This is a genomic window from Roseivirga sp. AWQ4_251 (genome assembly GCF_056158225.1).
Genome location: NZ_JBSWSW010000001.1, coordinates 516,270 through 746,955, shown reverse-complemented (window position 1 = coordinate 746,955; position 230,686 = coordinate 516,270). Strand labels below are relative to the sequence as shown.

The 230,686-nt window shown below is 39.3% G+C and carries 196 protein-coding genes, 1 tRNA gene and 1 pseudogene (1 of these 198 running past the window's edge); 98 read left to right on the top strand and 100 right to left on the bottom strand.

Annotated features, from left to right (window positions below; translation table 11 throughout):
- Positions 1 to 99 precede the first annotated feature (99 nt).
- From ACXACJ_RS03360 to ACXACJ_RS03330, 7 genes are all read left to right on the top strand, one after another.
- Positions 100 to 471, top strand: a complete 372-nt coding sequence (locus ACXACJ_RS03360) for a hypothetical protein (protein ID WP_475132856.1) — start codon at positions 100 to 102, stop codon at positions 469 to 471.
- A 163-nt stretch (positions 472 to 634) separates the two neighbouring features.
- Entirely contained in the window at positions 635 to 2,923 is a 2,289-nt protein-coding gene (locus tag ACXACJ_RS03355; protein WP_475132855.1) for a S9 family peptidase, read from the top strand.
- A gap of 1,067 nt (positions 2,924 to 3,990) precedes the next feature.
- A complete protein-coding gene (locus ACXACJ_RS03350; protein WP_475132854.1) occupies positions 3,991 to 4,845 on the top strand; it encodes an NHL repeat-containing protein in 855 nt (284 codons plus the stop codon).
- Between the two features lie 37 nt (positions 4,846 to 4,882).
- Entirely contained in the window at positions 4,883 to 5,425 is a 543-nt protein-coding gene (locus tag ACXACJ_RS03345; protein ID WP_475132853.1) for a hypothetical protein, read from the top strand.
- Complete coding sequence (locus ACXACJ_RS03340) at positions 5,412 to 6,317, top strand: carboxypeptidase-like regulatory domain-containing protein (RefSeq protein WP_475132852.1); 906 nt, start codon at positions 5,412 to 5,414, stop codon at positions 6,315 to 6,317. Before ACXACJ_RS03345 ends, ACXACJ_RS03340 begins: the two co-directional genes overlap by 14 nt.
- Positions 6,318 to 6,649: 332 nt before the next feature.
- A complete protein-coding gene (locus ACXACJ_RS03335) occupies positions 6,650 to 7,453 on the top strand; it encodes a sulfotransferase family protein (protein WP_475132851.1) in 804 nt (267 codons plus the stop codon).
- A gap of 241 nt (positions 7,454 to 7,694) precedes the next feature.
- The gene (locus tag ACXACJ_RS03330) at positions 7,695 to 10,907 is read left to right on the top strand and encodes a PAS domain S-box protein (protein WP_475132850.1); all 3,213 of its coding nucleotides are present in this window, start codon (positions 7,695 to 7,697) and stop codon (positions 10,905 to 10,907) included.
- Between the two features lie 89 nt (positions 10,908 to 10,996).
- Here the strand turns inward: ACXACJ_RS03330 and ACXACJ_RS03325 are convergent, their stop codons facing one another.
- The 3 genes from ACXACJ_RS03325 to ACXACJ_RS03315 form a co-directional block, all read right to left on the bottom strand.
- The gene (locus ACXACJ_RS03325) at positions 10,997 to 13,228 is read right to left on the bottom strand and encodes a Tex family protein (RefSeq protein WP_475132849.1); all 2,232 of its coding nucleotides are present in this window, start codon (positions 13,226 to 13,228) and stop codon (positions 10,997 to 10,999) included.
- Between the two features lie 101 nt (positions 13,229 to 13,329).
- Complete coding sequence (locus tag ACXACJ_RS03320; protein ID WP_475132848.1) at positions 13,330 to 14,049, bottom strand: hypothetical protein; 720 nt, start codon at positions 14,047 to 14,049, stop codon at positions 13,330 to 13,332.
- Position 14,050: 1 nt separating this feature from the next.
- Entirely contained in the window at positions 14,051 to 15,961 is a 1,911-nt protein-coding gene (locus ACXACJ_RS03315) for a YncE family protein (RefSeq protein ID WP_475132847.1), read from the bottom strand.
- 374 nt (positions 15,962 to 16,335) lie between these two features.
- Here ACXACJ_RS03315 and ACXACJ_RS03310 point away from each other — a divergent pair, with 374 nt between their 5' ends.
- The 15 genes from ACXACJ_RS03310 to ACXACJ_RS03240 all read left to right on the top strand — a co-directional run bounded on the left by ACXACJ_RS03310 (position 16,336) and on the right by ACXACJ_RS03240 (position 40,034).
- Complete coding sequence (locus tag ACXACJ_RS03310) at positions 16,336 to 18,285, top strand: sensor histidine kinase (protein WP_475132846.1); 1,950 nt, start codon at positions 16,336 to 16,338, stop codon at positions 18,283 to 18,285.
- Complete coding sequence (locus ACXACJ_RS03305) at positions 18,282 to 18,698, top strand: response regulator (protein ID WP_475132845.1); 417 nt, start codon at positions 18,282 to 18,284, stop codon at positions 18,696 to 18,698. Before ACXACJ_RS03310 ends, ACXACJ_RS03305 begins: the two co-directional genes overlap by 4 nt.
- Before the next feature lie 104 nt (positions 18,699 to 18,802).
- Positions 18,803 to 20,656 (top strand): 7TM diverse intracellular signaling domain-containing protein, encoded by a 1,854-nt coding sequence (locus ACXACJ_RS03300; RefSeq protein ID WP_475132844.1) that lies wholly within the window; start codon positions 18,803 to 18,805, stop codon positions 20,654 to 20,656.
- Positions 20,657 to 20,929: 273 nt separating this feature from the next.
- Positions 20,930 to 23,983: a SusC/RagA family TonB-linked outer membrane protein gene (locus tag ACXACJ_RS03295; protein WP_475132843.1), complete on the top strand. Its 3,054-nt coding sequence runs from the start codon at positions 20,930 to 20,932 to the stop codon at positions 23,981 to 23,983.
- 15 nt (positions 23,984 to 23,998) lie between these two features.
- On the top strand, positions 23,999 to 25,540 hold the full coding sequence (locus tag ACXACJ_RS03290) for a RagB/SusD family nutrient uptake outer membrane protein (protein WP_475132842.1): 1,542 nt from the start codon (positions 23,999 to 24,001) through the stop codon (positions 25,538 to 25,540).
- Positions 25,541 to 25,554: 14 nt separating this feature from the next.
- The gene (locus ACXACJ_RS03285; protein ID WP_475132841.1) at positions 25,555 to 27,321 is read left to right on the top strand and encodes a LamG-like jellyroll fold domain-containing protein; all 1,767 of its coding nucleotides are present in this window, start codon (positions 25,555 to 25,557) and stop codon (positions 27,319 to 27,321) included.
- 74 nt (positions 27,322 to 27,395) lie between these two features.
- Positions 27,396 to 29,354, top strand: a complete 1,959-nt coding sequence (locus ACXACJ_RS03280) for a glucoamylase family protein (RefSeq protein WP_475132840.1) — start codon at positions 27,396 to 27,398, stop codon at positions 29,352 to 29,354.
- Between the two features lie 39 nt (positions 29,355 to 29,393).
- On the top strand, positions 29,394 to 30,740 hold the full coding sequence (locus ACXACJ_RS03275) for a glucoamylase family protein (RefSeq protein ID WP_475132839.1): 1,347 nt from the start codon (positions 29,394 to 29,396) through the stop codon (positions 30,738 to 30,740).
- Positions 30,733 to 31,518 carry a carboxylesterase family protein gene (locus ACXACJ_RS03270; RefSeq protein ID WP_475132838.1) on the top strand — a complete coding sequence of 262 codons (786 nt, stop codon included), beginning with the start codon at positions 30,733 to 30,735 and terminating at the stop codon, positions 31,516 to 31,518. The genes ACXACJ_RS03275 and ACXACJ_RS03270 overlap by 8 nt, the downstream gene beginning before the upstream one ends.
- An 11-nt stretch (positions 31,519 to 31,529) precedes the next feature.
- Positions 31,530 to 33,791 (top strand): glycoside hydrolase family 3 N-terminal domain-containing protein, encoded by a 2,262-nt coding sequence (locus tag ACXACJ_RS03265; protein ID WP_475132837.1) that lies wholly within the window; start codon positions 31,530 to 31,532, stop codon positions 33,789 to 33,791.
- Positions 33,792 to 34,028: 237 nt separating this feature from the next.
- On the top strand, positions 34,029 to 35,549 hold the full coding sequence (locus ACXACJ_RS03260) for a sulfatase family protein (RefSeq protein WP_475132836.1): 1,521 nt from the start codon (positions 34,029 to 34,031) through the stop codon (positions 35,547 to 35,549).
- Positions 35,550 to 35,657: 108 nt separating this feature from the next.
- A complete protein-coding gene (locus ACXACJ_RS03255; protein ID WP_475132835.1) occupies positions 35,658 to 36,497 on the top strand; it encodes an endonuclease/exonuclease/phosphatase family protein in 840 nt (279 codons plus the stop codon).
- Positions 36,484 to 37,239 carry a sulfite exporter TauE/SafE family protein gene (locus ACXACJ_RS03250; RefSeq protein WP_475132834.1) on the top strand — a complete coding sequence of 252 codons (756 nt, stop codon included), beginning with the start codon at positions 36,484 to 36,486 and terminating at the stop codon, positions 37,237 to 37,239. The genes ACXACJ_RS03255 and ACXACJ_RS03250 overlap by 14 nt, the downstream gene beginning before the upstream one ends.
- Before the next feature lie 91 nt (positions 37,240 to 37,330).
- Positions 37,331 to 39,724, top strand: coding sequence for an alpha-L-rhamnosidase-related protein (locus ACXACJ_RS03245; protein ID WP_475132833.1), 2,394 nt, complete (start codon positions 37,331 to 37,333; stop codon positions 39,722 to 39,724).
- A 91-nt stretch (positions 39,725 to 39,815) separates the two neighbouring features.
- On the top strand, positions 39,816 to 40,034 hold the full coding sequence (locus ACXACJ_RS03240) for a PLD nuclease N-terminal domain-containing protein (protein WP_475132832.1): 219 nt from the start codon (positions 39,816 to 39,818) through the stop codon (positions 40,032 to 40,034).
- A 1-nt stretch (position 40,035) separates the two neighbouring features.
- On the opposite strand, the gene ACXACJ_RS03235 is transcribed toward ACXACJ_RS03240, so the two are convergent.
- The 9 genes and pseudogenes from ACXACJ_RS03235 to ccoN form a co-directional block, all read right to left on the bottom strand.
- A complete protein-coding gene (locus ACXACJ_RS03235; protein ID WP_475132831.1) occupies positions 40,036 to 40,275 on the bottom strand; it encodes a hypothetical protein in 240 nt (79 codons plus the stop codon).
- 12 nt (positions 40,276 to 40,287) lie between these two features.
- A complete protein-coding gene (locus ACXACJ_RS03230; protein WP_475132830.1) occupies positions 40,288 to 40,641 on the bottom strand; it encodes a translation initiation factor in 354 nt (117 codons plus the stop codon).
- A gap of 77 nt (positions 40,642 to 40,718) precedes the next feature.
- On the bottom strand, positions 40,719 to 41,573 hold the full coding sequence (locus ACXACJ_RS03225; protein WP_475132829.1) for a universal stress protein: 855 nt from the start codon (positions 41,571 to 41,573) through the stop codon (positions 40,719 to 40,721).
- A 126-nt stretch (positions 41,574 to 41,699) separates the two neighbouring features.
- A complete protein-coding gene (locus ACXACJ_RS03220) occupies positions 41,700 to 42,404 on the bottom strand; it encodes a sulfite exporter TauE/SafE family protein (protein WP_475132828.1) in 705 nt (234 codons plus the stop codon).
- Positions 42,404 to 42,844: a FixH family protein gene (locus ACXACJ_RS03215; RefSeq protein ID WP_475132827.1), complete on the bottom strand. Its 441-nt coding sequence runs from the start codon at positions 42,842 to 42,844 to the stop codon at positions 42,404 to 42,406. The genes ACXACJ_RS03220 and ACXACJ_RS03215 overlap by 1 nt, the downstream gene beginning before the upstream one ends.
- On the bottom strand, positions 42,841 to 44,256 hold the full coding sequence (gene ccoG / locus ACXACJ_RS03210; protein ID WP_475132826.1) for a cytochrome c oxidase accessory protein CcoG: 1,416 nt from the start codon (positions 44,254 to 44,256) through the stop codon (positions 42,841 to 42,843). The genes ACXACJ_RS03215 and ccoG overlap by 4 nt, the downstream gene beginning before the upstream one ends.
- A 44-nt stretch (positions 44,257 to 44,300) precedes the next feature.
- On the bottom strand, positions 44,301 to 45,401 hold the full coding sequence (locus ACXACJ_RS03205; protein ID WP_475132825.1) for a cbb3-type cytochrome c oxidase N-terminal domain-containing protein: 1,101 nt from the start codon (positions 45,399 to 45,401) through the stop codon (positions 44,301 to 44,303).
- A 4-nt stretch (positions 45,402 to 45,405) separates the two neighbouring features.
- Positions 45,406 to 45,603 (bottom strand): cytochrome C oxidase Cbb3, encoded by a 198-nt coding sequence (locus ACXACJ_RS03200; protein ID WP_475132824.1) that lies wholly within the window; start codon positions 45,601 to 45,603, stop codon positions 45,406 to 45,408.
- Positions 45,604 to 45,605: 2 nt separating this feature from the next.
- Positions 45,606 to 47,763 (bottom strand): annotated as a pseudogene (ccoN, locus tag ACXACJ_RS03195) (cytochrome-c oxidase, cbb3-type subunit I).
- A gap of 254 nt (positions 47,764 to 48,017) precedes the next feature.
- Here ccoN and ACXACJ_RS03190 point away from each other — a divergent pair.
- Positions 48,018 to 48,560: a ferritin gene (locus ACXACJ_RS03190; RefSeq protein WP_475132823.1), complete on the top strand. Its 543-nt coding sequence runs from the start codon at positions 48,018 to 48,020 to the stop codon at positions 48,558 to 48,560.
- A 24-nt stretch (positions 48,561 to 48,584) separates the two neighbouring features.
- Positions 48,585 to 49,415 (top strand): SDR family NAD(P)-dependent oxidoreductase, encoded by an 831-nt coding sequence (locus ACXACJ_RS03185; protein ID WP_475132822.1) that lies wholly within the window; start codon positions 48,585 to 48,587, stop codon positions 49,413 to 49,415.
- A 72-nt stretch (positions 49,416 to 49,487) separates the two neighbouring features.
- Here ACXACJ_RS03185 and ACXACJ_RS03180 read toward each other — a convergent pair whose 3' ends face one another.
- The 3 genes from ACXACJ_RS03180 to ACXACJ_RS03170 all read right to left on the bottom strand — a co-directional run bounded on the left by ACXACJ_RS03180 (position 49,488) and on the right by ACXACJ_RS03170 (position 52,294).
- Positions 49,488 to 50,390 (bottom strand): endonuclease/exonuclease/phosphatase family protein, encoded by a 903-nt coding sequence (locus ACXACJ_RS03180; RefSeq protein WP_475132821.1) that lies wholly within the window; start codon positions 50,388 to 50,390, stop codon positions 49,488 to 49,490.
- Between the two features lie 141 nt (positions 50,391 to 50,531).
- The gene (locus ACXACJ_RS03175; protein ID WP_475132820.1) at positions 50,532 to 51,026 is read right to left on the bottom strand and encodes a hypothetical protein; all 495 of its coding nucleotides are present in this window, start codon (positions 51,024 to 51,026) and stop codon (positions 50,532 to 50,534) included.
- A gap of 2 nt (positions 51,027 to 51,028) precedes the next feature.
- On the bottom strand, positions 51,029 to 52,294 hold the full coding sequence (locus ACXACJ_RS03170) for an Nramp family divalent metal transporter (protein ID WP_475132819.1): 1,266 nt from the start codon (positions 52,292 to 52,294) through the stop codon (positions 51,029 to 51,031).
- 173 nt (positions 52,295 to 52,467) lie between these two features.
- Here ACXACJ_RS03170 and ACXACJ_RS03165 point away from each other — a divergent pair, with 173 nt between their 5' ends.
- The 10 genes from ACXACJ_RS03165 (at position 52,468) to ACXACJ_RS03120 (ending at position 59,983) form a co-directional block, all read left to right on the top strand.
- Complete coding sequence (locus ACXACJ_RS03165) at positions 52,468 to 53,112, top strand: hypothetical protein (RefSeq protein ID WP_475132818.1); 645 nt, start codon at positions 52,468 to 52,470, stop codon at positions 53,110 to 53,112.
- Positions 53,113 to 53,201: 89 nt separating this feature from the next.
- The gene (locus ACXACJ_RS03160; protein ID WP_475132817.1) at positions 53,202 to 54,269 is read left to right on the top strand and encodes a D-alanine--D-alanine ligase family protein; all 1,068 of its coding nucleotides are present in this window, start codon (positions 53,202 to 53,204) and stop codon (positions 54,267 to 54,269) included.
- A gap of 244 nt (positions 54,270 to 54,513) precedes the next feature.
- Positions 54,514 to 54,888, top strand: a complete 375-nt coding sequence (locus tag ACXACJ_RS03155; protein WP_475132816.1) for a hypothetical protein — start codon at positions 54,514 to 54,516, stop codon at positions 54,886 to 54,888.
- Between the two features lie 54 nt (positions 54,889 to 54,942).
- Positions 54,943 to 55,932, top strand: coding sequence for an NAD-dependent epimerase/dehydratase family protein (locus ACXACJ_RS03150; protein ID WP_475132815.1), 990 nt, complete (start codon positions 54,943 to 54,945; stop codon positions 55,930 to 55,932).
- A 14-nt stretch (positions 55,933 to 55,946) separates the two neighbouring features.
- Positions 55,947 to 56,423, top strand: a complete 477-nt coding sequence (locus tag ACXACJ_RS03145; protein ID WP_475132814.1) for a nuclear transport factor 2 family protein — start codon at positions 55,947 to 55,949, stop codon at positions 56,421 to 56,423.
- Positions 56,424 to 56,569: 146 nt separating this feature from the next.
- Entirely contained in the window at positions 56,570 to 57,196 is a 627-nt protein-coding gene (locus ACXACJ_RS03140) for a Crp/Fnr family transcriptional regulator (RefSeq protein ID WP_475132813.1), read from the top strand.
- Positions 57,197 to 57,271: 75 nt separating this feature from the next.
- On the top strand, positions 57,272 to 57,481 hold the full coding sequence (locus ACXACJ_RS03135) for a YgaP family membrane protein (RefSeq protein WP_475132812.1): 210 nt from the start codon (positions 57,272 to 57,274) through the stop codon (positions 57,479 to 57,481).
- A 168-nt stretch (positions 57,482 to 57,649) separates the two neighbouring features.
- Positions 57,650 to 58,408, top strand: coding sequence for a 5-oxoprolinase subunit PxpA (locus tag ACXACJ_RS03130; protein ID WP_475132811.1), 759 nt, complete (start codon positions 57,650 to 57,652; stop codon positions 58,406 to 58,408).
- Positions 58,405 to 59,115 carry a 5-oxoprolinase subunit PxpB gene (gene pxpB / locus ACXACJ_RS03125; RefSeq protein WP_475132810.1) on the top strand — a complete coding sequence of 237 codons (711 nt, stop codon included), beginning with the start codon at positions 58,405 to 58,407 and terminating at the stop codon, positions 59,113 to 59,115. The genes ACXACJ_RS03130 and pxpB overlap by 4 nt, the downstream gene beginning before the upstream one ends.
- Entirely contained in the window at positions 59,108 to 59,983 is an 876-nt protein-coding gene (locus ACXACJ_RS03120; RefSeq protein ID WP_475132809.1) for a 5-oxoprolinase subunit C family protein, read from the top strand. Before pxpB ends, ACXACJ_RS03120 begins: the two co-directional genes overlap by 8 nt.
- An 83-nt stretch (positions 59,984 to 60,066) precedes the next feature.
- Here the strand turns inward: ACXACJ_RS03120 and ACXACJ_RS03115 are convergent, their stop codons facing one another.
- On the bottom strand, positions 60,067 to 60,414 hold the full coding sequence (locus tag ACXACJ_RS03115; RefSeq protein WP_475132808.1) for a hypothetical protein: 348 nt from the start codon (positions 60,412 to 60,414) through the stop codon (positions 60,067 to 60,069).
- 369 nt (positions 60,415 to 60,783) lie between these two features.
- On the opposite strand from ACXACJ_RS03115, the gene ACXACJ_RS03110 reads away from it, so the two are divergent.
- The 5 genes from ACXACJ_RS03110 (at position 60,784) to ACXACJ_RS03090 (ending at position 68,101) form a co-directional block, all read left to right on the top strand.
- On the top strand, positions 60,784 to 62,382 hold the full coding sequence (locus tag ACXACJ_RS03110; protein ID WP_475132807.1) for a PQQ-dependent sugar dehydrogenase: 1,599 nt from the start codon (positions 60,784 to 60,786) through the stop codon (positions 62,380 to 62,382).
- Between the two features lie 241 nt (positions 62,383 to 62,623).
- Positions 62,624 to 63,880 carry an APC family permease gene (locus ACXACJ_RS03105; protein ID WP_475132806.1) on the top strand — a complete coding sequence of 419 codons (1,257 nt, stop codon included), beginning with the start codon at positions 62,624 to 62,626 and terminating at the stop codon, positions 63,878 to 63,880.
- Positions 63,881 to 63,998: 118 nt separating this feature from the next.
- Positions 63,999 to 65,396, top strand: coding sequence for a tetratricopeptide repeat protein (locus tag ACXACJ_RS03100; protein WP_475132805.1), 1,398 nt, complete (start codon positions 63,999 to 64,001; stop codon positions 65,394 to 65,396).
- A gap of 126 nt (positions 65,397 to 65,522) precedes the next feature.
- A complete protein-coding gene (locus ACXACJ_RS03095; protein WP_475132804.1) occupies positions 65,523 to 66,665 on the top strand; it encodes a prolipoprotein diacylglyceryl transferase in 1,143 nt (380 codons plus the stop codon).
- A 17-nt stretch (positions 66,666 to 66,682) separates the two neighbouring features.
- Entirely contained in the window at positions 66,683 to 68,101 is a 1,419-nt protein-coding gene (locus tag ACXACJ_RS03090; protein ID WP_475132803.1) for a BamA/TamA family outer membrane protein, read from the top strand.
- Here ACXACJ_RS03090 and ACXACJ_RS03085 read toward each other — a convergent pair whose 3' ends face one another.
- Entirely contained in the window at positions 68,102 to 69,664 is a 1,563-nt protein-coding gene (locus ACXACJ_RS03085; protein ID WP_475132802.1) for a hypothetical protein, read from the bottom strand. It lies immediately after the preceding gene.
- Between the two features lie 124 nt (positions 69,665 to 69,788).
- Between ACXACJ_RS03085 and ACXACJ_RS03080 the strand changes: the two genes are divergently transcribed.
- The 3 genes from ACXACJ_RS03080 (at position 69,789) to ACXACJ_RS03070 (ending at position 74,669) form a co-directional block, all read left to right on the top strand.
- Positions 69,789 to 70,607 (top strand): PorV/PorQ family protein, encoded by an 819-nt coding sequence (locus tag ACXACJ_RS03080; RefSeq protein ID WP_475132801.1) that lies wholly within the window; start codon positions 69,789 to 69,791, stop codon positions 70,605 to 70,607.
- Positions 70,604 to 72,688, top strand: coding sequence for a helix-hairpin-helix domain-containing protein (locus ACXACJ_RS03075; RefSeq protein WP_475132800.1), 2,085 nt, complete (start codon positions 70,604 to 70,606; stop codon positions 72,686 to 72,688). Before ACXACJ_RS03080 ends, ACXACJ_RS03075 begins: the two co-directional genes overlap by 4 nt.
- Positions 72,689 to 72,764: 76 nt before the next feature.
- Positions 72,765 to 74,669 carry a M1 family metallopeptidase gene (locus ACXACJ_RS03070; protein WP_475132799.1) on the top strand — a complete coding sequence of 635 codons (1,905 nt, stop codon included), beginning with the start codon at positions 72,765 to 72,767 and terminating at the stop codon, positions 74,667 to 74,669.
- A gap of 178 nt (positions 74,670 to 74,847) precedes the next feature.
- Here ACXACJ_RS03070 and ACXACJ_RS03065 read toward each other — a convergent pair whose 3' ends face one another.
- The 7 genes from ACXACJ_RS03065 to ACXACJ_RS03035 form a co-directional block, all read right to left on the bottom strand.
- Positions 74,848 to 75,660: an ABC transporter permease gene (locus ACXACJ_RS03065; RefSeq protein WP_475132798.1), complete on the bottom strand. Its 813-nt coding sequence runs from the start codon at positions 75,658 to 75,660 to the stop codon at positions 74,848 to 74,850.
- Positions 75,657 to 76,565: an ABC transporter ATP-binding protein gene (locus ACXACJ_RS03060; RefSeq protein ID WP_475132797.1), complete on the bottom strand. Its 909-nt coding sequence runs from the start codon at positions 76,563 to 76,565 to the stop codon at positions 75,657 to 75,659. Before ACXACJ_RS03060 ends, ACXACJ_RS03065 begins: the two co-directional genes overlap by 4 nt.
- 62 nt (positions 76,566 to 76,627) lie before the next feature.
- The gene (locus tag ACXACJ_RS03055; RefSeq protein WP_475132796.1) at positions 76,628 to 77,170 is read right to left on the bottom strand and encodes a DUF4252 domain-containing protein; all 543 of its coding nucleotides are present in this window, start codon (positions 77,168 to 77,170) and stop codon (positions 76,628 to 76,630) included.
- Positions 77,171 to 77,223: 53 nt separating this feature from the next.
- On the bottom strand, positions 77,224 to 77,739 hold the full coding sequence (locus ACXACJ_RS03050; RefSeq protein ID WP_475132795.1) for a DUF4252 domain-containing protein: 516 nt from the start codon (positions 77,737 to 77,739) through the stop codon (positions 77,224 to 77,226).
- A 22-nt stretch (positions 77,740 to 77,761) separates the two neighbouring features.
- Positions 77,762 to 78,319 (bottom strand): hypothetical protein, encoded by a 558-nt coding sequence (locus tag ACXACJ_RS03045; RefSeq protein ID WP_475132794.1) that lies wholly within the window; start codon positions 78,317 to 78,319, stop codon positions 77,762 to 77,764.
- Positions 78,309 to 78,821 (bottom strand): RNA polymerase sigma factor, encoded by a 513-nt coding sequence (locus ACXACJ_RS03040; protein ID WP_475132793.1) that lies wholly within the window; start codon positions 78,819 to 78,821, stop codon positions 78,309 to 78,311. Before ACXACJ_RS03040 ends, ACXACJ_RS03045 begins: the two co-directional genes overlap by 11 nt.
- Positions 78,822 to 78,965: 144 nt before the next feature.
- On the bottom strand, positions 78,966 to 80,000 hold the full coding sequence (locus tag ACXACJ_RS03035) for a tetratricopeptide repeat protein (protein WP_475132792.1): 1,035 nt from the start codon (positions 79,998 to 80,000) through the stop codon (positions 78,966 to 78,968).
- A gap of 72 nt (positions 80,001 to 80,072) precedes the next feature.
- Here ACXACJ_RS03035 and ACXACJ_RS03030 point away from each other — a divergent pair, with 72 nt between their 5' ends.
- The 3 genes from ACXACJ_RS03030 to ACXACJ_RS03020 all read left to right on the top strand — a co-directional run bounded on the left by ACXACJ_RS03030 (position 80,073) and on the right by ACXACJ_RS03020 (position 81,337).
- Positions 80,073 to 80,438, top strand: a complete 366-nt coding sequence (locus ACXACJ_RS03030; protein ID WP_475132791.1) for a diacylglycerol kinase family protein — start codon at positions 80,073 to 80,075, stop codon at positions 80,436 to 80,438.
- Positions 80,439 to 80,447: 9 nt separating this feature from the next.
- Complete coding sequence (locus tag ACXACJ_RS03025; protein ID WP_475132790.1) at positions 80,448 to 80,870, top strand: DUF1801 domain-containing protein; 423 nt, start codon at positions 80,448 to 80,450, stop codon at positions 80,868 to 80,870.
- Between the two features lie 119 nt (positions 80,871 to 80,989).
- Positions 80,990 to 81,337, top strand: a complete 348-nt coding sequence (locus tag ACXACJ_RS03020) for a hypothetical protein (RefSeq protein WP_475132789.1) — start codon at positions 80,990 to 80,992, stop codon at positions 81,335 to 81,337.
- Here ACXACJ_RS03020 and ACXACJ_RS03015 read toward each other — a convergent pair.
- Positions 81,321 to 82,640, bottom strand: coding sequence for an ABC1 kinase family protein (locus ACXACJ_RS03015; RefSeq protein ID WP_475132788.1), 1,320 nt, complete (start codon positions 82,638 to 82,640; stop codon positions 81,321 to 81,323). The genes ACXACJ_RS03020 and ACXACJ_RS03015 overlap by 17 nt on opposite strands.
- Positions 82,641 to 82,679: 39 nt before the next feature.
- Positions 82,680 to 83,348 carry a TetR family transcriptional regulator C-terminal domain-containing protein gene (locus ACXACJ_RS03010; RefSeq protein ID WP_475132787.1) on the bottom strand — a complete coding sequence of 223 codons (669 nt, stop codon included), beginning with the start codon at positions 83,346 to 83,348 and terminating at the stop codon, positions 82,680 to 82,682.
- 118 nt (positions 83,349 to 83,466) lie between these two features.
- Here ACXACJ_RS03010 and ACXACJ_RS03005 point away from each other — a divergent pair, with 118 nt between their 5' ends.
- The 9 genes from ACXACJ_RS03005 (at position 83,467) to ACXACJ_RS02965 (ending at position 92,870) form a co-directional block, all read left to right on the top strand.
- The gene (locus ACXACJ_RS03005; RefSeq protein ID WP_475132786.1) at positions 83,467 to 84,384 is read left to right on the top strand and encodes an ABC transporter ATP-binding protein; all 918 of its coding nucleotides are present in this window, start codon (positions 83,467 to 83,469) and stop codon (positions 84,382 to 84,384) included.
- Complete coding sequence (locus ACXACJ_RS03000; RefSeq protein ID WP_475132785.1) at positions 84,381 to 85,160, top strand: ABC transporter permease; 780 nt, start codon at positions 84,381 to 84,383, stop codon at positions 85,158 to 85,160. The genes ACXACJ_RS03005 and ACXACJ_RS03000 overlap by 4 nt, the downstream gene beginning before the upstream one ends.
- Positions 85,160 to 85,768: a DoxX family protein gene (locus ACXACJ_RS02995; RefSeq protein ID WP_475132784.1), complete on the top strand. Its 609-nt coding sequence runs from the start codon at positions 85,160 to 85,162 to the stop codon at positions 85,766 to 85,768. Before ACXACJ_RS03000 ends, ACXACJ_RS02995 begins: the two co-directional genes overlap by 1 nt.
- Positions 85,769 to 85,961: 193 nt before the next feature.
- Entirely contained in the window at positions 85,962 to 86,996 is a 1,035-nt protein-coding gene (gene rlmF, locus ACXACJ_RS02990; RefSeq protein ID WP_475132783.1) for a 23S rRNA (adenine(1618)-N(6))-methyltransferase RlmF, read from the top strand.
- 112 nt (positions 86,997 to 87,108) lie between these two features.
- Positions 87,109 to 87,795 carry a nitroreductase family protein gene (locus ACXACJ_RS02985; RefSeq protein ID WP_475132782.1) on the top strand — a complete coding sequence of 229 codons (687 nt, stop codon included), beginning with the start codon at positions 87,109 to 87,111 and terminating at the stop codon, positions 87,793 to 87,795.
- Positions 87,788 to 89,131: a D-alanyl-D-alanine carboxypeptidase/D-alanyl-D-alanine-endopeptidase gene (locus tag ACXACJ_RS02980; protein ID WP_475132781.1), complete on the top strand. Its 1,344-nt coding sequence runs from the start codon at positions 87,788 to 87,790 to the stop codon at positions 89,129 to 89,131. Before ACXACJ_RS02985 ends, ACXACJ_RS02980 begins: the two co-directional genes overlap by 8 nt.
- Before the next feature lie 476 nt (positions 89,132 to 89,607).
- Positions 89,608 to 90,762 carry an MFS transporter gene (locus ACXACJ_RS02975; RefSeq protein WP_475135068.1) on the top strand — a complete coding sequence of 385 codons (1,155 nt, stop codon included), beginning with the start codon at positions 89,608 to 89,610 and terminating at the stop codon, positions 90,760 to 90,762.
- On the top strand, positions 90,755 to 91,840 hold the full coding sequence (locus ACXACJ_RS02970; RefSeq protein WP_475132780.1) for an aminotransferase class V-fold PLP-dependent enzyme: 1,086 nt from the start codon (positions 90,755 to 90,757) through the stop codon (positions 91,838 to 91,840). The genes ACXACJ_RS02975 and ACXACJ_RS02970 overlap by 8 nt, the downstream gene beginning before the upstream one ends.
- A 106-nt stretch (positions 91,841 to 91,946) precedes the next feature.
- Entirely contained in the window at positions 91,947 to 92,870 is a 924-nt protein-coding gene (locus ACXACJ_RS02965; RefSeq protein WP_475132779.1) for a universal stress protein, read from the top strand.
- Between the two features lie 42 nt (positions 92,871 to 92,912).
- Here ACXACJ_RS02965 and ACXACJ_RS02960 read toward each other — a convergent pair whose 3' ends face one another.
- From ACXACJ_RS02960 to ACXACJ_RS02945, 4 genes are all read right to left on the bottom strand, one after another.
- Complete coding sequence (locus tag ACXACJ_RS02960; protein WP_475132778.1) at positions 92,913 to 93,320, bottom strand: heme-binding domain-containing protein; 408 nt, start codon at positions 93,318 to 93,320, stop codon at positions 92,913 to 92,915.
- 105 nt (positions 93,321 to 93,425) lie between these two features.
- Positions 93,426 to 94,121, bottom strand: coding sequence for a LolA family protein (locus tag ACXACJ_RS02955; protein WP_475132777.1), 696 nt, complete (start codon positions 94,119 to 94,121; stop codon positions 93,426 to 93,428).
- Between the two features lie 85 nt (positions 94,122 to 94,206).
- The gene (locus ACXACJ_RS02950; RefSeq protein WP_475132776.1) at positions 94,207 to 94,374 is read right to left on the bottom strand and encodes a hypothetical protein; all 168 of its coding nucleotides are present in this window, start codon (positions 94,372 to 94,374) and stop codon (positions 94,207 to 94,209) included.
- Positions 94,364 to 94,663 (bottom strand): MarR family winged helix-turn-helix transcriptional regulator, encoded by a 300-nt coding sequence (locus ACXACJ_RS02945; RefSeq protein WP_475132775.1) that lies wholly within the window; start codon positions 94,661 to 94,663, stop codon positions 94,364 to 94,366. The genes ACXACJ_RS02950 and ACXACJ_RS02945 overlap by 11 nt, the downstream gene beginning before the upstream one ends.
- 160 nt (positions 94,664 to 94,823) lie before the next feature.
- On the opposite strand from ACXACJ_RS02945, the gene ACXACJ_RS02940 reads away from it, so the two are divergent.
- From ACXACJ_RS02940 to dapA, 8 genes are all read left to right on the top strand, one after another.
- Entirely contained in the window at positions 94,824 to 95,363 is a 540-nt protein-coding gene (locus tag ACXACJ_RS02940) for an RNA polymerase sigma factor (protein WP_475132774.1), read from the top strand.
- A gap of 31 nt (positions 95,364 to 95,394) precedes the next feature.
- Positions 95,395 to 95,934: a hypothetical protein gene (locus ACXACJ_RS02935; RefSeq protein ID WP_475132773.1), complete on the top strand. Its 540-nt coding sequence runs from the start codon at positions 95,395 to 95,397 to the stop codon at positions 95,932 to 95,934.
- 4 nt (positions 95,935 to 95,938) lie between these two features.
- Positions 95,939 to 96,418 (top strand): hypothetical protein, encoded by a 480-nt coding sequence (locus tag ACXACJ_RS02930; RefSeq protein WP_475132772.1) that lies wholly within the window; start codon positions 95,939 to 95,941, stop codon positions 96,416 to 96,418.
- 92 nt (positions 96,419 to 96,510) lie between these two features.
- On the top strand, positions 96,511 to 97,833 hold the full coding sequence (gene xseA / locus ACXACJ_RS02925) for an exodeoxyribonuclease VII large subunit (RefSeq protein ID WP_475132771.1): 1,323 nt from the start codon (positions 96,511 to 96,513) through the stop codon (positions 97,831 to 97,833).
- Positions 97,808 to 98,005 carry an exodeoxyribonuclease VII small subunit gene (xseB, locus tag ACXACJ_RS02920; protein WP_475132770.1) on the top strand — a complete coding sequence of 66 codons (198 nt, stop codon included), beginning with the start codon at positions 97,808 to 97,810 and terminating at the stop codon, positions 98,003 to 98,005. The genes xseA and xseB overlap by 26 nt, the downstream gene beginning before the upstream one ends.
- Before the next feature lie 17 nt (positions 98,006 to 98,022).
- Complete coding sequence (gene ligA, locus ACXACJ_RS02915; RefSeq protein WP_475132769.1) at positions 98,023 to 100,074, top strand: NAD-dependent DNA ligase LigA; 2,052 nt, start codon at positions 98,023 to 98,025, stop codon at positions 100,072 to 100,074.
- On the top strand, positions 100,074 to 100,586 hold the full coding sequence (locus ACXACJ_RS02910) for a DUF6913 domain-containing protein (protein ID WP_475132768.1): 513 nt from the start codon (positions 100,074 to 100,076) through the stop codon (positions 100,584 to 100,586). Before ligA ends, ACXACJ_RS02910 begins: the two co-directional genes overlap by 1 nt.
- Before the next feature lie 6 nt (positions 100,587 to 100,592).
- Entirely contained in the window at positions 100,593 to 101,453 is an 861-nt protein-coding gene (dapA, locus tag ACXACJ_RS02905; protein ID WP_475132767.1) for a 4-hydroxy-tetrahydrodipicolinate synthase, read from the top strand.
- Between the two features lie 70 nt (positions 101,454 to 101,523).
- Here dapA and ACXACJ_RS02900 read toward each other — a convergent pair whose 3' ends face one another.
- Together ACXACJ_RS02900 and ACXACJ_RS02895 are read right to left on the bottom strand one after the other, a co-directional pair.
- On the bottom strand, positions 101,524 to 101,700 hold the full coding sequence (locus tag ACXACJ_RS02900) for a histone H1 (RefSeq protein WP_475132766.1): 177 nt from the start codon (positions 101,698 to 101,700) through the stop codon (positions 101,524 to 101,526).
- Positions 101,701 to 101,797: 97 nt separating this feature from the next.
- A complete protein-coding gene (locus ACXACJ_RS02895) occupies positions 101,798 to 103,048 on the bottom strand; it encodes an aminotransferase class I/II-fold pyridoxal phosphate-dependent enzyme (RefSeq protein WP_475132765.1) in 1,251 nt (416 codons plus the stop codon).
- 165 nt (positions 103,049 to 103,213) lie between these two features.
- Here ACXACJ_RS02895 and accC point away from each other — a divergent pair, with 165 nt between their 5' ends.
- Genes accC through ACXACJ_RS02880 form a run of 3 tightly spaced genes read left to right on the top strand, consistent with a single transcriptional unit; the run spans position 103,214 to position 106,542 of the window.
- Positions 103,214 to 104,704, top strand: coding sequence for an acetyl-CoA carboxylase biotin carboxylase subunit (accC, locus tag ACXACJ_RS02890; RefSeq protein WP_475135067.1), 1,491 nt, complete (start codon positions 103,214 to 103,216; stop codon positions 104,702 to 104,704).
- A 1-nt stretch (position 104,705) separates the two neighbouring features.
- Positions 104,706 to 106,004 carry a DUF1015 domain-containing protein gene (locus ACXACJ_RS02885; RefSeq protein ID WP_475132764.1) on the top strand — a complete coding sequence of 433 codons (1,299 nt, stop codon included), beginning with the start codon at positions 104,706 to 104,708 and terminating at the stop codon, positions 106,002 to 106,004.
- Complete coding sequence (locus tag ACXACJ_RS02880; RefSeq protein WP_475132763.1) at positions 105,970 to 106,542, top strand: Maf family nucleotide pyrophosphatase; 573 nt, start codon at positions 105,970 to 105,972, stop codon at positions 106,540 to 106,542. The genes ACXACJ_RS02885 and ACXACJ_RS02880 overlap by 35 nt, the downstream gene beginning before the upstream one ends.
- A gap of 92 nt (positions 106,543 to 106,634) precedes the next feature.
- Here the strand turns inward: ACXACJ_RS02880 and ACXACJ_RS02875 are convergent, their stop codons facing one another.
- Entirely contained in the window at positions 106,635 to 109,040 is a 2,406-nt protein-coding gene (locus tag ACXACJ_RS02875) for a thiamine pyrophosphate-dependent enzyme (RefSeq protein ID WP_475132762.1), read from the bottom strand.
- Positions 109,041 to 109,386: 346 nt separating this feature from the next.
- On the opposite strand from ACXACJ_RS02875, the gene ald reads away from it, so the two are divergent.
- Entirely contained in the window at positions 109,387 to 110,502 is a 1,116-nt protein-coding gene (ald, locus tag ACXACJ_RS02870) for an alanine dehydrogenase (protein ID WP_475132761.1), read from the top strand.
- A gap of 145 nt (positions 110,503 to 110,647) precedes the next feature.
- On the opposite strand, the gene ACXACJ_RS02865 is transcribed toward ald, so the two are convergent.
- Positions 110,648 to 112,927, bottom strand: coding sequence for a TonB-dependent receptor (locus ACXACJ_RS02865; RefSeq protein ID WP_475132760.1), 2,280 nt, complete (start codon positions 112,925 to 112,927; stop codon positions 110,648 to 110,650).
- Between the two features lie 253 nt (positions 112,928 to 113,180).
- On the opposite strand from ACXACJ_RS02865, the gene ACXACJ_RS02860 reads away from it, so the two are divergent.
- Positions 113,181 to 113,756, top strand: a complete 576-nt coding sequence (locus ACXACJ_RS02860; RefSeq protein ID WP_475132759.1) for a hypothetical protein — start codon at positions 113,181 to 113,183, stop codon at positions 113,754 to 113,756.
- 245 nt (positions 113,757 to 114,001) lie between these two features.
- On the opposite strand, the gene ACXACJ_RS02855 is transcribed toward ACXACJ_RS02860, so the two are convergent.
- The 5 genes from ACXACJ_RS02855 to ACXACJ_RS02835 form a co-directional block, all read right to left on the bottom strand.
- Positions 114,002 to 114,916 (bottom strand): DUF6607 family protein, encoded by a 915-nt coding sequence (locus tag ACXACJ_RS02855; RefSeq protein ID WP_475132758.1) that lies wholly within the window; start codon positions 114,914 to 114,916, stop codon positions 114,002 to 114,004.
- A 100-nt stretch (positions 114,917 to 115,016) separates the two neighbouring features.
- Positions 115,017 to 116,102 (bottom strand): HmuY family protein, encoded by a 1,086-nt coding sequence (locus ACXACJ_RS02850; RefSeq protein ID WP_475132757.1) that lies wholly within the window; start codon positions 116,100 to 116,102, stop codon positions 115,017 to 115,019.
- An 8-nt stretch (positions 116,103 to 116,110) separates the two neighbouring features.
- A complete protein-coding gene (locus tag ACXACJ_RS02845; RefSeq protein ID WP_475132756.1) occupies positions 116,111 to 118,384 on the bottom strand; it encodes a TonB-dependent receptor plug domain-containing protein in 2,274 nt (757 codons plus the stop codon).
- Positions 118,385 to 118,494: 110 nt separating this feature from the next.
- On the bottom strand, positions 118,495 to 119,115 hold the full coding sequence (locus ACXACJ_RS02840) for a response regulator transcription factor (RefSeq protein ID WP_475132755.1): 621 nt from the start codon (positions 119,113 to 119,115) through the stop codon (positions 118,495 to 118,497).
- A gap of 195 nt (positions 119,116 to 119,310) precedes the next feature.
- Positions 119,311 to 120,447, bottom strand: coding sequence for a DUF4221 family protein (locus tag ACXACJ_RS02835; protein ID WP_475132754.1), 1,137 nt, complete (start codon positions 120,445 to 120,447; stop codon positions 119,311 to 119,313).
- A gap of 210 nt (positions 120,448 to 120,657) precedes the next feature.
- On the opposite strand from ACXACJ_RS02835, the gene ACXACJ_RS02830 reads away from it, so the two are divergent.
- The 3 genes from ACXACJ_RS02830 (at position 120,658) to ACXACJ_RS02820 (ending at position 123,069) form a co-directional block, all read left to right on the top strand.
- Positions 120,658 to 121,377 carry a ceramidase domain-containing protein gene (locus ACXACJ_RS02830; protein WP_475132753.1) on the top strand — a complete coding sequence of 240 codons (720 nt, stop codon included), beginning with the start codon at positions 120,658 to 120,660 and terminating at the stop codon, positions 121,375 to 121,377.
- Positions 121,378 to 121,481: 104 nt separating this feature from the next.
- Complete coding sequence (locus ACXACJ_RS02825; protein WP_475132752.1) at positions 121,482 to 122,705, top strand: NAD(P)-dependent malic enzyme; 1,224 nt, start codon at positions 121,482 to 121,484, stop codon at positions 122,703 to 122,705.
- Positions 122,706 to 122,787: 82 nt separating this feature from the next.
- Positions 122,788 to 123,069, top strand: coding sequence for a DUF427 domain-containing protein (locus tag ACXACJ_RS02820; protein ID WP_475132751.1), 282 nt, complete (start codon positions 122,788 to 122,790; stop codon positions 123,067 to 123,069).
- Positions 123,070 to 123,793: 724 nt separating this feature from the next.
- Here ACXACJ_RS02820 and pbpC read toward each other — a convergent pair.
- Together pbpC and ACXACJ_RS02810 are read right to left on the bottom strand one after the other, a co-directional pair.
- Positions 123,794 to 126,250: a penicillin-binding protein 1C gene (gene pbpC / locus ACXACJ_RS02815; protein ID WP_475132750.1), complete on the bottom strand. Its 2,457-nt coding sequence runs from the start codon at positions 126,248 to 126,250 to the stop codon at positions 123,794 to 123,796.
- A gap of 69 nt (positions 126,251 to 126,319) precedes the next feature.
- On the bottom strand, positions 126,320 to 131,869 hold the full coding sequence (locus ACXACJ_RS02810; RefSeq protein WP_475132749.1) for an alpha-2-macroglobulin family protein: 5,550 nt from the start codon (positions 131,867 to 131,869) through the stop codon (positions 126,320 to 126,322).
- A gap of 318 nt (positions 131,870 to 132,187) precedes the next feature.
- On the opposite strand from ACXACJ_RS02810, the gene ACXACJ_RS02805 reads away from it, so the two are divergent.
- From ACXACJ_RS02805 to ACXACJ_RS02785, 5 genes are all read left to right on the top strand, one after another.
- Positions 132,188 to 132,970: an HNH endonuclease gene (locus tag ACXACJ_RS02805; RefSeq protein ID WP_475132748.1), complete on the top strand. Its 783-nt coding sequence runs from the start codon at positions 132,188 to 132,190 to the stop codon at positions 132,968 to 132,970.
- A gap of 3 nt (positions 132,971 to 132,973) precedes the next feature.
- A complete protein-coding gene (locus ACXACJ_RS02800) occupies positions 132,974 to 133,378 on the top strand; it encodes a GNAT family N-acetyltransferase (protein ID WP_475132747.1) in 405 nt (134 codons plus the stop codon).
- A 43-nt stretch (positions 133,379 to 133,421) separates the two neighbouring features.
- Positions 133,422 to 133,967, top strand: coding sequence for a hypothetical protein (locus ACXACJ_RS02795; RefSeq protein WP_475132746.1), 546 nt, complete (start codon positions 133,422 to 133,424; stop codon positions 133,965 to 133,967).
- 22 nt (positions 133,968 to 133,989) lie between these two features.
- Positions 133,990 to 134,460, top strand: coding sequence for a DinB family protein (locus ACXACJ_RS02790; RefSeq protein WP_475132745.1), 471 nt, complete (start codon positions 133,990 to 133,992; stop codon positions 134,458 to 134,460).
- A 147-nt stretch (positions 134,461 to 134,607) separates the two neighbouring features.
- On the top strand, positions 134,608 to 136,056 hold the full coding sequence (locus ACXACJ_RS02785) for a glycosyl hydrolase 53 family protein (protein ID WP_475132744.1): 1,449 nt from the start codon (positions 134,608 to 134,610) through the stop codon (positions 136,054 to 136,056).
- A gap of 53 nt (positions 136,057 to 136,109) precedes the next feature.
- Here the strand turns inward: ACXACJ_RS02785 and ACXACJ_RS02780 are convergent, their stop codons facing one another.
- The gene (locus tag ACXACJ_RS02780; protein WP_475132743.1) at positions 136,110 to 138,686 is read right to left on the bottom strand and encodes an ABC transporter permease; all 2,577 of its coding nucleotides are present in this window, start codon (positions 138,684 to 138,686) and stop codon (positions 136,110 to 136,112) included.
- The gene (locus ACXACJ_RS02775; protein ID WP_475132742.1) at positions 138,683 to 139,012 is read right to left on the bottom strand and encodes a PadR family transcriptional regulator; all 330 of its coding nucleotides are present in this window, start codon (positions 139,010 to 139,012) and stop codon (positions 138,683 to 138,685) included. Before ACXACJ_RS02775 ends, ACXACJ_RS02780 begins: the two co-directional genes overlap by 4 nt.
- A 141-nt stretch (positions 139,013 to 139,153) precedes the next feature.
- Here ACXACJ_RS02775 and ACXACJ_RS02770 point away from each other — a divergent pair, with 141 nt between their 5' ends.
- Together ACXACJ_RS02770 and ACXACJ_RS02765 are read left to right on the top strand one after the other, a co-directional pair.
- Positions 139,154 to 140,065, top strand: a complete 912-nt coding sequence (locus ACXACJ_RS02770) for a DNA-3-methyladenine glycosylase family protein (RefSeq protein ID WP_475132741.1) — start codon at positions 139,154 to 139,156, stop codon at positions 140,063 to 140,065.
- Complete coding sequence (locus ACXACJ_RS02765) at positions 140,062 to 140,475, top strand: hypothetical protein (RefSeq protein WP_475132740.1); 414 nt, start codon at positions 140,062 to 140,064, stop codon at positions 140,473 to 140,475. The genes ACXACJ_RS02770 and ACXACJ_RS02765 overlap by 4 nt, the downstream gene beginning before the upstream one ends.
- Here ACXACJ_RS02765 and ACXACJ_RS02760 read toward each other — a convergent pair.
- The 10 genes from ACXACJ_RS02760 to ACXACJ_RS02715 form a co-directional block, all read right to left on the bottom strand.
- Positions 140,472 to 144,326, bottom strand: coding sequence for a DUF2194 domain-containing protein (locus tag ACXACJ_RS02760; protein ID WP_475132739.1), 3,855 nt, complete (start codon positions 144,324 to 144,326; stop codon positions 140,472 to 140,474). The genes ACXACJ_RS02765 and ACXACJ_RS02760 overlap by 4 nt on opposite strands.
- Positions 144,327 to 144,328: 2 nt before the next feature.
- On the bottom strand, positions 144,329 to 146,302 hold the full coding sequence (locus ACXACJ_RS02755; RefSeq protein ID WP_475132738.1) for a hypothetical protein: 1,974 nt from the start codon (positions 146,300 to 146,302) through the stop codon (positions 144,329 to 144,331).
- A gap of 9 nt (positions 146,303 to 146,311) precedes the next feature.
- Positions 146,312 to 147,094: a glycoside hydrolase family 191 protein gene (locus ACXACJ_RS02750; protein ID WP_475132737.1), complete on the bottom strand. Its 783-nt coding sequence runs from the start codon at positions 147,092 to 147,094 to the stop codon at positions 146,312 to 146,314.
- Between the two features lie 16 nt (positions 147,095 to 147,110).
- Entirely contained in the window at positions 147,111 to 148,712 is a 1,602-nt protein-coding gene (gene pelG / locus ACXACJ_RS02745) for an exopolysaccharide Pel transporter PelG (RefSeq protein WP_475132736.1), read from the bottom strand.
- 5 nt (positions 148,713 to 148,717) lie between these two features.
- Complete coding sequence (gene pelF, locus ACXACJ_RS02740) at positions 148,718 to 150,247, bottom strand: GT4 family glycosyltransferase PelF (protein WP_475132735.1); 1,530 nt, start codon at positions 150,245 to 150,247, stop codon at positions 148,718 to 148,720.
- 288 nt (positions 150,248 to 150,535) lie between these two features.
- Complete coding sequence (locus tag ACXACJ_RS02735; RefSeq protein ID WP_475132734.1) at positions 150,536 to 153,982, bottom strand: pyruvate carboxylase; 3,447 nt, start codon at positions 153,980 to 153,982, stop codon at positions 150,536 to 150,538.
- Between the two features lie 228 nt (positions 153,983 to 154,210).
- The gene (locus ACXACJ_RS02730) at positions 154,211 to 155,152 is read right to left on the bottom strand and encodes a glycosyltransferase family 2 protein (protein WP_475132733.1); all 942 of its coding nucleotides are present in this window, start codon (positions 155,150 to 155,152) and stop codon (positions 154,211 to 154,213) included.
- Positions 155,149 to 156,405, bottom strand: a complete 1,257-nt coding sequence (locus tag ACXACJ_RS02725) for an MATE family efflux transporter (RefSeq protein ID WP_475132732.1) — start codon at positions 156,403 to 156,405, stop codon at positions 155,149 to 155,151. Before ACXACJ_RS02725 ends, ACXACJ_RS02730 begins: the two co-directional genes overlap by 4 nt.
- A gap of 11 nt (positions 156,406 to 156,416) precedes the next feature.
- On the bottom strand, positions 156,417 to 157,352 hold the full coding sequence (locus ACXACJ_RS02720; protein ID WP_475132731.1) for a GNAT family N-acetyltransferase: 936 nt from the start codon (positions 157,350 to 157,352) through the stop codon (positions 156,417 to 156,419).
- Entirely contained in the window at positions 157,349 to 157,741 is a 393-nt protein-coding gene (locus ACXACJ_RS02715; protein ID WP_475132730.1) for a sugar 3,4-ketoisomerase, read from the bottom strand. The genes ACXACJ_RS02720 and ACXACJ_RS02715 overlap by 4 nt, the downstream gene beginning before the upstream one ends.
- A gap of 48 nt (positions 157,742 to 157,789) precedes the next feature.
- On the opposite strand from ACXACJ_RS02715, the gene ACXACJ_RS02710 reads away from it, so the two are divergent.
- From ACXACJ_RS02710 to ACXACJ_RS02685, 6 genes are all read left to right on the top strand, one after another.
- On the top strand, positions 157,790 to 158,683 hold the full coding sequence (locus ACXACJ_RS02710; protein WP_475132729.1) for a hypothetical protein: 894 nt from the start codon (positions 157,790 to 157,792) through the stop codon (positions 158,681 to 158,683).
- Between the two features lie 349 nt (positions 158,684 to 159,032).
- Positions 159,033 to 160,118 carry a DUF748 domain-containing protein gene (locus tag ACXACJ_RS02705; protein WP_475132728.1) on the top strand — a complete coding sequence of 362 codons (1,086 nt, stop codon included), beginning with the start codon at positions 159,033 to 159,035 and terminating at the stop codon, positions 160,116 to 160,118.
- Positions 160,115 to 160,363, top strand: coding sequence for a DUF7218 family protein (locus ACXACJ_RS02700; protein WP_475132727.1), 249 nt, complete (start codon positions 160,115 to 160,117; stop codon positions 160,361 to 160,363). Before ACXACJ_RS02705 ends, ACXACJ_RS02700 begins: the two co-directional genes overlap by 4 nt.
- Before the next feature lie 316 nt (positions 160,364 to 160,679).
- Entirely contained in the window at positions 160,680 to 161,969 is a 1,290-nt protein-coding gene (locus ACXACJ_RS02695) for an OmpA family protein (RefSeq protein ID WP_475132726.1), read from the top strand.
- A 108-nt stretch (positions 161,970 to 162,077) separates the two neighbouring features.
- Positions 162,078 to 162,701, top strand: a complete 624-nt coding sequence (locus ACXACJ_RS02690) for an IMPACT family protein (RefSeq protein WP_475135066.1) — start codon at positions 162,078 to 162,080, stop codon at positions 162,699 to 162,701.
- Between the two features lie 3 nt (positions 162,702 to 162,704).
- Positions 162,705 to 163,232: a GNAT family N-acetyltransferase gene (locus ACXACJ_RS02685; RefSeq protein WP_475132725.1), complete on the top strand. Its 528-nt coding sequence runs from the start codon at positions 162,705 to 162,707 to the stop codon at positions 163,230 to 163,232.
- Between the two features lie 67 nt (positions 163,233 to 163,299).
- On the opposite strand, the gene ACXACJ_RS02680 is transcribed toward ACXACJ_RS02685, so the two are convergent.
- From ACXACJ_RS02680 to ACXACJ_RS02650, 7 genes are all read right to left on the bottom strand, one after another.
- Positions 163,300 to 165,666 (bottom strand): ABC transporter permease, encoded by a 2,367-nt coding sequence (locus ACXACJ_RS02680; RefSeq protein WP_475132724.1) that lies wholly within the window; start codon positions 165,664 to 165,666, stop codon positions 163,300 to 163,302.
- Between the two features lie 103 nt (positions 165,667 to 165,769).
- Positions 165,770 to 166,711, bottom strand: coding sequence for a DUF4097 family beta strand repeat-containing protein (locus tag ACXACJ_RS02675; protein WP_475132723.1), 942 nt, complete (start codon positions 166,709 to 166,711; stop codon positions 165,770 to 165,772).
- A 212-nt stretch (positions 166,712 to 166,923) separates the two neighbouring features.
- Positions 166,924 to 167,931 carry a hypothetical protein gene (locus tag ACXACJ_RS02670; protein WP_475132722.1) on the bottom strand — a complete coding sequence of 336 codons (1,008 nt, stop codon included), beginning with the start codon at positions 167,929 to 167,931 and terminating at the stop codon, positions 166,924 to 166,926.
- 109 nt (positions 167,932 to 168,040) lie between these two features.
- The gene (locus tag ACXACJ_RS02665; RefSeq protein WP_475132721.1) at positions 168,041 to 169,927 is read right to left on the bottom strand and encodes an IGHMBP2 family helicase; all 1,887 of its coding nucleotides are present in this window, start codon (positions 169,925 to 169,927) and stop codon (positions 168,041 to 168,043) included.
- Positions 169,928 to 170,023: 96 nt separating this feature from the next.
- Positions 170,024 to 170,398, bottom strand: a complete 375-nt coding sequence (folB, locus tag ACXACJ_RS02660; protein ID WP_475132720.1) for a dihydroneopterin aldolase — start codon at positions 170,396 to 170,398, stop codon at positions 170,024 to 170,026.
- 54 nt (positions 170,399 to 170,452) lie between these two features.
- On the bottom strand, positions 170,453 to 171,328 hold the full coding sequence (locus ACXACJ_RS02655; RefSeq protein WP_475132719.1) for a DivIVA domain-containing protein: 876 nt from the start codon (positions 171,326 to 171,328) through the stop codon (positions 170,453 to 170,455).
- An 11-nt stretch (positions 171,329 to 171,339) separates the two neighbouring features.
- Positions 171,340 to 172,251, bottom strand: a complete 912-nt coding sequence (locus ACXACJ_RS02650) for a WD40 repeat domain-containing protein (RefSeq protein ID WP_475132718.1) — start codon at positions 172,249 to 172,251, stop codon at positions 171,340 to 171,342.
- A gap of 72 nt (positions 172,252 to 172,323) precedes the next feature.
- Here ACXACJ_RS02650 and ACXACJ_RS02645 point away from each other — a divergent pair, with 72 nt between their 5' ends.
- Positions 172,324 to 172,944, top strand: a complete 621-nt coding sequence (locus ACXACJ_RS02645; protein WP_475132717.1) for a 4'-phosphopantetheinyl transferase family protein — start codon at positions 172,324 to 172,326, stop codon at positions 172,942 to 172,944.
- Positions 172,945 to 173,158: 214 nt separating this feature from the next.
- Positions 173,159 to 173,443, top strand: coding sequence for a hypothetical protein (locus ACXACJ_RS02640; RefSeq protein ID WP_475132716.1), 285 nt, complete (start codon positions 173,159 to 173,161; stop codon positions 173,441 to 173,443).
- A 73-nt stretch (positions 173,444 to 173,516) separates the two neighbouring features.
- Here the strand turns inward: ACXACJ_RS02640 and ACXACJ_RS02635 are convergent, their stop codons facing one another.
- From ACXACJ_RS02635 to ACXACJ_RS02620, 4 genes are all read right to left on the bottom strand, one after another.
- Positions 173,517 to 174,380, bottom strand: a complete 864-nt coding sequence (locus ACXACJ_RS02635) for a transglutaminase-like domain-containing protein (protein ID WP_475132715.1) — start codon at positions 174,378 to 174,380, stop codon at positions 173,517 to 173,519.
- Between the two features lie 2 nt (positions 174,381 to 174,382).
- Positions 174,383 to 176,011 (bottom strand): acyl-CoA carboxylase subunit beta, encoded by a 1,629-nt coding sequence (locus ACXACJ_RS02630; protein WP_475132714.1) that lies wholly within the window; start codon positions 176,009 to 176,011, stop codon positions 174,383 to 174,385.
- Between the two features lie 109 nt (positions 176,012 to 176,120).
- Complete coding sequence (locus tag ACXACJ_RS02625; RefSeq protein ID WP_475132713.1) at positions 176,121 to 177,080, bottom strand: MlaD family protein; 960 nt, start codon at positions 177,078 to 177,080, stop codon at positions 176,121 to 176,123.
- A 3-nt stretch (positions 177,081 to 177,083) separates the two neighbouring features.
- The gene (locus tag ACXACJ_RS02620) at positions 177,084 to 177,983 is read right to left on the bottom strand and encodes an N-acetylmuramoyl-L-alanine amidase family protein (RefSeq protein ID WP_475132712.1); all 900 of its coding nucleotides are present in this window, start codon (positions 177,981 to 177,983) and stop codon (positions 177,084 to 177,086) included.
- On the opposite strand from ACXACJ_RS02620, the gene ACXACJ_RS02615 reads away from it, so the two are divergent.
- Positions 177,961 to 180,723, top strand: coding sequence for a putative LPS assembly protein LptD (locus tag ACXACJ_RS02615; RefSeq protein WP_475132711.1), 2,763 nt, complete (start codon positions 177,961 to 177,963; stop codon positions 180,721 to 180,723). The two genes, ACXACJ_RS02620 and ACXACJ_RS02615, sit on opposite strands and share 23 nt — an antisense overlap.
- A 50-nt stretch (positions 180,724 to 180,773) precedes the next feature.
- On the opposite strand, the gene ACXACJ_RS02610 is transcribed toward ACXACJ_RS02615, so the two are convergent.
- Both ACXACJ_RS02610 and ACXACJ_RS02605 read right to left on the bottom strand, forming a co-directional pair.
- Positions 180,774 to 181,199 carry a hypothetical protein gene (locus ACXACJ_RS02610; protein WP_475132710.1) on the bottom strand — a complete coding sequence of 142 codons (426 nt, stop codon included), beginning with the start codon at positions 181,197 to 181,199 and terminating at the stop codon, positions 180,774 to 180,776.
- Positions 181,200 to 181,347: 148 nt separating this feature from the next.
- Positions 181,348 to 181,421, bottom strand: a tRNA-Arg gene (locus ACXACJ_RS02605).
- Positions 181,422 to 181,550: 129 nt separating this feature from the next.
- Between ACXACJ_RS02605 and ACXACJ_RS02600 the strand changes: the two genes are divergently transcribed.
- Positions 181,551 to 182,258 (top strand): outer membrane beta-barrel protein, encoded by a 708-nt coding sequence (locus ACXACJ_RS02600; RefSeq protein ID WP_475132709.1) that lies wholly within the window; start codon positions 181,551 to 181,553, stop codon positions 182,256 to 182,258.
- A gap of 76 nt (positions 182,259 to 182,334) precedes the next feature.
- On the opposite strand, the gene ACXACJ_RS02595 is transcribed toward ACXACJ_RS02600, so the two are convergent.
- Positions 182,335 to 183,684, bottom strand: coding sequence for an enoyl-CoA hydratase-related protein (locus ACXACJ_RS02595; protein WP_475132708.1), 1,350 nt, complete (start codon positions 183,682 to 183,684; stop codon positions 182,335 to 182,337).
- Between the two features lie 51 nt (positions 183,685 to 183,735).
- Positions 183,736 to 185,196, bottom strand: a complete 1,461-nt coding sequence (gene rpoN / locus ACXACJ_RS02590; protein WP_475132707.1) for an RNA polymerase factor sigma-54 — start codon at positions 185,194 to 185,196, stop codon at positions 183,736 to 183,738.
- A gap of 263 nt (positions 185,197 to 185,459) precedes the next feature.
- Here rpoN and asnS point away from each other — a divergent pair, with 263 nt between their 5' ends.
- Positions 185,460 to 186,905, top strand: coding sequence for an asparagine--tRNA ligase (gene asnS / locus ACXACJ_RS02585; RefSeq protein WP_475132706.1), 1,446 nt, complete (start codon positions 185,460 to 185,462; stop codon positions 186,903 to 186,905).
- A gap of 66 nt (positions 186,906 to 186,971) precedes the next feature.
- Here asnS and ACXACJ_RS02580 read toward each other — a convergent pair whose 3' ends face one another.
- The 3 genes from ACXACJ_RS02580 to ACXACJ_RS02570 form a co-directional block, all read right to left on the bottom strand.
- Positions 186,972 to 187,310 carry a T9SS type A sorting domain-containing protein gene (locus ACXACJ_RS02580; RefSeq protein ID WP_475132705.1) on the bottom strand — a complete coding sequence of 113 codons (339 nt, stop codon included), beginning with the start codon at positions 187,308 to 187,310 and terminating at the stop codon, positions 186,972 to 186,974.
- A 93-nt stretch (positions 187,311 to 187,403) separates the two neighbouring features.
- Positions 187,404 to 188,912 (bottom strand): NAD(P)H-hydrate dehydratase, encoded by a 1,509-nt coding sequence (locus ACXACJ_RS02575; protein ID WP_475132704.1) that lies wholly within the window; start codon positions 188,910 to 188,912, stop codon positions 187,404 to 187,406.
- Complete coding sequence (locus ACXACJ_RS02570; protein WP_475132703.1) at positions 188,909 to 189,853, bottom strand: helix-hairpin-helix domain-containing protein; 945 nt, start codon at positions 189,851 to 189,853, stop codon at positions 188,909 to 188,911. The genes ACXACJ_RS02575 and ACXACJ_RS02570 overlap by 4 nt, the downstream gene beginning before the upstream one ends.
- A gap of 220 nt (positions 189,854 to 190,073) precedes the next feature.
- Between ACXACJ_RS02570 and hemA the strand changes: the two genes are divergently transcribed.
- Both hemA and ACXACJ_RS02560 read left to right on the top strand, forming a co-directional pair.
- Positions 190,074 to 191,336, top strand: a complete 1,263-nt coding sequence (gene hemA, locus ACXACJ_RS02565; RefSeq protein WP_475132702.1) for a glutamyl-tRNA reductase — start codon at positions 190,074 to 190,076, stop codon at positions 191,334 to 191,336.
- An 82-nt stretch (positions 191,337 to 191,418) separates the two neighbouring features.
- The gene (locus ACXACJ_RS02560) at positions 191,419 to 193,608 is read left to right on the top strand and encodes a WG repeat-containing protein (protein ID WP_475132701.1); all 2,190 of its coding nucleotides are present in this window, start codon (positions 191,419 to 191,421) and stop codon (positions 193,606 to 193,608) included.
- Positions 193,609 to 193,659: 51 nt separating this feature from the next.
- On the opposite strand, the gene floA is transcribed toward ACXACJ_RS02560, so the two are convergent.
- From floA to proS, 3 genes are all read right to left on the bottom strand, one after another.
- Positions 193,660 to 194,667, bottom strand: a complete 1,008-nt coding sequence (gene floA, locus ACXACJ_RS02555; RefSeq protein ID WP_475132700.1) for a flotillin-like protein FloA — start codon at positions 194,665 to 194,667, stop codon at positions 193,660 to 193,662.
- A 2-nt stretch (positions 194,668 to 194,669) separates the two neighbouring features.
- Complete coding sequence (locus ACXACJ_RS02550) at positions 194,670 to 195,143, bottom strand: NfeD family protein (protein ID WP_475132699.1); 474 nt, start codon at positions 195,141 to 195,143, stop codon at positions 194,670 to 194,672.
- A 121-nt stretch (positions 195,144 to 195,264) separates the two neighbouring features.
- A complete protein-coding gene (gene proS / locus ACXACJ_RS02545; RefSeq protein WP_475132698.1) occupies positions 195,265 to 196,743 on the bottom strand; it encodes a proline--tRNA ligase in 1,479 nt (492 codons plus the stop codon).
- Between the two features lie 133 nt (positions 196,744 to 196,876).
- On the opposite strand from proS, the gene ACXACJ_RS02540 reads away from it, so the two are divergent.
- The gene (locus tag ACXACJ_RS02540; protein ID WP_475132697.1) at positions 196,877 to 198,409 is read left to right on the top strand and encodes a hypothetical protein; all 1,533 of its coding nucleotides are present in this window, start codon (positions 196,877 to 196,879) and stop codon (positions 198,407 to 198,409) included.
- A 31-nt stretch (positions 198,410 to 198,440) separates the two neighbouring features.
- Positions 198,441 to 199,979, top strand: coding sequence for an OmpP1/FadL family transporter (locus ACXACJ_RS02535; RefSeq protein ID WP_475132696.1), 1,539 nt, complete (start codon positions 198,441 to 198,443; stop codon positions 199,977 to 199,979).
- Positions 199,980 to 199,988: 9 nt separating this feature from the next.
- Here the strand turns inward: ACXACJ_RS02535 and ACXACJ_RS02530 are convergent, their stop codons facing one another.
- From ACXACJ_RS02530 to ACXACJ_RS02520, 3 genes are read right to left on the bottom strand one after another with little or no spacing between them, the layout of a single operon-like run.
- A complete protein-coding gene (locus ACXACJ_RS02530; RefSeq protein WP_475132695.1) occupies positions 199,989 to 200,501 on the bottom strand; it encodes a shikimate kinase in 513 nt (170 codons plus the stop codon).
- 5 nt (positions 200,502 to 200,506) lie between these two features.
- The gene (locus ACXACJ_RS02525; RefSeq protein ID WP_475132694.1) at positions 200,507 to 201,499 is read right to left on the bottom strand and encodes a MauE/DoxX family redox-associated membrane protein; all 993 of its coding nucleotides are present in this window, start codon (positions 201,497 to 201,499) and stop codon (positions 200,507 to 200,509) included.
- Position 201,500: 1 nt separating this feature from the next.
- Positions 201,501 to 202,052 (bottom strand): DUF1599 domain-containing protein, encoded by a 552-nt coding sequence (locus ACXACJ_RS02520; protein ID WP_475132692.1) that lies wholly within the window; start codon positions 202,050 to 202,052, stop codon positions 201,501 to 201,503.
- Between the two features lie 116 nt (positions 202,053 to 202,168).
- On the opposite strand from ACXACJ_RS02520, the gene folP reads away from it, so the two are divergent.
- Together folP and cdaA are read left to right on the top strand one after the other, a co-directional pair.
- Positions 202,169 to 202,942 (top strand): dihydropteroate synthase, encoded by a 774-nt coding sequence (gene folP, locus ACXACJ_RS02515; protein ID WP_475132691.1) that lies wholly within the window; start codon positions 202,169 to 202,171, stop codon positions 202,940 to 202,942.
- On the top strand, positions 202,939 to 203,787 hold the full coding sequence (gene cdaA, locus ACXACJ_RS02510; RefSeq protein WP_475132690.1) for a diadenylate cyclase CdaA: 849 nt from the start codon (positions 202,939 to 202,941) through the stop codon (positions 203,785 to 203,787). Before folP ends, cdaA begins: the two co-directional genes overlap by 4 nt.
- 196 nt (positions 203,788 to 203,983) lie before the next feature.
- On the opposite strand, the gene ACXACJ_RS02505 is transcribed toward cdaA, so the two are convergent.
- From ACXACJ_RS02505 to ACXACJ_RS02485, 5 genes are all read right to left on the bottom strand, one after another.
- A complete protein-coding gene (locus ACXACJ_RS02505; protein ID WP_475132689.1) occupies positions 203,984 to 204,478 on the bottom strand; it encodes a hypothetical protein in 495 nt (164 codons plus the stop codon).
- Between the two features lie 299 nt (positions 204,479 to 204,777).
- Positions 204,778 to 205,233 carry a hypothetical protein gene (locus ACXACJ_RS02500; RefSeq protein WP_475132688.1) on the bottom strand — a complete coding sequence of 152 codons (456 nt, stop codon included), beginning with the start codon at positions 205,231 to 205,233 and terminating at the stop codon, positions 204,778 to 204,780.
- 403 nt (positions 205,234 to 205,636) lie between these two features.
- On the bottom strand, positions 205,637 to 206,338 hold the full coding sequence (locus tag ACXACJ_RS02495) for a hypothetical protein (RefSeq protein ID WP_475132687.1): 702 nt from the start codon (positions 206,336 to 206,338) through the stop codon (positions 205,637 to 205,639).
- A gap of 498 nt (positions 206,339 to 206,836) precedes the next feature.
- Positions 206,837 to 207,094, bottom strand: a complete 258-nt coding sequence (locus ACXACJ_RS02490; protein ID WP_475132686.1) for a hypothetical protein — start codon at positions 207,092 to 207,094, stop codon at positions 206,837 to 206,839.
- A 245-nt stretch (positions 207,095 to 207,339) separates the two neighbouring features.
- Positions 207,340 to 208,098, bottom strand: a complete 759-nt coding sequence (locus tag ACXACJ_RS02485) for a toxin-antitoxin system YwqK family antitoxin (RefSeq protein ID WP_475132685.1) — start codon at positions 208,096 to 208,098, stop codon at positions 207,340 to 207,342.
- A gap of 94 nt (positions 208,099 to 208,192) precedes the next feature.
- Here ACXACJ_RS02485 and ACXACJ_RS02480 point away from each other — a divergent pair, with 94 nt between their 5' ends.
- The gene (locus ACXACJ_RS02480) at positions 208,193 to 209,371 is read left to right on the top strand and encodes a Gfo/Idh/MocA family protein (protein WP_475132684.1); all 1,179 of its coding nucleotides are present in this window, start codon (positions 208,193 to 208,195) and stop codon (positions 209,369 to 209,371) included.
- 101 nt (positions 209,372 to 209,472) lie between these two features.
- On the opposite strand, the gene ACXACJ_RS02475 is transcribed toward ACXACJ_RS02480, so the two are convergent.
- The 6 genes from ACXACJ_RS02475 to ACXACJ_RS02450 form a co-directional block, all read right to left on the bottom strand.
- Positions 209,473 to 210,813 carry a Gfo/Idh/MocA family protein gene (locus ACXACJ_RS02475; RefSeq protein ID WP_475132683.1) on the bottom strand — a complete coding sequence of 447 codons (1,341 nt, stop codon included), beginning with the start codon at positions 210,811 to 210,813 and terminating at the stop codon, positions 209,473 to 209,475.
- Positions 210,814 to 210,816: 3 nt separating this feature from the next.
- On the bottom strand, positions 210,817 to 212,187 hold the full coding sequence (locus ACXACJ_RS02470; RefSeq protein ID WP_475132682.1) for a 3-keto-disaccharide hydrolase: 1,371 nt from the start codon (positions 212,185 to 212,187) through the stop codon (positions 210,817 to 210,819).
- A gap of 204 nt (positions 212,188 to 212,391) precedes the next feature.
- Entirely contained in the window at positions 212,392 to 213,537 is a 1,146-nt protein-coding gene (locus ACXACJ_RS02465) for a 6-bladed beta-propeller (RefSeq protein ID WP_475132681.1), read from the bottom strand.
- A gap of 176 nt (positions 213,538 to 213,713) precedes the next feature.
- Complete coding sequence (locus tag ACXACJ_RS02460) at positions 213,714 to 214,853, bottom strand: 6-bladed beta-propeller (RefSeq protein WP_475132680.1); 1,140 nt, start codon at positions 214,851 to 214,853, stop codon at positions 213,714 to 213,716.
- A gap of 50 nt (positions 214,854 to 214,903) precedes the next feature.
- Positions 214,904 to 216,061, bottom strand: coding sequence for a 6-bladed beta-propeller (locus tag ACXACJ_RS02455; RefSeq protein WP_475132679.1), 1,158 nt, complete (start codon positions 216,059 to 216,061; stop codon positions 214,904 to 214,906).
- Between the two features lie 79 nt (positions 216,062 to 216,140).
- Positions 216,141 to 217,268 (bottom strand): 6-bladed beta-propeller, encoded by a 1,128-nt coding sequence (locus ACXACJ_RS02450; RefSeq protein ID WP_475132678.1) that lies wholly within the window; start codon positions 217,266 to 217,268, stop codon positions 216,141 to 216,143.
- A gap of 196 nt (positions 217,269 to 217,464) precedes the next feature.
- Between ACXACJ_RS02450 and ACXACJ_RS02445 the strand changes: the two genes are divergently transcribed.
- Together ACXACJ_RS02445 and ACXACJ_RS02440 are read left to right on the top strand one after the other, a co-directional pair.
- Positions 217,465 to 218,196, top strand: coding sequence for a hypothetical protein (locus ACXACJ_RS02445; RefSeq protein ID WP_475132677.1), 732 nt, complete (start codon positions 217,465 to 217,467; stop codon positions 218,194 to 218,196).
- Between the two features lie 318 nt (positions 218,197 to 218,514).
- Entirely contained in the window at positions 218,515 to 219,177 is a 663-nt protein-coding gene (locus ACXACJ_RS02440; protein WP_475132676.1) for a metallophosphoesterase family protein, read from the top strand.
- A gap of 23 nt (positions 219,178 to 219,200) precedes the next feature.
- Here ACXACJ_RS02440 and ACXACJ_RS02435 read toward each other — a convergent pair whose 3' ends face one another.
- The 11 genes from ACXACJ_RS02435 to ACXACJ_RS02385 all read right to left on the bottom strand — a co-directional run bounded on the left by ACXACJ_RS02435 (position 219,201) and on the right by ACXACJ_RS02385 (position 229,282).
- Positions 219,201 to 220,337 carry a 6-bladed beta-propeller gene (locus tag ACXACJ_RS02435; protein WP_475132675.1) on the bottom strand — a complete coding sequence of 379 codons (1,137 nt, stop codon included), beginning with the start codon at positions 220,335 to 220,337 and terminating at the stop codon, positions 219,201 to 219,203.
- An 88-nt stretch (positions 220,338 to 220,425) separates the two neighbouring features.
- Entirely contained in the window at positions 220,426 to 221,562 is a 1,137-nt protein-coding gene (locus ACXACJ_RS02430; RefSeq protein ID WP_475132674.1) for a 6-bladed beta-propeller, read from the bottom strand.
- A gap of 25 nt (positions 221,563 to 221,587) precedes the next feature.
- Positions 221,588 to 222,718: a 6-bladed beta-propeller gene (locus ACXACJ_RS02425; RefSeq protein ID WP_475132673.1), complete on the bottom strand. Its 1,131-nt coding sequence runs from the start codon at positions 222,716 to 222,718 to the stop codon at positions 221,588 to 221,590.
- A gap of 76 nt (positions 222,719 to 222,794) precedes the next feature.
- Complete coding sequence (locus ACXACJ_RS02420) at positions 222,795 to 223,928, bottom strand: 6-bladed beta-propeller (protein WP_475132672.1); 1,134 nt, start codon at positions 223,926 to 223,928, stop codon at positions 222,795 to 222,797.
- Between the two features lie 24 nt (positions 223,929 to 223,952).
- Entirely contained in the window at positions 223,953 to 225,086 is a 1,134-nt protein-coding gene (locus tag ACXACJ_RS02415; RefSeq protein WP_475132671.1) for a 6-bladed beta-propeller, read from the bottom strand.
- Positions 225,087 to 225,152: 66 nt separating this feature from the next.
- A complete protein-coding gene (locus tag ACXACJ_RS02410) occupies positions 225,153 to 226,283 on the bottom strand; it encodes a 6-bladed beta-propeller (protein WP_475132670.1) in 1,131 nt (376 codons plus the stop codon).
- 127 nt (positions 226,284 to 226,410) lie between these two features.
- Positions 226,411 to 227,094: a DUF2071 domain-containing protein gene (locus ACXACJ_RS02405; protein ID WP_475132669.1), complete on the bottom strand. Its 684-nt coding sequence runs from the start codon at positions 227,092 to 227,094 to the stop codon at positions 226,411 to 226,413.
- Positions 227,091 to 227,933: a DCC1-like thiol-disulfide oxidoreductase family protein gene (locus ACXACJ_RS02400; protein ID WP_475132668.1), complete on the bottom strand. Its 843-nt coding sequence runs from the start codon at positions 227,931 to 227,933 to the stop codon at positions 227,091 to 227,093. Before ACXACJ_RS02400 ends, ACXACJ_RS02405 begins: the two co-directional genes overlap by 4 nt.
- A 9-nt stretch (positions 227,934 to 227,942) precedes the next feature.
- Entirely contained in the window at positions 227,943 to 228,317 is a 375-nt protein-coding gene (locus ACXACJ_RS02395; protein ID WP_475132667.1) for a hypothetical protein, read from the bottom strand.
- Positions 228,318 to 228,395: 78 nt separating this feature from the next.
- On the bottom strand, positions 228,396 to 228,755 hold the full coding sequence (locus tag ACXACJ_RS02390) for a hypothetical protein (protein WP_475132666.1): 360 nt from the start codon (positions 228,753 to 228,755) through the stop codon (positions 228,396 to 228,398).
- Between the two features lie 26 nt (positions 228,756 to 228,781).
- Positions 228,782 to 229,282, bottom strand: coding sequence for a GbsR/MarR family transcriptional regulator (locus tag ACXACJ_RS02385; protein WP_475132665.1), 501 nt, complete (start codon positions 229,280 to 229,282; stop codon positions 228,782 to 228,784).
- Between the two features lie 86 nt (positions 229,283 to 229,368).
- On the opposite strand from ACXACJ_RS02385, the gene ACXACJ_RS02380 reads away from it, so the two are divergent.
- Positions 229,369 to 230,121 (top strand): DUF5995 family protein, encoded by a 753-nt coding sequence (locus tag ACXACJ_RS02380; protein WP_475132664.1) that lies wholly within the window; start codon positions 229,369 to 229,371, stop codon positions 230,119 to 230,121.
- A 2-nt stretch (positions 230,122 to 230,123) separates the two neighbouring features.
- Here ACXACJ_RS02380 and ACXACJ_RS02375 read toward each other — a convergent pair whose 3' ends face one another.
- Positions 230,124 to 230,686 carry the 3' portion of a DUF1684 domain-containing protein gene (locus ACXACJ_RS02375; protein ID WP_475132663.1) on the bottom strand. It continues 40 nt past the right edge of the window, so 563 of the gene's 603 nt are visible here — the last part of the coding sequence; the start codon falls outside the window, past its right edge; the stop codon is at positions 230,124 to 230,126.

The following is a 230,686-nucleotide window of genomic DNA, read 5'->3' as shown; positions in this document are numbered from 1 at the left end:
TCAACAAATCAATCTCTATTTTGAATAAAATATTGTATTTTGATAACTCATTTCAAAAACATTATAATTTTCTTGAAATTAACTCTAACAAAAATTCACATGAGATCGATATTAGTTTCTCTTTGTTTTTTCACCTTTGGTCTATCTGATGCATTTTCCCAAACAGTAAACGACATCCCTATAAAAGAAATAAATGTGGATTACATGCAAATTGTAGGAACATCAAAATTTTTATCCAAAAAGGTAATTATAGAAATAGACTTCGGACAAGAAAATAAATTTTGGAAGACAAAAGATACAGTGGTTAAAGATGAAAACGGCAAATTGTTGACTTTTAACTCAATGATTGATGCTCTAAATTTCATGAGTAAAAATGGCTACGAATTTGTCAACGCCTATGCAATTACTGTTGGAAATCAAAATGTCTACCACTACCTACTTAAGAATAAAAATATGAACAACAAAAAATAGATAAAGTAGAAAGGAGTAAGCAAGAATCACTTCCAAGAATTAAGGAAGAAGAAAAAGAGACTTTTACCACTCACAAAACCACCTGACTTTCAGTCATTTTTCGGAGTGCCTTTTTGAGAATTTGGCAATACATTGATTTTGTTAGTGCCAAAATCAACCTAGCATGCAAAAACCACTGAACCTCTCCTACATCACTTCTCTCCTGCTTTTCAGCCTTACGCTTTTACTAAGCAGTTCAAATATTCAAGCCCAAATTACTGAAGACACTTACCACCGAGCAGAGTATTTTCTGAGCAACAATATTCAGAGGGAAGTCTATCATTTGGATGTGAACCCGAACTGGATTGGCAATACTAATACATTTTGGCACCAAACCTACACCAAAGATGGCAAGCTCTTTTTCATTACGGACATCGATAAGAAAACAACCGAAGTACTTTTCGACCATGCTGATTTAGCGAAACAACTGGCTGAGAAAACCGGAACAGAAGTAGATCAGAAGGAGCTTCCCATCAACAGAATTCAGGTTAACAAAGAAGGAAAAATCAGTTTCCAATGGAGAAACCAAAACTGGACTTATTCTCCTGAAGACAAATCACTTACTTCAGAAAAACAAAGAGAAAACGGAAGCCGAGAATTTGCCATTTCTCCTGATGGTAAATGGAAAGTTTATACTAGAAACTTCAACCTTTATGTTGAAAACCTTGAAACAGGCGAAGAAACTCAATTGAGTTTCGATGGAAAAAAGGGTTATGAGTATGCTTCTTTTTGGGGCTGGTCGGATATGATCTATGGAGAAAACGGTGAAAGGCCGTATCACTTCACAGCACAATGGTCACCAGATTCTAAGTTTGTCTCAACCCAAATTGTAGATCTTCGCTTAGCCGATAAAATGTACCTGCTGGATTGGAGTCAGGATGATAAATTCCGCCCCCAGCTTATGTCGTATTATCGCGGATCACCCGGTGATACAACAGTAGTTCAATACGTGCCGGTAATCTTCGATGTAGAAAATGCTAAGGAAAGGAAATTCGCTCAACTCACGGGCACTCACTTCAACAGCACCAACCTTCGTTGGAGCCCTGATAGCAAAAGGCTAAATGCGATTCACACTAAAAGAGGTTACAAAGGCTTAAGCCTTATTGAGGTAAATCGCGACAACGGAGACATCAGGACTATCTACTCTGAAGATTCCAAAACCAATATCAACAGTCCAACTTTGCGAAGACTTGAGAATGGCAATTTCATTATCAGCTCTGAGAAATCTGGCTGGAACCACCTTTACCTATACGATTGGGACAATGGTAAACTGATCAACCCTATTACATCTGGTGATTATGTGGTAACGGGCATCACTTATATTGATGAAGAAAATGAGACCATCTATTTTCAAGCTACGGGAAAAGCAAGCGGTGTAAACCCCTACTACCCGATGCTTTATAAAGTAAATCTTGACGGTTCTGGCCTACAATTGCTTACTGCCGAAAATGCTTTCCACGAAATATCCTTCAGAGGTGGAAAGGACTATTTTATCGACAATTACTCACGAGTAGATATGCCAACCGTTTCTGTGGTGAGAGAATTGAAAACAGGCAAAATCGTTTACGAAATCTCAAAAGCCGACATTTCCAATCTTACCAAACGCGGTTACCAAAGCCCACAACCTTTTACTGCCATTGGAAAGGACGGAAAGACCCCGATTTATGGCATTTACTATGTACCGACCACCTTCAACAAGAAGAAGAAGTACCCAATTATCGATTATACTTACACTGGTCCGCATACTGCCAGCACTCCCAAAACCTTTAGAGCAGGGTTGATCGGCTTACAACAGCCCATGGCCGAACTGGGTTTTGTGGTAGTTACAGTAGATGGCTTGGGAACAGCGAGAAGAGGAAAGGCCATTAGCGACATTTCCTACAATAACCTTGGCGATGGCACTACAGACCATGTTTTGGCTATAAAATCGCTCGCTTCAGAGAACAAGTTTATTGACATCAATAAAGTAGGGATTTTTGGTCATTCTGCTGGAGGTTATGATGCGGCCAGAGCCATGTTGCTTCACCCTGATTTTTATAAAGTAGGCGTTGCCTCTTCGGGGGATCACGACCACAGAATGGAAAAAGCATGGTGGCCAGAAATGTATATGGGCTACCCAGCGGGCGATTTCTATCATGAACAAAGCAACATAACCAATGCCGCCAACCTGAAAGGCTACCTCCTTCTGGCTCATGGCGGTATCGATGAAAATGTGAATCCTTCCGCCACCTTCAAATTAGCCGAAGCTTTGATCAACGCTGGCAAAGATTTCGACCTGTTTATCTGGCCAAGCCGAAACCACAGTTATGGCAGAACCAATGGCGATTACTTTACTAAAAAACGCTGGGATTACTTCATTGAGCACCTTTTAGGCGAAAAACCAATTAGGCATTATCAGATTAAGGTGGACTGAGATAGTTGTTTGAAAAATTGGTTAGAGGAAATCAAAAATCCGAGCAGTACTGGTCTACTCTATTTTGGTCAATAATCGTTTTCTACAAATTGGTAAAGTTCACTCCCATTATATAAGCTTTTCAACACATTCTTAATCACACAACAGAGTAAAAACTTGTGATTTTTAATGAACACATTAAATCTAAACATGAAGAAAGACTAAAAAATCATCTCCGAAAACAATGCATTCGAACCTGAATAAGGCAATTAAAATCTTGCAGTTAAGAATTAAATATGCTGTAGAAATATTCACAAAGTTGATAATCTAATTTATGAACCTGAGATGAATATTCAATATGAATAACGAAACACTCACAATTCGTTAGCTGCATTACTTCAACGATCCTGATCTTGAATTAGAAGAGTATTTAGCTGATAAACAGGAAGATATTTTTAATTATATCTATTTACAGTGTAGCATTCCCCGAAAATAGGGCAGTTAAAAAAATCATCAATCAACCACACTAACATCAAATTAAAAAATAACTACATTCATAAAATACATTTTTTTATTAAATTTATAACAAATAATAATCAAGTTTAACTTTTTTAAAAAAATGTCATGAAAAATAAAATAATGATTATTGTACTATTTGCATCGCTTGGAATATTTTCTTCGTTTGCTTCTGAAACAGTCGGCTGTACAGCGGAATGTGGAGAATGGTCCTTAACCTGTGAGAGTGGTAACTGCAAACTAGTAACGAGATCTAACGGCAGAATTAAACTTAAGTGTGACGGAGAAGTAATAGCCGATTTTTTCTGTGAGGAGATACCTTTATAATTAACCTCATCCACAACTTACTACGTTTGTGCTATTTCAAAACACATTGGAATAGCATTTTTTTTAAAGAAAATCAATAACATATAATGTTTAGCACATTTCGAGGCAATAAATTTCTATTATCAGTTTTAGTCATAACTTTTTTTTCATCATGTAATAGCAATAAAAATTCAATCTATAAACTGGATAATTTAGAGACTATAGACTCATTTGGAGATAGCATTTTTTTCTCTGATATAACAGGAATGCTATATGATAATAATGGCTTTTACTATTTTGTGGATAGTGAGTCTTCATTGATTTTAAAAACAGACACTCTCCTAAGACTAGTTGATACTTTTGGAGAAAAAGGCCTCGGACCGTTAGAACTTGAAACTCCTTTACAAATAGAATTGTACAAAGAACACCTATACATTTGCGATGACTACTCTGGGAAATTGGTGAAATTCACTAAAAACGGAGAAGAACAAAGCAATATTGATTTTAATTTTTTGGTAGATGCACAATTTTCCATTCATGATGAGAAAATTTATGCATTTAATAGAGGTACAGATGGGGATAACAACCACCCAATTGCCATTTATGATTTAGAAAATGGAAAGTTCATCACTTCCTTTGGAGAAAAAGTGGAAAGTTCTGGTGAATTATTTTTCAATAGACACAACTTTGTTGTTGACAACTACCTTATAAGCGCATTAGCTCACAACATACCTATAGTAGAGACATATAATTTGAAAGGTGAATTATTACAAAGAGCTGATTATTCAAAACACCCAATTATAGAGCATAGGGTAAGAGACCTACCTCGTTATATTAAGCGAGAAACTTCAGGAGCAGTAAGAACATCCGAAGTGTTTGTTGGTGCTGATTACTCAAACGGTTACTTGTATTTACTTTTCACAGATTGGAGCAATACCGAAAACAATCTTAAACCAAATTATATCTTTAAGGTTTTGGCTAACACAGATACGATCAAAATAGAGAAAATCTTCAAACTCAATAACGGCTGGTATAAGTCATTCATTATTGGAGCAAACAATACCTTAATAACCTATGAAAGACAAAATGGCCTAATAGAATCTTATCGTCTACCCAATTAAATCTTTCGACATCCCCTTTACATTAAATTGTATTTAAATGAAGTCTTATCGGTTAGTAATTTACAGTTCCTTAGCTTTAGCCTTATTCACAACTCAAAGCTGCAAAAACAATGGGCATGAAAAATTCCAAGATGACGAAGTAAATCATGCGGCATATTTTCAAAAGGTATCTAAGATTAACACCTCAATAAATGGAAAAAACATTGACTTCCTCAACTCTTTGATAAATACAAAGCCTTTTACGGAAGAGGTCCTACTATTAATTAGTACAAAAAACGATTGTATCTCTTGCGTTGAAAAGGGATCCAAAAGTCTCCAAGACTATAAGATTAAACCCAACAGCCCTCCTACTTTAGAAATACATTTCAAACCCGATAAAGTTAAAATTAAATTCGAATTAGAAGATTTCTTATTAGACAACAAGAATGGATTTGCTCACGACTTTGAGGTATTTATCTCTAAATATCCAACTCCAATATTAATGCTATACCAAGAAAGTAAGGGTATTAAAAAAATATATTGTATACCTACTTTTGATGATGAAGAAAGAAGAAACGATTTTTTAAATGGGAAAAACTAAACTTTCGCTTTTGTTTTTTATATGCTGCCTGATTGGAAACTTTAATGCCATTGGGCAAGAATATTATTATGGCCATATATTGGGTGAAAACAATGCTCCAGTTCCATATTGCTCCATTGGAATATTTGGCTCTAATAGAGGGGTGATAAGCGATGAGAATGGAAAGTTCAAAATTGCCACTAACCAACTATCAAATACCAACTCAATAAGAATTTCTCATGTTTCTTATGTCCCTAAATCTATATTGGTATCCAACTTAAGTCGGTCTGAAAATAACAGAAGTAATATCCATTTAACAATAAAGAGTATTGAACTTACTGATATTCAGGTATTCGATTACACTCAATTTCAGAAGAAAATTCAGATTTCGCCTAAAAAAATTTTTGAATCAGTTAAGCTTTCTCTACAAGGAGATTACCTTACAAATGAATTTGGTGAAGTCTTTGGTAATTTAATTAACCTGAAAAAAAAGACTTTATTGAACACTGTGAGTTTTGGCATTAACATAGATGGCTCTTGCGACAATCTATTGTTTAGATTAGTTCTTAAGAACATTGAAAACGCTCGTCCTTCATCAGACATACTTCAACAAGAAGTATTTTTAAAAGTATCAAAAAGTGGTTGGCAAGTAATAGACCTTTCAGAACATTATATAGTAGTTGAAAGTGATTTTTTTATTGGTTTAGAATATCTAAAATCTAAAGGATGCAGCTTAACTATTTATACTAAAAATGGGAAAACAACTAGGCCATACAACTTAATACCCAGTTCTTTTGAAGAATCCATATACCGCCTTTCCAATACATCCGAATGGAAAAACAGCAATTTTGCTAAATACTCCATTAAAATATCAGCTCTACAAAGTAGACATAAGACAAAAAAGAGTAAATAATTATTAAGAATAAACACCGTAAGGCTCAAACATGATTAATTAGGACATCTTCAATGGCATTACATTATCAATGTGGTATATTCTATTATATCGATCTCAAAGTTGGATACTTCTCCTTTCCTTACTTCACTACAATACTCCCAAGATTTTCACTTTAAGTATTTGAATTCAAGCCACATATCAAAAAGCATTAATAAACCAGGCTCATCCTCACCGTAATTTTAAACAAGATCATGCAAGATTATTTTAAAGCTCGAGTTATTTTTGAGCTTTCTCTGGAATACGATTGGGTGAACTAAGTTGGCCTACGGTAAAGATTCTAGCTTTTATCTATGAAACGAAAAATCCTATTTTTTATATCAAGGTTTGGGCTCAATGCTAAACCAAAATTTTTAATTATTGGAGCTCAAAAGGCGGGAACGACTGCCTTGTTTTCGATATTAAATCAGCATAGTCTAACAAAACGACCAACAAGAAAAGAGATTGGATATTTCAGTTCGGATGCATGGTATAAAAGAGGCCGACTAAACCAGTATCATGCTTTTTTCCCATTGACACTCTCGTTTCTCGAAAAAAAACAGGCTTTTGAAGCAACTCCAGAATATCTATATCATCAAGAGGTTCCTAAAAGGCTACATGCTTACAACCCCAACTTGAAACTCATTATTGTTTTAAGAAACCCCGTGGAGCGTGCATTTTCCGCTTGGACAATGTACCACCACCATTTCAAAACGGGTAGTTTCAGGCATCTCCATGATCCTCGCTCATTTTCAGAAGCGGTATCTGATGAGATTAAGCCCGAAAAGTCAAAAACCTCCTATCCTGAAGATCGAATTGCTTACGTAAAAAGAGGCTTATATCAGATTCAAATTGAGAATTATTTAAAATTCTTCCCTGCGAGTCAAATTTTGATTCTGGAATCCAAAGAATTAAAAAACGACTTCGATGCCATTTCTCATAAAATTCAAGACTTTCTGGCCTTGCCCTATGAAGAGCTAAAACCACAAGAATCGAATAAGAGTAAAAAAAATGACTCGGAGATTTACGGTTCGGAAATTGAACTTCTAAAAGATTTCTACAAGCCATATAATGAAAAGCTTTTTCAGTTTTTAGGCAGGCGATTTGACTGGGAATAGGTGAAAATAAGCCAGAATAGCTTTCAGAAACACATTTCCCTAAACCTTCATTATCTTAATATCAATTCATTCGTATATGCTTACTAAGGCTACAGAAGTCTTAAACATTTCCGTTTTTTAGAAGGGGAAATTTCTCTTTTTAAACTTTTCAGTATTATCTTTCAAACCATTACGCAACTATTCTATATACCTCGAACGGTTTTTACCATCTTTCCCTTTTCACTAAAATCTACAATGGTCTATGCATAAACCACAGAAGCCACATAATGAAAAAGAGCGACTTCAAGCGCTGCATGCCTATGAAATTCTCGATACGTTGCCTGAAAAAGAGTTTGACGATATCGTAGAAATTGCTTCTGAAATTTGCGACTCCCCTATTGCCCTGATCAGTTTAGTAGACGAAGACCGACAATGGTTCAAATCCAAAATCGGGTTAGAAGTAGATGAAACCGCCAGAGATTTCTCCTTTTGCGCCCATGCTTTAAATGGTCCTAAAGAAGTTTTCGAAATTGAAGACACTCATAAAGATGTGCGTTTTGCGGATAATCCTTTGGTTACTGACGATCCTCACATCAATTACTATGCAGGAGCTCCTTTGGTTACGCCCAACGGGCTAATTCTAGGAACACTCTGCGTAATCGATCGAACTTCTCGATCATTAGACGATAATCAGAAAAAGGCGCTTATGGCTCTTTCACGTCAAGTGATGAGCCAATTAGAGCTTAGAAAGAAGAACAAGGATTTAAAACAATCCAGAGCGCTTTTTCAAAAACTGATAGAAAGCGTTGGTGATTATGTTTTCGAAACCGATGGTTTTGGCCAGTTCACTTATTGCAATCCACTTATCCCTCAAGATACAGGCTATTCAAAGGAAGAATTACTACGCCTCAATTACCTTGATATTGTTCATGAAGATGACAAACAAAGGGTTCAAGAATTCTTTGAATCAGCCGCCATGCAAGGCAAGTCTGATTTATATATTCAATTTAAAGTTCAGACCAAAAAGAACCCAGAAAAGCCAATTATTGTAGGTCAAAAAACTCACTTGGTATACGATAAAGGGCTTTTGAAAGAAGTTAGAGCGATTGCCCGTAACATTACGCACGAAGTAGAATTACAAGAAGAGCTCGATGAAAAAGCTGAACTCTATCAATTGATTTCGGAAAGTGCTCAAGACATTGTTTGTCTCCACGACATTGATGGCTCCTACACTTATGTTTCTCCTTCTATCAAAGAGAACTTAGGATATACTCCCGAAGAAATTTTGGGCAAAACGCCTTACGATTTCATGCACCCTGACGATTTTGATCGTGTTCGCAGCAATGCACATGAAAAACTAATCCGAGGTGATAAGCAGAACTTTGTAGAATATAGAATGAAAAATAGCGAGGGCGAATATATTTGGTTCGAATCGGCCTCCACATCTATTTTAGACGAACAAGGAGAAGTAACTTCCATTCGCTCTTCTACCCGAAACATCAAAATCCGAAAGGCGCAGGAATCCATCATTAACGATCAAAACTTCAAGCTTGAATCATTCGTTCTTGCCACGCCTGTTCCTGTGGCCATGTTCGATCGTAATATCAATTACATAGCCCACAGTAACCAGTGGCTAAAATCCTATGGCCTAGAAGGCAAAGAAATCATTGGAAAGAATCACTATGATATTTTCCCTGAAATTGGCGATGAATGGAAGAAAATCCATCAAAATTGCCTGAACGGAGCAACTCACAAAAAAGATGAAGACCCATTCGAAAGAGCAGATGGTTCAACTCAATGGCTGAAATGGGAAGTAAGACCTTGGTATAACCGAGGTGGGGAAATAGCTGGCATTATTATGCTCACTGAGGATATCAGTAGATTTAAGCAGCAAGAAAACGAGCTGATTGAAGCTAAAGAAAAAGCGGAAATGGCTTCCGAAGCGAAAGCTAACTTCCTTTCTGTGATGTCTCACGAAATCCGAACACCGCTAAATGCAGTGATTGGATTGTCGCATTTACTGCTTCAAGAAGGTCCAAGAGCCGACCAAATGCAAAGCCTTAACATCATTCGTTTCTCAAGTGAAAATTTATTGAGCTTGGTTAACGATATATTAGATTACAATAAAATCGAGGCTGGAAAGGTTGAAATTGAAAATACCACTTTCAGCCTAGAGGATTTGATTAGCAACATTAAGCAAGCACAATCCTTTAAGGCCGATGAAAAATCGGTGAGCTTAAAACTGCTTTACGATAAAGACTTACCTCATTTTATTGTGGGCGATTCTTCACGTCTCGCTCAAATCTTCAACAACCTTTTAAGCAATGCCATTAAATTCACCAAAGAAGGTTCGGTAAGAATTACCATTGAAGAGGTTCAGAAAACAGAAGATACTGTTAAAATATACTTTGAGTTTAAGGATAGTGGCATTGGAATATCTGAGGAGAATCTCGAAAAGATATTCGATCGATTTGTTCAAGCAGAATCTAATATTACCAGAAATTTTGGAGGCACCGGACTTGGCCTTTCTATTACCAAATCGCTCCTCAGCATTATGGGAGGCGAAATTCAGGTAGAAAGTAAGATTGGAAAAGGTTCAACCTTTAGCTTCGAACTAGAATTTCCTTTTGTTGAAGATGCAGCAGGCAAAGTCTCTTATTCTCACGAGTACACGAGTGATATCCGCGACCTTTCAGAGTATAATCTTTGGATTCTTTTGGTTGAAGATAATCATGCTAATCAGGTTGTTGCTACCAAATTTCTGAATAACTGGGGCATTCAAGTTGACATTGCGGTAGACGGCTTTGAAGCCATCGAAAAAATTCAAGAGAAAGCATACAATCTTGTTTTCATGGATTTACAAATGCCGAGAAAAGATGGTCTTTCTGCCACTCAAGAAATCCGAGAACTGGAAGGAGAATTCTACCAAAATGTACCTATTCTGGCACTTACAGCTTCTTCTGACAGCAGCACGCTTGCCCGAACCAAAGACTACGGCATGGATGACGTGGTAACAAAACCTTTCATTCCTTCTGAGCTATACAAAAAAGTAGTTCGCTATACACTTCAGGATTTAGACAAGGCCAAAGAAATACCGGCTGCCCCAGAACCAGAGGTAATTCCTACTTCGGAAATCAACATTAGCGACATTAAGGAAAACCTATTTTCCTTTGCTGGAGCCAACGAAGAATTCGTAGTTAAAATGTTTCAGGCCTTTATTGAAAATCTAGAGGAGTTCTCCGCAAACTACCCTATTTATATTGATGAAAGGAATATTGAGGACAGCCGCTTTATTATGCATAAAGTAAAAAGCACTTTCTTAATGCTTGGCCAACAAGATATTTACAATGATTTGGAATTGAGCATGAAGGCAATGGAAGAAGGAAGGGTTCACCCTGAATTTGCCAAAGCCATGATTCTATGCAATGAACTTCTAGCTCAACTAAAGGGCTATGTAGCTACAGAATCAGTCTGATTTATCAAAAAATTAAAAGTTGCCTCGAAATTCATTGCACTGAGTTCTTCAGAACAAAACATGAATTTTGAGGCAACTTCTTTATTTATCTATCTTCCAAATTTGCCTTTTAAAGCGGCAAGTTTAGAAGCCATGTCACCTTCTGGCTCTTTTTCTCTCTTGTTTTTCTGCGACTTTTTAGGCTGAGGTTTTGCATCTCCTTTCATGCTCAAGCTGATACGCTTTCTGGCAATATCCACCTCAAGCACAGTAACTTCTACCCTTTGCTGAACACTTACCACCTCGGCCGGATTGCTTACAAACTGATCTGAAAGGTGGCTCACATGAACCAAACCATCTTGGTGAACTCCGATATCTACAAAAGCCCCAAAATTGGTTACATTGGTTACGATACCGGGAAGTTTCATTCCTGTACGCAAATCTTCCATATGGTTGACTCCCTCTGCAAAGCTGAAAGCTTCGAACTGCTCTCTAGGATCTCGACCAGGTTTCGCAAGTTCATCCACAATGTCTTTCAATGTTGGAAGTCCCGTTTGCTCCGAAATGTATTTCTTTAAGTCAATCTGCTTTCTTAAGCTTTCGTTTTTGATTAAATCGGCAACTGAGCAGCCAAGGTCCGCGGCCATTTGATTTACAATGGTATATGATTCAGGGTGAACAGCACTTTCGTCTAATGGATTTTCTGCGCCTCTGATTCTCAAAAAGCCAGCCGCTTGTTCAAATGCCTTTTCTCCCAAACGGGTCACATTTTTTATGGCAGCTCTATTCTTGAATGGGCCATTTTGATTTCTATACTCCACAATATTTTTGGCCAATTGTGGCCCCAAACCAGCCACATAGGTTAGCAGTTGTTCCGAAGCGGTGTTTACTTCAACACCAACCGCGTTTACACAACTCATTACCACATCATCCAAAGAATGCTTTAAAGCACCTTGATCCACATCGTGCTGATACTGCCCCACTCCGATCGATTTTGGATCGATTTTAACCAATTCCGCCAAAGGATCCATCAATCTTCTTCCAATAGAAACCGCTCCTCTCACGGTTACATCTTGATCTGGAAATTCATTTCTGGCAATTTCCGAAGCTGAATAAATGGACGCGCCACTTTCGTTTACCATAACTATAGAAACGGATTTTGGCAAACCTAAACCTCGCACAAAACTCTCCGTTTCACGACTTGCAGTACCATTTCCAATGGCGATGGCTTCCACATCAAATTTCTCAACCATGTGTTTTACTGCGGCACCAGACTGAGTGATTTTCCTTTGTGGTTCATTCGGGAAAATAGCTTCGAAATGAAGAAGTTTTCCCTGTCTATCGAGGCAAACTACTTTACAACCTGTTCTGAAACCCGGGTCAATTGCGAGCACATTTTTACTACCCAAAGGAGCGGCCATCAGCAATTCTTTCAAATTTTTGGCAAACACATCGATAGCTTCTTCATCTGCCTTTTTCTTGGAAATCATTCTCAATTCAGTTTCCATAGAAGGTTGCAATAAGCGTTTATAACCATCACGAACGGCCATTTTCACTTGTTCGGCTACCGAGCCCGAACCTTTTACAACAGCCCTGTCCAGTAAATCTATTGCATCTTCTTCCGGAGGAAGTGTATCCAACATTAGGAACATCTCGCTCTCACCTCTTCTCATGGCCAAAACCCTATGCGAAGGAGCATTCGAAACAGATTCTTCCCATTCAAAATAGTCTCGGTATTTTTGCGCTTCTTCTTCTTTTCCTGGATATACTCGGGCTTTGAAAACTGCTTTTTGCTGGAAGAACCTTCGCATTCTCGCCCTAACTTCTTGATCTTCGTTGATCCATTCGGCCATAATATCTCTAGCTCCCTGAAGAGCCTGATCTACATCTTCAACCTGCTTTTCAGCATCAATAAACTGGGTTGCTTCTGCTTCTACATCCAGCTGATTTTGCTCAAAAATGATTTTAGCCAAAGGCTCCAATCCTTTTTCCCTGGCAATGGTTGCTTTGGTTCTTCTTTTTGGCTTGTATGGCAAGTAAATATCTTCAAGTCGGGACATGGTTTCAGCTTCCATGACCTGCTTTTCGAGCTCGTCTGTAAGTTTCTCCTGATCCTTCAGTGACTTAATAATCGCTTCTTTTCGCTTATCCAGCTCACGTAGCTGCACAATGCGATCTCGAATAGCCGCAATGGCTACTTCATCGAGCGAACCTGTAAGTTCTTTTCGGTATCGGGAAATAAAGGGTACGGTTCCGCCTTCATCTAGCAAATTCACCGTGGATTTTACTTGATTTGGGCTTATAGAAAGTTCTGTAGCTATTCTCTGAAAGTGTTGCTCCATATTTGAAATTTAAAGGGCAACAAAACTAAAAAAAGATGTTAGGCGAGGAAGACAAAAGAGATGATAAATACTGAAAAAATATACGGCAGCTCAACTTATACCTACTCTTCTCTTCTAACCCAACCTAGTAAAGTCTGCAACTTTACACCTACCTTTAGCTGAGCTCTTAAACCACTCCAATTGGACTGTACAGCAGTTCCATCTTCCAATAACAAGTCTTCAGTATACCATTTCAAGTTGGTTCTACCATCAATGAAATAGCCTGCATCTAAGCCTAGATAAAAAAGTTCAAATTCTTTATTTACCACAAACCCTAATTGGGAGGAACCACTAAAGCCATCATATTTATAAGTCCGGGTTCTAGAACCTAAAGAAGTCTCAATTTTTGTTGCTTCGATCAGTTTGGTATATATCCCTCCAAATTCAGTATTAAAGTAAAAGTTCCATGTCCCCATTTCATAAAGCAGGTACTGAAAAGAAAAAGACAAACCATGCCCCTTAATTACATTGTCTGCTTTGTAAGTGCCAGAGTAGTCTCTGTATGCAATTCTACCTCCTGTGCTCTGATAGCTCAATTTTGAACTAAAAACCCACCTATCAGACATCTTTCTACTGTAAGCCAAGTTATAATTGACAAAAGCAGGAAAATCATCTGTTACCTTACCTTCAACAATAGATTGTTCCAAAAACTCATGCTGGTATGCCTTAACATCTTCCATGTTATACTGGCCATAGCCTACGGAGAAATATATCGAAGCCTTTTGACTCAAAGCAGGAAGAGAAAAACCAACAAAAGCAATCAGTGTAAATAACCTCTTCATACTATTTAAATTTGAGATAAAGGCCCGAACGTGAAAAGATATAGTCACCAGCCGAGAAATAACCCTCACTGACAAATTTAATTGGAGAATCTACATATCGATTCAACTCTTCTTTCTCCAGAGAAAAATATACGATGTATTCATTTCGTCTACCAATGTAGGTATAGTAGGCATTAGAAATTCCATCGAAACGAACACCATCTCTCAAAGCAAAAGTCAACTCATTGGCATCAAAAGACGACTGCCTCAATGTCTCACCTGTATTTATGTCTACTATGGAAAAAATCTCATTTCCCCCGTTGCTTGTATTGATAAAATACTCACTACCACCAAGCAAAAAACCTACTGACCTTGGTCTAGGGCCAGCCTTTTGAAATTGATGCAAGAAAGAATTCCCCGACCTCTTGTATACATTAAAATCTGTCACCAAAAAATCTCCATTTGGGCTCAGCTCATGAACTCTTTCATCAGACTCCAATTGAAACAATACGTTCCCATTTGAAAGGTCAACCAAGTAAATGGTACCATTTCTATAGGTATTCATTACCCCATTATTCGAGACACTTACTAAGGAAATCACATTATCGGTTGGAGGCAACCACTCACCAACTTCATGAGTTTTTACAAGATTTAAGGTAGCTGGATCGAATTCATAAAGTTTGGCTGAGTTTGCTACAAATAATCTATTGCCATCTGGTGTAATAATAAGGTCTGAAAGAACACTAAAATCGAGAATATCACTTAACTGAAGACTGTCTTCCCGAATGTTATTTAGTAAATCCAGCTTAACCAATCTCCCATTTTGCTCATCCTCTTTAATAAGGAAAAAACCTGCATTTAATGCTGCACTGGATTCAAAATCAACGAATTCAGGAATTGGAGCACCTACCCTACTGTCGCCCAAATTCACATAAGATGCGGGATTTTCAGAACTTCCAACAGTCTCTACTCCTAGTCTAGCCTGATCTCCAAATCCCAAATTAGAATCGTATTCAAATGAAGTTTCATTAATATCTGAAATTTCACGAATGACTTCCCATTGGTTTCCAGTGTTTCTGTTCCTTTCTAAAATTCTATACTTAGTAAAAGCCTTTTCAAGAAGAGGCTTATTCCATTCAACTCTATGCTTACCATTTTCAAGTGCTTCAATCTTGAATTCACCATTAGGCACACTCTCAAACACCTCAGTTTTTGGTCCCACTCTTTCTTGGTTAGCAGCAGTAATATTCACTCGATATTGAACTCTTCCTGCCACAAAACCTGAATCTATAAAGCTAATTTCATCGGCATTATCAAATTCCCAACGGGCCGATTCATTCAGTCCATTCAAAATCGAATTTCCCTGATAAAATCTTATAAGGGTATACTTTTGAAAATTAGTACGCTCATATTTGGGCCAACGAACCGTTACAAAACCATTCTCATTTTTAACACTTGAAATATGGATTTGCTGGGGCTGATCAATATCAATTTCCAAAATCCATTTTCTTTCAATATCGATAAATTCTCCTTCCTCTTTCTCTGCTAAACTCCCAGAATTGGTTTTAATCCTAAAATTGAGAATCATCGAAAAATAACCTGTACCATAAGTTTTTGGGTTAATATCCAAATCAAAGCCTTGTTCTGGAAAGGGGGCAGACTTTACCAATCTATTGGCAATTCTAAGGCTCCCGCTTACTACTTCCCTCCCTTGCAATAGCGTACCAAAACGTAATTTAATGGGCTCAAAAAAAGTAAGGGTGTCACCTACGTCTACCAAATTGACGGTAGTTAAATTTTCAAGAGAAACATCAATATCACTAGCAATGGGTTCTTCTAACTCATTAAAAAAATCTCCATCGGGAGAAAACGTACAAGCTGAAACCAATACTAGAATAACACAAAAAAAGCCCCATTTTTTCTTAAAAATCATCTATTTAGTATACCCGAAAGGTTTTTAAACATCGTTCAACGAAAGTATGAATTTAAAAAGAGTATAAATCTAAAACATAAGGAAATTCTCTTCTTAAAAAGCCATTCTCAGGTCACAAGAAAAACTCGCTAAAACTTTCAAAAATCCACTTATAATCAATCCAAAATAAGACCATAGATAACTTCTCTTATTTTAAACTGAAAGCAAATCCCATAAATTATTACCATTAAAAACAGAAAATTTCATTTTGAAATTCTTTATATTGGAACAATCAGCCAAGCAAGAAGATTTACAAAACCATCAAAGTCTATCTTCATTAAATCTATAGTTAAACTTGAGGTTTGTTCTGCTAGCTTTTTCACATAAGCAGAAATATGAACTGGACGTTAAAAAAAGTCGAGCCTAGTATCATTGGTATTGTCATCCTAGTCAGTGTAGTGGTAATGCTCGGATGGGCTTTTGAAATTGAAGTCATCCTGAGTTTAATTCCGGGAAGCTCCACAATGAAATTCAACACAGCGCTGTTGTTTTTATTAGGAGCGATTGAATTAGCTCTAATCAAACAAAAGTCACGGTTCACTTCCATTATCTTCTTCAGCCTTACTTGCTTTTCCTTTGTGCTTGCCAGCCTTACCTTAGTTGAAGATCTATTTAAGATATCCTTGGAAATAGATAATCTATTCATTGATGATCCATTTTCAGCAGAATTGCCAGGACGAATGTCTCCCGGAACATCTGTTTCGTTTATGCTTTTGTCGATTTCTCTTTTTGCCGGAAAGTTCGAGAATAAGGCAGCCAAAATCATTAATAGAATTCTGGCAAAAGCCATCATTCTTGTATCATTCACCTCCGTTGTTTCCTTTTTGCTAATTATCCCTATGGATGCCAAAAGTTTCTTTCTTCAAACTATGGCCATTCATACTTCATTTTTATTCTTAAGCATTTCCTCATTAGTGCTGATTAAAAATCCCGATTCCTTTCTCGTAAGAATGGTAAATCAAAGTTTAATGGGGAGTATTCTCTTTAAAAACCTACTACCTGTTATTCTGGGGCTCCCTATTATTTTAGGCCTTGTTTTGTCCATCGTATTATCAAGAGACAGAATAGAACCACCCTTTGCCATAGCCATTTATGCAACTGCTACGGTCGTTCTTAGCATAATTTACGTGCTTTACATCGCCAGCCGCCTAAATGCAACAGACATTGTAAAGCGTGAGTTGGATAAGGATTTAAAAGCCAGAAATAACCATTTATTTCAGTTTAAAAAGGCTTTGGAAAAAACAGCCATGATTGCCATTACCGATACTGAAGGAATTGTTACCTACGTAAATGCCAAACTGTGTCGAGTTTCCAAATACAGAAGAAGGGAATGGATTGGAAATTCATTTAAAATGGTGTATTCTGGCCATCACGGCAATCACTTTTTTAAAAACATGTGGAGCACTATTTCTAGTGGTCAAATATGGTCTGGGGAAATCAAAAATTTAGCGAAAGACAATTCTGAATACTGGGTAAACGCTGCCATAATTCCCTTAATCGATAAAGAAGGACAGGTAGACCAATACATTGCCATAATGGAAGATATTACAGAACGAAAGAATTCTGAGCGCATAATGGAAAGAAAATACCTTAGAGAGCAACAACGAAATTTAGAACTAGAACAGTTCGCATACATTGCATCCCACGATTTACAAGAACCTTTAAAAACCATCAGTAGTTTTTCTGAATACATTAAAGAAGAGTACAAAGAAAAGCTAGACGACAAAGCAAAGAAAAGCTTCGACTTTATAAACGATGCCACCGGCAGAATGAGTGAGCTAATTAAAGGGCTTTTAGATTACTCCAGAATCGGAAAAGAAAGAGAGCTCACCTTAGTAGACTGTAATGAATTGGTAGAAGAAGTTATAAAAGATGTCAATAAGTTTTTAAAAAATTCATCAGCAATTATAGACATTCACAACTTACCTACACTTTCCGCGTACAAACTCGAACTGAGACTCCTTTTTCAAAACCTACTAATTAATGCTGCCAAGTTTTCTAGGGAAGGTATAAATCCCGAGATCACGATTTTTTCAAAAGAAACTAGAAAATATTGGCGTTTCTCTGTTCAGGATAATGGCATTGGTATAGCCAAAGAACATTTATCAAAAATATTTGTGATTTTCCAACGTCTGCATGCCAGATCAAACTATGAAGGCACTGGTATTGGATTAGCACATTGTCAGAAAATTGTTGAAATGCATGGTGGGGAAATATGGGTAGAGTCTGTGTTGAACGAGGGTAGCACCTTTCACTTTACCATCCCAAAAAAGATTGAGATATGAAAGAGAAGTTGAATTGCGTAATGCTGATTGATGATGACAGAGCGACAAACTTTTTGCACGAAATCGTACTTGAAAAAGCAGATTGTGCAAAAACCATCAAAAGCTTACAAAGTGCCGAAGAGGCCTTAGTCTATTTAAAAACCAAGGTTAATGGAAAAAACCCGCAACCCGAGCTCATTTTCTTGGATATTAACATGCCAAGGATGAATGGCTGGGAGTTTCTGGATGAATACCACAAACTTGAAGATTACGAAAAAGGAGGCATTGTCGTAGTCATGCTAACTACCAGTCTAAATCCTTCAGATTCTGAAAAAGCCAAAGAGGTTGTAGATGTTAAAGAGTTCTTAAACAAGCCTTTGACTGTTGAATCTGTGAACCATATTTTGCAAACCTTTTTTCCTAACCATCTTTAAAAAACTAAGGTTGAACAGCAAAATGGGTCAGTGAAACTATTGAATTCACTGGTTTAAATGGTATTTACTAATTTTACCTACTTATTCAATTAATAATCGGTAAAATGGTGCTAACCAAAACCTCGTTGATCTTTACATTTCTGCTATTCTTCTTACCACAGAATGATAGAGAAAGGGTCTTTATAGACAACTACAACGAGGAGTTTCTTTTGGCTTTTAACGACCTTCCCATTTTGGTCGATAGCACGGGGACACTTAGTCTCAATGATGTTATCCATTCTCAAAAGCAGTTCACCATTACCCCAGGCTACAAACCTAAAGATTACTGTATATCATGTACCTATTGGATTAAAGTACCTTTATTAATCGCGAACGACCTCGATAAGCAATGGATTCTTGAATTCTACGACCAAACGATAGACCACATAACGGGTTATTTCCCTAATGAAGATGGCGGCTATTATACTTCAGAAGTTGGTGACTTTCTTCCTTTCGATCAGAAACCCTTTCTACATAAAAACTTTGAATGGATTATTGATACGAGCATTAAAGGGCAACAGAATCTCTATTTCAAAATCAAATCGCATTCCTATGCCGATGTACATATTTCCATCCGAACGGTCAACAAATTCATTGGCTATTCCATCAATGAGTATTTTTTGTATGGGATTTTCTACGGCACCATTTTTATCATTGCCATTTATAATATCCTGATTTTCTCGGCCATACGAGAGCAGAAATACCTTTTCTATACTTTTTACATAATTAGTGTTGGCGTTTACGCCATGTGTGTAGATGGTGTCGCGTTTCAGTATTTATGGCCACAATGGCCACAATGGAACCAAATTGCCTACGGAGCAGCCTTGTTTTCACTCATTTTCTGGTCACTGCTTTTCTCTAAGAAATTCCTCAATACCAATATCAATGCGCCAAAACTCCATAAAGCATTGAACTGGACAATCATCTTGAGGTCTTCCATTTTTGTTTACGCATTGGTCTTTGACCCCACCCTTTTCCAATATCGTAATATCGAAATCCTTCCCCTTTCATTGATATTTTACGCCAGTATAAGGGTCTGGCTAAAAGGCTATAAACCAGCACGTTTCTTCGTTTTGGCGTACGGAATTCTATTTATAGGCTTTTTAGCCAAAGCGCTTCTATACCTTTCTGTTCTTCCATTTATGCCAATGTCGTATTATAGTTTGCATATCAGTTTTCTGCTAGAAATGCTGTTTTTGACTTTTGCATTGAGTGATAGGGTTAGAATTTTAAAATCGAACAGAGATAGAGCCTTTAAGCGAATAATCAATCAGCAGAAAGAAAATGCGGAACTGAAGGATAAAGTAAACAAGGAGCTTGAACATAAAATTAAGGAACGCACTAGGCAGCTTGAAGAAAAGAACCTGCTCTTGGCCAACACTAATCAAAAATTGATTGAGCAAACCAAGGAAATCAATGCTATTAATTCTAAGCTGGATTTAGACAATTGGAAGCTCAAGAACAACATCAAAGAGATTCTGCAAGATAGGCTCATCAATAAAAACCTGAACCTAGAACAGTTCCAACGGATCTTTCCAGATCAGCTCACCTGCTACCGCTTTTTAGAAAAGGTTAAATGGGGAAATGGATACCATTGCACCAAATGCGGTAACGGAAAATACCTAGAAGGAAAAACCAAATTCATCAGACGCTGCTCTAAATGCGGTTACAGCGAATCGGTAACCAGCAACACTATTTTTCATCATATAAAATTCCCAATCGAAAAGGCTTTCTTCATTTTGTACATCACAAACAATCGACAGAAAGAGTACACGCTCGACCAACTTTCTGAAATGTTGGAGATGCGAAGAAACACAATTTGGAACTTCAAAAAGAAGATAGAAAAGGTATATAATAGCGAAGATAAGACCTCGTCAACAGTACTTATCCACAACCTTTTTAGCAGCCATTTAAATTAACAATTTCGCTCTTTTTCCGAAGCGATATTTTTCATTGACATTAAAGCGCAATATGCAAACGTTTTCAGCCTTAAATAGCTTTTTAAGGCTATTTTCCGTTGATACTAATCCGCAATAAATAGAGCAATTTCAATCGTTTTTCTGAGGGTATTTTTAGCAAAATTGTTTCAAAAATTTGCTTCGCGCGTGTCACATTAATTACAATTACTACATGTTATGCAAACGTTTTAACAAAACGTTGCTTTCACTATTAAAACCAAACATGAATTAGGTATGAAAAAAATTCTACGAGCGTACTTTTTAGTACTCCCTGTCATGCTGATGAGTATGTTTGCTTTAGAAGCAAATGCACAAACAGTAATTACAGGAACCGTCCTTTCCGGGGACGATGGATTGCCCTTACCCAGTGTAAGTATTTTAGAAAAAGGAACTGACAACGGAACAACCACAGACCCTGATGGGAAATTCCGAATTCAAGTTGCTGACAGAAACGCAGTGTTAGTTTTTTCTTTCGTTGGCTATACGAGCCAAGAGGTAATGGTGGGTAATCAAAGTTCGGTTAATGTAACCATGCGCCCAGATGTGAGTGAGCTAGACGAAGTAGTTGTTATCGGTTACGGAACCCAAAGCTCAAGAGAACTTACTTCTTCAATTTCTACGGTTAAAACCGAAGAGTTAACTAAAGTTCCTACAGCCCAAGCTATGCAAGCGCTTCAAGGTAAAGTTCCTGGTGTGCAAATTGTGAGTAGTGGTGCTCCTGGTGCTGGACCAACCGTTCGAATCAGAGGTGTTGGTACATTACAAGGCAGCAGTGCCCCTCTTTATGTGGTTGACGGAATGTTTGTGGACAACATCAACTTCTTAAACCCTTCTGACATCGCTAGCATGTCTATTCTTAAAGATGCTTCTGCGGCTGCTATTTATGGAGCTGCTGCTGCTAATGGTGTTGTTTTGATTGAAACAAAAACCGGTGGTTACGAGCAAAAAGCTGAAGTTGTTTACGATGGATACTACGGAGTTCAAGTAGCTCAAAACGTATTGCAGCTTGCCAATTCGCAGCAATTCACCAATTATGCTTTGGCAACAGGTTCTTCTGCTGATGCTTCTTTCATTAATAATGCTTTGCAAAGATTTGGCAGAAGCCGTGTAGACCCTAACATTCCAAATGTTAATACCGACTGGTATAAAGAAGTAATGGATCAAGCAGCGGCTATCCAAAACCATACAATATCAATTAACGGAGGAAGTAAAGGTGCTAGATATTCTATTGGTGCTGGTTACTTTAAGCAAGACGGTTTACTAAAAGAAACTCGAAACAACTACGAAAGAGTAACGCTTCGTGCGAAACTCGATTTCGATGTTTCTGAAAGAATGAGAGCTGGTGGTAACATCAATGTAAGTAATGGAAAACAGTATGTGGCCGAGAACTCCGTATGGTTCAAAACCTATTTTGCTGTACCTATTTTACCTGTTTACGATGCCTTGAACACTGCTGCATCTCCTATCGGATATTCAAATGCTCAGGTTCTTGGTTATAGAGGTTCTCAAAACCCATTCTACGACTTGTCTTTCAACGATAACTACAATCAGTCGGCAAACATTCTTGCTAACTTCTACTTAGAGTATGACTTGATTCCAGAAATGTTGTCTTTGAAAACTTCTTACAACCTTAACTATGGAAACAATGTAGGAAGAAGCGTTGATTTCGCATTTAACGATGGTGTTACAGACAAAACTGCTTCAAGAATTTCTAAGAACACTTCGAAAAAATACAATCAGATTTCTGACACTTACTTGACTTTCAACAAAAGCTTTGGTCTTCACAATGTGACTGCTGTAGGTGGATATTCTTTCAGAAATATCACTTCAGAATACCTTAACGCAAGTGCTACCGCTATCGATCCTTCTCCAAGCAGATCATTCGAAGAACTGTGGTATTTATCTCAAGGAACTATCGACCCAGCTGGAGTTTCTGATGGTGGTTTGAAAAACTATGTAGCATCTTACTTCGGAAGAATAGCCTACAACTATGATGGCCGCTATTTACTTTACAGCACCTATAGAATGGATGGAAGTAACAAGTTCCAAAAGAAATGGGGTCGTTTCTTCACCATTGGTGGTGGTTGGGTAATTTCTGAAGAAGATTTCTTCGATATTTCAGCCATTAACTTCTTGAAATTCCGTGGTGGCTGGGGTCAGCTAGGTAACTCAGAAATTGCTCAATCTGTAGGTTCAGCAACTGTTACTCAAGGTTTTGTAGCTATTGACGATCAAAGAGTTTCTGGAAACACAGTAAACAGCATCTACGACATTGTAGATCAGTGGGAAGTAAGTGAGCAAGCTAACGTTGGTATTACTGCTAAACTTTTCAACGAAAGACTTTCTGTTGAAGCAGATTATTACAGCAAAATCACTCCTAATGCCGCTATCACTCAGCTTTTCCCATTGGTAAGACAATCCGCAAGAAGAAGTGTAGGACGTATTCAGAATAAAGGTATTGAAATGGCCTTGAACTGGAGCGACAACTTAGCCAACGGCATTCAATACACTATTGGCGGTAACTTCTCAACACTTCACAACGAAGTTTTAGGACTAGGTGGTCTTCAATATCTTAACGCAGGAAGTGCTGAATTCCGTCAGAGATCAATCGTAGGAGAGTCAATTTATGCTTTCTATGGTTATGAAACTGAAGGTGTTTTCCAAAACCAAGCAGACATCAACAACAGTGGTTATTCTCCAGAATTCATCACTAGCTCAGGCATTGTTCCTGGTGACTTCAAATACAAAGATCAAAATGGAGATGGCCAAATCAACGACCAAGACAGAGTAGTTCTAGGTTCTTACCTTCCAAAATTGACTTATGGTTTCAACTTTGGCGTTAGCTACAAAAACTTCGATTTGACAGCTAATTTCCAAGGTCAGTCTGGCCACAAAATCTTGAACAGAAAACGTGGTGAAATCATCTTCACTACTGACACCAACATTGATGCTGACCTAGCTTCTAACCTATGGACTGGCGAAGGAACTTCAAACAAATATCCTTCAGCAGCAGGTTTAAGAAAAGGCTGGAACCAGTACATGAGCGACTACTTTGTTGAAGACGGTTCTTATTTCAGAATTCAGAACGTAAGACTTTCATACAACCTTACAGGCAAAACAGTTTTGGGCAACAAAATGCCTGATACTCGCATTTCTTTCACTGCGGAAAAACCTGTTACCCTTTTCAATTACAATGGATTCACTCCTGAGGTTTCTGACGGTATCGATAGACAAACCTATCCTATACCTGCGATCTACACAGTAGGATTGAATATCAAGTTTAATTAAGCCAAAGATTTAATCATGAAATCAAATAAATTATTTATCGGAGGTTTCTTCATTCTACTATCGCTAGGAACAGTCACTTCGTGTTTGGATAAACTAGACGATCCTCTTGAAAACCAAGAAAAAGTAGAAAATACAGACTACAAAAAGTCTGAGAACATGCTCCCTCTTTTAACTGGAGCTTACGACATTCTCTATGGACTACAGTGGGAAACCTTCCCTCTTGTATCGGTTCGTGGCGATGATGTTAATTCAGCAGGTGATCAGTTTCCTTTGATCGAAACTGACCAATACCGTTACGATCGCGTATTCTGGATGTACGAGTTTGTTTGGTTAAACTACTACTCAGATATTATCCAATTCCACTCTGCTATGGAAGAATTGGCTAAGTATAAAGAGTTTGCTCCTAACCCAAGCGTTGCCGATCAGTACATTGCTGAAATCAAAGTAATGAGAGCTTATGAGCTTTTCCAATTGACAAGATTGTGGGGAGACATCTTCATCACTAACAGTTCTCAAACTACTGAGCTTTACACTGCTGAAGTTTCTTCTAGAGAAGAAGTTCTAGCACACATTTCTGCTCAAATGGACGAAGCTATTCCTTATTTGGCTAGCGTTCGCCCAAATCAGAGAACAGACATTAAAGGTGGAGTGACTAAATACACTGCTTTAGCGGTTAAAGCAATGGCAAACCTAGAGTTGAAAAACTGGCAAGCTGTGGCCGATGCTACTGGAGCCATCATTGCCGACAATGCTTTTGCTTTAGAGTTTGACTATTACGAATTGTTCAAAATACCAGGCAAACTAAGCGATGAAAACCTTTTGGAACTTCAGTATTCTGACTTTGGCCAAGGTTCTGGTGTAGAAGAATCTTACCTATATGCATTCTTTGGCCCTAACAACTGGACTCCAGCTGTAGCTGGTGCGAGCCCAGGCTGGGGATTCTGGGAACCAAGTATGAAGTACATCAAATTCATGCTTGACAGAAACGAGACCGTTCGTTTAGAAACTAGTGTACTGTTTACCAAAGAAGGTATCGAAATGATCAAAGAAGATCCTGCTTATGCTACTCTTCCTGATTTTGTTTCGAACACCACTAGAGATGGTGATATTATTGGTAGAACGGATGATGAAGAAAACCCAAGAGCTAAGTTCTCAAGCGGTAAACATTACTTGCCTTCCAACCAATTAACTCCTGGCCGAACAGCTTACGGCACCAACAAAAACTTCATTTGTATTCGTTACTCAGAAGTTCTTTTGATGCATGCTGAGGCGCTTGTAAACGGAGCTAATAGCTCTGCCATGTCAGCAGATGACGCAGTGAACGAAGTAAGAGAGCGCGCTGGTTTGGGCGACCTTAACAACGTAACGCTTGACGATGTTTTGAACGAAAAATTTGCTGAGTTTGGAATGGAATGGGGTATCAGGTTCTACGACCTTGTACGCTACGACCGTACTTCAGAGCTTAACTACGATGGCAGAACCTACCCTTCTGACGGTAGATTCCTTCCTTACCCATTAAGCCAAATTGATATTCTTCCACAATTAGGTGATCAATAAGAAAGAAAAACGCTATGAAAGCATTAAAACTAATATTAGCATGTTCAATCCTTTTCGCTTTTGGCTGTAAGGATGGCTATTTAGAAGAAATCAAAGCTGTTGATCCAGGTGCCGATGAGTTTGCGCCTGGCATCACCATCAGCTACCCTGTTGAGGGTACAGAAATCAAGGTTTATGATGAAATCACTTCGATTAACATCAAATTTGAAGTTACTGATGACATTGAAGTTCAGTCTATTTCATTAAATCTTGACGGTGCAGAAATCGCAAGCTACAGCGAATTCAAGGATTACAGAAGATATGTAGGTAGCTACACATACGAATCCCTTGCTGATGGCGATCACACACTTAAAGTTTCGGCTGTAGATTCAGAAGGAAAAACTACTTCCAAAAGTGTCAACTTTGCTAAAGTTCCTCCTTACATTAAAAAGTACGATGGCGAGATTTTCTACATGCCGTTTGATGGTGACAACATTGAGTTGATAAGCGTTACTTATCCTAGCGTAGTTGGAAACCCAAGTTTTGCAGGAGAAGGAAAAGTTGGAGGCAACGCTTATGCTGGTGCTGAAAATTCTTACTTGACTTTCCCTACTGCTGATTTGATCAGCGATGAGTTCAGTGCAGTATTCTGGATGAAAGTTGATGCGGTTCCAAACCGTGCAGGTATTTTGGTTGCTGGCCCAGTTGATGAGGCTAACCCTACTGCCATGAACAACAGAACAAGTGGTTTCAGATTCTTCAGAGAAGGTTCTGCTACTGCTCAGAGATTCAAATTGAACGTTGGAAATGGTACGGCTGACACTTGGGTTGATGGCGGAACTAACGCTGATGTAATTCCAAATACAGGTGAGTGGACACACTTCGCTTTCACTATTTCGAACAACGAAGCGATTGTATACATCAATGGTAACCCGGTAAAAACAAGCACTATTTCAGGCATCGACTGGACAAGCTGTGATGTACTTTCTATTATGTCTGGTGCGCCAAGATTCACAGGATGGAGCCACCTTTCTGACTTGAGCTTTATGGATGAGCTTCGCTTGTTCAACAAAGCCCTTTCTGCTGAAGATATTCAGTCTATCATCGTTGATGAAGGCGGAAGCTTCGGTTACCAAGGCGAATTCGGTGAGAAATTCTACATGCCTTTTGAAGGCGATTATATCGAAGAAGCTTCTGGAGCAAGCGCAACTGTAGTGGGTACACCAACTTTTGCTGGAGCTGGTTTAAGAGGAAACAATGCCTACTTAGGTGTTGCTGATTCTTACTTGACCTTCCCTTCTGAAAGCATCGAAACTGACGAAATCAGTGTTTCTATGTGGTATAAAATGACTACTACCCCAGATAGAGCTGGTATTCTTGTAGTTGGTCCTCCAGACCCAGATAAACCTGACACTCCAAACAACAGAAAAACTGGCTTCAGATTCTTCAGAGAAGGTTCTGCTACAACGCAAAGGTTCAAATTGAACGTTGGAATGGGCGATGCAGACAAATGGTTTGACGGTGGCACAGCTGCAGATGTAGATGCTACAGATGAGTGGATTCACCTTGCGTTCACTATTTCACAAACCGAAGGAAAAGTGTACATCAACGGAAACTTGGTTTCATCAGATACTTTTGATGGCATCGACTGGACCAACTGCGACATCATGTCAATTGGTTCAGGAGCACCAAGGTTCACCGAATGGGGACACTTATCAGATTTGAGCAACATTGATGAGTTGAGAATTTTCGACAGAGTAATCTCTGAAGCGGAAATTCAGGCCATTGTAAACGCTAAATAAGAGTATTCATACAATTTCAATTGAGGGTTTCGGGGTTTCCTGAAATCCTCAATTACTACCCTTCTCCTTAAACTATGCTTAGAAATTTCTCAATGATCGCCTTGCTTTGCCTATTCTTTATGAGCTGCAAAAGCGATGATCCCGGTGTTGGTTCTTTCGATTTGAATAGTGCCTTTGCGGGAACATTGGCCATCGACCTTGTTGGAACAACTACTGAGAATGTCCCTATTGATAGAAGCATAACCCTTATTTTTTCAAGCCCAATAGATGCCAGCACCACTTCTTCAGGCATCACCATATCTGCCAACGGGCAAGCGATTACTAAAAATGTCACTTTATCGAATCAAGATAAATCAGCCAGCATTTCAACCAATGGCACATGGGTAGAAAGCACAACCTACACCATAAGCCTAAACCAAGAGCTTAAAAGCACCACTGGTGCTTCTATTACCCCAACTTCGTTCAGCTTTAAAACTCAGGCCGGAGAACTCGATCTCGCTTCTGTAAAAATCAACGGAGAAACTCTGGACAACAATCCAAGGCCACAAAATATCCCTACTGATTTATCTCTAACATTCGAGTTCACAACACCTATAGATGTCGCTTCTTTCAAATCGGCCTTCAAGCTTCCTGGCGCATCTTTCAACGTTACATCTTCTAACAATGACCAAACGGTTACGGTAAAAACCACATCAAACCTTCAGTTCATAAAGAAATATAAGGCCACTATCGCCAACACCTTAGTAAGTAGCGAAGGCCGATCATTTGAGGGTTATTCTCTGGAGTTTTATACTCAGCTAGACCCTACTTATAAATTCGCTGAAATATCAGATGAAGATTTGCTCACCAAAGTTCAAGAGCAAACTTTTAAATACTTCTGGGATTTTGCCCATCCTACCAGTGGTCTTGCTCGCGAACGAAACACTTCGGGCAATACAGTAACCATTGGCGGTTCTGGCTTTGGCGTAATGGCCATTTTGGTAGGTATAGAAAGAGGATTCATTACAAGACAACAAGGAATTGACAGGTTAGAAACCATTGTGAACTTCCTGAAAAATGCCGATCGTTTTCATGGCGTTTGGCCCCATTGGATGAACGGCAATACCGGAGCCGTTATTCCTTTTAGCTCTGATGATGATGGTGGAGATTTGGTGGAAACAGCCTTTATGATTGAAGGACTTCTCACCGTAAGAGCTTATTTGAATAGTTCTGTTACACAAGAAATGAACATCAAAAATACAATCACTCAGCTTTGGGAAGAAGTTGAATGGGATTGGTATACACAGGGTGGTCAGGATGTTTTATACTGGCATTGGTCGCCCAACTTCGGATGGCAAAAGAACCATAAAATACAAGGTTGGAACGAAGCCTTGATCGTTTACACCTTAGCGGCAGCTTCACCTACACACTCTATTGATGCCGATGTTTATCACAAAGGTTGGGCTCGAAATGGCGACATGAAAAATGGCCAAGAATACTATAACATAAAACTTCCGTTAGGCTCTAGCTATGGTGGTCCATTGTTCTTCAGTCACTATTCTTTCTTAGGCTTAGATCCTCGAAATCTAGAAGACCAATACACCAACTATTGGACACAGAATAAAAATCACTCGTTAATCAATCAAGCATACTGCGCTACAAATCCAAAGAATTATGTGGGCTATAGTGAAGATTCTTGGGGATTAACAGCAAGCGACAATGACAATGGTTATTCGGCTCAGTCTCCAACCAACGACCTGGGCGTAATAACCCCAACGGCTGCTCTTTCTGCCATGCCATATACCCCTGAAGAATCGATGAAAGCCATTAAGCACTTCTATTATATTTTAGGGGATAAGCTTTGGGGCGATTACGGATTTTACGATGCCTTTAACCTTACCGAAGGTTGGTTTGCCAGTTCATATCTAGCCATCGATCAAGGTCCAATCATAATCATGATTGAAAATCATCGCACAGGTCTTTTGTGGGATTTGTTAATGACGGATAGCGAAGTAAAAGCTGGCTTAGATAAGCTTGGCTTCACTTCATACTAAAAAAAGAACCAGAAATATTATAAACTTCAAATACAGAAAATGAAAACAACTTTACGCTGCTTAAGCCTTCTGGCGGCCATTTTGTTGATAAATGCTTGTAGTAAATCTCACAGCACTACCAGCGACAATATAAAAGATCCAACCCGCTCTGAAGATTCTCTACTGAACCTAGTTCAGTACCAAACCTTCCAGTATTTCTGGGATGGTGCCGAACCTACTAGTGGTTTGGCCCGAGAAAGATTTCACACTGACAATATCTACCCTGCCCACGATAAAGACATTATCACTTCTGGTGGTTCTGGATTTGGCTTAATGGCTTTGGTTGTGGGTATCGATAGAGGTTTTATTACCAGAGAACAAGGGATTGAACGCTTCGAGAAAATCGTGAGCTTTTTAGAAAGAGCCGATAAATTCCATGGAGTTTTCCCTCACTGGTGGAACGGAAAAACTGGGAAAGTTTCTCCTTTTGGCCAAAAAGATGATGGTGGAGACCTTGTTGAAAGCTCGTTTATGGCAGCTGGTTTACTAACAGTTCGTCAATATTTAGACAAAGGCAATGATAGAGAAGCAGCTTTGATCGGCAGAATCAACAAGCTTTGGGAAGATATCGACTTCAACTGGCACACCAAAGGTGAAAACGTGTTGTATTGGCACTGGTCGCCAAACTATGCTTGGGAAATGAACTTCGATGTAAGAGGTTACAACGAGTGCTTGATCATGTACGTTCTGGCAGCAGCCTCTCCTACTCACTCTATTAAGCCTGAAGTTTACGATGAAGGTTGGGCTCGCGGTGGCGACATTACCAACGACACAACCTACTATGGCCTAGAAACGGTACTCGACCATTACGAAACTAATGATTCACCAGTTGGACCACTTTTCTGGGCTCATTATTCATACTTAGGGCTGAACCCAAATGGCTTAAAAGATAAGTATGCTGATTACTGGAAACTGAACAGAAACCATGCGTTGATCCACTATCGCCATGCCGTTGAAAACCCAAACAACTTTGAAAGATACGGAGAAAACGTTTGGGGAATGACTTCGAGCTACTCAATGCGCGGTTATGCTGGCCATAGACCCGATAGAGATTTAGGTGTTATTTCTCCTACCGCAGCGCTTTCTTCTTTCCCATATACACCTAAGGAAAGTATGGCTTTTCTAAAATATTTATACAACGATGCCGACAGCCTAGTAGGCGTTTACGGCCCATACGATGCATTTAGCGATCAGGAAAATTGGTACTTGCCAAGATACTTGGCCATCGACCAAGGCCCTATTCCTGTAATGATAGAAAACTACCGTTCTGGCTTGATTTGGAAACTCTTCATGTCAGCCCCTGAAGTTCAAAAAGGATTGGAAAAATTAGGTTTTAGCTATGAGTAAGTTCTTCTCGTTCTTTCTGCTTTGTGTTCTTTGTTCAACCGGACTTAGAGCACAAAGCGCTTCAGAATTTCAGGAAAAATCACACAAGTATGGCAGTCATGAACTCCAATACAGAGTGCTTTATCCTGAAAACTATGATGAAAATCAAAAATACCCGCTCGTTCTGTTCCTCCACGGAGCAGGCGAAAGAGGTGAGGACAATAAAAAGCAGTTGGTGCATGGTAGCAAGCTTTTTTTAAATGCTGAAAACAGGCAAAAATTCCCTGCGATCGTAATCTTCCCACAATGCCCAACTGAAGATTATTGGGCAAATGTGAACATTGTTCGCGATGAAACGGGCCATAGAGAGTTCAATTTCATTAAAGGAGGAAAACCAACTGTAGCCATGCAAGGCGTACTTTCTATGGTAGATTCTCTTTCAAAAGTTTCTACAATCGATCAGGATAGAATGTACGTAATGGGTCTTTCAATGGGTGGCATGGGCACTTTCGAGCTCGTAAGCAGAAGACCTAAAACCTTTGCAGCAGCAGCACCAATTTGCGGAGGAGACAATCCAAAAGCAGCGAAAAAATATGCAAAGCGTCTTCCATTCTGGGTTTTTCATGGCCAGAAAGATGACGTTGTAGATCCTTCACATTCTAAAGCTATGGTAGAAGCCATAAAAAAGAATGGCGGTGATGTAAAATTCACTTTGTACCCGAATGCCAACCACAACAGCTGGGACAGCGCTTTTGCCGAACCAGACCTTTTACCGTGGCTATTCTCAAAAACTAAATGATCATTTTAATAATGAACACTAAATTATTTCACTCAAAACATGTGGCTTCACTCCTTGTGATGCTCGGCTTAAGTGGACTTCTTTTAAGCTGTGGCAACTCACATTCAAATGGTGGAGATGACAAAATGGAGTTGTTCGTAGATTCTTTAATCAGCGAAATGACTATTGAAGAAAAAGCAGGTCAGCTTACACTTTATACCAGTGGCTGGGATGTTACTGGCCCTGTGCTTCGCGATGATTATGTTGAAGAATTAAAAGCTGGAAGAGCTGGAAATTTATTCAATGCCCATACGGTAGACTATGCCATTAAACTTCAAAAAACGGCTGTGGAAGAAACACGCTTAGGCATTCCATTGCTTTTCGGTTTAGATGTAATCCACGGTTATAAAACCACCTTCCCAATTCCATTGGCAGAAGCTGCCAGCTGGGATTTAGAGGTGATAGAAAAATCGGCTCATTTAGCAGCTAAAGAAGCAGCTTCAGCAGGAATCAACTGGACCTATAACCCCATGGTAGACATTGCTCGTGACCCAAGATGGGGAAGAATCGCTGAAGGTTCTGGTGAAGATGTTTATTTAGGAAGCTTAATTGGCGCAGCCAAAGTAAGAGGTTACCAAGGCGCAGACTTAAGCGACCCAACTACAGTTTTAGCCTGTGTAAAACACTTTGCGGCCTATGGCGCTTCTCAAGCGGGAAGAGATTATCACACTGTAGATTTATCAGAACGTGCTCTGCGCGAAACCTATCTTCCTCCTTACAAAGCGGCCATCGATGCTGGTGCCGCAACGGTAATGACTTCTTTCAACGAATTGGACGGAGTTCCTGCTTCGGGCAATAAATATCTATTAACCGACATTCTTCGAAATGAATGGGGATTTGACGGTTTTGTGGTAACTGACTATACCTCAATCAATGAAATGGTGCCTCATGGCATTGTAGCCAACAACAAAGAAGCTGCTGAATTGGCTTTTAATGCTGGCGTGCAAATGGATATGCAAGGCGGAGTTTACAGCCAGTATATTCCTGAATTAATCGAAGAAGGTAAAATCAAAGAATCAACACTTAATGAATACGTTCGTGAGGTTTTGATCATGAAGTACAAACTTGGCCTGTTTGAAGATCCTTATCGTTATTTAAACAAGCAGAGAGAGCAAGAAACGCTCTATTCGAAAGAAATGATGGATCATGCCTTGCTGGCTGCTAATAAGTCTATCGTACTTTTAAAGAATGAGGAAGTAAAAGGAAAAAACCTGCTTCCACTTTCTAAAGAAACTAAATCAGTAGCCTTAATTGGCCCATTAGCTGACAACCAAAAGGATTTACTAGGCACTTGGCACGTAGCAGGAGATGCGGCTAAAGTAGTGACGCTTTTAGAAGGTATTAAGCAAACCGCTCCGAATGTAAAAATCAACTATGCCAGAGGTGCTGATTTCAATGGAAACGATGAATCTGGTTTTGCCGAAGCTATTGCAGCCGCAAGAAAGTCGGACATCGTGATCATGGCTATTGGTGAAGATTATACCCAAAGTGGTGAAGCGGCCAGCCGATCAGAAATCGGACTTCCTGGCCCTCAACAAGCTTTATTGGAGAAAATCAATGCGCTTGGCAAGCCAGTAGTCGCAGTGGTTATGGCTGGCCGTCCTTTAACGATCGACTGGATGGACGAAAACGTTCCTGCTATTTTGAACACTTGGCATTTAGGGACCATGGCTGGCAAAGCAATTGCCGAAACCCTTTTCGGAGATAATATTCCTTCAGGAAAACTGACCATTACTTTTCCAAAAAGTGTTGGCCAAATCCCTGTGTATTATAACATGAAGAATACGGGTAGACCATTCGATGCAAACAACAAATACACAAGTAAGTATTTGGACATCAGCAATGAACCTTTATATCCATTCGGCTACGGATTGAGCTACACTACCTTTGCATATTCTGAACTAAAATTAAGTCAAACTGAATTGACAAACGAAGGTTCTATAACCGTTAATGCTACCATTTCAAACACTGGAGATTTCGATGGTGAAGAAGTAGTTCAACTTTATGTTCGCGATTTAGTAGGCAGCGTAACCCGCCCAGTGAAAGAATTAAAAGGCTTTGAAAAAATATTTTTGAAGGCAGGTGAATCGAAACAGGTCAGCTTTACAATAACTACTAAAGACTTAGCTTTCTACACCAGAGATATGTCATTTAAAGCCGAACCAGGAGCTTTTAAAGTTTTTGTTGGGCCAAATTCTGCGGAAGGATTAGAAGCAGATTTCCAGCTAAAATAAACCATAGATGATGCGGATAAGCCTTGTTAATACAAATCGTTTTGTTGCCATGAATGTGTGTATGTGTGTGCAAAACAAAACGCAAGGCCTAAGCATCTCTTCCCTTAATGTTGACTGAAATTCTTCATTAAGGACATTTTTTGGGCGAAGTCAATGGATTTTCCAACGCGCTGGGAGTCCATTGACGAACCCCATATTCAAACGTTCAAAGTCAGTTTTGACCAAAAACCAAAACCAATGAAACACCCTAACCTCAAACCTATAGTTCTTGTGCTTTTAATGAGCATAATAGCTTCTTGTTCTCCCAAAAAAGAAACAAAACAAGAAAGCTCGAACGATGTTGAAATCACCAAAATACCGGGTAAAAAACCCATGAACGTGGTATTTATTTTGAGTGACGACCACAGGTATGATTTTATGGGTTTCACTGGAAAAGTGCCATTTCTTAAAACGCCCAATATGGACAAAATGGCGATGGAAGGCACCCATATCGAAAACGCTTTTGTTACTACTTCCCTTTGTTCACCAAGCCGTGCTTCCATTCTTACAGGCCAACTCTCGCACCATCACCGTGTAATTGACAATCAATCTCTGGTTCCTGATTCAGTCACTTTTTTCCCTCAGTACTTACAAAAAGCTGGCTACGAAACGGCCTTTATGGGCAAGTGGCATATGGGAGAATCTAACGCGAACCCAAGAAAGGGATTTGATCATTGGTTTAGCTTGAAAGGTCAGGGGCAGTATTACAACCCTTTAATCAATATCAATGGTGAAGAAAAAGTATTTGGAGACAGTACTTACATTACTGATTTGCTCACTGAAGAGGCCGTTGATTGGTTGAAAAAACGTGATGGAGAAAAGCCCTTCTTCTTATACCTTTCTCATAAAGGAGTTCATGCAGATTTTCAGCCAGCGAAAAGGCATGAAGACGTTTATGCCGATGAAGCACCGAGTTACCCTCCTACCATGTATCCTGAAAAGAACAAGGATTACAATTATGAAGATGTACCTGATTGGGTGAAAAAACAACGTTACAGCTGGCACGGAGTGGATTACATGTACCATGGCCAAATCAAGTTCGATGACTTTTATAGGCTCTACAATGAAACTTTACTTTCTGTTGATGAAAGCATAGGAAAAGTGATTGCTCAGTTGGAAGAAAGCGGCCAATTAGATAATACTGTGATTTTCTACATGGGTGACAACGGTTTTTCATTCGGAGAACACGGCCTAATTGACAAACGACAAGCTTACGAGGAGTCTATCAGAGTTCCGCTTTTGGTTTATGGAGGAAAAGACGTAATCAAGAACCACAAAATCTCGGAATTGATTCAGAACATCGACATTGCTCCAACCATTCTTGAAATGGCTGGTGTTGAAAAACCAAAAAATATGGATGGCGAAAGCTTCTTACCTATTTTAAAAGGAAATGCACCAGAAAAATGGAGAGACAGGCTCTATTACGAGTACTTCTGGGAAAGACCTTTCCCTCAAACCCCAACAGTTCACGCAGTTCGTACGGACAAGTATAAGTACATTCGTTACTATGGAATTTGGGATATCAACGAGCTTTACGATTTAGAAAATGACCCTCTGGAAATGAATAATTTGATCAGAGATGAAAAATATGCTCAAGTAGCAAAAGACCTTCGCCAAGACCTTTTCAACTGGTTGGAAAGAACGCGAGGAATGGAAATACCCCTTAGAGATGACGGCCCTGGTGCCCGCTTCGATTATAAATATCGAGGCACATACTAACTCAACATTGCAGTTACCCAAAGCTTGTTATGGCACTGAAATGCCTAACAAGCTAGGGTTGTTGCAGCTCATCAACGCTTAATTATTGCAAACCACAACTCATTATTCATGAAGCGTATTTTTCTCCTTCTCGCTCTTACTTTTTCAATTACTGCCATTCAAGCTCAAACTTTTAGGGCAGGCAGCTATAACCTTAAGTTTGACGACAAAAACGATCCTGTTAATAATTGGACAAACAGAAAAGATAAGGTGATCGGTTTATTGAAATATCATCACGTTGACCTTTTCGGAACCCAAGAGGGTTTGTACCATCAACTTGAAGACATTAAAAACGGATTAGGAAATTTTGAATATGTAGGAGTAGCCCGCGATGATGGAAAACAAAAAGGCGAATACAGTGCCTTCTTCTACAATAAAGAAAAGTTTGAAGTAGGAAAATCGGGGACATTCTGGCTTTCGGAAACGCCAGAAAAGCCTTCAATGGGCTGGGATGCCGATTATCCTAGGGTTTGTTCTTGGGCAGAAATGACAGAGAAAAGCACTGGAAACAAATTCTATATGTTCAACACCCATTTCGACCATGTTGGTGTAGCAGCACGGGCCAATAGTGCCAAACTTATTTTAAAACGCATTGAAGAAATTGCAGGCAAGCATACAGTAATCCTCACTGGCGACTTCAATGTAGAGCCAGACAAACAACCTTACAAGGTGATTACAAATCAAATGAAAGACGCTAAATTGATTTCAGTAACGACTCCTTACGGCCCCGAAGCAACTTTCAATGGTTTTCATTTTGAAGAAATGCCTACTAGAAGAATTGATTACATTTTTTTAAAGGGCAAAGCCAAAGTGTTGAACTTCGCTACCCTTTCTGATTCGCAGAATATGCTCTACCCTTCTGATCATTTTCCTGTGGTAGCCGATATAAAACTGAATGGAATGGACTGAAGATATATTGCTAATTATTGGGGGTGTCCTGGCCGGAATTGTGAATACGATTTCGGGTAGCGGCACCCTTTTTAGTTTAGGCGTAATGACTTTCACAGGGATTCCACTGGTAATAGCCAATACCACAACTCGCCCAAGCGTTTTTTTCCAAAACCTCACCGCAATTCTAGTTTTAAGAAAACACAACACCTTCGACTTTAAACAACTTCGGTTTTTGCCCATTTGCACCACTTGCGTGGGCGCTCTTTTAGGAGCATGGTGCGCTACATTAATTTCAAGCCAGTCATTCAATTTTATGGCTTCGATTGTGATGGTTCTTCTGCTATTCATTAACCTTTTTCCAAAAGGTAGATTCAAAAAATTGACTCCCGAAGTGCCTTATAACTCAACTATAATTGTCTCTGCTCTTTTATTCTTAGGAGGCTTTTACGGTGGCTTCATTCAAATTGGCGTGGGAATTTTAATTCTGAGTATCCTTGCCAATGGTTTAAAAATGCCCTACACGCAGGCCAACACATACAAGTTGATCATCATTTTAATTTACACCATTCCCACTGCGCTTTTCTTTTCTTTCACTGGGCACATTTTATGGAAACCTGCCATTTTATTAGCCATAGGTCAGGTTTTAGGGGCTTTCGCTGCTACCAAGTTCATCAGTGCAAACCATAAAGCAGAAGCATGGGCTAAGGGAATCACCATTGTCATGATCCTGGCAACACTGATCAAAATCTGGAGTGAATAAGCCACCTCTCACAGGATGCATTAAATCAAGAGCAATCGATATTGAAAACTATAAGGAAAAACCTTAGTTTAGATTCGCTCAAATTTTAATCATGAAACGCACTCTCCTTTTTTTAAGTCTCTCTTTTATCTTTTTTCAATGTTCTTCTCCTCAGCAAACAAGCTCCATTTTCACTTCCTTTTTGAATTTGGAACACATCAATGGCAAAGAAGAATACAAAGCTTCGCCTTACGTAACGGCTGGTGACAGACTTTACATGGTGGGGCATCAAGATGGCAGTTTTCCTGATTTGGGTTGGCACGTAACTGGTGAAATGGGCGGAATCTGGGATCATCCCATTAAGCTTATGGATGGTTTTACAGCAGCTGTTCATACCGAAAGTAATAGCTATTGCCTAAAAGAGTCATCTTTTGTGAACTATCCCTTCTTCAATCAAAACGATTTTAAAATAGAGGAGCTGAATCTAGAAATCGTTAGAAGACAGTTTGTGCCCGATATGCAAGAAGGTATTTATGTTGAATTTGAAATCGTGAACAACTCCGACAAAGAGCAAAGTTTTGATTTTGAGTTTAACGGCATGACAGATTTGAGACCCGTTTGGCTCGGTGAGCGCACAAACATGAATGATGGTGGAGATTTTGCTAGTTACAATAAAGATTTAAAAGGCATAGTAGCCAAAGATAGCCTCAACGACTGGTTTGTTATTTATGCATCCTCCACAGATCCAAAATCGCATGAGATCGGTAGTTCTTCATGCAATTTTGAGCGTTTGGGCAAAGGTGTTAATGCTTCGCTCTCCTATAAAATCACCCTTCCGAAAGGGCAAAAAACAACCATTCCATTTGCTATTGCAGGTTCCTACAAGTCGCAGAAACACGCTGAAGCTACCTTAACAAAGATATTAAATCAAGCTCCTGAATTGCTTCAAACAAAAGCAGAGCGATACGCTGAAATTGAAGAACGAAGCAAACTCACTATTCCGGATAAGAAAATGGAACAGGCTTTCCGTTGGGTGAAATACAACACGGATTGGCTTATCAGAGATGTAGAAGGTTTAGGCAGAGGCATAACCGCTGGAATCCCAGATTATCCGTGGTTTTTCGGTGCAGATAGCGAATATGCCTTGCAAGGCGTAACCATGATTGGAATGACTGATTTGGTTGAATCTACCATTGAATTACTTGACGAGCAATCGAAAAAGATCAACGGCAATACTGGAAAGATTATCCATGAAATGTCTACGAACGGAGCTGTTTTCAACCCAGGAAACCTTAATGAAACACCTCAATTCGCGATAATGGTTTGGAACATTTTCCGTTGGACGGGAGATATGGACTTTCTGAAAAAGTACTACCCAACAGTAAAAGCGGGGCTGAATTGGCTTTTGGAAGAAAATGACAAAGACGGAAACTTACTTGCCGATGGTTACGGCATGATGGAAATTCATGGCCTGGCTTCGGAAATGATCGATGTAGCAGCATATACACAAATGGCTTTTTCCAATGCTGCTCAAATGGCTGAAATACTTGATGAACACGAAGTTTCACAAGATTACAAAAAGAAAGCTGAGCGTTTGAAAAACATGATCAACTCTGATTTTTGGGTTGAAGAATTCAACTCATATGCTGACTTTATTGGAACCGCAAATGATGCCATTCACCTCATTGACGGTGCAATTGTAAGAGCCGATACGTTGGACAAACCTTGGGCAGTTGACGAACTAAAAAACACTCAAAAGAAGATCGGTAGCTATCCCAAAAACCAAAAGCAGGGTTTTGTTCTTTACCATAATTGGGTGGTAAATACGCCCATGGAAATGGGAATCGCGGATTCTGCGAAGGCTATTAAAGCTCTAGAAACCGGCCATAAATATGTGAATCCATTCGGAGTATTTGTAACAGGCATTGATCGGGATGAATCAGCGGGGACTGACGATAGTGGATTTGCCAAAAAGATGAAAATATTCTCCTATACTGGCGCAGTTATGACTTTGCCCACAGGCGTTCAAGCCATTTCGGAAAATAACTACGGCCGACCCGATCAAGCATTGGAGTATTTGGAACGTATGACCAACTCTTTCAGCTATGCATTTCCGGGTTCCATTTATGAGGTATCCCCGGATTTCGGAATGATCAGCCAAGCATGGAATGTTTATTCCTATGCCGTACCCATTGTAAGCCAATTCTTTGGCATAAAGCCTTTGGCCCACGAAAAAACGATTTTCCTACATCCACAAATGCCTTCTGATTGGAATAAAGCGAGCATTGAAAATGTAAAAATTGGACAAAACGAGATCAGCGTTTTCTACCAAAGAGAAAATGGCATTGAGAACCTAAAAATCCATCAAAAAGATGGAGGTTATAAATTTCTAGTCACCCAAAACGCCAAGCAAATTGAAGTGTTAAAAGGAGAAACACTAACTATAAACGGGGAAGTATTTATAACAGGAGCAGAAATTGAGATAGCGATTAAACCGCTTAATTAGCAATGGAACCAACCAATAAGACATCGCGTTTTGTGTTCATCTTAGTATTAAATTGATACTTGTAATTCATTGAACATCAAAACAAACTAGAATGGAATTCGCAGTAATCTTTGTACTTCTTACGCTCGTACTTTGGTTTTGGGCCTTAATCGATATTGCTAAAACCAGAAGTGAAAATCCATCTCAAAAGTCATTTTGGTTTCTGCTCGTAGCCCTTGTCCCATCGCTGGGTTCAATCCTATATTTTCAAATGAAGGAAAGAAGAAAATTTAGAAAAGGCGGAAGAAAATTTCAACCACAGTTTCACTAAATCACTGCTGATCAGTGAGGTGAAGCTTCAACCTTTTTCTTTCTAAAAATACTGGAATAGCGGCAAAAAAGGCAAATACAACTCCGGAAAGCGTTTGCCATGGCCATGATTCGGTTTTCAGAAAAACATAAACGGAAGCCAAAAGCGCTATAACAATACCCAAAGCAACAATGATTAATGCTGCGGTATGTTGCTTCAGCTTCTTTTCTTTTAAAAGAGATTCCTCATAGTTCATATCCATTGTGTTTTTTGTTTAACCCCCTACTTTTTTAGCTCTGTATCCTTCATTCTGAAGCACTTGCAAAACTTTATCACGGAAGTCTCCTTGGATTAAAATTTCACCATCTTTAGCACTTCCTCCTACTCCACATTTCTGCTTTAGAGTTTTGCCCAAATCCTTTAAATCATCTTCTGAACCCACAAAACCTTCTACTAAAGTCACTTGTTTTCCTCCCCGGCTCTTCTTGTCCAGCATCACTTTCAAGTTCTGTTCAGAAGGTGGCAAAGTTTCCTGCTCAAAATCGTCTTCATACTGATATTCAAAATCATTGCTTGTGGAATATACCACACCCGATCTTCCTTTATCTCTTTTGTTTTTCTTTGCCATATTCCAAAAATAACAAAGCCCAACCAAAAGGTCAGGCTCTGCATGCTTTTTATCAAATTAACTCTACTTCTTTGTTCTTATTTTTTCTTCTTCATGGAATAAGTCCATACAGGAATTTGTGAGTGGTTTACCAAATCTTCAGCAATACTTCCGCTGAGTAAATGAAGTAAACCTGTTCTTCCGTGAGTAGCCAAGGCAATTAAATCAGCCTCTATATCTTCTGCGTAAGATAGAATTCCATCTTCCTCCGTATTGTCGCTATAAATAGCCTTATCTACATTGGTGAGGCCATGTTTAGCAATATATTCAGCAAAGTCAGACTCAATTTTTCGTTGTGTTATGAAGTTATTTGGAGTATTCACTTTTACCAAGTGAAGCTGAGCCCCCGTTAAAAGTTGAAGCTTTTTCAGTTCATTAATCACATCGGTTTGATCTTCTTGAAGATTAGTAGCAAACACAATGTTCTTAAATTCATTAAGGTTTACAGGGCTCTTTACCGTAATTACCGGGCAGTGTGAATAGCGCACGACCTTTTCTGTATTCGAACCGATCAGAACCTCGTCCAAACCACTGATTCCCTTAGTTCCCATAACCACCAAATCAGCAGATTGATCGGCTATTGCATGCGAAATACTTTTATATGGATTGCCAATCTCAACCTTCTTCGAAATCACAACCCCACTATATTTTTCCTGAGCAACCAGTTCGGCTAAATTCTCTTCGGTTTTATCGTAAAGCTGCTTTAGAAAAAATTCATCTTCAGTAACATTCGCCATTCCATCGGCCATTGTATTGAAAGTGTGGGCATGCGGTCCTTCAATGATGTTAATCGCAAGAATTTCCATTCCACCCTTTTTAGCCACCTCAACAGCAAAATCCAAAGCATATTTAGACTGGTCGGAGAAATCTATAGGTACGATTATCTTTTTCATGGTATTTAATGTTTAAAGGTTTCTGATTTTATAACACCTAAACTCGATAATTGATTACAACAATTACATGATACTTGTCATGTTCTGAAAAAGATGTGGAAAAAAATCACAGTTGAACTGAAAGCACTAAGGAACAACACATTCCACAATTGAGGTGTTGTGGTTCAGTTTTGGGCTTAAATAAGGAATTCCGAGGTTCATTCCTCTTAAAATTAAAACCAGCCCGACCAAAACTAGCAATTTGGGCATCAAACGAAGCCAGCTTTGAGCAAAGTTCTTTTTGAAAGAAATGCCAAGAAAAGCAGCTCCGAGCATCATGGGGAAAGTTCCCAAACCAAACAAAGCCATATAGGCCGCACCTCCCCACCAGCTCCCCATTGACATTGCTGCCACAAGCGCCATATATACCAAACCGCATGGCAAAAGCCCGTTCAATAATCCCAAGCTCATGTTAGATTGAACATTATTCTTCCCCAGAAGCCCTCCCATTTTGGACTTCAAGCCTATAAAAAGCTTTTGCAAGGGTTTAAATGGAATGCTATTCGAAAGCGTTCCTTTTAGGAGAAAAGCACCTAAAATAACAGAAGTACCGGCTAAAATTGAAAGCCATTGCTGAATACCAGCTAAAGAAAGAAACTCTCCGAAAAGGCCAGCCAAAACTCCTAATATCGAGTAAGTGAAGGTTCGCCCTGTATTATAAGCCAAGCGATTGAACAGCCATTGTGAACGCTTCTTTTCGTTTTGGGGCAAAGCCCAAACCAAAGGTGCGCACATGCCCAAACAGTGCAAACTGCCCAGAAAACCAAACACTATGGCTGTTCCTAATAACATCAGATAACGATGGCTACTTCTTTATAAAATTGTTTGCCTTTGGAGGTCCATTCGATTTTGATTTTCCAGGCTCCGGGAATCATTTTATCGGTTTTAATTACCTGAAGCCCCTCTTCGTTGAATTTCAAATCGAACTCCTTATCGAAGTTTGCATTGGAGGCGCGGAAGAATGAAAGCTTTCCGTTTTCCATTTCGCCCAAAATAGACTGAGGAAAAGTAAGCTCTACTTGTCGCTCCTTTCTATTCAACTTGAGCTCGGGTTTTTCATCCAATTCGTTCACATTTTTTATGCGCTGAATCTGATCTTCATAAGCCAATTCTTGTTCATAATAATTATCGGCCACCAGATAAAAATCCGTTTTCACACTTACATATACCAGCGTAAAAATAAGCCCGATAAAACACACAAAAGCGATAATGATTTTTACTCCCCAGTTCATGGCTTAAATTTTATAGGTCCAAGGAAATTAGTTTTTACTTCGTCAATCAGGATTTCTCCATTGTAGATTCCCAATTTAATTTGATTTTTGCTGCCTTCTAATTGATTTTCAGGCAGTCTTATATAGAACACGGCATCAGCCTTTCCTGAGGCTGCAATCGAAATTTCACTTCCACCCACAACTTCCAGCGTTCCATTTGGCTGATCGATCAATTTGATATTGATATCGATCTTTTCATTCAATTTATTGATAAGTTGAATGTTATAGAGGTTTTGAATCTGATCGTTTTCAACCTCTTGAAACAAAAGCCCTGGTACTCGAAGCACTGTGGCCTGCACATCGGTTCTACCCGAAACAAAAACGGTAAGCAAAGTAATAAGTAGAGCCAAAACCGCAGTATAGCCAATTACGCGTGTTGTGAAGATTTTCTTGGCTCCATCTGCAATGGCGCTGTACGAAGTAACCCGAATCAAACCTGTAGGCTTATTGATTTTGGTCATTACATCGTCACAAGCATCGATACAAGCTGTGCAGTTAATACACTCTAATTGTGTACCGTTACGAATATCGATTCCTGTTGGGCAAACGTGCACACAAAGCTTACAATCTATGCAGTCGCCCTTATCGGCTTGTACGGCATTTTTCTTCATTTTACCGCGGGGCTCGCCACGAAGCCAATCATACATCACGGCCATGGAATCGCGCACCAAAAGCACACCCTGTAATCTTCCGTAAGGGCAAACCGCAACACAAGCCTGTTCGCGGAAATAAGCAAAAACCGAATAGAAAACACCTGTAAAAGCCACCAAGCCAAGGAAACCTGCCATATTTTCGGCTGGTGACTGCGTTACAATTTCCTGAACCTTTTCAATACCTATGAGATAAGCCATTGCTGTATGGCCAATCAGTATGGCAATGATCAAGAAGATGAAATGCTTAAGCCCTTTTTTGCGGATTTTCTCTGCATTCCAAGGCATTTTATCAAGCTTTCGTTGTTGATTGGCATCACCTTCAATCCAATACTCTATTCTACGAAAAACCATTTCCATGAATAGCGTTTGTGGACAAGCCCAACCACACCAAACACGGCCAAACACCACCGTAAAAAGAATGATAAAAACGAAGAAAGTGATGAGGCCTAAAGCGAAAATGAAGAAATCTTGAGGCCAGAAAACGGCCCCAAGAATTACAAATTTACGCTCGAAAATATTGAGTAATAGAAAAGGTTGTCCATTGATTTTGAGAAAAGGACCTGCAAAGAGAATGGTTAATAGAATGACAGAAACGATAGTTCGTGCATTGTAATTTTTCCCTTTCGGTTTTTTAGGATAAACCCAAACCCTCTTTCCTTGAGCATCTACCGTGGCAATACTGTCGCGGTATTCCTCATCATATTCATACAACTCTTTCATCCTTCTCTACTCTTTTGAATCAACCTAACCTCTTATTCAGATGCTTACTGTTCGCCTTCGGCAGGCACATAGAGTTCGCCATCGGGTGGTAAACCGCCTGCAGGGTTTGTGCCGTGTAAGCTCTTTACATATGAAGCTACACTTCGCATTTTTTCTGGATTCAGCTTATCGCTCCAAGAAATCATTGCGGTGTTTGGCACTCCATTTTTGATAGTGTTATACACGTTGGTCATAGAACCTCCATGTTTCCAATAGTCATCGGTAAGGTTAGGACCAGCCAAACCTCCACCATCAGCTCGGTGGCATAAAGCACATTGCTTTTCGAAGAATTCCTTTCCTTCTGCCAGAGCAGTTGCATCATCGTTGAACGGTACGTTATTTTCATCGAAGCTGATTTCAGCCACTTGGGTTTGATTGCTTCTGGCCTCCATGGCCTTTGCCATTTCAATTTCATACTGTTCTTCTTGCAAAGGTGCAGTTTTGAACACATGGAAGATCAAAAGGTAAACCACAGCATAAACGATGGTGATATAGAACAATGCCTTCCACCATGGTGGCAAGTGATTGTCTAATTCTTGAATGCCATCATAATCATGGTCGAGCAAGATTTCCTCTTCTTCTTCAATAGGTTTGAAGTCGTTCCATTTGGCCCAAGTTTTTTGCCACCAGCTTGGTTCTGCTTCCCATTTTGCCAATTGCTCTGCGGTTAAATCCTTCTTCACTACAGCTTTTAAAATTTGAAGCAGATAAATCGCCAAAATCAACACTAAAAAGGCAACCACCAACACTAAACCTACCACAGAATAGAACATCAGTTCTTGGGTAGATCCAACTTCAGTTTGCGCTGAAAGAGGAGTAGCAGAAAGCAAAAACAGCAACATCATTGGCTTTAAACCTGAATGTTTGAACACGGCTTTGATTCTATCCCAAGGTTTAAAATGCCTTACTTTAAACATGTATAAGAACAGAACGGTCAACAAAATGAGGGTTACCAACACCAATCCGATAATTGAATAGGTTTCTACCTTTTGAGAAAAGGTTTCTACTTTTTCGGTTTGAGCCCAAACTGGACTAGCAGTAAATAAAAGGAACATCAGAAGGGGCTTAAGTCCCATTTTTGAAAATATTGATTTAATCCTTTCCATGGTATTAGTATTTATCGGTTGAATGATTGGAATTAGAAGGCGTTTCGTCTGACAATGGCAGTTCTTCCATTTCGTGGATATAATCTCGGTTCATTTTCCAAACGTAGACCAGTAGCCCCACAAAGAAGACGAAGAAGATGGAGAGCGAAATAATCGGCCAAACCTCCACATTATGTACTCTTTCGAAATAGTATTTAAACATGGCTATTGATTTTGAGCTACTTTAATATCGGTTCCAAGTCTTTGTAGGTAAGAAATCAATGCTACGATTTCCGCAGTTTCAGTGACTTTAGTTTCCATTTCATATTCGATACGTTCCAGCATCTGTTTAGAACTAGCATCCGTTTGTAAGTCATTCAAAATGTCTTGTGCCTGTCCTTTTAATTCTATGTTAGCTGAATCCTCATAGCCTTCTTCATAAGGCACTCCTACCGTCCTCAGGGCATTTATTTTTCCGGCTGTTTTGGTCGGATCTATATGCTGACTGAAAAGCCAAGTGTAACGAGGCATAATTGAGCCTGGAGAAGTAGCTTGTGGATCATACATATAACTCAAGTGCCAACCATTGTTGAATTTCCCACCTACCCTGTGCAAATCCGGGCCAGTTCTTTTTGAGCCCCAAAGGAATGGATGGTCATAGACAAATTCACCGGCTTTTGAGTAATCTCCATAACGCTCAGTTTCGGAACGGAAAGGACGAACCATTTGCGAGTGACAGTTATTACAGCCTTCTCTGATGTAAATATCCCTACCGTGCAACTCCAAAGGAGTGTATGGTTTCACACTAGCGATTGTTGGAATGTTAGATTTGATCAAGAAGGTTGGCACCATTTCGATTGCCCCCCCAATAAGGATGGCTACAAGAGTTAAACCAGTGAACAATACAGGTTTTCTTTCCAAAACATTGTGCCAGTAGCCACCCACAATTTTCTTTTTCTCCAAAGCAGGCGCTTCAGCAGCTTCTTCAGCCATAAACTTACCTTGGGCTGCAGTTTTTACTAAGTTGTAACTCATCATTACTGCACCAGTAAAGTATAGCAAACCGCCAATGGCTCTCATCATGTACATAGGTACAATCTGAGTTACTGTTTCCAAGAAATTAGGGTATTCAAGGAAGCCTTCAGCACTGAAGTTCTTCCACATTAAGCTTTGAACAACACCAGCGAAGTACATTGGCAAGGCATACACGATGATTCCCAATGTGCCAATCCAGAAGTGAACATTAGCAAGTTTGGTAGAGTAAAGTTTAGTGCCCCACATTCTTGGGATTAACCAGTACAACATACCGAAGATCATAAAGCCGTTCCAGCCCAAACCTCCAACGTGTACGTGAGCAATAATCCAATCCGTAAAGTGAGCAATTGCATTTACATTCTTGATTGAAAGAAGTGGCCCCTCTAATGTTGCCATACCGTAAGCGGTAACAGCCACAACCATGAATTTCAAAACTGGATCTTCACGAACACGATCCCAAGCACCACGCAAAGTCAACAAACCATTGAGCATACCACCCCACGATGGAGCGATCAGCATAATTGAGAACACTGTACCCAACGATTGCGCCCAGTTAGGAAGCGAAGTATAAAGCAAGTGGTGAGGACCAGCCCAGATGTATATAAAAATCAAAGACCAGAAGTGAATGATAGAAAGCTTATAAGAATAAACAGGTCTGTTAGCAGCTTTAGGCAAATAGTAATACATAATACCCAAGAATGGCGTGGTTAGGAAGAATGCCACCGCATTGTGGCCATACCACCACTGCACAAGCGCATTCTTGCACACCAGCATACCAAGAATAACTTTTAAAGAAGGTAACTGGAATTTCGAACGAGTTTACCACGTGCAAAACCGCAACGGTTACGAACGTAGCAATGTAGAACCAGATGGCCACATACATGTGCCTTTCTCTTCTTTTCAGAATAGTTCCAATCATGTTGATACCGAAAACCACCCAAATCACGGTGATGGCGATATCGATTGGCCATTCTAATTCCGCATATTCTTTTGAGGTGGTAAGCCCCAAAGGAAGCGTAACGGCCGCAGCAACAATAATTAATTGCCAACCCCAGAAATGTAGCCAGCTCAAAAAGTCACTGAACATTCTGGTTTTCAGCAATCGCTGCATTGAATAATATACCCCCGCAAACATAGCGTTACCCACAAAGGCAAAAATCACTGCGTTCGTATGTAGAGGTCGAATTCTACCGAAAGTAGTGAACTGAAGTCCAAAGTTGGCCTGAGGTAAAAATAACTGGGTAGCGATGAGCAACCCTACGAGCATCCCCACCAGTCCAAAAATCACTGTGGCGATGATAAAGTATTTGACAATCTTGTTGTCGTACTTGAATTGCTGTATTTCCATAGTCACAAGGCGTATTGATTCCAAAAACAGTTGCAAGGTAGCCTTGGGGGTAAGCAATCGACCTGACACGAGTTATGTAAAAAGATGATATAAATCAGGTTTTTATCTGACCCATTTTTAGGACGGTTCCGTTCAGTAAATAGCGTAAAAAAATAAGCCAAAAGCGCTTTGAAAGAAACCAGATAAGGCATCTGGATTTTAACAATCGCCTAAGCTTATGTATCTTCACAACATTAAAATAAATTCAATAGGGCATGAACAAGCAACAAATAACCGCTAAGCGCTCGCTAACCGAGGAAACCGAGCAGCTTCTCAATCAGCAAATTGTAATGGAAGGCAAAAGCTCGGCAGCTTACCTTTCTATGGCATCGTGGTGCGAAATGACGGGATACGAGAACTCGGCTAAATTTCTTTATGCCCATTCCGAAGAAGAAAGAATGCACATGATCAAGCTTTTTCACTACATCAACGAAGCGGGCGGGCATGCACTTCAACCTTCAATCACTGATATTCAGCATCATCACAACTCTTTGCGCGAGGTTTTTGAGTTTATTTTAGAACACGAAATAGCCGTTACCAACTCTATTAATAGAATTGTAGACCACTGCTACAAAATTCAGGATTACACCACCATGAACTTTCTTCAATGGTATGTAACCGAACAAAGAGAAGAAGAAATTTTAGCAAGAAGAGCTGTTGAATTGTTCGATCTTATTGGTGAAGATGGTGTAGGACTTTGGACCATTGATAAAGAAATTGGAAATCTTGGAGCAATCCACAATACTATGGGAGAATAATCTTTCTCCCTTTTACACGATTTTATGAATACAACTGCTTTAATAACCGGGGCTGCTGGAGGCATAGGTTTTGAATTTGCCAAAATAGCCGCTAAACACAACTATCAGCTTTTGCTCATCGATATTAACGGTGAAGCCCTAATGCTTAAGAAAGAAGAACTTCTGGCTGAAATTCCCGATGCTCAAGTTCATCTTTTAGAATGTAATTTGGCCGAAAAAGAAGCAGCTCAAAAAATCTACGATCACACCTTAGAACTTCAACTTACTGTCGAAATTCTATTCAACAATGCCGGTTTTGGTAATTTTGGCCACTTTGTAGAAACAGACTGGCTAAAAGATGAGGCCATGCTGCATGTTCATATGGTTACCACAACTCATCTTACCAAGCTTCTTTTGCCCGGTATGATTTTCAGAAAGAAGGGCTACATATTGAACAATGCTTCGGTAGCCGCATTTGTGCCTGGCCCATTAATGTCTACTTACCATGCCTCAAAATCGTACCTTCTCTCATTCACTCAAGCCCTTGCCAACGAATTGAAAGATACTGGCGTGTTGGCTACGGTACTTTGCCCAGGCATGACGAGAACTGGTTTTGCCAAAGCGAATGGTAATGACGACCCCAACATCAAATTCAATATTTCCAGCGCGGAAGATGTTGCTCTTTACGGATTTGAATGCCTGATGAAAGGAAGAGTAGTAGCCGTTCCAGGCATATGGAATAAACTGAGTGCTTTTCTCCCTAGGTTTCTTTCCAGAAACAAGGTGACCAATATGGTAGGCAACATCCAGCGAAAAAACCATGCAAAGCGGAAAGACCAAAAGCAGGTGGCTTCCACTATGCAAAAATCAGCTTAAATAGATGGAACAGAAACTAAAAAAGCCTCTTCAAAATGATTTTGAAGAGGCTTTTTTATGAAGCGTAATTTCTTAATTATTAGACAATCGAATCATTACAGGTCGGTGGTCAGAAACCACATCGCCATAAGTGCCTTGACAATTGTCGAACTTCAATACTTTAGTTTCCACAGCATTATCGAAAAGCTCATTGGTAATCAAAATCTGATCGATTTGGCTTGGCCAAGAAGGGTAAGACCAATCGCTAGAAGATCCTTGTGCTATGGACATAGTAGCGAATAAATAATTGTTCGCATCATCGATAAAGTTTTGGTAAACATTATCAACTTGATCTACGATTTCATCATTGAAGTCGCCAAGAAGGATTACTTCCTCACTTGCTAAATTTGTATCGATGTAGTCTTTCAACAAAACAGCCGCTTTTCTTCTTCTGTCTTCCGAACCACTACAGCATTTCATATGCACATTGATGATGTTCACTGTTAATCCGTTTGTATGCTGAAACTTCATGTAAAGAGGCCTTCTGGCAGAAGTAAAAGCATCGTTATAATCAGAATTTCCGCTGTCGTTAAATAGATTTTCAGGTTGCGTAACCACAGTGATTTCAGCATCCTTATATAAATATCCTACCCATTGAGAACCAGCATAATCTTCCACGTGGCCAGACCATCCTTCTAAACCTTCTACCAAGTCGTTAAATTCAGCTTTTGAAGTAATTTCCTGAACAGCAATCACATCTGCATCGGTTTCTTCAATTATTTCTAAAACCGCATCGGAAGTACTTCCAGTCATAGGGAAGTTTTCAATATTCCATGTCACTACATCAAGCGTACTTTCACTTACTTCAGGCAGGCAGTTTTCATATACTGAAGGCTCTTCAACTGGTGGTTCTGGTGTAGGTGTTGGAGTATCTCCCCCTCCGCCACATGCCGATGCAAAAAGAAGCATGACAATTACAGCTTTCAACAATTTCATATCTCGCGTATTTTTTTGACAAAATTAAGGGATAGAAAAGGGAAGTGAAGGTTAATTCGATACAAAATCTCTTAACATTAACTTAACAAAGGCAAAAACATGCTTTAAATAACAGGAAAGCAGACTTTACAAGATTTCAGTCTATTCGCAAGCTCTTGAATAAAACTTTTCCGAAGGAATAACTAAGGTATAACCGCCCTCCTTCTTCATGATTTCATTAATAGGTTGCCATTCCGTTGCCTTTAAGTTGAAAGTTTTATCTGCAGAAATCGGTGCTAACTTAGTACCCTGCACTGGAACAAAAACATTATTCAACAATTCGGATTTTACCCAAACCTCGAGTTCAAACTCTTCCGATTTAGGGTTAAAAAGGAACATATGGTTTTCTCTATTCCATAAGTCTATATCCACATTTCCAGAGGCTCTTTTCACCAAAATATCGTGAGTAGAAAAACCTCCAAAATCTATATCGAAAATCAACTTAGTACCTTCATGACGACAAAGCGTCAATACTTTTTCATGGAAATCCTGTTCTACCGCTTCTACAGTAGGCAATTTCTCTAATCTAATTTCTTGAAGAAGTCTTGGTGATGGCAAAAACACCAAACCGATGAGCATTAACCTTATCAAATTCATTCCTAAACACGTTCCTTTTTAATGCGCCACAAGGTGTACAAAGTGACTAGTATTGACAATGAAAAAATGATGATTTGGTTAATCCCTACAAACTGAAACGAACTTCCCAAGGCAGAATTACCAGCTTTGAACACATTGATAAAACCCAAACATGAAGCTACAAAAACAGTCAATAGCATGGCAAAATCCATGAAAACTCCATTTTTATGGATTTTCATGTAAACAGAGTTATTGCAAATAAGCCAAAGAAAAATTGCGATTACAGGCAATATCAACCCGTTGGCTGCTTGAGCCAAAATTATTACAGGAATGGGCTTTATGCCTGTGACTCCAAAAATCAAACCTGTCAGCAAAACCAATCCCCACACCAAGCGGTAGTTTATGCCACTTTCGCTCCATTTTGAGTTTTGACCCGAAACGCTTTTCAAAGTAATGGCAGCAGCTAATGGCGCTGTGATGCTAGACGTAAAACCGGCAGCAAATAAACCAATAGCGAAAACATAAGCCATCCATTCGCCATGGGTTACAGTTAAAGAAGAAGCTAAATTTTCGAAGCTAAATACACCTGAAACGCTGGTTCCCGCTAAAAGGATTGCCGTGGAAATAAGGCCTCCGATAAGAATAGCCACAATAAGTCCAAACCGCATAAAACCTAAAGTTTGCCCCTTTGCTAAACCTGAACCCATGAAAATATTATAAGGTACAATGGTTGTGCCCACTAACCCCAAAGCTATCAATGTACTTTCTTGAGGAAAAGAGGGAATCAGCGCTCCTTTCAAAAAGGAAGACCAATCAATAGGCAAACTCAAGCCAGCTACAAGAAATGCCAGCCCCATAATGGCAACTACTAGCCCCATGATATTGGCTACGGTAGAAGTTTTACCCAACCAAAGCACCAAAGCACTCACCGCCACAATCGCAATGGTAAATACAGAAGGATTTACTCCAGTAAAAATCAAAGCCACACCGGAAATAGCTCCCAGAATATTACCTGCTTCATACGCTGCGCAGCCCAAAACGATGGTCACAGCAACCATCAAGGCCACTTTTCCCGATTTGAATCGATCTTTTATGGCTTCTCCTAAAGTTAAACCACTTGCAATGGTGATTCGTGCTGCAGATTCTTGCAAAACCATACATGCCAAAATGGAAAAAAGAAGCGCCCAAAGTAGGCTATAACCAAAACCTGCACCAGCAGCTGCCGCAGTAGTTACCGTTCCCGGACCAATAAATGCCGCAGCAATTACCATCCAAAAAAGGAGACTCAAAAAACGTGACTTCATCTGGGAAGATAGAAAAGTTTAGCAATCAAAAGAAGATGAATTAGGTTGAAGCCAAATGTTAAAAAAGCCTAAGATTACCTCCACTTCCTCTTTCTTAATATGTTTTCTCGCTGAATATTAACTTCTTTGAAGCTTAGTTAAGTAAGATTTCTGAAGTTATGAATCGAATACTTTTAGCCGTATTTCTGCTATCGACTTGTAAACTGTGCTTTTCACAAAAGTCGTGGGAAAGTGACGGCATTCATATGATTCAAATGGACACGATTAGCAATGGATATGAGTGTTTGAAAGGTTCATTCATTGTTAAAAACTCCACCCCTTTTGACGTAATGAACATGATTGTAGATGTGGACAATTATGATTGGGTGGTTGGAGAAAGTGTTTCGAAAATGTACAAGGTGTCTCCTGCCGATTCGTCTTTTACTTTCGACTTCTTTGTGAACATACCGCTGCTTTTCGTGAAGAAAACGGGTCGAGTTCAAGTCGCTATCAAAGAAATCGAAAATGGTTTTCACACACTCTCTCAACAGTTGCGCGATTACACTCCAAAGGATGGCTACGATTTGGTAGAGTATTATTCTGCAAGCTGGAAAGTTCAGCGACACAATTATAACGATGTAAAAGTCACTTACACGGGCGTATATAAAGATCAAAACCTGATGATAAACATCAATAGTATTATCATCAGTAGAATCAGAAAAAGGTTGATGGCCACTTTATCCAACCTAAAAGAAAGGCTTTCAGAACAACAGCAATTAGCTTATAGTATTGAATGGCCTTCCACACCACAACCTGATCGATAAGCTTTCCTCAATTTTCAATTTATTCCTCATTCTGATATGAAATAAACCATGGCTTAGCGTTATTCACAGCAGTAATCGTAATCAAGTCCATGTCTAAAATTAAAGTCGCTGTTGTTTTCGGAGGAAGGTCTACCGAACATGAAATTTCACTGATTTCCACCAAAGGAATTTTGGCCAATATCAATCGGTCGCTTTACGAAGTTGTTCCTTTAAAAATCGATATTGAAGGCCGATGGTTTCTTCAATCTTCTGAAGATGTAAATACTTCTGATGGTACAGCGATCACTTTAGTTCAGGGAAAAAATGGAGCAGCCATTTTGGAAAACAACTCAGGCCAAATTCTAGACGAAGTTCAGGTCATTTTCCCAGTTCTTCATGGCGTTTTTGGAGAAGACGGCACCATTCAAGGCATGCTAAAAATGTTGAATGTAGCTTTTGTTGGCTGTGGCGTTTTGGCGTCTGCGGCTTGCATGGATAAGGATGTCACCAAGCGCTTACTTCGTGATGCCAATATTGCGATTGCACCCTATGTGTGTGCTACTTGGAGTCACCAACCAGCATTCGAAACGGTGGAAAAAGAACTTGGCGTGCCTCTTTTTATAAAGCCAGCCAATTTAGGTTCGTCCGTTGGGGTACATAAGGTGAATAATAAAGAAGAATATGAAGCAGCTCTTACCGATGCCCTCGCTTATGACACCAAAGTTTTAATAGAACAAAATATAAATGGCAGAGAAATAGAAGTAGCCGTAATGGGCAACGAAAAGCCTCAAGCTTCTCTTCCTGGTGAAATTGTTACGAATACTGCCTTTTATGATTTTGAGTCGAAATATGTAAGCAAAGATGCTTCTTCGATACATATTCCTGCACAACTCACTGACGATCAAATCGATGAAATTAGAAACACAGCTAAAAAAGCGTATTCTAGCTTAGGCTGTGAGGGCCTTGCCAGAGTCGATTTCTTCCTTAGTCAAGAAGGTCAAATCATGATCAATGAAATCAATACATTGCCTGGCTTTACGCCAATTAGCATGTATCCTAAAATGTGGGAAGCTACTGGAGTTTCTTATTCAGAATTGATTGATTTACTGATACAATTCGGTTTGGAGAGATTTGAAAGGGAGCAAAAACTGAAAATTGTTGCCCGAGAAGTGAAATAAACCCTACTTTTCGATAACTACTTAAAGCGTAAGCAGTTAACAAAGAACAAGACTAAGAAAGGGAATTAGAAATGGCTTTCTTCCAAAAATGCGAATAAGTTAAATTCTATTTCTCCTAAAAGTTGACGTCAACCAGTACTGAAAGCCTCAAGAAGCTGCTTTTTCTTGATATTTTCTTTTTCAATGCTATTGACTTTTTAACTTTTAAATTGAAATTGCCTTAAAATTCAATCGATAAAAAATTATGAGTTCACCAAGTTCGAAACCGAGAGTAATCAAGGATTTTGATAAACTGGATGTTTCTATCCAAGAGCAAATCAAGCTTGAATACCCTGAAGGCTTTGAAGACAATCTAATTTATTTTACCAACAAAGAAGGTAAACGAGTTTCTGCCCTTCCATTCGAAACCGAAGAAAAATACTATCTGGTTAGAATGACCATTGAAGAAGCACAGCAGATCATCGAAGACGATGATGATTATGATGATGATGGTAACCTTCGTGAAGAAATCAAAGAAGAGTATTCTGAAAAGCACTCTGATGACGATGATGATGACGAAGAAGATTCAAGTTACGATGATCAAGAGCAGGAAGAAGACGATGATGACGACAATTATTAAGTCTCCTTTCTTATTCAAAAAGCATTCATCCCTTTTTAGGGCAAAAAATATTTTATGAAAATCGGCATAATTGGTGGCACAGGCATGTTGGGCCACCACTTGGCCGTTGCTGCTCATTTGAGGCAATACGAAGTGGTGATCATCCACCGGCAATCGTCTGACCTTTCTAAACTTTCCGATCTTACTTTTGAAAGCCGAATTGCTGATTTAAGCGACCGTGGCAGCATGATCAGAGCAATGAAAGGTTTAGATTACGTAGCGCTTTGCGGAGCCTACTACCCTACCGCTCCAAAACCATTGACTCAAGAACTGAAAACGGCTAGGCTCCAAATGCAGTTTTTCATCGATGCCGTAGAACATTCCACAGTTCAAAAAGCCATGTATGTTGGCAGCTCCATCACTATTCCTAAATCGAGTGCAGGAATAAGCAACGAGGAAGGAACGTACGCCAAGGAGCCTGACACCACCAATCCCTACATAAGAACCAAATGGCTTATGGAAGAAATGGCGAAAATGGGTGCAGAAAAAGGCTTACCTATTACCATTGGTATTCCAACCATGACTTTTGGCGAATATGATTACGCCCCTTCCACAGGAAAACTCATTACTCAAATTGCCAATCAAGAAATGTCGGCCTATATAGAAGGCCAAAGAAATGTGGTTTATGCAGGCGATGCGGCCAGAGGCCTTTTGCTTACTTTAGAAAAAGGCAACCCCGGAGAAAGGTATTTAATTACTGGAGAAAACACCTCTATTAAAGAAATTGCTGATTTGGTATGTCAGAAGGCCAATATCCCACTTCTGAAAAAAGTGATACCACAAAAAGCTGCTCAATTGATCTCCAAATTAGGAGAAATTAGATACACTCTTTTCAGAGGCGAGTTACCGAAAATTTCCAGCACGGCTATAGCGGTACTGACACAAGGCCAACATTTAGAAGGTTCAAAAGCAAGAGAAGAACTGGGCTACAAACCTGAATTGACATTGAAAGATACTTTAGACAGAACCTATGATTGGTTCAAAAAAGAAGGGTATATTCGTTAAAAGTCAATACTCATATGTCTGCCGAACAAAACCGTGAATTAATCAATCGCTTCTACACAGCGTTTGAACAAAAAGATGCCGAAACCATGGCCAATTGCTATGCCAGCCATGCCGTTTTTGAAGACCCTGCCTTTGGACGCCTCAACGGAAAAGAAATTTCAGCCATGTGGAAAATGCTTCTGGAAAGAGGAGATAAAGACCTATTGGTGAAGCACAAGGTGACAGAAGCCACAAACGGAAAGGCTAAAGCCGAATGGCAAGCTACCTATATTTTCAGCACAACCTTAAGAACGGTTCACAACAAAATATCAGCTGAATTCATTATTGAAGAAGGAAAAATCGTGTACCATAAAGATCATTTCAATATGTGGAAATGGTCTTCAATGGCTTTGGGAATGCCCGGAATGCTATTAGGTTGGAGCAATTTCATGAAGAACAAAATTCAGAAGCAGGCCAAAGGTTCGTTGAAAAAATACATGCAGGCTAACTGATTAAAGCTTTTTCGCATTTTTTGTGCCCAACGAAGCTGAGCAAGCTCATCAACTCGATTCAACCAAAGAATAATTTTTTCATGGAATAATTCAGAACTTTTATACATCTTCCCTCCAGAAATATTTTTTCATCAACCTAAGTCAACATGGAGTTCGATAGAAGTCTATTATCTTTTTTGAGGCCTGAATTGGTGAGCAAAATCGCCACAGAAGCTCTAGTTCAAGAGTTCCCAAAAGGAACGGAAATTTTAAGAGAAGAACAGTACATTAAAGTTCTTCCGATCGTATTGAATGGGCTCGTAAAAGTCTATTCTCGGTTTGAAGACAAAGAATTACTTCTTTACTACATTGAACCCACCCAAAGCTGCGTAATGACATTTTATGCCGCTTTAAAAAACACCCCAAGCAAGGTTTTCGCAACTACCGAGGAAGACTCCAAGCTTCTGCTCATACCTGTTCACCACTTAAATGCTTGGCTAAAGGAATATCCGGATTTCAATGAGCTTTTCTACAATCAATTCAATCTTCGCTATTCCGAGTTGCTCGATACAATTGGCCATTTATTGCTAGACAAAATGGACAAGCGTATTTATGAGCACCTGAAAAAGAAAATGGAGCTGTTCAACAACAGCGCCATTAAAATGAGCCACAGCCAAATTGCCAACGAATTAGGCACTGCCAGAGAAGTGGTTACCCGTGTTTTAAAGAAGCTCGAAGTTGAAGGTAAAGTGGAGCAAAATACAGAAGGCATCAAAATAATTTCTGATTGGTGACCGTAGTCACTGACTAGCCGTTCATTCATTTTCATTTTTGAATCACGTTAGAGTTCAACCTGAAAAAAGAAGAAAATGAAAAGGAATATGGGGTCGGCTGATAAACTCATTCGCATCATAATCGCAGCCATTATTGGCGTTTTATATTTTATGGGAATCGTTTCTGGTGTTCTTGGCATCGTGCTTTTAGCCTTTGCCGTCATCTTTCTACTCACCAGTTTTATCAGTTTCTGTCCTCTTTACCTACCTTTTGGCATCAATACATGCAAAAAATCTAAAGGCTAAAAGATTAAAAGTAGAGTTCACAAATCGAACCTCTATGTTTAGATTAGTTCGAAATATTTATTGAAGTTGCTCATCTCTGGTGAGCAACTTCTGTTTTTATGGCCATTTGCCCTAGCCAAACTCTGCCTTCAATTTCTTACTCCCAAGTCTGCGTTGTAAATTCAAGGCATGAACTCAGTGGATATTAACTGCAATATGGGTGAAAGTTTTGGCAACTTTTCCATCGGAAACGATCTTGCCATTTTTCCGCATATTACTTCTTCCAACGTAGCTTGTGGGCTTCACGCAGGCGATCCTTACCATATTCAAAAAACCATTGAAAGAGCAATTGAACATGGCGTTCAAATCGGTGCTCATCCTGGCTATCCTGATTTGCAAGGCTTTGGCCGAAGGGTCTTACCTATGAGTTCAGAAGAGCTCAACGCTTCCATCAAATACCAAGTATCGGCATTAAAAGGTATGGTTGAAAGTATGGGAAGTAAACTGAAATATGTGAAGCCTCATGGCGCATTATATAACCACATGGCTCAAAACAATAATGAAGCTCAAACGGTGGTAAAAGCCATAAAGTCCATTGATAGTTCACTGAAAATTATGGGGCTAGCTGGCAGTTTGGTAAAAGAAGTTTGCGAGCTAGAAAATATGGCTTTTGTGGCCGAAGCTTTTGCCGACAGAAGATATCAAGCCAATGGAGCACTTCTGAATAGGCAACATGAAAAAGCTGTTTTCAGTGAACCATTGGAAGCTGCCAATCAAGTGATTTCTATAGCGAAAAATGGATTTACGAATTCCTTATCGAGAGAGAAAGTCGAGATTTATGCGCAATCTTTCTGCATTCACGGAGACAACCCAAACGCAGTGGAGATTTTGAAAGCGATTACTCAAAGACTTTCTGAAGAAGGTATTTCTAAAAAGGCATTTTCATGATAGAGATACTTCCATTTGGCGACAGTGCTTTACTTGTCAATTTTGAGCAGGAAATATCAGAGACTACAAACCACAAGGTAATCGCCTTATTTTCTGCTTTGGAAAATCACCCAGCAGTAAAATATCTCATCCCTGCGTATTGTTCGCTCACGGTTGGTTTCGATTCTTCATCAATCAGCTTTCAGAAACTCAGCGAGCAAATCACTGCATTGAACAGTGAAAATCAGCCCAGAGAGAATACCAATAGCAAGCTGATTACAATTCCAGTATGTTATGATATTTCACTAGCGCCAGATTTAGAAGAAGTTAGCACGCAAACAGGTTTGACCCCAGAAGGAATCATCAACAAACATACAGAATCAACTTTTCAGGTTTACATGTTGGGTTTTGTAGCAGGCTTCGCCTATTTGGGTAGATTGCCCAATGAATTGTTCTGCCAAAGAAGAAAAGAACCTAGAAAACAAGTTGAAGCAGGATCGGTCGGTTTAGCTGGATTACAAACAGGTATTTACCCTACAGAAGCACCCGGAGGATGGCAAATCATTGGCAGAACCCCCATTTTAACTTTCAACCCGAAAAACGAGAACCCCAGCCTATTTCAACCTGGAGACACCGTAAAATTTAAAGCTATTTCTTTAGAAGAATTCAATGAAATTAAAGCTGCTGATGAAGCAGAAACTTTCAACCACTCAACGCTCTATGGCTAAGTTACACTTCCTAAAATCGGGTCTTCAAACCACCATTCAAGACTTAGGCCGATTTGGTTTTCAGCATTTGGGCATTCCAATCAACGGAGTTATGGACAAGAAATCCGCCACGATAGCCAACGATCTGGTGGGCAATCCAACACATTATCCTGTTTTCGAAATCACACTACTGGGGCCACAAATTCAATTTGAAGGAGATTGCATTATCGCCATAACCGGAGCTAACCTCTCGCCTTCCATTTCGGGCAAAGCAGTTCCGCTTTATGAAACCTTCAAAATTGAAGATGGTGATATTTTAAACTTTGGAAGACCGATTGAAGGTTGCAGGGCATATTTGGCTATTGCTGGAAATTGGAATGTTCCTCAATGGCTCAACAGCTTCAGTGCTTCTGCGATTCCAAGCTTCACTCCTTCAAGCCACATCAAAAAAGGCTGCATAATTGAGATTGATCCCTCCAAGGTTACAGAATTCAAAAAAATTGAAGAGAGTCAAAAACCAAATTTCAATCTTTCTAGCATTAGAGTTTTGCCTGGCCCAGAATTCGACTCCTTCTCGCGGATTTTAATAGGCCAATTCTTCGGAAAAGAATATACAATAACTCCAGATTCTAACCGAATGGGGTATCGATTAAACAACAGCTTAGAAGCTTATCAACCTGAAAAAGAGGTTATTTCATCTGGCATAATCCCCGGAACCATTCAAATCACCAACGAAGGCCAACCGATTATTTTAATGGCCGATGCACAAACTACAGGCGGTTATCCTAGAATTGCTAATATAGTTTCAGAAGATTTAGATTTACTGGCTCAGAAAAAACCTGGGGATAAAATTCGTTTTGAACTAACTGACTTTAAACAGCTTCAATAGTTAAAATGGCTAAAAATAGATAAGGCGACTTCCGTCTGAAATCGCCTTAATCAACCTTAAACTAAACTAAAACTACTGAGTAACTAGTAATTTATATCGTAATAATCTGTGCCGTTATAAGTGGCCAGATAATTGGCTTGTCTAAACATTTTTTGCCCTTCTTGACTCAACTGATTTTCCACACCTTGTAGAACAAGATTTCCTTGCTTATCAAAAACCTTAACGGTTTTAGGAGCTTCTTCAACTTCTTTTAATGAAGCCATATAAGCGTCTACGTAAGCTTGAACATCTTCCATATATGAAAGATCTTCTTCTAATACGGGAACTTCAGATGGATTGTTGGCCGGAGTGGCACTTGCTGAGGTAAGTACGGTCCCCGCTAATACTAAAGCGAGGAACGCACAGATGTTTCTTTGACCTAAGATTTTCATGTTGTTCTGATATTTTGAGTTCCGCCCGTTAAGCGGAAGTTTGACCTTGTTTTATTTTGACCTTGACCTTGATGCCTGTTTTCCAATTCGTGTGCCATTTTATTAACTCACTAAAAAACAACACCTTAACTTTTCACCATATATCAAACCTGTTCGAAAACGTTCATTCAAGCGTACATTTTCGAATATTCATTTCCAGAAGTTGTTCTGTAAAAACCACTTTCCAGTTTAGTGCAAAAGAAAATTGGGTATGCTTGGCTCGATTTGCCTTTCCTTGAAACAATAAGGCAACTACTAACAAACACCTTTGCAAAGCCGCCTTTCTTTAGCATATTTTGACCTCAAATATTTATAGAAGACACACAAGCTTTGAAAAAATTCTCTCCAATTCTCCTTTTGCTTGTCTTCCTTTTCTCTTGTGAAAGTAAAAAAGAAGACTTTACTCAACCCCGAGCCTATGTTCAATTGGCTTCAACTACTTTAGAAATTTCCGATGTGGTTACGGGGTTAGACATTCCTTGGGATATAGACGCGTCAATCCCTGACCAACTTTGGTTTACCGAACAAAAAGGTCTGGTTCACAGGCTTGACCTCAGCACTGGCAAGCAGAAAACCATGCTTCAAGTAGATGATGTGTTATTTAGAAAATCATATGGTTTGCTAGGCATGGCTATTCACCCTGAAAAGAAATTCATTTTTCTGCATTACACCTTTCAATCTAATGACAACAATCTTCAGCAGGTAGTTAAAAGCCGCCTAATTCGGTATAACATTGAAGGCGACACCTTAACAAATAGAAAGGTTTTGCTTGACGATATTCCCGGCAACACTTACCACAATGGCTCTAGAATCATTATTTCTCCCGATGATAAAATCATATTCTCAATGGGCGATGCTGGCCGTACTGATCGCACGCAAGACGATAGCATTTTAACGGGAAAAATCATGCGATTGAATTTAGATGGAAGCATTCCGGAAGACAATCCCGTTCCGAATAGCCCTATTTGGTCGCGTGGGCATAGAAATCCACAAGGTTTAACTTTTGGAGAAAATGGCATTCTCTATAGCACCGAACACGGCCCGAATAATGATGATGAGGTAAACCTGATTAAGAAAAATGGAAATTATGGTTGGCCCGATGTTCAAGGGTTTTGCGATCAAGAAGCCGAAAAAGCTTATTGTGACGAACATAATATCACCGAGCCATTGATGGCTTGGACGCCAACTATTGCGGTAGCCGGAATGGGCTTTTATAACAATCCGAAAATCCCCGAATGGCAAAACAGTTTGATCATTGCCAATATGAAAGGACGTGCTTTGCGTGTGCTAAATTTGAACAAAGAAGATACTGAAATTTCAAAAGAGCATATCTTTTTTCAAAAGTACTTTGGCCGTTTAAGAGAAGTTTCCATTGCAGCCAATGGCGATATTTATGTAAGCACAACCAATACGGATTGGCATCCTCGTTTTCAACCTTGGATGTACGACAGCCTTCCTGGTGGCCCAGATAGAATACTTCGTTTCAGAGCAATAAAAACTAGCGATAAAGTTGAAGGTCTGCCTGTTTTGAAGGAAGATGATGGGCCAATGGATTTGATGAGCGAAAATTGGACTAACCCTGTGGGCGAAGAAGAATTTGCCGGTGGGCAAAAACTTTATGCTCAAAACTGCTTGGCATGCCACAATCCTCAAGGCACTGGCTCAGAAGGACTTTATCCTCCATTAGCCAATTCCAACTGGGTTACAGGCGACAAATCCAGGTTGATCCGTACACTTTTACTGGGTTTAAAAGAACCCATTGAAGTCAACGGAGAAACCTACAATCAGGAAATGCCAGCATATGGCCATTTAAGTGATCAACAGGTTGCTGAAGTACTCACCTATATAAGAAATAGCTTTGGCAACCAAGCTGATGCTGTAATTGAAGGCGAAGTTTTCATTGAAAGGCAAAGCTTGAAAAACAAATAAGTTTTTGATTCAAGAAAAATTAAGGCTCAGTAAGAAAACCCTAAACTTACTGAGCCTTTTTCTTTGCCCTTCACATAAAGATCAAAAGAAAACCCAAAGCAAATCACGCTGATAATCAACCTATTGAATATCTAATAAATTGTAATACTTTATTTAACATATCTCTTCCCTATAAATCTGGATTTCGAAGGAACAATAGCCCACAGCTTATGTTATTCTAAAGTCTGCAACAACCAAAACAATGAGCGAGCAAAAGAAATTTAGCTTCAATGCCACATGGTCCATGGCGGTAGGCGGCATGGTAGGTGGCGGAATTTTTTCAGTACTTGGGGTCATCATTAGCACGGCAGGTCAATGGGCTTGGCTAAGCTTTATAATCGCAGGTCTAATTGCTCTGATTTCCGCTCACAGCTATAATCAGTTGTCATTAAAACATGAAGAGAGTGGCGGTGCATTCACTTTTTTAAGAGAAATGAAAAAAGATGGCATTGCCGCCAGCCTATCTTGGGTTCTCATTTTAGGATATATCCTTACGCTCTCTGTTTATGCATTTACTTTCGGTAGTTATGTGGCGCATGTTTTAAATTTAGGAAGCTGGTTGCCACGAGTGTTGGCCTTTTCCATCATTGCTGCATTGGCTTTGGTAAACCTCAGAGGAGTTGGTGATTCGTCTAAGTTAGAAATCATTACGGTATGGGGTAAGCTGTTCGTTCTGGTAGGGCTAGCTCTTTTTGGCTTAGTGGAATGGAGTCCTGAAAAACTCACTCAAGGTATTGAATCGAAACCTTGGCATGCTGCCATAATTGGTGCTGCTACCATTTTTATGGCTTATGAAGGTTTTCAACTTCTTTCATACGATTACGATGACATTGACCAACCGAAAAAGAATCTCCCCAAAGCCACCATTTCAGCAGTATTAGCCGTAATCCTTATTTATGTAATGGTGGCCTTAGGTGCAACTATGATCGTTGGAGCTAAAACCTTGGTAGAACAAAAAGAAGTAGCACTTTCAATTGCAGGAAAACAAGCCATGGGCATGGCAGGGCTCATAATCGTGACCATTGCCGCAGCCTTCTCAACCGGATCGGCCATAAATGCAACACTCTTTTCTACAGCGCGATTAATCGAGTCAGTAGCTCATTATAAAGATTTACCCAAGAAGCTTTCCCAAGAAAATAAATCGAATGTTCCTTATATCGCCATATTGATTATTGCTGCCTTAGCTGCTGCTCTGGCAGTTATTGGCTCGTTGAGTATGTTGGTTGATGCCGCTAGCCTCATCTTCCTTATCACTTTTGGTACCGTCAACTTTTTGGCATTTTATAAAAAAGTGAAGTACAGATTCATTTCCCTTATTGGAATGCTTGGCTGCGCTGCGGCCATTGTACTTTCTTCCATAGAACAAATTGAAAAAAGACCAATTCCTCTCATTGTCATCGTCAGTCTAATTCTCACTGCATTTATAATTAGGCCTTATGTGCTGAAAAAGATCAAATGAGATTTACATCATAATTTCTGGATCAATTTATTTCTATCTATTTGATAATTAGGCGAGTAATTTCAATAATTATTATTGAAATTGACGTTCAGTAACATCAACACCAACTCGCTTTTTCATGAAAACATTAACGAGCCTTGTGCTCCTCGCTTTGACCATATTTGTGGTTCAAGCCCAATCGTCAATTGCTACAGGTAACTTATACTTGAACTACAATTATGTAGACATGGAAGTGGTTCAAATGATCCAAATGAAGGATGAAGAAGGCTGGAATGCGCTAGAACAAAAGCGAAAAAATGGAGATCCAGAAGCACTTTACAAAGTTGGTATCACACAAATCTATAGCGAGCTGGCTAAAGAATCGGGCAATGCTAATTTCACATCCGGTATTCAGAATATTAATTCGGCAGCCGAAAGGGGGCACGATCAAAGCATGTATTTAATCTCGCTTTTTTACCCTCTTTACAACCAACCTGACGACAAACAAAAGGTACTGAACTACTTAGTGAGTGCTGCTGAAAAGGGAAATTATGCCGCTACCTATCAATTGGGTGTGGAATATATGTTGGGAGAAACTTTTGAAAAAAATGAAGCAGAAGCTACCAAATGGCTTCAAAAATCGGCAGACCTAGGAAACATGTACGCTATGGTTTATTTGGGTAAAATAATAGAACCCAAAGATTTCGCAAAAGCCATAAACCTTTATCAAAAAGCGGCTGAATCCCAGAACAATCAAGCCATGTACCGTTTAGCACAGCTTTCGCTTGAAGGAAAAATGGGGGAACCGGCATACAAAAAGGGAAAAGAATGGATGAACAAGGCCGTTAACGCTGGAAATCAAGAAGCTTTAATCTGGTTTGAAAACGAAGCTGCTGGCCCCAATGGAGATGCTGAAATCAACCATTTTCTGATTACCACCAAGTGGTTCAAAAATTTCAGGATAAGGGATGAATCCAAAAAAATGAGTTTTCAAACTGAATTCTCACGACTTCAAAAGATGGCCGAAAACGGAAACTTAGAGGCTATGTACTATATGGCGCAGCTTTATAAAGAAGGCCGAGCGATTAAAGAAGATAGAAATGTAGCCCTGAACTGGTACACGAAAGCAGCCGATAGAGGCCATGCTTCTTCAATATACCAGATCGGAAGCATGTATGAATACGGCTCCACTCCAGACTTGAACACTGCCATTACATACTACAAAAAAGCCCATGACGCAGGCAACTCCGTTGGCACTTATAAAGTGGGCGAATTCTATAAATACGGCAAAGGCGGTTATTCTATCAACGATAAGGAAGCATTGAAATGGTATACCATTTCTGCTGAAAGAGGTTACTCAGATGCTATGCTAGAAGTTGGAGTAATCTACTTATGTGGTCGCGGAGTCACTAAGAATCAAAGCATTTCCAATTCTTGGCTCACAAAGGCTTCAGAAGCGGGTTCGCAACAGGCCAAAAAGATTCTTTCCGGAGAAGAAACCAATCCATGCTTCGACATTAGAAACGTTATCAGATAAGCCCAAGACCAAAAACTTGAGGCGTTCAGTCTTCTTAACAATTTCTTGATAGCATTTACGCTTCTTTTTCGAGCTTTTCGGCTTTTTAAAGCCTGCTCCTTTTCCTAATTCCTATATATTTGCTCCATGCACAGTTACTCAATACTCTCCTACATTGTTTGGGACCCAATGAAAGAAATCATCAGGGGCATTCAGCCTCCTGTTTGGTATAGCGTACTTTTTGCCATGGGTTTTATTATTGGCTATCAAATCATGGTCAATATCTTCAAAAAAGAAGGAAAAGACCCTTTAAACGTAGATACGCTAACCGTGCATATGGTGCTTGCCACCATCATTGGAGCAAGATTAGGCCACTTGGTTTTTTATGAACCAAAGCGCTTTTTAGCCGATCCGCTGATGTTTTTCCGTACTTGGGAAGGCGGTTTAGCAAGCCATGGTGCGGCTTTCGGTATTCTTATCGCTCTTTTTCTTTATCGCAACTATGTAGTGTCTTCACGACTTTTTCCGCCTAAACTGAAGTTCACCAAACATAAGAGAGAAGGCCAAAGCTACCTTTGGATTGTAGATAGAATTGTAATTACCGTAGCTCTTGCGGGGGCTTTCATTCGAATGGGAAACTTCGTGAATTCAGAAATTGTCGGTAAACCGACTGAAACGGATTACGGTGTGGTTTTTGGCCGCGTTGCGGAAGTTTATATTGAAGAAGGAATTCCTGGTATAGAAAGAGCAGAAGCTTCAAAGCGAGACAGCCCTGAAAGACCGGCTTCTGGCATTGTACCCGTAGATATTACAGTGACTTTTGAAGGAACTACTACCCCAGAACAAGAAGTTAGGAGAAAAATTGAGAGTGAAATCAAATCTCAGCTCACGCGCTACCCTGTTAATGAGCACTATCAGCAGCCTTTAACCGGCCCAATCAGCTACGATTTAACTACTGAGAAAAGACAATGGGTAGCTACCATCCATACATTTGGAATTGCCCGACACCCTACACAAATCTATGAAGCAGCTACTTGCGTGATTCTTTTCATTATTCTTTTAGCCATTTGGAGCAAGTATAAAGAAAAAACACCCGAAGGGCTTCTGCTTGGAATTTTCCTGATCTGGATTTTTGGTTTCCGCTTCTTCCACGAAATGTTCAAAGAAAACCAAGTGGATTTTGAAGATGGAATGGCTCTAAACATGGGTCAAATCTTGAGTATTCCGTTAGTTGCCATCGGTATATTTGTATTGGTTCGATTGGCCGTTATCAATAAGAAAAAGCACTAAAGGCCCGTTGGTCAAATATGATTGTAAGGCTCTCCGTTCTTTGCTGTTTTCTATTTTGCTGTGGATTAAATCTTCGGGCTCAACAAACTGTACCCGATAGTTTAGCCGATAGAAAAGTGACCATTGGCAAAATCTATTTGGTAGGGAACAACAAAACCAAGCCCAGCATTATTTTGCGGGAATTGGATTTTGAAGAAGGTGATACTTTAACCTTAGGAGATTTCACCCAGTCAATCATTTTAGACCAGCAAAAACTGATTAACACCAGACTGTTCATTACTGCGGAAATCGTTCCGCTTTTTCTTACGGACAACAATGCCGACATTCTTATTCGACTTCAAGAAAGGTGGTATATTTTCCCCCTACCTATTTTCAAACTGGCCGACAGGAATTTCACCGAATGGTGGGTAAATCAAAAGAGAGATTTTTCGAGGGTGAATTACGGGGTTCAGTTATATCATTTCAACTTAACAGGACGAAATGACAAACTGATTTTAAGAACTCAATTTGGTTTTACAAAGCAATACGAACTTCAGTACCAAAGGCCTTATATCAACAAGAGCCAAACGCTTGGCCTAACCTTAAGAACCAGCTTTGCCAACAATAAAACCATTGCCATAAACACCGATGGGCACAGACTTCAATTCATAAAGTCAGACGGGGTGCTTAGAAGGTTCTTCAGCAGTTCGGCATCACTTACTTATCGGCCATCATTCTACAGCCGCCATTCTATCGATGCTGGTTTTAGTAGAGCAAGCGTTGATGAAAGTGTTTTGGATCATAACCCAAACTACTTTCAGGCTGGCGAAAACCTACAACGCTATTTTAGAATCAGTTATGTGTACAGCTGGGATAATCGCGACTACTTCGCTTATCCACTCTCTGGCAATCTTTATAGAGCAGAAATTAGTAAATACGGACTTGGAATCTTTGATGATTTGAACATGACCACCGTGCGTGGTAGCTACAGCAAATTCTTTGATCTGGGAAAGAATTTCTATTTGGCCAACAGCTTAGAAGCTTCATATAATTTCAGCGATGATATTCCTTATATTTTAAGATCAGGATTTGGCTATCGCCCTGATTTTATCAGAGGTTATGAACGATATGTGGTTGAGAGTCATGGTTTGGTTTCGAACCGAAGTGAATTCAAGTACAAATTCCTTTCGGGCATTCAGCAGCTCAGCAGAAGAAGTATGGTGGAACAATTTCAGACTATGCCTTATGCTTTTTACCTCAAAGCCTTTCTTGATTTGGGTTATGCCTCTGCACCGCTGCCATACACCACCAATAATTTCTATAATGAAGAACTTTTGCTAGGCGCTGGTTTGGGTTTAGACATTGTAACCTACTACGACTTTGTGGTTCGATTTGAGTTTACAGTAAACAGACAAGGCAATACCGGCTTTTTCGTGAACTTCCGCTCGGCACTTTAACTATTTAAACTTGACGATTACAAATCGTTGGTTTCTCAAACTTTTGTGGCCAAACAGCAAAAGCTCATTTTCATTTAGCCTTTGGCTCAAAGCAGGTCTAATTGTAATTTCAGCTTCCCCACTTCTAAAAAGTCCTGAACGACTTACACTACCGTCAGCGCCAACTCGAGCAGTCATCACAACGGTTTTAGCATTCTTCGACATGCTTTTTATCTTTCCCTCGCCTTTATATTCAAGGTTCTGAAAATGATCATTAAAAAGTAAAACCAGCTCATCTTCCCTTTTCAGCCAAGTGTAAGACGAATAAACAGCATCATCATTTGATGTTCCTTGGAGTTTACCAATACGTTCTGCGGTAATAATTTGCCCTTGTGGATCGATATCAACTACCACAATATCGTCATAGAAATAATCGGTGGTAGGCGAAGCCACAATACCTCCATTTACATAACTGGTAATGGCCATTCGCTTTTCGCCAATCATATAAACTCCGCCATCAGATTTAGGAACGAGATGATCGATGTAGTAGTTGGCTAAGTCTATATCCTTGCCTTTTTCTCTGCGCTTGAGAACCCTTTTTGCATTCTTTTTTGACATATTTTGGGTAAAGAAATCCATATCAAATTCTTTGAATGAAGAAGTGATTTCTTTGCCAGTTTTTCCGTCCATTTTCAAAAAGAAAGCACCTCCCATGGCTGTCTCGTTATGATCTGAATAAATCCCAGCACTTACCACATTGCCATCGGCCGTGACTTCAATACGCATATCTTTCAAGAACTTGTCGTTCGCGTGAATCCGTAGTGAATCAACATTCCCACTTTCTTGTAACGAGTACAACAAATACTCGTAATTCGCTTTGCCATCAACACTTTCTCTTCTGTTATTAAAATATCGCTTTGCCGTCACAAACAACTTCCCGTCATTGTTGATGGCATAATCCTGAACATCTAACAGCCGATTTTCATAAGGCAATTCGAAAGTCTGGCTCCATAATTCATCAAACTCATCGGAAAAAACATGGGCTCTAAAGCTTTCAGAATTATTTCCCTTTGAAGGAATACTGTAAATCACGATCACTTTTGAAGAATCATTGGAAAAGCTTACCGATAGTGAAGATTGCTTTGCGCTTTTCTCTGTACCTATCAAACAGCTGAGTTTCGTCACAGATTCTAGCTCAAGCGTATTCCGATTTATTTCATGAAGAAAGACTTTCATATCGGATTTGCTTCTGGTTCGTGTAACCTGATAAAGCCTATTTTTCAACATGAAAACTCTTTCGGTATAGGCTTTCTCTCCTTCAACTTCCACGTTTAGCGGTTTGGAAATTATAGGGTTTAAATCGAAGCCAAATTTGTGAAGATAGCTATCCCCGTCTCCTTCCAAGCCCAATGCATACTGTAGATAAAATCCGCTCTGATCTGATCCCACAAAATGCTTGGGAACGGCTCTTTCTTCAACAGAAAACAATGGGCCAAAAACGATATCTGCATTTTCAAGTTGGCCTTGGGCATTCAAAGCAACCGAAAAACATAAAAACAGAATTGACAACCAAAAAAATCGCATTGACAAGAGGTATCTTTCAAAAAGTAACGCAAATAACAGCTCTTAATCTTTCGATTCCTAATATCTAATATTCATTTTCAATTTAAATTTTATACTATTTAATGATTTTCACTATATTGATTTAATGAGATTTTTTATACCTCTCTTTATTCTTATTGTCTTGCTTCCTTTTTGCTCTTTTGGGCAATTGCCTAGCACATCTCCTGCTGGGCCTCGGGCTTTGGGACTAGGCGGTACTTCTGTAATGCTCACCGATTCTTGGGCTGTATTCAATAATGCTGCGGGAATAACTGATGTAGAAAAAGTATCGGGTATGGTGGCGTATCAAACCATATTCAATTTCTCAAATTTCAATACGGTTTCTGCTGGATTTGTCATCCCTTCAAAGGCCTTGAACGCTGGTTTTAGCGTCTATCGCTTTGGAGACGATATTTTCAATAGCCAAATGGCAAGCCTAACTTTGGCTAAAAAAACTGGAATTGTTCGATTGGGCGTCAAAGCGAATTACCTCCAGTACAATATTGAAGGCTTTGGGAGAAAAGGAACGTTTATGGCCGATATGGGAGCCATTGCTGACCTTACTCCGCAGCTCACATTTGGCGCTTTTATAAGAAATTTCACTCAGTCTACAATTTCTCAAGACACCCATGAGAAACTCCCAACCTTTATCAATTTAGGCTTAGCATACCATCCAACGGAAGATTTAAACTTGCTAATTGAGGGAGAAAAAGAAGTTGAAAGCGAGCCCGACTTGAAGTTCGGAATTGAATATGAAGTGGTTGAAAAACTAGTGGCTCGAACTGGCTTCTCCACGCTCACAAATACCCATTCCTTTGGCGCAGGCATTCACCTCAATCGTTTTCTGTTTGACTATGCAATTAGGATAAACCCCAAACTTGGCAATACTCACAATTTTGGCATTACGTTTCAGCTGAAGAAATGATGAGAAGGCTATGGCGAACCATATTCCTAGCGATACTCATTTTCTGCTTTAAAACCGAAGTCAAAGCTCAAGAAACCGAGTTCGACTTAGAGCTGTTTATTGAAGAACTATTCAACCTCCAAGATGAAGACATAAACTATGAAGACCTGTACGAATCTCTTTTATTGCTTTATCAGAATCCCATTAACCTAAATTTTGCTTCTACCAACCAACTAAAAAGCCTGTATGCACTTTCGAATCAACAAATCGAAAACTTACAGCAGTATATCCAAGAGAAAGGAAAACTACTGACTCTTTTTGAGCTGCAATTAATTGAAGGTTTTGATTATGCCACTATTGAAAGGATTAAGCCTTTTGTTACCGTAAACCCAGAAGATGCCAAAGCGGACGAGAGACCTTTTCTTCAAAGAGTTCTTGAAGAGAGAAACAATTATTTCATCAGCCGATACGAAAGAGTTCTTGAACAAAAGAAAGGTTATTCAACTCCCGAAAACCCGGATGACAGCCGCTATGCAGGCAGTGCCGATAAATTGTATTTTCGGTATAGAGTGTCGAAATCTGGAGATTTCAGCATTGGTTTTACTACAGAAAAAGATCCCGGTGAAACATTAGAATGGAATAAAGACAGCAAAACTTATTTCATGGATTTTTGGTCGGCACATTTCATGATTGAAAACCAAGGGAAAATCAAGAAGGCAATTCTTGGCGATTACCAACTTCAGTTTGGCCAAGGTTTATTATTCGGAGCCGGGTTCAGTGTTGGAAAAGGATCGGAAACAGTCAACACAGCCAGTAGAGTAACTTTGGGCATTCGACCTTACACTTCTGTTTTAGAAGGCGGCTTTCTACGCGGAGCCGCGGCTACATATAGTTTAAATAATGGCTTTTCCTTCACTCCATTTATTTCACGTTTAAACCAAGACGCCAACATCAAAATTGGTAATGAATCAGATGAATTTGAAGAATACTTTTCCTCCTTACAGCTTACAGGCCTTCATCGAACACCATCCGAACTGGCCAACAAAAGACAAGTAACCGAGACTGTTTTTGGTGGAAATTTAAACTACCATCCTAACGATCAGTCTGAAGTTGGGATTACAGTTACTTCTAACCACTTTTCAACAGCCATACAAAGAAGTAATCAGCCTTATAATCTCTTTGAATTCTCAGGCACAAACAACTACAACCTTGGCGTTTACGGTAATCACAATTGGCGGCAATTCTCTCTATTTGCTGAAACCGCAATTTCTAAAAGTGGCGGTTTAGGGGCGGTTGGAGGTTTTAGCACAAGCCTATCTCCTCGGGTTGAGTTCGCTATGGTTTTTAGAAATTATGCCAAAGATTTCCATTCATTCCGAGGCACCTCCTTTTCCGAAGGTAGCCGAAACATCAATGAAAGCGGTGTTTACTGGGGGCTGAAATACACCTTGAATCGTCAGTTTTACCTTACGGCTTATTACGACACCTATCGTTTTCCATGGTTGAGATTTAGGGTAGACACCCCTTCTGAAGGCCGAGATTACTTGATAAAATTGAATTACAACCCAGGAAGAAATGCCAGAATGTACTTTCAATACCGAAGTGAAACCAAAGAAATAAATACTCAAGTAGAAGGAAATGACCAGAACCAAGTGCTTCCCGGAACCAAAAACCTATATATCACCAACTTAGAATTTTCAGCAACCGACCATCTATCTTTTAAATCACGTGTTCAGTTTAGCAATTACACATTGAATGATGAAAAGACAAAAGGATATGCCTTCATCCAAGATGCGGTTTACAACACTAAAAAATGGACATTCAGTGGCCGAATGGCACTATTTGATACCGATGGAAATCAAAATCGACAATACGCTTACGAAAGAGATGTGCTATATGCGTTTTCAATTCCCGCTTATAGCGGAAAAGGCATCCGGAACTACTTTTTAATTCAGTATAAAGCAGCAAGAAAGCTCGATTTATGGGCAAGAATAGCCCGAACGACCTATTACGATAGAAACGACATTGGCACGGGGCTTGAAACCATAGAAGGAAACCAAAGAACCGAAATCAAATTTCAAGTGCGCTACAAACTCAAATAATTTACCACTTGAGAATAATGAGTTGCAGCCGTGCTCACTCTTTAATATTTTACCATTCTTTAAAATTAAACATACAATGATCAAAAGACTTGGAGGACTCTTCTTTTCAATGGCACTGATCGCCATGGGTTTTCATGCGAAAGCCCAAGGTAAAGCCACGCGAAAGGATAATGAAAGATGGCAGCAGGCCATTGAGTATAAAATGGAAATAGACATGGACGTGAAAACCAACCGTTTTCAAGGCGTTCAACATGTAGAATACACCAACAATTCGCCAGATGAACTTAATCAGGTATTCTACCATCTTTATTTTAACGCGTTTCAGCCTGGTAGTATGATGGACGTTCGCTCAAGAACAATCAAAGATCCAGATAGACGCGTTCAGGATAGAATTTTCAAATTGAAAGAAGATGAAATCGGATATCAAAAAATCAAATCTCTAAAGCAAAATGGAAAACCAGTTCAGTTTGAAGTGGTAGGAACTGTTTTAGAAGTGAAATTGAACGAGCCGATTGCTTCAGGCAAAACTGTGAAATTCGATATGGAATTTGAAGCTCAGGTTCCTGTTCAAATTAGAAGAACTGGACGCGACAATGCTGAAGGTGTTAGATATTCAATGTCGCAATGGTATCCTAAAATGGCTGAATATGACTACCAAGGATGGCACGCTGACGAATATATCGGCCGTGAATTTTATGGTGTATGGGGAAATTACGATATCAAAATTTCTATCGACAAAGATTACCTTTTAGGAGGAACTGGATACCTTCAAAACCCTCTAGAAATTGGTTTTGGTTACGAAGACGAAGGTCAGACTGTGAAGCAAAAAGTGAAAGATGGCAAATTGACTTGGCACTTTTATGCACCAAACGTTCACGACTTTATGTGGGCTGCTGACCCTGATTACATGCACGAAAAACTCACCATGAAAAATGGCATGGTGTTGCATTTCATTCACCAAAAAGGCCAAAACGATAAAAACTGGTCTGACTTAATGCCTTTAACCGAAATGTCATTTGAATATGCAAGTGAGCACTTTGGTCAATATCCTTATAAGCAATTCTCAGTGATTCAAGGTGGTGATGGCGGAATGGAATATCCAATGTCTACTTTAATCACAGGTTCAAGAGGTAGCCTTTTGGGCGTAACCATTCACGAATCTATGCACGATTGGTACCATGGAATTTTAGGCAGCAACGAAGCGCTTCACCCTTGGATGGACGAAGGTTTTGCTTCTTATGCCAGTACTTGCATCAGCAATTACATTCGTCAACAAACCAGAGGCGAAGCTGCTCCTGAGGTTACTTTGGATAATCTTGGTAACAATTCTGGCCAAGGAAGTTATGTGCGTTTAGCAAAAAGCGGAATTGAAGAGCCTTTGAGTACACATTCTGATCATTACAATTTGAATGGTGCTTACAGTTCTTCTGCTTATGGTAAAGGTGCCGTTTGGATGAGCCAAATGGGATATGTAATTGGTGAAGAAGCTCGCGACAAAGCACTTTTAGCATACTTTGATGACTGGAAATTCAAGCATCCAAATCCAAATGACTTAATCAGATCTTTCGAGAAAGTTTCGGGTCTTGAATTGGATTGGTACAATGAATACTTTGTTTACACCACTAAGAAAATTGATTACGCGGTTAAAAGTGTAACAGCAGAAGGCAACAAAACTAATGTTACTTTGGAAAGAGTGGATTTAATGCCAATGCCAATGGACGTAGTGGTGACCTACAAAGATGGCACAAAGGAAGTTCATTATATGGCGCTTCGCATGATGCGCGGTGAAAAACCAGCCGAGACCAAAGACAAAAGAGTTGTACACCCTGACTGGGCGTGGGTAAACCCAACGTATGATTTCAGTATTGACAGACCAATTTCTGATATTGTTTCAATTGAAATTGATCCATCAGGAAGAATGGCTGATGTAGATAGAGAAAATAACAAATGGCAGGCTGAGTTGGTAAAAACCAACAAATAAGCTGAATCAGAAATAAAAAGAGGTTATTTCAAAAGTTAATATTAGCGTCACCCTGAACTTGTTTCAGGGTCTCTATACAACTGAAAATCAGTTGAAGGATTCTGAAATAAATTCAGAATGACTTGCTTTAACTTTTGAAATAACCTCTTTTCAATTTTGTTCTTACAATCAAGGACTCCTACAAATCCCTTTTAACTACCAACTGTACGGTAGCCCAATAGAACAATCCTCCCCAGAATAAAACCAAGGCAAGTTCAGGAAAAGTGATAAAATCCTGAATTTCTTGAAAAGCATACTTCGGAAAAGGAGAGTGAATCAAAGCGTTAATCGATTTAATTGGAAGTAAGTATTCGATCCACTCATGGTGTTTGGCTCGACTGTAAATCCAAAAACCATTCTCGACAGCCATAACCCAGAACACCAATACTCCCATCGCAATAATCGACTTTCTGATAAGCGTGCCCACAAACAGGGTGAACAATAGAAAAGCAAAAAGCTGAAGAAAGAACGCTAGTAAGAAATAGATGTCTTCAAAAATCAGCACGAAGGACAATTCCGAAGAATAAATAAAGCCAGTAATTAAGCCAAGAACGAAAAGTGCTACGGTAGAAACCGCACTTAAAAAGCCTGCCATAATAATCTTCGAAAGAATGAACTCATGCTTTGTAAGTCCATCAATTACATTTTGGCGTATGGTTCGGTATGAATATTCATTCGTAATGGAAAATACCAAACTGAAACCGAGCAACAACTTGAAGTAAATCATTACGCTCGTAAGGTTTTGCCAAATATCAGGAAATTCGTAGAACGGAATGATTGTAGGATCCACTCCATCCATGTCAAAATCTTCAAACCTGGACTTTAAGTATTGAAAGAAAGGCATAACCCCCATGCTGATGATTACCATGGCCACAATGTACATGATAGCCAACACCTTGAATGCCCTGCTCGGCATTACCTTTTTCAGTTCTATTTTGAGTAATCTAATCATTGGGCACCTCCTTCTTTTTGACCAGCTAAAATTTCGAGGAATTGCTTTTCTAAGCTCTTGCTTTGAACCAAAAGATGGCGTGCAGTAATTCCTTTGTTGAATAAGTAAGCGTTTACATCTGCAGCAGAATAACCATTTTCCATAGTCATTATGTATTTATCAAGTTCGCGCTTAACCTTGGTGCTCATTCCTGATTCTTCCAAAACTTTCTGTAAATCAGGATAATCGGCTTTTACTTCCACCGAAATAGAACCTTTCCCAACATCTTCTACCAAACCATTATATATGAGCTTTCCTCGTTGAAGCACACAGAAATGAGTACAAACCTTTTGTACTTCATCAAGCAAATGGCTGGCAATGATAATCGTTTTACCGCTGTTGGCAATTTGAATAATCAATTCACGAATTTCCGCAATCCCTTGAGGATCAAGACCATTTGTAGGTTCATCGAGAATCATTACAGTAGGATCGCACAGAAGAGCAGAAGCGATAGACAATCGCTGTTTCATACCCAAAGAATAGGTTTTGAACTTAGAATCCTTTCGTTCTTCCAAACCAACAACCTTGATTACTTCATCTACCCTGCTGTAAGGCACTTCTTTGATATCGCAAACAATGCGTAAGTTTTGGGCTCCCGTGAGGTAAGGATAAAAAATGGGGTGCTCTAGAATGGCACCAATCTGCTTACGGGTGTTTCTGTCAGGTGCTTTGCCAAACCATGTAAAATCTCCACTGGTTTGATTGATTACACTGAGAATAATGCCGAGCGTGGTAGTTTTACCACTCCCGTTCGGCCCTAGAATACCGAATACGTTGCCTCTTTTAACCTCCAAATGAAGATTATCAAGTGCTTTAACCTTTCCATATTGCTTGGAGAGGCCATTAATTGACAATACAGTTTCCAAATCGTTTTTGAGTTTTGATGAAAATAAGCAGCACCGATCCATCCAAAATCGGCAAAAGCCACTTACCTAAATGCGTCCGCTAATGACTTAAGGCCGCTTGTGTTTTTATTCATAAATTCAGAGAATTTCATAACCTGAGTCAAGTCGGGGTAACCTTCTACATCCACAATATTTACCCCTTCTTCTGACCGCATGATTACCACAAATCCATCAGGCTTATCGGCTTCTCCCTTCATTAAAAAGTTCATATCTGCGCCTTGCATTCGAGCCGACATCATGGATTCGTAACCTTCTCCCAAAACATCCTTTTCCAATTGTTTGAACAAAGGATTGCTCGCATCATAATCTTCTGCATTGTATGCGAAGAATTTCACCTTTTCGATATGCTTAATAAGTGAAGAAAGTTCAGGCATGCCTTCAACATCTTCGAGTTCATCGCTAAAATTCATTTGTAAGTTAGCGAACATCTTAAGTGTGCTTTTGTAAAAGAAAAGGGTGAGGCTTGGGCGGTGTTCATCTCTAAAGTCTTCCACACTACGGCTCTGACCAAAAACCGTAGCCGAAAAACCGGCTAAGAACACAATTAGAAGTATACTTTTTTTCATTCCTTCAAATTATAAAATTGATGAGTTTAAAGACCAAAAAGAGGATAAGGGGCTTAATTGCCCCCTAAGTGTTTAAATTCATCCATACCAATGTTTTTAGAAAGCTTATAAAGCTGATTAATGTCAATGCCGTCTCCAACTACACTCACCATGGCAAATTCATTATTACCGCCCATTACCATAAAAAGCTCGTCTATCTTGTTTCCTTTTTCTTTGATATAAAACTTAATATTCTTGTCGTCATCTCTTACAGACATCAACTCTTCAAAGTCTTTACCTTTTATAGCTCCAAGCGCCTCATCATACATCTTCTTGCCATCTACACCTTTTTCAGCGAAAAGAGCCTTAACCCCTCTAATTTTCCCCAATGATTCCACCAAAGCTTTATCTTCCTCATCTTCTACTTCAATAGAGTTAATCATTGCAAACATTTTTCCGCTCACAGATACTGCATTGAATCTTTCCTTATCCTGCTCATACTTTGCAAAGTATTTTGAGATTGCATCATTCTGTGCCTTCGCTCCGAAAGCCATGATACCCATTACTAAAATTAATGCTAACCTTTTCATATGTTTCCTTGTGTTTTTCTTCTTAAAATTCCTTTTCTAAAATGCTCATCTCTCCGATAGGCTGAATACCCTTTGCCGCTTCATTCATTTTCATGATTCCTTCTATTTCTTCGGCTTTGCGCATATTCCCCAACTCATCGATTCCCTTGTTTCCCATATTCATATAGTTGGAAACCATTAGCATCTGCTTTTTTAATTCTTTAAGTGCTGCTTCAGGCGAATCGAAAGTATCTTCTTGCTGATAAGATTTCTGCTGCTGAACGAACAAATAAGAACTCACCATTAGCACTAACATGGCCGCTGCGATACTTGCATATTTTCTGAAATAATCAGAAAAGCTAACCACTTTGGTTTCTTTGGCTGTAGATGTTTGCGTTTCAATTTTCGCCAAAATCTCTTGATCGAAGCTATCGTCCAATTCGAACTCCAATTCCGAATCAAAGTGGGAGAACATTCCTTTCAGTTCTTCCAAGTTTTCATCAGTACTGCTGAGCACTAATTCTTTGAGCTCCAACTCCTCTTCCCTACTCAACTCTGCAGCCCAGTATTTCTCCAACAATTGATCTATTCTAGAGTCCATAAGCATTTTCTTTAATCAGGCTTTCTTTAAGCTTTCTTCTTGCCCTAAACAAATTGGTTTTAACCAGGTTGATGTCAATTTCGAGCATATCGGCTATTTCTTTATAGCTATAACCTTCAATATCTCTAAGCTGCATCACTTCCCTCTGTCGGTTAGGCAGTTGATCGATGAGGTGTTGTATCCGGACCATCACTTCATTTCTTTCTGTAACCACAGAAGGCGTATCCCTTTCTTTTCTGGTGTCAAGTTCAACTTCAAACAAATCGGTTCTGCTAACGTGTTTAGACCTCAGCTTATCTAGCGCTTTATTTCTGGTTACCTGCATACACCAGGCTTCCATATTATGGATCAGATAAACTTCATCCCTTTTTTCCCACACTTTAATCATACACTCTTGCACCACATCCTTTGCTAAATCTTCATCTCTTACAATGTTGAGCGCAAAGCGGTAGAGTTTATTCTTTAAAGGCAGAACCTCAGTTTTGAACTGTACTACATCCATAATCATTGGGTAGACGGGGGTAATTTCCAACTTGTTAACAGAAGGAGTAAAAAAATTAAGTGGTTACACATTCCCTTCATGCGCAACCACATTCAAATTAAAGATTTTCAACCAGTTACGGAGATAAAATTTTTCGTTGAAGTTTTAACTTTTACAGTTTTCTGCAAAAAGTTCTTTACCTAGCTCTTCTCCGCTATTTAATGAAACCTTCAATTTAGAGCAGCCTTCTTCGTTTCTATTCAGTTTGAATAAAATGGTGCCCCAGTAGTAATTAAGCAACGGGATTTCATCATCGTAAATAGCGGCCTGCTCAACATTTCGCAAAGCAGCTTCATAGCTTTCCGTTTTGAAGTAAAAAATAGCCTTGTTTCTATATGCCCAAGGGTTTCGCGGGTCAGATTTTATTCCAAGGTTAATATCTTCTTCGGCCTTTTCATAATCGCCCATATTCAAATAGATAAAGCCTCTATTGTTATTGAAATAAGGATTAAGCCTGTCCTTTTCAATGGCTTGATTCACGTAAGCTAAAGCTTTTTCAAAATCACCTTTTTGAGTATAGATGAGCGAATATGTATTATAAATGCGCGGTTCAGAAGCATCCAACTCTACGGCTTTACCTAAGAGCTGCTCAGCTTGATCGAGCTTTCCTGCCATATAGTAAGCATTCGCCTGATTTACCAAGGCCTCCACATCAGATGGATTCATTTCAAAAGCGGTTTGGAATGCATTAACCGCCTTTTCGTACTGTTTCAGTTCTGTAAAGGCAAGCCCTTTGTAAAAGAAAGTGTAAGCTGAATCAGGAAAAGTCTTGTTCAAATATTCAGCATCTTCAAGCGCTCTTTCTGGGTTTCCTGAAGCCAAAGTAGCATCAAATCTATTTTGATAAGCATCGGTATACTCAGGATCTAACTGAACAATGGCGTAGGTGAAATCATTTATGGCTTCGGCATAATGCTGGGTTTTCGACAAAGCAACTCCACGATTGTTATAAGCTTCTTTTAGCTCAGGATTTTTTGTGATCGCTTCCGTATAAAGTCTTATGGCCTCTTTATAATTCTGCGTTTTCATGGATTCGTTGGCCATAAGAAAAAAACGACCCGCTCTATCCTTATCACTGTCGCAAGACATGAGCAATGCAAAAACCAAAACCGCAGAAGAAATAAGAAGTGACTTTTTCATGATGCTCAAAATTAGGGTTCAGCATTTTACCAACCTATATTTAAGCTCAGTATATGAGTTTTACCCAAGAAAATGGCCGCTAAATTTTCCATCGGAGCGAGGATTAAAAGCTTCAGTTATGCTTTCAAAGGTTTATGGTTTGTATTCAGAAATGAGCACAACTTTTGGATTCATGTTGTTGCTGCGATTTCAGTAACCATAGCGGGATTCTACCTTCAAGTTTCAACCCAAGAATGGCTTTGGTTGGTTTTGGCAATGGGCTTTGTTCTTTCTGCTGAAATATTTAATTCGGCTATAGAAAAGTTTGTGGACTTGGAAAGGCCAGACCACGATCCTCGGGCGGGATTAATTAAAGACATGGGAGCCGCAGGCGTTTTGGTAGCAGCCATTACCGCAGCAATAATTGGCATTATCATTTTCTATCCTAAGATTTTCTAAATTGAAATCATGGCAAAAGCACAAAATAAAACCACGGAAAACGAAACTAGTGTTGATGACTTTTTAAATGCGGTTTCAGATGAAAAGAAAAAGGCCGATGCTTTTCTCATAAAATCTATGATGGAAGAAATAACCAAGTCTCCCGCGAAAATGTGGGGCACTTCCATTGTTGGTTTTGGTGTTTACCACTACAAATATGATAGTGGTCGTGAAGGTGATTTTCTAAAAGTTGGTTTTTCTCCACGCGCACAAAACCTTACGCTTTACATTATGCCAGGCTTTTCTCGATATGAAGAACTAATGGCGCAACTAGGGAAGTACAAAACGGGAAAATCATGCCTTTACATCAAAAAATTAGAGGATGTAAATGAAGAAATTCTACGATCGCTTATTTCAGAATCGTATAAGTATATGACCCAAAAATATGGATAACTGCCTTTTGGGTTCATCTCCGAACTTCCCTTATAGCGCCTTAAGGGTTTTGCCTATTTTGAGTTAAAGTTGGGTTTTACGGTGGGGTTTTTAGATTCATGGCGGTATCAAACCAAGCCATGAGACATTCATTCAAACTTATTTCACTTGCCCTAATTCTGTTGAGCTGTAGCAAACTGGATAAGGCAGATGCCATACCGATGTATGAAGAAACCAGCCAAAGAATAGACAGAAACTTGCAGAAAGATTCCCAAGAGCTTCTGGAAGATATTCAAACAATTTTAGCCAGCGGAACAGTGAAGTTCGAAGTTTATAATACCTCTGGAGATTTACTTACCGTGCTTTCGCAAACCGCAGACATTACTCCTTCTTTTCAAGAATGCTTTAATGCCTGCACTATGGAAATTAAATCTGTAGCCCAATTAGGCACACTTACTCAAAAGCCCTTTGCTAAACCGCAATTTTAGAAACCCATTCTGGTTTTGTGGTTCGCACTTTAGCTCTCAATTCATTCAAAATACTATAGAGGCCAAAATAGGTTCTGTTAATATATAAGCCATCTCTGGCTCCACGCGCCCTTTCGCTTTCCCTAAACTTCTTCGATTCTGAAATAACTTCACCCATTTCAAAAATCTGTTTGAAATAAGTGTCATCGGCAAAATCAAATTCATCGGCATGAAAAGGTTTGCCCAGTAAAGCCATTGTATCTTTTAGCACTGAAGTAAAATAAACCTTATCCTCTTCCGTGTCATCGGCATATATAAATTGAAGTTGCATAAACAGCTGCTCCAACTCATTTCCTTTTTGGATAATGTCCTTCCGGATTAAACTGAAATAAGGATCATAAAACTGATCAGGGATTACTTTAACACACCCAAAATCGATCACGCCCAACTCTGCATTTTCATTGATAATAAAATTGCCCGGATGCGGATCGGCATGTACTTGCCTCAAAGTGTGAATTTGAAAATCGTAAAAGTCCCAAAGCGCTTGCCCTACTTTATTTCTTTCTTCTTGAGAAGGATTGGATTTGATAAACTCTTTCAAAACCTTTCCTTCCAGCCAGTCCATGGTGATTATTCTTTCCGCAGAAAGTGATGGATAATATTTTGGAAAATGGAGATTAGGAATGTGAGAACAAGCTTCTGAAATTTCAACCGAGCGTTGAACTTCCAACAAATAATCCGTTTCCTCCAAAAGCTTAGATTCCACTTCTTCCATGTAATGATCTAAATCCTTTTCGTTCAAATTCATCATCCTTACCGCAAAAGGCCTCACCAATTTCAAATCAGATTTTACACTTGATGCCACTCCCGGATACTGAATTTTCACTGCCAACTTTTTATCTCCTAAAGTAGCTTGATGCACCTGTCCAATTGAAGCCGCGTTGACAGCATTTTTTGTAAATGAATCATAAATTTCTGAAGGAGATTTTTTGAAATATTGCTGAAAGGTTTTCACCACCAAAGGGTACGACAACGGAGGCGCGCTGTACTGCGCCATGGCAAATTTATCTTGATAAGCCGTTGGAAGCAGGTTTTTATCCATGCTCATCATTTGAGCAACCTTCAATGCACTTCCCTTTAACTCGCTCAGCGAATTATAAATATCCCTTGCATTTTCGGCATGAAGTTCATCTTTAGAACGTGAAGGATTCACTACTTTTTTCGCATAATGCTTCACGTAATTCCCTCCTACCTTAGCTCCTGTCGACACAAACTTTGCCGCTCGCTGCACTTTCCCCGTAGGAATCTTCGATTGTTCTTTCATATGCTGATTTCAAAAGAGCAAAAGCTCAATTTTGGATGATTACTTATTCTGAAAAAGAAACTTGGCAAAATCGACCATGGCATCTAACGGGCCACGCCCCATTAAATCGAAAGAAAGATTGACTGCCTTTTCTATGGCTGCATCTGTTTTTTCAAAAGCTTTGGATTCATCTTTTATCCAGAAGTTGAGCACAAACAGAAATTGCAACCAAATACCTTCGTCATACTTATCGCTGATGTAAGGCCGATTCATAATTTCTTCGGTTTCCTTCGCTTCAAGCAAAATTTCATTCACAAATCCCTTGAAAGCCCTTCTTAATTCTTTCAAATAACCCGGTGTAAATTCTGGCCTTATGGGTTTACCGGAAGCCTGTAAAATATAGCTACGGTGTGTTTTCAGATTTTCAATGAAGGTAAAATAGAATGCAAGTAGCTTTTCGCGGGCCGAATATTCATCGTAAACCGCCTCGCTTTGAACCGCCTCAACAGTTTGATTAAACCAATCGAGCCACAACTCCTTTTCTAGGGTTTCGAAAGAATTGAATTGCTCATAAAAAGCCTCTTCTTTCAATTTATTTTCCTTCACAAATTTAAAGATGGAAGCTGGTCGCGAACCATGCTCAAGCACATGTTGCACATATGCTTTCTTCAGTTTTCCTGAGTCAGAAACCTTGTTTTTAGCTGATTTAGTAGACGTATTCTTTTCCATGCCCGCATAACATTTGTTCTACAAAAAAGGTTGGAGCCCAACCGCATTTTATTATTTCTTCTATTGGCTACGATTACAAAACTCAACTTGTTGTCGTCATGTGAGCAAATCTTGCAACATGGCAAACTCAATAATCACAACTCAAAATCTCAATTTTTACTTTAAAGAATTCAAAGCGCTGGACAACGTAAACCTGAATGTTCCACAAGGCAGTATTTATGGTTTTCTTGGCCCGAATGGAGCAGGAAAAACCACCACGATTAGAATTCTGCTTAATCTTTTTCACCCTAAACCAAACCAGGTTCAACTTTTCGGAAAAGATCTTTTTTCCAATAGCACCGAAGTTTTAGGCAAAACGGGAGCACTCATTGAAAATCCTTCGATCTATAAACACCTTTCTGGCCGCCAGAATCTGGAATTGGTTCGCAAAATGGTTGGCGCACCCAAAAGCAGAATTGATGAAGTTTTAGGCATAGTGCGTTTAAAAGACAATGCCGATAAAAAAGCTAAAAACTATTCTTTAGGAATGTGCCAAAGGCTTGGTTTGGCCTCTGCCCTACTTAACGACCCCGAATTGCTCATTCTGGATGAACCGACCAACGGTCTCGATCCAAGCGGTATTATTGAAATGCGAGAACTGATTATTCGACTTAATAAAGAGTACGGAAAAACCATTTTTCTTTCGAGCCACATTCTTTCTGAAATCGAAAAATTGGCAACTGATGTAGCGATTATAAACAGAGGCAAAATTCTTTTCGAGGGCAAGTTGGAAGATCTTCAACTTGGGAGCACTGGGCTTCAGATTTATATCGAAACCAACAACATACCTGAAACGGCTCAAGCCATCAGAAGCCTCAATTTTACGCTTTCCGAACAGACGGATAAATCGCTTACCATTCCGGTTGAAAGCAAATCTGACATTGCCAAAATCAACAAGCATTTGGTCGATCAACAAATTGAAGTTTACCAGATCAAACCAATTGGCGAAAACCTAGAATCCATCTTTTTAAACCTCACCAAAAAATTAGACCAATGAATTTAGCCATTCAATTTAAAAGAGGCTTTACTGCCGAACTCTACAAGTTCAAAAGAACTTTTTTGATGTGGATGATTTTTCTGGCGCCAGCTTTCGTTCCAGCCATAATGTTCTTTGTGTTTTTTTCAAAAGGGACACGATTGGTGCCCGAGGGGCAAAATGCATGGCTATTTTTAATGCAATTCAGCACTTCATCGCTAAACCTGCTTTTCCCCATGTTTGTGATTATGGTGGCTTTGTTCGTCAACAATATTGAGCATCAGTCGAACACATGGAAACTGATTTATGCTCAACCTTTGAATAGAGCTGTCATTTTTTTGGCGAAAGCCAAGGTGTTTGCCATTCTTTTATTTGTTAGCCTCATGATTTACGCCACTCTGCTAATAATTGTCGGTGAATCGCTAAACATTCTAAAACCAGAAATTGGATTTGGTCAACCCTTTTCAGCAGGCATTATTTATGGAATTGCGTTCAAAATATATTTGTCCTCTCTGGCCATGGCTGCCATTCAATTTTGGCTTAGTCAGCGGTTCAAAAACCTTCTTGTTCCCCTTGGAATTGGCATTGCTGGCCTTATTTCTTTTATGATTCTTGTTCAAGGCTGGGAGTATGTCATTTATCACCCCTATGGATTTCATATAATGGGCATTGGTGATTACAAACAGGCAAATTATAGTGTTTGGGCAGATTTAAGTTCGGTTTACAAAAGCCTAATCATAGCGGTTGCAGTATTTGGCCTAGCTGCCATTGACAACTACAAGAAAAGGATATACTGATGAAAAAGATTTTTTGGATACCCACGCCCACCGTAATTCTATTGATAAGGGTTTTTCTAGGACTCATCTTCTTCACGGCAGGCATGTCTAAACTTTATGCTGAAAATGCCTTCCCTGGAATTATCGGGCCTGTTTGGCTTGAAAAAGAATTAACGCAATATGGCCTTGACTTGTATGCTCGCTTTATTGGTTGGTCACAAATTGTTGCTGGCCTATTGTTATTAAGCCAACGATTTGCCACACTAGGAGCCATACTCACCTTCCCTATTATTCTGAACATATTCATGGTCACGGTTTCGCTGCAGTGGCAAGGAACACCTTACGTGAATCTGTTCTTTATCGTTTTAAATATTGTACTGCTAATTTATGACTACCCAAAGCTCAAACATATTCTTTCCGATCAGTCAGAATCATTAAAAGTTATTCCCATTAGGAGAAAAGACAAAAAGGCCGACATAATTTGGGCATTATGTCTTCTCTCCATTTTGTCAACAGTTCCACTTTCCTACGTAAACGTGAATCTCGCTTGGGGAATTTGCGGACTTTCAGTGATTGCCGTTGCTGTTAACCAAATTTTAAGCAGAAAAAGAAAAAATATTACAGCATGAACGGAAACATTCCAAAAACGGAATCGTCTTACTCATAACCCTCGGGAAGGGTTATTTATACATCCAAATCGTGCCCTGGCTGAATTTCAGCTGGGGTTTTTTTGTGCTGTTCACAATCATATTTTGGAACAGGAATACCACTCCATGGAAAGGAAATTAGATATACGATTCATCCATCGTATCTTTGTTGGGTATGGAAAATCCTTCGCACAAAAAAAGAAGTTCAAAAACCTTTTCAAAACCTTCTATAAACAAGGCCAGCACAGAGAAAAGTAAAAAGAACACGCCAAAAACTGGCGCTAAACTTCACCCAAGAAATAAGCATACGGGAAGATACAATTTACCTCAGTTGGCAGAAACTTGCCCTGAGCTAAAGCCATACATCACTCAAAACGTTCGGGGTGAAGACACTATAGATTTTGCTTCGGCTGAAGCAGTTAAAATGCTCAATTCAGCACTTTTAAAACAGCACTACAATATCGATTATTGGGATATTCCTGAAGGTTATTTATGCCCGCCAATCCCAGGAAGGGCAGATTACATTCATTACATGGCCGACATTCTTGCTGGCAGTTACTTTGGGAAACAGCCTAAAGGAGAAAAAATCACATGTTTAGACATAGGCGTAGGCGCAAATTGCATCTACCCAATTTTAGGAGTTTCTGAATATGGTTGGAATTTCATCGGTTCTGAAATTGATCCAAAGGCTGTAGAATCAGCAAAAGTGATTGTTGACAAAAACAAAGGACTAAAAAACAAGGTAACCCTTAAACTTCAGCCCGACACCAAAGACATTTTTTATGGCGTCTTAACTCACGATCAGAAAATAGATCTGACATTCTGTAATCCACCATTTCATGCTTCTCAACAAGCTGCCGAAGAAGGAACGTTGAGAAAATTGAGCAACCTGAAGAAGCAAAAGATTACCGAAGCAAAATTGAACTTTGGCGGCAAAGGTGGTGAATTATGGTGCGAAGGAGGAGAAAGAAGATTCATCAGCAACATGATTCGCGAAAGCAAAAAGTTTGGCAAATCTGTTTTTTGGTTTTCAACCTTAGTTTCAAAAGCCTCGAATCTAAAAGCCCTTCAAGATTCATTGGATTACAATAAAGCCACTGAAATAAAAACAGTCGCTATGAGCCAAGGCAATAAATCTAGCCGCCTACTGGTATGGACTTTCCTGACTTCGGAAGAACAAAAGGAATGGAGAAAAAACTGGGATGCTTAGATTGCCGAAAATCAAGAAGGCGAGCATAATTTTTGAGTTATGCGGGCTATCGTTTGGCCGCTAATGTTTTTTAATGGATTTGCCTAAATTCGTAAAATCAAGAAACAGCACTATGGAAGAAGTAAAAGTCATCAACGGCTTCGAGCATATTAAATACAGTCATGTCCACTATGAATCGGACGAAATGATTGAACGAAGCAAGAACTTCTATGAATGGATGGACACACGTAGATCCGTTCGTGACTTTTCCGACAAACCTGTTCCGAAAGAAGTAATTGAGAACATCATACTTTCTGCATCAACAGCGCCATCTGGTGCTCATAAACAGCCATGGACTTTCTGTATTGTGAGCAATGCTGAAATCAAAAAACAAATTCGCGAAGCTGCAGAAAAGGAAGAGTACGAAAGCTACCACAAGCGCATGAGCGATGAATGGCTTGATGATTTAAAGCCTTTCGCTACGGATTGGCACAAACCTTTTTTGGAAACTGCCCCTTACTTAATTATCGTTTTCAAACGACCTTTTGAATATGATGAAGAGGGCAAAAAACGACAAAACTACTATGTAGCCGAATCAGTAGGTTTAGCGGCCGGCATGTTGCTTACTGCAATTCACGATGCTGGTTTAGTCACCTTAACGCATACGCCAAGTCCAATGAATTTTCTCGCCAAAATTTTGAATAGGCCAGATAATGAAAGGGCGTTTCTTTTGCTTCCTGTTGGCTATGAAGCTGAAGAAGTTTACGTACCTAACAATAGAAGAAAAGCTTTGAATGAGGTGTCAGTATTTTATGAATAGAGTTTTCAATCTAAGCCTCTTCTGCTTATTTCTTATTGCCCCTAGCCTACAGGCACAACGTTACTCTAAAAGGCAAATACTGAAAGACCTAAAAGAACTTCCTGGCTTCAATCAAGCTTTTGTGGGTTTCGTTTTGGTGGATCCAGAGAGCGGAAAAACCATTGCTTGTCAATACGACAATAAGTATATGACGCCAGCCTCAAACACCAAACTTTTTACTTTTCACACAGGGCTTCATTATTTAGGAGAAAATGTACCTGCCTTGGAATACACAATCAAAGGCGATTCTTTGATTTTTTGGGGCACGGGCAATCCGCTATTTCTGCATACCGAACATCAAGATTCAGTAGCGTTGAATTTCCTCAGAAATAGAACAGAAAGGCTTTTCTATTGGCCTCGGCCAATAGCAGACGAACGTTTTGGCCCAGGTTGGGGCTGGGACGATTATAATGGATATTATTCAGCAGAAAAGTCGGTTTTTCCCATCTACGGAAATAGTGTTACAGCATACCTGGATAAAGAAAACCGCAAACTAAACGTGATTCCCAAAAGGCTTGAGAGTTCTTTTATTTCTAAAATTGACACGATAAAAAGGCTAAGCAGTTATGTTCAACGAGATAAGTCGGGGACAAAATACGAATATGCTTTCCCAGATAGTCTTGATTTCGAAATTCAAGGATATAGTTCAGTTGACACCCTAATGAGACCTTTCAGATATTCTGATGAACTTTTTGTTCAACTGCTCTCCGATACGCTTCACAGGGAAATTCAAATTATACACACTCCCCAGAACCGAACTTTATCCCAAAGACTTTATTCTGTACCTACAGATTCTTTATACAAAAAAATGCTTCAGCCAAGTGACAATCTGTTTGCAGAACAAATTCTCCTTATGGCCAGCGGTTTGCAAAGCGATACCTTAAGAACGAAAGCCATGATAAAGGCATCTGAAAAAAGAATTTTCGCAGAAGCCCCTGATGAGTTGGTATGGGTTGATGGATCGGGACTATCGAGATACAACATGTTTACCCCTAGAACCATAGCGTGGCTGCTAAATAAACTCAGAAATGAAGTAAGTGAAGAAAGATTATTCGAGCTGCTACCAGCAGGAGGCAAGTCAGGCACTATCGAAAAATGGTATGCAGGAATCAACGCTCCTTATATTTACGCTAAAACAGGGACTTTAAGCAACAACCACAGTTTAAGCGGTTACTTAAAAACTAATAAAGGCAAAACACTCATTTTTTCATTTATCGTTAATCATTACTCCCACTCAACCGACAAGGTGAAAGAAAGTATGGGTGTAGTTTTGGAGAAGATTAGAAATGGGTTTTAAAAAAAGTAGCCTCTGAAACAGAAGCTACTTTATAAATCCCATTGAACCCGGAGGCTTTTTGAACCTCCTTTATAGACAGGATTTGGGCTGTCCTTATGCTCGCAACAGTCCACTGTTATCCTTTTCTTGCGAACGAGGCTCCAGTAATGGAGTGAGGCCTTGTTTTGAGCCAAACTCACCCAGCATATTAGTTTAACTTGTAAAGTTCAAAAATATGTCCAGGCCCAAATGGGAATGTCTTTAAGACAATACAAAACTAAGAAGCCAATTGTTTCTTAAAAACTAAATACATTTCTTTTTATGCAAAGGGTTACCATAATTCCTTTGCGGACGTCTTACTTGTAAGAATTTCAACAGGATTTATTCTTATATAATTTCCTTTCATGGAAGATTATTTCTTGCTTTGTTAGTTCACCCAATTGATAAAAACCAAAGACTTGACTTTTCAACCTGACAAAATATTATCACGAGATTTTGTGCTGCATTTCATTTCTTATTTTTTAATGTCAGCGGCCTTCTATTTCCTTCTTCCTACCCTACCCGTTTATGCCGTAGATGTTCTTGGAGTAAATAACAATCAAGTCGGATATATCATTGGCGTTTATGCTTTTTCAGCATTGCTAATTCGCCCTTTTTGTGGGTATGTACTCGATGCCTACGGAAGAAAATCAGTTTACCTTTGGGCTCTTTGCTTATTTACCATTCTCTTTGGGCTTTATCACTTTGCCACCACTTTTTTGATTCTTCTTGTATTGAGGGTATTTCATGGAATCACTTGGGGTACCATCACCACCGGAGGCAGTACAATTGCAGCGGACCTTATTCCAGAAAGCAAACGTGGCGAAGGCATAGGCTACTTCGGTTTGGCGATGACCTTTTCTATTGCTTTTGCACCCTATGCTGGCGACCAAATTATGGGAGATGGGAATTTCTTTAACCTCTTTACCGTATCATTTATCGTTTGCTTAGCTTCCTTCATTCTTGCATTGTTGATCAAAGTACCGAACATTAAAACTGGTGAAACTAAACTCAGTTTGAAGAAAATGTTTGATAAACGAGTGAATCGAATTGGAATTGTAATGTTCACAGGTGCATTTCCTTTTGCTGCAATTCTATCATTTATTCGAATTTATAGCGACCAACAAAACATTGAACAAGGAGCTTTATTCTTCATATTTATGGCTTTGGGCGTAGCCGTTGTAAGAATTATTGTAGGCAAAATCATGGATAAAAAAGGGCCAACAGGCATTGTGGTTGTTGGTTTAGGGGTTACCATTATTGCCTTACTCTGGCTGAAATATGTAGATAGCTTTTGGCCATTTATGATCTGCGGAGTGCTTGTAGGCATGGGCAATGGACTTATCATGCCAACCGTACAAACTATGGCTATTAATATGGTTCCTGTAGAAAGCAGAGGAGCTGCCAATGCGACCTTTTTTTCGGCAGTGGATTTAGGCATTGGAGCTGGGTCTATTGCCTTAGGATACGTTGCAGAATATTATGGCATAGATACAATGTTTTTCATTTGCGGCTTAATACTTTTGTTCCCGCTAGCATTCTATTTTCTATTTGTGAAAAATCACTACTATAGACATGTAGAATTGCTAAAACAGGAACAAAATCATGGCTAAAAAAATCTTCTTTACACCAGGCCCTTCTGCTTTGTATTTCACTGTAGAAGAACACCTAAAGCAAGCGCTTCGAGATCAGGTTATGGAAATTAACCACAGAAGCAAACAGGCAGCTAACTACTACCAAAGTACAGTTGAAAGCCTAAAGGCTTTGATGAACATTCCAGAAGAATACCACATCTTCTTTTTGAGTTCTGCAACAGAAATTTGGGAACGTCAGATTCAAAACTTGGTAACAGAAAAATCGTTTCACTATTGCTTCGGAGCTTTTTCAAATCGCTTCTACGATTTTGCCAAAGATTGGGAGAAAGATGCTCACAAAGCACAATCTGAGTTTGGTTCTATTCCCAATGTTGATTTAAACGAAATACCTAGGGACACGGAACTGATCACATTTGCACTGAATGAAACAAGCACTGGGGTCACCTTTCCTGTGGACGAAATTTATAAGGTGAGAAAGGCGTTTCCTGAAGCTCTTATTGCCGTAGATGGCGTTTCCGCATTCCCAGCTATTGATATTGATTTTTCCCAGATTGATAGTGCTTACTTTTCCGTACAGAAATGTTTTGGACTACCTGCCGGTTTGGGCGTTTGGATTGTAAACAACCGCTGCATTGAAAAAGCCAAACAAAAACTTGCATCAGGCCATTCTATCGGTGCCTATCAATCGCTCCCGAATCTGCTAAAAAACGGAGTAAAGTACCAAACTACCTATACGGTAAATGTGCTTGACATTTTTCTACTTATGAAAGTAAGTGCCGATATGCTTGAAAAAGGTATTGATGTAATCCGAAGAGAAACCAACTATAAAGGCTTATTACTTCAAAAACTGGTTACTGATCATCCTTCCTTATCTCATTTTGTGACGGATGAAAACATAAGATCGAAAACCGTTATTGTCGCAAATACGGCCTCACCTTCTGGCGAATGGATTGAAGCTCTTTCGGCCAAAGGCCTAGTGGTTGGCAATGGATATGGAGATTATAAAGGCAAACAAATTAGAATTGCATCGTTTCCTACTCATTCCAAAGAAGTTATAGAACTTTTGTTCGATACGGTCATGAGTTTGAATATTTGATGGATATTATCCTAACGGTTAGAAATCGTTAGCAAAACTTTGAAGACATTACTAGTTCTTCTGTTTATTTAATCTTTAATTTTGCAGCAACTTTTTAAACAAAGCTATGCCTAGTAGAGAACGAATTCTGGTGTTGATGGACACCACCGATGCCGACAAAACCCTTCTTAAATTCCTTGATATCATTGCTACAACCAATGACACCAAGGAAATTTTCTTTTTCAACAGTATCAGTGAAATGAAAATACCTGAGGAGGTTCTCAAAGATTTCCCTGAAATTAAGGAGAAAGCGATTGAAGACAGGCGTACGCAAATCGACAGTGTTGTAAAAAACACCTTGTCGCCTAAAGTTTACGAAATAAGCCAGGTTTATATCAAAGAAGGAGCGCCATCAAAAGCGATCTTAAAATTTGTAGACAAGCACAAAATCGATATGATTATGATGGGCCGCCATAAGAACTTTGTTGGTGGTGGAATTCTTTCTAATCGATTGGCAAGAAGAGCGGATTGCTCTCTTTTCATTATTCCTGAGAACTCAGAGCCTCATTCTGGTCTGCTACATGTTCCTTGTGATTTTTCACCTCATTCGAAAATCGCTATGGAAGAAGCCATCGCAATTTCCAGAAAGTACGACAGTAAAATGAAAATCATTTGCCAAAACGTTTATACCGTGCCTGGAGGTTATCATTATTCTGGAAAAACGTACGATGAATTTGCTGAGGTGATGAGGGCTAACGCTGAAAAAGATTACAAAAAGTTTATGTCTGAAATAGACCATGAAGGTTGTGATATTGAAGTGGTTTATTCACTCGACACAAACGACAACCCTGTAACAGATATAATTGATTTTGCTCACGAGCATAAACCAAATACTATAATTATTGGCGTAAAAGGCCGAACCGCTACTACGGCTCTATTTATAGGCAGCCGCGCGGAACAATTAATTCAGTATAATAGCGATATTCCGATGATGGTAGTTCGCCCGAAAGGCGGTAACTCTGGAATACTGGATTTAATAAGAGAAATATAAAATTAAAAATCCCCGTTTTAAAGCTAAAACGGGGATTTTTAATTAACCCTTGATTCTTTTTTCTTCTTTTTCCATCCAGGCCAATAAAGCTTTAGTTTCTTCATCGGTAAGTTTCATATCTGGATTTCTTTCTACCATTCGGCTTGGGGGCATTTTACCTTCTTCCAAAACCTCAAACATTTCTGCAACAAAGTCAGCTTGCTCTTCTTTGTTCATTTTTGGCACTTTTACCCATTGAAGTTTTTCTCTCGCCTTTTCATTTCTAGCATCAGGCTTATGGCAGTTCATACATTTTTTCTCGATAACGACCTGAACACCTTCAGGAATCACAATGCCATCTTGAGAAACCTTTAATTCTTCCAGAGAAGACGAAGGCGTTTTAAGAGTAAAGGCGGTTCCAACCAAAGCTACAGTACCCAGAACCATGGCCGATTTGATAAAATTCTTCATTCAACAAAAAGTTTATTGAAGTAAGATGCAAAAATTCAAGCAAGGTTTAAATGGAAAGTATTCTTCTGGAGAAGTAATTTTTGGAAATTCAGCTTTGAATAAAATCTAGTTTTCCGGAAAGGTAAAGAAGTCTTCAGGTAAATCTAGGTTTACTTTCACATCAGAAATTGTCATCGACTGAAACACCTGCCCTTCCAATTTTATCACCAACTTCATGGCTACTAAGATTTCCCCCTGTTTTTGATAATCAGAAAAATGAGTTTCTGCTTCTCTCCCATCTGTAGATGCCTTTTGAATAATCAATAAACCAGAGTCTTGATCAAAGAAATTGAGAGATACAATCCCCAATTTATCCTTTCTTTTAATTACCCAATAAGATTTCCCCTCATACTCCTTCTCTCCTTCAAAACTCACTTGAGAGCCTCTGTTTTTATAATCAATGAAAGGATCCAAGAAATCCTTCTTCATGGCTTCTTTCTGAGGACCATTTAATTTTTGAGGACTGAAAAAACCGATGGCTGGATTAAATACCCACGCAGTTTCTCCATCATAAGCTTGAACCACTTCATTTCCATTCAGGGAAAGCTCAACTTTAACTTTATTCGGACTACTTTGGGTTGTTGTACCTGTAATGCTCATGCCATTCATATCTACTGACATTTGCATTTGCATGTTTTTGAGCTGCTGATAGTTTTCAGCACCTATTGCCTCTAAGTATTTATCAATAATACCATCAGCCGTTTGGGTTTTAGCCGCAAAACCCCATACCATAAACAGGGCAAGTGCCCATGCTTTTCTCATTTCTTACACACTTACAAACTGAGACAAAGGTAGATAAAGAAATAAGAATAAGCTTATTTTTTAGATCAACGGCAGTTTTTAGAAGTTAGGCTGAGCGCAGGTCGTCCAGCAATAGATTCGCTTGTTTAACGCGATCTTCGGCAATAGATTTAAATTTAGATGTCCAAGCCCGGCTTCTTTCATCCACTTCTTCGAGCAAATCAAGTCCTTTTTGAGTAATCAAAACGTCTTTTGCTCTTCTATCAGAACTCACTCACTTTTCTGATGACCAAATCCTTAGCCTCCAGCCTATCAACAATCCTAGATGCATTCGACATTCTGTCGAGCATTCTATCTATAATCGTGTTTATTGTACACGGTTCAGGAAAATGGCCCCTCAAAATCCGCATTACATTGTATTGTGCCGAAGTAATACCAAATGGCTTAAAAATATTGAGCTGCTGCTCCGACAACCAACTGTTGGTGTAAATAAGGTTCACCACAAGCTTTTCATACTCGTTGGTAAATTCTCTGCCTTGTTTAATATCTTCTTCTAACCCCACCTTATTAAGTTTTGTGATCCTTTAAATATAAAAAACAGTTTTCAAAACAGTATTATCCACTTGTAGGTTCAAAGCTTTTGAATAATAGATAAACAAACTATATTTCCATTAAACCCTTCACCATGGGTAAAATCTAATAAGACCGAAAAGAAATCAGTTTTTGGAAGATCATCAGATAATAGAAGGCTTTAAAAATTCCGCCACCAAGAGCAAAGCATTCAATGAATTGCTTCAGAAGTACCAACAGCGGATTTATTGGCATATTCGAAAAATCGTGATCGATCATGACGATACTGATGATGTAATTCAAGAGGTATTTATTAAGATTTACAAGAATCTGGATGGTTTTAGAGAAGCCTCTCAGCTATATACCTGGATTTATCGCATCGCCACGAACGAAGCCCTCACCTTCCTAAAAAGAAAGCAAAGAAAACAAGCTTGGTCTATTGACGAGGTTAACAACGACCTTGAAAATAAACTGACTAGCGCTTCGTACATCGATGGTGATGAAATTCAATTAAAGCTGCAGAAAGCCCTTTTAACCCTTCCAGAAAAACAAAGAATGGTTTTCAACATGAAATACTTTGACGATTTGAAATATGAAGAGATTTCAGAAATCACAGGCACGAGTGTAGGCGGATTAAAAGCTAACTACCACTTAGCCGTAAAAAAAATTGAAGAGTATTTATCAGAAGACTAAACCTTACAACCCTTTGATAATCAAATGATCAATGTCCGATAAAGCATTACATAATAAACTCAATGACGAAAACCTTAAAAAGTCGATTTTTAAGGCTCCAGAAGGCTATTTTGAAAGTTTTGAAGAGAAAATTAAAGCTCGAATCGAAACTGAAAACAGCCCATTATTGAGCGACCCTCATTTAAAACAGAACGTTTTCACCACACCCGAGGGATATTTTAACCAGCTTCAATCGAAGATTAATGAGCAGGTTAAAGAAGAAACCAAAGTCATTCCAATTTTTAGACAGCAATGGGTTAGATATGCAGCCGCTGTTCTTCTTTTAGTTGCCGCTTACTTCGCACTTCCTGAAAAGATGAATGACGAAGAAAAAGCATTGGCAGGCCTTTCTGATGACGCCATCATCAGTTATTTGGAAGAACAACAAGCTTTGCAGTATGATATGCTTTCTTCCGCTGAAGGACTCGATAATGCTTTGGAAATTATACTCACCGATGAGGCCTCAAACTTCAGTATGGCATTAAATGACAACCCTGAACTTGAGTACGATTTTGAATATTACGACTATTAAGAAAATGATGAAAAAGCTCTTATTTATAGCTTTTATACTCTGCCTTTACCTTCCGGCAATTGCCCAAGACAGGCCACCTTCGGAAGAAGAAAGAAGAAAGTTTGAAACTGCGCGCGTTGCCTATCTTTCAAATAGGCTTGATTTAACAGTAGAACAAGCCAAAGAATTTTGGCCGGTATTCAACGAGTATGATAAAAAGAAAAAGGAACTTGTTGAAGAGTATAATAAGAAAAGGCATGAGCTAGCAGGCCCCAAAGGATATAAAAACATGAACGATGAGGATGCTGCTAGAATGCTGGATTACTACTTGGAACAAAAACAAGGTGAATTAGATCTTGAGAAAAAGTATCTGAAAGAATTCTCCAAAGTACTGAATCGCTATCAGGTTTGGGCCGTAATTAGGCTCGACAGCGACTTCCGAAGATCATTGATGAAGCGCTTGGGTGATGATCATAAACATGACGACAAAGAACCCGATAAATAGCTTACAAAAACATTGAAATGGAATCCTGCTTCGGCAGGATTTTTCATTTCAGGGCGTTTGATAGCCAAATGCATTCATGTAATTTGCACCTTATGACTTACCTGTCCCTGTTCGAACTCACCAGCCTGATCAAATCCGAATTAGAGAAGAATCTAGAACCTTCTTATTGGGTTGTGGCCGAAATCAGCGAAATGAGATTGAACGCCAAAGGCCATTGTTATATGGAGTTGGTAGAAAAAGAAGGCAACTTTGTTTCTGCAAAAATTAGAGCCAACATTTGGGCTTACACCTACAGAAACCTAAGTGGCTGGTTCGAAGCTATAACCCATACGCCACTTCAACCAGGCATAAAAGTCCTTTTCAATGCTAATGTGCAGTATCACGAACTGTACGGCATGAGCATAAACATAAAAGATATTGACCCAAATTTCACTTTGGGTGAAAGGGCGAGAAAGAAGCAAGAGATCATTCAGCAATTGCAAGAGGATGGCATTTTTGACTTAAACAAGGAAGTCCCTTTACCCTTTGTGCCTCAAAAAATAGCCGTTATAAGTTCGGAAACAGCCGCAGGTTATGGTGATTTCATGAATCAGATCAAGCAAAACCCGCATGGATATGTTTTTCACACAGAGCTTTTTCAAACGTTAATGCAAGGCGATCAAGCACCAAAATTCATAATAGAAGTGCTTCACCAAATCCACGAAAGAATGGATGAATTTGATATGGTGGTTCTCATCAGGGGGGGTGGTTCTCAAGTGGATTTAGATTGTTTTGACGATTATGATCTAGCCTCTCACATTGCCCAATTTCCTCTGCCCATTATCACTGGCATTGGCCATGAAAGGGACGAAACCATTGCTGATTTGGTGGCCAATACCAAAATGAAAACACCGACAGCAGTAGCTGAATTTTTAATTAACGGATTAGAGCGATTTGAAGAAAGGCTAAACGAAATGGCCTATTATTTAGAGAAACAAGGAAGCCTCATTATTCAACAGGCCAACTACGATATAAACAACCTTGGCCATCAATTAAAATCCGTTCTGAAAGAAGTGGTTTATCAAGGCGAGAGAACGCTTTCTACTCATGAATTAAAACTGAAATATTCCACCCATGAATTTTTCAGATCAGAAAACAGAAAAGTCGATAACTTTGAGGTTCCTCTTATTAAAGCAAAAAGTCATAAACTCAAAGAAGCGGAGAAAAGATTGACTTATCTGGAAAAACAGCTTGAATTGCTCCGCCCAGAATCAATTTTAAAAAGAGGATATTCAATGACTTTGAAGAATGGAAAATCCATCACTCAAAATCAGAAAATTGAAGAAGGCGATGAATTAGAAACCATCACCAGCCAATACAAAATCGTAAGTACCGTGAAAACCGTCAGCCATGAGCAAGAAGAAACTCAGCTATAAACAATCATTAGAGAGAATAGAGGAAATCGTTGATATCATTGAAAATCAACAGCCAGATATTGACGATCTTTCTGGACTTGTGAAAGAAGCTTCAGCACTAATAAAAGACTGCAAAACCAGGCTTAAAAATACGGAAGAAGCCCTTAACGATTCCCTCGAAAACCTTGAGTAATTTAAAAGTTTGAGAAAATGACTCCAGCCCAAGCGCAGGCAGAAATAAAAAATCTGACCGAACAGATTAACCATCACAATGAGCTTTACTATCAACAGAGCCAATCAGAAATCAGCGATTTCGAGTTCGATCAACTATTGGCAAAACTGATAAAACTGGAAAATGAATTCCCTGAATTCAAGGCGGTAGACTCTCCTTCTCAACGAGTTGGCGGCACAATCACCAAGGATTTTGAAACTGTGGTTCACAAATACCCCATGCTTTCATTGGGAAACACATATTCCGAAGAAGACCTTATAGACTTTGACAACCGAGTAGCCAAAGGACTGGAAGGACAAACCTACGAGTACCTTTGTGAGCTTAAATTTGATGGAGTTGCCCTGAGCCTTACTTACGAAAACGGGCTATTGAAAAGAGCCGTTACCAGGGGAGATGGCACTCAAGGTGATGACATTACCACCAATGCAAAAACCATAAGAACAATCCCTTTAAGATTGAAAGGCGATGTACCAGCTGAGTTTGAAGTTCGAGGAGAAGCCTTCTTCCCCATAAAAGAATTTCAAAGAGTAAATGCCGAACGCGAAGATATTGGCCTCGACCTTTTGGCCAACCCAAGAAATGCGGCTTCGGGCACTTTAAAAATGCAAGATTCATCGGTTGTAGCTTCCCGAAAGCTAGACTGCTATCTCTATGCTCTTCTTGGGGAAAATTTGAATGTTTCTACTCACGAGGAAGCCATTCAGAAAATTGCTTCATGGGGTTTCAACGTATCTCCTACCTATAAAAAATGTGCAAACATTCAGGAGGTGCTCAAATATATTCATGATTGGGAAGAAGAACGCCACAACCTTCCTGTTGAAACAGACGGGATTGTAATTAAAGTCAACAGTCTCCAACAACAGGAACAACTTGGTTTTACGGCCAAAAGCCCACGTTGGGCAATTAGCTATAAGTATAAGGCAGAAAGTGCTGCCACAGTTTTAGAAAGCATTTCTTATCAAGTAGGGCGAACGGGAGCCGTAACGCCAGTAGCTAATTTGAGCCCCGTATTATTGGCGGGAACCACCGTTAAACGAGCTTCACTCCACAATGCTAATGAAATAGCCCGATTAGATTTAAGAATTGGTGATACCGTATTCGTTGAAAAGGGAGGCGAAATTATCCCTAAGGTAACCGCTGTCAATTTGGAGCTTCGTAATCCAGACAGTCAACCTGTGGAATACATTAGTCAATGCCCTGAATGCGGAACCGAATTAATTCGTCAGGAAGGCGAAGCTGCTCATTACTGCCCAAACAGCGAAACTTGTCCTCCACAAGTACTAGGAAGAATTGAGCATTTCATTCAAAGAAAAGCTGTAGATATTGATTCTTTAGGGCCTGAAACCATCCGCGGCCTTCTTCAAAATGAGTTGATCGAAAACTATGCTGATTTATACAGCCTCACTTTTGAGCACTTAAATGGTTTAGAATTCAAGATATATTCTGAAAAGAAGGGTGATTATACCATTCGAAGTCTTCGCGAAAAATCAGCAGGAAATATTATCAAGGCCATAGAAAATTCAAAAGAGGTTCCTTTTGAAAGAGTATTGTTTGGCTTGGGCATTCGCTATGTCGGCAAAACGGTTGCTGAAAAATTAGCAGCTCATTTTAAAACCATCGACAATTTGGCAAAAGCCGATTTCGAAACCTTAATCTCTGTGGATGAAATTGGTGATAGAATAGCTCAAAGCGTTATTGAGTTCTTTCAGCATGAAGAAAATCTAGCTATTGTTGATAAGCTGAAGGCCGCAGGAGTTCAAATGGAAAGCGCAATAAAAGAGGTGGCTGCTGAAAGTAGTTTGTTGACTGAAAAAACCTTTGTTATTTCGGGCGTCTTTAGCCAATTCTCAAGAGAAGAGCTTCAAGAAAAAATTAAAGCTAACGGAGGGAAAGTTGTTTCTTCTATAAGCAAAAAGCTTGATTTCTTAGTTGCAGGAGACAAAATGGGGCCTTCTAAATTAGAAAAAGCCACCAAGCTGGGAATAAAAATTATTTCCGAAGAAGAATTCATCAATATGATCTCAGCCTAATGTCAATATTTGGAAAGAAAATACTTTCGGCCGCTAATAAAAAGGCTGCTGCATCAAATAGAAATTCATCGTTTAAGTCATTTGCCCAAGCAGAAAGAATCGGGATTTTGTATTCATGGGAAGGCGAATCAAAAGAATCGCTAATTACTGATTTTGCTGCCTCAATGAATGGAAAGAGCGTAGAAATGCTTTGTTTCAGCCCTGACAAACGAGCCGTTTTAGCCACTGAAAACCCAGCATTTTCGAAAGCCGATTTAAGCATGTTTGGCAAAATTACTTCTGAAGCGGTACTATCTTTCATCAATAAAGACTTCGATTACCTCTTCCATTTGGACTTCAAATTAAACGAGATTACAAAGTCCGTAATCGTTAATTCTAAAGCTCATTGGAAAATCGGCCATCATTCCGATTCAGGAGAAGGCATTTATGATTTGATGATAAAAATCAATGAAAGCGCTGGTTTCAGCAGCTTAACCGATCAAATGCTTATTTACGTAAACGCATTGAAATAGAAATATATGGAAGAATTGAAAGGAACTGGAGTTGCGTTAATCACCCCCTTTTCACAAGACTTAAGCGTAGATTACAACGGCCTTAAAAAACTACTCGAACACACGGCCAAAGGAGTTGATTACTATGTAGTACAAGGCACAACAGGAGAATCAGCCACCACTTCTACCCAAGAAAAGGCCGATATCTTGGCCTTTGTGAAAGCCAATAACACCAAGCAACTTCCGATTGTATACGGTATCGGGAGTAATCATACACAAGCAGTTATTGACAGCATTAAATCAACTGATTTAAATGGAGTGAGTGCCTTACTTTCCGTAAGTCCATATTACAATAAACCTAGCCAAGAGGGCATTTATCATCATTTTGTTGCGATTGCAGATGCTTCTCCTATTCCTGTGATCCTCTACAATGTACCAGGCAGAACTCAGTCTAACATCTCTGCAAAAACGACTTTAAGGCTTGCAGAGCACAAAAATATTGTAGCGATCAAGGAAGCTTCTGGAGATGTTGTTCAGTGCATGGAGATTGCTAAAAATGCACCTGAAGGTTTTCAACTGATTTCTGGAGATGATCTTCTCACCACTTCAATGATGTCATTCGGAGCTGTTGGGGTAATTTCCGTTTTGGCGAATGCTTTTCCTAAAACATTCAAAACTATGACTAGTTCAGCGCTTTCTGGCGACTTTGAAGCTTCAGCTAAAGCTACTTTTGAACTCTTGGAAATCAACCCATTGATGTACGCAGAAAGCAATCCAGTAGGTGTAAAACATGCGTTAAAAGCATTAGGCATTTGTGCTAATTATGTGAGAATGCCCCTATTAGCCGCTTCTCAAGAGCTTCAAGAAAAAATCGAAAAGCTATTATAAGCTTAACTTGCTGCAAAAAATAAAGGCCAATCTTTCGATTGGCCTTTATTTTATCTGAAAAGATAATTGATTATCCTTCGTTTTTGATGTTCTGAACGTCAACACGGATTTCTTGAGCAAGGTTTTTAAGATCTTGCATTCCTTTTCTAACTCTAGTTCCAGCGGCTTGGTTTTTTTTATCGTAGAACTTCTCGAAATCAGCCTCTAAAGAATCCACCAAGTTTTTTACTTCGCTAAATCTGCTCATATTATTGTGCTTTAAGGTTGTTGATAAAAATGTTTGTTTAGTCAGCAATTTAAGTCAAAATACTCTATCTGCAAGAATCAGGGCACTTTTTTTTGGTTTACTCACCAAAAGCTGTTGCCAACTCTGCATTTTTGTATTCGCCACTCATAAGCTTCCCTTTGATGGCCTCAAATGCTGCAATAGTTTCTTCAACATCTTCTAAACTATGTGCTGCAGTTGGAATTAACCTCAAAATGATCATTCCTTTAGGAACCACAGGGTAAATTACTGCTGAACAGAAGATGTTAAAGTTCTCTCTAAGGTCCTGGCTCATTGTAGCTGCTTCTCCTACAGTTCCATTAAGAACAACCGGAGTTACAGGAGATTGAGTTGTACCAATACTGAAACCTTTCTCTTTCAAACCACCTTGAAGAGCATTTACAATCTTCCACAGATTTTCTCTATGTTTTGACTGAGTCTTGATCAATTCAAGCCTTTTTAATCCACCAATAACAAATGGCATTGGCAAAGACTTAGCAAAGATCTGAGATCTCATATTGTACTTTAAATAGTGAATAATATCCTTATCTCCCGCTACAAAAGCTCCAATAGCAGCCATTGATTTAGCAAAAGTAGAGAAGTAGATATCGATACCATCTTGACAACCCAAGTGCTCGTGAGTTCCAGCGCCAGTTGGTCCCATAGTACCAAAACCATGAGCATCGTCTACAAGAATTCTGAAGTTGAATTTCTTTTTCAACTCAACAATTTCCTTCAATGCACCCAGGTTTCCTGTCATACCGAAAACACCTTCGGTAATTACCAGAATTCCACCACCAGTTTCATTGGTAAGTTTAGTAGCTCTTTCAAGCTGCTTTTCTAAATTCTCGATATCGTTATGAGGGAAAACAAAACGCTTACCCATGTGAAGTCTTACACCGTCAATGATACAGGCGTGCAACTCAGCATCGTATACAATTACATCCTTTCTGTCCACCAAAGCATCGATAATAGAAAGTACGCCTTGGTATCCAAAGTTTAACAAGTAACCAGCTTCTTTTCCAACAAAGTTGGCCAAGCCAGTTTCTAATTCTTCATGATAGGAAGTGTTACCAGACATCATTCTGGCACCCATAGGATAGGCCAATCCCCAATCGGCAGCAGCTTTAGCGTCTGCTTCCCTTACTTCGGGCAAATTGCCTAGGCCTAGATAATTGTTCAAACTCCACGTTAACACTTCTTTGCCCTTGAACTTCATTCTCGGGGCAATTTCACCTTCCAGTTTTGGGAACATAAAGTACCCTTCTGACAATTCGGAGTGTTTTCCTAACGGGCCACTGTCGGCCAGTAACTTTTCAAATAGATCCAATTCCTTAAGCCTTTTATTGAATAACCTAATACAGTAAACAAAGGGGCAAAGATAATATTATATACGCCATTTATCAAAAATTCAGAGGGATATATCATACTTTCTGACTTAGAATTTAGCAGATAATTAACTAGCATTGTATGGAAATATAAGATGGGAATGGAAATAAGGAAAATAGAAAAAATACTTGTAGCCAACCGCGGAGAAATTGCGCTGAGGGTTATGAGAACGGCCCGCGAAATGGGCATTAAAACTGTTGCAATCTATAGTGATGCCGATCGAAATTCACCTCATGTAAAATATGCTGACGAAGCCGTTAATGTAGGCCCTCCTCCTTCGGCTCAATCATACCTTTTGGGCGACAAGATTATTGAAGCCTGTAAACAACTTTCGGTGGACGCCATTCACCCTGGTTACGGCTTTCTTTCAGAGAATGCTGGCTTTGCCAAAAAAGCTGAAGAAAACGATATTATTTTCATTGGCCCTTCGCAAAAAGCCATTGAAGTAATGGGAGACAAACTAGCTGCTAAAGAGGCAGTTTCGTCTTATGACGTCCCTATGGTTCCTGGAGTAAACCACTCTGTTACCGACCCCAATGAGGCTAAAGAAATTGCAGAGCAAGTAGGCTATCCTGTGCTAATCAAAGCCAGTGCTGGCGGTGGCGGAAAAGGGATGCGTGTAGTTGAAAATCCAGATGAACTGGAAGAGCAAATGAAACGTGCTATTAGTGAGGCTCAATCGGCCTTCGGAGATGGCTCTGTTTTCGTGGAAAAATTCATCACTTCACCGCGCCATATCGAAATTCAGGTTCTTGGCGATCAGCATGGAAATTTGGTATACCTTTTTGAGCGTGAATGTTCTATTCAAAGAAGACATCAAAAAGTAATTGAAGAAGCTCCTTCTGCCATTCTAACTCCAGAAAAAAGAAAGGCCATGGGCGAAGCTGCTTTAGGTGTAGCCAAAGCTTGTGATTATTATGGAGCAGGAACGGTTGAGTTTATTGTAGACGAAAACCTTGACTTCTACTTCTTGGAAATGAACACACGCCTTCAAGTAGAACACCCTGTAACAGAAGAAATTACAGGAATTGACTTAGTTAAGGAGCAAATCAAAATTGCCGAAGGCCATCCTCTAAGTTTCAAGCAAGAGGACCTGACTATTAATGGCCACGCCTTAGAAGTTAGGGTTTATGCAGAAGACCCAACCAACAATTTTCTGCCAGATATTGGGAAATTAACAACTTATCAAACTCCAAAAGGCCCTGGCGTTAGAGTAGACGATGGTTTTGAAGAAGGAATGGACATTCCTATTTACTACGATCCGATGATCGCCAAGCTGATCACTTACGGAAAAGATAGAACCGAAGCCATTGAAAGAATGGTTAGAGCCATTCAGGAATACCAAATCACCGGGGTTAGCACCACGCTCAATTTTTGTGAATTCGCTATTCAACATGAGGCTTTTACCTCTGGGAAATTCGACACCAAATTTGTGGAGAAATTCTTCAAACCAGAATTGCTTCAAGAATTGAACCCTGAACACCACGATATTGCAGCGGTTTTGGCGGCTCTTACCGTGAACGAAAAAAGCAGCAATAGCCTTAAAGTAAAAACAGAAGCCAATTCTAGCAAATGGAAGCTTAGGGTTAGGGATTAATATGGCAGAAATTAGACCTTTCAAAGCCTGGCGTTACAACAAAGAACTATCAAAACAGATTGAAGATTTAGCTTCTCCCCTGTTCGATGTAGTTTCTGACAAGCAGCGCGAGGCTCTTTATCACAATCCATATAATAGCATTCATCTTTCTGTTCCTAAAAGCATTTCGGGCCAGAAAGAAACCATGGAAGAATGGAAAAGCAAGGGCATTATCAAACAAGATGGTGCCCCTGCTATTTATGTTTACTACCAACATTTTTCTTTACCAGGCAGCAACCGGCCATATACCCGCAAAGGCTTTATTGCCTTTATTAAAGCTACTGATTGGAACCGCAGCGATTCAGATATTCTGAGGCACGAAAACACGATGCCACACAGTGTAAATGACAGAATCGACATTCTAGAGCAAAGCCAAATGAATGTGAGCCCTACGCACGGTTTGTATTTCGACCAAGATTTTGAACTGGAGAAATACATGGACGAAAGCATGCTGAACCCTATATATGATAATGAAGATTATCAGGGTGTTAGAGATGTTTTAAGCATAATCCATGATTACGAGGTCATCAAGAAGTTCATCGCTAAACTAAAACCTCAGCAGGTAATTTTGGCTGATGGACATCACCGATACGAAGGCTCTTTGCTCTACAAAGAGAAAATGAAGGCCGAAAACCCAAATCATACAGGGAAGGAAGCTTACAATTATCATTTGATGTACCTGACCAATGGGCAATCAGACGACTTGAGAATACTCCCAACGCATAGGCTGATTTCAAATCTGGAAAAGTTTAGCAAAGCAGAATTACTGGAAAAACTTGCTCCCTATTTCATTATCAAACCACTTGACAACCCTAACGATATCCCAGATATCATTCTAGGAAAGAAATGGGCTTTTGGCCTTCTATTCGGAGATGAAGCAGTAAAAGTCAGACTGAAACCGGAAGTTCATAAAACCATGCATTGGAATTTCCCCCAAAGCATTAAGGATTTAGACTTAACCGTAATGCATTATTTCATCATTGAAAAAGCGTTAGGGATTCCAGGTAAAAAGCAGCGAAGTTCGAACAAGGTGTCGTTCGAAAGAAACTTTGCCAACTGCCTTTCCAAAACCATTTCTGGAGAAGCTAACTTTGCCATTATTACGCAAGACATTAGCATGGAAGATGTAAAAAGCGTGTGTCATTCTGGGTATACTCTACCTCAGAAATCCACTTATTTTTACCCTAAAGTAATCAGCGGTTATTTGTTCGGATCAATCAAAGAAGATGAATTTACCTTACCATTTGATATTGGCTTCTAAATCGCCAAGAAGACAAGAACTATTAAAGTCGCTGGAAGTTGATTTCGAAATCAGAACCAAAGAAGTAGATGAGTCATTTTCTGAAGAAATGGAGGTTCATAAAGTGGCTGAATACCTAGCAGTAAAGAAGTCGAATGCTTTTGAACTAACCGAAAACGAACTTCTTATAACATCTGACACCACAGTTTTAAACCATGGAAAAATACTCAACAAAGCTTCGGATGCCGATGAAGCTTTTGCCATGCTTAGTTCACTTTCTGGCAATACTCACGAGGTTGTAACGGGTGTTTGCTTAAAAAGCCCCCAAAAGCAGATCAGTTTTTCGGAAACCACAAAAGTGACTTTTACCAAGCTTTCCGAAGAAGAAATTTGGCACTATATAAAACGCTACAAACCTTTCGATAAAGCTGGAGCTTACGGCATTCAGGAATGGATAGGCATGATTGGAATTGCGGGCATTGAAGGCGATTACTATAACGTAATGGGATTGCCTTTGCACAAACTCTACAAGCAACTCCTTGCTCATTTCAGCGCATAAAAGAATTTCCTTTCAAAAACAAAAGAGAGCCCTTTAGAAGCTCTCCTTTGTTTTTCAGACACCGAGATAATTCTCGAATGACAATCTATTCTTTAATAAAGTGCAGGGAATCTGTTTGGATCTACCTCACTCATCAGTTCATAAGTCTTATCAAATACCGTTTCAACACTTGGTTTTGAGAAATAATCGCCATCAGAAGCGTAAGCTGGTCTATGCGCTTTCCCTGAAATAGTGACAGGCTGAGAATCCAAATGGAAGTAAGCACCTTGCTCTTCAACTACTTGCTGCATCATATAAGCTGAAGCTCCACCAGGAACATCTTCATCAGCGAAAATCACTCGATTGGTTTTCTTGATAGAATCAATGATAGAATGATGAACATCGAAAGGCAAAAGTGTTTGCACATCAATCACTTCAACCGAAATGCCCACTTCTTCAAGTTCTTCAGCAGCTTGCATTACAATTCGGCACATAGAACCATATGTAACAATGGTAACATCAGAACCTTCTCTCAGAACTTCAGGAACACCTAAAGGAACTGTGAATTCACCAATATTATCAGGAATACGCTCTTTCAATCTATAGCCATTCAAGCATTCAATCACAATCGCAGGATCGTCTGACTGAAGAAGTGTATTATAGAAACCAGCAGCCTGTGTCATGTTGCGAGGAACCAGAACGTGGATTCCGCGGATGCTATTAAGAATCATACCAATTGGGGATCCAGAATGCCAAACACCTTCCAATCTATGACCGCGGGTTCTAATGATCAATGGGGACTTCTGACCACCAGCCGTTCTATAATGCAAACAAGCTAAATCATCGGAAAGAATTTGGATGGCGTACAATAGATAATCCAAATACTGAATTTCAGTGATTGGCCTCAAACCACGTAAAGCGGCTCCAATTCCTTGACCAATAATGGTTGCCTCTCTAATTCCCGTATCGGTAACTCGAATTTCTCCGTGCTTAGCTTGAAGACCCGCAAAAGCCTGATTTACATCTCCGATTTTACCAACATCTTCGCCAATCGCAAAAACTCGAGGATCACGAGAAAGAGCCGCATCAAAACAAGCTTGAAGCACCTCTCTTCCGTCCACCGTTGGGGATTCGTCAGAATATTCAGCTTTAACTTCTTCCACTTTTAGCGGAGAATGGGCCGATTCGCTGAACAAATGAGAGCTATATCTTTCCTCATTCTTCTCAAGGGTTTCCTTTAACCAATTCGTCAATTCAGTTCTTGCTTCTGAATTTTCTGAGCGGGTTAAGCGCAATACTCTTTTTGCTGCCCTAATCGAATCCAAATGAATTGGATTCATCGTTTTCTTTAATTCATTGATGATAGGCACGATTTCACTACCAAGGCTACTCTGTGCGGCCAAAGCTTCCATAGCCAAAATAGCCTCACTTTGCTCTACCTTAATATCTGCAATAAAAGCGTCCCAAGCTGCCGACTTGGCCTCTTTGGCCATTTCTTTAGCATCTCTTTCAATTTTTTCAAGTTCAGCTTCGGTGGCAAATTCGTTATCAAGAATCCACTCCTTCATCTTCTTGATACAGTCAAATTCGGCTTCCCACTGAAGTCTTTCTTTCGACTTATATCTTTCGTGAGAACCTGAAGTAGAGTGTCCCTGAGGCTGGGTCATTTCAACCACATGAACGAAAGTTGGAACATGTTCCGTTCTGGCCAAATGAGCTGCTTTTTTGAAAGTTTCGACTAAAGCCGAATAGTCCCAACCCTTAACAACAAATATTTCAAATCCTTTTTTATCCTTTGTGCGCTGCGCACCAGCCAAAAACTCTGAAATACTTTCTTTGGTGGTATGATATTCTTTTGAAACTGAAATCCCATACTCATCATCCCAAACGGCCATTACTACAGGCACTTGTAAAACACCAATGGCATTCATGGCTTCAAAAAATGGTCCTTCGGAAGTGGAAGCATTTCCTATAGTACCAAACGCCACTTCGTTTCCTTTGATAGAAAAATCCGTGAATTCGTGAAGAGCTTTATTTTCTCTGTAAAGTTTTGAAGCGTAAGCAAGGCCTACCAAACGTGGCATTTGACCGGCCGTTGGAGAAATATCTGCACTCGAGTTTTTCATCGAGGTTTGTTTCTTCCACATGCCGTTTTCATCCAAAAGACGATTACCGAAGTGACCGTTCATTGATCGTCCACCGCTGGCTGGTTCAGCCTCTACATCGGTATGCGCATATAGTTGTGCAAAGTATTCTTGAATTGTAAGCTGGCCAATGGCTAGCATAAAAGTCTGGTCTCTGTAATAACCAGAACGAAAATCTCCATCTTGAAATGCTTTGGCCATAGCTACTTGAGCCACTTCCTTACCATCTCCAAAAATCCCGAACTTAGCTTTGCCCATAAAAACCTCTTTGCGGCCCATAAGGCTCGCTTCTCGGCTCTCACAAACCAAACGGTAGTCGTTCAGAATTTCGTCAATTGCAATGTTCAATTTCTTCTCTGTTTTCGTTGCTCCCACGTTCTATACAGTTAATTTTTTAAAGACCCTTTTATTCGAGGTTAACAAAAATACAATTTTAGCAATACGAATCAAATTTGGAGATCAGTATTATCAACCTTAAAAATCAAAACAAAAACAAATCAATTTTAGTTTTAAACAAATTATATTCTAAATAACACCAGAAGTCAAAATTTAATTTCAATATAAATCAGAGGCTACCAACAATGTTTTAACCTTCCGTTAACTCACAACATTGAGATGTTTAAAAGGGTTGCAGGATTTTTTTTGAAGATTGCAAACGTTTGAGATATGGGTTGCTATATTTGCCCACAAAAATTGATAGTCAGTTTAAAATTCACAAGTCATGATTATTGGTGTACCTATCGAAATTAAGAATAATGAAAACAGGGTTGCTTTAACCCCAGGTGGCGCTTTAGAACTTATCAAGCGTGGCCACACTGTCTATGTACAGGACAATGCCGGATTTAATAGCGGTTTCCCTAATGAACTTTATGAAGAAGTAGGTGCCACAATCCTTCCTACCATTGAGGAGGTTTACGGTATTGCCGAAATGATCATGAAAGTGAAAGAGCCGATTGAGCCAGAATACAAGCTGATTAGAGAAGATCAATTGCTTTTCACTTACTTCCACTTTGCTTCATATGAGCCATTGACCAATGCTATGATTGAAAGCAAATCGGTTTGTTTGGCTTACGAAACTGTAGAGAAAGCCGATCGTTCTTTGCCTCTTTTGATTCCAATGTCTGAAGTTGCAGGTAGAATGGCTACTCAACAAGGTGCTAAGTACTTAGAGAAACCAATTATGGGTAAAGGAGTATTGCTAGGCGGTGTTCCTGGTGTTAGCCCTGGTAAAGTTTTGGTTATTGGTGGTGGTATTGTAGGAACTCAAGCTGCTAAAATGGCTGCTGGTCTTGGTGCTCAGGTAACCATTTTGGACGTAAATCTTGATAGACTTCGTTATTTGAACGATGTAATGCCAGCTAACGTGGTTACTCGTTATTCAAATGAAGTGAACATCAGAGAATTAATTCCTCACATGGATTTGATCATTGGTGCGGTATTGATTCCAGGTGCAAAAGCTCCAAACTTGATCACTAGAGACATGTTGAAAGATATGCAACAAGGAACCGTATTGGTTGACGTTGCTGTGGATCAAGGTGGATGTATCGAAACTTGTAGACCAACTACTCACCAAGACCCAACTTTCATTATTGATGGTATTGTACACTACTGTGTGGCGAACATGCCAGGTGCTGTACCTTACACTTCTACTATCGCGCTTACAAATGCTACCCTTCCTTACGCTATTCAATTGGCGAACAAAGGCTGGAAACAAGCTTGTCAAGACAACAAAGAGCTTGAGCTTGGCTTGAACGTAGTGAAAGGTGATGTGGTATATAAAGCCGTAGCAGAAGCTTTCGACTTGCCATACACAGACGTTAAAAAACACCTTAATTAAGAATTAAGGTTTAATAATACTCGAAAGAGGCTTTTTGGTGTTAAACCCAGTCATCCTGAGCTTGACTCAGGATCTGTTTTGCAAACCGTTATAGTGATATGAACGGTTCATGAAACAAATTCAGGGCGACATCGAAAAGCCTCTTTTATTTTAGGGTAACCCGAAATCCTAAAAATCCTCTGATGCCTTGATTGGGCGCAAATACATAAGAAGGGTCAAATGTTAGCGCATAAGGATTTTGTGTAGTTGGAACAACCTGACCTTGCTCATCGAACTGAACATTCTTATCAAATGGGTCGAAAGAGCGCGCGATACTATTAGCAGGCGGGGTATAATTCAACAGATTCTTCACACCCACATAAACCTCAACTTTGTGTCCGAAATTTCGCGAGAATTGAATGTTCTGAATACTCCAAACTGGTGAAAATTCAGCCCTTGGATCCAATTCACCCAAAAGAGGCAATCGCATTGGGCCATAAAGATTTCCGGTGTAGTCAACCTTAATTCCAGTAATCAGAAAAGTATAGCTAACATTCCAAACGGCAGAAAACTGCTCGGTTAGCAGCTGATCTTTTCTTACTCCTTCTTCTTGAAGAAAAACATCTTGAACCGTTGCACCTACCAACAATTTCAAACTTGAAGGGAAAGAAACATCCACATTTAAGGAGATTCCTTGGGAAATCGCATACCCGTTGAGATTATCGTAAATAATCTGATTCGGGTTGGTGTCATAATCCGCTACGATTCTATTCTGAAAGCGAGTATAAAAAGCCGTAGCATCCAAATCCACAAAGATGTTATCGGCCGTGATAAACTTCTTCACATAATTGACATTGGTATTCCACGAAGTCTCAGGTTTCAATGCCTCCACAAAAACCACTTCCCTACCTCCAGAAAGTGCCGCATGATCTTCAGTAAAAACATTGGCAACTCTATATCCATTACCAATGCTCAACCGCAAAACGTCCGTCTTACTTTTTGAATTCCACTTATAATTTAAGCGCGGAGAAAGAATAGAATCATGACGGCTATTGTAATCGTATCGCAAGCCAAAAAGCAGTTTATTTTGTGGGTTCAAGCTAATTTGATCTTGCAAAAAGATACCAGGCAAGTGTGTAATTGAAGGCTGATTGCGAATATTGTCTGCAGAAGAAGTAGCTGGCGTGTTATCATCATAGGCTGTAAATCGATACGCTGCGCCAATCAGCAATTCATGATTTTTAATGGATGAATCCCAAGTCAACTGACCAAAACCAATGAACTGATCCGCCAAATATTTGACATTTCCATAAACCGAATTTTGGATGTGCTGATTAGCACTAAACTGAAAATTGACCTTCTCTTTAAACGGAAGCTGATAAAGCCCAAAAACTTCCCAGCGGCTGGTATAAATGCTTTCACCATATACTTCGTTTCCCCCTCTATTTTTGGTAGTCCAATCCATTTCACCGCCCCAACGATCTTCATACACATACCTTCCTGCTAAGGAAAACATTCGGTTTTCTCTTCTTTCAAAGTTCCATTTGTTGAAAACAGAAAGTCTGTTCTGTTGAGTTACGTCCGTAAAGCCATCTTCGTTATTGTCTATGGGGTTTTGGTAGTTGAAATAATCGAGGCCTAAAAGTGAGCTAGCTTTAGCTCCCGACTTCAACTTCACCCCAATGTCGGTATTAACTTCACCCCAAGAAGTGGCAAACATATCAGCGCTAAGCACAGGCGCATTTTCAGCATTTTTTGTAATCAGATTGATTAAACCCCCAACTGCCTCAGAACCATACAAAGTAGAAGCTGGTCCTTTCACCACTTCTACCCTTTCGATAAGCGCTTGCGGAATTCCTGTAAGACCGTACACCGTTGAAAGCCCACTAACAATTGGCATTCCGTCAATAAGTACCATAGTGTAAGGCCCTTCCAATCCATTGATGTGAATGTCGCCCGTATTGCAAACATTACAGTTGAGCTGTGGCCGAACCCCATTTACATTTTGCATCGACTCAAAAACCGAAGGTGCGGGATTGGCCTTAAAAAAAGCGCCAGTATAAACCTCCACAGGAACGGGACTTTCCAATCGGCTCACTTCTTTCATAGTACCCGAAACCACAACATCATCTAAAGCCTGAGCATCTTCTTCCAATAGAATATCGATCAAAAGCTCCTGATTACTTTTAATTTCAATTCGTTGAAAGAAAGGTTTGAAGCCAACAAAAGAAGCTTTCAGGGTATAATTTCCAACCGGAATATTCTCAAAATAAAACTGTCCCGATTCTGTCGTCACTGTTCCAAATTCGGTATCAATTAAAACCACATTTACAAACCCCATGGGTTCTTCATCAACCTTAACAATACCTTTCAGCATGCCATTTTGAGCAATCAACTGAGCACTAATCATTAAAAATAATACAACAGAATAAATGGTTTTGATCATTCGTATTCAATAATTAGAATACAAATATATTTATTTTAGATTAACCTAAAAATAAATAAAGACACGTCTTAACAAATAAACCAATTAGGTTGATGCGTAAAAGGCTACCATCAAAGGACGATTCTTACCTCTCAGAAATATTTATAAAATGATTTCGTTAGATTTCTTGCAACAAAGTTGCACATGCACTAATGTTGCAAACAAGTTTATAAACTCGATGTTATACGTTGTAGAACACAATCTTTAATTCATTATGAAATTCGACACTAAAAGATTTTACCTCCTAGCGATTTTGGCAGTTACAGCTCTATATACTGGCTGTAGTTCAGAAGATCCAGAACCAGTTAACGAAGAAGAATTAATTACAACCTTAGAGGTTACGTTTACCGGCACTGGACCAAATGAAGGCGAAAGCGTAGTAGCTACATTCAAAGATATGGATGGAGTTGGTGGAGCGGATCCGGAAATCACAAACCCTGTAACCTTAAAAGCAAATGGCACTTACGATGTTGCGGTTAGATTCTTAAACGAAACCGAAACTCCAGCCGAAGAAATTACTTTGGAGGTTGAAGAGGAGTTTGATGAGCATCAGCTGTTCTTCTCTTCTACAGGCTTCACTTTTACTTATCAGTATAACGATGAAGATGTAAATGGACGCCCTATTGGCTTAGATGGCTCTGTGATTATTGGTAACGCAGGTTCTGGTCAATTGACTATTCAGTTGATTCACCAACCAGATAAAGCAGCTTCTGGTGTTAGTTCTGGCGATCCAACCAATGCTGGTGGCGAAACCGATATCAGCGTGACTTTTAATGTAAATGTAGAATAAATGGGTTTTGGGGCGATTGCTCCAAAATAGTAAATGTAGTTGTAGTGAAGCCACGTATTTTTAATACGTGGTTTTTTTATGGGTATACTTTCTTTCCTTTCATAAATAAGTCGATTTTATGTCAACTTATTTCAGGACGAGACAGACAAAGAAAAAAATAAGGCCACCCTTTCGGGCGGCCTTTTGCTATGAGGACTATCTATTCAAATCTTCCCTTATGCATTGAAAGATAGTGAACACTCAACCTAATCGAGATAAGAATCAATAAGCGCTCTTACCTGCTTTTTCACTTCTGTTTGATCGTAATCGGTTTGCGCTACAATCTCATCGCCTAGGGCGAAAATTCTTTCGTACAAGATTTTGTCGTCAATCTTGGCTTCAAAAGTTAAGATATCGTGCTTGGCGTAAACATCAGACCATACATCGCGTACATCGGCCCAGAATTTCTCGTTCTTTACCCACCATTCTGAAGCTGCTTTGCATTTGCTTTCGTCTACTTTTGTGTAAGTATTCCAGCCTTTTTCGCTCGCTAAAACTTCGTCTTCAGCACCTTCTTTTCTCAAAACCTTGTCATTGTCTTGCTCATGTAGCCAGCCATAATCTGTCAGTTCATGACGATTTCTCCTGATCATCACATTGTAATCGCTACGCTTTGTGTATTCCCTTCTTGGTAATGGCGAATCTGAAACGCCTTCCCAATAATGTTTTCCATCGGTGTGTACCCAAGAAGCCGATGCTTCATACCTTGGACTGTCATCTACGTGGTATACTTTCTGAGTCCACTGACCTTTTACATCAGATTTTGACAATGAAGAAGCCGTCCATTTCATGTCACCTTGGTAGGCATATAAATCTGTGTTTTGGTAAATCCAGTCTTGTCTCCAGTGCTTCACAATATGTTCTCCACCTACAACCAAAAGGTGTTGAAGTACAATTTTGTCTTTATCATCTTCCACCAGTTTTACCCATTCTAAGGCCTTCGCCATATAGTTTGGGTGGTATTGATAATCGCGCTGATACCCAAAAGTTTCAGCGAAGTTGAAGGTTACTTCATAACATCCGCACATGCCTTTTATGGCCTCTACATCCTGTTTCTTTTTACTCTGCGCAAATGTGGAAACGCTACTGATCAATAGCGCAACAATTAATAGCTTTTTCATTCCTGTTTTATTTACTCTGATGATTGTGTGTTAATGGTCTTTTTGAATTCGGGACGGAGCAAGCCCAAACATAAACTCGCTCCATTCCCATTTCACAACTTTAGTTAGCCAACAAATCGTACTTGATTTGAGGGTATCCTCTATCTCCAGAAGTTGCATTTACTAAGCGAGTAAACTGGAGTTTGTAAGTATTGCCTTGGCTGTCTTTCACTACATAGAAAACGCTCGTGTCTACACCGGTTTCATTTTCGGAACCTGGTTGAGCCAGAACTCTCCATGTACTGCCAATCGTAGCGATTTCAGAAGAGAAAGTCAGCGAATTGGTATCGCTTTGGGTGAAAGCATCGTAAGCAAATTCTTCCGTAGAAACCAAAGCCACCTCTACATTCGATCTATTTTGAAGCACAAAGTCATTATAAGCGTAAGGAATTTGAACCGTTGCGCTCATTGGAATCACGTTGGTGAAAACGGTGAAAGCAATATCCCATTCTGCCTTTTTAGGCTCTACAGAAACTGCTCCGCTAGCAAAACTCACATAGTTGAAATTATAGTCGCCATCTTTGGCAATTTCCAATTCGTTAATGCTGGTTGCGTCAATGTTGGCATATTGAAGGGTATAGCCGTTTCCGTTTCTAAGAATTCTGGCCTTCACCCAGCCACGGTTGTTTCCATCTGTGCCTCTTCCTCTGTTGATGATGTAAACTTTGTTTTCTTCAGCTGTTGCAGAAACTTCGGCAATGGCTGTTCCTTCTAAAGAACCATCAGGCTGATCTGTCCAGTTTTTAGCATCTTCCAGCCATTCTGGTGCTGGGCTAGCGAAAAGAGAACCGAAAATGGCATCGATATCTAATTGAGCACCCAATCCCAAAGTATCTTCAGCAGTAACCGAAGCTAAATCGGTTGCTTCCAAAGCCATGGCCATCATACTGGTAGAATTGTTTAAGATTACACGAAATTCGGAACCAGCGTAGAAGCCCAAATCCCAGTCGTCTCTCGATACTACAGTTTGGGTTTGAGAAGAAAGATCAATAAAAACTTGGTTTGGCTGACTTGGCCCACCCACCTCAGGATCCATGATCGCACTTTCAACCACTGGTTCTGGTGTTGGCTGATCGTCTTCGGAATCACAAGCACTGATGATTCCCATGCACAAAGCCAGACAGAACGCTCTCCAAGCGTATTTCATATTAATTGTCATCTTAATTTTAGATTATAGGTTAGTTTGATAAAATAGCTACGTCCATAGGCAACAGGCACGGAAGAGCCACTAGAATGGGCTCCTCCACTGCTGCCCGAATTGTTGATTCGCTGAACATCAAATAGGTTTTTTACACCCAAAATGATGTCGAAATCAGAAAAGAGTGTTTTTGAAACGGTGAAGTCCATGAAGTGAAAAGCCTGAAGTTCGCCCACCGATACTTCCTGCTCTCCATCTTCATTTTCACTGAAAAGGTAGTTTTTGATTACACCTGTGTATTTGTAAAAGACGTTGATGTTTACTCCTGATTTGCCGAGTGTTTTGGTTAAGTTGGCATTGAATTCTGGAGTATAGAAAAACGTCTTTAAGTCTTCTGAAGCACTTTCATCCAAGCGATTATAGCGGCCGATGTAAGAGAAGCCTACAGTAGCTGAAAGGTTATCCCAGTTCATTTTCTGGCTTACATTCAAGCCTAGAGTTTTAAATCTATCTACATTGATGTAAGTAGTTGAAGTGGCATCTGTAGCCGATTGGGCAATCCCAATCTGATCGCGAATGTCATTAAAAAACACCTTCGCCTCAGTTTCAGCTTTTGCTATTTTTACATCATACTTTTTGCTGAAAGAACTACTTAAATGATGGCTGAATTCTGGTTGTAAATCCGGATTTCCGAAAATTCTGTGATTGGAATCGACAAATTCAAAGTAGAGTTCTCTAACTGAAGGCGCACGATACCCTCTTCCATAAGCCAACCTTAAATCGGCCGAAGGGCTGAATGCATGTTTAATTTGCAACGAAGGAATAGCCTGAGTTCCGAAAGCACTATTGATGGCCAACCTTACACCTGGGCGGAAAGTAGTTTTTTCCCATGGTTGATATTCAAACGAGGAATAAAAGGCGACATCATGAATACGCTGCTTTCCTTCCTGAATTCGCCCCCCACCCACTTCTTCAAAAGTTAGCTGGTAGCCAGTCTGCATATCCAGTTTTTTAGCAAGGTTGCTATAACCCGTTCCTCCAAACTCCCACACTCTGTAGGTACTCACGTCCTGATCGCCTGCAGCAGTTGTCGGTTGCTTTTCGTCCGTTACCAGATTTCGGGAAAACTTACTTTTATCCCTTTCAAAATCGGAGAAAGAAAGAAAAGCTGTATAGCGACTTAGGAAAGGGAGCCTGCCCTCCGCCTGAATTTGATGAATAACGCGCTGGGTACTGTACTCCTCATCTATAGCGAAGGGCTGGTTTTCTCCCGAGGGTAAGTAATTGTTATTGGACTGACCTGGGTTTTCAATCAGTTCGTCCAAATAATTTAAATGATAGTAAACCGAATGTTTTTCTCCGTTGAAACGCAACATCAAGTTTCCTTGAAGCTGATCTTTAGGGTTCCATTCTCGTTGTCTGCCAGTTTGAGCTCCACTAAAACCCTGAAAATCATTATGTAGAACACCAAGCTGAGTAAACCATTTAGGGGAAATATTATGCTTAAGATCGAAACTCTGAATGTGTCGACCTTTACCAGGCCCAACTTCAGAACCCACAGTTTCTTCCTGAATATTCAGCTTAATTTCGGTCTTATGGGTAGCAGATTTGTCGGTAATCAGATTGATAACACCAGCAAGTGCATTGGCTCCATAATTCACCGCCATTGGACCTTCAACAATTTCTACCCGCTTAATATTATTGAGATTGATTTGAGAAAGGTCTGCAGCATTTCCGTTACCATTTCGGTTTACGAGCGGAACTCCATCAAGCAGAATTTTTACATTTTGGCTGGAAATTCCTTGCAAGCTGATGCCCATACTTCCAATGGCTAAATCCTGTGAGGCTCTGATATTTAGAGTACTGGCCAGCGCATCGGCTAAGTTTACTGCTCCTCGGGCCATAAATTGCTTGCTATCTATAACCTTTACTGAAAAAACAGAATGCTCTGCCGACCTGGGATCGAACTGGCCAGTAACTACAACATCATCAAGCAAATTTTCTTTGGGTACAAGCTGAATTGAAAGGGCCTCTCCAGAGTAGAGCGTGTCTGAAAACATGTGATAAGCCAGGTGTCGCGCCTGGACTATGGCGGGAAAGGTAATCCCTCCCAATTCAACCATACCTTTCGAATCTGAAATGAAGGAGAGCGGTTTCTTATTCTCTAATGGAGAACAAACCACATACGCACCTTCCACAGGTTGCCCGGTCAACTGATCAGTTATTAAGACTTGCTGCCCAAAAAGACCAAAAGCAGAGAGTAAAAATGTAAGTAGAAAAACCGTTTTCACTTGTGTTATTTAGATTCATTCTTAATAACACAAAGGTATGCTGCCTTTAAGTCGCTAAACAATAGCTAGTGATAGCCAATTTGAATCACTAGTTCTAGTGATTGAGGCATTTATGAACCCTTTTTATCAAGGCTCACCCAACCTTTTTCGGCTGCGAATAAAATCAGCTCAGTAGGCGACTTAAGATTCAATTTTTTGAGAATATTCTTTCGGTGAGAATTTACCGTGTGAATGCTAATGACCAATTCATCGGCTATTTCAGAAGACATACGCCCCACGGCAATTAGCCGAACGACTTCCATTTCTCTTTCTGAAAGGTCATATTCTTGAGTATTGTTGTTCAGTAAAACTTTCAATACTCTATTACAGAAAAAGCTTTCTCCCCTTTTGATTGTGTTTATAGCTTCTAGAATTTCCGATTTACTACACGACTTCGTCAGAAAGCCTTTAACACCCAGGGCCAAAACCTGCTTAACCCGCCTTGGATCGTCATCATCTGTTATGATCAACACATCCTGATTTTTAGGGTTAAGTCCTTCTAAATCATTCAAAAAGTTGGTATTCTCCGGAAGGTAGTCTACAATTATAAGGTTTGGTTTTTGAGCCACAGCCGCAGCTTTTAAGCTCTTTAAATCATCGAAAAACTGGACGGTGTTAAATAAACCATGCTCTTCGGACAAAAGCTTGAGTCCTTGCTTTACCAAAAATTGCGACACACCGATGTAGAGCACAGAAGAGGTTTCTTTATTCTTATTTAGACTAATTCTACACAAAAGTAAATCAAATTCTTTTGTTCAAAACAGAAAACGGCAAATACTTATTTAAATGGCAAAAGAAGCGTTCTATAGAAGTCAGGCAATGTATATGCTTTAAGCAAGCCTACAGGTTATAATGGGCCTCTTATCTACTGATATTCAAACCGACTTTTAGTTCACCTCGAATAATCGAAACTTTAAGTAGTCTTCTTGATTTTCCGGGCTGTTGGCATGGTTCATACTTACATACAAACCTTTTTCACCTACAAAACAATTGGTAGACAGATAGGTATCCTTTGTCAAAAGCTTCTCTGAACGCACATTCAAATCCTTATCCAAAACCATAATTGAGAAAACACGAGGGTTAGCAATCAACTGAGGCCATTTGCTACTGTCAGGCTCCTCCCCAAAAGGGTAACAAATACGATAATACAGATCTCGATACTTATCGTAAAGCACAGTGCCATAATGCTGGCTTGTTGCATAGTACCTCAGTCGATCTTCTCGGGAACCAGCTAATGGAAGAGCATCAAATTCAGATTTGAAAAAGGAACTTTGGGCAGAAAAGGGCTTTAATTCCGAATAAAGATTTTCAGCCTTATAGAGTTTATGATCTCCAAAAAATGAATACACAAAGGATTCTCGGTTTGAAATCATGCTAAACTCATAATGCTTTGTTTTTTCTTGCCAATAATCATTTGGAAAATAGTGTGGCAGAAAACTCAAGCTATCAGCATTGGGATTATATGCATAGCTCAAATGTTTGGTGGAAAGTTGTGCGTTCGTCAAGTTGCGATAATTCCCCATGAAAAGCGTTTTGAAAACTAAACTTCCTTGGTAAAATACTGCTGGAGCTCCAAAAAAGGATGAAGAAACCAAAGGTGTATTATAAATATCGGAAAGTGGAAAATCAAGTTTCTGAATAAAAGAAGCCGCTGTATCGGTTAAATAAATGGCCTTTCGCTTATCCGTAAATAAGTAAATACTGTCTAAGCTATGAACCAAAAAAGCAGAGATAGCACCAACTCCCAGCTCTCCTTCTTGCTCAAAGGCCTTCTTGCTAGAAAGTCTTTCAGCTTTCAAATCGTAAATCTGAAGCTCATTCCTATTGGGGTTCAGTGTAAACAAATACTCACGATTACCATTTTGAAAGTATTGCAAAAACGGAATTACGTTAGCCGTTTGCTGATCCACTTTCATTCTTAAAACGCCACTTTCTTTTAAAGAAACTTCCTTTGATTGTTTCTGCTTGGCCTGGGAACAAGAGAATAGAATGAAAATGAAAAAATAAAAACACTTAGAGTTCATACAATAATAAAACTATCGAATTAGTTTTAAAACTAAAATACCAAACTTCTGTTGAGCATATCAATAAGTAAAGCCTGATTGTCCTTTCAGAAAATCATGTTATGTAAAATCTAAAGCATCAGAAAAAAACGTATGTAGAATGACAAAAAAGGCGATTTCAATCAACTAATTTCTTCGAAGTTCAGTTGTTAGATGAGAATAAAACCACTTATGTATTTCGGACGAGCACAGATAACCGATGGCGGACCATGGTACGCTGAAACTCATATTACCGATCATCTCATCGTTGAACCTTGGAACGCATTTTCTTCCTTGGCCATTGCTGCGCCTGCCGTCTACTTTCTTTGGAAAATCAGGAAGAACCCCAAGCAATACGGTTTTCTTTTGGCCTGCATTCCCTTTCTATTTATCAATGGTTTGGGAAGCACACTATTCCACGGCTTACGCACTTCCAAATATTTTCTATATATGGATTACATGCCGGCCATGATTTTGACCCTGATGATTTCGCTTTATTTCTGGGCAAAAGCCTTACCTAAATGGTGGATGAGCTTCATCGCAGTCACTCCTATTTTCTTGCTGCGTTTTGGCATTATAGACTATATACCTGGGCAAGCGGGCATCAACACGTCTTATATGCTTAGCGGAATCACCTTTTTATTACCCATTTTCTTGATTCTTCAAAAATATGACTTCAAGAAAACCTTGAACATCATTTTAGCCGCGCTCTGTTTTATCATAGCCATATATTTTAGGCAGGCCGATAAGGAATATGTGCAATACATTTCGGTAGGAACACATTTTCTTTGGCACATCTTTTCCGGCATTGGTGCATTCTTCCTAGCCGACTATCTCTTCTTCATCAGAAACCAAGATTTAGAGTTGAATGCTGAAGTAGAAGCCGAAAGACACGCGGATGAAAAAGGATAATCTTCATTCATAAGGTTTTAATCACTTATTAAAAGGGATATTCATAACTTGCAGGCCAATTTCAAAGGGCAGGATCGACTGCCGTTTTGAGGGAGGAAAAAATCATGAAAGAAGTTTACAAAAAGTCTATCGAGCTGCATAATCAACTCGAAGGCAAAATTGAAATCAGCAACAAAATGGAGGTCAGCAGTAAAAACGACCTCTCTCTGCTATATTCACCGGGAGTGGCGCAGCCTTGTTTAGAAATTCAGAAAGAACCTGAATTGGCTTACGACATGACCATAAAAGGAAACACAATTGCCGTAGTTACCAACGGTACTGCCGTTCTTGGTTTGGGCAATATTGGCGCTTTGGCCTCTATTCCTGTAATGGAAGGAAAAGCCATGTTGTTCAAAAAATTTGCTGGTGTAAACGCATTCCCAATCTGTTTAGACTGCAACGATACCGATGATATCATTGCTACCATCAGAAGAATTGCGCCAGTTTTCGGAGGAATCAACCTTGAAGACATCAAAGCCCCTGAAAGCTTTGTGATTGAACAAGAACTTCAGGATTTGGGCATTCCCGTTTTCCATGACGACCAACATGGAACCGCCATTGTAACGCTTGCGGCCTTGATCAATGCGGCCAAAGTAGTTGGCAAGAAAATCGAAGACATGAAAGTGGTGATTAATGGTGCAGGAGCTGCCGGAATTGCCATTGCAAAGTTATTGCGTTGCTATAATGTTGAATCTGAACTCTGCGTTTCGATTAAACAATTGATTGTAGCCGATAGCCAAGGAGCCATTCACAGAAGAAGACATTCGCTAAATCCTGCCAAAACTGAACTCTTGAAATACTCTAACTTCCAGGATGTTGAAGGTGATATTCATGAAATTATCAAAGGAGCAGACGTATTTATTGGGGTAAGCCAAGGTGATGTTCTTACCAAAGAAGACATCCAAAACATGGCCGACAATCCGATCATCTTTGCAATGGCCAACCCAGAGCCAGAAATTCACCCTGAAGAAGCTTTTGCAGGCGGAGCAGCGATTGTAGGCACGGGCCGAAGTGATTATCCTAATCAGATCAACAATGTTTTGGCCTTCCCTGGAATTTTCAAAGGCGCTTTAAAAGCAAGAGCAAAAACCATTAGCACCGAAATGAAACTTTCGGCTGCTTTTGCCATTGCCAATAGCTTGGAAAACCCTACGAAAGATGAAGTTATTCCTTCGGCATTGGATACTAGCCTAGCCGAAAAAGTTGCAAATGCTGTAGAGCAGGCGGTATACAGAGAACGCGCTTTAGAAGAAGAGATTAGAAAAGAAGAAGCTAAAGAGAATAGCTAAGCAAAAGCTAAACTCATCCAAAAGAAAAAGGGTTATACTGAAAGCGCCACCGCTTAAAGTGTAACCCTTAATTTTTATAACCATGAAAGCCATTTGGAATGATACTGTAATTGCCGAAAGCAACGACACCATTATTGTTGAAAACAATCATTACTTCCCTCCTGCCTCTGTTAATAAAGCCTATTTGAAAGCTTCAGAAACGCACACAACCTGTCCATGGAAAGGAGAAGCCAGTTATTACACCATCGAAGCCAATGGCAGTGAAAACCCAGATGCAGCTTGGTTTTACCCAAATGCAAAGGATGCCGCCAAGAATATCGAAAACTATATTGCGTTCTGGCGTGGTGTGAAAATTGAAGAGTAAGGCTATATTTAAGCTTTATTTTTTAAATGGAAATTTTCTTAAATATCTCTCTAGTTCTTCTGGGGATCGCTTTGATTATTGTGTTTTTCAAAAGCCCTTGGGAAATAATCAAAAACTTTTTCAATGCTATTTTTCATCAACTTAGAATCCTGACAATTCCCTTTGAAATAGGCCATATCATTGTCAAAATTTTCAAACCTGATAAGAGCGAGCATAAACTCGAAAAAAGCTCTAAAAACAAAGAAATTCAGTTAACCAACAATCAGTGTTTTCTATTCATTTATAGCAATTATTCTTCAAAGGAAATTGAGAATGACATAAATAAATACTTGAAAATAAATGATGACACTAAGAAAATTTCTCATACAATTCTGAAATCAGATGCTTTGACCACTTTTGAGTTAAGTAAGGTTGATCATCTTTCTCAGTGTGCACAGTTATTAGAGCTGATAACTCCAGAATATGGATCCAATAATTGCTATATCTACATAAAAACATCAGATCAGAGACTGTTTTTGTGCTATGATATATACGAGGGAATTACAATTGGAAAAACAGATAAGAACATAAAGTTCAGTCTCACTATAGATAGTTTTAAAACCAATAGCCTAATTTTGATTGACAACTCTCTAAAATTCAAAAGAGGTTTAAATACTGAATTCTTCGAGTCAAAACTACCCCCTCAAACTGTCAACACATAACTCTAGCTCAATTAAGCCAGATACTACTTACCAGAACTCTCTAGCACTTCGAAATATCTTTGAAGTTGGTTTCCTTCTTCATCCACTACCGTAACGGCATGTTGCCCGGCTTCTGGGGAAAAGCTCATTTCGTGCTTACCTGTTGTAGTTCCAGCGTAATGATCGTCTAAATGCCAATGAAGCTTGCTTCCACTTTTTCTATGAGCCACTTCAAAAACCACCGCTTCCTTAAACCCTTCTAAATTTGTGGGGATGTAGAGCTTTGCGTTGGGTTCAGGATAGATCATATCCATTACCGACATGTCTAAAGTTTCTCCGTAACAATCATTTCTCAAAGGCGGTAATTCGCTGTAGGTAGGATTCTTCTTTTTATAATACAAAGCCATTTTGGGTGGCAAAACAAACCAGTTTTCGGAAACCATATCATTTACCGACATACAATCTCCGTTCACTCTGTAACTTTTAGCAGCGTCTAAATGCACTCTTTTATGATATGGACTGGCTTGCGTATTCAATCCTGATTTGGGTATAAGAACGGTGTCTACTTGAATGGAAAACTGAGAAGCCAGATACCCACTTTGCCGATCTACGGGAGCATAAGCCAGCTCAGCCATGGGCGCATTGAACCATGAAGTTTCAGGCAGCATATCGAAAACATCGAACAGGATTGGAGCCGCAGCTTGAATTCCCGTGAGTCCCGGCCGGCCTTCTCCATCGGCATTACCTACCCAAACCGCTACCACATATTCAGGAGTAACCCCTATAGCCCATCCATCTCTAAACCCAAAACTAGTTCCTGTTTTCCAGGCAATTTTTCTAGAACTGGAATACATTTTCCAAGCAGCATCTTCACCTGGCCGATACACTTCCAACATGGCTTCAAAGGCAAACCAAATAGAAGATGCACTTAACGGCTCTTGCTTTTGCAGTTTGAGGTTTATCTGCTGTTCATCTTTTTTCTCTTCAGAAAGATTGAGAATCGATGACTGTATGAGCTTCTTCTCTACATTTGGATCATCATGAAGATTTTCAGATTGATCATAATTGGCAAAGTCTAAATCCGAACTTTCGTATCGCATTTCTGCTGGCCTTCCATTGAATGCGGACAAGGTTCGAGCCATGCCAGCATAAATATTAGCCAAATCCCAAAGTGTACCTTCAGAGCCTCCCAGAATCAAAGACAATCCATAGTGATTCGCTGGCTGCTTCAAAGTGCTCATGCCCATATCTTTCAACTTCTGATAAAAGCGAGGATAGCCGTATTCTTGCAGCATATTCACTGCAGGAATATTGAGAGAACGCGCCAGAGCTATATCGGCAGGAACGGCTCCATCATAATCCCTCGAATAATTTTTAGGTGTAAAATCCTTGAAATACACTGGCACATCGGGCAATAATGTTTTAGGCAACATAAAGCCTTCATCCAACATGGCAGCATAAAGCATAGGCTTCAAAAGACTGCCCGTACTTCTAGGTGCTTGAATCACGTCAACTTCCCTACCGCTTACCGCGGCATCTTGATCATAAACATTGCCCACATAAGCTTTTACTTCTTTTTGTCGAACATCGATCACCAGAGCAGCGGCATTTTCAATTCCATCGAGTTTTAAAGTTGCCGCATGATTCTTTACTACTCGATCGACACGCATTTGCAAAGTGGCATCCAACGTAGAGGAAATCACCTGCTGAGCCTTTCCTTGTTTAACTGAAAAGTCGAGTAGGTGTAAGGCCTTCATAGGAATTTCGTTGGGCTTATCAGGAATTGGTTCTGCTTTAGCGAGTTCCAAGCTGGTTTCGTCAAATAGACCTTCTTCATAAAGTTTATCGAGCAATCTATTGCGTTTGGCCTTTAATGGATTTGTATTTCTCCCTGGATAAAGTAGTGAAGGTTGATTGGGTAAAACGGCCAACAGAGACGCTTCTGCCCAAGAAAGTTGCTCTGGGTTTCTTCCAAAATAACGCCACGAAGCAGCTTCAATACCCACCGTATTTCCTCCGAAAGGTGCATGCGAAGCATACAATTTCAAGATTTCTTCTTTAGAATACCGAAGTTCCAAACGAGTGGCCAACACAGCCTCAATCATCTTTTCCCAAATACTTCTAGACTTGCCTCTTCTATACAAGCGGATTACTTGCATAGATAAAGTTGAGCCTCCACTGACTACTTTTTGAGATTTGATATTCTGAAGAATTGCCCGGCCCATGGCCAGAGGATCTACGCCAAGATGATGATAAAAACGGCTGTCTTCAAAAGTCAAAAGCGCCTGCTCATATTTAGAAGGAATGACCTTTACCTCAGGAAACCGCCATTGGCCATCTTTTGCAATTCTAGCGGAAAGCAATTCTCCGTTGGAAGCGTTTAGAACCGTGGCATAAGGATCGTCAAACAGGTTTTTGGGCAGCGAAAAATAATACATCACCAACAACACGGCTGAAGTCAACATTAAGCCATAGCGATATTTGATAATATATTTCTTCATGAATTCTTTGGTGAGAAAAGGCTGGAGAGGCCAAAATCGGCCCATCCAACCTTCTTCATAAAATGAACCTTAATTCACCCTTTTAATATTTACCCATTGCCCAGGAATACGAGCGTTGATCGTGTTGTCATACATGGCCTGCACACTCACTGCTGGCAAATAGAATCGACCTGCATAAGTGGCATTTAAAGCTACCTTAAACACTTTCTTCTCATTAGGCCTTAAATCGAAATAAGTGTAAACCCTATCGTCACGAATATCCTGATAAGTGTAAGGTTTACTGCCTGTACTTCCTGGCAAGTCGTTCAGCCTTTCATTTAGAATTTCCCAACCAGAGGGGAATACCTGACTTAATGCCAAATCCTTATAAACACCCTTAGTACCTGGATTGAATACCGTTACTTCAGCGATAAAATCAGCACCCTGACTTAAGGTTGAAGGATCAACCTTTGCGCCATCTCTGTCGGTGTATAAAACAGAAACCTTCAACCCACTTTCAGAAGCAGTTTCTGTACCAGCTAGAGGTTGCCCCGTTCTGATCAAACGGGCGAATAAAACACCATCACCAGAATTGGTTACGGAAACCTTACCCGCTTTACCACCTTCCACAGGAACATTTATCAGCTTCAAAGGCTTAGCAGTATTTAGCTTCTGAGAGGCTCCCCCATTCAATGCATAATTAGCTTCTAAACCTTGGGAAGTTTTATCGACACCAGCGAATTTAATCACCCCCAATAAGGCATAGGCCGTAGTTTGTGTACTCATCCAACTGTCGGCACTCAGGTTATCAGCGACTTCTCTCAACAGCGTGAGCCCTTCATTTTGCATGTTCATCAAAGCTAAAGCTTCCAAAATCATAGCATTATCTCGGGTAAGAGAACCATAATAATAGTAGTTCGATTTTGGTTTGGCTTCTTTCGGAACTTTAGAAACGAGTTCTTTAGCCACATTAACACGACCTGTTAAAGCATAAGCCGCTGCTAATCTCCACTTAGCTTCCAACGAAAGATTTTCATCTTCGCGCAAGCGGTTCATGGCTCCTAACTCAGGGCTTTGGGCCAAAGCCAAGGTGTATAAACGATACGCCTGAACCAGATCATCATTGTAATCTCCATCTCGCGCCCATCGTCTAGCTTTTCTGCCTTGGTAAGTCTTCCAATTTCTAAGCAAGTTGGAAGGAATATTGTATCCCTTATTTTTTGCTTCAAGCAAGAAATGCCCTGCATAATTGGTTCCCCAATCATTCACATCGCTTTGCCCCGGCCAGTAAGAAAAACCACCTTCGGAAGTCTGGAACTTAGAAATTCTGTCAATCGCTGCTTTTACATTATTCTCAATTTTGAACTTTCTATCTCCAGATAAATCCATGATATCGGCCAAGAAAAGTTGTGGAAAAACAGCTGAACTGGTTTGTTCTATACAGCCATGCGGATAATCAATCAAATAATCCAAGCGTTTGCCTAGGTTGATCGGAGGAATTACAGAAAGTTCAAGCTGTGCTATATTCGTTCCAGCGAGTCCCATTTGATCAAAATCCTGCGACCAACTTTCTCCCGCCTGAATGGCTTTTGCCATAACATCCGTTACCGGTGGATTTGGGCTTCTCACATCAATTTCTACATCGTAAGTGGCCCTTTCGCTACCCGATTCAGCCACAATTTGAACCTTTCCAATACCTGGATTTTCAGCTACATCGAGTTCAAATTCCACAATCTGATCTCCCAACTGATTAAAGCGAATTGATTGCTGAATATCTCCTTTCACTTTTAGCCTGTCGTTCCCTTTTACAGAAACTTTCACATCTTTTATAGAAGGTTCCAAAGCAAAAACACTTACAGGCAATTTCACTATTTCGCCAGGGCCAATCACCCTTGGTAGCGTTCCTAAAACCATTAAAGGCTTACGAACAGGAGTTGCTTTTTCAGCTTTACCATAAGCTCCATCTTTGCCGGCAATCACCATTGTGCGCACTGAACCCACATAATTTGGCATCATAAAACTATGAGTTGCCGTTTTGCCGGCTTCTAATTTGAATGGCCCCAAATGAACCACAACAGGTTTAAATCTATTGGCTTTGGCATTTTCAGGCTTAGCATTGGTTCCATCCCCACCTATAGCTAGCAATCTGGTAAGTTCACCATTGAAAGCGCCAGTTACATCATCGTATAAATCCCATGTTTTAACGCCCAAGGCCTGTCTTGCATAGAAAGAATTCCATGGATCAGGTGTGGCAAAATTGGTAATATCCAGCAAGCCTTCATCAACCACTGCAATAGTGTAATTCATCGCTTTGCCATTTTGCTCGCTCACTTTTACTGTCACTTCGGATTCTGGCTTTAACACATCCAACATGCTGATTTCTGGGTTCAACCTTGTTGCTGGATTACTGACATTGATTGGCACAACTCCATAAAGCCTGATGGGCAAATCGTTTCTGGTTTGCGCATGAGGCTGAAGCAAAGTAGTATTTACATATGCGTTTGGAACCATTTCGGCCGTTGTGGCAAACTCAAACTCAGTTTGACCTTTGCCCGTTTCTACCCAATAAGAAGCCACAACGCTGCTTCCATTTTCAACACTTACCAAAGCCCTTCCTGCGGCATTCGAAGGAATCTTGATTTTTACTTTCTCACCTATATTATAATCTTCCTTATCCGTTGAAAAAGAAAGCATGGAAGCTCCACCAGGACGGTTATTATCTTCTGCCCAACCCGGCCAATCAAAGTAGGTTATTGCACCTGCGGAATGCTTGGAAATTGGGTCAATCACTCGGATGTAGTACCTACCCCAATCGCGGTTCGGAATGTTTACTTGAACAGAAGCTTTGCCATTCACCGTACTTACCTTCTTTCTCATGAAAGGACTGTTGTAATTTCGGCCGATGTAGCTGGCCAAATTATCATCATTACTGTTCCACCACCATCTCCACTGAAGCTTGAACACCTCGAATTGCAGATCTTTTCTATCGATTGGATCACCGTTTACATCCACAGTTACAATTTTTATGGTGTGGTCTTTTTCCGTTAGCAACTGGCCTCTTCTATCGCCCTCTGGTTTTTGAATACCTACAAACGAAGTATATGGATAATAAGGAATACTGAACTGATCGATACTGAAATCACCACCTGGCTCGAACACTTTTCCGCTAAAAGTTGCACGCAAAGCGCCAGGCGCATCTGATTGATTGCTCAATTGAATGTCAACATTGGCATGGCCATTTCCATCAATTTCTCCTGAAAACACACTGGTGGGTTCGTAGTAAAAATCCTTAGCTTGATCATCGAATTGATAATTCGGAAAATCCTCAAATTTGGTATCTGTTGGACTTAAATAAAGATCGAATTCTGCTCTAAGATCATGCGCTGGAGCTCCGCTCAACCATTGCACATTTAAATCGCCAGAGATGCTTGAGTTCCCAGCCAAAATTCGATCCTTACCAAAGTCAAGGTCGATTTTAAGGCGGTTTGGTTTAACTGTTTCTACTTTAATTCTTTTGGTGAATTCTGCTCCACCTATCGATACTTTAGCCAACCAATTTCCTGTAGGCGCTGTAGCTGCAGTTCTGGTTTTAAAATCATAAAAACCACCCAAAGCACCGTTTCTTACAATACGTTCTTTCGTATTTCCAGAAGGATCGATCAACTCAAAAACTACAGGGTGATCGTCTGGAATGTTGTTTTCTTTGTCTTCTAAAATGAAGTTGAGATAGATCTCGTCACCTGGTCTCCAAACTCCTCTTTCACCATAAATAAAACCTTTCAATCCGCGCTCAACTCTTGCGCCAGCCGTGTTAAAATTGCTCATGGAAAGAGACAGGCCGTCCATTAGTTTGAGGTAACCTCGTTCCGCTCCGCGTGAAGCCATGAGCACAAAAGGTTTTCTCTCCAAATCCACTTCGATTTTGCCTTCGCTATCGGTAGTTAAAGATGCGATAACATCTTCCTGATAATCGTAAACATCCACATTAATGCCTGAAAGCGGTTTTGTGGTTTTTAAATCCGTCACATAGGCATTGAGTTTGCGGTTATTGCCAATTTTGGCAATTAGGCCTAAGTCCGAGGCCAACACATTGCGACTAACCGTGCGCTGACGACCTGAATAATACGAGTCCGTACAAGGGTTATCGCGGTCTTCCCAACGGTAGTTTCTGCCATAGTAATAATTATAATAACTGTCGTAGTCTCCATAGCCATCTCCAGCATAAGCATCCCAATCATCCTCTTCAATTTCTCCAGAAAGCTCTAATTCTTCAGGGGTTTCAGAATCGCAGCCATAAAGCGAATAAGCTCTTTTAAAATCAATTCTGACTTGATAAATCGCGCCTGGTTCGGTTTTAATCATTTCACCCAAGTCGAGCGTAAAGCGATTCCACTTGCTCAAATCGAATACACCTGATTCATTCAAAGGAACACTTTTAGAAATCACTGGGCGCCCAACCCTGCGCAACTGCTCGCTGCCATCAATATCATTTACCTGTAAAAATCGAAGCGCATTTTTCTCGAAGATTTTGACAACGGTTACATCAACTGCGTTCAGGTTCACCGCTTCGAAAGGGAAAATCAAGCCATCGGTACTTGGTAAAATAGAGCCTTTGCCCACAAGCCTTACAGATGGCTTTATTTGTTCGAATGTGAGGTAATCTTCAAAAAACTCCTTCATTTTGAAATCGAGCAAATTTCGGATTCCCGGGTACACGTTTACCAACTTGGTACCCGAAATAGTTGAAGGCACATAAACTTTAACATTATTGGCATCTACATCGTAGCGCAAATTGCTTTCGCCTTCTATGGTAATCAGTCCATTTAAATCTTGATTCGGCTTTATGGGGTCAGAAAAGCTCACCAACACATGTGGATCTCCCACTTTAACCACTTTGGTTTCCATCACCTTAAAATCTCCCTGAGCCATTACTGGCACGGTAAGGTAAGCATCGCGCTTTACGCCCAACTCACTTCCTTTCACCTCCACATCCACTTCCGAAGCTTCGCGCCTGCGTTCTACCCCACTTACTTTAAATCGGTGAACGGTCCCATTTACTCTATCAATTTCCCAGTCAATCTTTAAATCAGCTCCTTCTTGTTTGAAGTTAACCGCTTTAATCACTTCCAACGAATCGGCATAATCTGCTGTAAATACCTGCCCTTCTACCACCTGTTTATTCATAGCATCAGATTCGTCACTGGCTATTCTTTCAATGTCCACATCATAATTCTGTGCAATAGTTTCAAAGCCAAAAGTGAAGCTCTTTTTGTCTTCTGGAGTAACTACAACCGCATTTAGATCGAATTGTCCATCGTATCGGGTACCGGATTGCAAAGGTTTATCTGGCTGAAATTCTACTACACGATTTGTCACCCAGCGTGCCTTTCCACCAATAGACGGATTGAATTTGAAAAGGCTGGTAGGGTCCGTGTTCATTTGCTGATCAGAAACCGATTCGGCCAACTGTATGGCAATGGCCGTTCGCGAGGAAACTTTGCCCGAAGTATATGACGAAATATATTCGGTAAATGAGCTATCGGCTCGCTGATCGAGCTTATTAATAGGTTGTTTTTTCTCCTTACAGCTGGAGATTAAAAAAAGGCACAGCAAGGCACCGAGAATGGAAATCCTGGACATGGTAGTGGTTTGAATAATTACAATAAGTGACCGGAACGAAGATGGTTCAATTTAAAATTACCGTTCCAAATAGATAACTAAGAAAGCTGTTTTTATTGCTTCCAAAAAGAAAAATAAAAGGAGAATTATAATAAAATAATGTCATGGTAATCCTTAATATTTGTGAACTACCTAACTCACGAAATCGGCATTGAGTTTAACTCATTATTTAGATCTGAAAACAAGCCGATTCTTTATTGAATACGGTGTAACGATTGAATAGAAAATATTAAAGAGATTTACTATTTTCTCACCGTAAATTCAATTCTCAATAGTCTAGTGAATTTTGCATTAAATATTAAAAACTGGTCTGAAGGTGGAAATTCTTACGTTCTCAAAGGCAATCCACAAAATAGATGGGTTGGCTTTCAAGAAAGTGTACTGAGTAAGCTCAAGAAAAAATTTGGGCTTAATTTTAATATTGTCATCTGGACATCTGAAGATGTCGAAGACGATTACTATTGCATACCATTTGAAGATTTAGATCATCTATTCAATTCGGAAAGAAAAACAACTGGCAAATTCCCCAATAGATGGACAGCAGTCATTATAGACCATAAATTTTTAATGCATGGCAATCAAAATTACTCGATAGATGTTTCCTCTCATTATGCAAAGAAAATAGGTTTAAGAGGGCATGTTGAATTTCAAGATGACTTTTACATTGAAAATGCAAGAGCCGAAGTAAATATTAGGATTGGCCAATCTAAATTCCGAAAAGGGGTTCTTAATAACTTCGGCAACAAATGTGCGATTACTGGTATAAGAGAGCAAGACCTTTTAAGAGCAAGTCATATTATCCCATGGTCTCACAAAAAAGAATTTAGAGGAGACATCAGTAATGGCATATGTTTATACGTTGAACTAGACTCACTTTTTGACAACGGCTATATTAGTTTCAATGATAACTTAGAAATCCTCATTTCTTCTACAACGTCTAAAATCTCGGATGATTTAAGTCATAGGCTGACTTCATTAAAAGGAAAAAAATTATCCGATGGAAAAAAATCGATCAACCGTTCCTTTCTCTCATATCATAGAGAGAAAATATTCAAAAAATAATTAATGATTAAATTAATTCCCCCAAGCCAAACCTGGGCTTTACGCCATTCAATTTTATGGCCCGATCATCCGCTGGATTACGTAAAACTGGAAGAAGATGAGCAGGGAACGCATTTTGGCTATTGGGTAGAAGGAAATTTGGTTTCCGTGATTTCCGTTTTTATCAATCAAAGAGAAGCTCAATTCAGAAAATTTGCCACTGCTGCCGAAGAACAAGGAAATGGCTATGGCACTTTACTACTTCAACATGTATTGGAATTTGCTGAAGCAAAAAACGCCAACCGCATTTGGTGCAATGCCCGAAAAGACAAAGCTTCTTTCTACGAAAAGTTTGGGATGCGCATTTGCTCAGAAGATTTTTTGAAAAATGGAATCGCTTATGTGGTTATGGAAAAACTACTTCCTTAACCCACCACAATTGCTAACTTGACGTTCTCTTTTCAAAAACATTATGAAAATCGGTCGCCCGTTCAACCAACTTAGCAAATCAGAATACGAGCTCTATATTCCCGAGCACAAAAAATACACTGATTTTAATACTTTGGGTTTATACCGTTCTTTATTGGAGAACGACCAACTTTCACTTTCTGACCAAATTGAACTTCGTGATTTGGCCAACGAACATTTCGAAAAAACCTTTGAATTTCTTCAACTCAAAGACCCGAGAACATATTATGAACTCAGCACCTTGGGAGAAGAAATGACAGTGGCTGACGAACGCCAAGCTTGGGAGAACATCAGGGAAAATCAAGAAAAAATCTTAAAGGACAAACGCATTAAACACCGCAATTTCGGTGATTATTCAAAACACAATTGTGGCCACCCAAGCTGTCATTTAGATGGAATTATGATCAAGCAGGGTTCTCCTTTAGCCGAGATGTGTATGTTCTTTAAAAGCGACAACAATAAAGAAGAGGCAAAACAAAAGGCCAAAAGAAGAAAGAAAGAGCGCAAAAATCAATCGCGCATTATTCGGGACGACTGGAACAGAGAATAAAAATAAAAACAACAACTCACCTATGGAAAACACACCAATTGGCCGATTGAAAAATGTAATGGAAGGCCATCCTTGGTACGGTACGGCTGTGCTAGAGAAGCTAACATCTATCGACTTCCAAAAAGTCAACGCTGTACCCCACCCCAAAATGAATTCAATCGCAAAACTCTTGCAACATATGATCAACTGGCGCTGGTTGGCCATTAAAAAAATGCAAGGTGAAGTATTTGAAATAGAAATCGATAGCGAATTAGACTGGCCAAACATAACCATTGACAGCCAAGCAGCTTGGCAAAAGCAGATCGAAGAGCTTAATCAAACGCAGCAGATTTTGATTGAAATGGTAGAGAATGCCAATGATGAATTCATGAACAGCCAAGTGTTGAATAGACAATATAATGTAGAGTATTTAGTAGAAGGAATTGTTCAACACGACATCTATCACCTCGGTCAAATTGCAGTGATCGAGAAACTCGCCAAACTGAATGATTGAGCAAAAAACAATCGATTGATTTTATTAACGTAATAAATACGTTTATTTAAACCCGATCTAGTCCGCTAATAAAAAAGCGGACGTTTTATCCGTTGAGCTTCGGTAATTTTTAATTCAATCAATGTATTGTACTGAAATTCAACACCTATGAAGTATCTAAAAATCAACTTATTGTTTCTTAGCCTTTTGCTCTTTCAATGCGCTGAAAAAGAGCAAAAAGAAAAAGTAGAAAGTCCAAAGACCTCCGAATTTGCAAGTGTGAGTCAAGTGGCTTCGGGAAATCCTGTTGGCGTGAAATTCACGAGTTACAGCACTACCCTCATTGCAGATGGAAAAGACAAAGCCAAACTTCGAATTACCGTTGTAGATAGTTTGGGTAAAGAAATCACATCGGCTAAAAACGAAATACACATTTCAGTATCTGGCGATGGAAAAGTAACTAAACTCGATGGCTCAAGCTTGCCTACTGCTACTGATACGGCTGGCGTAACTTTCGGCAAAGCCAGTTTAGAGAATGGCCAACTAGAGCTGTATTTTGTGGCTGGCACCAACCCCGACAAAGTGAAAGTTGAAGCGAAATCGGGAAAACTATGGCCAGGAGCTCATGAAATCCACACGGTGCCTTCTTCCATAGAAAACATGACGCCCTCTGCGGCTCAACTTCCTGAAACCGTAAAACCTATCGACAAAATGATTGGCGCTGACATTAGCTTTCTTCCTCAAATTGAGGCCAGAGGAGGCAAGTTCTATGACAATGGAGAAGAAACTGACGCTATTGCTCTTTTAAAACACCATGGCATTAATTACATCCGCCTCAGGATTTTTGTAAACCCAGAAAATGAAAAAGGCTATTCACCTGAAAAGGGTTTCTGTGGCTTAGATTATACGCTTGACATGGCCAAAAGAGTGAAAGAAGCTGGGCTAAAACTGTTACTCGATTTTCATTACAGCGACTATTGGGCCGACCCTCAACAGCAGTATAAACCTAAAGCTTGGAGCGAGCTGGACTATCCTACTCTGCGCGATTCTGTAGAAGCTTACACCAGCAAAGTTCTCAATCAGTTGAAAGCCCAAAACACGCTGCCTGACATGGTTCAGGTTGGGAATGAAATTAACCACGGAATGATGTGGCCCGAAGGACATATCAGTAATCCAGATCAATTGGCTGGTTTGCTGAAATCTGGAATTGCTGGAGTAAACGCAGTGGATAAGAATATCCCTATTATGCTCCATATTGCTCTTGGTGGACAGAATAAAGAAGCTAGATTTTGGCTCGACAATATGCTTGCTCGTGATGTAAAATTCGACATCATAGGTCTTTCTTTTTATCCGCGTTGGCACGGCACTTTAGACGATCTACAGTTCAATCTGAACGATTTAACCCAACGTTACCACAAGCCAGTGAATGTAGTTGAATACTCAGATTTCAAAAAAGAGGTTCACGACATTGCCTTCAACATTCCGAATGGCATGGGCAAAGGAGCAGCCATTTGGGAGCCATTGAACAACCGAAGCGGTTTATTTACTTCAGACAATGAAGCAACAGACCTCTTTTCGGTTTACGAAAAATTAAATCAGAAATATTTACAGCAATAAGAAAGTTATAAGCCCCCAAGCCACTTCAAACTGAAATGGCTTGGGGGTTTTCTCTATTCTATTCTCAATGTTTCTGAAAGCCTCATACTTCTTACTTTCCATACTTGTGATGAAAGCGTGAGAAAAACGACCCCAGTCAGAATTAAGGCAGCAAAAGAAATCGGAATAAAATTTATGGGTTCATGGTAAGGATATAATGAATCCAAAAAGAGGCCTACAATAAATATTGCCAACGTAATTCCTATAACCATCGCTATACTCAAGATTATTGCAAACTTAAAATAGACAGGTTTTGTAATCTGTATCAGATTAGCTCCCAAAACCTTTTTAATGCCGAAGTCTTTCATTCGTGAAGAAATACTCAGCGATGCCAATCCGAAAATCCCCATGGCAGCCAAAATAGTGGCCAGCGAAGCAGTAAACAACATAGTATCTTTTATTCCTGCGCTATCTCCCGAGCCTTTTTCAAATATGGATGACTGTAAAAATCCTTGATAAGGTTTATTTTTCACAACATCTACCCAAGCCTCTCTAATCTTCTTCTCCATCTCTTCTTCCATACCTGAGCCAACCTTTACCACCATGTAGTTCAACTGCGCATTAGCTTTTGTTTTGATCATTAAAGGCTCGATTTTATCGGTAAGTCTTGTGTAATGAAAATCTTTCAACACCCCTATTATACCGTAGTTTACGCTATCAATCTTCACAAAATCGTTTGTGCTGACACCATATTTTTCAGCAAACTGTTCATTAATAAGAATAGAAGACTGTTGATCACTTGATAATTCAGCATCGAAAAATCTCCCTTCTTTAAGTTCCAGCCCCATGAACTCGAGGTATTCTGCTCCACAAGTCATATATGAAGCACTAAACTTTGAATCATTCAAATAGAAAGATCCAGAAGCAGTCACTTCACCCAAAGAAACATTAGTGCTTGCTACGCTTTCCACACCCGATAGTGAATTCATTTTATTGAGCAAAGGTGAATAGAATTTCGATTCTGGAATATTGATCAAAACGCGATCTCCAGTTTCGAACTCCCAATCAATGCTCTCTCGCATATTGTTAGTCCGAACAAACATCACTCCTGCCACAATGGTAATAATTGACAGGATCAATTGAAATGTGATGATGAAGCCAGAAAATCCCCACTTTTTCCCCACATTCTCTTTGCCTCGAAAAATTACTGAAGGCTTAAATCGAGAGATATAAACAGCTGGATAAAATCCAGAAAGAAATGTTACAATCAGCAAAAGTGAAACCAAGAACAACCATAAATTCTGATTATGGATTAAATCCATTTTAATATTTAACCCGGACATTTCGTTGAACCAAGGCAAGAAAAGCCCTCGAGCGACAACTATGGCTAGAAAAATGGCTAAAGCACATAAAATCAAGTTCTCGGTTAAAAATTGTACTATGATTTGCGAACGCTTGCTACCAATGGTCTTTCTAATTCCAATCTCCTTTATGCGTTTAGAGGCCATCAAAATAGCAATATTCACATAGTTGGATACCGCCAACAATAGCATAATGCAAGCGATAGAAATAAGCAGAATAATTGGCCCTATGGGTGGAGTACCTCCTGGCGCTCCAGCCAAATCACGACTTGCCATCTCTTCCAGTGGCACCAGAAAAATCAACTCATATTGATGGTCGGGTTCAATTCCATTTTGCTTGGCTATCATATTTTGAAAGGCCTCCTGGAGTTGATTTACATCGGTTTCTTCTTTCAATTCAATGAATGTAACTACATTATCGCTCAAGGAATTTTCATGCTGATTGAGCACCTCGTAGTTTAATACAACACTCAATTTAAGACTTGAATTGAATGGTGAATTCTCTATGACTCCTCCAACAGAAAAAGAAACTTCCTCTTCTTCAAAAATGACTTTCATCATTTTGTCTATAGGATATTCGTCTCCAAAAAATTTAGTTGCAGTGGCACGATCTATCACAATTTTTGATGGATCATTTAAAACATCCTTACTTCCATATACCATAGGAAAGGAGAAAGATTTGAAGAAATCTGGATCTACATATTTGGTGTTACTGTAGAAAATATTGTCTTCAATGCTAATCACGTTGCTCCCTCCTGCGTATCGAGTACTGTGATTAATCTGAGGGAAATTATTAGGCAATTCATCCGCTAAAGAGGAAGAAAATGTCCCGTATTTGATCATACTTCCCTCTGAAAAAGCTTCATGGGCTACCAGATATATGTTTTCACCGTTTTCATGGAATCGATCTTTGACCAGAAGAGGTTCAATGAAGGTAAAAGCAACCAAGCAGCATGCAATAGCCGTAGAAAGCCCTATTATATTAATAAGGGAAGGCATTTTCTGGCGAAGGATGTTCCGCCAGCCAATTTTAAAGTAGTTTTTAAACATAGAAATGTTGTTAATATGTTGAGTTTGACTTGAATTTCTTTTGATATTCCTCCATCGAAAAAAGCGTAGCACGTCCCATACATAGGCTCTTCTTGCTTTTTGAAGCCCTTCCTCTTCCAACCGCCAGTAAAACAGCTCTTCAGCATCTCCAATAATCTGTTCCTTTAAATTAGGGCTGCAATACCAGTTTAGAAATCGAGAAGCCCATTGAGGCGGTTCATGATGATTGCCGTCTTTCATGCAGAAAAATTAAAAGCTGGCAATTGATTATAGAGCCTATCTCTGGTTTCCTTAACTTGATCTAACAAAGTCCTTCCAGAAGCAGTCAAAGTATAGAATCGCTTTCTTCTCCCTCCCCTAACTTGCTCTGCGCCCCCCATATGCGAAGCCAATAAACCTTTTTCCTCTAATCTATTGAGCACAGCATGAACAGCACTGATGTTTACTTCTCTACCAGTTTGATCTTTTATTTCCTTCAAAACAGTAACTCCGTAAGCTTCTTGATACAATACTCCGACCACGAGCAGTACCAATTCTTCCAGTTCACCAATATGTGTTCCTTTCATGCTATTCCAATTTGATTTACAAACATAGATAAAATATATCATCTATTTTTGTAGATGATATATTTTTAATGCCTGCACCCTGAATCTCATTATCAAAGAGATCATTTTATCCAGTACTAGAATTAACGTTTAACTTGCATTATGACTTCTCATGCTTTTTCAATTGCTCTTCCTGGTGACTTCAATTTTCCGGAATGTTTGTGGTTTCTCGATCGTGGGTATGACGAATGTTTATATACACTGAAAGATCAAAAGGTATTCAGGTTAGTGAAGCTCGAAAATCGATTGATACCGTTTTGCATATCGCTTGGTGAGAAGGAGCTTTTGATAGAAACGGCATTTGCTCTTGATTCTTCAGAAAAAATACTTTTGAAACAGTTTATAACACAATGGTTCGATTTAGACAAAAAGCTCGATGCCTTTTATGAATTGCTTCTGAAACAGTCATTCTTCGCATATATGCCTCAAACATTCAAAGGACTAAGGTTAGTTGGAATTCCTGACCTTTTTGAAGCGCTTTGTTGGAGTATCATTGGCCAGCAAATCAACCTTACTTTTGCTTATAAACTGAAACGCAGGCTGGTTGAAAACTATGGAAGTTCTGTTGACTGGAATGGCATTACCCTCCATCATTTTCCCGAACCTGAAGCGTTGGTTTCTATGGACGAAGACTTTCTCAGAAGTCAACAATTTTCAAGAAGTAAAATCAACTATCTAAAAAATACTGCTGAAGCCTTTGCTTCTGGTTTGGTTTCAAAAGAGAAGCTAAAGGCACTTCCCGATTTCACCTCTCGGCAAAAAATGCTTACCCAAATTAAAGGCATTGGTGTCTGGTCGGCCAATTATGCTCTGATGAAATCGCTAAATGAACCCGGAAGCATTCCTTTTGGTGATGTCGGTTTGTTGCAAGCTTTACAAAATCACGGGGTAATTAAGGAAAGGAATGAGCATGAAACGATTCAAAAATTGTTCGATCAATTTCCTGATTGGCAAGCCTATTTGGTATTTTATTTGTGGAGAAGCCTAAGTCATAACTTAAACCTCGATTCATGAAAACACCTACCCTATTTTTCATTTTGACGATCTTCAGCTTTAACGTTCAAGCTCAAGAACATTCAGCACTTTACCAGAAAGTAGACTCTCTTATTACCCACCAACTTCACTATACTTTTAACAGCGATAGCAGCACAGTTCAAAAGCCAGAAATTCAAACTTCAGAAACTGATACAAAAGGAATAAAAGAGCATTTCACCATCAACAATAATCCCGCACCTATAATTTTCATAGACGGCCAGCTTCTGAAACTCGCTCAATTAGATCATTATGTTTATGATGAAATTGAGAAAATAGAAGTTTACGAAAAAGGCGACATAAAAAGTATGGCCATATTCGGGACTTCAGGAAAGAATGGTGCCATTCTGATTACTACCAAAAAGGCTGAATCAAAGAAGAATACGCCTTAATAACTTCGTGGCTTATAGGAATACTCTCTTTTTCGATCAAGGAAATATTTGACTCCAAACTGAACGCCATTTGAATAGTAAAGCGATTGATTAAAGAGTTCGAATTGAGCGGTTACGTAAGTGAATTGCCTGATTGGGAAAGCTAAATTACCATTCACCCTTAAGAAACTGCTGGTGTAGCTATCCCAGAAATATCCAGCTTCTATTCGAGCTTTAAATTTTCGCTCATCTTTTCCATATGCCCAAGCCATACCTCCACCAGCGTAAATACGATTATCAATTACCCAGAAAGGATTTCCATTGGGCTGATTATCGTTAGCCGTTGAAGCAAAAACTTCTGCAAACGGAGACACAACCAAGAGATTTTCGCGGTTCAGATTCATAAACATTTTACCTGTAAATGCACCTTCAAAAGTTCCAGTAGTATAATAGCTTCCTATTAAAGCGGCCGAAGTTTGAATAAATTCGGTAGCGCCTCTCTCATAATAACCAACCAATTCGGATTTATAAATCCCTCTACTTATAGCTGGTCCTGTTTTTACCGCACCAGTGCTGAAAGTCAGCGATTTAAATACTTTTTCTTTCGACTTAGAAATCCCTGATTCAAAGTTGAAGAAAGTTTTCTGATCATCACTTTGTTCAAGCCCGCCTGATATGTAGAACAAAGGCTTAGCCGAGCTTTGGGCAGTTTGGTATCGATACTTTAAGCCATACAAGCTGTGTGGAACGTTGTTAGCATCAAACTCATTCAATACCAAATCTGAGACTTGGTCCTGCGTAATGGAAAAGCTATGCTGCCTCAACTTCGGTGTTTTCAAGTGAAATGTAGCTTCACTCCCCCACACTGATTGCTGAAAATTATCTTCTACATATGAGGTTTTTATTTCTACAGCATTGTTCTCAGTAATTCGAAGGTCTATAGTAATCCTTTTTAGTGATTCAGGATAGAAGAGATCTGGCGTTTCAGTCACCAAAAACTTTTGAACATCTGGTTCCATATAGATCACATCGGGGTTGAACCTAGCTTTAAAAGCCTCTTTGGAAGTTCCTGAAGAAAGTTTATGCGCTTCTACAGAAGCTCTTTCAAACTCACCTATGTCATACCAAACGTTGCTCACAAAGGTTCGCGCTTCATTATCCTCTGGATTTTTAGCGATATAAGCCTTATAAACTTCTTCCATTTTATTAAAGGCTTCCAAATCTACCCACCACTGAAGACGCGTGATAATAGGAATTTCATCTGTATGTTCCGCCCATAAAAGTGCATCTTGAATTTTACCTTCATCTGAAAAAGCATAGGTAATCGTGGTGGCTTTTGACCATAACAAAGGATAATCTTCAGGCCTTTTATCCTTCAGTTCCGTAGTTAGTTTTGAAGGCTCGAAGTCAATCAAATACTGAATGTATAAAGCATAATTCTCTGGACTTGGATTGCTCTTGTTCAATGCAGAAATAACCCCTTCAATTTTCACGAAATTATCAGGGTTATAGAAATACGTGAGGTATTCTTTGGCCAATTCTTCATTCCCTGGTTCCTGCTGAAGTTTTCTCCATATCCATTCTTCGGTAATCTCTTCTGTCGGATAGGCCTCTTTTTCCAGAAACAGGTCTACATATTCTAAGGCTTTTCCGGTTTTGCCTTCCTGGTAAAGCGAATCCAGATAAGCCCAAACATCTAAGCCTCTTTCCTGATAGCCCATATACAAAGCAAACTGATTGAAAGTAGCTGTATCAATACTGGAAGCTTCGTTTAAATCTCTCTTCAGCATATCTGTTGCTCCGCTTAGGTTTTCATTGGCCACCATCCAGGCCACAGAATCCTCGATTACTTCTGGAACTTCCGCAACAAATTCAGTTTCTGAAGAGACAGTTTCTCCTTTCTCGTAAGCTTTGGCTTCGGCTAAAAATGACTGATACTCCTCTTCTATTAAATCGAGCGCTTCAACTTCGGTGAATAGCAAATCCGATTTGAACTGGGCATCGGGAAATTCCAAAGCTGGTTCTCTGGTTTTTATGGTGAAAAGCGTTCCTCCATAGAACTGAGTTTTGCCATAGGCTTCGGAATTCTGTCTAATAAATCCTTCCACTTTGGCCGCATGATTTTGGCGTGCAAAAACACACCAATAATGGGCATCATCATGCCAATTTTCAACATTGGCTTTCCTCAACGAATAAAAGTCACCTGACTTGATGTAGTTCACCTTTTCGTTACGCCAATCACGCGTTATCGTGGCTGCTTCGGTAACATCCAAAAAGCGATTAGCCGGGTAAAGCGAAGTAGTTTTCTGTAAATAATCCGTCCAATAGGTGATCATCCCCTTTCTGCCATTGGTTGAAGAATACCAACCCAAACTCTCGCTGTTTCTATATTCATAATTTCCAGCAGAAGCATTATCAGGATCTGGCAACTGAAAAACATCATCGGGGTGAATGAAGTGTGTCCAAAGGCCAGTGTACAAGAACAAAGAATGGTGATTGTATTCCTTTTGAGGATGAAAAACATAACCACTCGTAATCCTCGGAAAATCGAAAAGTGAAGTTTCGAAAGGTTCGGGATCGAACTCACGGTCACCACCTTCTTCAAATTCGCCATCATAAGTGGTGCTCATAAATTCCATTTCGGGCATACCTCTCTTCAAATTAACTACTCCCGTACTGTCGATGTAGTTCGAAGGTGCCACATAACTTGTGGGAAATTTCCCAAGCCTATCCAGCGTCCATTTTTTACGAAGTGCACCCAAAGAAGCTTCTATATTTTGGGGGTTAGTCCAAACGGTAGAAAGGAGCGATTCATGATTATAGCCGTGTAACGCCAATTCATAACCATTTTTGAGCACCTGCTGACTCAGCCAAACTGAACTTCTTACCTGCTTTCCATCCTTAGTGATTTTATTCTGATCCCATTCATTGAAAAGAAAGGGAGGCTGTTTGATTTGGTGGTAGTTGAAAATGGTATAAGCAGAATATTTAATATTGAAACGTCTGCCAATTTTGACCATATCGGGCCACCAAACCGAAGTCACATATTCTGATTGATTAACGCCCAATTCTGAGCTGATAGGTTCCAGAGGAATATCATAAATAGGCCCTGGAAAATCATCGATAAAAACGGTGCTTGCGTTTACAACAGAATAAGGTACTCCTTCCAAACTGTTCAGGATAAAAGAAAACAAAAGACCTCTATCTGCCTTTCCAAACTCGATATTGGTATTAAAATGAATCACTCGACCGTTTCCTACACGGTTTTCAACAATTACAGGAATATCTTCATTTGTGGCTGCTGTTGCCAGAATCCTAACCGTAGGTTTGAAGTTTTCGCCTGATAAACAGAAGTTCTTTTTGGTTAAATAAAGGGCTGCATTATCGAGTCCTGGTAGTATATCGGTTTCAAAACGAATACCTTTTGCTTCAAGATCATAGGTATATTGAGCGTCCGACTTCAATCCCGACAAATAGCCCATTCTCCTGTCTTCGTTCACACTTGGGAAAATCACTGTTCCACCTTGAGATAAAAACTTAAAAAGTGCTTGTACAGCTTTATCGCTCAATCGTTCGGTGCTATTAATCAACAACACCTTTACAGAAGAAGCCAAGGCCGGATTTTTATCAAATTCTTCAATTTGAATGCTCTTGTAAGGAATCTTTGTGTAGTCCATCACCTTGGCGACATGTTCCTGATACAAAGAACTGAGTGGATGTTTTTGATCTTCCACAAACACAACAAGTTCTTCCGCAGCCACAAACTCAGTTTCTGTCAACTGTTCTGGCTCATTTTCACTGCAAGAAAAAATCTGAAGTGTCAGAAAAACAGCAATCCAAATGGGGTTATATCGTTTCAGAGAAATTTTCAAACTCAAAGCATTTCGTCAATTCTGGCCTGATTTGGGTTATTCACGATTTCATAAACCCGAAGGTCCTTTCGCTCGAAAAACAACCTCACAGTCCTTCCTTTTCTTTTCAATTTTTCGATTTCAGCCATCACACGTCCTGTTAATTCCATATTGGAAACCAGATCGTCAAACTCATTTTGCTCGGTATTACTATACACAAAAACCAAGATACTATTGGGTAAAATGTATTGACTATTCTGACGCAAGAAATCTTTGTTTTGCTTATTGGCAAAGTACACAGAATCACGAGCATCATAAGTAGTCAGAAAATCATCGTAAGTGATAAAATTATGCGACAAAGTACTTAAAGGTTGAAGCGTATTGCTATTTACTACAGCGTATGAATAGTCCAGAAAGCCAGCACTTATACTTTGGTAAGCGCCCAAAACATCTTTTGGCAAACGCGATTGCGGAGCCTCTCTTAATAAAAGTTTCTCTTGTGTAAAGTAAGCCCCAGACAGAAAAATAATGAAGGCCAAAGGCACAGCTACAAACTCGGGCAAAGCAATGCGCTTCACTTTTGTAATGAAGAAATAAATAATCAAATAGATGAAAATACCGAAAGCTATGGCTATAAAAACGGGAAGAACTTCATTGAACAAATCAGGATCGAAATACCTGAAATTCAATAATTTATAAAAAATCAAAAGATTGATATAGATAAGAAAGGTGATTGGGCTCACCCATTTTTTGCGGTTCTTTCGGTACAAGAAGAACATGATTATGAGCGCAACCACTGAAATTCCTTGTACCACTTTCAACAGGGTGTCATAATCCCAAATCATATTGGAAGTTGATGTTGAAGAAGTTACCGAAAGCAAGTTGTTCGCTACGAAAAAGAGAAAGTCGACCTGATTTTTATAACAAGCAAAGGCATAAATGGCAAAAATCACCAAGCTACTGATAAAGTAGGCACCAAGGCTTTTCCAGTAAAATCGAAGGTATTTTTTCCTCACGAAAAATGCTGTCACAATAAAGATTGGCGGAATTAAAACAAGTAGCGTAAATATGTCTATCAACGCTATGGCAGCAAAAATCACGATCATACTGAAACGATAACCGCGTGGGTTTTTCTTGTACAGAATCCATGGTTTACGAATGAATACCATAGCCGGCAAGGCAAATGAAAGCGCGGTTAAAGTCTGTTTTCCGTGAGAAATCTGCGATAAATCGATAGGTGCAAGATTGAAGAAAACCGCAAAAATCAATGACGAGATTAGCGGAACCGTAATCTTGGAACTCGTCATTACATTCATAAACCAAAAAATGACGAATGTGAGAATATAGCCTTGAAGAATTCCGTAAGATTCTAAAGCAATCTCGGGGCTAATTCCAGTGAGTTTACCATAGAAATTTATGATGGAAAATTCGCCTACTGTCGCCAAATATGGATTAAACCACTCTTGCGTAGAAATTCCTTTGATAATTTCCAGATCCTGAAACCAAGCAGTAGAAAGCTGGTAAGTATCGTATTTCATTAAATAAGAGCGTGTAAAAAGAGCTATTAAACTCACTACTACCGCCACTATGAACTCAAAGTTGATCTGTAATCTTTTAGAAGGTTCTTCTTCAACCATATCGATGATCGGTTCCTTATCCTCCACATTTTCGATTACGTTCAGCAAAATCATTTTTCGCTGCCGCTTGAACAGTTCGGTATCTCTAAAGATGTTTCGAAGACCAACCAATCTGAATCCGAAAAACAGCATCATAATAGACAAACAAGTCATTAAATCGTAGCTGTTAATTTGGATCAGCAGAAACTCAACTAATAGAATAATGCTCAAAAAGAATGTCCACAAGTAAGCCATACTGTTTACCTGATTCACCGATTTCTTCCCTTTAAAAAACAGGCGCTTTATGACATAAAAGAAGAGCAGCCAAAAGAATAGCCGAACCAAGCCAAGAAATATGGAATCTATGTAAGGAAGGTTCATGCTAAAGGATTATTTAAATTTTGGCAGATTTTGCAAGTCCACAGTTCCGACAAAATAGTCCCATTCCAGAGACTGGATTTGGTGTTTCACCTTGTTCAATAGCTTTTTAGAATCGGCATATTCGATCAGAATTACTGGTAGTTTATGCTTTCTTTCAAGCTTCTTTAAGCGTTCCACAATCTCATAAAACTCCTGATTCTTCCTTAGTTTGTATTGATCTTTCGCATGGCTATAATCGCTTGCTACCGATTCAATGGCCAAGGCATCTACATATTTCGCTGAAGCGGGCACCAAAGAAAGCCCTGCATTTTGCATTAAATAGATATCGGGGAAAGCTTCTTTAAGCAACTTCAAAAGGTAAATCAATTCATCACCTTTTTCAGGGTATGGCCCCCATTCTGCAAACGTGTCTACAGTATCTAAAAACAGCCCGTCAAAGCCCTTCTTGTTGATTTCTCCAGCCTCGTCTATAAGCGTTTTTTGAGTTGCTTCATCACTCAAATCGAGATAATAACTTCCCCAAACTTCGTTTTTACCCAAAGTTTTATCTTTGATTTCAGCATAATAATCTCGATTGGTATCTACTTCGCCAACACTTAAATAACCCAATACAACTTCGTTATTTTCCTTCAGCAGTTTTACATCGAAAGCGGAGTATTGCTCCGACTCTACAATGACGTATTTATAACCTCGGATTTTATCTGGATTCACCTTTCCGTAACACACCAATACAGGCATGGGCTCGGTTGGCACTTCTTGGCAACTCAAATCTGTAAAAGACAAAAAAGCCATAAGCAAGGAATATATTTTAATAGGCCGCATAGTAGAAGTAATCTAAATTCTTGAAGAATTTTTTTGTAGAAATAAGTGTCAACACCATAAAAACAGCGGAACCGGATAACATACCGATTACGCTATACTCGTAGGCCACCATACAACTCATAAAAAGACCTACGATTACATTTACAACACAGGCTACCAAAATAGCCCACAACGGTTTTGCCGGTTTATTCAAAGTGAATAAATACAGCGAATTGAGCATTCCCCATGCAATGAGAATATAGCCCAGAGTTCCGATTAAACTTACCCTAATACTCACAGGATCGAGGGCTTCTTCAAAAGCCTTTTCATATCCTAAACGAACCCAAATTATAAAGTACAAAAGCCCAATCATGGCCACTCCAGTAATCAACAATATGATAACGTGTTGCCAATACATTCGGAGTAATTTTGCGTTGAAAACTTCAGGCTTATTATAAGGAACCTGTTTTTGAAAAAGGTCGCTGAAAGTACTGAAAGAAGCGATTCCATACTCCAAAACCCCAACTAACAGGAAGAAAATCAGAATGGCAATGTCCATCCCAACTTCATAACTTTTATCATAATACAATACATAAGGCAACTCTCTGCCATTCACAGTAGACCATGCCAACGTTCTATCAATAAAAATGAAAAGGAAGAACAGCAGACCATAGAAAAAGTATCGGTAGTTTCTATAAATCATCACTGCACTTTTCTGCGTAGCACGATTAAAACTCTTTGTTTGCTTTACCTTTTTATTGAAGAAATAATTGAGGTAAGCCACCATAATACCAATGGCTACCCAAATGCCAATCCAGTGCGTGTAATAAGTATTTAAGTCTGTTTTCAGTTTTAGCACAAGCGCCAAACCTGTGGCCAACACAAATGCCACTGTAATTACCCAGCGTTCTTTCAAAGGGTGAAATACAGCCGAAAACAGAAGCAGAATTCCTATGGAAAAGGCATATGCATAAACAATAAACAGAAATCGATAGGGATAAAAATTGGCAAAGAAATTCAATACCAAAAAGAGTACGCTAAGTACGGCTAAAAACAATACACCATCACGAATTACCATAATCGTACTTTTGCGGGCCATGAGAAAGTCATGGTTGAACCAATAATGCGAAACCTGCCTACCAATCACCTGAACGAATCCGCCAGTGCCAATAAGCCCAAACATTACCCCAATTACCACGGCAGTTGACTGCAATTGATTAAAATCCAGATCGGTCCATAAGGAATAACCGAAAAGAATAATGGTTAGAATTTGAAGAAAAACCGGTAAACCGTGAAATAAACCCAGCGGATAGTAATAAAAGAAGTACTTGGTTTTAACCCTCAAGTAATCAGAGGCAGAAGTAAATTCACTTCGGAACTGATCGCTGATCTTAATTTTTGATGGATGTGTAGCGAGAAATTCAGTAGTAGTAATTTGCTTATGAACCAGAATGGCAAGTTTCTGAAGATCGTCAATGCCATAGTCTTCCTTAGCATCGATGGTGCGAATGCTCATAAACTCCAAAGTAGCCCTGACTACGTTCACATTTACGGGTTTACCAATTTTGTCGTAAACCTCGAGCCCCAACTGCGCTATCTTCTCTTCCATACTTTTTAAGCCAATTCGTTTGGCTCTTCTAGTTCCTTTTTAGCCAAATGATCGGCATACACTTTATCGTAAATTTTCTCGTAGTTTTCAATAAAAATATCCAAAGTAAAATGCTCCATCACCCTCTGGCGACCGTGCTCACTCATTTTCTTTCTGAGTTTCTCATCCGTTAATAGTTCTACTACCTTTGCTCCAATCGCCTCTGGATCTCTAGGTTTGCAAACAAAACCCGACATGCTGTCAATCGCCTCACTTACCCCACCAACGTCCGTTGCCACCACAGGCACACCGCAACTCATTGATTCGAGCACCGTAAACGGAAAACCTTCAGAAATTGAAGTAAGTATAGAAATATCGCCTTCGCTGAAAATCAAGTGGGGCTGATTATGGTATCCTTTCAGAAAGAAATTGTCGCGCAACTTCAATTCATCAATCAAGTCTTCACACTGTTTTGTGTATTCCGGAACAGCGTTCTTATCTCCATAAATTAGGTATTGAACGTTCGGGATTTTTCTTCTCACCACATCGCAAGAACGAATCATGGTAAGTACATCCTTCAGTTCAAAAATCCTTGCGGCTGCAACAACGGTTGGTACGTTTTTTAAATGATCGGGCTTTTCTCTCGGAACAAAACGGTTGTGATCCACGCCATTGTAAGTAATCTCAATCTTGTCTTTGTTCGCCCCATACATCAGTTCCCAAGTAATGTTGAACTGATTTACGGAAAGAATTTTGTCGGCCTTGTAGTAAGAAAGTCGTGTGATGGCTTCCGTGAGCTTAATCAGCAAAACTTTGATAAAATACGAATAATCCGAACGATTGATGTACAGCAATCTTTCCCTCACATAAACGCCATGTTCCGTGATCATTAACGGAGTATCATACCTGTACTTCAACACCAAAGCTGGAATTAAAGGAAAACCAGAAAGCGTAATATGAGATAAATCGACTTTTTTAACGGCTATTGAAAAAGGAATTAAGAAGCGATAAAGCCACCTTAAACCTACAGTAATATCGAAAAGCGTGGCTTCGTAAGAACCATCGGCATAAGTTTCTTGAACCGCTTCATTCTGAAAAACCCTCCAAACCTGCTCACTGCGCATGGTTTCCTTATAATCATAATCCTGAAAATACTCCCACATGCTTCTGAAAGTAAGATCAAGGTCTTTCATGTCTTCGCTGTCATCATAAATCAGCTGAAGAAATTTCTTAAAAAGCGGAATAAACTTATCCTCAATGACTTTTGGTGTGGTGTTCTCCTTTTTATGAACCACTTTGTAATATTCTCCCCCATAACTCACATAGTCCTGAGGCTCATCGGGAGCCCAAAGCGGAACCTGAATTACATCTTTAACACTTTCGCCCAACTTGAAAATGGGTTCTTTTTCAAAGCCAGCATTTATGGAATATAGTGAATAGTCCACGTTGGAAATCCGCTCACAAAGCATGTGACTCCAAGTGGAAATTCCTCCACCATAAAACGGGTAGGTTCCTTCCGAAATTAATAAGACTTTGATCTTAGGCTTTTTGTCCATATCACTGGTTTTGCGGCTGCTAAAAACCGCGCTATTTACATAAAAAGTAAATAAGCCAGTACGATTAACGAAGGTTTTTCGCGGCTAAGATTATAGAGAATTTAGAATTATCCAATTCGAAAAACTGCACTCAAAACGCCAAAACACACTTATCGCACATTCATTAATTTAATCAACAAAAAACTGAATGCCAAGACCGATTGTTTTCAAGATTTTTTTTTGAGCAAAAAATAAAGGCCGAAACTTTTTGCTTCGGCCTTTATCATTTTTTTTGATCCGATATTAACCTTATTCAAGCTCTACAACCAAATCTTCCTGATCTACCATTTGACCAGGCTCAATATGAATTTTCTTCACCTTGCCTGATTTATGAGCAGCTACTGTGGTTTCCATTTTCATGGCTTCAATCACAAATAGTGGCGTATTCTCTTTCACTTCTTGACCAACTGAAACCTTAACATCGGCCAAACGACCTTGCAATGGTGAACCGATTTCATTTTCAGCTTCCGCCTTTCTGTGAGTTGGTTTGGTTACTTCAAAGTTTTTGTCTTTCACTTGAATGACACGTGTTTGGCCATTCAGTTCGAAATACACTTTTCTGATACCGCTTTCATTTGGTTCAGATTTATAAAGCTTTTTAACGATGATGTGTTTACCCTTACCAATTTGCACGAAGATTTCTTCGTTTTCCTTCAAGCCATAGAAGAAAGCCTTGGTCGGCAGGTGGCGTACTTCACCAAAGTTCAACCAGTGATAGTAAAAATCCCTGAATACTTTAGGGTAAAGCTTATAACTGATGAAGTCTAATTCATCGCAGTATTCATCAAAATCTTCTTGAAACTGCTTGAACTCCTTTTCGAAATCCACAGGCTCTAGATGGGCATTTGGCCGATCTGTATATGGAGTTTGCCCTTTCAGAATGATTTTTGAAAGCTCTTGAGGAAAACCACCGGGCATTTGTCCCAAATCTCCTTTAAAAAAACTCACAACAAACTCTGGAAAAGAAAGAGATTCTCCACGCTCCAGAACATCATCAACCGTAAGGTTATTCGAAGTCATGAAAATGGCCATATCTCCTACCACTTTAGAAGAAGGCGTTACTTTCACAATATCACCAAACAGATGGTTCACCAAGGCGTAATTGGCCTTTACTTGTTCGAACTTATTCTCTAAACCTAAAGCAGCAGCTTGCGGCCTCAAATTCGAATATTGACCTCCAGGGATTTCGTGATCGTAAACTTCAGCCGTTCCAGCTTTCAACCCGCTTTCAAACGGATAGTAATATTCACGCACATCTTCCCAATAATTCGAGAATTCGTTCAGTTTACCCAAGTCAATATTAGGCTGTCTATCATGGCCTTCTAAAGAAGCCACCAATGAATTAAAGTTCGGCTGCGAAGTAAGTCCCGACATTGAAGCAATCGCAACATCTACAATATCCACTCCCGCCTCAATCGCTTTAAAGTAAGTTGTAGCCTGCATTGATGATGTATCGTGAGTGTGCAAATGCACAGGAATATCAATGGCTTGTTTTAACGCAGGAATCAACAACTCGGCAGCTCGTGGTTTAAGCAAACCTGCCATATCTTTGATACACAACATATGAGCGCCTTCATCTTCCAAAGCCCTGGCCATATCTAAGTAATACTGAAGATTGTATTTCGAAGATTGATCCAGCACATCGCCCGTATAGCAAATACAAGCTTCGGCCACAGAATTGGTTCTTTCACGAACCGTTCGAATGCTCACTTTCATGTTTTCAATCCAGTTCAGCGAATCGAAAATCCTGAAAATATCCATGCCGTTTTCAGCCGACTTTTCAATGAACTTTTCAATCAGGTTGTCTGGATATGCCTTATAGCCCACTCCATTCGAACCTCTCAAAAGCATTTGAGTAAGTATATTCGGCACAGCTTGACGAATCAGTTTCAATCTTTCCCAAGGGCTTTCGTTCAAGAATCGCATGGAAACATCGAAAGTTGCTCCTCCCCACATTTCGATAGAAAAGACTTCAGGATGATTCTTTGCAAAGCTTTCGGCTACATTAAGAATATCGAGCGTTCGCATTCTGGTAGCTAAAAGCGATTGATGAGCATCGCGGAAAGTGGTATCAGTAAACAAGATTTGATTTTGCTCCTTTACCCATTTCGCCAAACCTTCCGGCCCTCTTTCGTCTAAAATTTGCTTAGTGCCCGATTGTGCCGTGGCAAAACGATTGCTTGCAGGGATTTTAGGATCTCTAAAATGAACCGTTGGGTCAATTTTCTTCACATTCGGATTGCCATTAACCGCAACTTCACCCAAATAATTAAGCAAACGCGTAGCGCGGTTCATATAGCGCGGCATCTGGAAAAGCTCTGGGTGAGATTCAATGAATTTTACAGTGGCTTCGCCCTTATAAAAAGTTGGGTGCTTGAGCACGTTCTCAAGGAAACCTTTATTCGTTTTAACACCTCTGATTCTGAATTCTGAAAGTGCGCGTTGTAAACGTTGAGAAGCTCCCTTAAGAGTTCTTCCGCTGGCCGAAATTTTTACCAACATTGAATCAAAGAAAGGAGAAATGGTAACCCCTGCGTAGCAGTTACCAGCGTCTAATCGGATGCCAAAACCACCAGCACTTCGGTAAGCGATTATAGTCCCATAATCAGGTTTGAAGCCATTTTCTGGGTCTTCAGTAGTAATTCTACACTGAATGGCGTAACCGTTACATTGTACATCGGATTGGTCTTTGATGAAAATCCTTGGATCATCAAGCGGATAACCTTGCGCAATTTCGATTTGCGATCGCACAATGTCGATTCCTGTAATTTCTTCTGTAATTGTGTGTTCTACCTGAACCCTCGGGTTCACTTCAATAAAGTAGATGTTCTCATCAGCATCTACCAGAAACTCAACCGTTCCTACATTATTATAATTTACTTCACGAGTGATTCTAAGCGCGTATTCGTAAAGTTTATCGCGGGTTTCTTGCTTCAGATTGATGGATGGAGCAACCTCCACCACTTTCTGATATCGCCTTTGTACAGAGCAATCGCGTTCGTACAAATGCACCAAGTTTCCGTAGTTATCACCCATTATTTGCACTTCGATATGCTTTGGGTTATCTATGAATTTCTCCAGAAAAATAGTGTCGTCACCAAAAGCCTTAGCGGCTTCACTCCTCGCTTCGTTGAAAGATTGCTCCAGTTGACTTTCTTCGCGAACCACGCGCATTCCGCGGCCTCCACCGCCTGCAGCAGCTTTTACCATTACAGGAAAGCCTATGTTCTTAGCTTCTGCTAACGCAATTTCGAAAGAAGTAAGTTGTTCTTTACTGTCTTCAATCAATGGCACATTGGCGTTTCTGGCTACAATTTTAGCCTGAACTTTATCGCCCAAACGCTCCATTACTTCTGGTTCTGGCCCAACGAAAATGATTCCAGCTTCTTTACAAGCCCGAACAAATTTTACGTTTTCGGAAAGAAAACCATACCCAGGGTGAATAGCGTCTACGCCTTCATTTTTGGCAAGGGTAATGATTTCATCAATATCTAAATAAGGTTTTAACGGATCGTCATTTTCACCGATTTGGTATGCTTCATCGGCTTTGTATCTGTGTAAAGAATAGCGGTCTTCATAAGTATACATAGCTACCGTTCTGATTTTCAGCTCAGAAGCTGCTCTCAAAACACGGATGGCTATTTCACCTCTATTGGCAACAAGTAGTTTATTGATTTTTTTAATTTTCGAATCCATACGATAAGAACTTATCTTGAAATGGAAAGTTAATAGAATCAATGGAAAACGGCCATATTCAGATAGAGGGATTAAAAGTTATAATTTCTGGAAAACGATTGCCGACAGAAGTCGTCAGATTTCTTGCTCCTTGCATATACTTCAATTAGTGAGCATCGCAGAATTACAAACTAGACTTATTAATAGAAGACGAGAAACTTCTAAATGCTTTAATCACCACTATTGAATCTACTGCCGAAACTTAGCTTTCTTTACATTCCTATCTATCCCTAATTTAATTAGGTAGCCCATTAAGGTTGCTTTTAACCGCGACCCTCCTACGAAACTCAAAAGTTCCAAATAACCTTCGGAAAGGTGAAAGGCTTCGTGGCGAATGGTTTGGCGATGTTCATAGTAAAGCCTTTTCCGCAAAGATTTCTTCTCTGCCTTTGACTTGCATAGTGTAAATGCTTTTCGACAGACTTCAAGAACAGACTCCATTTGCAAATTCTCTAAATAGCGATAGCGAGTGGCCGACATGCTGGTTTGAAGTTTTCGCTTTTTCATCAACACTTCATCAATATAAGCGTAGATATATTCGCGCGAACTCCTAACCCAAAAGTCGAAATCTTCATAAGCCAGCGTTTCGTCATAGGCTCCCATTCTATCAAAAAGCGCTTTACGAATCATCATAGTTGGGGTACAGATGAAATAAAGCCTTAGCACATCGCTGAATATATTTCCTTCAGGAACTTCTTTAAGCAAGCCCTTATTCCTGAGAATTTCATTGTGATTGCCAATCAACTTCGAATCCTGATCTATGTAATCCGCATTGGTAAAGGAAACACCATAACTTGGCCCAAGCTTTTCCAGCTTCGCCACACTCCTTTGGATAAAATCCGGTGCCATTACATCATCCAAAGCAAAATCGACAATGTATTTACCCTTTGCTAAGGCAAGTCCATTATTGAAAGTTTTTGGGTAACCGATGTTCTTCTCATTATTTAAAAACAAAATCGATTGACCCTTTATCACCCGTTCAATTTCCTGACGGCTATTGTCTTTACTGCAATCATCTAAAATAATAATCTCAATTTCTTGGTAAGTCTGTGCAAAAACAAACTCCAGTGCTTCTTGAATAAAAGGAGCATGATTGTAAGAAATACAGATTACAGAGACCAAGGGACTCATTTAAAAAGGAATTTTCTATTGAACAGTATGAGTATTAAAAAGAACCCAATATAACGCCAAAGGTAAGCTAAAGTCAGTGCTTCAAGATTGAAACGAGGTAACAAAAGCCAAATGAGAACGATGTAGATGAAAGCAGAAAATACTTGAGCGAGAATATATTTTACGGTTTGAACGCGAGCCGAGAGCAAATAGGCTAAGAGATAAGAAACAATGCAAAAAAAGTCTCCAATAGCCTGGAAACGCACTAAATAGGCTGCTCTCTCAAACCCTGAAGCAAAGAAAATCTTCAACACAAAACTTCGGTTCAAGTAATAAATCCCTAGGCAAATCACGGTGATGAAGGCTACATAACTCATTACTTTGAGCACATATGATCGTAAAGCTTCGTGGTCGTGAATTAAAGAAGCCATTTTGGGGTAGTAAACCACGCCCACCGTTCCGGAAAAAACCAGCAAATAACTATTCGACATTTTGGCTACTGATTGCCAAAGGCCGGTTCTATCCAAACCAAAACGGTCAATCATATAGTCGCGCACCACAAAATCGAGCAGTTTACCCAAAACAATGGCACTTATTGCCATCACTATAAAATGCCCAATCAGTCTTAAGGAATCCTTGTCTGGTGACTTTATCCGCAGGGTGATAGCATCCTTATGAATGAAAAAGTAAACCAACGAAGCAAAGAACATCAGTCCATAACCAACCACAAAACTCAATAATGCTTGATCTAAATTTCCATTTCTAACGGAAAGAAAAACCACAGTTACGAGCAAAATCACCCCCGAAATATTGACTAAAGCGTAGCCTTTTACATCGCGAAAAGCCAAAATCACAGAATTCAACAGGCCTGTCATCAGCATTAAAAATATGGCGGGCAGAAATACGCTTAAGAACTGGCGCGTTGAGTAAAAATCAATAAAACGAGTGAAGAAGAATTCCCTTTTCCAAAAGAAAAGCACTGCAAAAACAGAAACGAAAATTATGTTGGTTACCCAAAAGCCTGTTTGCCATAAACGCATTTTACTTTCGCTCGAAGCTTTCGGGTCGGACCAATACTTCATCACTGCTCTGTTCACTCCTTCAGAGGGCAACAGTGTGAAAAGCGAAGTCAGATTTTGAAAGTGAGAAAGCAGCGTAATACCATTCGTGCTGAAAAAAACAGCAAAAAGTTTATTGATAGTGAGGCCGGCCATGGCACGAAATACCACGAATAAAAACGACCAACGCGATTTTTTAAAGAATTGCGATTGCACCTATCATCATTTTAATTCAAAACCTTCTGGAAACTCTTGCTTAAATAGTTTTGAGCGCCTAAATGTTGCTTAAACTTCCGCAAACTATCATTCGAACGATTATCAAGGTATGATGTTCCCAGATCCAAATAGCTGAAACCATTCTCCTGCCCATATTGATAAAGCCTGTCTGTAAGAAAAACAATTGGACTAAACTGATCATAGGCTGGATCATGAGCTGGACAAAAATTATAAATCACTCGATCAGAAGCCAAAACTGCAATTGTTGCTGCAATTAATCGCTCACCATCAAATACTCCAATGGGCAAATAGGAAGAAGATTTTGCTTCATATGCGGACTTCAGCATAGGCCACGACATAGAAAAGGCATATTTCTTAGCTTCCCTAGTTTTCTTCACAAACTCAAAAATCTTCGACAATCCAGCATTTGGCAAAACCCTAAACTCAAAACAAGCTTCTTCACACTTCTTCAACCTTCTCCGTTCCATGTCAGCCATTTTTGATTTTAGCGGCTCATCGTCAATTTTAATCGCCTGATATTCTTCAGTGTTCAACCCTTGAAAACCAATGAAACCAAGATTCTCAGCAAGAAGATCAAAATTGGATTGATAACAGGCTGGTGCCAGTTTGATTTGAATCTGCCGAATAGACGACTCCTTAGACATTCGCATTACTTCTAGAATGAAGAAAGAGATTTCGGAACTCGATAAACCTTGCCCAAGCGAAAAGCCTCCAAATGGAGCTTTATATGGACTGAATAAGGTTCCTTCTAAAAGAGAACCTCCAAAATGTGCTAAGATTGAATGGCTTGATTTTTCAACCAGCCAGAAATGCTTTTGCGGCAGATCATTATTAGCATTCAAAAATGAAGAATCGGTATACAACAGCTGCGAATATTTTTGCTGAAAACCTTGAGATTCTTCGATTACCACAGAAAGGTTTCTCATTTGAAATCGCTTCTTTTTCTGATGTAATCCGCTTCGTTAAATTCGTCAGAAGCCAAACCCAGCATCATTGCCTGCTTGCTGAAAATCATTTTGCCCCACCACATAGGCGGAATCAGCAAACCTTGGTTAGCTTCATTAAGCGTGCAATTGAATATTTCACCATCAGCGGATTCAAGTAGCACTTCAATCTGACCTTTGATGCAAATGATTACCTGCTGATCTGTTTTGTGAGCATGATCGCCCCGAAGTTGCTGTTCTGGAATATCGAAAATCCAGTAAACGCGCTTGATTTCGAAGGGAACATCCTTCAATTCTTCCAAAAAAGAAAGGCTACCTTTTTCGGAAATATGTAGATCGAAAGTATAAAGTTCTGGTTTTTTCAAACTCATAATAATTCCCTAAAGTAACAATTAATCTATTCTGTAACTTCGCGGGCTATGTTTTACCTGCTTCTCACCATTTTGGCCAATGTAGCCATATTTCTTTCCTTTAGGTCCTTTCCTAAAATGGGGATAAATACGTTTCCGGCCATTGTAACCAATTATTTGGTTTGTGTGATTACAGGCAGCATTTACGTTGGTTTCGATCATATAGCAGAAAATTTTGAAGCCGATCAACCTTGGTTTTTTCTAGCTGTATCGCTCGGGATTATCTTTGTAAGCACCTTTTATTTAATGGCTTATACCACGCAAAAAAGCGGGGTTTCCGTGGCTACGGTTGCCAGCAAAATGTCGTTAGCTATTCCTGTTTTGTTTAGCTTGTTCGTTTTCAAAATCGGCACTTCTAGCCTCGATTTTTGGAATTATGTGGGAATTGTAGCCGCATTTGCTGCCATTTTATTGGTTTCTAAAAAAGAAGTGAAAGAAACGTCAGAAAAGGCGCTCAATGCAAAACTCTTCATTTTACCTGTTTCCATATTTCTGCTCAGTGGCTTTATCGACACCTCTTTAAATTACGCCAACCACCACTGGATAAGCGATTCTGTTGAAGGCATTTTCCCCATCATGATTTTCGCTTCTGCTTTCGTTTTGGGGTTGCTCTATATCCTGATAAAAAAAGTAGAAGTGAAAAAGAAAGACATTTTGGGAGGTATCTACTTGGGTATTCCCAACTATTTTTCCATCTATTTTCAGCTGAAAGCACTTTCAGCTTTCGATAATAATGGAGCCCTACTCTACCCTTCTTTAAATATTGGCATCATCATTTTCTCCACGCTTTTCGCCATAATGCTTTTTAAAGAAAAGCTGAGCACTACAAACAAAGTGGGGATATTTCTCGCCATACTGGCCATTTTTTTACTCAGCTATAGGGAAATATTCAACAGTTTTTAAAGTCAAAAATTTCACACAGAAAGAGGCTCAATTTTGATTTATAGCGGCAAAAAGCGGTTTGTCTGCAAAATTCTTCCTTTTACCCTCACTTCCTTCTTCTGTATTTAGTAAAACACAGCTTCCCATATGTTTTGGCTTAAAAAATGCGTTAAAACAATCAGTACAGAACGGATGCCACATGGCAGAACCCGAAAGGGCAAAGGCACTCTTTCTGTACCAGATTACACATTTGATGGTGTGTTAGGTTAAAAGTGAAGCCGATTCAAGACGTGAATCGGCTTTTTTTATTCTGGTGGCACTTTAGTTGTCTTGAATTGAAACCTAAGATTCAATCGCAAAACCATGAACCATGAAAGTCAAAAAGAAATACAAAGTCCTTCTTATTATTCTGGCAGTTTTGATTGTCATCAGATTGTTATTACCCATTTGGGTTAAAAATTATGTGAACAAGGTTTTGGACGATGTGCCTGGCTATAGTGGTTCTGTGGAAGACATTGATCTTCACCTGTATCGTGGAGCTTATAAAATCCAGAATCTAAAAATGGTGAAAACCGATGGAGAACTTCCTGTTCCGTTTTTAGACATTAACAGCATTGACCTTTCCGTTCATTGGAAGTCGCTTTTCAAAGGAAAATTGGTAGGAGAAGTAATTCTCAATCAGCCAAGGGTGAATTTTGTAGCGAGCACTTCTAGCAGCGATACCACTCAGCAAATGGGAGAAAATGCGGATTGGACAAAGCCCATTAAAGAGTTAATGCCTCTACAAATCAACATTTTTGAAATTCATAAGGGCAAAATTTCCTATCTGGATTATGGTTCAAAACCCAAAGTAGACATTGCTTTAGAAAATATTGAGTTGGAAGCCACCAACTTAGGCAACGTAAACCGCAAAGATGTAGAATTACCGTCTACGATTACTGCATCGGCCACAACCAACGGAAATGGGAATTTCACGCTTCACTCTAAAGCCAATTTACTGAAACCCATTCCAGATTTCGATTTAGATGCTCAATTAGAAAATGTTGATATAACAGCGCTCAATGATTTCACTTCGGCATATGCCAAACTCGATTTCGAAGGAGGAACTTTCAATTTATATACTGAAGTAGCTGTTTCTGATGGCAAAATTGAAGGCTATGTAAAACCGTTATTGACCGATATCGATGTTTTTGATCTTTCGGCAGATGACGATAAGCCACTGCGAATGATCTGGGAAGCCATTGCCGGAACGGTAACCTATATTTTCAAAAACCACCCCAAAGACCAGTTTGCTACCAAAGTACCTTTCGAAGGCGACCTAAACCAGATTAAAACGGGTATTTGGCCTACTATTGGAAATATTCTAAAAAACACCTTCATCAGAGCATTTACACGCGATACCGATAATACAGTATCCTTTAACGACTTAGTTCAAGATAAACCCAAGAAAAAATGAAGAAGAATAGCAGACCAACCATAAAGAACGAAGAACAATACGAAGCTTTGCGCGATAAAGGCATGAGCCAGCAAAAAGCCGCACGAATAGCCAATACGGAAGACAGCGGCAAAAAAGGAGGTGAAGCAAAAAAATATGAAGAGCGAACCAAAGAAGACCTTTATCAACAAGCCAAGAAAGTAGGCATAGAGGGCAGATCCAAAATGTCGAAACAAGAATTGATTCACGCATTGCGGAATAATTAAAGCCCAAAGAACCTTAGTTGTTAGTTTAAGTTTCCGCAATCGTTAAAAGGCCATTCTGTCAGAGTGGCCTTTTCCATTTCCAGACCTTCATACTCCATAATCTGGTCAAATTATCACCACAATCAATTACAATTTTCCGCAAAAGTGGGCAATTCATTTACACACCTGTGTAGAAAATGTACACAGGATTTTAGATCAAAAATTAACTAATCTAATTTTTATTTTAATTATTTTTTTATAAAACAACGTTTTTGCATGATTTCCCACAGTGGTAAGGTTTTCGACAATGAAAGAGCGTAACCAAAATTTAAAAATCATGAAAAAGATATTAATACTAACACTTCTTTGCTTCTGCACGATATCCGCCCTAGGGCAGACCAGTTACGACCGATGGAGATTTGAAATCGGTGCCACTCACAACAAGCTTCGTCAAAACTATGATGACGGAATGTTCAACTTTAGTGATGTTGACAATGTGGGTTTCAGAGTTGCGGCTGATTATTACATCAACCCAAGTTTGAACGCTGAACTTTCTCTTTCTAGAGGTAAGCTTAAGCACGAACAAGAGTTCTTCGCTCTAATTACTGACGTTGCTACTCGCTTAACTTATAAATTCAACAATGGATACATTATGAAAGAAGACGCTTTCTTCGCTCCTTTCATTTCAACAGGTTTCGGTATTACCAACCTACAAGACCAAGAATATTTCTATGACGAATACGATGGTACACACGCAATGATCCCTGTTGCCTTAGGTTTCAACTTGAATATTAATGATAAAACTAGCTTGGTAACTCAAGCCACTTACAAAAACACAATAGATGATACATACAGCTACTTACAATATAACATTGGTGTTAAATTCTCTTTCCAGAAAGACAAAGACTCTGACGGTGACGGTGTAATTGACAGAAAAGATGCTTGTCCTGATGTAGCTGGACCTTCAGATAACAACGGTTGTCCTTTAGATGACGATGATAACGATGGCGTTCCAAACATTCACGATGCTTGTCCTACTGTAGCCGGTACTATTAACGGTTGTCCTGATACTGACGGTGATAAAGTTCCTGATATGTATGACGCTTGTCCTACCGTAGCTGGAGACCCTGCTTTAGGTGGATGTCCTGATTCTGATGGTGACGGTGTAGTTGATTCTCAAGACCCATGTCCAAACACTTACGGAACTGTAAACGGATGTACTGCTGCCGCTGTAGAAGCTATGGTGCCAAACACTGAAGAGCACATCAAAATCAGATTGATTGAAGCTGCCGAAAACATCTTGTTCGACTTTGATAAAGCTACCTTAACTCAAGCTTCTTACGAACCATTGAACGATATCTTGAAAGTTCTTCAAGAAAACCCTGAAATCAGATTAGACATCAACGGTCATGCTGACAACGTAGGTTCTGCTGAGTACAACTATCAGTTATCTAAGAAAAGAGCTGAATCTGTAAGAAAATTCTTCATCGATAAAGGAATTGCGGCTAGCAGATTAACCGCTGAAGGATTTGGAGAAAGAGCTCCTAGAACTGACAATACTACTTCAGGTGAAAGAGCCTTGAACAGAAGAGTTGATATCGACTTTATCATCAACAATAACGACTAATAATCATAATCATACAATCTAAAGGGGAAGTCAGAAATGGCTTCCCTTTTTTTGTTCTCATGCCCGCTATATGGTGTTGCTTCAAGCTTTTACTAGATTTGAAATGTGATTAGCGACTTTTACAAAACCATAGCAAAATCTTCAGAAGGGTTCTATAAAGAAAAAGGAAGCAAATTTTTAGCATTCGCCTACCCTGTTAGCAATGAAGATGAAATTAAAGAACGGCTGGAAGCTTTAAGAAAACAGTACTACGATGCCCGCCACCATTGCTATGCTTACATTTATGGAAATGCTGGAGAACATTATCGCGCTAATGATGATGGTGAACCGAACCATTCTGCCGGAGACCCTATTTTAGGGCAAATCAAATCCAAAGAACTTACCAATACTTTGGTGGTTGTAGTTCGATATTTTGGAGGCACAAAACTTGGTGTTAGTGGACTGATCAATGCCTACAAGATATCCGCGGCAGAAGCACTCGATGCCAACTCAATTATTGAATGCCCGATTACAAAAGGCTTTACCTTCAACTTCCCATACGAAAGCACAAATACTGTTATGAAACTGGTTGGAGACTTCGATCTGAAAATCACAAATCAAGTTTTTGAAGCTGATTGCAGCATAGATTTCGAAGTGGTTATTAGTAAAATAGAAGGTTTAAAAGAAGAAGTGCAGTTGGCTAAAGATTTGGGTAATGTGCTTAAATTGACCCAAAACTCAGACCCCGAATAACCCATGCACCACAAATATCAGCTCCCGATTGAATCAGAAAGGCTTAATTATAAAAAACTTACTGCTGACGACATCAAAGCTTGGGAGGCTTTCTTCATTAACAATCCTCTATTGCATTTTGTGGGCGTTAACAATCCAAAAACTCCTGAAGAAGAATCCAAAATCTGGATAGAAAGGCAAATTCAACGATATGAAGAAACCGGTGTCGGTATGTTAGGAGCTTTCCTAAAATCAACTGATCAATTGATTGGGAATGTGGGTTTGCTTTGGCGTGAAGACATTCTGGGAGAATCTTGTTACGAAATTGGCTATTCCGTTATACCCGACTTCTGGAAAAAAGGCTATGCTGTTGAAATGGCTACAACATTTCGTCAGTATTTTGAAGCTCATGGAATTGGGGACAACATCATTTCAATCATCCACATTGATAATATTGGCTCTCAAAAAGTTGCTGAAAGAAATGGCATGAGTTGCGGCCCTCAGTTTGAATACTTGGGTTTCCCTTGCTATAGATACAGGGTGGAACTATAAGTACTTATCGAAAGAATTCAGAAAACTGTCTCGAAACCCAACTTGAATTTCGAGACAGTTTTTCATTCTATTCATTTCGTAAAGACTTAACCGGATTGGCCAACGCGGCTCTTCTAGCTTGATTAACCACCACAAGCAAAGCGAAAGCGAGCGCTGCAAAACCTGTCACGGCAAAAATCCACCAGTCAATCGAAGTTCTAATCGTATAGCGCTGCAGGTAATTATCCAACAGCAGATAAGCCACTGGAGCTGATATAGCAAAAGCTACCATAACCAACTTAGCAAAATCAACCGACATAAGTTGAACCAAATTAGAAACCGATGCGCCTAACACTTTTCTAATGCCAATTTCCTTAATGCGCTGTTCAGCCGTGTAAGAAGCCAGACCGAAAAGCCCCAAACCCGTAATAAAAATGGTGAGCAGAGCAAATAGCCCAGAAAGAGTTCTTGTCAGATTTATAGTGGTGTATTTGCGTTCAAAGTCGACATCAATAAAACTGTATTCGAAAGGATAAGCCGGATTGAATTCTTCAAAAATCCCTTGAATGGTTTGCAAAGTAGCTTGCATATTCTCCGTTGGTTTTAAGCGAACCATCACCGAACCTCCCCAATCATCAAGTACTATAAACATAGGGCGAACTTGCTCATAAGGTGAACCCATCAAAACGTTATCGATTACCCCAATTAATGTTTTCTTTTCGCCCCACAAATCCAATTGAGTTCCAATTGGATCATCACCCAAATTCATAACCTCAAGAGCTGATTTATTCACAATAATGGAGCTGGAATCCGAAGCAAATTCCTTCGAAAAATCACGGCCATAAATCATTTCTGCACCAATCGTTTTGGCATAATCGTACTCCGTTACCAATGTTACAAAAATCACTTTTTGAGATTCGGGTTTTCCTGGCCAACCCAAAAAGTTGTTTGAGTTGATAGAAGTAACATCACTGTTAGAACGCGTCATGGAAACGGCCGCTCCACTTCTGAGAACTTCATTTTTTATCACCTCATATTTTTCAGAGATGGCTTCAGTCAGCGGAATGCTTATCAATCCTTCTTGATCGTAACCCAAATCACGATTTTTAGCCAAATCGATCTGCTTCATAATTACGATGGTGCCTATGATCAACAGCACCGCAAATCCAAATTGGAGCCCTACCAATATTTTGCGAGGAAGGTTCGCGTTTTTGCCAATGCTTACTTTTCCTTTCAGTGTTTTTATGGGGTTGAAAGAAGACAAGTAAAGCGATGGATAGCTTCCGGAAATTACTCCTGTAACCATGATAATGGCCAAAGAGAACAACCAAAACTCAGTAGAAGCAAAATCAATCGCTAATTCCTTGTCCACTAAATCATTATAGAAAGGCAAAGCGGCTAAAACCAGAATGAGAGCAATTATAAACGACAGCACGGAAATCAAAACCGATTCACCATAAAATTGCATGATAAGCTGCCCTCGTTTAGAACCCAAACTTTTACGGATACCTACCTCTTTCGCTCTTTTTTCTGATCGGGCTGTGGCCAAATTCATAAAGTTGATACACGCGATAATCAAAATGAACATGGCAATAGCGGTAAACATGGTTACATATTCATGCATTCCGCCAGCTTCTTTTCCATTTTCAAAATTAGAATGCAGGCGCCAACGCGGCATAGGATGCAAAAAGAGTTCTCTCGGCATATCATCCTGACCCTTTTCTGTAAGCATATCCTTAACTGCAGCTTCAACTGCGGCTTCATCTTCAGAAGAATTTAACTCCACAAAAACCTGAAATGAATAATTACCCCAGTTGGTTTTGTTACGTACTACCCACTCATCTACGGATTCTCTATGTTTCCATGGTATAAGATAGTCGAACTCAAAAGTTGAATTCTGAGGGACATCCTTCACAATTCCTGTCACTTTCAAAGTGCTTTTATCTTCCACTTTGATGAATTCTCCAATAGGATCTTTATCCTTAAAAAGCTTCTTGGCGAGTGATTCAGAAATAACAATTGAAGATGGATCGTCAAGCACCTGGCTTCGATCTCCCACAATCATGGAGAATTCGAACATATCCAAAAACTCTTCGCTTACATAATAACCCTGCTGGGTCAAGCGAATATCATCAACGGCCAAAAGGCGTTTGCCACCCCAGCCTGTCACCACAGAATTGACAATATGAGCATCCGCCACTTTCATTTCTTCATACGTAGGAAGCGGCACAGAAATCCAGCTATTGATGTCTCCATCAAACTCGGCATTTACCCAAACCTGATAAAGCTTTTCGTTTTTTGGAATGAAAGTGTCGTAAGAAGTTTCATCTTTAACCCATAGCAAAATGAGTATACTACAGGCGATTCCGATAGAAAGTCCAGAAATATTGATAACAGAATAGAGTGCGTTTTTCCGAAGATTTCGGAAAGACACCAAAATGAAGTTTTTGAGCATTTGACCTTTGAGCTTGAGTTATATGTGGTAGACTGAGAATTGTTTGAATCGTTACAGCCTCGTATAAAAATTTTGACCGACAAGGCTGTAACGTATCAGATGATTAGCGAATTACCGCTCTTCCTGAACCCGTTTTCAATTCTACTTCAATGTTTTTGCTGCCAATCTTGGCCTCTTTCACGTATCTCCTTCCTCTGTCTTGCTCATTATCGAAGCGGAAAGGAGCTCGGATATCGTTTTTATCTGAAGACTCTAAATAGAATTCACCTTCAATTTTCTGACCATTGAAATCTAAAGTCGCATTACCCGAACCGGTAGTTAAACTCATATCGTAATCAAGGGCTTTGCTCAACACAACCTCCGCATTGCCAGAACCTGTTCCAAATCTTGAATGACCGTTAATTTCAACCCTATCCAACATAATATTGCCACTTCCTGTGTGGAAATCCAGTTTCCCGACCAAATCTCTACCTCGGATATTCCCGGAACCTGTGTTGAAATCGGCATCGCCTTCAGTTCTATCAAATCGAATTTCTCCAGACCCAGTATTGCCCTCAAAACGGCCTTTCGCTTGCGATAAGCTAATATTTCCTGAACCTGTGTTGATTCTTAAATTGCCGTTGAATTCATCGACATCAATATTTCCTGAACCACTTTTCGCCATTAAATTGATATCTACGCCATCAACTTCGATATTGCCCGAACCCGTTTTAAAATCCATTTCAATATCATTCGGAACTTCCAATGTCCATTCCGCATAACCTCTCATATTCCAGCTTCTCCTTCTTCTAAAATCCTCCTCAATGACCAATCGATTACCGTCCTGTTCGAAAGATGGCTTATACTCATCGTCATCGTAGGTGTATTTTAAAGTGATTTTAACTTCGCTGGAATTGCTTCTTTTGATGTGTCCATTTCCTGAACCTGTGGTTAAGGAAATATCATTGATTCCCGAAAAAGTCTTTGTGATTGTTTTTTGACCAAAGCTGGTAGCGGTTACCAACAAAGCCAATAGTAAAGTCAAGGTGATTTTTTGTGTTTTCATTTGTTCTGAGTTTTGACGAAAGACTTCATTCCTTTTGGAAGGGTTGCATGTCTCTATTTTTTTCTTTGAAAGCCAGGGGAAATCTGAACAACTCAAACACAAAAAAGACTACTCAAAAAGTCAAAAAACAAATCAAATCAAATCACCTTGATAAATGAGATTCCTTATTCATCAAGGTGATATAGAGATTTCAGTTGAAACAATTTCCTACACTAATTCAACGGAACATTAGGATTTGTAACACTAGGTTCTTGAGGAAGAGGTGTAGAAATCAGCTGTGACAGAGAGACATCGATCTGATTTAAAACAGATTGCGGCACATTGTTTTTAATCAGTTCTTGTTTCAAAGCCAATAGATTTTGAGCTGCTGCACCTTTAAGCTGTTGCTCATTGGCTTGTTTCGCCAAATCATACTCTTGCTGTTTTTGAGCTATCATTTGATTGGCTGAGCCAGTAAAAATTGATTCCACAGCTGAAATAAGTCTGTTTAAAATCCGATACACCAAACTCGCAGAAAAACCGCCAAGAATAGCCAAAATCGGCTTCAATAAATAATTGGCAGAAGATAGCGTACCGTTGGATTCTGTTGTTTGGTGAGCAGGTTCTATAAAAACCACAAACAGTTCCGAAAGCAAAATTCCAGCAACAACTCCCAATACAAATCGCGACCAGTATGTAGATGAATACTTAGGATTGTAAGTGCCCGAACTGATGTAATTATTCATTTCAAAAAGGGCATAAAACGCAGCTCCTACGCTAGAAGCGGCCAAAAGAAAAGTGAGTCTCAACATCTGATCCCAACCATGACCTTGCAGCATGCTCAACTGTATGGTTTCAACATTCACTTGAGAAGAAAGGCTCGTAATAATCAAAGCTACCAACGAAACCAACGTGAGCGCCATAAACTGCCTAACAATGGGCAAAGGGCCAAGGAAAGCCCATCTTCTTCCTGAAAGCTTATTTTTTTCGAATAAAATCAGTGTACCTGGAAGGGCTGGTTTTACCACATCAACTAGGTAATTGTAAACTCCCATCAGCTCGTTGATGTTCGTTTGAGATTTGGGCTTTTCCAAAGGCACAATCTGCAGAGTATCTAAGTCTTTACCATTTTTAATGGCGAAGTCAAGCATTACTCTGCAATCATGATAAACTTCGGAATGAAGAGTTGATTGAAATTTATCCTCTTTAACTGAGACAGTTGGAGTTAAGGCATCTTCCATAAGATTAAGTTTTGGCTGAAACTTCAATCTAATATTTTCACAGAAATACTTTTATGAAAGAATGATTTAATTACAATTAAAATTTTTAATTGGTCGAATAAACCAATTATTAATCATAAAGAAATTCAAATGCACTTTTATAGCCCGAAATACCTTGCACGTAATCTATCACAGCATTATAGAATGGATCTTTGCCCAATGTTGCCGAGTCGCCAATTACGACCAACTTAGATTTAGCTCTCGTCATCGCCACATTCATTCGCCTATACTCTTTCAAAAAGCCGATTTCATTTTTCTCGTTAGAACGGGTTAAACTAATGAAAATCATATCTCTTTCCTGGCCTTGAAAAGCGTCAACGGTGTTTACGGAAATATTCTCCCTTACTTCATCCAGTAATTCTTCAGCCTGAATTAAGTCCTTTAGCACTTCAATTTGAGCCTTATATGGTGCTATTATGCCAATTGTTTTTTCAGGTTGAATATGCTGCCCCAATAACTTCACTAGCAATTTGGCCTCTTCAGTATTGTACGTGCTCAAGGTTTCCTTTTTCACCTTTTCGGAAAAACCACAGCCTGCGGTATCTACAAATTCGAATCGAGCACCTTCATCTTGCCAATCCCTTTGTATTACGGTGTCAGCAGCTTCCAGCTTGCCATCATAGAAATAATCGCTGGAAAATTTCATAATATGAGGATGCATGCGATACTGGGTTTCCAACATCACATCAGAAGAAGTGGATTCAATGGCTTTCTTAAACAAGGTGTTTTCAAGCCCTTCCTTCCCTGCTTTTATCGATTTTACGGTTGGCGGAAGTTGGAGGTGATCGCCAGCCATTATTACGCGATAACTCTTCAGAATAGGAATCCAACAGGCAGGTTCTAATGCCTGACTCGCTTCATCGATAAACACGGATTTGAACACGCGATCGCGAACCAAAGGATGAGTAGAACCCACAAGCGTACATGCAATCGCTTCTGCTCTATCCATTAAGTCTTCGGTAATCTGGCTTTCAATTCGATCAGCATCTTGACGCAACATTCGCGATTCCTTCATGAGTAAATCGCGCTGCAATTTCTCTTCTCTTCCGAAGTTTCGCTTATATTTCAAACCTAACTTTCGATACTCTTCAGACTTCTTCCGAACTTCTTTTAACTCTTTGAAAAAAGCATGTTTCGATATTTTCACATCTAAGCTATTTTCAATCACTTCGGGCGTTAAACGGGCTGGATGTCCCAAGCGAAGCACTTCCAAACCTAGATTATCCAGTTTTTCTACCATCAAATCGACTGCTGCATTGCTTTGCGCACAAACCATCACTTGTCGTTCATTTTTCACTACTTCTTTAATGGCATTGACAAGTGTTGTGGTTTTTCCCGTTCCAGGAGGGCCATGGATAATGGCTACATCTTTTGCATGAAAAATATTGGTTAAAGCTTCATTCTGCTTCTTGTTTAAGTTTACCGATTGATAATCGAAGCCATTTTTGAATTCAGCTTTTTTCGTTCCATAAAGTATTTCGCGTAAATCAGCAGTTCTTCCACTTTCAGCATTCAAAACCAACTGTAAAGCCCGGTGCATTTCGCGGTACGAGCCTTCATCAAATAGTAAATTGACTCCTAATTTGCCATCGCGAAGCCAGTCGGGTAAATCCGAAACATTCAGTGCAACCCGCATTTTGTCCTTTCGTAAAAAGCTGACCACGCCAGACACAGCTTCAGCCTCATCTCCATGGCCAGAAAAAACACTGACCACAGCCCCAACTTGAAAAGAATGATTTTGATCTAAATGGCTACTTCTTTCCAATTCCAAAGTGTAACGCTCACCTGTACTGATGTAGCGATTCACTAGCTGAACGGGATACCAAGTAACACCTTGCTTTCTTCGTTCATCAATGGAAGTATTGAGCATTTTGCGCTCATACTGAGCATAATCTTCGTCTTTCTCGGTTTTGAGTAAACGAACAAGATTTTCAATGGATTTTTGTGCCTCGGTCAAAGGTTCAGGAGTTCAATTTGAAAGGCTAAATTTAGTAGAGATTAAATGAAGAGACTACTTCTATTGAAGAAATGAGCCTCCATTCATTGCAGCAAATTAATCTCTTTCTCGAATTAAAGTGACTTTTGAACGTTGGCAAATGCCACCAAATGGAGGATTATGCTTGGAAACGCTCACTTTGATTTGATGTACGGAAGTAAACTGTTCGAATACCTCATCTACAATTTCCTGACCGATTTTTTCCAAGAGTTTGGCAGGCTTGCTCATGGCAGATTTTACAACTCCGTAAAGCTTTACGTAGTCCACCGTACCATCCAAATTATCCGTTTGGGCGGCCGCAATAAAGTTGGTATGTACCTCAAGATCAACGGTGTATTTATTGCCGATTTTTTGCTCTTCGTCATAAAAACCGTGATAGGCATAGAATTCCATGCCTTCAAGTGCAACAATGTCTTGACTATTATTGATCATTGAAATGATTTCTGCCCAATGGGTAGCCTTAAATTTTCTGTAATTGAAATGGAATTAATCGAATTGATCGAAGAATGAGCCTTTTTCTTTCTGCTTTTCCTCTTCAGGCTCCGCCTCATTTTTCTTCTGGTTTTCTGCATGAACTTCTTCTTCACCATCGAAATTCATTGAATCCTCATGAAAATCATGATCATCGGAAACATCGCCTAAATCCAGATTGGTGAGGTTTTCATCAATTTCCTCTTCTATAATTTCGGGCTCTGGAATTGAATTCGTTCTTTCTTCAACAGTTTTTTGAGCAGGTGCTGATGGTTTGGAAGCGAAAAGTTCTTTAACCGCTTTCTCCTGAATATTTCCTTCATTAACCTCCCAGCTCAATTGTTTGGCATCCCTAATTTGAGGACGGATATCCGAAGGGAATTCTTCATGACGTTTGATTTTATCGAGAATATCTCCGGCCAGCATCTTCAAGTCAGAAATCATAGACACCTTATTAGCATTTAAACTCCTGAAAACTTGTTCTAACTGACGGATTTCATCTTCCATATCGTCAACGATATTTCGGGCACGGCTTTCAGCATCTTCAATAATGATTTTAGCTCTGCTTTTGGCTTCGCTCATAAGCGCATCGGCCTTCATTTCCGTTTCCTTCATATGAAGTTCGGCTGTTTTAGTAGCCTGTTCAATCATATTGGCCCCTGTATCTTCGGCTGTTTTCAGTGTTTTAAACAAAGAATTTTCAACCTCGCGAAGCTTTTGAACCTCCTTTTCGGAAGCTTCAAGCCTGTATTTTAATTCTTTATTCTGATCGTTCAGCTTTTCCCATTCAATAGAAAGGGAATTAAGAAAAGCTGTAACCTCATCTTTATCGTATCCTCTAAAATTCTTCTCGAAAACCTTTTGCCTAATTTCTAAGGGTGTAATGTTCATTGTACGGAAAATTAAAAATTGATATCCCAGACTGATATACTGCGGTCGTCACTAGCCGATATTAATAGGTTGTCGTGATTGCTCCAAAGCAGTTTATTGACCGATGTTCCATGGCCTGCGTGCCTTGCTTTGTCAATGACTTTTAGGAGTTGATAAGTCTCAGCGTCCCAGACTTTTATCGACTTATCCATGCTACAAGTTACAAAATGTTTGTGATCAGGGCTAAAATCCAGATGGTTAATTGCATACATATGTGCAACAATAGATTCCTTTAAAGTGTAGCCATCAATTACATCCCAAACCTTGAGATGAGCATCACGACTTCCGCTGATAAGGAAACGTTCATCGGGACTATATCGTACCGTAAACACTGAGATTTTATGCGCCTCTATTTCGTGAACTAAACTCCAATCTTTCAGGGAAAAAACCCTGATTTTATTATCACTATAACCAACAGCTAAATGTGCGCTCAGTTCTGAAACCGCTAAGGTTCTAGCACTTTTTTCGCTTGCTCGGATGGTTTGTATTGTATCTAACGTTCGAAGATCTAGGATATGAACTTCACCATTTCCCTGAGCCACAATTACACGATCTTTCAACACTTTTATGTCGAAAATCTGTGACGGAGAAAGTTTGATTGAAGCTATTTCCTTTTTCTTTTCTATGTCAACTACGTGAATGCCGTCAAAGTTTTGACCAATGATCAAAGCATTTCTTTCGGCATAATAGCAAAGCGCGTATACAGAGTTTGGCACTTTGGCCAACATTCTGCCATTGTCCATATCCTCCAAATCCCAGAGCGCCACTACACCATCGCCACTAGCTGAAAAAAACTGGCTGGGCTTAGGCCCTTGCGCCAAAGCATAGACACAATCTTGGTGCCCTCCAATGGTTTTCAGTTTTTCTACACTTACCTGCGTCATACTTTGAAAAGAATTATCTTTCGAACTTGTTGCAAAACTAAGTATTCAACAGGCTAAGCCCATTATTAATTCATGCCTTTATTTATAAAAGAAGAGATAACCGAAGGAGTTTCGTTTGCGATATGGAAAATCGAAGAAGAATTGGATGTTCTTCTGAACCTTTACCTACCGAATGAAAGTGAACTGGAATTGATCAATGAATTTAAATTTGAGAAGAAAAGGACTGAATTCTTAAGCGCTAGATTGGCTTTAAAGACACTTCTTCCTGAGCAAAACTACCTGATTGAAAAAGACAAATTTGGCAAACCCCACGTAGACCTTCCTGAAATTCATATTTCCCTTTCCCATGCCAATGGTTTTGGAGCTGCCGCGATAAGCAATATCGGCCCAATTGGCATAGACATTGAGCATGAGCGGCCTCAAATACTCCGAATTGCCAGAAAATTTCTGCATGACAGTGAAAAACCATGGGCAACTGAAAAAATGAAAGAGCTGACTCAAATTTGGTGTGCAAAAGAGGCTTTATACAAACTTCATGGCCGTACCCAACTGATTTTTGCTGAGCAGCTCTTTGTCGGCCAACCTAATCCGCAAATGGAAAGTCAGGGGCAAATCATAGAAAACCATGCAACATCAAGCTTTGCCCTTAAATGGACTCACTTTAATGATTTAATGGTGTGCTTGGCCTACTGAAAACTCACTCATATAAGCTCTAACCAATCAGAAGGGCTTGTAAAGAAATGTCTTCACTAAATGATTTATGCCTTCTCTTTGGTTTAGATAGCAAAACTCTATTACTAATTAATAACTAAAGTTAAATCATTAAAAATTTAAGAACTTACAACTTCATTAATACACGTATTTTTTATATTTTGAATAAAATAATTAAAAACAAAACACTCGTATTATGAAAAAGATCACGTTAGTTTTATTTCTGTGCTTAGCAGTTATTTCTCTCTCTTCTAGCAAAGCCGTCAGCACTGAATATTCTCAAATTGAACCTTACGGTCAGGCTTATGTTGTTACCGACATCCCAGGCCAGCCCGCTGGCTATGAAGCTTATTTCGCTTCAAAAGAAACAGCCAACATCTTCATCAATTTCTTTGGCGGAGGGACTCTTCAAAGAGGAATAGTTTGCGTGGAATGCGATCAGATTATTTCTCAAGTAGGAGAGCCTTGTAACCCTTGTTAAAAGCAACCCTACCTAAAATCATTATTAACTGCTTGGATTTTCTTTCTTTGAACAAGGCTAGATTCCTAAGCAGTTAATCTAAATCACCCTCACTCAATATATCCAGAAGTTGCTTCACCTCCACTACTTTTTCAGAATGCCCCAGTTTTTCATGGGCAAGTTCTAAGTTTCGAAGTGTACGAATCACGATATCCGAATGGTTACAAGGCTCATAATACTGATCTTTAGGAGTCAGTTTTAAATTTGCGATATAATCATCAATTTCCTTTTTAGAGAAGACCAAACCACGATTAAACGCATTGATATAAAATTGCTGATCGCCATGTTTGTAGGTTAGAACAAACAAATTAGGAAGGTTAACTCCGTAAATCGGTAGTTTTAATTTCTGGGCAACCAAAGCATAAATCACGCAAAGCGATATTGGGTTTCCCTTTTTAGTTTGAAAAACCACATTCATCATAGAGTTTCCAGGAGAATGGAAATTCTTGGTATTGGCGCCAAACTTGAGTTTGTTGAAGATTACCGAATTCAGAATTTTAACTTGATCCACAGGATGAACATCGGTTTTAAACTCCGTCCAAACCTCGTAATAGATTTGTTCAAGTTCGCGCTTAAGATCGCCTAATTCTAAATCTGGATATTGATAGGTATTAACAAGCCAAAGACCTTCAAGCAGGTCTTCGGCTCCTTTTTCTTTCCAAGCCAAAAGTTTCTCTTTCAGCAACTGAAATTGTAGAGAATGCACCAATTCTTCGATTCGTTTCTGAACCGTTGGATTAAAGCTATTCTCCCATTCAAATTCTAAATATGGGATAATATGAGTACCAAGCGACCTGATCTTCCCTTCTACGTGCTCTACAATCTCATGGTCATCATCTTCTAAAAGAGATACCAATGCCTTCAGCTCCTTATTGCTCAAATTTTCCGTTTCGTTCATTTTTAAGTTTGAATCACCCCCACATTAAATTGCTCCTTAATTGGCGCATGATTAGCTGCCTGAATGCCTTTAGAAATCACTTTTCTAGTCTCTAAAGGATCGATAATTCCATCTACCCAAAGGCGAGAAGCGGCATAATATGGACTGAGTTGTTCGTTATAGCTGTTGGTAATTTCTTCCAACAAAGCTTCTTCTTCCTCTTTACTAATTTCTTTGCCCTGACTTTTTAGCGAAGCCACCTTAATTTGAAGCAAGGTTTTCGCGGCACTTGCCCCACTCATTACCGCAATTTGCGCAGTTGGCCAAGCATAAATCAATCTAGGGTCATAAGCTTTTCCGCACATGGCATAGTTCCCCGCCCCATAAGAATTACCTATAACGATGGTGAATTTAGGAACAACGGAGTTAGCCATGGCATTTACCATTTTGGCTCCATCTTTAATAATTCCTCCATGTTCGGCACGACTGCCCACCATAAAACCGCTCACATCTTGCAAAAATACCAAGGGAATTTTCCTTTGGTTGCAGTTCATAATAAAGCGAGCAGACTTATCGGCAGAATCAGAATAAATCACTCCGCCCATCTGCATTTCGCCCTTTTTCGATTTTACGATTTTTCGCTGATTGGCTACAATTCCCACAGCCCATCCATCGATACGCGCATAACCACAAACGATAGATTGACCATAATTCTCTTTGTATTCTTCGAACTCAGAATCATCTACTATGCGCGAAATGATATCTCTAATATCATAAGGCTTCGTTCTATTTTCTGGCATAATGCCATAGAGCTCTTTTGGGTTTTCCTTAGGCTCTGCGGGCTCTTTTCTATCGAAACCTGCCTTTTCAAAACCTCCAATTTTGTCGAAAATACTTCGGATATAATCCAAACAGGCCTGATCGTTCGGGAATTTATTATCGGTAACGCCTGAAATTTCAGAATGTGTAGTGGCTCCTCCTAGCGTTTCATTATCAATATCTTCACCAATTGCGGCTTTCACCAAGTAAGATCCAGCTAGAAATATTGACCCAGTTTTGTCAACAATCGCTGCCTCATCGCTCATAATAGGCAAATAGGCACCGCCCGCTACACAACTGCCCATAATTGCAGCTACCTGAATAATGCCCATGGAAGACATTTTCGCATTATTTCTGAATTGACGGCCGAAATGTTCTTTATCAGGAAAGATTTCATCTTGCATTGGCAGAAAAACCCCCGCACTATCCACCAAATAGATAATCGGTAATCGGTTTTCCATGGCAACCTCTTGGGCCCTTAAGTTCTTCTTGGCCGTAATTGGGAACCACGCACCAGCTTTTACGGTGGCGTCATTCGCCACGATTACACAATCTCTTCCGCTTACTTGACCAATTCCTGTCACCACTCCTCCCGATGGGCAACCTCCTTGTTCTTTGTACATTCTATCACCTGCAAAAGCTGCTATTTCTAAAAAATCGCTTCCTTCATCAGTTAAATAATCAATACGTTCGCGGGCTGTAAGCTTGCCCTTTTTGTGCTGGGATTCAATCTTTTTTTCACCTCCCCCCAGCTTTACAGTTTTTAATTTTTGATTTAACCTATACACCAATTGGCGCATGGCGTCATCGTTTTTGTTGAATTCTATATCCATAACAAAACGTGTTTACCCGGCAATTTGCCGGTCCAATTTCCATAGTTTACTTAGTGTCTAAATTAGACCCAAGTTTGGTTAAATCAAATGCGGAATAAGTCTTATCGGATTATTTGTTAGACTTTCTGCCATCGGCTGGCGGTCTATTTCTTCTTCCAAACAAAGAAAAATGAACATATCGTTTAGGATTGTAGCGCAAATCTTGGAACAAGCTATCCAGATCGGTCATGGTGAGCGTCAACGCATTGTATAAGGAATCGTTGGTCATCAATTTGCCTAAGGTTCCTTCATTAGAATTGAGTTGATCCATAAAGGATTGGGTTCCCATAAGCACAGAATCAATTCTTACTAAACGGGCTTCTAGGTCAATGGCATTAAGTTTTTCTCCCAAGGCAGTGTATTCATCAAGCAAAGGTTTCACCCCACCCATTGCCGCTACAAGAGAATCACTAACATAATCAAACCTCAATTTAATTTGCTCCATGGCAACATTTATAGAGTTGGTCATGGTCACCAAATTATCGGAAAGACTTTTAAAATTATCGATTGCCAGTGCAATGGTATCTTTTCTTGAAGCAAAAGGTTCTAGTACTTCACTGATTTTATTTACAACAGAATTCAGGCTACTGGCTGCAGAAAGGCCTTCTTCAGTAAGCATTTCGGTTATGCCTCTATCAACATCTCCTTCCAGATAGTCACCAGTTTCAAGAACCCTCGTGCCTTCGTGATTTAAAATGACTTGCACTTCAAGTCCACCTAGCAAATCTGGTTTGGCCAGCCTTGCCATAGTGCCTTCTTTCATCTTAATGGTTTTGTCAATGGCTAAGGTTACCAAGATTTCGTTGTAAGCATCTGTACTGAATTTTCTTTCCAGCACACTACCTACAACCAATCCATTAAGAATAACCTTATCACCTTTATTTAGGCCACTAATGTTGTTATACTTGACGTAATAGGTGTTTAGGGGAGAGAATACATCGAGGCCTCTCAAATAATTGAACCCTATATATAACGCGGCCAACATAAGTACCGCGAATAGACCTACCTTAAATTCTTTACCCTTTGCCAAAATTTATTTCGTTGATTCTAAATATTTAACATAATCTCTGATTCCTCGAAAAATAGCCGATGCTAAATAATCTTGAACCTGTTCTGTACCTAACTCTTTTTCTTCCTTAGGGTTTGTAAGATAGCCAAGTTCTATCAAAACACTTGGCATTGCTGTGTTCCACAACACCCATAAACTGGATTGTTTTACTCCCCTACTTTTTCTTCCGGCACGCTTAGAAAACTGTTCTTCAACGTTTTGAGCCAACAAAATACTGTTTTCTTGGTAGGCTTCCTGCATAATAGAAAAAGCAATATTAACTTCTTGTGAAGTTGGATCGAAGCCCTGATATTTTTCTTTGTAGTCTTCTTCCAGCAAAATTACAGAGTTTTCTCTTTTTGCCACTTCAAAATTTCTACCCTCGTTCTTAACTCCCATCACAAAGGTTTCGGTTCCATATACATGGGAATTACCGGGCGGCATGGCATTGGCATGTATAGAAACAAATAAATCTGCATCCGCATCATTGGCCAGGATGGCACGAACTTTGGGATGGCTGTATTCATCTGTTTTTCGAGTATAAATGACCTCTACATTATCTAAAAGCTCCTCTAAATATTTGCCTACTTTGAGCGAAACGGCTAATACTACATCTTTTTCAAGAAGTTTATCGCCATGTGTGCCGCTATCTTTGCCCCCATGCCCAGGGTCTATTACCACCTTGAACTTAGGGGCTTTTTCTTGGGCAATTGTTTTATAAGGGTTAAAAGATGCTACTGCGAATGAGAGGACGAGGAAAACAAATACATTATTTTTCACTTTGGTTCGCATAAAAATGGTTATTGGAATACCTTTACGCAAAAATCTGAATTTTTTCCAAAAAGCGAAAAAGCCTTTGAGTTTGGCAAAAAACATATCTTTCATTCTACTACTATCACTGGTTGCAAGTGGTTTGTGGGCTCAGGAAAAAAGGTTGACCAATGAATCGTTGACCATAGAACCTAAGCCTTTAAAACAAGATTCTACAACAACCAGGCCAGTAGGCACCGACACCTTAAAAGTGAAGTCTAACGGCATTGAAACCACTATTTTATATTATGCCGAAGATTCCATTATAACAACTACTGCAACAAACGTAACGCATTTATATGGTAATGCTTATATAGAATACGGAGATATAAAATTAGATGCGGCCGAAATTATTATTGATAGAAACAATAGTGAATTAATTGCCCGAGGAGTACAAGATTCTACAGGCAATTGGCAAGGGCTACCCGTTTTTCAAGATGGAAATGGGGTTTACGAAACCCGAGGGATACGCTATAATTTTGCCAGCAACAGAGCAAAAATCACCGGTGTTGTAACACAACAAGCTGAAGGTTACCTATCAGGCGAACAAATAAAGAAGAATGAGGATGGAAGCGCCTATGTAAAAGGAGGGAAATTCATTCCCTGCGATGACCTTATGGCCACCACCTACATTAAGGCCAAAAAGATTAAGGTAATCCCTGGTGATAAGGTAATTACAGGCCCCTTCTTACTTTATATTGGTGGCATCCCCACAATTTTTGGTTTGCCTTTCGGCTTTTTCCCAGACACCAATGACAATTCACGATCCGGAATCATTCTGCCAAAATATGGAGAAGAAAGAATTAGAGGCTTAAAGCTTGAAGAAGGTGGATATTTCTTTGGCAATAATGAATACATAACCACAGCCATAACAGGCTCTTTCTTTTCTAAAGGAAGCTGGGGACTAGGAGCCAGATCTACCTACAAAAAACGATATAGTTTCAGTGGGAATTTCGATGTAAGATACACGAAAAACAAGACTCCATCCTATGAAGAAAACCCTCTTGACTCTAAAGATTTCTGGGTTTCATGGTCACACAGACCCGAATCAAAGGGGAACTCTCGCTTTTCTGCCAGTGTAAACGCAGGAACAAGCACTTATAACAGGAACAATCTTTCTACCCAAAATTTCCAGAATAATGTACGATCAGAGTTTCGTTCAAACGTTTCCTTATCTGGCAGTATCCCTGGCAGCCCGTTCACTTATTCATTAAGTGCAAGACATAATCAAAATGTTCAGACTAACATCCTTGATGTCTCCCTTCCAGAGTTTTCATTGAACATGAATCGGGTCACTCCATTTAAAAGCTCAAAAATTGACATTATTAAACGTTTCAATTTTGCATGGAACTTCAATACCGCTAACCGTATAACCAATTTAGTACGCCCTAATACTGCAAGCTTTGACATTATTAACACAGCGGAAGAGTCGGACACTGTTCAAGTCACATTTGCAAATCTTCCTACTTTGATTGCGAATGGACAAAACGGGGCTAAGCACACTCTTCCTATCTCTACTTCTTTTTCTTTCTTAAAACATTTAACCATGACCCCATCATTCAATGTGGAAGAATTGTGGTACTTAAAGGAATTGGATTACACGTACATTGAAGATCAAAATGCAGTAAGAGTAGACACTATTGATGGCTTTTCTAGGTCTACCACTTACGGTGCTAGCATAGGGATTTCAACTCAGCTTTACGGAATGGCCAACTTCCCTAATTCAAGGAAAATAGAAGCTATTCGACACATCATGACTCCTTCTTTGAGCTTTGGTTACCGCCCCGACTTTGGACAAGAGAAGTTTGGTTATTACCAAAATGTTCAGGTAGACACTACCTCAACCGGGGAACCTGTATTTCGACAACTCTCTATTTATAATGGCTTTTTATATGGAGCTCCTTCCCTTGGAGAATCTGCTTCAGTAGGTTTTTCTTTAAACAATAAGGTCGAAATGAAAGTAAGGAGCGACACTGCCAAATCTGAAAAAGTGGCTTTGATAGAAAACCTTAGCTTAAACACGAGTTATAACTTTTTAGCAGATTCTTTCAACCTTTCGAATGTAACCGTGAACATGAGAACAAGCTTGTTCAAAAAGAAAGTGAGTTTGAATGCGGGAATAGTTTTAGACCCATATACGTATCTCACCACATTTGATGGAGAAGAAAAAAATATTAGAAGAGTCAATTCTGTGTCCTTAATTAACGGAAAAGGCCTTGGCCAATTAAGAAGTGGTAGATTTTCATTAAGTACAAACCTAAATTCTAAAGCCTCCAATAGTGGTTCAAGCACATCAAATATGGCTAGTCGATTTAGCTCGAACACCTTAAATGATGGTTTCACAGACCCTATGATGAACGATGGCTACGACAACAACCCCACAGGCCAATACGGCTCGCTCAACGATGGGGACGCCCTTCAACCCAAGCGGCAAGTAACAGATTATTTCAGCGACCCGAACAGTTATGTCGACCTGAATGTACCATGGAACGTGAGGCTTAGTTACGATTACAGTTTCACTCGAAACTTGACCAATAATGAATTTAAGACTGTCACTCGACAGTCCGTAAAAATGAGTGGCAATATTGAATTAGCATCCAAATGGAGGCTTACTTTCAACTCTGGTTTTGACCTAGAAATGAAAAAATTCATCCAAAGTTCACTTGGAATCTACAGAGATTTAGGTTGTTGGGAACTTAGCGGAAACTGGATTCCGTTTGGCCGTTACACCAGCTACACCGTAGACCTTAGAATAAAGGCAAACATGCTGAAAGACTTAAAACTTAGTAGAAGAAGAAGTTTCTTCGATAATTAATCAACAAAAGCCCTTCACTGATGCATCAATGAAGGGCTTTTGTTTTAAGTCTATTTATCTTTTTTAGATGGAAATCGATAACGTATTCCATAACTACCACGCAAGACATCCAAATCGGAAAAAGCTAGAATTGGAGCGACTTCTACATGGAAACCAAAATTTTTCTTTTCAAATGGGTAAACATTCAGACCGACAGGAATAACCAGACCTTCATACCTATTCACTCTTACTCCTAATCCAGCATAAAGCTGATAATCTGATTCTCTCTTAAAAAAACGTGTAATTACTATTTCTGGAGATGTGTCATCAAAAAAAGTATCGACCGAAACCCTAGCCTCGGCCATATACTTTCCTTTAATTTCATAATTAACGCCCACAAAAGGTAAGTTAGACTGATGAAAACTGACTCCGAATTGAGCCATAGACTTAAGTGAGCACAAAAGGCCCAAGACTAAAAAAAATGTTATTCTTCTCATTATTCTAAATTTAATTATGGGATAAACACAAAAATCAAACCTAAAAACGGAGAGCTCAGGGCAAAATCTGATGCTTTTAAAATAAAAACAGAAAAGAGAAGTTTATTAAAATAAAAAAGGCTCCACAAGGGAGCCTTAAATGTTTTCGTGACCTCGGCAGGATTCAAACCTGCAACCTCTTGAGCCGTAATCAAGTGCACTATTCAGTTATGCTACGAGGCCAAAACAGCGGATTTTGTTAAATCCAGTTAAATTGGACTGCAAAGGTAAAGAAATCTTTTTCTTTGCAAAACCTAGTTATTAATACTTTCAAAAAATACTATCTTTGCCACGCTCAAGAAACTGAAACTCATGGGGAAAAAAATTGGATTGCTACTTGTATTATTTTTTATGTTTGGCTCTGTTGCGAAAGCACAAAGACCAGATTTACCGGGAAGTCTTGTTGTAGACTTAGGACTTAACACTTGGAGCAAGGCACCGAACAGAATAGACTTCAATACTTTTCAATCTAAAACTGTAAACATTGTTTACTATTACGACCTTCCTATAGGCGATAAAGGCTTTACCTTTACCCCTGGTATCGGGCTGGGTTTTGAAAAGTATTCATTTTCTAACGACAGTACTTTAGTTTCGTCTATTAGTAATGGAAGCAGAACCGTAAGCGCAGCCTCTCTTTCTTCTGTTTATCCTGATGCTGACACTTTTGACAAAGTTAAACTAGGGTTAAACTACCTGGACATTCCTTTGGAGTTTAGATACTACACCAGCAAAAACAACATGAATCGCGGCTTTAGAGTGGCTCTTGGAGGAAAAGTTGGCGTTCTGTATTCTTCATTTACAAAGGCGAAATACCAAGACATTTTAGCCGATAACCACATGGTTAAAAATCGCCAGGATTTGGGCTTCAACAGAATTAGATACGGAGCGCAAGCTAGAGTTGGCTTTGGCGGATTCAGCCTCTTCGGATACTACGAACTTTCAAACAAGTTTGACACGCCTCCCGTAGGCGGAAAAGACACTAAGGTTTTCACATTAGGGCTTTCAATCACAGGTTTCTAAACAAACCTTCAACGACATCAATAAAAAAGGGAAGATTTGATCTTCCCTTTTTTATTTCCTTTAGTTTTTTAGAATATCATTTGCCTTTAAACTCTGGCTTTCTTTTCTCCAAAAAAGCAGTTGTACCTTCTTTATAATCATAAGTTGCTCCCGCAATCTCTTGGCAATAAGCTTCATATTCCAACATTTCATTCAAAGAAGAACCTTGCGATTTGTTCAACATCTTTTTCATTAAACCAATGGCCTTTGTTGGTGCTGAAGCATAATAATCGGTGTAATGCTTTACTGCTGAATCCAACTCATCATCAGGAACACATTTAGAAATCAAACCTATTTTTTCAGCTTCCGAAGCAGAAACTCGAGTGCCCATTGTGGCTAATTCGAAAGCCTTACTGCTCCCTACTAGTCTTGGCAAGAAATAAGAAGAGCCAGAATCGAGAACCAAACCTATATTTACGAAAACCTCAATCAATTTGGCGCTTTCGGCAGCCACCACTAAATCGCAAGCCAAAGCAAATGAACAACCTGCTCCAGCAGCCACTCCATTCAATCTGCAAATAACTGGCTTTGGCAGTTCTCTAATTGCCTTCACAATCGGATTGTATCTTTTATACAGCAACTCCGAGAACGACCTATTGGGATGTTCTGCCGAAGCCTTCAGATCTTGGCCTGAACAAAAAGCCCTTCCTTCTCCTGTAAAAACCAGAACCCTGATTTCATCATCCTTTTTCACCTCTTTTAATGCAGCTTGGATTTCGAATGTAATTTCATCATTCAAAGCATTATAAACTTCAGGTCGATTTAAGGTGAGAGTGGCCACTCCGCCATTCTTTTCAAACTTTATAAACTCGTACATAGGCTTAAACAAATAGAAGTATGGAAAAATAGCAAACCAGGAAACCCAAGAGAAATCCTGCGAGAACTCTTTCGGTTTGTGCGCGTTTAGATACAAACGAGCCCAAATTACTATTCCACATAACAAAACGGATACAATTAAAGGCAACATTAAAGTGTTGCTCGGGAAAATCTTAGAGTAGATAAAGATGAAACCTACCCAGCCAGCAATACCAGCGGCATGTGCACTTATTTTCCAGTAGAAAGTAACGATGTTAGTCAAAACCACAACTACCGTCATAGCAATCATGGAAACCGTCATTACAGGGTTAAACCATTCTTGCTTGGTCATCAAATAAGTGACTACCACATAAAAAATAGAAATGAAGAGAAAGGGCAAGTAACGATCCCTTCTGTCGGTCATGTTTAAATCTTTTACCACCTTGGTAACCCTAAACATGATTACCGTAAGTACAGGAATCAAACAAGTGGTTAAAAAAATCAAAGACAAAACGGTAAACTTGCCGTTTTCAGTCAAATTAGAACTATTATCTATGCGGTATAAATAGGTGTAGAACACCAAAGCCGGCATAATTAATGGCTGAAAAATTACCGAAATTAACTTTGCTAAAAATCTCAAACCTTACAGTTCCTTTCTTAACCTTGCTACTGGAATATTCAATTGCTCTCTATATTTAGCAACTGTTCTTCTAGCGATATTATAACCTTTTGCTTTAAGAGATTTCTCCAGCTTATCATCCGACAGCGGTTTACGCTTATCTTCACCATCAATTAACTGACGAAGAATATTTTTCACTTCGCGGCTACTAGCATCTTCTCCCGAAGTAGTAGAAATACCTTCTGAGAAAAAGTATTTCAAAGGAAAAATCCCAAAATCTGTTTGAACTGATTTTGAATTAGCCACACGGGAAACCGTTGAAATATCCATATTGATTTCATTGGCAATATCCTTCAAAATCATAGGGCGAAGCTTGGTTTCATCACCTTCTTGAAAGAAGTCATACTGAAATCTGACAATGGCATCCATTGTTCTAAGCAAAGTATTTTGGCGTTGCTTAATGGCATCTATGAACCATTTGGCTGCATCTAACTTTTGCTTCACAAATGAAACCGTTTCCTTAAGCTTCTTATCCTTTTTGTCACTTTTATCATACGCTGAAAACATGTCAGAATATGACTGACTTACCCTTAACTCTGGTGCATTTCTTGAATTGAGCGTCAAATCAAGGCTGCCATTGTTATTGGTAAGAATAAAATCAGGAATTAAGTACTGGGTTTTTACCAAGCCTCCAGAAACGCCTCCGGGTTTCGGGTTTAACTTAGTGATTAAGTTTACAGCATCTTTCATCAGAATCTCATCTTCTAGATTGAGTTTCTTCATGATTTTATCATAATGCTTTTTGGTAAACTCATCGAAGCAAAAGGTAAGTATATTTTTAGCCGCTTCAACCACAGGATCGGGCTCTTCTTCGTCCCACTTTCTATCCAACTGAATCAGCAAACATTCTTTCAGGTTTCGAGCTCCAATGCCAGGCGGATCAAACTGCTGAATTTCTCTAAGTAAGTCCTCGAGTTCTTCAACATCTGTATCTACATTTTGGGCAAACGCAAGGTCGTTCACAATGGCATCCAACTCTCTGCGGATGTAACCATCACCCTCTATACTACCCAAAAGTTGCTTTGCAATAATTGTCTGACGATCGTCCAAACCTAAAAAACCAAGCTGCATTTCAAGCTGATCATTCAGTGAGCTCTGCATGGCCACGGGCATTTCCCTATCTTCATCATCAGAATAGTTGCCATCGCCTTGCATTTTATAGCCTGCGTAATCATCATCACCCAAGTAATCTTCTACGTTAAGATCTTCGGTGGCTGAGGTTTCTTCGGAATAGTCTTCAAAATCCTCCTCGTTTGTTTGAGCCTCAGGTTCTTCCCTACCCTCTTCCAACGCTGGATTGATTTCCAACTCTTCCTCAATTCGCGTATCAAGCTCTGCCGTAGGCACTTGCAACAGTTTAATAAACTGTATTTGCTGCGGAGAGAGCTTCTGACTTAACGATTGACTTAAACTGAGTTTCTGCATGGATCAAAAAATTGAATTCCGAGTACATTCAAATTTAGGAGAAAGTATCGAGTAACAAATCAGTTCGGGAGACTTTTTAACAAAAATCATGCAATTTTTTCAAACCGCCCTTTTTACTGTCATTTTCAAACTTTTCTCACTTTGATTTAATCCTAAACTCTCCACAGTTCGGTTTGTTTGTTTTTCACAGTTCACGTTGTGAATCACTTCAAAAAATAGTTGTTTTGCGTTCACTTTTATGAAATACCGATAAAGGGTTTGTTATGACAAAGAGAATTAAAATCGAGAAACTTCTAAAAGGCAGCGAAGCCAACATAGAAGTAACTGTAATGGGTTGGGTTAGAACGAAAAGAGGCAATAAAAACGTAAATTTTATTGCTCTTAACGATGGCTCGACAATTAATAATTTGCAGATCGTAGCAGACCCTAATACAATTTCAGAAGACACCCTGAAACTAGTAACTACTGGCGCATGTATTTCGGTTGTTGGTACACTGGTTGAATCTCAAGGTGCTGGCCAGAAATACGAAGTGAATGCCAAAACTATTGAGGTTTTCGGCACGGCTGATCCTGAAAAATATCCGCTTCAGCCTAAAAAACACTCTATGGAATTCTTGAGGGAAATCGCACACTTGCGCCCAAGAACGAACACTTTCGGAGCTGTTTTCAGAATACGTCACGCCATGGCCTATGCTGTTCACCATTTCTTTAATGAGAAAGGCTTCTTCTATATGCACACACCTATCATTACGGGTTCTGATGCGGAAGGAGCTGGCGAAATGTTCAGAGTAACGACTTTAGACGCTAAAAACCCTCCGCTAAACGAGGATGGTTCAGTAAATTATAAAGAGGATTTCTTCGAAAAAGAAACAAACCTTACCGTTTCAGGACAGCTGGAAGGCGAACTGGGCGCTATGGCTCTTTCGGACATTTACACTTTCGGCCCAACCTTCCGTGCAGAAAACTCAAATACAACACGTCATTTGGCAGAGTTCTGGATGATTGAGCCAGAAATGGCCTTTTATGACCTGAAAGACAACATGGATTTGGCTGAAGAATTTCTTCAGTACTTGGTTAAATACGCGCTAGAACATTGCGCTGACGACTTGGCATTTTTGGAGCAGAGACTTCTAGATGAAGAGAAGAACAAGCCTGCCAATGAGAAAAGCGAGATGACGCTAACCGAGAAACTCAAGTTTGTGGTAGAAAATCGTTTTGAGCGCGTTACTTACACCGAAGCGATCGATATTTTGAGAAATTCAAAGCCTAATAAAAAGAAGAAATTTCAATATTTGATCGAAGGCTGGGGTGCTGATTTACAATCTGAACACGAGCGTTATTTGGTAGAAAAACATTTCAATAAACCCGTAATTCTTACCAACTACCCTAAAGACATCAAGTCGTTCTACATGAGGATGAATGAAGACGAAAAAACAGTTGGTGCAATGGACATTCTTTTCCCGGGCATTGGAGAAATCGTGGGAGGTTCCCAAAGAGAGGAAAGACTGGACAAGCTAGTAGCAAGAATGGAAGAAATGGGAGTGCCTGCCGATGACATGCAGTGGTATTTGGACACCAGAAGGTTTGGTTCAGCGCCACATAGCGGCTTCGGACTTGGATTTGAAAGGCTAATTATTTTCGTGACAGGCATGGCAAACATCCGTGACGTAATTCCTTTCCCAAGAACCCCAGGTAATGCCGAGTTCTAAAAACGAAAGAATAAGACACAAAAAAGGCCTCAAATGAGGCCTTTTTATTTATCCACTTAATCTAAATTACTTCTTAGAAAACCGGACGGTTTGTTGAAACTTGGACTGACCATCTTTCACCAGAACTAGATAGTATCCACGGGGAAAGGAAGTTACATCTACCCGAAACCTCTTTTCATCTAGCTCATCCAAACTCATATCCATTTTGGACCCAATAATATTTCTGATTTCAATCTTCGGATTTTTCAAATCCAACTTTGAAAGATCGATGGTAAGAAAATCGGATGTAGGATTTGGAAAAACTTCTACTTTAACTTTTGGATCTCCTTTTGAAGAAAGCTGGGCAATTGCCTCACTTTGAGCCTTAACCATCACAGAAAAAATCATGAATGATAAAATCATCATGATTTTGCTAAGTGATATGTTTGGGTTGAAAGGCTTCATGTTCTTATTAGACCCGATTTACAGCCAAAGGGTTTAGATAAAGTTAAAGTTTTTTCAAATAAATTCTATATGCTCTACGTTACTAAAAACTTTCGGCAATGCAGAAAGCAAATCTGATGCCATCAATGACGTTTTCCCAACTTTTTTTGCCGCCATATCTCCGGCCCATCCATGAGCGAAAACACCTAGCATGGCCGCCTTTGAAGTTTCAATTCCTTGAGAAACCAAACCGGCCAAAACTCCGGTTAAAACATCACCACTTCCAGCAGTTGCCATTCCGGAATTGCCTGAACTATTGAAAAAGGCATCTCCATTCGGCATAGCTAAAACTGAATTCGCACCTTTAAGCACAATAATTAAGCCTCGAGTTTTAGCTACTTTTTTCATTTTCTCAATGCGCTGCAAACCGTTGTCATGATGCCCGAAAAGCCTGTGGAACTCCCCAACATGAGGCGTAAGAATAGAACCTTTCGGAACCAGCTCCAACATACCTCGTTCCGATGCAATAATATTCAAAGCATCAGCGTCTATTATCATAGGCTTGTTAAAAGATGTGAAGAGCTGCTTTAAAAGTTGTTTGGTTTTGGCATCAGTTCCCAAGCCGGGGCCAACTGCAATCGTATCGAACTCTTCTACTGAGTCAATCTCTGAGGAATGAAGTTCATCTTTATCCAAAGAAACCATGGCTTCGGGAAGCAAGCTTTGAAAAGCGGTGTAGCCAACTTTAGGCATGTGAACCGTTAAAAGTCCTGTCCCGGATTTCATCGCAGCCTTTGCAGAGAGGTACGCGGCTCCCATTTTCCCAGCACTTCCCGCTACAACCAAAAGCCTTCCGAAAGAACCTTTATGGTCAAACTTTTTTCTTTTAGGTAGAAAGCCAACTACATCTTCTTTCTCCAACATTGAATACATTGGCGATTCTTGTTTGAGAAAGTCAACATGCAAACCAATATCCACAGCCTTCCAATCTCCGAGAAACTTCCCCAACTCAGGGATTAGGAAAGTGAGTTTTGGCACTTGAAAAGTGATAGTATAATCGGCCTGAACAATTTGCCCAGACACATTCACTTTATCAGAAAATAACCCAGAAGGAATATCGACCGAAACCACAGGCACTTCTCTTTGATTAATCACCTGAATTACTTCTTCTGCCAAGCCTGTGGCTAACCGATTCAAACCACTTCCAAACAAAGAATCAACCACCAATTCATTACTCAATTTGAGTGTATTGATGTGCCTTATAATGTTAAGCGAGCCAAGAGATTCAAATCTCCGATAATTTTCGCGACAATCAGGCGAAAGCTTAGAGCCAAAATCGATGAGATGGCATGAAACTTTATAACCTTCATTAACCAATAAACGACCGATCGCAAAACCATCTCCCCCATTATTTCCTGGCCCACAAACTATATCAACAGACTTTATAGAAGAGAACTTCTCTACAAAGTCTTTCACAAAAGCATTTGCTGCTCTTTCCATCAAATCAATTGAAGAAATGGGCTCATGCTTAATAGTGTATTGGTCCCACGCTTTAATTTGTTCTGCGCTAAAAATGTTAATCATTGAAATCGAAGATATGGCTTCAATTTAATGATTTGGGCCGAATCGAATAGCGTGATTTTTAGTAAATCCCATGCATTGTCAAACTTGCCATACTTACTTTTTGCATTCATGATTTCTTTGGTCTGTTCGAAGGAAATATATGGATGGGCATTGATCTCTTTAAAGGTATTTACGTTCAAGTTTATTTGCTGAACTTCTACACTATCAGAAATGCTTAAGTGGGGTTTTATGGACTGAAATAGCGTATCATTTAAGTGATAAACTTCCGCCAGCTGGCCAATAGAAACAAAGCCTCCTAAGGCACGCCTATAATTTACAATTCTATTAGAAAAACCAGAACCAATCCCTTTTAGCTTCTTCCATTGGGTAGTATCAGCGGAGTTAATATCTAAAACAAAGAATTCCTCCTCTTCAATTTCCAAAGGCTCTAGCCCCCTTTCAACTTCCTTCTTCTCTACTTTTCTTGCAGCAGGACGATCTGATTTTTGTTTCAAAATCTTCTCAGGCAAATCAATAAAATCCTCCAAATCAGCATACTGCTGATCCGTTAAACCATAAATCTTGGCAAAATCTGATTTGACTTTAAAACTCCCTCCTGCTTGTCTGTACTTCTCAATTCTTTCTGCCAAAAAACTCGGCAAGCCTAATTCCTTAAACTCTTCAATAGAAGCTGAATTAGGATTGAAAACAAATGGCTTCACTTCATTAGATGCTGGTTTGAAGTTTTCTTTCTCAACAAAATTTTCATTCCAAGCTAAAAGCAAGCTGTCCAAAAGTTTCTTGTCAGAATTGAACTCTGTGTATTCTGTTCGGGTTAATCGTAGGTATATAGCCGGAGAGAAGAGTGTAAGAAGGGTGAGCGGCAAAAGAATCAAAAATCCGTTGATTTGGCTTTTAGGAAAGCCGAAATAGTCGCGGATAATTCGTTTCAAGGACTTCATGTAGATTTCGTCAAAATCAGTAAATTCAATTTATACAAATTATTATTCGTATAGAAATATTTACGATTGATTCTCCTACAAAAACCAAAACGCCATCAGAATCAAATCAGCTTGTTTAAACTGATTCTAAATAAGATAACATGATTTTGATCACTTTTTTTACACTTGGTTAGCAGCTATTTTTGCAAGGTCTAAGTATAATAGAGGAAAGGCGAAAGCTATGATGCAGGGTAAGTTCAGGGCAATTAGTTTATCTTATAAAAGAGCACCGGTTGAAATCAGAGAAATCATTTCGATCGATGAACAAAGTATAAAAGAAATTCTGGGTGAAATCGGGAGCATTCTCCCTCTTACGGAAGCTATAATTCTTTCTACCTGTAATCGCACAGAAATTTATTATTCTGCTGAAGACAATCTCGATCACCAAATCATCAAACTTATAGCCTTGAAAAAGGGCATTGATCATGTTGAAAACTATTTCGACTATTTCAATTCCTTTTTTGGACTTACAGCCGTAGAGCACTTATTCAGAGTTTCTTTAGGGCTAGAAGCACAAGTTGTAGGTGATTTGCAAATCTCTAATCAAGTAAAAAGAGCCTATCAATGGTCGGCCGATGCTCATTTGGCTGGTCCTTTTTTGCATAGGCTTATGCATACTATTTTCTTCAGCAACAAAAGAGTTGTTCAGGAAACGGCCTTCAGAGACGGAGCAGCAAGCGTTTCTTATGCTACCGCTGAATTGGTTCAGAACTTAGCACAAAATATTGTTGAACCGAAAGTTTTGGTTTTAGGCGTTGGCGAAATTGGTGCCGATGTTTGCAGACACTTGTCTGAAACCAACATTGAAGTAAGCATCTGCAATAGAACTCAATCGAAAGCCGAAGCTCTTGCTTTAGAATGTAACCACAGTGTCATTCCTTTCGAAGCCTTGAAGGCAGCAACCGAAAGTCACGACATCATCATTTCTTCAGTTTCTCACAAAACCCCAATCATCAACTTAGATCTTTTGGGAGAAGAACTGAATGGATTCAAGTTCTTTATAGATCTTTCAATACCAAGAAGTATTAGCCCTGAAGTTGGTGAACTTACTAACTCAACTCTCTTCAACATTGACGAGATTAATGACAAGGCTTCTGCGGCTGTAGCGAAAAGGAAAAAGGCCATTCCTCAAGTAGAGCAAATTATTGAAGAGGCTATTGAAGAGTTTCAAGATTGGTCAAAAGAAATGGAAGTTTCACCAACCATTCATAAACTCAAAGGTGCTTTGGAGCAAATCAGACAAGAAGAGCTAACCAAGCACTTAAAAAATGCTTCTCCTGAAATTCAGGAATTTGCCGAACGTTTTTCAAAAAGCATCACTCAAAAAATCATCAAATTACCTGTTTTACAATTAAAGGCAGCTTGTAAAAGAGGAGAAGCAGAAACGCTGATCGATGTTTTGAACGACCTTTTCGATCTAGAAAAAGAACCTGCTCAGAAATAAATCCCGTTGACATCAGTTCATACTTTAAATCCGCCTGATTTTGATTAAGCTTGCGGTTTAGAATAGTTTGCAACTCCACAAAATGCGTTTTTATTTCACCGCTCTCCTTTTCCTCTTTTCCCTTCAACTCGCTATTGCCAACGACTTCGAAACCTTTCGTCAAAACGGGAAATATGGACTGAAAAACACCATTACTGGAGAAGAAATTTTCGCTCCATTGTACGATGAAATCGGTTGGTCCCAAGGTGAATTCAAAGTTGTAAATGGACAAGTAGGCTTAAAACAAAACGAAAAATGGGCCTTAGCCGACATTACTGGTTCAAAAGTAACCCGTCATCACTATTCAAGCCTTTATCCATTCACTGAAAGCTTATTTATAGCTTCTAAACGGAGCAATTTTTCGATCTTAAATGAATACGGTGTACTCAACAACAAAGGAGATGAGGTTATCCCCATTTCTTACCAATGGGTAGAGCCGGTTGGAAGTGCGTTAATCGTTTCTAAAAAAAATGGAGCAAGAAGCCAATTTGGGGTTTTAAACAAAAATGGAAAATTCATCATTCCCTTAGAGTTTGAAAAAATTGAAAAGCTTGATAATCAAACGTTATCCGTTCAAGATCAAAAAGGACTTTCGGCACTTTACACCCTTCAAGGAAAGCAAATATCTGACTTTCTATACGAAACCATTTTGCGTTATGATGACAAAAACTTTAAGGTCAAATATTTCAACAAAGAAGGATTGATCGACAATAAGGGAGAGATTATTATTCCTCCTCAGTACAAATCTATTTCTCTCAAAGATGGAAAAGCTCAAGTATTACCTTTTCCTAAATGGAGCATGTTTTCTTCGGAAAATGGAGAAGAAAGAACACTAAATTTTGATCAAGTATGGCCTTTCAAAAATGGTCGTTTGGCCGTTCAAACGAACGAAAATGCTGGCATTATTGATCAGAAAAACGACTATATTTTCTACAGAAAGGAAGTCAGGATAAAACATGTTTCAGATCCATTTATCGCATTAGAATCTAATCAGCTTCAAGGTGCTATTACAGTTGAAGGCAAAACTATACTCCCCTTTCAATATGATTCCATTCAGTTTTTTGATCAGGCCATTTTCGCTAGGATGAATACCGAATGGCAGGCCTTCGATTTAAACGGAAAGCGAATCGGCTTGCAAAGTTACCACTCCATAGAAGAGCAAACAGACGGCACTTTTCTCGCTTCTAAAAACGATAGAAAGGGCATTTTGAATGCTGAAGGCATAGAACAAACTCCTTTTATATTTACCGAAATTGGCCATTTCAAAAATGGATTGGCCGTTGCTTCTTACCAAGGAAATCAAGGTGTAATTAAACAAAATGGAAACTGGGCCATAACACCTTATAAAGATTCCATCACCATTGTTGACGATCGAATTTACTATCAGCAAGGAAGCGATTTCGGAGTTTATGACCTTCTTGAGTATCAACTTATGAGAAGCGACTTTCCAATTCAACCAATGTTGAACACCTTCTCTGTTAAAACGAATAACGGCTTCAATCTATATTCCAAAAATGCGGCATTAATCCTGGAAGAAACTTACGACTTAATCTATCAGATTAATGAGGAAATGATCGTACTGAAATCAAAAAAACGATTTGAGTTGTACAATCTAGAAACAGGAGAAAAACACAAACTATCTAGCCACACTCAAAACATTAGAGCTGCTTCAGAAGATTTTATTTCGGCCAAAATGGATAGTGTTTGGGGGTTTGTTTCCAAAAGAGGTTTACTTTCCATAGCCAATCGCTACACTGAAGCTAAAGAGTTTTCCGAAGGTTTTTGTGCTGTAAAACTTAACGGAGGTTGGGGTTTTATAGATAAAAGAGATGAAATAGCAGTCCAACCAATTTTCGATAAAGTAGATTCGTTTAAAAACGGACTTGCAGTTGTTGTGAAAACTGGAAAATCAGGGCTTATCAATATTCACGATGAGTTTATTTTAGACCCGATTTATACCGTTCTGGAAAGACACGAAAATTACATTCTGCTTAAAACAGAGAAAGGATATGGCCTATCGAACGCCACGGGAGCTTTGATAAGAACGCCTCAATTTGAAAGTATTTCTACCCAAGATGGTATTCACTTTAAAATCAGCAGAAAGGGTAAAGAAGGGGTGATAAATATTTCTGGAGTAGACACCGTACCTATCAGTTTTGAAAAAGTAATTCAAATAGGCAGTACATTTTTAGGCTTGGAATCTCAACAATGGCAAGCTTATAAAAAGCCATAAAAAAGGTCGATCCATTTCTGAATCGACCTTTCTATAAGAGTTAAACTCTAATTATTTTTTATTCTTTCCGTCATCAGATTTTCTTCTTCCCGCCCCCTTTTGCTCAGGGTTCGCGATGGATTCCCTCATATCCGTGTCCGCTTGAATGTTCTGCATTTTATAGTAATCCATAACGCCAAGGTTTCCACTTCTAAAGGCATCCGCCAAAGCTTTTGGCACCTCTGCTTCAGCTAAAATTACCTTAGCCCTAGCTTCCTGAGACTTCGCTTTCATTTCTTGTTCTTCGGCAACCGCCATGGCTCTTCTCTCTTCCGCTTTAGCTTCAGCAACTTTCAAGTCAGCTTGCGCCTGATCGGTCTGCAATTGTGCTCCAATGTTGGCTCCAACGTCAACATCCGCAATATCAATAGAAAGAATCTCGAAAGCCGTACCTGCGTCCAAGCCACGCTGCAAAACGAGTTTTGAAATTTTATCTGGGTTCTCAAGAACTTCCTTATGAGAATTTGCCGAACCGATTGAGGTTACAATTCCCTCTCCTACTCTTGCAAGAATTGTATCTTCACCAGCTCCCCCCACTAACTGTTGGATGTTCGCCCTTACCGTAACCCTTGCAATTGCAATTAACTGAATACCATCCGCGGCAACCGCTGCTACTTTTGGTGTAGTGATTACCTTTGGATTTACCGAAATCTGAACCGCTTCAAATACATCTCTACCTGCCAAATCAATAGCTGTAGCTTGTTTGAAGTCTAGATTAATATTGGCTTTATCCGCAGAAATAAGGGCTTTAATTACAGAAGGAACATTTCCGCCTGCCAGGTAGTGCGTTTCGAGTTCCACAGTAGTTACTTCTAACCCAGCCTTAGTTGCAGTAATCATGGCGTCTACCACAATTCTTGGCGGAACCTTTCTTATTCTCATGAAAACCAACTCTAGAAGTCCAACACGAACGCCTGAAAATTGAGCTGTTATCCAAAGATTTACTGGAACAAAATAAAGGAAGACGAAAAGTAAAATGATTGCACCAGCAACCAAAATCAAGGTCATGTATTCCTGCATAACTAATTTTTAAATATTTCTACGATGATTTTATTTCCTAATATTCTAGTGATTTTGACAGTACTTCCTGACTTAATCAAATGGCCAGCAGAAGTTACTTCATAGACTTTTTCGTTAAATTCAGCCTTACCAATAGGTTTCAAATCCGAAACCGCTTGCCCAATCATTTCTAATTCTAGGCTTGAAAAATAGCCCTCATTTACCTTCGATTTGTTGGTTCCCTTTAACGAAAACTTCTCCCACGACTTCGATCGAAAACTCATTATGACAGCAACCACAGTAATGAGAGCAGAACCTGCTAAAACCCAATTACCAGAGGTATCTCCATGCTGATCGTAAGTAAGGTAAATTCCAGCGCCAGTTAGCACCAATCCCGCAATTCCAAAAATGGTTGTTCCAGAAATAAAAATAAGCTCGAGGTAAATCAGAAGCAGACCTACAAGTATTAAAAAAACAATCAAAAACCACTCTTGCATTTGGCTAAATTAGATTGGCTCAATATACCAATATTTGTGGATTTGAAAGAAAATGGTTCGACTAAGATGGAAATACTACAAAAGTAAATCCCATCATAATCGAACCATTTAATGCTATGAATTAATATGCTTTAGCGAAAAGAACTCTTCCTTTAGAAGGTTTGCCCGAATAAATACAAACGCCATCCTCAGCCACTTGATCGATAGGAATGCATCGAATTGTAGCTTTAGTTTCGTCTTTGATTTTTTCTTCGGTTTCAGCTGTACCATCCCAATGGGCAGCTACAAAACCGCCCTTTCCATCCAACACCTCTTTAAATTCCTCGTATGAATTTACCTCTGTGGTGTTCTCTGTTCTAAAATCCATCGCCTTATTGAATATGTTCGATTGAATATCATCAAGAAGCGCCACAACTTTAGCGGTAAGGTCATTTTCTAAACTAAAAACCTCCTTCACACCAGTATCTCTTCTTGCTATTTCTACGGAATTGTTCTCCAAATCCTTAGGCCCCATAGCCAATCGAACTGGAACTCCTTTCAATTCCCATTCGGCAAATTTAAAGCCTGGCTTATGTGTGTCTCGATCGTCAAATCTAACCGTAACACCTTGTGCTCGAAGCGCCTTAACAATGCTATTTACTTTTTCTGCAATTTGAGCAAGTTGCTCTTCTCCTTTATAAATAGGCACAATAACTACCTGAATTGGAGCTAATTTTGGAGGTAAAACCAATCCTTGATCATCGGAGTGAGCCATAATTAAAGCTCCCATAAGCCTTGTACTTACACCCCAAGAAGTTCCCCAAACCATATCCAGTTTACCTTCTTTATTAGTGAATTTCACATCAAATGCTTTCGCAAAGTTTTGGCCCAAGAAGTGAGATGTACCAGCCTGAAGTGCTTTTCCATCTTGCATGAGCGCCTCTATACAGTAAGTCTCCAATGCTCCGGCAAAACGCTCACTTTCAGATTTCACTCCTTTTACCACAGGCACTGCCATATATTTTTCGGCAAATTCTGCGTAAACATTCATCATTTGAACCAACTCATCAATTGCTTCTTGTTTGGTAGCATGTGCCGTATGACCTTCTTGCCAAAGAAACTCAGCCGTTCTTAAAAACAAGCGAGTTCTCATTTCCCAACGAACCACGTTAGCCCATTGATTCACAAGAATTGGGAGATCTCTATAAGACTGTACCCAGTTCTTGTAAGTACTCCAAATCACGGTTTCTGAAGTTGGTCTAACGATCAATTCTTCTTCTAGCTTAGCTTCTGGATCAACCACAACGCCATTACCATCTGGATCATTCTTAAGGCGATAATGCGTTACCACGGCACATTCTTTGGCAAAACCTTCAACGTGATCAGCTTCTTTACTCAAGTAAGACTTGGGTATAAACAAAGGGAAATAAGCATTGGTGTGGCCTGTTTCTTTAAACATCGTATCGAGTTGGGCTTGCATTTTCTCCCAGATGGAATAACCATAGGGTTTGATCACCATGCAACCACGAACTGCGGAATTTTCCGCTAAATCAGCCTTTTTCACTAATTCATTGTACCACAACGAATAATCTTCACTTCTTTTTGGTAATCCTTTGCTCATATCGCTTCTTTGGTATGAATCTTGTTTGTTAACGGGTGTTAAAATAGTTGAAAACAAAGATATGTGATTCGATTATTTTATCGACCAATTTTGAGAAATACACGTTAACTTAAACAGTCAGAAAGGAAGAAAGATGAAAAACAGAGAATACCTCCGATTATTATTGGCACCACTCAGCATGTTGACTGTGTTTGCATGTTCTCCAAATCAATTTCAACAGACCAAAGAATACGATGACATTTACTTTCAGTCATCGGACAGGGTGCAAAAGCCCACTATTATTGAATCGACCGAACAGGTTTCTTCGCCAAGCGAAAAAACATATTCTTTGGGCGATTATTCGTCAGAGCAGGTCAATGCGGAAATTGTAAGTAAGTATAACAATACAACCACTCCTACTTCCAACGACATAGTTTATTATGAAGAAGGCCCTAGAGTTAAAAAGGCCTCAGACTTAAACTATGATGACTTTGTTTATGATTACGAAAACGAAAACCTTCTCTATTATGAACTTCCATTAGATTGGAATTCTGATTGGGACAGAAACAGTTTCAATAGCCTAATGGTCAATGACTACCAGTTTCAGTTAGCATGGTACGAGCAGTATTATCTTAATAGTGATTCCAGAATGAACAGCTACTTATCTGGAAGATATGGTAGAAGATTCAATTCATTCACTTCTCCAAGAGTTGGTATCGACATTAACTTCGCTACATTTTCTCCATCTCCATTCTACTTTGGTTCAGGAATGACCTACGTTAACTTAAACAGATGGGGAACTTACGATCCATTCTGGTCTCCTATTTATGATCCATTCTGGGGATACAACAGTTATTACTATCCTTCTTCTTTCTATTATACGTCAATTGGCTTTGGAAGACCTTGGAGATATAATCGTTGGGGTTATGGCAGCTATAGAGTTTATAATAACTACAATTATTATGGCGATGTATACCAGGGCAACTATAGAGCAGGAAACAGAACTTATACACGTTCGGGAAGATTAAGCTCTACTTCAGTGTCTAGCGTAAGATCAGATGCTTTAAGAGGTAGTTCTTCACCAAGCACGAGATCGGGAAGGATTTCTAGCACTGCGAACACTAGAAGCAGCAGCAGAATAGCCAACAGTTCTTTAAGTTCTGTAAGAGGAGCAAGAAGTAGTTCTGCCACAATTTCACCAAGCAGAAGTTCAAGAGCGAGAACAAGCTCATATAGCTATAGCAATGTGTCTCCATCTAGAAGTTCTAGTGCGGTAAGAAATGGATATACTTCAGGAAGAGTTTCCACCCCTTCAAGATCAAGTTCAGCAAGATCGTCTAACACTTTGTTCTCTAGATCAAGTTCAGCGCGTACTTCAACTGTTAATAGGAGTACTGGAAGAAGCTCAAGTGCGGTATTCACCAATTCGGGAAGAGGAACTACAAATTCTAGAAGTAGTTATTCTAGAGGGACTTCAAACACAAGAGGCACTTATACAAGAGGAAACACTTCTTCTAGTGGAAGAACAGGCTCTGTAAATAGAAGTACCAGTTCATCTCGTTCATCATCAGGTTCTGTAGGAAGATCGTCTACTGGAGGAAGTTCTAGGTCATCTTCAACTGGTTCATCTCGTGGTTCTACAGGTTCAACAAGATCAAGTTCTAGTAGAGGAGGAAGAGGAAACTAATCGGCCCAATAGCAAAAACTCTAAAAGTAAAATGAAATTTAATTTAAAGCTTATCATAATAAGCCTGGGCTTGGTTTGCCTAAGCAAGGTAGCTACAGCTCAGGTGCAAGAAGGTTCTTACGGGTATTATAACGATGCCCTGAGATACAGCCAGTTTCAAAGTTTTGGGTCTGCTCGATTTGCAGCCTTGGCAGGTTCGGGTTCGGCTCTTGGTGGAGACATTAGTTCCGCCATTTTAAACCCCGCAGGTTTGGGAGTTTTCAATCGTTCGCAGTTTGTGTTCACCCCTAGCTTCACAAATCTTCAAACTGAAGGAAATGCGTTTGGGCAATCTCCAAATGACGAAGCTTCTAAGTTTACGATAGGAAATATTGGTGTGGTCATCAATTTCAATAAAGGCGACCTTGTTCCTGGGACTTTCCGTGGCGGATCATTGGCCATTAGTTACAATAGGTTAAATGATTTCAGCAGAAACGTTTTAATCAACGGATACAATGGAGATAATTCCATTATTGACGCTATGCTTGAGCAGGCTGACGGTTATTATCCAGAAGAACTTAATGGCATTTCTCAAGTGGGGTACGATCATTATTTGATTAATCCAGACCCTGCTGATGAAACTTATTACAACTCCCCTATCCTTTCATACCCTAACCAAACTGAGCAACTCCGCACCAAAGGGTATATGGATCAAATCAATATAGCCTACGGTACAAACTTTGATGACAAAGTCTATCTCGGAGCAGGAGTTGGTGTTGTTACCGCTAATTATTCTAACAGCAGAATTTACACAGAGCAGTTTCAAAACGAACCTCTTTCCTCCTTTCAGATTGATGAAAGACTTGACGTAAATGGCTCGGGTGTTAATTTCAACATCGGTACAATCATTCGACCAACGGACTTCATTCGAGTGGGCGTTTCCTATACCACGCCAACCTATTTCAGTTTTGATGAAGAAAGTGACGCCATATACAATTCTCAATGGAATAATTATGACGTTTCTACCTTCAAAGCGGACAATGGAGATCGCCTAATTTTAGAAGATACCGTTTTGAACGATTTGCAATCAGCTACAGATATTTACTACTCTACTTTCAACCTGAGAACTCCGGCACGGCTTAATGCGGGAATTGGGTTTATCATTGGAAAATGGGGTTTCCTTTCTGCAGACATAGAGCATTTGAATTATGCTAAAGCCAATGTCTCTTCTAGCGACTTTTATACTGGCGATGACAATCAGACCATTGAAAACATATACAACTCGGTTACAAATTTCAGAATTGGTGGTGAATTGAGATATGAAATATTCCGATTAAGACTTGGATACGCTGGAGAAGCCGATCCGTACAAAGCCAATTTTGACGATGTGACACTCAAAAGATCGAAGAAAACGATGAGTGCGGGTGTCGGTATCAATATGGGTAAATACTATTTCGATTTGGCCGTAGTAAATACCAAGTACGACCAATCGTTCCGAAGCTACAGAATGTATGACAACAGTCAATCTCCTTTAGCAATCATCAACCATAACTTGACAAGTGCTAGATTGACATTTGGATTGAACTTCTAAAGATAAAATTCAAAAACTAAGACTTGAGGCAACCTTATCCAGCGTGATTTGGTTGTCTTTTATTTTTACTTCAGCCTGATTGTAATATTCCAAACGCTTATCTGCCAACACCCTGATCTCTTGAATTAAATCCTGATGATCATAGCTTTTAAACAAAGGCCTGTTCTCTACGCCTTGGTCCATAATTCTCAAAGCCAAATCTCCTGGGTTTACATCAAGAAATACCGTAACCCCACTTTCATTCATAAAATCCATATTGAAATGGAAACAAGGTGTTCCACCACCAGTTGCCAACACAAATTCATCATGAGCAACTCCTACATTTCGTAAAGTTTCACTTTCAAGAATTCTAAAATTGCCTTCCCCTTGGGAACTGAAATATTCAGGAATGGACATCCCAGCTTCCTTTTCAATTTCACTGTCCAAATCGATAAAAGGAATTGAAAGGTGTTCAGCGAGTTGTTTGCCTAAAGTAGACTTACCTGAACCTGGAAGCCCGAGCAAATATATTCTCTTGCTCAAATTCATTATCTGAAGTTCGATAATAGCTCACTTGCTGAAGGTACATCATTGTAGTGCCACTTTTTCAACACCGTACCATTGTCGAGCAGAACCAGTCCTGGATTGGAACGAATCATCGTTTTCAATAATGTAGCATCAGAATACACATAATTAGTTGCCAATTGCACTTCATGGCGAAGGGCTTCAAACTGCGATCCACTAGATGATGTTACTGCGATCACCTCCACATCGTGATCCACAGCAGAAACCAATGAAGTTATATCCACATAGGCGGAAATATCTGTTTTTTCTACATCGTGAACGATCACCAATAGTTTTCTGCCTGTTAAAATATTCTGAGTTTCGTCATCTGTATCGCTCCACATTGCAAAGTTGGTGATTTTAGGCACTTGCATTGGATCGTTGGCTGGAGGTAGCATTTCGGTTGGAATATGAGTCCCTTCTTTATAAGCTCTAAAATCAATAAACGGCAAATGAGCAATCGCCAATAAGGATACAGTCAAACAGAACACCACTCCCACTCCAAGCACGATAGACTTTGGCTTCAATCCTTCCTTAATCTCATTCTTCTTTCTATTTAAGAAAAGAACCAAAATGAGCACTAACAGAATAATATCCTTTGTGAAAGACTGCCATGGAGTAAGCTTAATGGCATCGCCAAAACAGCCACAATCGGTCACCTTATTGAAATATGCTGAATAAAAGGTCAAGAAGGTGAAAAACACGATCAACGCCAGCAGCAAACTTGTGGTTAATTTCTCTTTATACTTCAGTAAAATGGCCAGCCCCAAAACGATTTCTAGAGTTGATAGAAAAACGGATAGGAAAAGAGAGGCAGGTTTTAAAGCATTAAAAAACGAGGCGATGTCCACCGAAAAAACGGTAAAGTATTCCTCCAATTTAATTTGTGTACCTACAGGATCGTTTATTTTAATCAGGCCAGAAAAAATGAAAAGCCCTCCTACTAAATATCTGGAAATCTTGGTTAGTAATTTCATATTATTGTTGCTGAGCAAAGCCCATTAGTATCAGACAAAACACTGCATAATTGATCATATCTTGATAATTAGCGTCTATTCCTTCGGAAATGATCGTTTGGCCTTGGTTATCTTCAATTTGCTTTACCCTTAAAAGCTTCATCAAAACAATGTCGGTCATGGAACTTACCCGCATGTCTCGCCATGCTTCGCCATAGTCGTGGTTCTTGTCCATTAACAATCCCAAAGTAGATTCTACCTTCTGATTATATAAAGGCTCCAAGGTTTCTACTGGCAATTCAAAAGGATCGTTTTCAGTAAGTTCCATTTGAATCAAGGCAATCACGCAGTAGTTTATAATTCCGATGAATTCTCCTGTAATATCATCTTCCACTTTCTGGCTTCCTTTATTCTGAATACTTTGAATTCGTTTAGCCTTAATAAAAATCTGATCGGTAATCGATGGCAACCTCAGTATTCTCCAAGCTGTTCCGTAATCCTTCGTTTTCTTCAAGAATATGTCTTTACAGGCCTCTATAACTTGCTTATATTCGCCTACCGTTTGCTCCTCCAAAATTGTGTGATTTTAAATACTACAGGGAATTATTGAAGGCGAAAGATAAAATATTTCAAGTTAAAAAAACATTGAACCTAAAGGGAAATCTGGTTTCACTAGAAGAGCCTAAGGTTATGGGAATCCTAAACATTACCCCCGATAGCTTTTTTTCGGGGAGCAGAAAAAACGGAGACCACGAAATTCTTTCAGCAGCCGAAAAAATGCTAGAGGATGGCGCCTTCATTTTAGACGTTGGTGGATATTCATCGCGGCCTGGCGCTGCAGAAGTTTCCGAAAAAGAGGAGCGAGAAAGAGTAACCAAAGCCATTAACCTTATTGTCAGCCAGTTTCCCGAAGTTTATATTTCCGTAGATACCTTCCGAAGCGCTGTAGCGAAAGCGGCAATAGATTCAGGAGCTTCAATCATCAACGATATTTCAGGAGGAACTTTAGATCGCAACATGTTTTCTACCGTAGCCCAGCTCAATGTGCCCTATATTTTAATGCACATGCGCGGCACACCACAAAATATGGCCGCGGAAACTCAGTACGATAATTTATTGAAAGAAATCACAATTTATTTCGTAGAAAAAATAAACCAACTGCGCATTCTCGGAGTAAATGATATAGTGATTGACCCCGGCTTTGGTTTTGCCAAGCAAACCACCCAAAACTATGAGATTTTGCAGAATTTGGCTTACTTTCAATGTTTAGGACTACCTTTGCTGGCAGGGCTTTCCAGAAAATCAATGATCTACAAAACTTTGGATATTTTACCGGAAGATGCGCTGAATGGAACCACAGCTTTAAACATGGCCGCCTTAATGAATGGAGCTTCCATTTTGAGGGTTCACGATGTAAAAGCAGCAGTAGAAACAGTTAAATTATTTAAGGCGACTTTCCCTTGATATACGCTTTTAAAATAGGATTTCTTGACGTACGATGGGTCGACATCGTTGATATCCTGCTGGTCAGTGTGCTGCTTTATCAAGTATACAAGTTGCTTAAAGGCAGTGTAGCGGTACAAGTCCTAGTAGGCTTTCTCTCCTTATACCTTATTTATTTGGTGGTTCGAGCTGCCCAAATGGAATTGCTAGCCGGAATTTTAGGTCAATTTATGGGCGTTGGAGTTTTGGCGGCCATCATTATTTTCTCTCAAGAAATTCGCAAGTTCTTGTTGATTCTAGGCAAAACCACTTTTCGGCAAGATGGCCTTTTAGAAAATCTATTCATTTGGAAAAAGAAAAGGCCTAAAGTAAACATGAATATTACCGCGGTAATTGAAGCGGCTAAAAGTCTTTCTGGCTCCAATACTGGGGCTTTAATGGTTTTCTCCAGAAATACAGAATTAAAATTTTACGCAGATTCGGGTGATCTTTTAGAAGCCCTTATCTCAAAAAGGCTGCTGATTTCGATTTTCAATAAGTACAGCCCACTTCACGATGGCGCTGTAATTTTATACAACGGCAAAATCAAAGCTGCCCGTTGCCTTTTACCAGTGAGCGAAAGAGACAATCTGCCAGCACAATATGGCCTGAGGCACCGAGCTGCCTTGGGAATGTCCGAAGCTACCGACACATTAATTCTTATTATCTCTGAAGAAACCGGGCAAATGTCACTGGCCCGAAACGGGCGCATAGACAACAACCTTTCGGGAGCAGAAATCAGAAAGCGCTTAAACAATTACCTAAATGAAGAGGAAATCGCCACCTCTGAAGAGGAACAAAAAGGGAATTTAGAAGTAGCTTCTTAGCTAAACTCTTATCTCCACTCAAATCGTAGCGTCTCGCTGCGACTTCTCCAAAACACCAATGAATTAAACCCTTTTCAATTCAACCAATCTTCAATTTCACGGGCTCAGGCAAAGACCAGTGTGTTATGTTTTACAGACTGTGGTCTCAGCGAGACGCTAAGACCAGGGAGGGAGAGGACGCTAAGACCAGGGGAACTTATACTATTAAATCGTAATAACTTTTATAAGCCACTCCCCCAGCTGCCTCGATACACTTCATCCTAAACAAGTCAATTGTGGCGTCATCTATCTGGTTCTCACTACAATAAGCTATCTCCAAATCTAGCAACAAACAGGCCACAACAAAAAATGACTTAACATCTTGACAACAACTAAAAGTAAGCTCACCACATTCATCTAATATCTCTACTTCTTTAGTCTTTTTATTTAAGACATAGTCTAAGCCATGAACAAGGTTCTTTGCAAACATAAAATACTTGTCATTTTCAAGAATTTCTGAATCTATTCTTATTAAGCTGAAATAATAATGCTCAAATTCATAATTATAAACGAGTGAAAAAATCCCCTGAAACTCCGGCACAATATTACCTTTAGGTATTCTAGAATATGGATGTTTATTGTATCCTTGAAAACCCACTTCGAAAAGCTTGTTAAAACTATTCAGTTTATCAATAAAATTTGATTCTATCATAAGTCTAAAGGATTAGTCCTCTCTATCAATACGCTTAACACCTCTCGGGGTGTATGTATTTTTGTTCTTTTTAAATATTATGCCGTAAACAATTACTGAATTAAAGTACTCACTTGCCCCTTACTGGTCGCAGCGAGACGCTAAGACCAGTAAAAATACAGCCTAGCCTATGCATCTCGCCTGGGCCTTACATGTCAACCACTATCAATCCATCGCTCCAATTTTATAGGCTTGGTCAAAGACTAGTGTGCTGTGTTATAGACTATGGTCCAAGCGGGAAGCTAAGACTAGGTGGTAAATCATTTAGTTTTGAGTCCCTTTTCTAAATCATCAAAAACGGGATGGATTGGAGCTACCCTATCACCAAGAAATTCTTCCAGTTTATTTTTCATTTCCTTAGAAAAATTGCTGTAATGCAATCTATTCCTCGCAGGAAAGGCATTCCAAAGGGAGAGCTTCTCAAAATTCGTTAGTTTAGATAAATCCTCTGACCCAAATTTCTCCAATGCTATTTGATGCCAGATCATAAAATATGAAGATCTTAATGATTCAAACATATATTCCAGATTTTGTGAACCCTTTGTTAATACATCCTCATTGAGCACAATGTCAATTTCATACCCCCCTTTCTTATTTCTAAGTAGGTACTCACTGACTATCCCTTCCAATTGTTTTGTCAGAGAATTTGATTTAACATACAAACAATCTTGAGTCACATAAATAATCAAGTTATTTGAATCTTTAAATGGAAGCAACTCAGGGATTGGATCCTTCCTTTCATTAAGATTATTAAATCTCTTTACACAAGCATTTGAATTTACATGATTACACCCTGACGTAAGGGTTATTAAAATACCTCCAAATAAAAAAAATGTAAAAAACTCACTCTCATTATTTCTTTTTAGGGTTAGTAACTTTTAATTCCAATTTACCTTTTTAGACTTAACGACAACATTCCAAACTCCAGCTAACCAGCTAGCAAGGGGAATCGGAGCCGATGCACCAGCTTCCAATGGTCATAGCATCTTGCTCCTACTACCAAAATTGTGTTAGTCCATGCGTCTCGCCTGGGCTTTACATGTCAACCACAATCAATCTATAAATTTAATTTTATAGGCTTAAGCAAAGACTTGTCCTTCATGGTTACAGATTATGTTCTCAGCTAGATGTTAGGACCAGGTACGATAAAAACTTGCGTACCGCCCTTGACATGTGATACTCATGGATAAAATATGCCCTTGGGATGTATTTTTCACATTGCTCTAACTTATATAGCATAGCTTTATAATCCTTCTCAATGAAAGACTTGATGCCTGAATAGAAATATATCCTCACCATCTCGGATTTACGTAAAGATTCATCTGTACTCAGCATTGAGTAAAATTCCTCGGGATCAGTATCATCCAATATTAACTTACCAATGAAAGTATAACAGGAAATACCATATCTATTCACTTTAAGTAATTTCTTGATTCTCCTCAAAGAATCTTCTGCAACAGATTTGTTCGACCCAAGCATAGAAACCGCAAAAATCATTGCCTCCAGGCCAACGCCTCCTGCCTCATCAGTATACTTACAGCTCCTAGCTTCAAGAAGTGGCGGTAAGGCTTTATCTATATCATTGAGAAAAATATGGGCTATTGAAAGCCACTGGAATTCAGAATCTGTCTCCTTATTACCTTCATATTCCCATATTTTATCAACAGTATTGAAAACACTTTCATAAGATTCCAACATCAAAAGGACTGGTATAAGATTTCTGAGTTCAAAGGTGTTTTTAGTATTTTCAAATTTTGAAATGGCCAAATCTTTGGCCTCTAACCATTTCTCTTCAATTATCAGATCATAAACGGTTTTCATCACAGTTTAATGATTGTCAATGTTTCTGGATTATATTGAATTAACTCTGTATTCTTTAGCAATTTACCACTTCCCACATCTTTTTTAAACGTATATCTTCCTGAAGCTGTATTGGGTTTAAAATCACCATAGATATTCTCCGGTTTCCATGTCGAGTTTTTATATTCAGACGGGTGTTTCCCCGATGACTTCAAAATCGAATCCACTTTCTCCCCTTCTAGCAAATTTGAAATCTGTTTCAGGACACACCTTCTTCCATTGGTTGAAGCGTCTAGCTGCCCCCCCAACGTAAAAAGACCAATATCAATCCATCCCTCTAATCAAAGCTTCTTGCTTGAGCTCTGAATATACAACCACTATCAATCCATGGCTCCAATTTCATGGGCTTAGGCAAAGACTCGTGTATTGTGTTATAAACTGTGGTCTCAGCGAGATGCTAAGACCAGAGGGGAAAGCCTTCACATTGCTGCAAGGGCTTCTTTATTTCTATTATTATCACTACTTCATAAAACTCTCAAAATCTTCTTCATCTTTAAGTGCTTCTGGAAGAAATTCCTTTGCTGTCTTTAGAATGTCCTCCCAATGATGTAAAGTCAGTTCTATTTCGTTTGTAGTAACATAGGTTTTAAAAGATAACTCTTTGCTATCAGTTACTCCAATTTCCATAAATGGCTCACTACCACCTTCAAAAAAAACCTCTAAAAAAGAACATGTAGAGGATATATCACCTACTTTTTCATATCTAAGTGCTTTCATAATATTTACCTTATTCCTCTAAACTCTATAAAAACACCATCCTCCACTGGTCGTAGCGTCTCTCTGCAACCCTTCAACGTAAAAAGACCAACATCAATCCATCCCTCTAATCAAAGCTTCTTGCTTGGGCTCTGAATATGCAACCACCATCAATCCATAAATTTAATTTTACGGGCTTAGTCAAAGACTAACGTGCTGTGCGTTATAAACTGTGGTCTCAGCGAGGCGCTATGACCAGGGGGCACTTACTCCTTCACATCAACTAAAACACCCTCTTTATATATTTCAACTTTACTAACCTGACCTTCTTTATTGTAGCAAATCCACTTTCCATTTTTTTCACTTGTATCTTCAAAAAAAGATTCTTCAAACAAAACCCAACCCTCGCATTCTAAAAACCCTTGTTCATTGTATTCTTTTAAATAAGACTTCCACTGAGGGGTGTAGGCATTACCACTGTTATAAACCCTATCTGTGTTGATTGAAATCTGAGATTCTTCAATCATTAACTTGCTGCTTTTTTCATAGTAATAATACCATTTACCAGACCTTAGCCCCATACTATACCAACCTTTCGAATTGATCTTATCAGTAATCGCGTTATAAACCTGATACCAGCCATCCAAAGTATCATTTAGATAGTGTCCATAAAAAATAAAATCTCCGTATTTAGTAGTATCCACCCACAAACCTTGTTTAAACCCCAGAGAATCTCTAAAATTCCGTTTGTAGCTCATCAAATCTACTTTACTCAATGAATCAATCAAAGATGAATAATCTATGGTATCACCAGTGGTATAATTGTCATTGGAATCTCCAAAGTCAATACTGCCTGTATCGTTTGAATCTGCCTCCAACATAGCATTCTTTGATGGAAGTTGAGTTAAAGAATCACTAGTACCATGTTCAATTTTCGCTCCATTTTTGACTTTTGATCGACAGCCTAATGGGAATACTGACATAATACAAATAGCGATATATAAGATTGAGACAGCAGATTTCATTTTTGTTACATTCATAAAAATGATTAGTAAATTAAAGTAGAAAAAACATTTCCTTTTTTTACTGCCTTGTAAAAATCAGTTTTTAAAAAAATTTATGGACAGAAGAAAATTTATAGCCACAAGCGGTGCTGCATCTTTAGGTTTGGCAGTTGCGCCTAACATCAAAGCCTTTTCCGCAAGAAAGAAAATCAATGTTGGAATTATCGGAACAGGCGATCGTGGTTCGGGGTTGATGTCGCTATTGAAGCAAGTAGATGATATGGAGATTGTGGCTTGCTCTGATCTTCTTCCATTCAGGCTGGAAAGTGCTTTGAAAAAGACAAATTCAGCAAAAGGCTATGCTGATTACCATCAGCTTTTGGAAAGAAAGGACATTGATGCGGTAATCATTGCAGTTCCTTTTGGAGTTCATACGCAAGTGGTTTTAGATGCTCTTGACGCTGGCAAACACATCTATTGCGAAAAAACCATGATCAGAGGCTATGCCGATATTAAAAAGGTGGTGAAGAAGGTTCAGGCATCGGATAAGATTTTCCAAACAGGCCATCAATACCATAGTTCAAGGCTTTACACCAATTTGGTAGACCAGATTAAAGATGGTTTAGTAGGTGAAATCACTGCAATTGAATGCCAATGGAACAGAAATGGAAACTGGAGAAGACCTGTGCCTGATCCAAAATTTGAGAAAATTATCAACTGGAGAATGTATAAAGAGTGGTCTGGGGGCTTGGTGGCTGAGCTTTGTTCTCACCAAATAGATTTCTCTAATTGGCTTTTAGGCGAAACCCCAACTCGGGTAATGGGTTCTGGGGGAATTGATTATTGGAAAGACGGCCGCGAAACTTTCGACAATGTTCACCTGATTACCGATTATGCTAGCGGAGTTAAGGCGAAATATACTTGCACTACCATCAACTCATTGGGCGACTACCAAATTAAAGTGCTTGGCAAAAAAGGAACCGTACAGATTGATTATGATAAAGCTTGGTTCTTTGCCGAACCCAGCCAACAAAAAACTTATGGCAATGTAGATGGTGTTTCAGGGGCAACCATCAAATCCTATGACAATCGTGCTGGCTATCAGTTCAATTTAGACCATAAAGATCCAACGCTTCAAGCACTAATCGATTTTAGAGATGCCATTGTCAGTGGAAACGAACCACTTTCTACTGTGATTACAGGCGGACATACGGCTACGGTAGTTCAGATGGCATTGGATGCGCTGCACAATCAAAAAATTGTAAGCTGGAAAGATGAGTATACTTTGGCTTAATCCATTTCTAGTCAAAGTGTCTCGCTTTGACTTTTAACCAGAGTTCCAGATAAAATAGGCCTCAGAAGAAATCAAGGCCTATTTTGCTGATATAACATTCTTTAAACCACAGGTTTCCAACCTTTTTCATATTCTCTTCCCCAGAGCTTCATGGCTTCTCGGCTGTCTGGCTTGCCATCATTGGTGCTCGTATTCAGTAAACCACCAAATCGCTGAGCCATATTTCCTAGATGGCACATCAAGGTACTTTTATGTGCTTCAGTGGCTGGAGAATTCAGTGTTGCTCCTTCCCTGATTCCGTCAAGGAAATTCTTCATATGGTAACCATCGAGCCCACCAATTCCTACCAAATCTGTGGTCGCTGATTTTTCCTTTTCCGTAGCCGATTTAATCACTTTCCCATCTTTATCGAAGATTTCGTAGCCATTTCGGTCTACAATGGCTGAGCCTTCAGTGCCATAAATGGCGGTTCCTCTACCTCGGTTATGAATTAAAGGAAAAGTTCTGCAGCTTCTTCCTTCCCAAGTAATCATTTTGTCTTCGCCATAGTAGAAACTTGCCAATTGGGTATCGTAGAATTCCCAATCATCTTCAAAGGCAAATCTGCCGCCTTGAGAAACTACTTTGTTCGGGTACTCAACGCCCAACATCCAACGCGCAATATCCAGTTCGTGGAGGCCATTGTTGTTGATTTCGCCCGTTCCCCAATTCCAGAACCAGTGCCAATTGTAATGCACATAATTGTCATGATAATCTTTTCGTGGTGCAGGGCCTTGCCAAAGGTCCCAGTCCAACCATTCGGGAACAGCTACTTTCTTACCTGAGCCAATCGGTCCACGATTGTTAGAATACCAAGCCTTTGCGTAGTACGGCCTTCCAATCGTTCCTTTTTCAATTTCTTGCTTCAACTCTTTTGAAGTAGGTGCTGAACGCTGTTGGTTTCCGATCTGAAGCGTTTTACCTGTTTTTGCCTGAACCCGAATCAGCCATTCTCCTTCTTGAGGATTATGCGAAAATGGTTTTTCCAGATAAACATGCTTACCGGCATTCATGGCCATAATGGCCATTGGTGCGTGCCAATGATCAGGTGCCGCAATGGTAATGGCATCAACATCCTTGTTTTCGAGCAGTTTCCGGATGTCTGAATAAGTCGTCACCCGCTTGCTATCCAAAGCACTAAAAGTCTTAAAAGTTTTGGCGAAGGTTCGGTTATCGACATCGCAAAGACCAATCATCTCAGCTATTTTCGGGTATTTCTCCAAAGCACCAATATGAGCATGGCCTCGACTATTTATTCCCGCTGTAGCCAGAAGCACTCTGTCATTAGATCCGAGAATTCTGGAATAGCTAAATGCTGGCATGCTCATGGCAAGTCCTGCTGTTCCCAAAGCCGATTTCTTCAAAAAGCTTCTTCTGGTTTCGTTGTTTTTATGCTTCTCCATGATCTAGAATTCTCTGATTTTAATACTTCTGAAATGAACTGTATTGCCGTGGTCTTGCAATAGAATATGACCTTTTGGCCATTGGCCGAAATTCTCCCAATCTTTGTATTTACTGTAAGCTACAAGCGCTCTAAAAATTTGCGAGAAACGATCGTATTCAACAACCTTCTCATTATTGAGCCAATGCTCCACTTTTCCGTTTCGTGAAACAATTCTAGCATCGTTCCAAACATTTAAGCCTTTGAACTGCTTGCCTCTGCCAGGAACCGATAGATTTTCGGCAGTGATAAGATCGTAAAGCGAGCCAATTGTTCTGTTGCCATTCACACCCATTTTAGCATCTGGGTGATTTCGATCATCCAACAATTGGAATTCGCAACCGATTGCGGAACCTGCTCCCTTATTCAGGTTTGGATCGACAAAATATTTGATGCCGCTATTGGCTCCTTCGGTGATTTTAAATTGAAGTTGAAGCTCAAAATCAGCGAATTGATCTATCGTAACGATGTCGCCTGGGCCGGTAGATTCACCGCCATCCGTTTCGAGCACGGTTAAGACTCCGTCTTTCATTTCCCAGCCACTTTTCGGGAAATGATCTAGCTTGGCACCTCTCCATCCATTGGAAGTTTTTCCATCCCAAAGCAATCTCCATCCTTCACGTTTTTCTCTTTCCGTTAAGGTGTTCACCAAATAGTTCAGTTCAGGCACTTTTGGGTCAGTTTCCCAGCGATATTGTTCTGGGTTTTTGGTAAGAATTCGCATGTTTTTCCACATGATATGCTTTCCAACATCTTCATCTGGCACACTATGAACCTGAAGGCCAATAAAGCCGCTTGCCGTCATATCATCCACAAAGTCCGCACATTGAACACCGTTGATCCATGTACGAATGCTGCTACCAATGGCTTCAACACGAACTTTATTCCATACACCGTTGCGGAAAGCGGTTTTCGCCTTTTCGTTTCTTGAAAGTGGATACATCCACAGTCTTCGGGCTTCATCATAAATTCCACCTGAAAACGCACGAGAACTTGGATCCATTTCTACCTGATAACCATGAACCCTTCCGTTCATATAGTCTTTCAGGCTATGGCTCCTGATTTGTACACCACTGTTGATGGCAGGATCTACCAGTGTTTCAAATTCAAGAATGAAATCACCATAGTCCTTTTTGGTAACCAGAAATGTATTTGAGGTGTTTTTCTGGGTAGTGCCTACAATGGTTCCGTTTTCGATTTGGTAGGTTCCATTGCCGCCCAGTTTTTCCCAGTCATTCAAATTACTACCGATCATATTTTGCCATTCCTGCGAAAAGGAGGGCTTGATAAGCAGTAAAAAGCTTGTTGCAAAAATAAGTTGGAGGAGTTTTCTCATAGGTAAGTTGTTGAAAAGTTAGATGGCCATATTGAATATTCAGCGCGTTTAATAAGTGAATCAATATTGCCAAATGAATATAGGAAATCGATTGCGAACTTGACAAACAAATGATTGATGAATGGAGAGTTAGTTGTTAACTTCTCCTTTTATAAAGCTGAAGTCAAAAAGTGTTCTAGAAACTTAATGATTTTACCAAAACGATTACTTAAAATTAACCCAAATAAGAGCAGGGTTTTCAGAAGAGATCACTTCGTCTAAAGTTGTGCCTTCATGATATTTGATTTGACTTTCATCCAAGGCAGAAAACAAAGCCTCCACTTCATCTGAATCGAGGTTCATTAGCAATCTACCATCTTTCCATAAAATCGGAGTTGGGAAAACATCTTCGTCTTTTACACTGTAATCTATCTCAGAAACTTCACCTGTGGCTCTATTGATAAGCTTAGCACCATAATCTGAAAAAGAGGTATTATAACCTAAATAGACAAATTCAGAACCTACCCAAGTATTGTAAATCCAAACCTTTCCCGATGAACCGATATTCTGCATAGACATTTCTCCGTTTTTATACATTTCGGGGTCGCTCCACAATAATTCATCTCCAAAATCAAAAGACATTAAAGGAGTGATCGACTTGCTTTGAGAGAAAAAGTAAACGGTATCCCGATAAGAATGCTTAAACAAAACACCGTCTTTATAAGGTTTAAAGGCATTTATACTTGAAGAAATCGGAAAAGGCACATCTATCGTATAAGGACTCCATAGCTCTTTCTTTTTAAGGTCCTTATCGAGTACAACTACATTGTATCGCAGACTATCATCGATAAGTCTCATGCTCATATCCATTACGTAGCCATCTCCAAAACTCCAGGCATGCATTCCAGAATAATCCGACTTTTGGCTGTTCACAAAATTCCCTTCGAAATCAAAGGTTTTGATTCTGTCTTGATTGATATCCCAAATTTGGATGGTGTTATTTTTAAGCCAAATGCTGTGAATAGATTCATATTCCTGAGGGCCCTCGCCCATCTTGTTAAACTTATGTTGGAAATTGCCTTGAGTATCGAAAAAGTAGATATTCCCTTCTCTTGTTTCGGGCAGAATAAAACCACCTTCGTAGAGCATAATTCCATTGGTATAGGTAAGGTACGAATCGGCAGTTTCTTCCAACCTTAACAGCTCTACTGAAGAAACCAAATCAGCAAAATCCTTTCCATTAGAATTTATGCTCAGCTCGTAGGTTCTAAAATCGTCTTTATTTTCAACTTTCACCTGCTTTTCTTCTTTGCCTTTAGAACAGCCAAGCAGAAGCAACAAAACCAAAGTAAAACTTAGAGCGACTTTCATAATCCTTCCATTTAAATCCATGATAATCAACGAAGCATTGAGTCAATATCCAAACCTAAAGCATAAAAATGAATTTCAAACAGCATTATGGTTAAGCCTCAAAAAGAAATTGTCAGAAAAAAACAAATCAATATTGCTCCTTCTAATTTCGAGAAACTCCGATAACTTTTATGACTCTACTTAAACTTAACCCAAACCAAGACTGGATTTTCGGAAGATTCGATTTGTTCTAAAGAGTTACCGCCAACAAAATCACTTTGATCTGCCTTAAGTGGAGAAAGAAACTCACGAATTACGTCCGAAGAAATAAGAAACAAGAATTTCCCATCCTTAGTTGTCAATGGATTTTTAGGGGCAATTTTATGCTTACCATAATCAACTCTATCATATTCATGACTGTTCCGGTTCACTATAAAATGAGGACCTTTGCTGCCGACAAGTGCCTTTACATATAAATGCTCTAGCCCAGAAGAAATCATCAATCTAGAAGGCATTTCTGATGTTTGCATTTTATTATAAACCATGGTTGGATCATCAAAAACAGAGTAATGATTCCAAAACCAATCCTCTCCAACATCAATTGAAAAGTGAGGTTCTGCCTTATGCCCCACTAATTTGTAAATGGTATCACTTAAATAAGTCTGATACGCAACATGTTTTCCATCATACTGGAAAACATTAAAACCATCAAAAACAGAAAAACCAACGGGATGGGAAAAAGGCAAGGCGGTGGCAACCGGAAGTAAATCTCTGTCCAAAAATAAAAGCCTAGCCTTTAGAGTATCTGCAATCAAACCATAATCCGTGTCTAAAACATATCCATTATCAATAGGGAAAAGATGAGTGGCATTTTCATTTATTTTATCAGTACTATTCTTGAAGTTACCAACTAAATCATAGGAGAAAATCCTTCTCTTCCTTCTATCATAAAACGTAACAGTATTATGTTTTAACCATATATCTCCTATGTAACTGTACTCTTCAGGGCCAGAGCCTTGCCTGTTTATTTTACTTATAAACCTTCCTTCTGAACTGTATACAAAAAGAAAATCCTGTTTGTAGTTAACAATAACTATTGAAGAGTCATTTGTTGACACAAGAGTAACATTCCCAACCTGTGCCTCAGGCGTTTCTTCTAGCTGAACGACTTCAACATGATCTATCAATTCATAATAAGGAATTGCTTCCTTATGAATGTCAATAGTATAGGTTTGAAAACTATCAAGATCAGCATTTTCATTTTGAGCTAATTCCTTGTTTTGAGAACAACAAAATACTATCGTCATTCCAACCAAAAAACAACTCACCTTTTTCATAGAAACCATGTTTAAACATATTCAGCATTGGACCGACAAATCCAATCGAGTTATTCCATCTCCTTTTTAAACTTAACCCAAACCAAGACTGGATTTTCGGAAGATTCGATTTGTTCTAATTTGGCTTTGCCCTTTAATCTTACCTGACTAGGTTCTAAGCCGCTAATCAGGTCAGATAAATCGGGAGATGAAATACTGAAAATTAAGCTGCCGTTTTCCCATTCCAACGGAAAGATTGACCACTTACTACCATCAGGCTTTCTTAAATCCAGCTCCTTGTAAGCCGCTGTTTTTCGATTGATAATAGCATATGCATTCTTATTCAATGCTCTTTTGAATTCCAGAAAAATCCATTCTTCATTCACCTTAGTAATAGAAGACCAAATCAAATCCGTCTCTCTTATGAGCTTGGTTATGTCCGACATTTTTTCAGTAGGTTCACCGCTGTTCCACAACCACTGCTTGCCAAAATCCAGTGCTAGTATGGGTTCAACTTGATCGCTTTTCACCATGAATACGGTGTCATTCACACCTTGATCGAACAACATACCACCTCTGTAAGGTGAAAAAGAATTGAGGGTTGAAAATATAGGCGTTTGAACACGCTTGGCATAAGGTGCGGCCCAACTTCGGACGGTATTATCCTTGTTCAAAAACAGAACATTATACTTCAAGCTATCTTGAAAAGGCCTGTAGCTAAGGTCGGTTATAAACCCATTTTCGAAGGAACGAACATGCATTGCGAAGTTTTCGAGCTTCCAACTTCTTTCGAATTTTCCATGAATATCGTAAGCACTGATCAACTGCTTGTTCAAATCAAAAACGTAGATGAAGTTGGCGTCCGTCCAAATGCTATGAATATATTCATATTCTCCTGGCCCATCTCCTTTGTGATTGAACTTATGCAGAAATTCTCCGCTAGAAGAAAAGATGAATATATCACCTTGATTTCCGCTATTCACCACATATTTGCCATCAAGCGAATTGAGGTTAAAAATATAGCCCAATAAAGAATTCTCAGTTTCTTCCAAACCCAAAACTTCAACTTCTTCAATCAACTCCAGTAAAGGAAAGGCCTTAGATTCTAAGTCGATGGAATAGGTTTTAAAGGAGTCAGTTAAATCCTCAGGTTCGGTTGTGGAATCTCCTTTTTGAGAACAGCTAAAAACCGAGGAGATCAAGAGCAAAAAATAAATAGCTTTATTCATATCTAACTCAATATAACTTTTCCTAAAGCAATTACTTCTGAAAAATAAACTTTATATGGCTAAATATGAAGTCCGAAAACTACCTAAACTTCACCCACATCAACACTGGGTTTTCGGAAGATTCGATTTCTTCTAAAGTTGTGCCTGCCCTAAATGTTTTCTGATCTTCTGCTAACCCTTCTAAAAAAAGAGCGACCTCTGTGGACGGCAAATACATAACAAACCTCTCTCCTTCCCATTGAATAGGACGTAACCCCAATGGAATGTGGTTAGCCAACGGTAAATCTACCTTCACTACCTCCGCCTGATTTCTATCTATGAAAATATATTGAGGAGAGTTTCTGCAGTTCACCAGAATATATTCTTCCCCCACATAAGGGGTGAAAACCCATACTGCATCTTCACTTTTCCTTAATTGACTATGTTTTTCTATATCGGTTCGAAGAAACTCGTTTTTCCAAACCCATTTTTCACCAAAATTCAAACTAAACAATGGCCGAGCCTGCTCATTTTCGAATAGATAAACCGTATCCATAAACGGATCGTGATAAACAACCGAGTTTTTATAACTCGAAAAACTATTCGCTCCATAGAGTCCAATTTCATGATATGTAGAAGGAATTTGCTTTGATGTTATAAGCAAAGAAGAATCGACCGTTATGGCGCTGTAGTGATCCCCTTCTTCAAATCTACTCTGGCTCATATCCATTACATATCCGTTTAGATAAGGATATATATGAAAAGATCGATGTGGGTTTTTTCTTTTGTTTATAAAATTTCCCTCCCAATCATATTCCACTATATATCCACCCCCACTTATCCCTAACAAGTTATTGCTTGCCCAAAAATTACTAATCCCACGATACTCCTGAGGACCTTCACCTCTATGATTAATCTTTCGGACAAACTCACCAGTTTCCGAAAAAACGTGGATATCTGAATTGGACCAAGAAGTTAAAACATAACCTTGATCAGAGTGCCCCAAAAAGGCGATGTTAGACAAAAGAGATTGATCGGTCTCTTCCAGTCTCATTATTTCTACTTGATCTATCAAGTCAGAAAACGAGGCTGATGGAATCTCTGAATCAATGGTATAAGTGGTAAAAACATCCACGTCTTTAGAAAAAGTATCCTCTGTATTTTCTCTGGTTTTGGAACAGGAATTCAAAATCAAAAAACAAACTGCAACAGCTGTATAGTATCTCATTTATAAAAAATTTTGTTAAACCAAAAAAATAAAATCTACCTACCCAAAGAAACTCCTTTCACTGAACTGTAACTATAATGTATTAGAATACCGAGGTTTTGTTATCAATTTAACCTACTATCAGTACCTTAACAAAAGCATACTTATCATAATGTAGTCCTATAAGCTTTCAATCAATAATATCTATAACCTATACATGCTAAAATTCTCTCCATACATTTCCATTTATGATTTAAAAATAGATTTTGAGGCTTTGAATGAAGTTATATGGACTTTTTCAAAGAACCTGAAAGGAATTGGGACAATCAAACAGCGATTCAATATCCATATTGTAGATCACAAGGACTTCGAAAGACAGCATTTGCATGGCAGTATAAAATCAATCTGGAAATATTTTGACCAGAATAAAATGAGAAATGAATCATTAACAACTCAAAAGACAATCATTTTAGAATTTATCACGGAGTGCTTATTATCCGTAGCGGATAAATTGGACTGGGATAGGGCCTCAATAAACACGGCACAGAAAAAAAGCATTGATGATGGGATTGAATTTGAATTCCAATCTCAACTTCGACTGAACCAGTCAAAAAGAACAAGCGGCCAAGTGAAACTTAAACTGAAAAAGAATAAAGTATCGATATATGCCATTTTAAAGTGTAGGGATAGAGAAATGAAGGAAATTTTAATGCTTGACTCTTTCCCTATTCATATTTCATCATTTAATACTTTTAGAGAATATCGATGGATAAATGAGGAAGAGTTTGGCTTCATTTTTCCCAACGGAATTACCTTAACATGTTCATTCAATAATTTAAAATCAAAATGGAATCATAATGACAAGGAAGAGGATTACGGGTTTATCCGATCTGTAACATATACAGAAGTCTCTTCGAAAAGTGAGATGATTGAATGGATGAATAAATAAATTCTTAAATAAATCTTTGGCTAAAAAGTACTTTATATTGAAAACTGAATTAACCTAACGTTTAGAGAATTACCACAGTGAGATTTATTAGAATACGCTGTTGATTGACAACTGTGCCATAAGTATTAGTTGCATTCAGCAAATACTTGAAAAGAATACCTAATGCTATGAACTATAGTATTAAGAAATAAGCATCTCAGAATACTGGTATAATTGACGAGCTATACAGCGAAGTTTGATTCAACCATTTATTTATTTCTGACCTTAGATTAAAAAACACCTTAGCCATCTGTAAACCACGCTGAACGAATTTATATTATGTCTATTTATGCAATAGGAGATATCCATGGCTGCTTTAAATCATTAACTACTCTATTCAAAGATCATGAATATAAAACAGATGACACTTTCGTTTTTCTTGGAGATTATATTGATAGAGGCCCTGGTTCAAAACAAGTCTTAGATTGGTTGATTGATTTTTCCAAAAAGACAAACTCTGTTTTTATCCAAGGGAACCATGAAATTTTAATGCTATCAGCACAGAACAACGAAGATAGATTGCTTGAGTGGATAAATTTTGGTGGCAACAAAACTTTAAATTCTTTCAAGGCAAAACCAGAAGAAAATTGGAGCCATAAAATAGACGCTGTTTACTGGAAATTCTTGTCGAGAACCGAACCATATCATCAAATTGACAACTTTATATTTGTTCACGCTGGTATTGACTTAGAAAATCAAAACAAGCACAACCTATTTTGGAAAAAACAAGAAATACCAAGTCGATTCTCTGATACCCAAAAAGTAATTTGCGGGCATACTTCTAGGAAAAATGGAGAGATTGCAGATTTCGGACACACGATTTGTATAGACGCCTATGCTTATGGGGGGCAATGGCTCACACTCTTGAATGTTAATACCGGAGAATATAAACAGACAAATGAGAATAGAAAAATAAAAAGAGGGCAGCTACTTACTCGATAGTCACCCCAAACGAATTAAAGCACTCATCCTCTCTTAAACTTCACCCACATTAACACTGGGTTTTCAGAAGATTCAATTTCTTCCAAAGTTGTGCCTGACATAAAATTCCATTTTCCTGGCCCCAGTTCCTCCAAAAAATCGGACACATCTGTTGATGCAATTGACATCAGACCAAGGTCTCCGCTCCAAATTCTAAAGGACACATCATACTCTCCATTAATTTTACGAAGATCGATCTGCTTAAAATCCCCTGATTTGCGATCAATCCAAATTGGTGGAGTCTTCTGTTTTCCAAGGTTTTCTACATTCGCAACAATGTGTTTTTTACCCACTTTGGGTGAGATGAGAAAGACTTGATCATTATCTGCAAATTCTGTCAATGCTTTCATTATATCGGTTCTCCTTTCAGAAACCTGCCAATAATATTCATCTCCAAAATTCAATTTCATTAAAGGGTGAATTTCACCTGATTCAATAAAATAGATCGTATCATTAAAATGGCTTTTATGAACCAAGTCTTCTCCATAAGGAAAAAAAGTACTTTGATCGGAGCCAAGTCGATACTGATTGATTTCTTCAAAAGATCCTTTGAAAGATTTCAATTTTAAGTCCTTATCGAGAAACGCAAATCTGTATTTTAAAGAATCAAGCAAGAGCTGATTCGACATATCCGTTACATAGCCATCGGGAGTTGGATGCACCGCCTTAGCTGAAAAAGGCAATTGATCCTCTTTTAAAAATACACCTTCCATGCTATACTTTTTGATAGAGCTTTGCTTAGTGTCATAAATACAAACGGTATCTCCTTTTGACCAAAGATTTCCAATTGTCCTATATTCATGAGGAGCATCTCCCAAATGATTAAAACTGGAGAGATAATTTCCCTCTAAGGAGAAAGAATACACTGTTTGTTCTTTTAAACCCGCCAAAATTATGTGATCGCCCATTTGCTGTACATAAGCAATGTAAGCCAGCTGAGAAGAAGAGGTTTCCTCAAGACGCATAACTTCTGCCCTTTCTATCAGGTCAACCAGTTTAATTTTAGGAGCTTCTCTAGTTAGATTATACACTCTAAATTCATTGGAAACAGGATCGCTTTGTGTTGTCTCTTCTGTTTTATCACCTTTGGAACAGGAGAGAATTGAAAGAAGAATGAGCATTAAATGGCAGGCTTTTTTTCATTGCTTTGTTAGTTTATCAAAAGTTTACAGAGTATTCCACAAAATCTAAAATCAGTCTTTTTCATTTCTATTTAAACTTAAGCCAAACCAGAACTGGGTTTTCAGAAGATTCAAGAGTTGAGAAAGTGCTTGAAGTTTTATAAACCACTTGGTTTTTATCAAGCTGAGTAATTAAATATTGTGCGTTTTCGGGACTTGTAGAAAAAAGCAGTTTATCATTTTGCATTCCCAAACAGAAATAAGAAAACTCCTTTTCATCAATTTGGCCAAAGTCAACGTGCTTCATTTTTCCACTGCTTCTTTCAATTAAAAAGTCTTCCGATTCAAAATAACCAAGCGATGCTTTCACAAACACATATTCTTGACTTACGCTGATTCCCATATCCCAAATCATTGGTTCTAATCCCATGTCACGAGCATCTTCTGCGGTTGGCTCTTCCTTTCCCTTCCAATACCAATCATTACCAAAATCAAAATGCATGAGCGGACTCAATCCCTTTTCACTTAACCTGTAAACCGTGTCGCTATTATTCCTAAAAAGCAATAGATCTTCTCCGTAAGAAAGAACCGAATTACGGGAAGAAAGCATTTGAAAATAGACCTTATGGAAAGGAAGAAAAGCGGCTTGAACCTCGAGTTTTTTATTCAACCAAGCATATTTGAATTTAGCGGTATCATTAAGCACATTAAAACCTGTGTCTACTCCGTAACCATGCTTAAACCCTTGAATATGATTGGCTTCAAAAGGAAGCCGAAGCGAACTCAATGATTCTCCTTGCAGCGTATATCGATTGATTCTGGATCCCGGTTTAGAATACACCACTATGGTGTCTCCTTCTAGCCATAAATCCGTGACCATTTCGTATTCTCCTGGCCCTTTTCCTTTATGGTTAAAAGTGCTCTTTAATTCTCCCAAAGTATCATACACATAAATATCGGTGCCGTATCCGTTGTTAAAAACCATGTTGTTTTGATAAAAACTTACGCGAAAAATATTCGATAACAGAGAAGTATCTGATTCTTCAAAAGCAAGCACTTCCAAAGTCTCAACAAGGTCAGAAACCTTGATTTTAGGAGTTTCCAAATGCATTGGGTAAGAGTGAAATTCTTCAGCATTCTTAATAGAGCCTAGATGATTTTCACCTTCAGAGCAGCTAAAAACCATGCAAATCAGAAGCAATGAACACAAAATCACTCTCATCATATTTCTCATTAAAAAGTCAAAATTGTTACCTAAACTTCACCCACATTAAAACTGGGTTTTCAGAAGATTCGATTTCTTCCAAAGTAGTGCCTGCCCTCAAAACAGTTTGTTCCTTTGAGAGGCCCAACAAAAAGGCCTCCACCGATGTAGAACGCAAACTCACGAGCAGTCGCTCTTTATCCCATCTTATCGGAATGATGCCCTCAGTATCTTTCAGCCTCCAAACCTTGCCTGAGTTTCGATTAATTAAGGTATTTTGGAGTTTCGCATCGAATGCATATTGAAGGTAAAGAAAAGAACTCCCTGTATGCACCCCGAAAGCCCCTATCATATCCCTTCGAGACAATAAAGCATTGGCCTTTTCAGGATCAGAAAAAAGAGCCTGACCTTTCCAAATCCAATGATCCCCAAAATCCAGTGCATAAAGTGGCTCAAAATGATTTTTCCGGTATAAATACACGGTATCGTTCATAGCATCGTTGTAAACCAAATTTTGTCCGTACCTTCTAAATTGATCTACTCCAAAAGTTAAAACCATAGTCTTCAGCTTTTTATAGAGAATTTCCTGCTGAACCAACTTCATGTCATCATTAAGCACAGCCACAGCATAGGATTCATTTCCGATGGGGTTTTTAGAAACATCCAGAAAGTATTGCTGATTATGGTAGGCTAAAGAAAGTGTGGCAAACGGCAGACGTTTTGCTTCTTGCCACTCACCATATTTGTTATACTGCTGAACTCGCATATTCTGGGGGTCGAACAAATAAAGACGATCATTGCTAACCCAAGAATTGAGTGTGTAGGCATATTCCTTCGGGCCAATTCCTGAGTGATTGAAAGCTCTTAAGAACGCTCCGTTTTCACTAAAGAAGTAATTATCGCCAGTGCTCGGAGATGAAATGACATACTCGCCTTCTATTTCTGAAACCTGATATACATCCTTTAAAAAAGAGTTTTCAGTTTCTTGGAGCCGCATTATCTCTACCTCGGAAATGAGGTCGAAAATAGAGCTAGGCTTTAGCGCTACATCAATAGCATAAGTTCTAAATTCATCAATATCGGGTTGGGAAGTATTTTGTGATTCTTTAGCATTTGAACACCCCAAAAGCAGCATACAAAGCACAAAACAGTAAATCTCTTTCTTTGTATTTTTCATTTTGCGTACATACCTAAGGTTCAAATTATTACTATTAGTATTCCTTTTGCCTTTCACTTAAAACATGGATGAAAAGCTACTTGAATTTCACCCACATTAACACTGGGTTTTCGGACGATTCTAGTGCTTTTAGATTTGTTCCTTCTGCATAACCAACCTGCTCAGGTTTAAGCATCTTTTCGAGGTCAACCGCGTAGGACGGAACCACCGCCAAAAGCAATCGACCATCTTTCCAACCGAGACTCACAAAATCGGAACTTTCTTTTGCTCCTTTGGGCATTCCATCAATTCTGAAAACTTCTTGAGTATTTCGATTTATCAGAAAATACTCCCATTGCGAATACGCAATCAAAGCCTTTGCGTAAATAAAATCATCTGAAATACTCATTGCTATTTCCCAAACCTGATCAGAATTTTCAACAGCAATAAAATCTTCCGTTTTCCGATCAGGCCTATCTTTCCAGAACCAGTCATCCCCTAAATCGAAATGAACGAGCGGCTTGAGTTCGTTTTCAGAGAAATAATAAACCGTATCGCTATTCATTCTAAAAAAGGTCATTCCATCCTTATAAGGCATAACTGTGTTGATTGAGGGAAGCACCGGAACTTCGGGGCGTTTATATGGAAGAAACTGACTTACGGGATTGAAATTCTTATCGAAGGCTACAAAATTACTCATGATAGTATCTTGAAGAGGGCTGAAATTCATATCAGCGACATAGCCGTTTTTATAGCGACCGATGTGTCCGGCAAAAAAATCAAGCTTGGTAGAATTTATAAAATTGCCTTCTTGATTATACCTCTTGATAAAACGGCTGCCCCGCGAATAGATGGCTATTGTATCCCCTTCTAACCATAAATCTGTAATCCGCGAATACTCTTCTGGTCCCTTTCCGGCTTTGTTGAATTTCTTCAGAAACTTACCGCTCTGGCTAAAAAAATAGATATCATCTCCATCATAGAAAATCATCTTCCCTTTCGACCAACTCATTTGTTTCACATCCGTCAACAGCGATTCCGGTGTTTCCTCAAGCCCTACAAACTCGACTTTATCGATTAATTCTGACAAGTCATAATCTGAAACCTTTAAATCAATTAGGATCGACTTAAACTCAATTTCAGACTTGGAGGCTTGCTCAATTTTATTTTGACTTTCAGAACAAGCGAAACAAAGAGCAACCAAGATCACAAAAGGGAGAACTACTTTCATTTTCTTTCCATTAAAAAATTACACCTACTGCTTAAACTTTAACCACATTAAAACCGGGTTTTCAGAAGATTCAATAGATTCTAATGTGGTGCCAGACTTAAACTTCACTCGTGATGGCACAACCTCTGCCAGCAACTCATCTATATCATTCGAATGGATTGAAGCCATTAAATAGCCAGCATCCCATGCTATAAAACTTATCGAATTTCTTCCATCTCCTTTATTCGATAAATCAATAAGAGTGATTTCCCCTGAGCGCCTATCAATTAGAAAGGGCGAACGTTCCGAAAGTGTCATTCTAGCAGTAAGCAGAACATATTCCCTGTTTAAGAAAGTATTTATATCACTCACTTTTGACTTGGACCTTTCCGACAAAGGCGATGCAAGCATCATTTTCCCCTCCTCATCCCAATACCATTTTTCTCCAAAATTGAAATGCATCAAAGGCCTTACTTGATGGTTTTTAATATGGTATAAGCTATCCGACATTACCCCTAAATAAGTTGCACCATCACCATACGGCTTTATAGAAGGAAATTGTGAGAACACATGCATTTTAGGAATCGTGGTGTAAGGCAAAAACGTGTCTTTAAGCTCATGCTTTTCATTTAAAAGTAACAGTCGAGATTTTATAGAATCCTTGAACAACTCATAGTTCAAGTCATAAACAAAACCATCCACTAGTGGAAATACATGCTGAGTAAAATAAGGTAAGCGAAAAGAACTAATGAAATCTCCTGCCATGCTGTAGCGCTTAATATATTGGTCTTCCTTAGAGAAAACAGATATGGTGTCACCTTCAATCCAGAAGTCATAAATTCGGCCATGCTCCTCTGGGCCAATACCCATTTTGTGAATGTTATGAGAGAAATTTCCTCTTTCATCAAAAACGGTCAATCCTCCCTTTGTAGGGACTACAAAACCTTGATCGAATTTGCTAAGTGTTAGAACATACCTTAAAAATGAATTCTCAGTCTCTTCAAACCTCATGAGTATTACTGTATCAATCATATCAGCAAGCCTAGTGCTTGGCATTTCCATATCAATTGAATATGAACGAAACTCATCTACTTGATTGGTAGCGTTGTCATTGTTTTCACTTTTTGCACAGCTGATTAACATGCTAGCAATAAGAACAAAGGAGAAAATCACTCTCATGATTCTTCTAATGGATTGACGTTTTTTACTAGGAGTTATAGCTACAGAGTTCTCAATTCTCAAGTACTACTTAAACTTTACCCACATTAAAACCGGGTTTTCAGAAGATTCGATTTCTTCATAAGAGGAGCCCTTTTTATAAATTACCTGCTCAGGTTTTAATTTGCTTGTTATGGCTAAAACATCGGTAGAAAGCATCTGAACCAACAATCTATCTCCATCCCATTTTAGCGGCCTAAAGCTGTATTGTTCCCCTTCTTGCTTTGTGACATCAAGAATAAATTGGCTATCATCCTTTCTATCAATTATGGAAATCAATCCTCTACTAAAACCCAATCCATAAGAAAGAAACACATAGCGAGGGCTCAGTTGAGACTCAACCGCCCAAACCTTTTCCGATTGCTGAATTAGAGTCATGGCCTTACTGGACTCAGCCATTAATTGAGGATCAGTCCACAACCAATCATCTCCAAAATCGAAATGTAGAATGGGCTCCACCTTGGAATCTTTGATATAAAAAAGCGTGTCGCTCATCAAGGTGCGATAAGCAGCCCCGTCCTTGTATTGATTAAAAGTATTTAGACTGATTGTTAAAAAAGTTTGAATCATTTCTTGAGGCAAATGCTCAGAAGTTTTATTCAACTTCTTATCAAGAAAAAACAACCGATACTTAGACTTTTCACTATTAAGATCGCCTACATATCCATTGCCTAAATAAAATATATCTTGAAAAGGTAAGTCTGCTTTTTGGTATGAAATGAATTCCCCCTCCTGCGTGTATTTCAAAACCGATCCTTCTAAACCCGTATATACACCCACATTTCCGTTTTCCAACCAAAGGTTTTGAACACCTACATATTGCTGTGGACCGTCTCCTTGATGAGAGAATTTGCTCTTGAAATGCCCTTCGGAATCATAGAAGAATATCTCTCCGGTTTTTCCGCCAAAAAAGACCAATTCATCTGGTGTACTCACGAATTTTTCGATGTACGCTATAAAGCCTCCCTCCCCTTCTTCCAAATCCAAAAGCTCAACGGATTCGATGGCATCGACAAGCTTTACTTGTTCAGCATCCAAATTGACCGCAATGGATTTAAAACTATCTGAAATCTCGGGTTCTATTTCTTGAGTTTTTTGGTTTGAACTACAAGCGAATAAAAAGGAAATTGCAAAAAATATCGGAAATGCTTTTTTCATAAAAAATCAGTAAAATCAACTAAAACCCTATAAGAATAACTAATTGAATAGTTAAAAGCAATAATTGACTCAACTGATTTTAAATAGGCTTTAACTAGGATTCATGATTTCGATCTTGATTTTTCACTCATGGAGTTTTACTGACCACCTGAGGCGTCAACCATTTGTAGTCAATCATTTGCTTCAAGTTGAAAGCACCTAAAAACTTAGCTGTTTGAAAAAAATTCGTTTCGAAATGCTCGCAACCAACCCACTCAATTGGCCAGGCCTCTCGTTGAATCATGGTTCTCAAAACTTCTCCATTTTCCATAGCATAGGCCCGATCAATAGCCGCAATGGTAGGTTTTAAAACTGAATCGTGAGCCTCTTCTCCAAAATCAGTTATTCGATATTTAACATATTTTCCCTTCTGGCTAACTAAAAACTCTTCTCCATCTTCTATTTGAGCCAAAGAGAGCTGATAGTTGGTAGTCAGTTTTCCTGCCTGTGCAATCAGAGGACTATCGGTGAATGACTTCAGAAAAAATATTCCACGACATCTACCATCATCATTAAACTCAGCATCGTTTACTAACAACCTAAATGCAACATGCTGATAATTAAATGATAACCCTTTTGGAAAAAAGTCAGGCCTCATCTTCTTCAATTTTACATTTACCATTGAAATGATAGCTCTTCCATCAAAATTTCGAACCTTAATCCCCGAAGGAACAAGTCCGCAAACTTCTTCCATTGCAACACTAAAATTGATGAGTTTAACTTCGTGTAATTCACCCACATAATTAATTGGAAGCTGTTTTAAGAAACTCATAGTGAAAAGATTTGGAAATAATTCACCAGAAAACAAGCACCAAGTTGAAGGCAAAGAAGCCAAGAAACTGTCCAAAGCTGACTTACCCCTAAAAACCTAGCCCGTAAATAGTGCATACGAAGCATATAGAGTGAACTGAAAGCTATGTTCAGAGACACAACAATTACATTGAAAGGAGCCGGAAGCCAGAACAATAGCAGCGATGGCAACAGAACAAAGACTCCAACAACCATAATAAAGGATAGGTGTCTAAGATAATCTTTCAGTAACTCAAAGCGCATTAGCATTATGGCCAAGGTTATTTGGAAACACCAACCTAACCCGACTACCGCGGTTACCTGCGCCCCTCTTAGCGCAGGATTATAATCTTGTAAATACCCTATTTCGTAGCCCAATGCAAAACTAAACACTACAGAAAGTAGAACACAAAGCCCTAACCACCTTGTAAAATATTTACTCGAAAAAGGAGGTTCACAATCGCATTGAAATTTCCTTTTCCTTGGAAACAACACATAACGGTTGAATGAAATGGCATGATAAAAGAACTCCAGTATCTGAAAGAACAAACTCTGCTTTTTGACAGATTTGAGAAAACGGAGCTTTTCCCCGAAAATAAAGAGCACAGCTTCCAACCCATAATTCGCTTTATGATTCTCCTTGTCAATCATTGCCATTTCATACTTGAAATGGGCCGGATCTATCTGCGCATAAAGGGATTCGTTCAATGTATGGTAATTCAAACAATCTTGTTCTTTAATTACACCTAGCCTTACTAATGCCTTTTTAGAATTGAGGCAAAGGCCACAGTTACCATCGTAAATAATCCACTGATTCAACATGGCTATAGATTAAAGAGGGCGTCTATCAGAAACAACTCGGTTTTTCGCTCTTTTTCTCATTTCAAAAAAGATGAAGAGATTAAAAAAGTGCATTGCCCCTAAAATCAGAGTTATAGTTCCAACACTTCTGCTCAGGCGTTTCATCAAATCAATAAGATTGGCAACTTCCCCCATATTCTGAAGAGTAAAAACTGCATATCCGAGATTGATAAGGTAAAAACCTACCACTAAAAGCCGATTAACACTATCTGCCAATTCTTCATTACCATGGTAAATATCAACAAGAAACACCCTTCCATTTTTAAAAAGCGTTCTGGCCACCCACATGGTTAGCAAAATGGTGACGATCAAATAAATTGAGTAAGCAACTACAGTATAAGTCATGGTTTTAAAATTTAGTGTGATACATTTTTATACTTATTTAACTTTCAATAATTACTGAAAGTAATTGATTAAATTTTTTTAACTTTTAAAGTGGTAGGTATTCAAACTTATCAATTGCAATAGAGCTATCGAACAGGGCACAGCTACTATAAAAATCTCGATCGATCCTTCAAATGACCAAACCCCAGCAATAGTTGGCACAAACCAAAGCATATAACCAAAGCTTAGAATCCAATAAACGATAGTGTTTCTCCTAAACCATTTTGCTTTTTCTTTTAAGCCAACGGAATAGTAAACTGATAACGCTATTTCAAAAAAGCCGAAAATGGTCATCAATATAAATCCCTGTATAATAGCTCCAAACCCATCATAACTTTCTGAATTGTCATTAAAACCATAGATCAGACTGGAGCTCATAAAAAGGAAAAGCGCGTTCATCAAAAATATTATAACACCTAGTATTCTCATTTCATCATTCGCATTAACACCTGAAAGAACCAATTTTTATCAGAACGTATGAATTTATCCAATGCCCCGTCTACTTGTTTTGTAAAGCCCTGAAGATCCTTTGTTACATGCTTAAAGTGATCGATCTCCTCTGCAGAGCCCGACACTTGTTGAACCTCTTCTAAAACTTTCATTACTGGCTCAATCTCTCTTCTTCTACGTTCCCTAGAAACCTGTCGCGCCAGCTCCAACACATCCTTCTCGGTTGAAAAGAATTCTTTCCTTTCCCCTGGCTTATACACCTTCTGAACTATGCCCCAATCAATTAAACCACGAATATTCATGTTGGCATTACCCCGAGAAATCTGCAACTCTTCCATGATATCTTCTGTACTCAAGGGTTCCTCAGAAATCAATAGCAATGCATGAATCTGCCCCATTGCTTTATTGATTCCCCAAGCCGAACCGAGTGTACCCCATGCTTGAATAAATTTTGATTTCGCTTCGTTGTATTCCATAAATCAAATGTAATAGAAATTATTTAACTTTCAATAATTACTGAAAATTAAATTACTTATTTGCTCAAATTATTTTAAATTCAGCTATGCTAGCGAGCAATATTGACGAGGTAATCGATATTCTGGATGACATGGTGGCGGTTTCGCAAAGGAACAACTGCCCAATGGGTTACTTTCCTGTGCTTTATAAGAAAGTGACTTTGGCGATTCATGCGGCCATTAAAAATGGTGAATTTGATGATGCTGAAAGAATGGAGAGGTTGAACGTGGTTTTTGCCAACCGATATTTCTCGGCTTACATTCTTTATAAGCAAGGCAAGCAACCTCCAGTTTCGTGGAATTCAGCATTTTCAGCTTCGGATAGCTTTTGGCCTATTGTTCTTCAGCATTTGCTATTAAGCATAAACGCCCATATCAATTTCGACCTTGGCATAGCAGCTGCCCAAGTGGCTCCAGGAAACGAAATCGAGTCTTTAAAAGATGATTTTTATCGGATCAATCAAATCCTTTTCAACTTAATTGAAGGCTTTCAACAGGAACTGAATCGCGTTTCTCCCGTATTAGGCGTATTCAATAGCTTGGCAGGAAAAATAGATACCAAACTGGCAATTTCTAGCTTGTTTAGAATACGCAATTCAGCATGGGATTTTGCCGTAGTGTTTGCCAAAAGTGATGAGGCTACGCAAAGAGAAATGCTCAAACATCGTGATGAACAGACTGCTTCTCTCGCTTCCCATATACTCCAACCCATGTTTATTTTATCAGCCATGGCCAGGTTTATCCGTGTTTTTGAATGGAGAAGTAAAACTGAAAACATCTTCATGCTTCAGGGTTTATAAACCTAATAACCTTTCACTCCTGCCTCTATGGCTACGTCCAAATGATTTGGTTCTGGCACCACAGGACAAGAATAATTGTCACTATAAGCACAATACGGATTATATAATTTATTGAAATCTATAATCCATTCTGTTCCTTCAGGAACACCTTCATAATGAAGATATCGACCGGCTCCATAGGTGCTTTCACCTGTTGTCTTATCGATAACCGGTAAAAAAACATAAATTTTCTCTCCCGGAACTGAAAAACGTTGCACTTGAAGATAAGCCTCCAGCGTGTATGGCTTGCCCTGCAATTCAAAATGAAGAATACCGATGCGCTTATACATTTTGGTAGTGCCTTTGCTGGTAGGCAAAGGGAAAGGCTTTGAATCGGGAGTAGGCTCAAAACGGGCTTCTACTCTGAATTCTTCATTTACAGGAAAAAAATCGTGCCCTTTGAAATTCTTGCGATCCTTCTTGCTCAAAGGAGATTTATCAGGATCTAAAAACTCTTGATTTTGCTCTTCCCTATACTTTTCAATCTCTTCTAAATAAGCATGATCTTGAGCCCAAACGGCCATAT

What these genes read in the sequence shown, in the direction of transcription:
- ACXACJ_RS03360 (WP_475132856.1), top strand. Translation starts at nt 100, where the DNA reads ATGAGATCGATATTAGTTTCTCTTTGTTTTTTCACCTTTGGTCTATCT.
- ACXACJ_RS03355 (WP_475132855.1), top strand. Translation starts at nt 635, where the DNA reads ATGCAAAAACCACTGAACCTCTCCTACATCACTTCTCTCCTGCTTTTC.
- ACXACJ_RS03350 (WP_475132854.1), top strand. Translation starts at nt 3,991, where the DNA reads ATGCTATATGATAATAATGGCTTTTACTATTTTGTGGATAGTGAGTCT.
- ACXACJ_RS03345 (WP_475132853.1), top strand. Translation starts at nt 4,883, where the DNA reads ATGAAGTCTTATCGGTTAGTAATTTACAGTTCCTTAGCTTTAGCCTTA.
- ACXACJ_RS03340 (WP_475132852.1), top strand. Translation starts at nt 5,412, where the DNA reads ATGGGAAAAACTAAACTTTCGCTTTTGTTTTTTATATGCTGCCTGATT.
- ACXACJ_RS03335 (WP_475132851.1), top strand. Translation starts at nt 6,650, where the DNA reads ATGAAACGAAAAATCCTATTTTTTATATCAAGGTTTGGGCTCAATGCT.
- ACXACJ_RS03330 (WP_475132850.1), top strand. Translation starts at nt 7,695, where the DNA reads ATGCATAAACCACAGAAGCCACATAATGAAAAAGAGCGACTTCAAGCG.
- ACXACJ_RS03325 (WP_475132849.1), bottom strand. Translation starts at nt 13,228, where the DNA reads ATGGAGCAACACTTTCAGAGAATAGCTACAGAACTTTCTATAAGCCCA.
- ACXACJ_RS03320 (WP_475132848.1), bottom strand. Translation starts at nt 14,049, where the DNA reads ATGAAGAGGTTATTTACACTGATTGCTTTTGTTGGTTTTTCTCTTCCT.
- ACXACJ_RS03315 (WP_475132847.1), bottom strand. Translation starts at nt 15,961, where the DNA reads ATGATTTTTAAGAAAAAATGGGGCTTTTTTTGTGTTATTCTAGTATTG.
- ACXACJ_RS03310 (WP_475132846.1), top strand. Translation starts at nt 16,336, where the DNA reads ATGAACTGGACGTTAAAAAAAGTCGAGCCTAGTATCATTGGTATTGTC.
- ACXACJ_RS03305 (WP_475132845.1), top strand. Translation starts at nt 18,282, where the DNA reads ATGAAAGAGAAGTTGAATTGCGTAATGCTGATTGATGATGACAGAGCG.
- ACXACJ_RS03300 (WP_475132844.1), top strand. Translation starts at nt 18,803, where the DNA reads ATGGTGCTAACCAAAACCTCGTTGATCTTTACATTTCTGCTATTCTTC.
- ACXACJ_RS03295 (WP_475132843.1), top strand. Translation starts at nt 20,930, where the DNA reads ATGAAAAAAATTCTACGAGCGTACTTTTTAGTACTCCCTGTCATGCTG.
- ACXACJ_RS03290 (WP_475132842.1), top strand. Translation starts at nt 23,999, where the DNA reads ATGAAATCAAATAAATTATTTATCGGAGGTTTCTTCATTCTACTATCG.
- ACXACJ_RS03285 (WP_475132841.1), top strand. Translation starts at nt 25,555, where the DNA reads ATGAAAGCATTAAAACTAATATTAGCATGTTCAATCCTTTTCGCTTTT.
- ACXACJ_RS03280 (WP_475132840.1), top strand. Translation starts at nt 27,396, where the DNA reads ATGCTTAGAAATTTCTCAATGATCGCCTTGCTTTGCCTATTCTTTATG.
- ACXACJ_RS03275 (WP_475132839.1), top strand. Translation starts at nt 29,394, where the DNA reads ATGAAAACAACTTTACGCTGCTTAAGCCTTCTGGCGGCCATTTTGTTG.
- ACXACJ_RS03270 (WP_475132838.1), top strand. Translation starts at nt 30,733, where the DNA reads ATGAGTAAGTTCTTCTCGTTCTTTCTGCTTTGTGTTCTTTGTTCAACC.
- ACXACJ_RS03265 (WP_475132837.1), top strand. Translation starts at nt 31,530, where the DNA reads ATGAACACTAAATTATTTCACTCAAAACATGTGGCTTCACTCCTTGTG.
- ACXACJ_RS03260 (WP_475132836.1), top strand. Translation starts at nt 34,029, where the DNA reads ATGAAACACCCTAACCTCAAACCTATAGTTCTTGTGCTTTTAATGAGC.
- ACXACJ_RS03255 (WP_475132835.1), top strand. Translation starts at nt 35,658, where the DNA reads ATGAAGCGTATTTTTCTCCTTCTCGCTCTTACTTTTTCAATTACTGCC.
- ACXACJ_RS03250 (WP_475132834.1), top strand. Translation starts at nt 36,484, where the DNA reads ATGGAATGGACTGAAGATATATTGCTAATTATTGGGGGTGTCCTGGCC.
- ACXACJ_RS03245 (WP_475132833.1), top strand. Translation starts at nt 37,331, where the DNA reads ATGAAACGCACTCTCCTTTTTTTAAGTCTCTCTTTTATCTTTTTTCAA.
- ACXACJ_RS03240 (WP_475132832.1), top strand. Translation starts at nt 39,816, where the DNA reads ATGGAATTCGCAGTAATCTTTGTACTTCTTACGCTCGTACTTTGGTTT.
- ACXACJ_RS03235 (WP_475132831.1), bottom strand. Translation starts at nt 40,275, where the DNA reads ATGGATATGAACTATGAGGAATCTCTTTTAAAAGAAAAGAAGCTGAAG.
- ACXACJ_RS03230 (WP_475132830.1), bottom strand. Translation starts at nt 40,641, where the DNA reads ATGGCAAAGAAAAACAAAAGAGATAAAGGAAGATCGGGTGTGGTATAT.
- ACXACJ_RS03225 (WP_475132829.1), bottom strand. Translation starts at nt 41,573, where the DNA reads ATGAAAAAGATAATCGTACCTATAGATTTCTCCGACCAGTCTAAATAT.
- ACXACJ_RS03220 (WP_475132828.1), bottom strand. Translation starts at nt 42,404, where the DNA reads ATGTTATTAGGAACAGCCATAGTGTTTGGTTTTCTGGGCAGTTTGCAC.
- ACXACJ_RS03215 (WP_475132827.1), bottom strand. Translation starts at nt 42,844, where the DNA reads ATGAACTGGGGAGTAAAAATCATTATCGCTTTTGTGTGTTTTATCGGG.
- ccoG (WP_475132826.1), bottom strand. Translation starts at nt 44,256, where the DNA reads ATGAAAGAGTTGTATGAATATGATGAGGAATACCGCGACAGTATTGCC.
- ACXACJ_RS03205 (WP_475132825.1), bottom strand. Translation starts at nt 45,401, where the DNA reads ATGGAAAGGATTAAATCAATATTTTCAAAAATGGGACTTAAGCCCCTT.
- ACXACJ_RS03200 (WP_475132824.1), bottom strand. Translation starts at nt 45,603, where the DNA reads ATGTTTAAATACTATTTCGAAAGAGTACATAATGTGGAGGTTTGGCCG.
- ACXACJ_RS03190 (WP_475132823.1), top strand. Translation starts at nt 48,018, where the DNA reads ATGAACAAGCAACAAATAACCGCTAAGCGCTCGCTAACCGAGGAAACC.
- ACXACJ_RS03185 (WP_475132822.1), top strand. Translation starts at nt 48,585, where the DNA reads ATGAATACAACTGCTTTAATAACCGGGGCTGCTGGAGGCATAGGTTTT.
- ACXACJ_RS03180 (WP_475132821.1), bottom strand. Translation starts at nt 50,390, where the DNA reads ATGAAATTGTTGAAAGCTGTAATTGTCATGCTTCTTTTTGCATCGGCA.
- ACXACJ_RS03175 (WP_475132820.1), bottom strand. Translation starts at nt 51,026, where the DNA reads ATGAATTTGATAAGGTTAATGCTCATCGGTTTGGTGTTTTTGCCATCA.
- ACXACJ_RS03165 (WP_475132818.1), top strand. Translation starts at nt 52,468, where the DNA reads ATGAATCGAATACTTTTAGCCGTATTTCTGCTATCGACTTGTAAACTG.
- ACXACJ_RS03160 (WP_475132817.1), top strand. Translation starts at nt 53,202, where the DNA reads ATGTCTAAAATTAAAGTCGCTGTTGTTTTCGGAGGAAGGTCTACCGAA.
- ACXACJ_RS03155 (WP_475132816.1), top strand. Translation starts at nt 54,514, where the DNA reads ATGAGTTCACCAAGTTCGAAACCGAGAGTAATCAAGGATTTTGATAAA.
- ACXACJ_RS03150 (WP_475132815.1), top strand. Translation starts at nt 54,943, where the DNA reads ATGAAAATCGGCATAATTGGTGGCACAGGCATGTTGGGCCACCACTTG.
- ACXACJ_RS03145 (WP_475132814.1), top strand. Translation starts at nt 55,947, where the DNA reads ATGTCTGCCGAACAAAACCGTGAATTAATCAATCGCTTCTACACAGCG.
- ACXACJ_RS03140 (WP_475132813.1), top strand. Translation starts at nt 56,570, where the DNA reads ATGGAGTTCGATAGAAGTCTATTATCTTTTTTGAGGCCTGAATTGGTG.
- ACXACJ_RS03135 (WP_475132812.1), top strand. Translation starts at nt 57,272, where the DNA reads ATGAAAAGGAATATGGGGTCGGCTGATAAACTCATTCGCATCATAATC.
- ACXACJ_RS03130 (WP_475132811.1), top strand. Translation starts at nt 57,650, where the DNA reads ATGAACTCAGTGGATATTAACTGCAATATGGGTGAAAGTTTTGGCAAC.
- pxpB (WP_475132810.1), top strand. Translation starts at nt 58,405, where the DNA reads ATGATAGAGATACTTCCATTTGGCGACAGTGCTTTACTTGTCAATTTT.
- ACXACJ_RS03120 (WP_475132809.1), top strand. Translation starts at nt 59,108, where the DNA reads ATGGCTAAGTTACACTTCCTAAAATCGGGTCTTCAAACCACCATTCAA.
- ACXACJ_RS03115 (WP_475132808.1), bottom strand. Translation starts at nt 60,414, where the DNA reads ATGAAAATCTTAGGTCAAAGAAACATCTGTGCGTTCCTCGCTTTAGTA.
- ACXACJ_RS03105 (WP_475132806.1), top strand. Translation starts at nt 62,624, where the DNA reads ATGAGCGAGCAAAAGAAATTTAGCTTCAATGCCACATGGTCCATGGCG.
- ACXACJ_RS03100 (WP_475132805.1), top strand. Translation starts at nt 63,999, where the DNA reads ATGAAAACATTAACGAGCCTTGTGCTCCTCGCTTTGACCATATTTGTG.
- ACXACJ_RS03095 (WP_475132804.1), top strand. Translation starts at nt 65,523, where the DNA reads ATGCACAGTTACTCAATACTCTCCTACATTGTTTGGGACCCAATGAAA.
- ACXACJ_RS03090 (WP_475132803.1), top strand. Translation starts at nt 66,683, where the DNA reads ATGATTGTAAGGCTCTCCGTTCTTTGCTGTTTTCTATTTTGCTGTGGA.
- ACXACJ_RS03085 (WP_475132802.1), bottom strand. Translation starts at nt 69,664, where the DNA reads ATGCGATTTTTTTGGTTGTCAATTCTGTTTTTATGTTTTTCGGTTGCT.
- ACXACJ_RS03080 (WP_475132801.1), top strand. Translation starts at nt 69,789, where the DNA reads ATGAGATTTTTTATACCTCTCTTTATTCTTATTGTCTTGCTTCCTTTT.
- ACXACJ_RS03075 (WP_475132800.1), top strand. Translation starts at nt 70,604, where the DNA reads ATGATGAGAAGGCTATGGCGAACCATATTCCTAGCGATACTCATTTTC.
- ACXACJ_RS03070 (WP_475132799.1), top strand. Translation starts at nt 72,765, where the DNA reads ATGATCAAAAGACTTGGAGGACTCTTCTTTTCAATGGCACTGATCGCC.
- ACXACJ_RS03065 (WP_475132798.1), bottom strand. Translation starts at nt 75,660, where the DNA reads ATGATTAGATTACTCAAAATAGAACTGAAAAAGGTAATGCCGAGCAGG.
- ACXACJ_RS03055 (WP_475132796.1), bottom strand. Translation starts at nt 77,170, where the DNA reads ATGAAAAAAAGTATACTTCTAATTGTGTTCTTAGCCGGTTTTTCGGCT.
- ACXACJ_RS03050 (WP_475132795.1), bottom strand. Translation starts at nt 77,739, where the DNA reads ATGAAAAGGTTAGCATTAATTTTAGTAATGGGTATCATGGCTTTCGGA.
- ACXACJ_RS03045 (WP_475132794.1), bottom strand. Translation starts at nt 78,319, where the DNA reads ATGGACTCTAGAATAGATCAATTGTTGGAGAAATACTGGGCTGCAGAG.
- ACXACJ_RS03040 (WP_475132793.1), bottom strand. Translation starts at nt 78,821, where the DNA reads ATGGATGTAGTACAGTTCAAAACTGAGGTTCTGCCTTTAAAGAATAAA.
- ACXACJ_RS03035 (WP_475132792.1), bottom strand. Translation starts at nt 80,000, where the DNA reads ATGAAAAAGTCACTTCTTATTTCTTCTGCGGTTTTGGTTTTTGCATTG.
- ACXACJ_RS03030 (WP_475132791.1), top strand. Translation starts at nt 80,073, where the DNA reads ATGGCCGCTAAATTTTCCATCGGAGCGAGGATTAAAAGCTTCAGTTAT.
- ACXACJ_RS03025 (WP_475132790.1), top strand. Translation starts at nt 80,448, where the DNA reads ATGGCAAAAGCACAAAATAAAACCACGGAAAACGAAACTAGTGTTGAT.
- ACXACJ_RS03020 (WP_475132789.1), top strand. Translation starts at nt 80,990, where the DNA reads ATGAGACATTCATTCAAACTTATTTCACTTGCCCTAATTCTGTTGAGC.
- ACXACJ_RS03015 (WP_475132788.1), bottom strand. Translation starts at nt 82,640, where the DNA reads ATGAAAGAACAATCGAAGATTCCTACGGGGAAAGTGCAGCGAGCGGCA.
- ACXACJ_RS03010 (WP_475132787.1), bottom strand. Translation starts at nt 83,348, where the DNA reads ATGGAAAAGAATACGTCTACTAAATCAGCTAAAAACAAGGTTTCTGAC.
- ACXACJ_RS03005 (WP_475132786.1), top strand. Translation starts at nt 83,467, where the DNA reads ATGGCAAACTCAATAATCACAACTCAAAATCTCAATTTTTACTTTAAA.
- ACXACJ_RS03000 (WP_475132785.1), top strand. Translation starts at nt 84,381, where the DNA reads ATGAATTTAGCCATTCAATTTAAAAGAGGCTTTACTGCCGAACTCTAC.
- ACXACJ_RS02995 (WP_475132784.1), top strand. Translation starts at nt 85,160, where the DNA reads ATGAAAAAGATTTTTTGGATACCCACGCCCACCGTAATTCTATTGATA.
- rlmF (WP_475132783.1), top strand. Translation starts at nt 85,962, where the DNA reads ATGGAAAATCCTTCGCACAAAAAAAGAAGTTCAAAAACCTTTTCAAAA.
- ACXACJ_RS02985 (WP_475132782.1), top strand. Translation starts at nt 87,109, where the DNA reads ATGGAAGAAGTAAAAGTCATCAACGGCTTCGAGCATATTAAATACAGT.
- ACXACJ_RS02980 (WP_475132781.1), top strand. Translation starts at nt 87,788, where the DNA reads ATGAATAGAGTTTTCAATCTAAGCCTCTTCTGCTTATTTCTTATTGCC.
- ACXACJ_RS02970 (WP_475132780.1), top strand. Translation starts at nt 90,755, where the DNA reads ATGGCTAAAAAAATCTTCTTTACACCAGGCCCTTCTGCTTTGTATTTC.
- ACXACJ_RS02965 (WP_475132779.1), top strand. Translation starts at nt 91,947, where the DNA reads ATGCCTAGTAGAGAACGAATTCTGGTGTTGATGGACACCACCGATGCC.
- ACXACJ_RS02960 (WP_475132778.1), bottom strand. Translation starts at nt 93,320, where the DNA reads ATGAAGAATTTTATCAAATCGGCCATGGTTCTGGGTACTGTAGCTTTG.
- ACXACJ_RS02955 (WP_475132777.1), bottom strand. Translation starts at nt 94,121, where the DNA reads ATGAGAAAAGCATGGGCACTTGCCCTGTTTATGGTATGGGGTTTTGCG.
- ACXACJ_RS02935 (WP_475132773.1), top strand. Translation starts at nt 95,395, where the DNA reads ATGTCCGATAAAGCATTACATAATAAACTCAATGACGAAAACCTTAAA.
- ACXACJ_RS02930 (WP_475132772.1), top strand. Translation starts at nt 95,939, where the DNA reads ATGATGAAAAAGCTCTTATTTATAGCTTTTATACTCTGCCTTTACCTT.
- xseA (WP_475132771.1), top strand. Translation starts at nt 96,511, where the DNA reads ATGACTTACCTGTCCCTGTTCGAACTCACCAGCCTGATCAAATCCGAA.
- xseB (WP_475132770.1), top strand. Translation starts at nt 97,808, where the DNA reads ATGAGCAAGAAGAAACTCAGCTATAAACAATCATTAGAGAGAATAGAG.
- ligA (WP_475132769.1), top strand. Translation starts at nt 98,023, where the DNA reads ATGACTCCAGCCCAAGCGCAGGCAGAAATAAAAAATCTGACCGAACAG.
- ACXACJ_RS02910 (WP_475132768.1), top strand. Translation starts at nt 100,074, where the DNA reads ATGTCAATATTTGGAAAGAAAATACTTTCGGCCGCTAATAAAAAGGCT.
- dapA (WP_475132767.1), top strand. Translation starts at nt 100,593, where the DNA reads ATGGAAGAATTGAAAGGAACTGGAGTTGCGTTAATCACCCCCTTTTCA.
- ACXACJ_RS02900 (WP_475132766.1), bottom strand. Translation starts at nt 101,700, where the DNA reads ATGAGCAGATTTAGCGAAGTAAAAAACTTGGTGGATTCTTTAGAGGCT.
- ACXACJ_RS02885 (WP_475132764.1), top strand. Translation starts at nt 104,706, where the DNA reads ATGGCAGAAATTAGACCTTTCAAAGCCTGGCGTTACAACAAAGAACTA.
- ACXACJ_RS02880 (WP_475132763.1), top strand. Translation starts at nt 105,970, where the DNA reads ATGAATTTACCTTACCATTTGATATTGGCTTCTAAATCGCCAAGAAGA.
- ald (WP_475132761.1), top strand. Translation starts at nt 109,387, where the DNA reads ATGATTATTGGTGTACCTATCGAAATTAAGAATAATGAAAACAGGGTT.
- ACXACJ_RS02865 (WP_475132760.1), bottom strand. Translation starts at nt 112,927, where the DNA reads ATGATCAAAACCATTTATTCTGTTGTATTATTTTTAATGATTAGTGCT.
- ACXACJ_RS02860 (WP_475132759.1), top strand. Translation starts at nt 113,181, where the DNA reads ATGAAATTCGACACTAAAAGATTTTACCTCCTAGCGATTTTGGCAGTT.
- ACXACJ_RS02855 (WP_475132758.1), bottom strand. Translation starts at nt 114,916, where the DNA reads ATGAAAAAGCTATTAATTGTTGCGCTATTGATCAGTAGCGTTTCCACA.
- ACXACJ_RS02850 (WP_475132757.1), bottom strand. Translation starts at nt 116,102, where the DNA reads ATGAAATACGCTTGGAGAGCGTTCTGTCTGGCTTTGTGCATGGGAATC.
- ACXACJ_RS02835 (WP_475132754.1), bottom strand. Translation starts at nt 120,447, where the DNA reads ATGAACTCTAAGTGTTTTTATTTTTTCATTTTCATTCTATTCTCTTGT.
- ACXACJ_RS02830 (WP_475132753.1), top strand. Translation starts at nt 120,658, where the DNA reads ATGTATTTCGGACGAGCACAGATAACCGATGGCGGACCATGGTACGCT.
- ACXACJ_RS02825 (WP_475132752.1), top strand. Translation starts at nt 121,482, where the DNA reads ATGAAAGAAGTTTACAAAAAGTCTATCGAGCTGCATAATCAACTCGAA.
- ACXACJ_RS02820 (WP_475132751.1), top strand. Translation starts at nt 122,788, where the DNA reads ATGAAAGCCATTTGGAATGATACTGTAATTGCCGAAAGCAACGACACC.
- pbpC (WP_475132750.1), bottom strand. Translation starts at nt 126,250, where the DNA reads ATGAAGAAATATATTATCAAATATCGCTATGGCTTAATGTTGACTTCA.
- ACXACJ_RS02810 (WP_475132749.1), bottom strand. Translation starts at nt 131,869, where the DNA reads ATGTCCAGGATTTCCATTCTCGGTGCCTTGCTGTGCCTTTTTTTAATC.
- ACXACJ_RS02800 (WP_475132747.1), top strand. Translation starts at nt 132,974, where the DNA reads ATGATTAAATTAATTCCCCCAAGCCAAACCTGGGCTTTACGCCATTCA.
- ACXACJ_RS02795 (WP_475132746.1), top strand. Translation starts at nt 133,422, where the DNA reads ATGAAAATCGGTCGCCCGTTCAACCAACTTAGCAAATCAGAATACGAG.
- ACXACJ_RS02790 (WP_475132745.1), top strand. Translation starts at nt 133,990, where the DNA reads ATGGAAAACACACCAATTGGCCGATTGAAAAATGTAATGGAAGGCCAT.
- ACXACJ_RS02785 (WP_475132744.1), top strand. Translation starts at nt 134,608, where the DNA reads ATGAAGTATCTAAAAATCAACTTATTGTTTCTTAGCCTTTTGCTCTTT.
- ACXACJ_RS02780 (WP_475132743.1), bottom strand. Translation starts at nt 138,686, where the DNA reads ATGAAAGACGGCAATCATCATGAACCGCCTCAATGGGCTTCTCGATTT.
- ACXACJ_RS02775 (WP_475132742.1), bottom strand. Translation starts at nt 139,012, where the DNA reads ATGAAAGGAACACATATTGGTGAACTGGAAGAATTGGTACTGCTCGTG.
- ACXACJ_RS02770 (WP_475132741.1), top strand. Translation starts at nt 139,154, where the DNA reads ATGACTTCTCATGCTTTTTCAATTGCTCTTCCTGGTGACTTCAATTTT.
- ACXACJ_RS02765 (WP_475132740.1), top strand. Translation starts at nt 140,062, where the DNA reads ATGAAAACACCTACCCTATTTTTCATTTTGACGATCTTCAGCTTTAAC.
- ACXACJ_RS02755 (WP_475132738.1), bottom strand. Translation starts at nt 146,302, where the DNA reads ATGAACCTTCCTTACATAGATTCCATATTTCTTGGCTTGGTTCGGCTA.
- ACXACJ_RS02750 (WP_475132737.1), bottom strand. Translation starts at nt 147,094, where the DNA reads ATGGCTTTTTTGTCTTTTACAGATTTGAGTTGCCAAGAAGTGCCAACC.
- pelG (WP_475132736.1), bottom strand. Translation starts at nt 148,712, where the DNA reads ATGGAAGAGAAGATAGCGCAGTTGGGGCTCGAGGTTTACGACAAAATT.
- pelF (WP_475132735.1), bottom strand. Translation starts at nt 150,247, where the DNA reads ATGGACAAAAAGCCTAAGATCAAAGTCTTATTAATTTCGGAAGGAACC.
- ACXACJ_RS02735 (WP_475132734.1), bottom strand. Translation starts at nt 153,982, where the DNA reads ATGGATTCGAAAATTAAAAAAATCAATAAACTACTTGTTGCCAATAGA.
- ACXACJ_RS02730 (WP_475132733.1), bottom strand. Translation starts at nt 155,152, where the DNA reads ATGAGTCCCTTGGTCTCTGTAATCTGTATTTCTTACAATCATGCTCCT.
- ACXACJ_RS02720 (WP_475132731.1), bottom strand. Translation starts at nt 157,352, where the DNA reads ATGAGAAACCTTTCTGTGGTAATCGAAGAATCTCAAGGTTTTCAGCAA.
- ACXACJ_RS02715 (WP_475132730.1), bottom strand. Translation starts at nt 157,741, where the DNA reads ATGAGTTTGAAAAAACCAGAACTTTATACTTTCGATCTACATATTTCC.
- ACXACJ_RS02710 (WP_475132729.1), top strand. Translation starts at nt 157,790, where the DNA reads ATGTTTTACCTGCTTCTCACCATTTTGGCCAATGTAGCCATATTTCTT.
- ACXACJ_RS02705 (WP_475132728.1), top strand. Translation starts at nt 159,033, where the DNA reads ATGAAAGTCAAAAAGAAATACAAAGTCCTTCTTATTATTCTGGCAGTT.
- ACXACJ_RS02700 (WP_475132727.1), top strand. Translation starts at nt 160,115, where the DNA reads ATGAAGAAGAATAGCAGACCAACCATAAAGAACGAAGAACAATACGAA.
- ACXACJ_RS02695 (WP_475132726.1), top strand. Translation starts at nt 160,680, where the DNA reads ATGAAAAAGATATTAATACTAACACTTCTTTGCTTCTGCACGATATCC.
- ACXACJ_RS02685 (WP_475132725.1), top strand. Translation starts at nt 162,705, where the DNA reads ATGCACCACAAATATCAGCTCCCGATTGAATCAGAAAGGCTTAATTAT.
- ACXACJ_RS02680 (WP_475132724.1), bottom strand. Translation starts at nt 165,666, where the DNA reads ATGCTCAAAAACTTCATTTTGGTGTCTTTCCGAAATCTTCGGAAAAAC.
- ACXACJ_RS02675 (WP_475132723.1), bottom strand. Translation starts at nt 166,711, where the DNA reads ATGAAAACACAAAAAATCACCTTGACTTTACTATTGGCTTTGTTGGTA.
- ACXACJ_RS02670 (WP_475132722.1), bottom strand. Translation starts at nt 167,931, where the DNA reads ATGGAAGATGCCTTAACTCCAACTGTCTCAGTTAAAGAGGATAAATTT.
- folB (WP_475132720.1), bottom strand. Translation starts at nt 170,398, where the DNA reads ATGATCAATAATAGTCAAGACATTGTTGCACTTGAAGGCATGGAATTC.
- ACXACJ_RS02655 (WP_475132719.1), bottom strand. Translation starts at nt 171,328, where the DNA reads ATGAACATTACACCCTTAGAAATTAGGCAAAAGGTTTTCGAGAAGAAT.
- ACXACJ_RS02650 (WP_475132718.1), bottom strand. Translation starts at nt 172,251, where the DNA reads ATGACGCAGGTAAGTGTAGAAAAACTGAAAACCATTGGAGGGCACCAA.
- ACXACJ_RS02645 (WP_475132717.1), top strand. Translation starts at nt 172,324, where the DNA reads ATGCCTTTATTTATAAAAGAAGAGATAACCGAAGGAGTTTCGTTTGCG.
- ACXACJ_RS02640 (WP_475132716.1), top strand. Translation starts at nt 173,159, where the DNA reads ATGAAAAAGATCACGTTAGTTTTATTTCTGTGCTTAGCAGTTATTTCT.
- ACXACJ_RS02635 (WP_475132715.1), bottom strand. Translation starts at nt 174,380, where the DNA reads ATGAACGAAACGGAAAATTTGAGCAATAAGGAGCTGAAGGCATTGGTA.
- ACXACJ_RS02630 (WP_475132714.1), bottom strand. Translation starts at nt 176,011, where the DNA reads ATGGATATAGAATTCAACAAAAACGATGACGCCATGCGCCAATTGGTG.
- ACXACJ_RS02620 (WP_475132712.1), bottom strand. Translation starts at nt 177,983, where the DNA reads ATGAAAGATATGTTTTTTGCCAAACTCAAAGGCTTTTTCGCTTTTTGG.
- ACXACJ_RS02610 (WP_475132710.1), bottom strand. Translation starts at nt 181,199, where the DNA reads ATGAGAAGAATAACATTTTTTTTAGTCTTGGGCCTTTTGTGCTCACTT.
- ACXACJ_RS02600 (WP_475132709.1), top strand. Translation starts at nt 181,551, where the DNA reads ATGGGGAAAAAAATTGGATTGCTACTTGTATTATTTTTTATGTTTGGC.
- ACXACJ_RS02595 (WP_475132708.1), bottom strand. Translation starts at nt 183,684, where the DNA reads ATGCCGGCTTTGGTGTTCTACACCTATTTATACCGCATAGATAATAGT.
- rpoN (WP_475132707.1), bottom strand. Translation starts at nt 185,196, where the DNA reads ATGCAGAAACTCAGTTTAAGTCAATCGTTAAGTCAGAAGCTCTCTCCG.
- asnS (WP_475132706.1), top strand. Translation starts at nt 185,460, where the DNA reads ATGACAAAGAGAATTAAAATCGAGAAACTTCTAAAAGGCAGCGAAGCC.
- ACXACJ_RS02580 (WP_475132705.1), bottom strand. Translation starts at nt 187,310, where the DNA reads ATGATGATTTTATCATTCATGATTTTTTCTGTGATGGTTAAGGCTCAA.
- ACXACJ_RS02575 (WP_475132704.1), bottom strand. Translation starts at nt 188,912, where the DNA reads ATGATTAACATTTTTAGCGCAGAACAAATTAAAGCGTGGGACCAATAC.
- ACXACJ_RS02570 (WP_475132703.1), bottom strand. Translation starts at nt 189,853, where the DNA reads ATGAAGTCCTTGAAACGAATTATCCGCGACTATTTCGGCTTTCCTAAA.
- hemA (WP_475132702.1), top strand. Translation starts at nt 190,074, where the DNA reads ATGATGCAGGGTAAGTTCAGGGCAATTAGTTTATCTTATAAAAGAGCA.
- ACXACJ_RS02560 (WP_475132701.1), top strand. Translation starts at nt 191,419, where the DNA reads ATGCGTTTTTATTTCACCGCTCTCCTTTTCCTCTTTTCCCTTCAACTC.
- floA (WP_475132700.1), bottom strand. Translation starts at nt 194,667, where the DNA reads ATGCAGGAATACATGACCTTGATTTTGGTTGCTGGTGCAATCATTTTA.
- ACXACJ_RS02550 (WP_475132699.1), bottom strand. Translation starts at nt 195,143, where the DNA reads ATGCAAGAGTGGTTTTTGATTGTTTTTTTAATACTTGTAGGTCTGCTT.
- proS (WP_475132698.1), bottom strand. Translation starts at nt 196,743, where the DNA reads ATGAGCAAAGGATTACCAAAAAGAAGTGAAGATTATTCGTTGTGGTAC.
- ACXACJ_RS02540 (WP_475132697.1), top strand. Translation starts at nt 196,877, where the DNA reads ATGAAAAACAGAGAATACCTCCGATTATTATTGGCACCACTCAGCATG.
- ACXACJ_RS02535 (WP_475132696.1), top strand. Translation starts at nt 198,441, where the DNA reads ATGAAATTTAATTTAAAGCTTATCATAATAAGCCTGGGCTTGGTTTGC.
- ACXACJ_RS02525 (WP_475132694.1), bottom strand. Translation starts at nt 201,499, where the DNA reads ATGAAATTACTAACCAAGATTTCCAGATATTTAGTAGGAGGGCTTTTC.
- folP (WP_475132691.1), top strand. Translation starts at nt 202,169, where the DNA reads ATGGGAATCCTAAACATTACCCCCGATAGCTTTTTTTCGGGGAGCAGA.
- ACXACJ_RS02505 (WP_475132689.1), bottom strand. Translation starts at nt 204,478, where the DNA reads ATGATAGAATCAAATTTTATTGATAAACTGAATAGTTTTAACAAGCTT.
- ACXACJ_RS02495 (WP_475132687.1), bottom strand. Translation starts at nt 206,338, where the DNA reads ATGAAAACCGTTTATGATCTGATAATTGAAGAGAAATGGTTAGAGGCC.
- ACXACJ_RS02490 (WP_475132686.1), bottom strand. Translation starts at nt 207,094, where the DNA reads ATGAAAGCACTTAGATATGAAAAAGTAGGTGATATATCCTCTACATGT.
- ACXACJ_RS02485 (WP_475132685.1), bottom strand. Translation starts at nt 208,098, where the DNA reads ATGAAATCTGCTGTCTCAATCTTATATATCGCTATTTGTATTATGTCA.
- ACXACJ_RS02480 (WP_475132684.1), top strand. Translation starts at nt 208,193, where the DNA reads ATGGACAGAAGAAAATTTATAGCCACAAGCGGTGCTGCATCTTTAGGT.
- ACXACJ_RS02475 (WP_475132683.1), bottom strand. Translation starts at nt 210,813, where the DNA reads ATGGAGAAGCATAAAAACAACGAAACCAGAAGAAGCTTTTTGAAGAAA.
- ACXACJ_RS02470 (WP_475132682.1), bottom strand. Translation starts at nt 212,187, where the DNA reads ATGAGAAAACTCCTCCAACTTATTTTTGCAACAAGCTTTTTACTGCTT.
- ACXACJ_RS02465 (WP_475132681.1), bottom strand. Translation starts at nt 213,537, where the DNA reads ATGAAAGTCGCTCTAAGTTTTACTTTGGTTTTGTTGCTTCTGCTTGGC.
- ACXACJ_RS02460 (WP_475132680.1), bottom strand. Translation starts at nt 214,853, where the DNA reads ATGAAAAAGGTGAGTTGTTTTTTGGTTGGAATGACGATAGTATTTTGT.
- ACXACJ_RS02455 (WP_475132679.1), bottom strand. Translation starts at nt 216,061, where the DNA reads ATGAATAAAGCTATTTATTTTTTGCTCTTGATCTCCTCGGTTTTTAGC.
- ACXACJ_RS02450 (WP_475132678.1), bottom strand. Translation starts at nt 217,268, where the DNA reads ATGAGATACTATACAGCTGTTGCAGTTTGTTTTTTGATTTTGAATTCC.
- ACXACJ_RS02445 (WP_475132677.1), top strand. Translation starts at nt 217,465, where the DNA reads ATGCTAAAATTCTCTCCATACATTTCCATTTATGATTTAAAAATAGAT.
- ACXACJ_RS02440 (WP_475132676.1), top strand. Translation starts at nt 218,515, where the DNA reads ATGTCTATTTATGCAATAGGAGATATCCATGGCTGCTTTAAATCATTA.
- ACXACJ_RS02435 (WP_475132675.1), bottom strand. Translation starts at nt 220,337, where the DNA reads ATGCTCATTCTTCTTTCAATTCTCTCCTGTTCCAAAGGTGATAAAACA.
- ACXACJ_RS02430 (WP_475132674.1), bottom strand. Translation starts at nt 221,562, where the DNA reads ATGATGAGAGTGATTTTGTGTTCATTGCTTCTGATTTGCATGGTTTTT.
- ACXACJ_RS02425 (WP_475132673.1), bottom strand. Translation starts at nt 222,718, where the DNA reads ATGAAAAATACAAAGAAAGAGATTTACTGTTTTGTGCTTTGTATGCTG.
- ACXACJ_RS02420 (WP_475132672.1), bottom strand. Translation starts at nt 223,928, where the DNA reads ATGAAAGTAGTTCTCCCTTTTGTGATCTTGGTTGCTCTTTGTTTCGCT.
- ACXACJ_RS02415 (WP_475132671.1), bottom strand. Translation starts at nt 225,086, where the DNA reads ATGAGAGTGATTTTCTCCTTTGTTCTTATTGCTAGCATGTTAATCAGC.
- ACXACJ_RS02410 (WP_475132670.1), bottom strand. Translation starts at nt 226,283, where the DNA reads ATGAAAAAAGCATTTCCGATATTTTTTGCAATTTCCTTTTTATTCGCT.
- ACXACJ_RS02405 (WP_475132669.1), bottom strand. Translation starts at nt 227,094, where the DNA reads ATGAGTTTCTTAAAACAGCTTCCAATTAATTATGTGGGTGAATTACAC.
- ACXACJ_RS02400 (WP_475132668.1), bottom strand. Translation starts at nt 227,933, where the DNA reads ATGTTGAATCAGTGGATTATTTACGATGGTAACTGTGGCCTTTGCCTC.
- ACXACJ_RS02395 (WP_475132667.1), bottom strand. Translation starts at nt 228,317, where the DNA reads ATGACTTATACTGTAGTTGCTTACTCAATTTATTTGATCGTCACCATT.
- ACXACJ_RS02390 (WP_475132666.1), bottom strand. Translation starts at nt 228,755, where the DNA reads ATGAACGCGCTTTTCCTTTTTATGAGCTCCAGTCTGATCTATGGTTTT.
- ACXACJ_RS02385 (WP_475132665.1), bottom strand. Translation starts at nt 229,282, where the DNA reads ATGGAATACAACGAAGCGAAATCAAAATTTATTCAAGCATGGGGTACA.
- ACXACJ_RS02380 (WP_475132664.1), top strand. Translation starts at nt 229,369, where the DNA reads ATGCTAGCGAGCAATATTGACGAGGTAATCGATATTCTGGATGACATG.